At 44.5% G+C, this 230,686-nt stretch carries 204 protein-coding genes, 2 tRNA genes and 4 riboswitches (2 of these 210 running past the window's edge); of the genes, 144 read left to right on the top strand and 62 right to left on the bottom strand.

The window, feature by feature from the left end; all coding sequences use genetic code 11:
* On the bottom strand, positions 1–377 hold the 5' portion of the coding sequence (locus tag K2225_RS11300; protein WP_220584826.1) for an Rrf2 family transcriptional regulator. It extends 61 nt beyond the left edge of the window; the window shows 377 of its 438 coding nt (coding positions 1–377); it begins with the start codon at positions 375–377; its stop codon lies off the left edge, out of view.
* 183 nt (positions 378–560) lie between these two features.
* Between K2225_RS11300 and hmpA the strand changes: the two genes are divergently transcribed.
* On the top strand, positions 561–1,781 hold the full coding sequence (gene hmpA, locus K2225_RS11295) for an NO-inducible flavohemoprotein (protein ID WP_220584825.1): 1,221 nt from the start codon (positions 561–563) through the stop codon (positions 1,779–1,781).
* Between the two features lie 75 nt (positions 1,782–1,856).
* On the opposite strand, the gene K2225_RS11290 is transcribed toward hmpA, so the two are convergent.
* Both K2225_RS11290 and K2225_RS11285 read right to left on the bottom strand, forming a co-directional pair.
* Positions 1,857–2,477: a YczE/YyaS/YitT family protein gene (locus K2225_RS11290; protein WP_255574470.1), complete on the bottom strand. Its 621-nt coding sequence runs from the start codon at positions 2,475–2,477 to the stop codon at positions 1,857–1,859.
* A 133-nt stretch (positions 2,478–2,610) separates the two neighbouring features.
* The gene (locus K2225_RS11285) at positions 2,611–4,284 is read right to left on the bottom strand and encodes a peptide ABC transporter substrate-binding protein (RefSeq protein ID WP_370632750.1); all 1,674 of its coding nucleotides are present in this window, start codon (positions 4,282–4,284) and stop codon (positions 2,611–2,613) included.
* Positions 4,285–4,555: 271 nt separating this feature from the next.
* Between K2225_RS11285 and K2225_RS11280 the strand changes: the two genes are divergently transcribed.
* The 3 genes from K2225_RS11280 to K2225_RS11270 all read left to right on the top strand — a co-directional run bounded on the left by K2225_RS11280 (position 4,556) and on the right by K2225_RS11270 (position 9,022).
* The gene (locus tag K2225_RS11280; protein ID WP_220584822.1) at positions 4,556–5,716 is read left to right on the top strand and encodes a pyridoxal-phosphate-dependent aminotransferase family protein; all 1,161 of its coding nucleotides are present in this window, start codon (positions 4,556–4,558) and stop codon (positions 5,714–5,716) included.
* A gap of 2 nt (positions 5,717–5,718) precedes the next feature.
* Positions 5,719–7,302, top strand: a complete 1,584-nt coding sequence (serA, locus tag K2225_RS11275; RefSeq protein ID WP_220584821.1) for a phosphoglycerate dehydrogenase — start codon at positions 5,719–5,721, stop codon at positions 7,300–7,302.
* Positions 7,303–7,504: 202 nt separating this feature from the next.
* On the top strand, positions 7,505–9,022 hold the full coding sequence (locus K2225_RS11270) for an AbgT family transporter (protein WP_220584820.1): 1,518 nt from the start codon (positions 7,505–7,507) through the stop codon (positions 9,020–9,022).
* Positions 9,023–9,076: 54 nt separating this feature from the next.
* On the opposite strand, the gene K2225_RS11265 is transcribed toward K2225_RS11270, so the two are convergent.
* Both K2225_RS11265 and K2225_RS11260 read right to left on the bottom strand, forming a co-directional pair.
* The gene (locus K2225_RS11265; protein WP_255574426.1) at positions 9,077–9,595 is read right to left on the bottom strand and encodes an NUDIX hydrolase; all 519 of its coding nucleotides are present in this window, start codon (positions 9,593–9,595) and stop codon (positions 9,077–9,079) included.
* Entirely contained in the window at positions 9,588–10,403 is an 816-nt protein-coding gene (locus K2225_RS11260; RefSeq protein WP_220584818.1) for a histidinol-phosphatase HisJ family protein, read from the bottom strand. The genes K2225_RS11265 and K2225_RS11260 overlap by 8 nt, the downstream gene beginning before the upstream one ends.
* Before the next feature lie 163 nt (positions 10,404–10,566).
* Here K2225_RS11260 and K2225_RS11255 point away from each other — a divergent pair, with 163 nt between their 5' ends.
* The 4 genes from K2225_RS11255 (at position 10,567) to dnaB (ending at position 15,504) form a co-directional block, all read left to right on the top strand.
* Positions 10,567–11,511 (top strand): YybS family protein, encoded by a 945-nt coding sequence (locus K2225_RS11255; RefSeq protein ID WP_220584817.1) that lies wholly within the window; start codon positions 10,567–10,569, stop codon positions 11,509–11,511.
* A gap of 33 nt (positions 11,512–11,544) precedes the next feature.
* The gene (locus K2225_RS11250) at positions 11,545–13,518 is read left to right on the top strand and encodes a DHH family phosphoesterase (protein ID WP_220584816.1); all 1,974 of its coding nucleotides are present in this window, start codon (positions 11,545–11,547) and stop codon (positions 13,516–13,518) included.
* On the top strand, positions 13,515–13,961 hold the full coding sequence (rplI, locus tag K2225_RS11245) for a 50S ribosomal protein L9 (RefSeq protein WP_220584815.1): 447 nt from the start codon (positions 13,515–13,517) through the stop codon (positions 13,959–13,961). Before K2225_RS11250 ends, rplI begins: the two co-directional genes overlap by 4 nt.
* Positions 13,962–14,142: 181 nt before the next feature.
* Complete coding sequence (dnaB, locus tag K2225_RS11240; protein ID WP_146814587.1) at positions 14,143–15,504, top strand: replicative DNA helicase; 1,362 nt, start codon at positions 14,143–14,145, stop codon at positions 15,502–15,504.
* Between the two features lie 121 nt (positions 15,505–15,625).
* On the opposite strand, the gene K2225_RS11235 is transcribed toward dnaB, so the two are convergent.
* Together K2225_RS11235 and K2225_RS11230 are read right to left on the bottom strand one after the other, a co-directional pair.
* Positions 15,626–16,483: a Cof-type HAD-IIB family hydrolase gene (locus K2225_RS11235; protein WP_220584814.1), complete on the bottom strand. Its 858-nt coding sequence runs from the start codon at positions 16,481–16,483 to the stop codon at positions 15,626–15,628.
* Positions 16,474–17,256, bottom strand: coding sequence for a DeoR/GlpR family DNA-binding transcription regulator (locus K2225_RS11230; protein ID WP_220584813.1), 783 nt, complete (start codon positions 17,254–17,256; stop codon positions 16,474–16,476). Before K2225_RS11230 ends, K2225_RS11235 begins: the two co-directional genes overlap by 10 nt.
* Positions 17,257–17,603: 347 nt before the next feature.
* Between K2225_RS11230 and K2225_RS11225 the strand changes: the two genes are divergently transcribed.
* Both K2225_RS11225 and K2225_RS11220 read left to right on the top strand, forming a co-directional pair.
* Positions 17,604–18,893: an adenylosuccinate synthase gene (locus tag K2225_RS11225; protein ID WP_220584812.1), complete on the top strand. Its 1,290-nt coding sequence runs from the start codon at positions 17,604–17,606 to the stop codon at positions 18,891–18,893.
* A 118-nt stretch (positions 18,894–19,011) separates the two neighbouring features.
* Positions 19,012–19,554, top strand: coding sequence for an LOG family protein (locus K2225_RS11220; protein WP_220584811.1), 543 nt, complete (start codon positions 19,012–19,014; stop codon positions 19,552–19,554).
* A 26-nt stretch (positions 19,555–19,580) separates the two neighbouring features.
* Here K2225_RS11220 and K2225_RS11215 read toward each other — a convergent pair whose 3' ends face one another.
* Positions 19,581–20,063 carry a hypothetical protein gene (locus tag K2225_RS11215; RefSeq protein ID WP_220584810.1) on the bottom strand — a complete coding sequence of 161 codons (483 nt, stop codon included), beginning with the start codon at positions 20,061–20,063 and terminating at the stop codon, positions 19,581–19,583.
* Between the two features lie 125 nt (positions 20,064–20,188).
* On the opposite strand from K2225_RS11215, the gene K2225_RS11210 reads away from it, so the two are divergent.
* The 9 genes from K2225_RS11210 (at position 20,189) to K2225_RS11170 (ending at position 29,551) form a co-directional block, all read left to right on the top strand.
* Positions 20,189–20,265, top strand: a tRNA-Asp gene (locus tag K2225_RS11210).
* A 278-nt stretch (positions 20,266–20,543) separates the two neighbouring features.
* Positions 20,544–20,616: transfer RNA gene (locus K2225_RS11205), tRNA-Phe, on the top strand.
* Between the two features lie 457 nt (positions 20,617–21,073).
* The gene (locus K2225_RS20140) at positions 21,074–22,357 is read left to right on the top strand and encodes a peptidoglycan DD-metalloendopeptidase family protein (RefSeq protein ID WP_305038438.1); all 1,284 of its coding nucleotides are present in this window, start codon (positions 21,074–21,076) and stop codon (positions 22,355–22,357) included.
* A 229-nt stretch (positions 22,358–22,586) separates the two neighbouring features.
* Positions 22,587–23,291: a response regulator YycF gene (gene yycF, locus K2225_RS11195; RefSeq protein WP_146814601.1), complete on the top strand. Its 705-nt coding sequence runs from the start codon at positions 22,587–22,589 to the stop codon at positions 23,289–23,291.
* Between the two features lie 6 nt (positions 23,292–23,297).
* Positions 23,298–25,136 (top strand): cell wall metabolism sensor histidine kinase WalK, encoded by a 1,839-nt coding sequence (gene walK / locus K2225_RS11190; RefSeq protein WP_146814603.1) that lies wholly within the window; start codon positions 23,298–23,300, stop codon positions 25,134–25,136.
* Complete coding sequence (locus K2225_RS11185; RefSeq protein WP_220584809.1) at positions 25,133–26,506, top strand: YycH family regulatory protein; 1,374 nt, start codon at positions 25,133–25,135, stop codon at positions 26,504–26,506. The genes walK and K2225_RS11185 overlap by 4 nt, the downstream gene beginning before the upstream one ends.
* Before the next feature lie 14 nt (positions 26,507–26,520).
* On the top strand, positions 26,521–27,435 hold the full coding sequence (yycI, locus tag K2225_RS11180) for a two-component system regulatory protein YycI (protein WP_220584808.1): 915 nt from the start codon (positions 26,521–26,523) through the stop codon (positions 27,433–27,435).
* Between the two features lie 14 nt (positions 27,436–27,449).
* The gene (locus K2225_RS11175) at positions 27,450–28,244 is read left to right on the top strand and encodes an MBL fold metallo-hydrolase (protein ID WP_220584807.1); all 795 of its coding nucleotides are present in this window, start codon (positions 27,450–27,452) and stop codon (positions 28,242–28,244) included.
* An 80-nt stretch (positions 28,245–28,324) separates the two neighbouring features.
* A complete protein-coding gene (locus K2225_RS11170) occupies positions 28,325–29,551 on the top strand; it encodes a S1C family serine protease (protein ID WP_220584806.1) in 1,227 nt (408 codons plus the stop codon).
* Positions 29,552–29,956: 405 nt separating this feature from the next.
* Here K2225_RS11170 and K2225_RS11165 read toward each other — a convergent pair whose 3' ends face one another.
* Together K2225_RS11165 and K2225_RS11160 are read right to left on the bottom strand one after the other, a co-directional pair.
* On the bottom strand, positions 29,957–30,658 hold the full coding sequence (locus K2225_RS11165) for a DUF2306 domain-containing protein (RefSeq protein WP_220584805.1): 702 nt from the start codon (positions 30,656–30,658) through the stop codon (positions 29,957–29,959).
* Between the two features lie 108 nt (positions 30,659–30,766).
* The gene (locus K2225_RS11160; protein ID WP_220584804.1) at positions 30,767–32,107 is read right to left on the bottom strand and encodes an alanine/glycine:cation symporter family protein; all 1,341 of its coding nucleotides are present in this window, start codon (positions 32,105–32,107) and stop codon (positions 30,767–30,769) included.
* 226 nt (positions 32,108–32,333) lie between these two features.
* Here K2225_RS11160 and ltaE point away from each other — a divergent pair, with 226 nt between their 5' ends.
* Entirely contained in the window at positions 32,334–33,356 is a 1,023-nt protein-coding gene (ltaE, locus tag K2225_RS11155; protein ID WP_220584803.1) for a low-specificity L-threonine aldolase, read from the top strand.
* A gap of 262 nt (positions 33,357–33,618) precedes the next feature.
* Here the strand turns inward: ltaE and K2225_RS11150 are convergent, their stop codons facing one another.
* Positions 33,619–34,980 (bottom strand): FAD-dependent oxidoreductase, encoded by a 1,362-nt coding sequence (locus tag K2225_RS11150; protein ID WP_220584802.1) that lies wholly within the window; start codon positions 34,978–34,980, stop codon positions 33,619–33,621.
* A 300-nt stretch (positions 34,981–35,280) separates the two neighbouring features.
* On the opposite strand from K2225_RS11150, the gene K2225_RS11145 reads away from it, so the two are divergent.
* The 9 genes from K2225_RS11145 to K2225_RS11105 all read left to right on the top strand — a co-directional run bounded on the left by K2225_RS11145 (position 35,281) and on the right by K2225_RS11105 (position 44,781).
* Positions 35,281–36,384 carry an endonuclease gene (locus K2225_RS11145; RefSeq protein ID WP_220584925.1) on the top strand — a complete coding sequence of 368 codons (1,104 nt, stop codon included), beginning with the start codon at positions 35,281–35,283 and terminating at the stop codon, positions 36,382–36,384.
* A 175-nt stretch (positions 36,385–36,559) separates the two neighbouring features.
* Positions 36,560–37,024, top strand: a complete 465-nt coding sequence (locus K2225_RS11140) for an NUDIX hydrolase (RefSeq protein WP_220584801.1) — start codon at positions 36,560–36,562, stop codon at positions 37,022–37,024.
* 67 nt (positions 37,025–37,091) lie between these two features.
* Entirely contained in the window at positions 37,092–38,366 is a 1,275-nt protein-coding gene (locus tag K2225_RS11135; protein ID WP_370632741.1) for a M48 family metallopeptidase, read from the top strand.
* A 163-nt stretch (positions 38,367–38,529) separates the two neighbouring features.
* On the top strand, positions 38,530–39,894 hold the full coding sequence (locus K2225_RS11130) for a sigma-54 interaction domain-containing protein (protein ID WP_220584799.1): 1,365 nt from the start codon (positions 38,530–38,532) through the stop codon (positions 39,892–39,894).
* Positions 39,895–40,098: 204 nt separating this feature from the next.
* Positions 40,099–40,794, top strand: a complete 696-nt coding sequence (locus K2225_RS11125) for a CoA transferase subunit A (protein ID WP_115823022.1) — start codon at positions 40,099–40,101, stop codon at positions 40,792–40,794.
* Between the two features lie 18 nt (positions 40,795–40,812).
* Positions 40,813–41,493 (top strand): 3-oxoacid CoA-transferase subunit B, encoded by a 681-nt coding sequence (locus K2225_RS11120; protein ID WP_220584798.1) that lies wholly within the window; start codon positions 40,813–40,815, stop codon positions 41,491–41,493.
* Positions 41,494–41,505: 12 nt separating this feature from the next.
* Positions 41,506–42,282 carry a 3-hydroxybutyrate dehydrogenase gene (locus K2225_RS11115; protein ID WP_220584797.1) on the top strand — a complete coding sequence of 259 codons (777 nt, stop codon included), beginning with the start codon at positions 41,506–41,508 and terminating at the stop codon, positions 42,280–42,282.
* A gap of 18 nt (positions 42,283–42,300) precedes the next feature.
* Positions 42,301–43,479 carry a thiolase family protein gene (locus K2225_RS11110; protein ID WP_220584796.1) on the top strand — a complete coding sequence of 393 codons (1,179 nt, stop codon included), beginning with the start codon at positions 42,301–42,303 and terminating at the stop codon, positions 43,477–43,479.
* An 18-nt stretch (positions 43,480–43,497) separates the two neighbouring features.
* Positions 43,498–44,781 carry a GntP family permease gene (locus K2225_RS11105; protein ID WP_220584795.1) on the top strand — a complete coding sequence of 428 codons (1,284 nt, stop codon included), beginning with the start codon at positions 43,498–43,500 and terminating at the stop codon, positions 44,779–44,781.
* Positions 44,782–44,894: 113 nt separating this feature from the next.
* Here the strand turns inward: K2225_RS11105 and K2225_RS11100 are convergent, their stop codons facing one another.
* Positions 44,895–45,200 carry a hypothetical protein gene (locus K2225_RS11100; RefSeq protein ID WP_220584794.1) on the bottom strand — a complete coding sequence of 102 codons (306 nt, stop codon included), beginning with the start codon at positions 45,198–45,200 and terminating at the stop codon, positions 44,895–44,897.
* A 163-nt stretch (positions 45,201–45,363) separates the two neighbouring features.
* On the opposite strand from K2225_RS11100, the gene rlmH reads away from it, so the two are divergent.
* On the top strand, positions 45,364–45,843 hold the full coding sequence (gene rlmH / locus K2225_RS11095; protein WP_220584793.1) for a 23S rRNA (pseudouridine(1915)-N(3))-methyltransferase RlmH: 480 nt from the start codon (positions 45,364–45,366) through the stop codon (positions 45,841–45,843).
* A gap of 307 nt (positions 45,844–46,150) precedes the next feature.
* Here rlmH and K2225_RS11090 read toward each other — a convergent pair whose 3' ends face one another.
* From K2225_RS11090 to K2225_RS11080, 3 genes are all read right to left on the bottom strand, one after another.
* On the bottom strand, positions 46,151–47,374 hold the full coding sequence (locus K2225_RS11090; RefSeq protein WP_220584792.1) for a methyl-accepting chemotaxis protein: 1,224 nt from the start codon (positions 47,372–47,374) through the stop codon (positions 46,151–46,153).
* Positions 47,371–47,982, bottom strand: a complete 612-nt coding sequence (locus K2225_RS11085) for an ECF transporter S component (RefSeq protein WP_483306104.1) — start codon at positions 47,980–47,982, stop codon at positions 47,371–47,373. Before K2225_RS11085 ends, K2225_RS11090 begins: the two co-directional genes overlap by 4 nt.
* A 63-nt stretch (positions 47,983–48,045) precedes the next feature.
* Positions 48,046–48,597 (bottom strand): DICT sensory domain-containing protein, encoded by a 552-nt coding sequence (locus K2225_RS11080; protein ID WP_220584790.1) that lies wholly within the window; start codon positions 48,595–48,597, stop codon positions 48,046–48,048.
* A gap of 268 nt (positions 48,598–48,865) precedes the next feature.
* Here K2225_RS11080 and K2225_RS11075 point away from each other — a divergent pair, with 268 nt between their 5' ends.
* The 10 genes from K2225_RS11075 (at position 48,866) to K2225_RS11030 (ending at position 61,513) form a co-directional block, all read left to right on the top strand.
* Positions 48,866–50,140, top strand: coding sequence for a hypothetical protein (locus tag K2225_RS11075; protein WP_220584789.1), 1,275 nt, complete (start codon positions 48,866–48,868; stop codon positions 50,138–50,140).
* Between the two features lie 368 nt (positions 50,141–50,508).
* Positions 50,509–50,880 carry a CidA/LrgA family protein gene (locus K2225_RS11070; RefSeq protein WP_220584788.1) on the top strand — a complete coding sequence of 124 codons (372 nt, stop codon included), beginning with the start codon at positions 50,509–50,511 and terminating at the stop codon, positions 50,878–50,880.
* Positions 50,873–51,562, top strand: a complete 690-nt coding sequence (locus K2225_RS11065) for an LrgB family protein (protein WP_220584787.1) — start codon at positions 50,873–50,875, stop codon at positions 51,560–51,562. The genes K2225_RS11070 and K2225_RS11065 overlap by 8 nt, the downstream gene beginning before the upstream one ends.
* A 272-nt stretch (positions 51,563–51,834) precedes the next feature.
* Positions 51,835–53,346: a malate:quinone oxidoreductase gene (locus K2225_RS11060; RefSeq protein WP_220584786.1), complete on the top strand. Its 1,512-nt coding sequence runs from the start codon at positions 51,835–51,837 to the stop codon at positions 53,344–53,346.
* A 272-nt stretch (positions 53,347–53,618) separates the two neighbouring features.
* Positions 53,619–54,023 (top strand): VOC family protein, encoded by a 405-nt coding sequence (locus K2225_RS11055; RefSeq protein ID WP_220584785.1) that lies wholly within the window; start codon positions 53,619–53,621, stop codon positions 54,021–54,023.
* Between the two features lie 161 nt (positions 54,024–54,184).
* Entirely contained in the window at positions 54,185–55,447 is a 1,263-nt protein-coding gene (locus K2225_RS11050) for an MFS transporter (RefSeq protein ID WP_220584784.1), read from the top strand.
* Entirely contained in the window at positions 55,401–56,021 is a 621-nt protein-coding gene (locus K2225_RS11045; RefSeq protein WP_220584783.1) for a TetR/AcrR family transcriptional regulator, read from the top strand. Before K2225_RS11050 ends, K2225_RS11045 begins: the two co-directional genes overlap by 47 nt.
* 86 nt (positions 56,022–56,107) lie before the next feature.
* On the top strand, positions 56,108–57,094 hold the full coding sequence (locus K2225_RS11040; RefSeq protein ID WP_220584782.1) for an aldo/keto reductase: 987 nt from the start codon (positions 56,108–56,110) through the stop codon (positions 57,092–57,094).
* A 398-nt stretch (positions 57,095–57,492) separates the two neighbouring features.
* Entirely contained in the window at positions 57,493–59,331 is a 1,839-nt protein-coding gene (locus K2225_RS11035; RefSeq protein ID WP_220584781.1) for a cell wall-binding repeat-containing protein, read from the top strand.
* Between the two features lie 184 nt (positions 59,332–59,515).
* On the top strand, positions 59,516–61,513 hold the full coding sequence (locus tag K2225_RS11030) for an acyltransferase family protein (RefSeq protein ID WP_220584780.1): 1,998 nt from the start codon (positions 59,516–59,518) through the stop codon (positions 61,511–61,513).
* Between the two features lie 202 nt (positions 61,514–61,715).
* On the opposite strand, the gene K2225_RS11025 is transcribed toward K2225_RS11030, so the two are convergent.
* From K2225_RS11025 to ahpC, 3 genes are all read right to left on the bottom strand, one after another.
* Positions 61,716–63,593 carry an LTA synthase family protein gene (locus tag K2225_RS11025; RefSeq protein WP_220584779.1) on the bottom strand — a complete coding sequence of 626 codons (1,878 nt, stop codon included), beginning with the start codon at positions 63,591–63,593 and terminating at the stop codon, positions 61,716–61,718.
* Positions 63,594–63,980: 387 nt separating this feature from the next.
* Entirely contained in the window at positions 63,981–65,516 is a 1,536-nt protein-coding gene (gene ahpF / locus K2225_RS11020) for an alkyl hydroperoxide reductase subunit F (RefSeq protein ID WP_220584778.1), read from the bottom strand.
* A gap of 14 nt (positions 65,517–65,530) precedes the next feature.
* On the bottom strand, positions 65,531–66,094 hold the full coding sequence (ahpC, locus tag K2225_RS11015; protein WP_146814671.1) for an alkyl hydroperoxide reductase subunit C: 564 nt from the start codon (positions 66,092–66,094) through the stop codon (positions 65,531–65,533).
* A gap of 344 nt (positions 66,095–66,438) precedes the next feature.
* Here ahpC and K2225_RS11010 point away from each other — a divergent pair, with 344 nt between their 5' ends.
* The 5 genes from K2225_RS11010 to K2225_RS10990 all read left to right on the top strand — a co-directional run bounded on the left by K2225_RS11010 (position 66,439) and on the right by K2225_RS10990 (position 71,806).
* Positions 66,439–66,621 (top strand): hypothetical protein, encoded by a 183-nt coding sequence (locus K2225_RS11010; protein ID WP_220584777.1) that lies wholly within the window; start codon positions 66,439–66,441, stop codon positions 66,619–66,621.
* A gap of 256 nt (positions 66,622–66,877) precedes the next feature.
* Positions 66,878–67,708, top strand: coding sequence for a PRD domain-containing protein (locus K2225_RS11005; protein WP_220584776.1), 831 nt, complete (start codon positions 66,878–66,880; stop codon positions 67,706–67,708).
* 206 nt (positions 67,709–67,914) lie between these two features.
* Positions 67,915–69,288 carry a sucrose-specific PTS transporter subunit IIBC gene (locus tag K2225_RS11000; RefSeq protein ID WP_220584775.1) on the top strand — a complete coding sequence of 458 codons (1,374 nt, stop codon included), beginning with the start codon at positions 67,915–67,917 and terminating at the stop codon, positions 69,286–69,288.
* Between the two features lie 106 nt (positions 69,289–69,394).
* Entirely contained in the window at positions 69,395–70,351 is a 957-nt protein-coding gene (locus tag K2225_RS10995; RefSeq protein ID WP_220584774.1) for an aminoimidazole riboside kinase, read from the top strand.
* Positions 70,352–70,354: 3 nt separating this feature from the next.
* Positions 70,355–71,806, top strand: a complete 1,452-nt coding sequence (locus tag K2225_RS10990; protein ID WP_220584773.1) for a glycoside hydrolase family 32 protein — start codon at positions 70,355–70,357, stop codon at positions 71,804–71,806.
* Between the two features lie 89 nt (positions 71,807–71,895).
* Here the strand turns inward: K2225_RS10990 and K2225_RS10985 are convergent, their stop codons facing one another.
* Complete coding sequence (locus K2225_RS10985; protein ID WP_220584772.1) at positions 71,896–73,395, bottom strand: esterase/lipase family protein; 1,500 nt, start codon at positions 73,393–73,395, stop codon at positions 71,896–71,898.
* Positions 73,396–73,592: 197 nt separating this feature from the next.
* On the opposite strand from K2225_RS10985, the gene K2225_RS10980 reads away from it, so the two are divergent.
* Entirely contained in the window at positions 73,593–73,961 is a 369-nt protein-coding gene (locus K2225_RS10980; RefSeq protein WP_089650642.1) for a hypothetical protein, read from the top strand.
* 54 nt (positions 73,962–74,015) lie between these two features.
* On the opposite strand, the gene ymzB is transcribed toward K2225_RS10980, so the two are convergent.
* Positions 74,016–74,357 carry a protein YmzB gene (ymzB, locus tag K2225_RS10975; RefSeq protein ID WP_220584771.1) on the bottom strand — a complete coding sequence of 114 codons (342 nt, stop codon included), beginning with the start codon at positions 74,355–74,357 and terminating at the stop codon, positions 74,016–74,018.
* A gap of 234 nt (positions 74,358–74,591) precedes the next feature.
* Between ymzB and K2225_RS10970 the strand changes: the two genes are divergently transcribed.
* Positions 74,592–75,284, top strand: coding sequence for an LppM family (lipo)protein (locus K2225_RS10970; RefSeq protein WP_220584770.1), 693 nt, complete (start codon positions 74,592–74,594; stop codon positions 75,282–75,284).
* A gap of 13 nt (positions 75,285–75,297) precedes the next feature.
* Here K2225_RS10970 and K2225_RS10965 read toward each other — a convergent pair whose 3' ends face one another.
* Positions 75,298–76,758 carry a DASH family cryptochrome gene (locus K2225_RS10965; RefSeq protein ID WP_220584769.1) on the bottom strand — a complete coding sequence of 487 codons (1,461 nt, stop codon included), beginning with the start codon at positions 76,756–76,758 and terminating at the stop codon, positions 75,298–75,300.
* Positions 76,759–77,162: 404 nt separating this feature from the next.
* On the opposite strand from K2225_RS10965, the gene K2225_RS10960 reads away from it, so the two are divergent.
* A complete protein-coding gene (locus K2225_RS10960; protein ID WP_220584768.1) occupies positions 77,163–78,071 on the top strand; it encodes a hypothetical protein in 909 nt (302 codons plus the stop codon).
* A 91-nt stretch (positions 78,072–78,162) separates the two neighbouring features.
* Here the strand turns inward: K2225_RS10960 and K2225_RS10955 are convergent, their stop codons facing one another.
* The 5 genes from K2225_RS10955 to K2225_RS10935 form a co-directional block, all read right to left on the bottom strand.
* A complete protein-coding gene (locus K2225_RS10955; RefSeq protein ID WP_220584767.1) occupies positions 78,163–78,783 on the bottom strand; it encodes an NUDIX hydrolase in 621 nt (206 codons plus the stop codon).
* Positions 78,784–78,844: 61 nt separating this feature from the next.
* The gene (locus tag K2225_RS10950; protein WP_220584766.1) at positions 78,845–80,788 is read right to left on the bottom strand and encodes an ABC transporter permease; all 1,944 of its coding nucleotides are present in this window, start codon (positions 80,786–80,788) and stop codon (positions 78,845–78,847) included.
* Complete coding sequence (locus K2225_RS10945) at positions 80,778–81,539, bottom strand: ABC transporter ATP-binding protein (RefSeq protein ID WP_220584765.1); 762 nt, start codon at positions 81,537–81,539, stop codon at positions 80,778–80,780. The genes K2225_RS10950 and K2225_RS10945 overlap by 11 nt, the downstream gene beginning before the upstream one ends.
* Positions 81,540–81,639: 100 nt before the next feature.
* Positions 81,640–82,644, bottom strand: a complete 1,005-nt coding sequence (locus K2225_RS10940; RefSeq protein WP_220584764.1) for a sensor histidine kinase — start codon at positions 82,642–82,644, stop codon at positions 81,640–81,642.
* The gene (locus tag K2225_RS10935) at positions 82,641–83,324 is read right to left on the bottom strand and encodes a response regulator transcription factor (protein WP_220584763.1); all 684 of its coding nucleotides are present in this window, start codon (positions 83,322–83,324) and stop codon (positions 82,641–82,643) included. Before K2225_RS10935 ends, K2225_RS10940 begins: the two co-directional genes overlap by 4 nt.
* A 190-nt stretch (positions 83,325–83,514) precedes the next feature.
* Between K2225_RS10935 and K2225_RS10930 the strand changes: the two genes are divergently transcribed.
* Complete coding sequence (locus tag K2225_RS10930) at positions 83,515–84,582, top strand: branched-chain amino acid aminotransferase (RefSeq protein WP_370632740.1); 1,068 nt, start codon at positions 83,515–83,517, stop codon at positions 84,580–84,582.
* A 34-nt stretch (positions 84,583–84,616) separates the two neighbouring features.
* Here the strand turns inward: K2225_RS10930 and K2225_RS10925 are convergent, their stop codons facing one another.
* Both K2225_RS10925 and dapA read right to left on the bottom strand, forming a co-directional pair.
* Complete coding sequence (locus tag K2225_RS10925) at positions 84,617–84,802, bottom strand: hypothetical protein (RefSeq protein WP_220584761.1); 186 nt, start codon at positions 84,800–84,802, stop codon at positions 84,617–84,619.
* A gap of 149 nt (positions 84,803–84,951) precedes the next feature.
* Complete coding sequence (gene dapA / locus K2225_RS10920; RefSeq protein ID WP_220584760.1) at positions 84,952–85,848, bottom strand: 4-hydroxy-tetrahydrodipicolinate synthase; 897 nt, start codon at positions 85,846–85,848, stop codon at positions 84,952–84,954.
* Between the two features lie 122 nt (positions 85,849–85,970).
* Positions 85,971–86,149, bottom strand: a riboswitch (Lysine riboswitch).
* A gap of 277 nt (positions 86,150–86,426) precedes the next feature.
* Here dapA and K2225_RS10910 point away from each other — a divergent pair.
* Positions 86,427–87,686: an MFS transporter gene (locus K2225_RS10910; protein WP_220584759.1), complete on the top strand. Its 1,260-nt coding sequence runs from the start codon at positions 86,427–86,429 to the stop codon at positions 87,684–87,686.
* Between the two features lie 96 nt (positions 87,687–87,782).
* Positions 87,783–89,462, top strand: coding sequence for a methyl-accepting chemotaxis protein (locus tag K2225_RS10905; RefSeq protein ID WP_220584758.1), 1,680 nt, complete (start codon positions 87,783–87,785; stop codon positions 89,460–89,462).
* Between the two features lie 129 nt (positions 89,463–89,591).
* Here the strand turns inward: K2225_RS10905 and K2225_RS10900 are convergent, their stop codons facing one another.
* The 3 genes from K2225_RS10900 to desA form a co-directional block, all read right to left on the bottom strand.
* Positions 89,592–90,200 (bottom strand): response regulator transcription factor, encoded by a 609-nt coding sequence (locus tag K2225_RS10900; RefSeq protein ID WP_146814703.1) that lies wholly within the window; start codon positions 90,198–90,200, stop codon positions 89,592–89,594.
* Between the two features lie 2 nt (positions 90,201–90,202).
* Complete coding sequence (locus K2225_RS10895) at positions 90,203–91,333, bottom strand: sensor histidine kinase (RefSeq protein ID WP_370632739.1); 1,131 nt, start codon at positions 91,331–91,333, stop codon at positions 90,203–90,205.
* 67 nt (positions 91,334–91,400) lie between these two features.
* Positions 91,401–92,450: a Delta(5) desaturase DesA gene (gene desA, locus K2225_RS10890; RefSeq protein ID WP_220584756.1), complete on the bottom strand. Its 1,050-nt coding sequence runs from the start codon at positions 92,448–92,450 to the stop codon at positions 91,401–91,403.
* Between the two features lie 265 nt (positions 92,451–92,715).
* Between desA and K2225_RS10885 the strand changes: the two genes are divergently transcribed.
* Complete coding sequence (locus K2225_RS10885; protein ID WP_220584755.1) at positions 92,716–93,150, top strand: universal stress protein; 435 nt, start codon at positions 92,716–92,718, stop codon at positions 93,148–93,150.
* A 165-nt stretch (positions 93,151–93,315) separates the two neighbouring features.
* Here K2225_RS10885 and K2225_RS10880 read toward each other — a convergent pair whose 3' ends face one another.
* Entirely contained in the window at positions 93,316–94,014 is a 699-nt protein-coding gene (locus K2225_RS10880) for a bacteriorhodopsin (protein ID WP_220584754.1), read from the bottom strand.
* A 341-nt stretch (positions 94,015–94,355) separates the two neighbouring features.
* Between K2225_RS10880 and K2225_RS10875 the strand changes: the two genes are divergently transcribed.
* From K2225_RS10875 to K2225_RS10860, 4 genes are all read left to right on the top strand, one after another.
* Positions 94,356–95,273 carry a proline dehydrogenase family protein gene (locus K2225_RS10875; RefSeq protein WP_220584924.1) on the top strand — a complete coding sequence of 306 codons (918 nt, stop codon included), beginning with the start codon at positions 94,356–94,358 and terminating at the stop codon, positions 95,271–95,273.
* A gap of 32 nt (positions 95,274–95,305) precedes the next feature.
* A complete protein-coding gene (gene pruA, locus K2225_RS10870) occupies positions 95,306–96,853 on the top strand; it encodes an L-glutamate gamma-semialdehyde dehydrogenase (RefSeq protein ID WP_220584753.1) in 1,548 nt (515 codons plus the stop codon).
* Positions 96,854–97,031: 178 nt separating this feature from the next.
* Complete coding sequence (locus K2225_RS10865) at positions 97,032–98,336, top strand: PucR family transcriptional regulator (protein WP_255574420.1); 1,305 nt, start codon at positions 97,032–97,034, stop codon at positions 98,334–98,336.
* 152 nt (positions 98,337–98,488) lie between these two features.
* A complete protein-coding gene (locus K2225_RS10860; protein WP_220584752.1) occupies positions 98,489–98,839 on the top strand; it encodes a YidH family protein in 351 nt (116 codons plus the stop codon).
* A 60-nt stretch (positions 98,840–98,899) separates the two neighbouring features.
* Here the strand turns inward: K2225_RS10860 and K2225_RS10855 are convergent, their stop codons facing one another.
* From K2225_RS10855 to K2225_RS10845, 3 genes are all read right to left on the bottom strand, one after another.
* The gene (locus K2225_RS10855) at positions 98,900–100,297 is read right to left on the bottom strand and encodes a DHA2 family efflux MFS transporter permease subunit (protein ID WP_220584751.1); all 1,398 of its coding nucleotides are present in this window, start codon (positions 100,295–100,297) and stop codon (positions 98,900–98,902) included.
* A gap of 164 nt (positions 100,298–100,461) precedes the next feature.
* A complete protein-coding gene (locus K2225_RS10850; protein ID WP_220584750.1) occupies positions 100,462–101,856 on the bottom strand; it encodes a sodium/glutamate symporter in 1,395 nt (464 codons plus the stop codon).
* Positions 101,857–102,052: 196 nt separating this feature from the next.
* Positions 102,053–103,267 (bottom strand): dicarboxylate/amino acid:cation symporter, encoded by a 1,215-nt coding sequence (locus tag K2225_RS10845; protein ID WP_220584749.1) that lies wholly within the window; start codon positions 103,265–103,267, stop codon positions 102,053–102,055.
* 372 nt (positions 103,268–103,639) lie between these two features.
* On the opposite strand from K2225_RS10845, the gene K2225_RS10840 reads away from it, so the two are divergent.
* The 3 genes from K2225_RS10840 to K2225_RS10830 all read left to right on the top strand — a co-directional run bounded on the left by K2225_RS10840 (position 103,640) and on the right by K2225_RS10830 (position 107,050).
* Positions 103,640–105,064, top strand: a complete 1,425-nt coding sequence (locus K2225_RS10840; RefSeq protein ID WP_220584748.1) for an NAD(P)H-binding protein — start codon at positions 103,640–103,642, stop codon at positions 105,062–105,064.
* Positions 105,065–105,125: 61 nt separating this feature from the next.
* Entirely contained in the window at positions 105,126–105,293 is a 168-nt protein-coding gene (locus K2225_RS10835; RefSeq protein WP_220584747.1) for a hypothetical protein, read from the top strand.
* A gap of 473 nt (positions 105,294–105,766) precedes the next feature.
* The gene (locus tag K2225_RS10830) at positions 105,767–107,050 is read left to right on the top strand and encodes a globin-coupled sensor protein (RefSeq protein ID WP_220584746.1); all 1,284 of its coding nucleotides are present in this window, start codon (positions 105,767–105,769) and stop codon (positions 107,048–107,050) included.
* A gap of 212 nt (positions 107,051–107,262) precedes the next feature.
* Here the strand turns inward: K2225_RS10830 and K2225_RS10825 are convergent, their stop codons facing one another.
* Genes K2225_RS10825 through K2225_RS10815 form a run of 4 tightly spaced genes read right to left on the bottom strand, consistent with a single transcriptional unit; the run spans position 107,263 to position 108,887 of the window.
* Positions 107,263–107,784, bottom strand: coding sequence for a hypothetical protein (locus K2225_RS10825; protein ID WP_255574412.1), 522 nt, complete (start codon positions 107,782–107,784; stop codon positions 107,263–107,265).
* Positions 107,784–108,008 carry a hypothetical protein gene (locus K2225_RS20060; protein ID WP_255574411.1) on the bottom strand — a complete coding sequence of 75 codons (225 nt, stop codon included), beginning with the start codon at positions 108,006–108,008 and terminating at the stop codon, positions 107,784–107,786. The genes K2225_RS10825 and K2225_RS20060 overlap by 1 nt, the downstream gene beginning before the upstream one ends.
* Entirely contained in the window at positions 108,005–108,454 is a 450-nt protein-coding gene (locus K2225_RS10820; protein ID WP_220584745.1) for a DUF948 domain-containing protein, read from the bottom strand. Before K2225_RS10820 ends, K2225_RS20060 begins: the two co-directional genes overlap by 4 nt.
* Before the next feature lie 19 nt (positions 108,455–108,473).
* Complete coding sequence (locus K2225_RS10815; protein ID WP_146814731.1) at positions 108,474–108,887, bottom strand: DUF948 domain-containing protein; 414 nt, start codon at positions 108,885–108,887, stop codon at positions 108,474–108,476.
* A 709-nt stretch (positions 108,888–109,596) separates the two neighbouring features.
* Here K2225_RS10815 and glgB point away from each other — a divergent pair.
* From glgB to K2225_RS10765, 10 genes are all read left to right on the top strand, one after another.
* Positions 109,597–111,516, top strand: a complete 1,920-nt coding sequence (glgB, locus tag K2225_RS10810; protein WP_220584744.1) for a 1,4-alpha-glucan branching protein GlgB — start codon at positions 109,597–109,599, stop codon at positions 111,514–111,516.
* Positions 111,506–112,666: a glucose-1-phosphate adenylyltransferase gene (locus K2225_RS10805; RefSeq protein ID WP_146814735.1), complete on the top strand. Its 1,161-nt coding sequence runs from the start codon at positions 111,506–111,508 to the stop codon at positions 112,664–112,666. Before glgB ends, K2225_RS10805 begins: the two co-directional genes overlap by 11 nt.
* 12 nt (positions 112,667–112,678) lie before the next feature.
* A complete protein-coding gene (glgD, locus tag K2225_RS10800; protein WP_220584743.1) occupies positions 112,679–113,785 on the top strand; it encodes a glucose-1-phosphate adenylyltransferase subunit GlgD in 1,107 nt (368 codons plus the stop codon).
* Positions 113,786–113,903: 118 nt separating this feature from the next.
* Positions 113,904–115,334 (top strand): glycogen synthase GlgA, encoded by a 1,431-nt coding sequence (gene glgA, locus K2225_RS10795; protein ID WP_220584742.1) that lies wholly within the window; start codon positions 113,904–113,906, stop codon positions 115,332–115,334.
* Positions 115,335–115,363: 29 nt separating this feature from the next.
* Positions 115,364–117,802: a glycogen/starch/alpha-glucan phosphorylase gene (locus tag K2225_RS10790; protein WP_220584922.1), complete on the top strand. Its 2,439-nt coding sequence runs from the start codon at positions 115,364–115,366 to the stop codon at positions 117,800–117,802.
* Positions 117,803–117,826: 24 nt separating this feature from the next.
* Positions 117,827–119,746, top strand: coding sequence for a glycoside hydrolase family 13 protein (locus K2225_RS10785; RefSeq protein WP_220584741.1), 1,920 nt, complete (start codon positions 117,827–117,829; stop codon positions 119,744–119,746).
* 11 nt (positions 119,747–119,757) lie between these two features.
* Positions 119,758–120,132: a PH domain-containing protein gene (locus tag K2225_RS10780; RefSeq protein WP_220584740.1), complete on the top strand. Its 375-nt coding sequence runs from the start codon at positions 119,758–119,760 to the stop codon at positions 120,130–120,132.
* 249 nt (positions 120,133–120,381) lie between these two features.
* Positions 120,382–121,746, top strand: coding sequence for an FAD-binding oxidoreductase (locus K2225_RS10775; RefSeq protein ID WP_220584739.1), 1,365 nt, complete (start codon positions 120,382–120,384; stop codon positions 121,744–121,746).
* A gap of 340 nt (positions 121,747–122,086) precedes the next feature.
* Positions 122,087–123,403 carry an RNA polymerase factor sigma-54 gene (rpoN, locus tag K2225_RS10770; RefSeq protein ID WP_220584738.1) on the top strand — a complete coding sequence of 439 codons (1,317 nt, stop codon included), beginning with the start codon at positions 122,087–122,089 and terminating at the stop codon, positions 123,401–123,403.
* A 59-nt stretch (positions 123,404–123,462) separates the two neighbouring features.
* Positions 123,463–124,287 carry a YihY/virulence factor BrkB family protein gene (locus K2225_RS10765; protein WP_220584737.1) on the top strand — a complete coding sequence of 275 codons (825 nt, stop codon included), beginning with the start codon at positions 123,463–123,465 and terminating at the stop codon, positions 124,285–124,287.
* A gap of 77 nt (positions 124,288–124,364) precedes the next feature.
* On the opposite strand, the gene K2225_RS10760 is transcribed toward K2225_RS10765, so the two are convergent.
* Positions 124,365–125,417, bottom strand: coding sequence for a DmpA family aminopeptidase (locus tag K2225_RS10760; RefSeq protein WP_220584736.1), 1,053 nt, complete (start codon positions 125,415–125,417; stop codon positions 124,365–124,367).
* 364 nt (positions 125,418–125,781) lie between these two features.
* Between K2225_RS10760 and gltB the strand changes: the two genes are divergently transcribed.
* The 4 genes from gltB to K2225_RS10740 all read left to right on the top strand — a co-directional run bounded on the left by gltB (position 125,782) and on the right by K2225_RS10740 (position 136,517).
* Positions 125,782–130,362, top strand: a complete 4,581-nt coding sequence (gltB, locus tag K2225_RS10755) for a glutamate synthase large subunit (protein ID WP_220584735.1) — start codon at positions 125,782–125,784, stop codon at positions 130,360–130,362.
* A gap of 19 nt (positions 130,363–130,381) precedes the next feature.
* Positions 130,382–131,869 (top strand): glutamate synthase subunit beta, encoded by a 1,488-nt coding sequence (locus K2225_RS10750; protein WP_220584734.1) that lies wholly within the window; start codon positions 130,382–130,384, stop codon positions 131,867–131,869.
* A gap of 272 nt (positions 131,870–132,141) precedes the next feature.
* On the top strand, positions 132,142–134,178 hold the full coding sequence (locus K2225_RS10745; protein WP_220584733.1) for a catalase: 2,037 nt from the start codon (positions 132,142–132,144) through the stop codon (positions 134,176–134,178).
* Positions 134,179–135,134: 956 nt separating this feature from the next.
* Positions 135,135–136,517, top strand: coding sequence for a dipeptidase (locus K2225_RS10740; RefSeq protein ID WP_220584732.1), 1,383 nt, complete (start codon positions 135,135–135,137; stop codon positions 136,515–136,517).
* Between the two features lie 25 nt (positions 136,518–136,542).
* Here the strand turns inward: K2225_RS10740 and K2225_RS10735 are convergent, their stop codons facing one another.
* Entirely contained in the window at positions 136,543–137,178 is a 636-nt protein-coding gene (locus K2225_RS10735; protein ID WP_220584731.1) for a GrpB family protein, read from the bottom strand.
* A gap of 108 nt (positions 137,179–137,286) precedes the next feature.
* Between K2225_RS10735 and K2225_RS10730 the strand changes: the two genes are divergently transcribed.
* The 5 genes from K2225_RS10730 to K2225_RS10710 are packed head-to-tail and all read left to right on the top strand — an operon-like array spanning position 137,287 to position 142,226.
* The gene (locus K2225_RS10730) at positions 137,287–138,216 is read left to right on the top strand and encodes a hypothetical protein (RefSeq protein WP_220584730.1); all 930 of its coding nucleotides are present in this window, start codon (positions 137,287–137,289) and stop codon (positions 138,214–138,216) included.
* Between the two features lie 15 nt (positions 138,217–138,231).
* Positions 138,232–138,870 carry a hypothetical protein gene (locus K2225_RS10725; RefSeq protein ID WP_220584729.1) on the top strand — a complete coding sequence of 213 codons (639 nt, stop codon included), beginning with the start codon at positions 138,232–138,234 and terminating at the stop codon, positions 138,868–138,870.
* Positions 138,867–139,994, top strand: coding sequence for a DUF4350 domain-containing protein (locus K2225_RS10720; protein WP_220584728.1), 1,128 nt, complete (start codon positions 138,867–138,869; stop codon positions 139,992–139,994). The genes K2225_RS10725 and K2225_RS10720 overlap by 4 nt, the downstream gene beginning before the upstream one ends.
* A complete protein-coding gene (locus K2225_RS10715) occupies positions 139,991–140,917 on the top strand; it encodes an AAA family ATPase (RefSeq protein ID WP_220584727.1) in 927 nt (308 codons plus the stop codon). Before K2225_RS10720 ends, K2225_RS10715 begins: the two co-directional genes overlap by 4 nt.
* On the top strand, positions 140,868–142,226 hold the full coding sequence (locus tag K2225_RS10710) for a DUF58 domain-containing protein (protein WP_220584726.1): 1,359 nt from the start codon (positions 140,868–140,870) through the stop codon (positions 142,224–142,226). Before K2225_RS10715 ends, K2225_RS10710 begins: the two co-directional genes overlap by 50 nt.
* On the opposite strand, the gene K2225_RS10705 is transcribed toward K2225_RS10710, so the two are convergent.
* Complete coding sequence (locus K2225_RS10705; protein ID WP_220584725.1) at positions 142,204–143,178, bottom strand: stage II sporulation protein M; 975 nt, start codon at positions 143,176–143,178, stop codon at positions 142,204–142,206. The genes K2225_RS10710 and K2225_RS10705 overlap by 23 nt on opposite strands.
* Positions 143,179–143,270: 92 nt before the next feature.
* Here K2225_RS10705 and K2225_RS10700 point away from each other — a divergent pair, with 92 nt between their 5' ends.
* From K2225_RS10700 to K2225_RS10640, 13 genes are all read left to right on the top strand, one after another.
* On the top strand, positions 143,271–144,065 hold the full coding sequence (locus K2225_RS10700; RefSeq protein ID WP_220584724.1) for an RDD family protein: 795 nt from the start codon (positions 143,271–143,273) through the stop codon (positions 144,063–144,065).
* A gap of 263 nt (positions 144,066–144,328) precedes the next feature.
* Positions 144,329–144,493 carry a hypothetical protein gene (locus K2225_RS10695; RefSeq protein WP_220584723.1) on the top strand — a complete coding sequence of 55 codons (165 nt, stop codon included), beginning with the start codon at positions 144,329–144,331 and terminating at the stop codon, positions 144,491–144,493.
* 732 nt (positions 144,494–145,225) lie between these two features.
* Positions 145,226–146,416 carry a carboxylate--amine ligase gene (locus K2225_RS10690; RefSeq protein ID WP_220584722.1) on the top strand — a complete coding sequence of 397 codons (1,191 nt, stop codon included), beginning with the start codon at positions 145,226–145,228 and terminating at the stop codon, positions 146,414–146,416.
* A 135-nt stretch (positions 146,417–146,551) separates the two neighbouring features.
* Positions 146,552–148,099, top strand: a complete 1,548-nt coding sequence (locus K2225_RS10685) for a Mur ligase family protein (protein WP_220584721.1) — start codon at positions 146,552–146,554, stop codon at positions 148,097–148,099.
* A 46-nt stretch (positions 148,100–148,145) separates the two neighbouring features.
* Complete coding sequence (gene cuyB, locus K2225_RS10680) at positions 148,146–148,856, top strand: cysteate racemase (RefSeq protein ID WP_220584720.1); 711 nt, start codon at positions 148,146–148,148, stop codon at positions 148,854–148,856.
* Positions 148,857–148,917: 61 nt separating this feature from the next.
* The gene (locus tag K2225_RS10675) at positions 148,918–149,199 is read left to right on the top strand and encodes a hypothetical protein (protein WP_220584719.1); all 282 of its coding nucleotides are present in this window, start codon (positions 148,918–148,920) and stop codon (positions 149,197–149,199) included.
* 471 nt (positions 149,200–149,670) lie between these two features.
* Positions 149,671–150,564 carry a permease-like cell division protein FtsX gene (ftsX, locus tag K2225_RS10670; protein ID WP_220584718.1) on the top strand — a complete coding sequence of 298 codons (894 nt, stop codon included), beginning with the start codon at positions 149,671–149,673 and terminating at the stop codon, positions 150,562–150,564.
* A gap of 53 nt (positions 150,565–150,617) precedes the next feature.
* Positions 150,618–151,973: a murein hydrolase activator EnvC family protein gene (locus tag K2225_RS10665; protein ID WP_220584717.1), complete on the top strand. Its 1,356-nt coding sequence runs from the start codon at positions 150,618–150,620 to the stop codon at positions 151,971–151,973.
* 1,067 nt (positions 151,974–153,040) lie between these two features.
* A complete protein-coding gene (locus K2225_RS10660; protein ID WP_305038437.1) occupies positions 153,041–154,003 on the top strand; it encodes a S8 family peptidase in 963 nt (320 codons plus the stop codon).
* A gap of 400 nt (positions 154,004–154,403) precedes the next feature.
* Positions 154,404–155,591 (top strand): ParM/StbA family protein, encoded by a 1,188-nt coding sequence (locus K2225_RS10655; protein WP_160910633.1) that lies wholly within the window; start codon positions 154,404–154,406, stop codon positions 155,589–155,591.
* Between the two features lie 9 nt (positions 155,592–155,600).
* Entirely contained in the window at positions 155,601–156,197 is a 597-nt protein-coding gene (locus K2225_RS10650; RefSeq protein WP_220584715.1) for a hypothetical protein, read from the top strand.
* A 144-nt stretch (positions 156,198–156,341) separates the two neighbouring features.
* Positions 156,342–157,034 (top strand): ABC transporter ATP-binding protein, encoded by a 693-nt coding sequence (locus K2225_RS10645; protein ID WP_220584714.1) that lies wholly within the window; start codon positions 156,342–156,344, stop codon positions 157,032–157,034.
* Positions 157,031–158,392 (top strand): hypothetical protein, encoded by a 1,362-nt coding sequence (locus tag K2225_RS10640; protein WP_220584713.1) that lies wholly within the window; start codon positions 157,031–157,033, stop codon positions 158,390–158,392. The genes K2225_RS10645 and K2225_RS10640 overlap by 4 nt, the downstream gene beginning before the upstream one ends.
* A gap of 28 nt (positions 158,393–158,420) precedes the next feature.
* Here the strand turns inward: K2225_RS10640 and K2225_RS10635 are convergent, their stop codons facing one another.
* Positions 158,421–158,669 carry a DNA alkylation repair protein gene (locus K2225_RS10635; RefSeq protein WP_220584712.1) on the bottom strand — a complete coding sequence of 83 codons (249 nt, stop codon included), beginning with the start codon at positions 158,667–158,669 and terminating at the stop codon, positions 158,421–158,423.
* 143 nt (positions 158,670–158,812) lie between these two features.
* On the opposite strand from K2225_RS10635, the gene K2225_RS10630 reads away from it, so the two are divergent.
* The 7 genes from K2225_RS10630 to K2225_RS10600 all read left to right on the top strand — a co-directional run bounded on the left by K2225_RS10630 (position 158,813) and on the right by K2225_RS10600 (position 164,584).
* A complete protein-coding gene (locus K2225_RS10630) occupies positions 158,813–159,391 on the top strand; it encodes a hypothetical protein (RefSeq protein ID WP_220584711.1) in 579 nt (192 codons plus the stop codon).
* 2 nt (positions 159,392–159,393) lie between these two features.
* Positions 159,394–160,050, top strand: a complete 657-nt coding sequence (locus K2225_RS10625; protein ID WP_220584710.1) for a response regulator — start codon at positions 159,394–159,396, stop codon at positions 160,048–160,050.
* Between the two features lie 13 nt (positions 160,051–160,063).
* On the top strand, positions 160,064–160,495 hold the full coding sequence (locus K2225_RS10620) for a GAF domain-containing protein (protein WP_220584709.1): 432 nt from the start codon (positions 160,064–160,066) through the stop codon (positions 160,493–160,495).
* Complete coding sequence (locus K2225_RS10615) at positions 160,492–161,829, top strand: PAS domain-containing sensor histidine kinase (RefSeq protein WP_220584708.1); 1,338 nt, start codon at positions 160,492–160,494, stop codon at positions 161,827–161,829. Before K2225_RS10620 ends, K2225_RS10615 begins: the two co-directional genes overlap by 4 nt.
* Positions 161,830–162,317: 488 nt before the next feature.
* Positions 162,318–162,443: a cytochrome C oxidase subunit II gene (locus K2225_RS10610; RefSeq protein ID WP_220584707.1), complete on the top strand. Its 126-nt coding sequence runs from the start codon at positions 162,318–162,320 to the stop codon at positions 162,441–162,443.
* A 12-nt stretch (positions 162,444–162,455) separates the two neighbouring features.
* A complete protein-coding gene (locus K2225_RS10605; RefSeq protein ID WP_220584706.1) occupies positions 162,456–162,929 on the top strand; it encodes a cytochrome c oxidase subunit II in 474 nt (157 codons plus the stop codon).
* Positions 162,926–164,584, top strand: a complete 1,659-nt coding sequence (locus tag K2225_RS10600; protein WP_220584705.1) for a b(o/a)3-type cytochrome-c oxidase subunit 1 — start codon at positions 162,926–162,928, stop codon at positions 164,582–164,584. Before K2225_RS10605 ends, K2225_RS10600 begins: the two co-directional genes overlap by 4 nt.
* Before the next feature lie 161 nt (positions 164,585–164,745).
* On the opposite strand, the gene K2225_RS10595 is transcribed toward K2225_RS10600, so the two are convergent.
* On the bottom strand, positions 164,746–165,318 hold the full coding sequence (locus K2225_RS10595; RefSeq protein WP_220584704.1) for a biotin transporter BioY: 573 nt from the start codon (positions 165,316–165,318) through the stop codon (positions 164,746–164,748).
* Between the two features lie 254 nt (positions 165,319–165,572).
* Between K2225_RS10595 and K2225_RS10590 the strand changes: the two genes are divergently transcribed.
* Positions 165,573–167,489, top strand: a complete 1,917-nt coding sequence (locus K2225_RS10590; RefSeq protein ID WP_220584703.1) for an LTA synthase family protein — start codon at positions 165,573–165,575, stop codon at positions 167,487–167,489.
* Positions 167,490–167,585: 96 nt separating this feature from the next.
* Here K2225_RS10590 and K2225_RS10585 read toward each other — a convergent pair whose 3' ends face one another.
* The 8 genes from K2225_RS10585 to K2225_RS10550 all read right to left on the bottom strand — a co-directional run bounded on the left by K2225_RS10585 (position 167,586) and on the right by K2225_RS10550 (position 171,998).
* On the bottom strand, positions 167,586–167,771 hold the full coding sequence (locus tag K2225_RS10585; protein ID WP_220584702.1) for a hypothetical protein: 186 nt from the start codon (positions 167,769–167,771) through the stop codon (positions 167,586–167,588).
* Positions 167,772–167,959: 188 nt separating this feature from the next.
* Complete coding sequence (locus tag K2225_RS10580) at positions 167,960–168,736, bottom strand: sulfite exporter TauE/SafE family protein (RefSeq protein WP_220584701.1); 777 nt, start codon at positions 168,734–168,736, stop codon at positions 167,960–167,962.
* A 79-nt stretch (positions 168,737–168,815) separates the two neighbouring features.
* Positions 168,816–169,046, bottom strand: a complete 231-nt coding sequence (locus tag K2225_RS10575; RefSeq protein ID WP_089654675.1) for a sulfurtransferase TusA family protein — start codon at positions 169,044–169,046, stop codon at positions 168,816–168,818.
* A gap of 69 nt (positions 169,047–169,115) precedes the next feature.
* Positions 169,116–170,246, bottom strand: coding sequence for an MBL fold metallo-hydrolase (locus K2225_RS10570; protein WP_220584700.1), 1,131 nt, complete (start codon positions 170,244–170,246; stop codon positions 169,116–169,118).
* A 44-nt stretch (positions 170,247–170,290) separates the two neighbouring features.
* The gene (locus tag K2225_RS10565) at positions 170,291–170,854 is read right to left on the bottom strand and encodes a sulfurtransferase TusA family protein (protein WP_220584699.1); all 564 of its coding nucleotides are present in this window, start codon (positions 170,852–170,854) and stop codon (positions 170,291–170,293) included.
* 33 nt (positions 170,855–170,887) lie between these two features.
* Entirely contained in the window at positions 170,888–171,184 is a 297-nt protein-coding gene (locus K2225_RS10560; protein WP_206946494.1) for a rhodanese-like domain-containing protein, read from the bottom strand.
* A 16-nt stretch (positions 171,185–171,200) separates the two neighbouring features.
* Positions 171,201–171,680, bottom strand: coding sequence for a DsrE/DsrF/DrsH-like family protein (locus K2225_RS10555; protein WP_146814832.1), 480 nt, complete (start codon positions 171,678–171,680; stop codon positions 171,201–171,203).
* A gap of 60 nt (positions 171,681–171,740) precedes the next feature.
* Positions 171,741–171,998 (bottom strand): metal-sensitive transcriptional regulator, encoded by a 258-nt coding sequence (locus K2225_RS10550; RefSeq protein ID WP_220584698.1) that lies wholly within the window; start codon positions 171,996–171,998, stop codon positions 171,741–171,743.
* Positions 171,999–172,147: 149 nt separating this feature from the next.
* On the opposite strand from K2225_RS10550, the gene K2225_RS10545 reads away from it, so the two are divergent.
* Positions 172,148–172,861, top strand: coding sequence for a DUF421 domain-containing protein (locus tag K2225_RS10545; protein ID WP_255574397.1), 714 nt, complete (start codon positions 172,148–172,150; stop codon positions 172,859–172,861).
* An 85-nt stretch (positions 172,862–172,946) separates the two neighbouring features.
* Here the strand turns inward: K2225_RS10545 and K2225_RS10540 are convergent, their stop codons facing one another.
* Complete coding sequence (locus tag K2225_RS10540) at positions 172,947–173,330, bottom strand: DUF302 domain-containing protein (protein WP_220584697.1); 384 nt, start codon at positions 173,328–173,330, stop codon at positions 172,947–172,949.
* A 349-nt stretch (positions 173,331–173,679) separates the two neighbouring features.
* A riboswitch (SAM riboswitch) is annotated at positions 173,680–173,799 on the top strand.
* Positions 173,800–173,882: 83 nt separating this feature from the next.
* Here K2225_RS10540 and K2225_RS10535 point away from each other — a divergent pair.
* The 9 genes from K2225_RS10535 (at position 173,883) to K2225_RS10495 (ending at position 183,577) form a co-directional block, all read left to right on the top strand.
* Complete coding sequence (locus tag K2225_RS10535) at positions 173,883–174,911, top strand: methionine ABC transporter ATP-binding protein (RefSeq protein ID WP_220584696.1); 1,029 nt, start codon at positions 173,883–173,885, stop codon at positions 174,909–174,911.
* Complete coding sequence (locus K2225_RS10530) at positions 174,901–175,563, top strand: methionine ABC transporter permease (protein ID WP_220584695.1); 663 nt, start codon at positions 174,901–174,903, stop codon at positions 175,561–175,563. The genes K2225_RS10535 and K2225_RS10530 overlap by 11 nt, the downstream gene beginning before the upstream one ends.
* 12 nt (positions 175,564–175,575) lie before the next feature.
* Complete coding sequence (locus K2225_RS10525; protein ID WP_220584694.1) at positions 175,576–176,412, top strand: MetQ/NlpA family ABC transporter substrate-binding protein; 837 nt, start codon at positions 175,576–175,578, stop codon at positions 176,410–176,412.
* A 12-nt stretch (positions 176,413–176,424) separates the two neighbouring features.
* Complete coding sequence (locus K2225_RS10520) at positions 176,425–177,612, top strand: M20 family metallopeptidase (protein WP_220584693.1); 1,188 nt, start codon at positions 176,425–176,427, stop codon at positions 177,610–177,612.
* Positions 177,613–177,705: 93 nt separating this feature from the next.
* Positions 177,706–178,446: a Cof-type HAD-IIB family hydrolase gene (locus K2225_RS10515; RefSeq protein ID WP_220584692.1), complete on the top strand. Its 741-nt coding sequence runs from the start codon at positions 177,706–177,708 to the stop codon at positions 178,444–178,446.
* Between the two features lie 326 nt (positions 178,447–178,772).
* A complete protein-coding gene (locus K2225_RS10510; RefSeq protein ID WP_220584691.1) occupies positions 178,773–179,921 on the top strand; it encodes an acyl-CoA dehydrogenase family protein in 1,149 nt (382 codons plus the stop codon).
* Between the two features lie 12 nt (positions 179,922–179,933).
* Positions 179,934–181,076 carry a thiolase family protein gene (locus K2225_RS10505; protein ID WP_220584690.1) on the top strand — a complete coding sequence of 381 codons (1,143 nt, stop codon included), beginning with the start codon at positions 179,934–179,936 and terminating at the stop codon, positions 181,074–181,076.
* Between the two features lie 2 nt (positions 181,077–181,078).
* A complete protein-coding gene (locus tag K2225_RS10500) occupies positions 181,079–181,846 on the top strand; it encodes a 3-hydroxyacyl-CoA dehydrogenase (RefSeq protein ID WP_220584689.1) in 768 nt (255 codons plus the stop codon).
* Between the two features lie 174 nt (positions 181,847–182,020).
* Positions 182,021–183,577 (top strand): fatty acid--CoA ligase, encoded by a 1,557-nt coding sequence (locus K2225_RS10495; protein ID WP_220584688.1) that lies wholly within the window; start codon positions 182,021–182,023, stop codon positions 183,575–183,577.
* A 96-nt stretch (positions 183,578–183,673) separates the two neighbouring features.
* Here the strand turns inward: K2225_RS10495 and ligD are convergent, their stop codons facing one another.
* Positions 183,674–185,428, bottom strand: a complete 1,755-nt coding sequence (gene ligD, locus K2225_RS10490; RefSeq protein WP_220584687.1) for a DNA ligase D — start codon at positions 185,426–185,428, stop codon at positions 183,674–183,676.
* 143 nt (positions 185,429–185,571) lie between these two features.
* Between ligD and ku the strand changes: the two genes are divergently transcribed.
* The 6 genes from ku to K2225_RS10460 all read left to right on the top strand — a co-directional run bounded on the left by ku (position 185,572) and on the right by K2225_RS10460 (position 190,500).
* Entirely contained in the window at positions 185,572–186,408 is an 837-nt protein-coding gene (ku, locus tag K2225_RS10485; RefSeq protein ID WP_220584686.1) for a non-homologous end joining protein Ku, read from the top strand.
* Between the two features lie 74 nt (positions 186,409–186,482).
* Positions 186,483–186,662, top strand: a complete 180-nt coding sequence (locus tag K2225_RS10480) for a hypothetical protein (RefSeq protein WP_220584685.1) — start codon at positions 186,483–186,485, stop codon at positions 186,660–186,662.
* Positions 186,616–187,263 (top strand): Fic/DOC family protein, encoded by a 648-nt coding sequence (locus K2225_RS10475; RefSeq protein WP_255574394.1) that lies wholly within the window; start codon positions 186,616–186,618, stop codon positions 187,261–187,263. The genes K2225_RS10480 and K2225_RS10475 overlap by 47 nt, the downstream gene beginning before the upstream one ends.
* Positions 187,264–187,409: 146 nt before the next feature.
* The gene (locus K2225_RS10470; RefSeq protein WP_220584684.1) at positions 187,410–187,733 is read left to right on the top strand and encodes a hypothetical protein; all 324 of its coding nucleotides are present in this window, start codon (positions 187,410–187,412) and stop codon (positions 187,731–187,733) included.
* 113 nt (positions 187,734–187,846) lie between these two features.
* Positions 187,847–188,812: a threonine/serine dehydratase gene (locus K2225_RS10465; protein WP_220584683.1), complete on the top strand. Its 966-nt coding sequence runs from the start codon at positions 187,847–187,849 to the stop codon at positions 188,810–188,812.
* A 17-nt stretch (positions 188,813–188,829) separates the two neighbouring features.
* Positions 188,830–190,500, top strand: a complete 1,671-nt coding sequence (locus K2225_RS10460; protein ID WP_220584682.1) for a PucR family transcriptional regulator — start codon at positions 188,830–188,832, stop codon at positions 190,498–190,500.
* A gap of 22 nt (positions 190,501–190,522) precedes the next feature.
* Here the strand turns inward: K2225_RS10460 and K2225_RS10455 are convergent, their stop codons facing one another.
* Positions 190,523–191,062 carry a DUF3221 domain-containing protein gene (locus tag K2225_RS10455; RefSeq protein WP_220584681.1) on the bottom strand — a complete coding sequence of 180 codons (540 nt, stop codon included), beginning with the start codon at positions 191,060–191,062 and terminating at the stop codon, positions 190,523–190,525.
* Positions 191,063–191,170: 108 nt separating this feature from the next.
* Positions 191,171–191,280, top strand: a riboswitch (TPP riboswitch).
* Between the two features lie 93 nt (positions 191,281–191,373).
* Here K2225_RS10455 and thiW point away from each other — a divergent pair.
* From thiW to thiE, 5 genes are all read left to right on the top strand, one after another.
* Entirely contained in the window at positions 191,374–191,862 is a 489-nt protein-coding gene (gene thiW, locus K2225_RS10450) for an energy coupling factor transporter S component ThiW (RefSeq protein WP_220584680.1), read from the top strand.
* A 5-nt stretch (positions 191,863–191,867) separates the two neighbouring features.
* A riboswitch (TPP riboswitch) is annotated at positions 191,868–191,973 on the top strand.
* A 42-nt stretch (positions 191,974–192,015) separates the two neighbouring features.
* Complete coding sequence (tenA, locus tag K2225_RS10445; protein ID WP_220584679.1) at positions 192,016–192,702, top strand: thiaminase II; 687 nt, start codon at positions 192,016–192,018, stop codon at positions 192,700–192,702.
* Positions 192,699–193,511 (top strand): bifunctional hydroxymethylpyrimidine kinase/phosphomethylpyrimidine kinase, encoded by an 813-nt coding sequence (gene thiD / locus K2225_RS10440; RefSeq protein WP_220584678.1) that lies wholly within the window; start codon positions 192,699–192,701, stop codon positions 193,509–193,511. The genes tenA and thiD overlap by 4 nt, the downstream gene beginning before the upstream one ends.
* Positions 193,502–194,260, top strand: a complete 759-nt coding sequence (gene thiM / locus K2225_RS10435) for a hydroxyethylthiazole kinase (protein ID WP_220584677.1) — start codon at positions 193,502–193,504, stop codon at positions 194,258–194,260. Before thiD ends, thiM begins: the two co-directional genes overlap by 10 nt.
* Positions 194,257–194,871 carry a thiamine phosphate synthase gene (thiE, locus tag K2225_RS10430; protein ID WP_220584676.1) on the top strand — a complete coding sequence of 205 codons (615 nt, stop codon included), beginning with the start codon at positions 194,257–194,259 and terminating at the stop codon, positions 194,869–194,871. The genes thiM and thiE overlap by 4 nt, the downstream gene beginning before the upstream one ends.
* A gap of 168 nt (positions 194,872–195,039) precedes the next feature.
* Here the strand turns inward: thiE and K2225_RS10425 are convergent, their stop codons facing one another.
* Together K2225_RS10425 and K2225_RS10420 are read right to left on the bottom strand one after the other, a co-directional pair.
* On the bottom strand, positions 195,040–196,794 hold the full coding sequence (locus tag K2225_RS10425) for a methyl-accepting chemotaxis protein (protein WP_220584675.1): 1,755 nt from the start codon (positions 196,792–196,794) through the stop codon (positions 195,040–195,042).
* A 107-nt stretch (positions 196,795–196,901) separates the two neighbouring features.
* Entirely contained in the window at positions 196,902–198,122 is a 1,221-nt protein-coding gene (locus tag K2225_RS10420; RefSeq protein ID WP_220584674.1) for a threonine synthase, read from the bottom strand.
* 190 nt (positions 198,123–198,312) lie between these two features.
* On the opposite strand from K2225_RS10420, the gene K2225_RS10415 reads away from it, so the two are divergent.
* From K2225_RS10415 to K2225_RS10370, 10 genes are all read left to right on the top strand, one after another.
* On the top strand, positions 198,313–199,515 hold the full coding sequence (locus K2225_RS10415) for a M24 family metallopeptidase (protein ID WP_220584673.1): 1,203 nt from the start codon (positions 198,313–198,315) through the stop codon (positions 199,513–199,515).
* Positions 199,516–199,522: 7 nt separating this feature from the next.
* Entirely contained in the window at positions 199,523–200,503 is a 981-nt protein-coding gene (locus K2225_RS10410; RefSeq protein ID WP_255574462.1) for a cyclodeaminase, read from the top strand.
* A complete protein-coding gene (locus K2225_RS10405; RefSeq protein ID WP_220584672.1) occupies positions 200,484–201,677 on the top strand; it encodes a cystathionine gamma-synthase family protein in 1,194 nt (397 codons plus the stop codon). The genes K2225_RS10410 and K2225_RS10405 overlap by 20 nt, the downstream gene beginning before the upstream one ends.
* Before the next feature lie 12 nt (positions 201,678–201,689).
* Positions 201,690–202,886 (top strand): M20 metallopeptidase family protein, encoded by a 1,197-nt coding sequence (locus K2225_RS10400; RefSeq protein WP_220584671.1) that lies wholly within the window; start codon positions 201,690–201,692, stop codon positions 202,884–202,886.
* Positions 202,883–203,947 carry a homoserine dehydrogenase gene (locus K2225_RS10395; protein WP_220584670.1) on the top strand — a complete coding sequence of 355 codons (1,065 nt, stop codon included), beginning with the start codon at positions 202,883–202,885 and terminating at the stop codon, positions 203,945–203,947. The genes K2225_RS10400 and K2225_RS10395 overlap by 4 nt, the downstream gene beginning before the upstream one ends.
* Positions 203,944–205,383: an aldehyde dehydrogenase family protein gene (locus tag K2225_RS10390; RefSeq protein ID WP_220584669.1), complete on the top strand. Its 1,440-nt coding sequence runs from the start codon at positions 203,944–203,946 to the stop codon at positions 205,381–205,383. The genes K2225_RS10395 and K2225_RS10390 overlap by 4 nt, the downstream gene beginning before the upstream one ends.
* Before the next feature lie 75 nt (positions 205,384–205,458).
* Positions 205,459–205,665, top strand: a complete 207-nt coding sequence (locus K2225_RS10385; RefSeq protein ID WP_220584668.1) for a hypothetical protein — start codon at positions 205,459–205,461, stop codon at positions 205,663–205,665.
* A 296-nt stretch (positions 205,666–205,961) separates the two neighbouring features.
* Positions 205,962–206,726 carry a CAP domain-containing protein gene (locus tag K2225_RS10380; protein WP_370632738.1) on the top strand — a complete coding sequence of 255 codons (765 nt, stop codon included), beginning with the start codon at positions 205,962–205,964 and terminating at the stop codon, positions 206,724–206,726.
* 66 nt (positions 206,727–206,792) lie between these two features.
* A complete protein-coding gene (locus K2225_RS10375; protein WP_220584666.1) occupies positions 206,793–207,488 on the top strand; it encodes an SGNH/GDSL hydrolase family protein in 696 nt (231 codons plus the stop codon).
* Positions 207,489–207,562: 74 nt separating this feature from the next.
* Complete coding sequence (locus K2225_RS10370) at positions 207,563–208,549, top strand: Gfo/Idh/MocA family protein (RefSeq protein ID WP_220584665.1); 987 nt, start codon at positions 207,563–207,565, stop codon at positions 208,547–208,549.
* 45 nt (positions 208,550–208,594) lie between these two features.
* Here K2225_RS10370 and K2225_RS10365 read toward each other — a convergent pair whose 3' ends face one another.
* Complete coding sequence (locus K2225_RS10365) at positions 208,595–208,960, bottom strand: winged helix-turn-helix transcriptional regulator (RefSeq protein WP_220584664.1); 366 nt, start codon at positions 208,958–208,960, stop codon at positions 208,595–208,597.
* 16 nt (positions 208,961–208,976) lie between these two features.
* Complete coding sequence (locus K2225_RS10360; RefSeq protein WP_146814906.1) at positions 208,977–209,174, bottom strand: hypothetical protein; 198 nt, start codon at positions 209,172–209,174, stop codon at positions 208,977–208,979.
* Between the two features lie 346 nt (positions 209,175–209,520).
* Here K2225_RS10360 and K2225_RS10355 point away from each other — a divergent pair, with 346 nt between their 5' ends.
* From K2225_RS10355 to K2225_RS10335, 5 genes are all read left to right on the top strand, one after another.
* Positions 209,521–211,221 (top strand): ABC transporter ATP-binding protein, encoded by a 1,701-nt coding sequence (locus tag K2225_RS10355; protein WP_220584663.1) that lies wholly within the window; start codon positions 209,521–209,523, stop codon positions 211,219–211,221.
* Positions 211,221–213,038 (top strand): ABC transporter ATP-binding protein, encoded by a 1,818-nt coding sequence (locus K2225_RS10350; RefSeq protein WP_255574390.1) that lies wholly within the window; start codon positions 211,221–211,223, stop codon positions 213,036–213,038. Before K2225_RS10355 ends, K2225_RS10350 begins: the two co-directional genes overlap by 1 nt.
* Before the next feature lie 55 nt (positions 213,039–213,093).
* A complete protein-coding gene (locus K2225_RS10345; RefSeq protein ID WP_220584662.1) occupies positions 213,094–213,996 on the top strand; it encodes a vanadium-dependent haloperoxidase in 903 nt (300 codons plus the stop codon).
* Positions 213,997–214,219: 223 nt separating this feature from the next.
* A complete protein-coding gene (locus tag K2225_RS10340) occupies positions 214,220–214,675 on the top strand; it encodes a cupredoxin domain-containing protein (RefSeq protein ID WP_220584661.1) in 456 nt (151 codons plus the stop codon).
* 67 nt (positions 214,676–214,742) lie between these two features.
* Positions 214,743–215,396, top strand: coding sequence for a LysE family translocator (locus K2225_RS10335; protein ID WP_220584660.1), 654 nt, complete (start codon positions 214,743–214,745; stop codon positions 215,394–215,396).
* Positions 215,397–215,527: 131 nt separating this feature from the next.
* On the opposite strand, the gene K2225_RS10330 is transcribed toward K2225_RS10335, so the two are convergent.
* A complete protein-coding gene (locus K2225_RS10330; protein ID WP_220584659.1) occupies positions 215,528–217,084 on the bottom strand; it encodes a PTS transporter subunit EIIC in 1,557 nt (518 codons plus the stop codon).
* 78 nt (positions 217,085–217,162) lie between these two features.
* Complete coding sequence (locus K2225_RS10325) at positions 217,163–218,515, bottom strand: 6-phospho-alpha-glucosidase (RefSeq protein WP_115894096.1); 1,353 nt, start codon at positions 218,513–218,515, stop codon at positions 217,163–217,165.
* 215 nt (positions 218,516–218,730) lie between these two features.
* On the opposite strand from K2225_RS10325, the gene K2225_RS10320 reads away from it, so the two are divergent.
* Positions 218,731–219,441, top strand: coding sequence for a GntR family transcriptional regulator (locus K2225_RS10320; protein ID WP_220584658.1), 711 nt, complete (start codon positions 218,731–218,733; stop codon positions 219,439–219,441).
* Between the two features lie 269 nt (positions 219,442–219,710).
* Here the strand turns inward: K2225_RS10320 and K2225_RS10315 are convergent, their stop codons facing one another.
* Positions 219,711–220,172 (bottom strand): GNAT family N-acetyltransferase, encoded by a 462-nt coding sequence (locus K2225_RS10315; RefSeq protein WP_220584657.1) that lies wholly within the window; start codon positions 220,170–220,172, stop codon positions 219,711–219,713.
* Between the two features lie 196 nt (positions 220,173–220,368).
* Between K2225_RS10315 and K2225_RS10310 the strand changes: the two genes are divergently transcribed.
* The 8 genes from K2225_RS10310 to argF form a co-directional block, all read left to right on the top strand.
* Positions 220,369–221,676 (top strand): lysine N(6)-hydroxylase/L-ornithine N(5)-oxygenase family protein, encoded by a 1,308-nt coding sequence (locus K2225_RS10310; RefSeq protein WP_220584656.1) that lies wholly within the window; start codon positions 220,369–220,371, stop codon positions 221,674–221,676.
* Positions 221,677–222,111: 435 nt separating this feature from the next.
* Entirely contained in the window at positions 222,112–223,149 is a 1,038-nt protein-coding gene (gene argC / locus K2225_RS10305) for an N-acetyl-gamma-glutamyl-phosphate reductase (protein ID WP_220584655.1), read from the top strand.
* A gap of 20 nt (positions 223,150–223,169) precedes the next feature.
* Positions 223,170–224,396 carry a bifunctional ornithine acetyltransferase/N-acetylglutamate synthase gene (gene argJ / locus K2225_RS10300; RefSeq protein WP_255574385.1) on the top strand — a complete coding sequence of 409 codons (1,227 nt, stop codon included), beginning with the start codon at positions 223,170–223,172 and terminating at the stop codon, positions 224,394–224,396.
* Entirely contained in the window at positions 224,359–225,168 is an 810-nt protein-coding gene (gene argB, locus K2225_RS10295; protein ID WP_220584653.1) for an acetylglutamate kinase, read from the top strand. The genes argJ and argB overlap by 38 nt, the downstream gene beginning before the upstream one ends.
* Entirely contained in the window at positions 225,165–226,325 is a 1,161-nt protein-coding gene (locus K2225_RS10290; protein ID WP_220584652.1) for an acetylornithine transaminase, read from the top strand. Before argB ends, K2225_RS10290 begins: the two co-directional genes overlap by 4 nt.
* A gap of 111 nt (positions 226,326–226,436) precedes the next feature.
* Positions 226,437–227,501, top strand: a complete 1,065-nt coding sequence (locus tag K2225_RS10285) for a carbamoyl phosphate synthase small subunit (RefSeq protein ID WP_220584651.1) — start codon at positions 226,437–226,439, stop codon at positions 227,499–227,501.
* Positions 227,491–230,493, top strand: a complete 3,003-nt coding sequence (locus K2225_RS10280) for a carbamoyl-phosphate synthase (glutamine-hydrolyzing) large subunit (RefSeq protein WP_220584650.1) — start codon at positions 227,491–227,493, stop codon at positions 230,491–230,493. The genes K2225_RS10285 and K2225_RS10280 overlap by 11 nt, the downstream gene beginning before the upstream one ends.
* A protein-coding gene (argF, locus tag K2225_RS10275) for an ornithine carbamoyltransferase (protein ID WP_220584649.1) crosses the window boundary here: on the top strand, positions 230,493–230,686 show its beginning. 763 nt of this gene lie beyond the right edge of the window; 194 of the gene's 957 nt are visible here — the first part of the coding sequence; the start codon lies at positions 230,493–230,495; its stop codon lies off the right edge, out of view. Before K2225_RS10280 ends, argF begins: the two co-directional genes overlap by 1 nt.

The raw sequence follows: 230,686 nt of genomic DNA, 5'->3' as shown, positions 1-230,686 counted from the left end.
TATTTATCTAATACGTTCAGAAAGGCGCGCAGGGCTTCGTGAAGGACGCCTTTCAGCTGACATGCCGGGGTGATGACACAATAGTTAGTCGCGCAGTCAAAGCATTCGAGCAAGTGGAAGTCGTCTTCCATGGCACGGACCACACTACCTATGTTAATGTCTGCTGGTTCTTTCGCTAGACGAATGCCTCCAGAACGTCCCCGGAGGGTTACAATCAGCTCCAGTTTGTTTAACTCGTGAATGATCTTCCCTAAATGATTTTCGGAGATGTGAAAAACTTCGGAGATCTCCTTCTTATTCGCAAGCTCACCTTCTCGTTTCGATGCGGTGAAAATCAGGACCCTCAAAGCGTAATCAGTGTATTTCTTGAGACGCATCTAGTTTAACCCTCATTCTTGTTTTTTTCTTATCTTATCATAAACCGTTATCACTGTCTTAATAGGGAAATGTTTTGATTTTTGCCACAAAAAGATGTATTTTGAATATTGCTTTTACGAGGCTGGGCTCCCTATAATAAAGATGTATATAAAATACATCAATTGGTGAAAGGGGTTTTACGTATGTCTACAAAGGCGACTGAAATTCTCGATCAACAGACTTTAAAGACGATTAAAGCAACCGTTCCTGTCTTAGCAGAATATGGAGAAGCGATTACGACTCACTTTTATAAGCGGATGTTTGAAGATCACCCCGAATTGAAAAATATCTTCAATCAGACACACCAGAGGGCGGGAGATCAGCCAAAAGCACTTGCGAATACCGTTTACGCTGCAGCACAATACATTGATCAACTGGAAGTTATTTTGCCACGTGTTAAGCAAATTGCAGAAAAGCACCGAAGTTTAAATGTGAAACCTGAACATTACCCAATTGTAGGAGAATACTTATTAAAAGCCATTAAAGAGGTACTTGGGAGCGCGGCTACCGAAGACATTATTGAAGCATGGGGAAAAGCCTATGGAGTCATTGCGGATGCCTTTATTGGGGTGGAGAAAGCGTTGTACCAGGAAGCAGAACAGCAAAAAGGTGGCTGGACCGGGTATCGGTTATTTGATGTCGTCGATAAGGTGAAAGAGAGTGAAGAAATCACTTCTTTCTACCTTGAACCGAAGGACGGGAAAGCTCTACCTGTTTTCAAACCTGGGCAGTATTTAACTATAAAGGCAGAAATCCCAGGAGAAACCTACACGCATCTTAGACAGTACAGTCTTTCTGACGCCCCAGGGAATTCCTACTACAGAATTAGTGTAAAAAAAGAAAGAGGAAGTTTGAGTCATCCTGATGGCGTGGTTTCTTCCTGGCTGCATGATCACGTGAATCCTGGTGATTCTATTCCTGTCAGTGCCCCGGCAGGCGACTTTTATTTGGATGATCATAAAGAGCGCCCACTGGTTCTAATTAGTGGAGGAGTAGGACTCACTCCTCTGATGAGCATGTGGAAGTATGCAGAGAGGGCGCAGAAGGATCGGCTGGTTCATTTCATCCATGCAGCTAGGAACGGACGTGTGCATGCGTTCAAAGAGGAAATGAAAGAAGCGGAGCTGGGAACAGTCCATCTCATTTACGAAAAGCCTGATGAAGAAGATAAATCGAAAGGGCTGCACAAGTCAGAAGGCTATATGACGATTGATTGGCTGAAGTCTATTGCTTCCGAAGACGCAGAATTTTATTTTTGCGGACCAGAAGGGTTCATGAAAGCTGTTTATGGCATGCTGAATCGTTGGGGAATACCTGAAGATCGTATTCATTATGAATTTTTTGGCCCCCAAGGAGAGTTATAAAAAAGAGGCGGAATCAAATGGTGATTCCGCCTCTTTCTTTGTCTAGATAAATCCCAAGTTCTTGAACCTTTGTTTTTATGAACAAGAAGGAGCAACGGGCTGCAGGCGTTGATCGAATTTGTTAATTTGACCCATGAAGACTTGAATGACTGGTCCACTGAACAGAGTGATCAGTACAGTGCCTATGCCAATCGCCCCGCTGAAGAGGAAGGCGAGAATGACAAGGAGAATGCTGATGAGCGCCCTCGAAATGGAAACGTTCCAGCCTGTTAACTTACTGACAACAAGCATCATCCGGTCGAATGGGTTCGGGGCGAAATCGGCTTGAAGGTTAAGCGCAATACCGAAGCCTGCAATAACCATACCAGCAACAAGACAGATCATCTGCGACCAGAATACATTCGGGTGGATGGTGTCCCGAATGGTGAAGACCCAAAAATCGATGCCTATTCCCGTTAAAAGAGATGTCGCTAAAGCAAGGATCTCTGGCCGCCTTTTTTCAGCAATGGCATTAAATACGATCATACTGAAACCGACGACAATCTCCCAGCTTCCGATTGTCAATCCGAAAGTCCGGTGCAGCCCGACGAGAAGAGCATCAAATGGGGAGGTTCCTAGCGCAGACTGAATCGTCAAGGCGATGCCAAGCGTCATAATGAAAATGCCTACCGTATAATACATCGCCCTCATATACATGCGCTTCACGTCTATCCACCCCTTCCTTTTTTTTCATACCTTAAGAGACTATATCGTGAATAGATGGGAAATTTCAAGACTAAGAATGTAAAAAAACGGCAGGGAAAATTCCCTGCCGTTTGTTAAGATCTTTTTACTCTTCTACGTAAGCCCACTTGAATTCAAATTCTGGACCTGTTGCTGTTGTGAAGACACCTTTGATTGAAGGGCGGAAAAGTTGAGCTTTTGCATCCTGATAAATTGGTGCTACCGCTTGATCTTCTTCTAGAAGCAGTTTTTCAGCTTCCAAGAATGTTTCAAAACGTTTTTCAGGCTCTTGAGCATACTCGCCGTTTGCCTTTTCGATCAACGCGTCATATTCTTCACTGGAATAGCCCATGTTGTTGTTCTGACCATCTGTAAGATACATGTTCAAGTAAGTGTTCGGATCCACATAGTCTGGTCCCCATGTAGCAGCTTCCATCTCGAATTCGCCTTCGTTGTCACGACGAACACGTTCTTTGAATGGTACTTCCATCAATTTGATCGTTACACCTTCAAGGTTTTCTTCCAGTTGGTTCTTGTAGTAAGCAAGGACGTCTTTGGAAGTTCCTGTATCGTCACCAAGCAGTTCGATTTCAACAGAATCGGTACCTAGAGCTTCCAGGCCTTTCTGCCAATGTTCTTTTGCTTTTTCCACGTTATATTCTACCAACGGACCTTGAGCTTCACGGAAGTCTTGGTCACTGTTCGGCATAGAAACAAAGTTGGATGGTACATAGCCTTCTGCCGGCACAGAACCATCGTTCAAAATAACGTCAACGAGTGACTGACGGTCAATCGCATAAGAGATCGCTTTACGAATGTCTACATTCGCTAGAGCTTCATTATTTTCCTGGTTGAACTTAAAGAAATATAAGTATGGTTTTTCAGCAACATTGAAAGCGTCGCTCGTGCGGTACTGGTCGACGAATTCAGCGTTCAATTCAGTCTGATCAATTTCACCAGTGTCATAAAGGTTGACTCCTGTAGAAACTTCTTTAATTACTTTCGCGTTGATTGTCTCTAGTTGAACGGTTTCTGCATCCCAATAAGTATCGTTCTTTTCAACGGTCCAGCCTTCGCCGTGATTCCACTCTGTCATTTGGAATGGTCCGTTAGAAATTGTGTATTCAGCTTCTGTAGCGAACTTGTCCCCCTGCTCTTCAACATATGCCTGGTTCAAAGGCATGAACGTAATGAACACGGTCATGGACTTGAAGTATGGAACAGGCTTTTCAAGTTCTACGACAAGGGTCTTATCATCTTCTGCAGTAGCCCCAAGATCTTCAAGTTCTGCTTCGCCATCACTGATTGCTTGGGCATTTTTAATGATGCCTCCAAGGAAGTAAGGGCCGTACTCAGAGCCAACCTCCGGGTCTACAGCTCTTCTCCATGCATATACGAAGTCGTGTGCTGTGACAGGGTCACCGTTGGACCATTCCGCATCACGTAATTTAAATGTCCATGTCAGGCCATCTTCACTCACTTCGGAGCTTTCTGCCATTCCATCTACAAGCTGGCTATTCTCATCCAGGCGGTAGAGCCCTTCATAAGTTTCCCCAGCCCACTGGAAACCGACCGAATCGGTGATTAAAGATGGATCCATGCTAGGGATCTCACTTTTCGCTGTTACTGTAATTTCTTGATTTCCGGAAGCTTCTCCCTCGTCTGACTGTTCAGTTGTTTCTTCAGATGTTTCATCCGTGTTTTCTTCACCTGTGTCTGTTGATGTTTCGCTGTCTCCCCCGCTACAAGCGGCAAGGAACAGTGCAAACATCAGTGCCATTAACACCAATAGATGTTTTCTCAAAGTGAATTCCCCCTATTTTTAATTTTCTAAAAATAATTACTTTTTGAATTATACAGATAAAAAAGAAAAAAATCAAAGTCCTTTATTCGATAAAAATAAGAAAAAAATGTCGTCAAACAGAATATTCTAATTTAATTGACAATGGTTCTTTCTTTGATAGGATTAGAGAATATCATTGCTTTTCTAAAGCATAAAAGGATCTATGGAGAAAAGTGATTCACTGAATATAGAGGAGGTTGAAAGCAGTATGAAACGTGAATGGGACTTGTTGCACACCCCTGGCCCAACTCCGATTCCACCGAGTGTAGAACGGAGCATGAATCAGCCGATGATCGGCCACCGTGGTGGAAAAGCCAAAGAATTGATTCATGCTATTGCTCCTAAACTGAAGACGGTGTTCGGTACATCGGGGGAGGTGCTTGTCGTTACAGGGAGTGGTACGTCTTCTTTGGAGGCATCTGTTGTAAACACAACCAAGCCTGGAGATAAAGTGATCGTCGTGGTCGCCGGGGCATTCGGAGATCGTTTTGCCCAGATTTGTGAGACGTATGAATTAGATGTGGTACGCATTGAGATTCCATGGGGAAAGGCAGTCGAGGTATCCCAAGTGGAAGAAACGCTTCATGAACATCCAGACACGAAAGCTGTATTCCTAACACACTGTGAAACATCGACAGGGGTCATGCACCCCGTGGAAAAGGTCGCCGAAAGTGTAAAGAACAAGAGTTCAGCACTCGTCATCGTTGATGGGGTTTCTTCTATTGGAGGAGCCGAAGTGAAGATGGATCAGTCTGGAATCGATATCCTAATTTCAGGTTCGCAAAAAGCGATGATGCTTCCTGCGGGGCTTGCTTTTTTGGCGGTCAGTGAACGTGCCTGGTCTGTTATTGATGAAAACCTTCGACCTCGGTTTTACTTAGATTTACGGAAATACCGTCAACAACTCGAAGGAGGACAGACCCCTTTCACTCCTGCTCTTTCCCTTCTCTTCGGTCTCCAACAGGTCCTTGAATTATTGGAAGAGGAAGGCTTGGATCGGGTTTTTGAACGTCACCAAACAATGAAAGAAATGACGAGGGGCGCTTGCCGCGCTTTGAATCTTCCTCTTTTGGTCTCAGATGAGGATGCTTCATCGACTGTAACGTCGATTCGCCCGGAAACTTTTGAGGCAGAACAACTTAGAAAAGTGGCGAATGAAGAGTTCGGACTCATTTTAGCCGGTGGACAGAAGCATATGAAAGGTGAAATTTTCAGGATCGGACACATGGGGTACTCCCGTCCTGCCAATGTTCTTCAATATATAGGAATTCTTGAGATCGTCCTGAAACGTTTAGGCCATGAATTCGAACCGGGAGCAGGTGTCGCAGCTGCACAAACCGCTTATTTGGAACGTACAAGGGAGGAATAGAAATGCATCGTGTATTGATTAGTGATCCACTGAGTGAAGATGGAATCAGGCCTCTATTGGAGGCGGAAGATATCGAAACTGTCATGAGTCCGAACCTATCTCATGCACAGTTATTGGAAGAAATCGGATCGGCAGAAGCGCTCATCGTAAGAAGCCAGACGCAAGTGACAAGAGAAGTCATTGAACACGCTCCTCACTTGAAGATCATCGGCCGTGCAGGAGTAGGAGTCGATAACATTGATCTCGATGCAGCAACGGAACACGGCGTCATCGTCGTGAATGCTCCAGATGGGAATACGATCTCGACAGCTGAACACACGATGGCGATGCTGATGTCGTTAGCTCGAAATATTCCACAAGCTTATCATCAGCTCCAACAGAAGCGCTGGGAACGTAAAAAGTTCGTTGGCGTGGAATTGAAGGATAAGGTGCTCGGCATTGTCGGGTTTGGGCGGATTGGTCGTGAAGTTGCCCAGCGTGCCAAAGGTCATCGTATGAAAGTGATCGCCTTTGATCCTTTTTTGAATGAAGAAAAGGCAGAAAAAGCCGGCGTCACTCATGGGACTTTAGAGGAAGTTCTTAAGCAAGCGGACTTTCTGACTGTTCACACCCCACTAATTGAAAAGACGAAGCATCTGATTAACGAAGAGGCCATTGCCATGATGAAGACGGGGGCACGTATATTGAATTGTGCCCGTGGAGGAATTGTCGAAGAAAATGCTTTATATGAAGCCATTCAATCAGGGAAGATCGCTGGGGCTGCGCTTGATGTTTTTGAAGAAGAGCCTGCCACGGAGCATCCGTTGTTATCCTTACCGGAAGTGATTGCCACCCCTCACCTTGGTGCAAGTACAATTGAAGCCCAGGAAAATGTTGCGACAGACGTCAGCTTTGATGTGCTGGAATTATTGCGCGGAGGAACAGTGAAAAACCCGGTCAACCTGCCTTCTGTGTCCTCAGAAATGATGGAGAAGCTCTCTCCATACTTTAAGCTCTCTGAACGTTTGGGCGCTTTTCTATCAAAAGTGGTAGACGGTACGCTTGAACGTGTGAATGTTTACTATAGTGGCGATTTACTTGAAGTTGATACCATGCCACTTACGCGGATCGCCGTCAAAGGGATCTTGAAACGTCATATCGGCGAACGTGTGAATGATGTCAATGCCTTCAAGACAGCTTCTGATAAAGGGATTACAGTAAATGAGCAGAAGTCGACCCAAACGAAAGGATTTACAAACTTGATTACCGTAGAAATCGAGACCGATCAAGAAAAGCGCAGCGTCGCCGGTACGTTGCTGAATGGTTTGGGTGCACGTATAGTGCAGTTTGATCAATATTCCATCGACGTTGTTCCAGAAGGTCATCTTGTTGTCATCCGCCATACTGACCAGCCAGGAGCGATCGGCCGCGTGGGAAGCCTACTAGCCGAACATGAAATCAATATCGCAACCATGCAGGTTGGACGTACGAACGAAGGTGGAGAAGCTGTCATGGTGCTGACGGTAGATAAACCAGTGGATGGGGGCTGCGACGATAAGCTTGCACAAATTGCAGACATCAAACAAGTGCAGTGTTTAACGATTTGATGGTATCCAAATTCAGTAGCTAAAGAGACAAGAAATATTGTTGCAGAAAAAGACAAACCTTGCTGGGTTTGTCTTTTTCTTATGGTAAAACGATTTCATTTTATAGTTTTGTAAAACATGGTACAAAAGCTTTGACTTTGAGAATTTCTCTTGGTAAATTTAATTCCGACTAAATTCATAGACTTTATGAGGAGGGTATAAAATGAAGGAAAACAGAGCGGAGATTTCATCTGGTCGTAGGTTTTTATTCCGTATCTTAGATGGCATCGAATGGCTGGGGAACAAGCTTCCATCACCATTGTTGCTGTTTGCTATATTAGCATTCATTGTAGTTATTATTTCTGGAATCTTTGCTGGTGTATCTGTCACGAATCCGACGACAGGGGAAGCCGTAGGAGTGAAGAACCTTTTTAGTTTGAGTGGACTGGATTATATATTTAACAGCGCGGTCGATAACTTTATCGGCTTTCCGCCGCTTGGAGCTGTCCTTGTGACCATGCTTGGTATTGGCCTTGCTGAACAGACAGGTTTAATTAATGCTTCATTGAAGGGGATTGTGTTTTCCTTTCCTCAGAAATTATTGACGGCCGCTTTAGTTTTTGCCGGAGTCATGTCCAGTGTGGCGGTCAATGCAGGCTACGTGGTACTTCCACCACTTGGAGCTGTCCTTTTCTTAGGGCTTGGGCGACACCCACTTGCCGGACTTGCTGCGGCCTTTGCGGGTGTATCTGGTGGATTTGGGGCCAATTTAGCTCTCACAAGTACTGATGCTATTCTTCAGGAGTTGACGGCTGAAGCGACTCGTACGATCGACCCTGCTTATGCAGAAACGATTACAGTCACGATGAACTACTTTTTTGCTGCCGTATCTGTCGTTCTAATCACGTTGATTGGTACACTCGTTACTGAAAAAATCGTAGAACCCAGACTGGGTAAGTATGAAGGCGAAGAGGAAGGAGAAATCGATGAACTGACTTCTCTTGAGAAAAAAGGGATGCGTTATGCTGGCATCGGCTTTCTTATCACGTTCGCTGTCATGGCTTACTTGTCTTTTGGACCATTGCGTGGAGACGGTGCCTATATTGAATCACCATTCTTCAGTGCATTGGTATTTGTTATTTTCCTATTATTCCTAGTCCCAGGATTGATTTATGGAATTGTTACAAATAAGATTTCCAATGATAAAGACCTTACGAAACTGCTTGGAAAAACGATGGCAAGCATGAGTGGCTATATCGCTCTCGCCTTTACGGCAGGTCAGTTTATCGCGTACTTCCGTGAAACGAATTTAGGGACGGTCATCGCTTTTCGCGGGGCAGACTTTTTGAACTCTACAGGGTTTGATGGAATCGGGCTCATCTTAACGTTTATTGGACTAACGATGGTCGTCAATTTCTTTATTGGAAGTTCTTCAGCCAAATGGACGATATTGGCCCCTGTATTTGTCCCTATCATGATGAACCTCGGTTATTCTCCGGAGTTTACAACATTACTATATCGAATCGCAGACTCAGTGACGAACATGGTTACACCGCTGCTTTTATACTTCCCAGTGATCATCGCGTTCGCTCAGCGCTATGATAAGAAACTTGGAATTGGAACACTCATTTCTATGATGATTCCTTATTCCGTTGCCTTCTTGCTAGGCTGGTTGCTTCTGTTGCTTGTTTGGGTCCTTCTGGGAATCCCTGTAGGACCAGGGGCGCCTATTCAATACTAATCAAAAAGCTCAACGTCGGTGTGACGTTGAGCTTTTTTAATCATCCTTCAATGGTCAGGAAGTTTGTATCAAATTCAATAGATGTTTCAAGACATACATCTCTTGGAGGATCCAAGGATTTTTATTCGTTCGATCCAAAATCTCTTCGTTTTGAGCAATGGCCTCCTCAACGCTTATCCAGACAGGTGTGAAGTCCTGATCTTTTTCATAGGGATCCAGCCTTTGTGCGCCCTTCTCTCCCGACCACTCACAAAAATAATAACGGGAGGTCATTTCAAAAAGAGCTTGCGGGTCATACACGTCAAGGTGGCTTTCCACAACCTCGCCGGCATATTCTCTCACCCGGCAGTTCTTGTAGCCTGTTTCTTCCTGAATTTCTCTGATAAGAGCATCATCGTCTCTCTCTCCATCATCAACGCCGCCCCCAGGAAGTTTGTAATCCCCCAGATTGGAATTCACCATCAGGATTTTTCCATCATGAAAAACTATCCCTCTGACTGCAAGACGCTTGTTTGTTTTGTATCCATCATATTTTTCAGTTCCGAACCGCTTTTTGAAAGGGGGTTCAGCCAATGGGATGGACCTGCTTTTTTCGGTTGGAGAATGTATGGACTTCGGTATATCCGACGGATTTTGCAAGATCGATCGCTTCTTCATAGCGGTACCCGATATGGTCCGGCCTATGGGCATCCGAGCAGAGAACGATTCCAACACCCTCATCTTTACACATTTGCAGAAGCGTCGGATCTGGATAGAGTTCTCCAACAGGCTTTCGTAAGCCTGCCGTACTTATTTCAATGCACGTATCTGTTTTCGCAAGGGCTTTCGCTGCCCGTTTGTATTGTTCTCTTAAGAATTCTTCATCGTCCGGCCGGTAGCCAAACACTTTGATGACATCAATGTGACCGACAAAGTCAAAGAGTCCTGACTCTGCAAGGGTGACGACACGGTCAAAATATTGCTGGTACACGTCTTTTAGATTCCGTTTTTCATATTCATCCCGGTATATCGCAAGGTCGATGCCCCATTCATCGATCCAGTGGACCGATCCGATCACGTAATCGAAAGGATGGGAAGAAATGAAAGCTTCCATCTCTTTTTCTTTTCCTGGCATGTAATCCATTTCAATGCCCATTTTTATCGGAAGTTCAGCTTTGGCTGCATCATCAAACATCTTTTGGTAGGTTTCAAAGTCAAGCGTACGACGGTTCTCCACCCATGGATTAGAGAGGATCTCACGCGTTTCCTGAAAGAAATACGCGTGTTCAGATATGCCTAATTCTTCAATTCCTTCTTCTTTCGCTTTCGTTATGTAGGTTCGTAGATAGTCGACATCAAGGTTTCCGGTTTCCGCCATATGGACGTGGTAATCAGTGCGCATGTGCGGCCCTCCTCTATCGAATTTTATTCATCATAACAAACATTAGAAAAAATCACCAAGAAGAAGTGGATGGAAGCATTTGATACGAGAAGTATAAGGGGATGATATGTTAAAATAGGGAGGTTAAGACAAGCGCGATAGAAATAGAGGTGCTTTATCAATCATGAATGACACAAAGAGGTTAACGGAAGGGGCTTTAATGACCGGCCTATATCTGCTATTGTTATTGGTAATCATTTTTGTGCCGGTTATAGGACCACTACTACTAATGATCCTGCCTGTTCCATTTATTTATTATAGTTATCGATATGGTGGAAAAGCAGGAGGCCTGATGTTTGTGGCCGCCACCATTTTCACACTTATTTTTGCGACCGTATTTACAGTATTCACCTTACTTGCCGGCATTGGCGGGCTTTTCATAGGAATCGCTTTGCATCACAAACGTTCTTCCTATGAAGCTCTGGCCATAGGCTCTGTTGGGTTTGTCATCGGTCTCCTCGGAATTCTCTTAATCACTCAACTCTTTCTGGGCGTCAACTTGATGGATGAGCTGCAGAGTGGGATGAACCAGGGGTACGGAACTTTTGAGAGGGTGTTCTCAGGACTTCTTGAAGGGGAAGAGGTAGAAACGGACCTGGCTGAGATCGGTCAGTTGATTGAGTTCATTCCAGATATTGTTCCAAGTATATTGGCGATGAGTGGTGTAATGCTTGCGTTTGTCAGTCAGTGGACGACCTATAAACTGATCAATCGCATTGAAAATCAGTCCCTTGGATTCGCGGATTTTAAGAACATCAAGCTGCCGACATCGATATTATGGTATTACTTTGTGGCGATGATTTTGAATTATGTCACGATGGATGGAAATGATCTGGTCTACTTAGCTGCCCTGAATGTCTTCATTCTTACGGGAGCCTTGATCGTCCTGCAGGGATTCTCTTTCGTCTTTTTTTATGCATGGAAGAAAAAGTGGTCCAAAGCGATACCGATTCTTGTGGTTGTATTTTCCATACTTCTTCCACAAATCGTGATGTACCTTGTGAGAATAATCGGTATAATTGATATAGGATTTCCAATGAGGGAACGTGTGGAAGAAAAGAAAGAATGATCGCTCTCAAGAAGATGGTAGGAGCTGAATGCAATGCCGAATTTTTTTAAAAAACCAACGATGAGCGGACACTTGTGGATCATTTATTTGATCTCTCTCATTCTGCTTGGCTTTATCTGGTACTATCAATGGATGTTGGGATTGATGATGACGCTGTTTTTAGCTGCGTCCATCTTTTACAGTGTCCGTACTGAACAGAACATGATCAATGAGACAGAAGAATATATATCGACCTTGTCCTACAGGGTGAAAAAAGTCGGCGAAGAAGCTTTATTGGAAATGCCCATAGGAATCGTTCTTTATAGTGAAAACTATACGATCGAGTGGGCAAACCCTTATATGAACAAGTTCACACAAGAAGATACGATTGTTGGAGAATCGTTAAAACGGCTATCCGATCACCTCATTCCATGTGTGAAAGATGAGGAAGATGAAGTTTGGATTACGATTGGCGGTTATAAGTTCCAGACAATCATTAAAAGGGAGGAACGTCTGCTTTATTTGTTCGATCGAACGAAGCAGACAGAGATCCACAACCGTTATGAAAATGAACAGACGGTCCTTTCTATTATTTTCCTTGATAACTATGAAGAAATTACCCAGGGGATGGATGATACAGCCAAAAGCCATATCAACTCCCAAGTGACCTCCATATTGAACAAGTGGGCGGGAGATTATGGCATTTACTTGAAGCGGACCTCTCAAGAGCGTTTCATAGCTGTCATGAATCAGGAAATTCTTTATACTTTGGAAAAAGCGAAGTTTGAAATCCTTGATGATGTGCGTGAATTGATTACAGATCAGAACGTCCCGTTGACTCTAAGTTTCGGAATAGGTGTGGGTCCGGTAAGTCTTCCTGAACTTGGAGAATTGGCTCAGTCCAGTCTCGATCTCGCTCTTGGCCGGGGCGGAGATCAAGTCGCCATTAAAGATGATTCTGGAAAAGTCCGTTTCTATGGTGGAAAGACGAACCCTATGGAAAAACGGACACGGGTACGCGCCCGGGTGATCTCCCATGCCATGAAAGAACTTGTACAGGCAAGTGAAAAGGTCTTGATCATGGGACACAAATCACCGGATATGGACTCTGTCGGCGCTTCAATCGGGATCTTGAAAATTGCCCAGGCGAACGATAAGAAAGCTGCCATCGTTCTCGATCCGGACGATATTGATACCGGCGTGCAGCGGATGGTCGAGGAAATCGAGAAAGACGAGGACCTCTGGCATTATTTCATCCCGCCGGAGGATGCTTTAGAGATGGTCACAAATGAAACCTTGCTCGTCGTTGTAGATACGCACAAGCCTTCCATGGTCATCGAGGAGAAGCTCCTTTCCAAAACGGAGCATGTCGTCGTCATCGATCACCACAGACGTGCCGAAGAATTCATCGCTGATCCGACCCTTGTTTATATGGAACCTTACGCCTCATCAACGGCGGAGCTTGTTACTGAATTACTCGAATATCAGCCGAAGAAACTGAAACTATCGATGCTGGAATCAACGGCCCTGCTTGCAGGAATTATCGTCGATACGAAAAGTTTCACGCTCCGTACAGGATCACGGACGTTTGATGCTGCTTCTTACTTGAGGTCCAAGGGAGCAGATACTGTACAAGTCCAGAAATTCATGAAAGAAGATTTAGATGTCTATGTTCGTAGAAGTAAACTGATTGAACGAGCTTCTGTTTACCGTGACGGTATTGCCATTTCCACCGGGGACCGTGGAGAAACATACGGACCAGTCATTATAGCACAGGCTGCGGATACCTTACTGACGATGAGCGGAATCGTTTCTTCGTTCGTTATTTCTGAGCGGAGTGATGGAAGGATTGGCATAAGCGCCCGTTCTCTAGGGGATATCAACGTTCAGGTCATTATGGAGAAAATGAACGGTGGCGGGCATTTGACGAACGCAGCCACCCAGCTTGAAGATACAACGATTGAAGATGCGAAAGCATTGTTGCAAGATATTATTGATGAATATTTTGAAGGGGGAGACATAGAATGAAAGTCATTTTCAAAGCAGATGTCAAAGGGAAAGGCAAAAAAGGCGAAATCAAAGAAGTGAACGATGGATACGCGCGCAACTACCTCCTTAAAAACAATTTGGCGGTAGAAGCGACGAAGGGGAACGTTCAAGCCCAAAAAGCCAAAGATGCCAAAGTTGAGCAGCAAGCACAGGAAGAAGTCGAAGAAGCGAAGCGACTGAAAGAACAACTGGCCAACCTGGAAGTGAAGCTTGTGGCGAAATCCGGAGATAACGGGCGCCTGTTCGGGTCCATCACAAGTAAGCAAATTGCCGAGCAACTGAAGAAATCCCACGATATTAAAATCGATAAACGTAAAATCGAGCTTGATGATCCGATCCGGACATTGGGCTACACCAATGTTCCTGTGAAACTTCACCCGGAAGTAACAGGGACAATCAAAGTCCACGTCGAGGAAAAGTAAGTTTTGAACGATTAAGCGCCCAATCCATTTTCTGGAGCTATTGGGCGCTTCTGTTTTGTATTTCTGGCCTACATTCCTCTTTTTCATAACGAAAAGGAATAATGTATAAAATAACCATACAACGTGTGGTTATTTGAGACGGACGGGCCATCCGTGCTTTAGATTCAGAGGAGGAACAACAGTGAGTGAAATGTGGAACGACCGTACCCCGCCCCATAATATAGAAGCAGAACAGGCGGTACTCGGTGCGGTGTTTTTAGAACCTGATGCAATGTCGACAGCTGCTGAATATCTTCTTCCTGAAGATTTCTATCGGGCGAGCCACCAGCGCATTTTTGAAGTGATGCTCTCCCTCTCAGATAAAGGGGAGCCGATCGATCTCGTGACCGTAACAGCAGCTCTTTCCAACAACCAGGTGCTGGAAGAAGTCGGCGGGGTTTCTTACTTGACGGATATTGCAAACTCCGTACCGACAGCTGCGAATATCCAGTACTACACAAGCATTGTGAGTGAAAAATCGACCCTTAGAAGTTTGATCCGTACAGCGACGAATATTGTGACGACGGGTTACTCGGAAGAAGAAGACCTGGAAGATGTATTGAACGCTGCGGAAAAAGACATTCTCGAGGTATCACAAAGGAAAAATTCCAGTGCATTCAAAAGCATCAAAGACGTACTGATTGATGTTTATGACAATATTGAGCAGCTTCACCACAATGACGGAAGTACGACTGGAATTCCGACAGGATACCGCGATCTTGATCATATCACCTCTGGTTTCCAACGGAATGATTTGATTATTATCGCCGCCCGTCCGTCTATGGGGAAGACCGCGTTTGCTTTGAATATTGCGCAGAACGTTGCGGTCCATACCGATGAAAATGTCGCGATTTTCAGTTTGGAGATGGGGGCCGACCAGCTCGTCTCCCGTATGATTTGTGCGGAAGGAAACATCGATGCTCAGCGTCTTCGTACAGGACAGATGGAAACAGAAGATTGGAACAAACTGACGATGGCGATGGGGAGCTTATCGAACGCCGGAATCTATATTGACGATACCCCAGGTATCCGGGTCAGTGAAATCCGTTCTAAGTGCCGTCGTCTCAAACAAGAACATGGACTTGGAATGATTCTGATTGACTATTTGCAGTTGATCCAGGGAAGCGCCAACTCCAAAGAAAACCGTCAACAGGAAGTATCAGAAATTTCCCGTTCCTTAAAAGGGTTAGCTCGTGAGCTCAACGTTCCATTGATTGCTTTGTCACAGCTCTCTCGTGGAGTTGAATCAAGACAGGATAAGCGACCAATGATGTCTGACTTGCGTGAATCCGGTTCGATTGAGCAGGATGCTGATATCGTAGGGTTCCTTTATCGTGATGATTACTACGATCAAGAATCAGAGAATCAGAACATTATTGAAATTATCCTTGCCAAGCAGCGTAACGGTCCAGTGGGAACTGTTTCCCTTGCGTTTGTGAAAGAATACAACAAGTTCGTGGATTTGGATCACCGCTATTCTGATGCCGATGTTCCACCAGCATAGAAAAGAAAGACGCCCGAGGATCTAAGTCCCGGGCGTCTTTTTATAAGCAGCTTCAAAGAAGCCATCTATATCATCATTCCCATCACGCCTCCCGAAAAGTCACGCTGGGAAATGGATGATCCTAAAGGTTCATGAAGTGGGCGATTGCATGGGCGACACCATCTTCGTCATTCGTTTTTGTATGGAAGTGGCAGATTTCTTTTACTTCCTCTTTAGCATTTTCCATGGCTGCGCTGTATCCTGCCACACTCATCATAGATAAATCATTAAGACTGTCTCCAATGACTGCTGTTCTCTCAATGGATCGATTCAGTTGTTGAGCCAGTTTCACGACGGCATTCCCTTTAGAGGCAAGTCTGTGCTCCAGTTCGAAGTTATGATTGGCAGAGCTTACAAGGGTCAAGTCAGTGTAATCTTTGAACTTCTCCCATCCTTTTCGGAGTTTTTCTTCTTCAAAGGAGAAGGCAAGAATGTTGTACACATTCCTATGTTTATCTATGATTTCCTTGTAAGAGTCTACAGGTGAAAATCCGGACTGACTAAACTGCTTTTGGGCTGCCTTTTCAAGCTTGGTAAGATCAGTTTTCGGATTGGCACTACGAATCCGGTCGAGTTCTATGTTCAAAAGCTCCCTGGCATTTTGCGGGGTCAAAATCGCTTCATCATCAATGGCTTCATAGTAAAACCCTTTTTCTTCAAGCCACTCTAAAACATCAGTGACATCCGCTTTCTCCATCGGTGTGGATGAAAAAAGCGTACCGTCAGGATGATGGATGGTCGCTCCATTGGCAGCAATCACCCATGTATGAAGGTCAAGTGCGGAGAATAGGTTTCGGACATCGAAGGATGCTCTTCCTGTTGCGATGACCACCTCCACGCCTTTCGATTGGGCACGCTTTATAGCTTCTATATTATTCTGGCTAATCTCATTCGCTGAATTTAACAACGTTCCGTCCAAATCAATGGCGATCATGTCCATAATTCTGATTCCTCCTCTTCTGTAACAATCAATTCCACATGATGCTCCTGTAATTTTTGTTGGAATTCTTCATCAGGAAGTTGGTCTGTAATGATGATATCCACGTCTTCGAGATCTGCAAAAGTAAAAAACTCGGTCACACCAAACTTCGTATGGTCTGCAAGAACAATGACCTGTTCTGCCTGTTTGATCATGTTCCGTTTGACCATCCCATCTTCCTCGTGGGCGATCGAAAGTCCCGATTCAGAGATACCCACTACACCGATAAACGCCTGATCCACATGATAGCTTTTCACGCGTTCGATGACGGAAGCTCCATAAAGGAATTGATGTTCCTTTTGTAGGAAACCACCCAGCAATTGAATGGACACGCTTTCAACATTTGATAAAATTTCAGCCTGGTGAATAGAGTTCGTAATGACCGTAACGTCCATGGGACGGATTTGATTCGCACATGCTTGCACCGTCGTGGAAGTATCCAAAATGATTTTGTCCCCGGGCCGGATAAAGGAGGCCGCTTTTTTTCCGATCTGTTGTTTTTCAAAGGAAACGGTTTTTAAACGGTGGGAATAATCTTGTATGTCCGTGTGCGTGCGTGGCAAAATCGCGCCCCCTCGTGTACGCACGATCGCCTTACGTTCCTCCAACTTTACTAAATCCCGCCTTGCTGTGTCTCTTGATATATCAAACATCTCACACATTTGATCAATGGAGATCCGGCGATTTTCTTTTAAAAATTGCAAGATTCCAATCAGACGTTCTTCCTGATACATCGAATTCCCCTTCCGTTATTGCTCTTATAAGTGATTATAAGTAATTCACTAATTGAAATCAATTAAAAATAAGTTATTTTAAGTTTTGTTGTAAATATTAGTTAATTTTTCGCTTATGTGATAAAAATAAAGTATTCAATAGGATTGAACATTTGAGAGGGCTTTTTTGTGTTACGTTTTGTCAGAGGCTGGTATTGCAACAGAAATATAAGAAATTCAAAGGTTATAATCGAACAATAATAATGTAAATATAATTTAATGTTCGGTTTTAGCGTTGACTTACAAGGTATGTATTGGTAAACTGACGATGGATAACATATTTAACAAATTATTGGCGGAGGTGCCTTATGTCTTCTGTAGTTGTAGTCGGAACCCAGTGGGGGGACGAAGGAAAAGGCAAGATTACTGATTTTCTATCACAAAATGCTGAAGTTGTCGCTCGTTATCAGGGCGGAAATAATGCTGGCCATACAATAAAATTTGATGGAGTCACCTATAAGCTTCACTTGATTCCTTCAGGGATCTTTTTTGAAGATAAAACATGTGTGCTTGGGAACGGAATGGTGATTGATCCCAAAGCACTACTTGAAGAGTTGAAATACCTACATGATAAAGGGGTATCCACAGACAATTTGCGGATTAGCAACCGGGCTCATGTCATCCTTCCATATCATTTGAAATTAGACGCTCTGCAAGAGGAAGACAAGGGTGCGAATAAGATTGGAACGACCAAAAAAGGAATTGGTCCTGCCTACATGGATAAAGCAGCTCGTACCGGAATCCGTATCGCTGATCTACTCGATAAAGAAAGCTTCCGTGAAAAGCTCGAGCAGAACCTTGCTGAGAAAAACCGCCTTCTTGAAAAAGTATATGAAACAGAACCGTTTGCAGTGGAAGATATTCTTGATGAATACTATGAATATGGTCAACAGATTGCATCCTACGTATGCGATACATCTGTTGTATTGAACGATGGGCTGGATGAAGGGCGTCGTGTTCTTTTTGAAGGTGCCCAGGGTGTTATGCTCGACATCGATCAGGGAACGTATCCTTTCGTTACCTCATCTAATCCAATTGCGGGTGGAGTAACCATCGGTTCTGGTGTGGGGCCATCGAAGATTAAACACGTGGTCGGTGTTTCGAAAGCTTATACGACTCGCGTTGGAGATGGACCTTTCCCGACAGAGCTTGAGAATGAAGTCGGAGATCAAATTCGTGAAGTGGGCCGTGAATATGGGACAACAACAGGGCGTCCGCGCCGTGTCGGTTGGTTTGATAGTGTCGTCGTCCGTCATGCACGTCGTGTGAGTGGAATTACCGACCTTTCCTTAAACTCCATTGATGTACTGACAGGTATTGAAAAGTTGAAAATATGTACGGCTTACAAGTACAAAGGGGAAATCATGGATGAGTTCCCGGCAAGCTTGAAAGTTCTGGCCGAATGTGAGCCTGTTTACGAAGAAATGCCGGGCTGGACAGAAGACATTACAGGTGCTAAAACGCTGAGTGATCTTCCGGAAAATGCACGCCATTATATTGAGCGTGTTTCTCAGCTGACTGGAATTCCTTTGTCTATTTTCTCCGTTGGTCCCGACCGTGCACAAACGAACGTTGTACGCAGCGTATATAGTGAATAATATCGAAGCCTGGCTTACTCAGCCGGGCTTTTTTTCACAAGTCATAGTGAGAAAAGAATCGAATACGTGCAATTTAGGGTAAACTCTACTTAGGTTATTAAGAGGAGGAGTGTTTCACGTGAAACGGATCTGTGTATTCGCTGGGTCTAGTAGAGGGAACGACCCGGTATTCATAGAGAAGACGAAAGCTCTAGGGATGGGGTTGGCTGCAAAGAACATAGAGTTGGTCTATGGTGGTGCTAAAAGCGGTTTGATGGGAGTTCTAGCCGATCAGGTGCTGGACAGCGGTGGAAAAGTGACCGGGGTTATGCCGAGTCACCTTTTTGAAAAAGAAATCGTTCATCCGAACATAACCAAAATGATTGAGGTAGGAACCATGCATGAAAGGAAAGCGAAGATGAGCGAACTGGCTGATGGATTCATCGCCCTTCCAGGAGGTTTTGGTACATTTGAAGAGCTTTTTGAAACGGTCAGCTGGGCTCAAATCGGCCTTCATACAAAACCACTTGCCCTATACAACATTGCGGAATACTACACTCCACTTGTTCAGCTCATTGAACATGCGATAAGAACGGGATTTGTACCCGAAGATAATCGTAACCTTTTTATAGATGCCAAAGATCCATTTTCTTTATTGAATGAAATGGAGAAGAAAGTATAAAAGACGCGCCTATTCAGGCACGTCTTTTATACTTGGATCGTTTTAAAGAAGATGAGTCCAAAAAAACGATACGTCAATTTAATACTTTCTATCGAGGACTCTTCGGTGATGCTTAATCCGTAGATCGTCGTTGGCGAGGTATCAGGTGACGCAGCCATTGCTTTGGAGGCCAGCGGTGAAGTATCCGGGGCGAGTGGGATTGTTTCATATTCATTGATGGCATACGCATCTTCCACAAGCGCGTATGTATCTGTAATTATAAATCCTTTTTCAGAATCACTAACCTGCATCTTAATATTTTTAGGTTGTTGGTCGTTATTGATCGACACATCAGTGATCTGGATGCTCCCAAGCAAGCTTTTGTTTCCGAGAGCGACAATGACCGTTTGCTTATCTTCTGTGGTACCGATCGACCCATGGGTGAGTGGCGGGTTCAGTTTTAAAAATCCAATAATTGAAACGAATAAAAGGATAAGGACGAAAACAACGTAGCGAAAAATCTTCTTCAAAAAAACCCTCCTTTCTTTTTAATCGACAGAATTCTGCGGGGAAAACTATATTTCTAGTAAAATTACTATTGCTTACGTTTATCCTGTATGGTACGATAGTTATCGTTGCAGTGAACAAGCCATGTGGTCCGGTAGTTCAGTTGGTTAGAATGCCTGCCTGTCACGCAGGAGGTCGCGGGTTCGAGTCCCGTCCGGACCGCCACTTTTATTATATCATTTGATGTAGTCGAATACACACGTAATGTGATGCACTCGTTAGGTTATAACGTCGAATGGTAAGACTTGAACTTAGTATGAATATGGCTCGGTAGCTCAGTCGGTAGAGAAGCCGTAAACCTCAGCAAATTACTTCCGTGTAGGCTTTGCGAGGAGCGTATGCTTCAACGAAATCACATGCAGCGTGACGAGCACAAACATCATCGAATAACCTTCGAAACAAGATGTGAAGCGAAAGCATGATCTTAACTTTATACTAATTATGGCTCGGTAGCTCAGTCGGTAGAGCAACGGACTGAAAATCCGTGTGTCGGCGGTTCGATTCCGTCCCGAGCCACTTCTTAAAAAGCTTACGGAAATTATTCCGTAAGTTTTTTTGTATGAAAAACGATCTGAATTTGTTATAAACCTTATTTAACTACCCTGCAGGAGTTTGAAAATTGATTTAGAAATGATCACTGAGAAAGTAATGCTAAAGAGAGTGGTTAGATATCGGGGAGCGTGCTATAGAATACTCTTTGGGCTGCCTCCTAAGGCGTCCCTTGCACTCCTCCATGGGAGTTTCAAAGCTATCCTTAAGTATCGAAACGGAGTATCTACAATAGGAAGTCCAGGCAGATGTGAATGAGGTAAAATAATGAAAAATTTCATATGAAAAAATGACTATCATTTCGTAATTTTGGTAAGAATATTATAACTTTTTTACATATTTAAATATCTATTTCTTATAAAACTTCCGTGTGATAGATTAAACTAGGAATAGTTTAGACAGGTGCATCAGGAGGATCAATATCATGTGGAAGAAACTAGCTGTCACAGCGATTTCCGTCGTTAGTATTGGTGTAGGGACGGCTTATGCCGAAAGTTCACTGCCGACGGTTTATCACGTATATATAGATGAACAACATGTGGGTATGGTAGAAAATCAAGCAGAGGTCAAATCAGAATTACGCGAGCGCATGGAAGAGGCGGAAAAAGATCATAGAGGATTGAATCTTTCTTATATGGAAGAAGTCTCCTTTAAGGAGCAGAAAGTGCTGTCTGTGAAAGACGAATCATCAAAGGTCATGGATTCTCTTGAAAGTGAATTAACCTTAGTCGCGGACGTTATGCGCCTTCACATCAACGGAGAGCCTGTCGCTTACCTTCCAAATGAAGAGAAGGCAGAACAAGTCATCGAATCCGTGAAGGAGAAATACGTGGCAGAAGATGAACTTGAGATATTAGAAAAAGGGGCGCCTGAGCTTCCTGCTGTCGGTGAATCGAAGGTGATGGATGTCGGTTTATCGGCTCCTGTCACAATGGAAGAAGACCAGGTCACGCTGCCGCAGGTCCATACGGTTGAGGAAGCAGTAGCAAGGGTGGAAGAAGGTCGTCCTTTTCCAAGTAATCATTCTGAAACAACTACTTTCATGGGGATGATGGCTAAGTCTAAAAAGCCACTTGCCGATGTGGTGATAACTGAGAAAGAACGTAAAGAAGAGAAGATTCCCTATAAAGTAGAAACGAAAAAGACGGATGAACTTTATAAAGGTGAATCCAAAGTGAAGCAAGAAGGGGAAAATGGAAAAAGAGAGCTGTTGATTGAGCGCACGTATCGAAATGATCAAGAAATAGAAGAAGAGACGATTGAAAAAGAAGTTGTCAAAGAACCCGTTAAGAAGGTTATCCTGCAAGGGACGAAGAAAATCCCTTCTAGAGGTACTGGAGACTTTGCTTGGCCCGCTGTGGGCGGTGAAATCACCAGTAAGCAGGGAGAACGCTGGGGGCGCTATCATAAAGGGATTGACATCGCCGGTGTTTCTAATAAAACAATTAAAGCGGCTGACAATGGAAAAGTGATCGAAGCAGGATATCGAAACAGCTTTGGAAATAAAGTTGTCATTGATCACGGGAATGGATACGAGACGATTTACGCTCACCTTTCCTCGATCGATGTCAAAAAAGGACAGATCGTTAAAAGAGGAGAAAAAATTGGAGTCATGGGAACAACAGGTCGATCCACAGGAGTGCATCTTCATTTTGAAGTCCACAAGGATGGTTCACTCGAAAACCCTCTTTCCCACGTCTCTCCCTAACCGCTATGATTGAATCATAGCGGTTTTTTCTTTCCACGTAAGCAAAGGGTTGAAACGGGCGATGGTTGGTTGGAGTAAGATTTAGTAAGAGGATTAAGAAATAGGCATGATAAAGGTATAGGTGAAACGGCTGATTTCGAGAGAGGATTATGGTGAAATAAGACATTTAGCAGTAAATAAGTTAAAATAAAGGAAAGAAAAGATGACGAGGAAAGGGATGTGAAGCACTATGGCACAGAAAATTTTAGTGGTCGATGACGAGAAACCCATTGCTGATATATTGAAATTCAACTTAGAAAAAGAGGGTTATCAAGTCGTTTGTGCATATGACGGAGATGAGGCAATTACGAAAGCAGATGAAGAAGAGCCGGAATTGATTCTTCTTGATATTATGCTGCCGAACAAAGATGGTAATGAAGTATGCCGTGAAGTGAGGAAGCGTCATAATATGCCGATTATCATGTTGACGGCAAAAGATGCAGAAATTGATAAAGTACTCGGACTGGAAATGGGCGCAGATGACTATGTGACCAAGCCTTTCAGTAATCGAGAGTTGATTGCCCGAGTGAAGGCGAACCTGCGTCGTCAACAGCAGGAGCCTGAAGACAGCGCGCAGCAGACGAAAGATATTGAAATCGGCCGTCTGGCGATTCACCCGGATGCCTACACAGTGACTCGTGATGGGAATCATATTGAGTTGACTCACCGTGAGTTTGAACTGCTTCACTATCTTGCTCGTCATATCGGACAAGTCATGACTCGTGAACATTTGCTTGAGACGGTTTGGGGCTATGACTATTATGGTGACGTCCGTACCGTCGACGTAACGGTCAGACGCTTGCGTGAAAAAATTGAAGAGAATCCTAGTAACCCAATGTGGATTGTTACCCGTCGCGGGGTTGGGTATTATTTGAGAAACCCAGAGCAGGATTAAGCCTTTATGAAAGAAGTGGGTTTCTTTCAGTCTGTGAGGCTGAAGCTGATTCTTGTATACATTTTGTTATTGTTATTGGGCATCCAAGTCATTGGTGTCTATTTTGTCGATCGATTGGAAGAGCAGCTTGAGACAAACTTCACGAATTCAATCGAAGGACAGCTGAATTCATTGACCTACAGTTTGCAAAATGCGTTCAATACAGAGCGGGGGGAAGATACACTGCCCTTGGACGCAGATCTACAAAGTCTTATTAATGATTTTAGCGATGACAACACAGATATTGGGAAACTATGGGTTGTAGATAATAACCAGAAAGTGCTTGCAGCTACGACAACGAGTGACCAGTCTCCCATCGGGAAAAAAGTAACGGACTCCGCCATTACGAAGGTGTTCTTGTTTGGGGAGGCCACAGAACCTAAGCCATGGCGTGAAGAAGGGACCAACAACCGGCTGTTCCGAGGTACAAATCCGATTACGGATGAGTCCGGGGAAGAGATTGTAGGCGCTCTTTATTATGAAGTTTATATGAACGACATCTATGAACAACTTGGGGAAATCATCAGTATTTTCGCCAAAGGGACGGTCTTAGCCATTACGGTTACGGCTTTGCTCGGAATTTTGGTGGCAAGGACCATCACAAAACCTCTGACAGAAATGAAGCGGCAGGCACAAGTCATGGCCACAGGGGACTTCTCCCAGAAGGTTGATGTAAAAGGAAATGACGAAATTGGACAGTTGGGTCATACATTTAATGATCTAAACGATAAATTGAAGCTGGCGACAGCGACGACAGAAGGTGAACGGCGGAAGTTGAGCTCTGTGCTTTCCAATATGTCGGATGGTGTCATTGCGACAGACCGCCTCGGTGCCATCACACTAATGAATGCGCCGGCCTCAAGATTAATTGGCCAGACATTTGAAGAAGTCCAGGGACAATCTCTTGTGGATGTTCTAGACTTGAATGATCAAGTTGAAAATATCTCAGAGGTGGAAGAAGCAGGTTCTATGATCATTGATTTAAGCAGTGACGATAACCATCTTCTTCTAAAAGCAAACTTTTCTGTGGTCGAAGATGAAAACCATGACATGAATGGTTTTATTACTGTGATCAGTGATGTGACCGAACAACAGCGTGTAGAGAAAGAAAGACGGGAGTTTGTTTCTAATGTATCTCATGAACTACGTACGCCGCTGACGACCATGCGTAGTTATATAGAGGCATTGAACGATGGGGCATGGCAGGATCCTGACATTGCACCAAGATTCCTTGATGTGACCCAAAATGAGACAGACCGTATGATTCGTTTAGTGAACGATCTTTTGCAGTTAACAAAAATGGATCATAAAGAAACGAGTCTGATGAAAGAACGGGTGGAGTTTGTCAGCTTTTTTGACCGTGTCATTGATCGTTTTGAAATGAACAAAAATGAAAAAGTAGAGTTCATTCGCAACTTGTCGAACAAGAACATGTATGTGTGGATGGATAAAGATAAAATCACCCAAGTGCTGGATAATGTCATATCCAATGCTATCAAATACTCTCCAGAAGGCGGGAGCATCCGGTTTAATGCTCATTCTACGAAGAAACAGCTGCGCGTAAGCATCACCGATGAAGGAATTGGAATGCCGCCTGACACCGTTGATAAGATCTTTGATCGCTTTTATCGTGTCGATAAATCCCGTGCCAGAGAAATGGGAGGAACCGGACTGGGCCTTGCTATTGCCCGGGAAATGATTGAAGCTCACCATGGAAAAATATGGGCGGAAAGCCGCGAAGGTAAGGGCACGACTGTCCACTTTACGTTACCGCTCATGAGTCAGAAGCGGAGGGGACAGTCATGAAAAAAGAAACCATGAAGTCCGTTATTTTGGTGATCCTCATCGCCTTTAGCTTAGTTTTGACCGTAGCCCTTTGGACGTATCAGCCTATGAATGAACCGTTGGAAGAGGATGTGTTCATTGAAGATACTAGATTAGAAGAAATAGGATCAGAGCGGACGATTCCAAATCTCGTTCCTCCTGATGAGGTCGTTTTTCATGAGCAGAATTCCTATTTTACATTTAAAGATAATATCGACCTTACAGCCTTTTACCAACAGCAGATGCAGCAGTGGAACTTATCAAATTTTGATACGAGTCCAAGAACAATTAATGTCGATAACCACAGTGAGATTGTAGAAATCATTTTCCCTGCCCATCTGCCGGTCCAAGTGATTAGTGATATCTTCAAAGTGAACGAAGGTATTCCAATGGAGGGACAGCAGGCCAATTTTAATCGAATCTTTTTATTGCGTCATTCGACAGAGGGAAGTGCCGCTTCTTCCTCTTCATATGATTTGTGGTTTGTAAATAGCGATGGGGAAGGCAGTGAAGTTACGCTACAAGCAGATATCAGTGCAGCTGCTGGAGAACGCGCGATACAGGAAGTTGACAATAAAGATGAAATGGTGGAAATGTCCCGTGTGGCTGACTTCCTGCAGATCAACCCTGAGGACCGCACGAATGCTTCCCACATCTACGTACCTAAAAATCCTGTGAGTATATCCGAATATGTGCTGCAAACAGGAGCTGTAAACGTAAAACCGATTCAGAATGATATTTTCCCTTCAAATACGCGCGTGTTCAAGTCGCGGACGAATAGCGGTGAGAATATCACCAAAACCATTCAGCGAAGGTTGACGCAGTATGATAAGAGAATGGAATATGATTTGACAATTCCGAACTCAGCAAACCAGAAGAACTTGACGGAATATGAGTTGTTTGTCCAAAGTATGGAGGACATAAATAGTCACTTGGGGTGGACGGATGACTATCGTTTAAATTCAATCTTAAGTGGTCGGGATGAAGTTCGCTATCGCCTTTACTTTAATGACCGGCCTGTTCTTGAGAACGTGGAGACTTATAAATTGGCAAGTATCCAATTAAGTTATCAGCAAGGGCAGATCCAGGAATATGATCGTCCGCTTGTCCAGTACAGCAGTATCAACGAAAGCGAAACGAACCTCTTGTCAGGTGAGGAAGTTCTTTTGGATCTTCAACGAGATGGGGAATTAGAAACCTCAAGAATCAGGGATTTGAAGATTATGTACACAATTGAAGAACAAAGGAGCGAATTGGTGTACAGCTTGATTCCTGAATGGTACATGTTGACAAACAGCGGCTGGACGAAGGTATATCCAGAAGAAAAGTCTCAAAATGCAGAGGTATCGTAACGAGGAGGTAAAACATGCAGTGGGGTCAAATCAAATCATTATTCATCATCAGCTTCTTAATCCTCGACCTCTTCCTGCTGCAGCAATTGTTAGGCAAGCAAGCGGAGGATGAAGTGGGGCAGATCTCCACCGTTGCTGAAAGTATTGAAGCTGAACTGGAAGCGAACGACATTTCCATTGCGGATGATGCAATCCCGGAGGAATTACCAGAAGCTACTCCCATTGAGTCGGAGAGTACGCATTCGTTTCCTGATGATGTGATGAGTCAAATTGAAGATATGGATGAAAGTGACAAAGAGGTCGAACTCAAAGAAGACAACCAAGTATTGCACGTCACCTTTGATGATCCTATAGAAGTGACAGAAGATACGATTCAAAGTGTGGTCACTGATGTTGTACCTTTCGCTTCCCGATATTCTTATTGGGGATGGAATGAAGAGTCGGGTGCGGCTCTCTTTTTCCAGGCAAAAAATAATAAAACCGTTTACTTTAACAATAACGGATACTTATTATTGAATATTGTCGACGGTGAAATGACGGGATATGTAGCAACTTTGCTATCCTTTGAAGATGGAGAATACTCTGGGGCCTCCAGTGAAACAGAAGTCAACATTGAACCTCTCAGCGCCATTCGCATCCTGTTGAATCATAGTCTCATTGAACCCGGAGATGAAATCACATCAATGGATATCGGTTATCATACAAGCTACAGTCTTCCGGCCGGGGAGGAAAACGAAACGCAAGTGTTTGCCTCCACTTGGAAAGTGACGGTCAACGGAGACCGCAACCATTTTCTCTACACTTTTGACGGGACGATTATTGAATATATCAATGAAGAATCCTTTATCTCGGATGTTAAAAGTGAGTATGGTTTAAAAAGTGCGGAAGAAGAGCAAACGGCAGCAAATGAAAATAGAGAAACCAATTAAATGGAGTGTATGGAATGAGCATGAGATTTAGTGTACTTGCTTCAGGCAGTACGGGGAACGCATTCTATATTGAATCGGGAGATGAGAGAATCTTAGTAGATGCAGGCCTGAGTGGTAAGAAAATGGAAGGTCTGCTTAATCAAGTCAACATTGATCCGCAATCCTTATCACGAATCCTTGTCACTCATGAGCATAGTGATCACATCAAAGGTCTAGGCATCATGGCAAGGCGCTACAACCTTCCTATTTACGCCAACGAAAAAACTTGGAATGCGATGGAAGGACAGATTGGTAAACTTTCCATCGACCAGAAGTTCCACTTTTCCATGGAAGAGACGAAGACATTCGGGGGGCTGGATGTAGAATCCTTTGCCGTTTCCCATGACGCGGCAGACCCGATGTTTTATACGTTCCATAAGGATGGGAAGAAAATTGCCCTTGTCACCGATCTCGGTTATGTATCGGAACGGATTAAAAAAACAGTGGAAGGTGCCGATGCCTACATCTTCGAATCGAATCATGATGTGAGCATGCTTCGAATGGGACGTTACCCATGGAATGTAAAACGGCGTATATTAGGGGATTCCGGACACGTCTCCAATGAGGATTGTGCCCTGGCGCTCACGGATATTATTACGGATCAGACGAAAAGAATTTATCTTGCACACTTGAGTCTCGACAACAATATGAAAGACCTAGCCCATATGTCTGTTAAAAATGTTTTAGAAGAGCGTGGATTTGAAGTGGGCAGCCACATTGAACTGCATGATACGGACCCACAGGAAGCTACACCAATCTTTGAGGTTTAAAAGGTTTTAAATAGTAAAGAATAAGGAAACAGTACCTTAGAAATCTACGGAGAGCGTAAGAAAGGTAAGGTGAAAGAGGCGTGGGTTATTATGATGATCATTCTCCTACCCGTCAGCAGAAACAACAGCGCAGGCGGTGGGTGATGCCGACAATTGTGGGAGGTATTTTAGGAGCCGTTCTTGTCTTACTGGCTTTACCGGCTTTGGTTCAGACAGAGTTACTTCCTTATGATATGACGATTCCAGAGGATGAGAGTGGACTTGTTGAAGATGATCAGGAGCTGACGGGAGGCACGACTAAAAACGTCCAGCTAGATGTAAATACCCAAATCACCGAAGTGGTTGAAAAAGTGACTCCCTCCGTTGTAGGAGTCGTCAATTTGCAGACCCGTCAAGATTTTTGGCAGCAGGAAGGCGACTCCGCCCAACAGGCAGGGGTAGGATCCGGCGTGATTTATAAAAAACAAGACGGTACCGCTTATGTCGTGACGAACAACCACGTCATTGAAGGGGCAAGTGAAATTGAAGTCGTCCTGGCCGATGAAACAAGGGTCAAAGCCCAGTTGATCGGAGGAGATTTGTTTACCGATTTGGCTGTTTTGAAGATGCCAGCCGATCAAGTTGAACAAGTTGCTGAGTTAGGGACTTCAGAAAACTTGAAAGTCGGTGAGCCGGCCATTGCTATCGGAAACCCTCTTGGTCTAAGTTTCGCAGGATCGGTCACTCAAGGAATCATCAGTGGTAAGGAACGGGCAATTCCTCAGGACTTTAACGGAGATGGGATGGAAGACTGGCAGGCGGAAGTCATTCAAACGGATGCAGCCATAAACCCTGGAAACAGTGGTGGAGCACTTATTAACATTGACGGTCAATTAATTGGCATTAATTCGATGAAAATTGCTCAGTCTTCAGTGGAAGGGATCGGTTTTGCTATTCCCATTGATTCAGCCAAGCCTATCATTGATGAATTGGAACAATATGGACAGGTGAATCGTCCGTACATTGGTATTGAAGCTTATGGTCTGAATGAGGTACCGAGCTCTGAATGGAACAATACACTGAACCTTCCTCAAGATGTAGACGGTGGTTTGTATATCCGCAGCATTCGACAAATGTCTCCAGCTGCTAAAGCAGGTCTTGAGCCATTGGATGTCATCACCGCTCTGGATGGAGAACCTGTGCAGGATATCATAGACTTGCGTAAATATCTGTACAATGAAAAAGATCCGGGGGATGAGATGGAAATCACGTATTACCGAGATGGTGAGAAAGCGACCACTACTCTGACGCTTGGATCCCAAGAGTAATTCAAACACAAAGAGTATCCTGCATTGGATACTCTTTTTCACGGTCAAAATTCGCTATAGTTCTACGATATTCGCCCTGATGTTATCCACAGGGTGTGAATAGTATTCTGGATAAGTGTCATATATGGTAGCAGAAAATATGTTCGCCACCATATAGATTCAATGATTGTGTATATGTGGATAATTTCCGTGGATAACCTGTTTATATTCAGGGGAAAGCTGTGAATATCAGAAAATTTACAAGGTTTGTGCATAAGTCTGTGGACAATTGTGGGTAACTATTTTCGTTAGTCTTAATTTTCCACATGTGTATAAATGCAAGCGGGTTTTTCACACGGTTTCTTCTTGTTTTCCATTGTTCCATACCATCAAAAATTGTCTAATGGTAACGATAAGCGATAATTATTAAGCGGTCTGTTTTTTCCTTTTCTGGATTTTGAATTTCTTTCTATAATGCCAATTAAATAGATAAATCAATGGTGTTAAAATGGCGGTAGGCACCAACCATAACCAGATGCTGATGCTTGATATATTCAACAAACGTGGAGCACCAAAGACGGTGAAGGCTGTAAGAGTAGCAATGGAACAGCCGATCAAATTTCCGAAATGCTCAAAATACCAGTGCGTTTTATTCTGCGGAGGAGTCAGCCAGTAATGCAGTTGTCCTCCACCAAGAATAATCCCTAAGATGGGGAAGTATTGAAGCAATGGAAAGTCGTAGATCCAGCCAAACACCATCGTGATGGCTGACATTAGGATTAGGAGAGTTGAAATTCCAAGGTCGTATCCATTTCGATGTTTGTCTGTACGTCGTTTAAAGCGCAAGACACGGATCCCCATCCATGCCGTTGCTGCACTTAATGTAGCAATGAAAAGTAGGAAAAAGGAAAAAGCTCGCGCTTCTGGTACCGTATAATCGAAAAAGATGCGATAGATTCCCATATACAAAGCTGTAGCTGCTACGGTGTACATGGCCGTAACGTAAATCCAGCCGACTTTTTTGTGGGTGTTTCCTCCTTTTTTCGTTACAAGGGGAATCCAAAAAACGCCAAGAGCACTGAATCCTGCGATTATATGGATGGTAAGCATGATTGAAAATAATAACATAGACACCGCTCCTTTCCTAACCTCCTCTATATATACGCTCTTAAGAAGCATCTCTCCTCCTTTTTTACTAGACGTTTACAAAAAAAAGACCGGCTTGCGCCGGTCTTTTTAATGGAGTTGATCTTGTTTCCATGTATTCTTGATGATTTTAGTTAATGCGAGGATTGCCATTAAGTTTGGCAGCACCATAAGCGCATTGAACGTGTCGGCCATTTGCCAGACGAAATCAACTTGGACAAGCGAACCTGCCACAATGAAGATCAATACAATACCGCGATACAAAGGAACTCCTTTTTCACCAAATAAGAACTTCACGTTCACTTCTCCGAAATAAGCCCATCCGAGAATCGTTGTGAAGGCAAAGAATAAGAGGCAGATTGCGATAAACGGAATCCCCAACTCTCCCAAGCCGCGTGCAAATCCTTCCTGTGTGATTGCACTTCCTTGCAAGTCTGTCTGGTGAGCATCTGTAATCAATATCACCATGGCTGTAAGAGTACAAATGATGACGGTATCGATGAATACACCGACCATAGCGACGAGTCCCTGATGGGATGGCCGTTTGACGTTTGCAACGGCGTGTGCATGTGGGGTCGAACCCATGCCAGCTTCATTTGAAAAGAGGCCGCGCGCAATTCCGTAGCGTATCGCTTCTTTAATCGTGGCACCGAGGACACCACCGCCGGCTGCTTCAGGACTGATAGCGGCTTGAACAATGAGTTGCAGTGTTGGAAGCACTTGGTCCCAAAAGTTCACCATAATGATGAGACTTCCAATGATATAGAGCAAGGCCATAACCGGTACGACATTTCCAGCAAAGGACGAAATCCGTGTAATGCCCCCAAATAAGATGAGTCCAATGAAAAAGGCAACGGCGACTCCTAGACCAAGGTTAAGCATGATGGAACTTGAACCCATCGCTTCGTTCATCGCGGTCGTAATTGCGTTGGATTGTACCATATTTCCGACAAATCCAAGGGCGATGATGATGGCAATAGCGAAGAATCCCGCGAGCCACTTGCTGCCAAGTCCGTCCCGGATGTAATACGCAGGGCCACCGTGGACCTGGTCTCCTTTTTTCACTTTATAAAGCTGAGCAAGAACGGCTTCTGCGAAAATTGTAGCCATCCCGAAGAAGGAGCTGATCCACATCCAAAAAATTGCCCCGGGACCACCCGCTGCGATGGCGGTCGCGACACCAGCAAGGTTCCCTGTTCCCACTTGCGCAGAAATCGAAGTTGCAAGCGCCTTGAAGGAGTGGATGCCTTCTGTTTTTTCTTTTTTAAAAAGTGGAGCAAACGTCTGCTTGAACCCTTGTCCGAGGGAGCGGACCTGGATGAAGCGCAGTTGGAACGTCAGCCATACACCTGTCCCAAGAAGGAAAATAAGCATAACTGGTCCCCATAAAAAGCTATTAATCTCTATAAATACGTTGGTTAGTTGTTCCATGGGTAAGATCCTTTCTTTCTTTAACATATGACCATGAAAAAGAGTATCTCACTTGCAAGCGTTTTAAGACAAGAGGAAATGTTATTTGGGAATTCGACAGCATTATTTTAGTATTCGACAAAGCTACTTAAGAATTCGAAAACGATATCTAAGTATCCATCCTTACCCCTCATGCTTTCCAAACTCTTATTCATTTACGTACAATAGAAAAAAAGGAGGGTTACTTATGATTGATTTGCGAAGTGATACCGTAACCAAACCGACGATGGCGATGCGTCAGGCAGCGTTTGAAGCAGAGGTCGGGGATGATGTGTACGAAGAAGATCCAACGGTTAAAAAACTGGAAGCCAAGGCGGCGGAAATGCTGGGGAAAGAGTCCGCTTTGTTTGTAACCAGTGGAACACAGGGGAACCAGATTGCTGTATTGACTCACTGCAACCCAGGGGATGAAGTGCTTCTGGAAGCGAACGCCCACCTTTTTCTATATGAAGGGGCGTCGATGTCTGCCCTTGCTGGCGTTCAGCCGCGGACGATCCAAGGGAGACGTGGGGTGATGGACCCTGAAGATGTAAAGGCCGCAATTCGGCCGGACGACATTCATTTTCCGGAAACGAGTTTGATTTGTCTCGAGAACACGCATAACAAAGCGGGTGGCGTTATCGTGCCGCTAGAAAACATGCAGGCGATTTATGAAGTAGCTCGAGAAGCAGGGATTCCCGTCCACCTTGATGGGGCACGCTTATTCAATGCGTCTGTCGCCTCAGGTGTCTCTTTGCACCGGTACGCTGATCAAACTGATACGGTACAGGTGTGTTTATCGAAAGGATTAGGTGCACCGGTTGGATCGATTATTGCGGGTTCCTATGACTTTATTCAGAGGGCGAGAAAGTGGAGAAAACGTCTCGGCGGAGGTTTGCGCCAAGTGGGGATGGTTGCAGGACCTGCCTATGTGGCCTTAACCGAGATGGTTGACCGGTTAGCAGAGGATCACGCACATGCAAGGCAACTGGCCAATGGTCTTCGGCAAGTGGAAGGTCTGAAAATCGAAAAGGTGGAAACGAATATTGTGCTCGTACATGTGGATGGACTGGGGGAAACCGCAGAATCCTTTTTACATAAGCTGAAGGAAGTCGGGATTCTGGCCGTGCCTTTTGGTCCCTCTACGGTCAGGTTCGTTACGAATTATGATGTGAGTGAAAGAGAGGTTGACCAGGTGATCAATATGGTTATTTCTCATTATCAGTATTAGGATTATCTTTTTGTGAATAGGGTATAGTTAGGCAATAAACCCAGGAGGTGGCTTTCATATCGGACATCCGAGCAAATAAGGTCAGACGAGGTTCGTCGGTCAATGATGAAAAATTTGCTGAGATGTTGTACAAGGATTCATTTGTTGATGGCATTCCGCTGGATGAGCTTGGCAAGGATTTGAGAAGAATGAAACGATATAGAAAAGAATTGAATAAAAGAAAATAGTCAAAACCCCATGGATGCATCCATGGGGGCATTTATTATACAAGTTCAGGTATCTGTTTCGGTTCCTGGCCCTGTGCTTCGAGACCAGCTTTGTTCAGGAAGTTCCACGGCTGGTTGAAGTGCGGCTGGAAAAAGAAATCCGTGTACGCCAGTTCATCGATCGTCATCCCCGTTTGGATGCACACGCTCATCGTGTTGATGGATTGTGTCACGTCCGCTTTGGAAATGACTTGCGCACCGAGGATGCGGCGAGTATCTGGGTTGATGGTCACTTTCAGCATGACTTTTTCTGCTGTCGGCATAAAGCCTGGACGATGAGTATCTTCAATTGTGATACTTTTCACATGAGTGTCTAAAAGTTGAGCTGAAGTCTCCGTTAGTCCAGTAGAAGCCATGTTCAGATCGAAAATGTGAAGGCCGGATGTGCCTTGGGTTCCGACATGTTTCATCGTCGGCTCCATCAAATTGCGGGCAGCTAATGTTCCCATACGGACAGCATTCGTTGCAAGTGGAATATACAAGTGTCCGCCCGTAGGGTTGTAAGGAACGGCACAACAGTCACCGGCTGCAAAAATATCTGGGTCACTCGTTTGCATATACTCATTGACTTTGATGGCGCCGTTACTGAGCATTTCAATTTTTCCTTTTAAGAGATCCGTGTTCGGACGGAAACCGACGCAAAGGATGACAAGGTCTGTTTCGTAGGTCCCTCTATTTGTTGTGACGGAAGAAACGGATCCATTGGTTCCCTCGAAACGCTGGACCGTTTCGTTCAATGCAAGCTCAATGCCGCGTGATTTGAAATCATCCTCGACAATAGTAGTGAATTCTTCATCTAAATATTTGTTTAAAATTCGATCTGCACCATCAATGAGTGTGACGTCTTTGCCTGCTTTTTCGAAAGCTTCTACAAGCTCGACACCGATATAGCCAGCGCCTACGACAGCCACTTTTTGCGCATCCTTTGCTCGCTCAATGATTGTGTTTGCCTGGTGGTAGTTTTTCGCAAGCAGGATGTTATCAAGTCCGATGCCTTCTATAGGAGGGGTGACTGGCCAGGAACCTGTCGTCATCACAAGTTTATCATAGGTGTCGTAGACTTTTTCACCTGTGACAAGGTTTGTGGCTTCAATCGTTCTTCTGACTGTATCGATGTGTTCCACGTCATGCTGCATCTTCATCGTTACACCAAGGTTTTTTAATTCTTCGGGGGATGAATAAAACAACCCTTGCGGATCCTCGACGACTCCTCCAACGTATAACGCTAACCCACAAGATAAAAAGGATACATTGTCATTTCGTTCATAAACTGTAATGTCTGCTTCAGGATACATTTTCGCCATATTTGTAACCGCAGCGGTACCTGCGTGTGTGCTTCCAATAACAGCAATTTTCATTGTGAATCCTCCTTGAATGTACATGTGAAGTTTTTCACATGTTGGATATGGCTCTATTATAAAGCGGTCCATTTTGAAAAACAACCCTTTTGCTCAATATTTCACATAATGATTTTTCTTTTTATGTGTGACCTTTATATGTGACCAGGTCATACATATTTTGGAAAGTTTGTAGATGCGGTGTTAAGGGACTGTGAGGTTTGTATTAATTCTGTGTGTAGTTGAAGGATATTAATACCCGGCGTGGAAAAGGTAGGCGAAGGTCTAATTTCTATAAAGGGAGTGCTTCATTTGAAAAGGATGTTCGTTTTTGTTTTTAGTCTTGTCCTTATTTTATCTGCTCATGGTGTTCAGGCTGCTGGAACGATCACTGTAGGCGATGCTTTGTACACTTCTAATGGAACAGATGTATCTGTAGAAGGGTATATTGTGGGGGTTCCTGTAAACATTGATACGGTAGAACAGAGCAATTTTACGAGTAATTATGCTTTAGCGGTGGCGGATGATGCATCCGAAACTCAGGTGGACAACATGATTTTTGTGAAGTTGGATTCGGAATATCGCAGTGAATACGGCCTGCAAAACAATCCTGGATTGGTGGGTACGAAAATCAGGGTGGATGGTACGAGGGATGATTATTTCTCTCATCAGGGCATTGAATACGTAACTTCAATATCCGAAGTCTCTGGTAATGATGGCGGAGGTGACAATGGAGGTACATACACAGGCAGCTACTATCAAGCGGCCGAAGGTTTGAATGGATATGCACTTAAGCAATCGCTGCATGATATCATTGATGACCATACCGAGCTTTCTTATTCCAACGTGTGGGATGCCCTGCGTCATACAGATGAAGATCCTTCAAACTCAAACAATGTACTGCTTTTATATTCCGGTAAGTCCTACAGTAAGTATGACAACGGAGGGTATGTCGATGACTGGAACCGTGAGCACGTCTGGGCGAAGTCACATGGAGGTTTCGGGACATCAATGGGAGCAGGGACAGATATCCATCATCTCCGCCCAACGGATGTAACCGTTAATTCAGCTCGCGGTAATCTGGACTTTGATGAAGGAGGATCTGCTTTTTACGAAGCACCTGGCACGTATTATGATGGTGATTCCTGGGAGCCTCGTGACAAGGTAAAAGGGGACGTTGCACGAATGATTTTTTATATGGCCGTCCGTTATGAGGGAGATCAGGGAGAGTTAGATCTGGAAATTGCAGATTATGTAGGGACGAACGGTCCATATTTAGGAAAGCTCTCCATATTGAAGGAATGGCATGCGCAGGATCCTGTGGACGCCTTTGAACGAAACCGAAATGAAGTCATCTATAAGGATTATCAGGGGAATCGCAATCCTTTCATTGATCATCCGGAATACGTTGAACAGATCTGGTAAACGGATCAAGGAAAGAACCGGACCACCATCCAGGTCCGGTTCTTTTTGTACCTTAATTACCAATATATGTATGAACTGGTACAACAATATTTGGATATGTTATCCCTCCGATGCAGGAGTTTGGTTTTTGGGTGTGGTAGTTTATAGGGTATGAGAATTTTCAGGAGGGGATTGGATGGCGAGGGATGTTCGGTTCAAGGTGGAGGGGCAGCGGTTCAATTACCGAGCGGCTGGTATATTAATAGAAAACGAACATGTGCTTCTACATAAACAGGTGAATGACACGTATTGGGCGCTTCCGGGTGGAGGCATTGAACTCGGGGAAGCGTCGGAAGATACAATCGTTCGTGAAATGGAAGAGGAGCTTGGCTATACCGTTGAGGTAGAACGTACGGTATGGATGGCGGAGACGTTTTTTGAACACCGCGGGGATGATATGCATGAGGTGGCTTTATACTACTTATTGCACACAGAAGAAGCGATATACAGAGAAGGATCTTTCCATGGACTTGAAGGGGAGCGGTTGATCTATCAATGGATTCCGCTAGCAGACTTGAAAGAAATCGATGTACGACCGCCATTTCTCGGAAAAGCATTAAGGAATGTTCCATGTGAAACATCGCATCTCATTGTTAAATGATAAGGGAGTTCTAGTCACTCACATAAGCTCGTACAATGGTACGAGTCCTATTTTCGGAGGTGGGGAAGTGAAGAAGAAGTTCGTCACTTGGACGCTCGTGTTGTATGTCATTTATGGTCTTTTGCTAGGCCTTTATTTTTTCCAGTGGACCGATGTCGGTGTTCCCCCAGCCTATGAAGGAACGGCTGCGGATCCTGCGACATTCATGACAGAAAAGGAGCTTGAACTAAGTCAGGAGTATTCGCGGTATCAAAACTTCTTATCTTTTCTTGGAGAGCCGCTGGAGTGGATGATTTATCTTGGTGTGATGATTTTCGGTGCCTCGGTGGTTTTTAAAAATTTCGGCAAGCAAATTTCCCGTTTTCGCGTCATTCAAATCCCGATCTTTGTATTACTCCTGCAGACGTTGACAACGATTCTATTGTTCCCAATGGATTACGCGAGAAGATGGTTGTCGGTGGAATATGGCATTTCCACACAAAGCTTTTCCAGTTGGATGCGCGATGAGCTGATTGGGTTTTGGATCGGATTCATCATCATGGCCCTGCTCATCACAGTCCTTTACTTCCTTATGAAAAAGTTTGAAAAGCGCTGGTGGTTGATCGCCTGGGTGCTCATGATCCCGTTTTTATTTTTTATGATGTACTTACAGCCGGTCGTCATTGATCCGATTTACAACGATTTTACTGAGCTTCAAAATAAGCAGCTTGAAGAGAAAATCCTCACGCTTGCGGATGAAGCAGATGTTCCAGCTGATCGGGTATATGAAGTGAATATGTCTGAGAAGACGAACAGTATGAATGCTTACGTGAACGGAATTGGTTCGAATTTGCGGATCGTGCTGTGGGACACGACACTGAATCGTCTTCAGGAAAATGAAGTGCTGTTTATTATGGCGCATGAAATCGGCCATTATGTCATGAATCACTTGTATTGGAATCTCGCCGGTGTTATTGTCGCGACGTTCTTTGGGCTTTATTTCACCTATCATTTATTGCGATACGCAACGCGCAGATGGGGAGAAAGGCTTGGGTTTACGAGAGTATCCGATATTTCTAGTTTACCTATGTTCTTCCTTATCCTTACGCTGCTTTCGTTCTTATCCAGTCCAGTGGAGCTTGCCATTTCAAGGAATGCCGAAACCGACGCTGACCAGTACGCGATTGAAATGACCCGGGATCCGGATGCGGCAATCGGTTCGTTCCAGGAGCTTACCGTGAACGGTTTGAGCGATGTCCACCCACCTGCGCTCGTCAAATATTTACGCTACGGACACCCGACCATGATGGAACGCATCCATATGCTTGAGACTTATCAAGGCATTGATGTGAAAGAAGAGTAATAGACTTACAATATATGCCACACCAGGTCATCCAGAATATGGATGACCTGGTGTGGTATTTTTTAGGTTGTATCTAGTATGTGCGAAGGGATTCTGATAGACTCTTAATAAATGAGTTTGTAAACGTTATCATGTTAAATAGGAAGAAAGAGGAGGGTATGGGATGCTTTCTATGCTTGAAGATTACCGGAATCAAGTGCTTGAGACGTTGTTTGGAAATGTGGAACATTGTATTGTCGTTGTTGATCGAGAAGGATGCATTTCTTATATGAATGAAAGCTACTGCCGGTTCATTGATGTTGATCAATCGACGGTGAAAGGGAAGCATGTAACGGACGTCATTGAAAATACGCGTATGCATATTGTCGCGGATACTGGGGAAGAAGAAATGGCCGACCTTCAGCAGATCCGTGGCGATTATATGATTGCCCATCGCATTCCACTCTGGGAAAACGGTGAGGTGATCGGTGCCCTTGGTATGGTTCTTTTCCGTGATACGGATGAGTGGAAAATTATGAACACACATATCAAGGATCTGCTTCTTGAGCTTGAAACCTACCGTAATCAAATGCAGCAGCAAAACGGAGCCAAATACTCCCTGCATGACATCATTACAAGCTCTCCTGACGTTTTACAGTTAAAAGAAAAGATTCGCAAAACGGCACACAGCGATGTTTCTGTTCTGTTGCGAGGGGAGAGTGGAACAGGGAAAGAGCTTTTCGCTCACAGCATCCATCACCTCAGCGAGCGGAGCACAAAGCCTTTTGTGAAAGTGAACTGTGCAGCTATCCCAGAGGATCTCATCGAAGCGGAGCTGTTCGGCTATCAGGACGGCGCGTTTACGGGTGCGAAAAAAGGTGGCAAGCCTGGGAAATTCCAGCTCGCCCATGGCGGGACGCTTTTTCTTGATGAAATCGGGGACATGCCTTTAAGAGCACAGGTGAAAATTTTGCGCGCTCTTCAGGAAGGAGAAATCGAAGCGGTGGGAGCAGTTCAGCCACAGCAAGTGGATGTCCGCATCATCGCTGCAACCAACCAGTCGCTGGAAGAAATGATTCAGGAGCAGCGCTTCCGTGAGGACCTTTTTTACAGAATCAATGTCGTCCAGATTGATATCCCTCCTCTTCGTACGAGACGTGGTGACATCAAAATCCTCTCCAAATATTTACTGCAGAAAATATCCGACCGTACAGGCAAACGTGTGGAAGATTTTTCGAAAGCGGTCGAAGACGTTTTTTACAAATACCACTGGCCGGGTAATGTCCGTGAGCTTGAAAACGTCATCGAGTCAGCGGTGCATATGACCGACGGAGAAGCGATTCAATATGAAGATCTTCCTGCTCATCTTCAAAAGGAATCTGCTCCTGCTCACGAGGCGGAAACGCTGAAACAAATAGTCGAAGAGACCGAAAAACAAGCGATTCAAAAAGTGTTAAAGGAAACAGAGGGGGATAAAAGTTTGGCTGCGAAACGGCTGGGCATTGGAAAATCATCTCTATATGATAAAGTGAAAAAATACAATCTCTAACCATTCCAGAAATCAGGAATCTATTCCGGAATTCTGGAATGGTTCTTTTTATGTGCTTATGTAAGGGTTTTCATTAAATGCGCGCGCCTCTTTCCATGAATCCGTAAAAAAGATTTCACAAAAGATTCAAAATCCTTGATGCATCAATACCGTAAAGTTGGCATGAAACTTGCATGTAAATAGGTGAAGGGAGTGTGAAGACTCATGAAACAAATTTATTCATCATTTCATGAAGCTGTGAAAGATATAAAGGATCATTCAACAATTATGGTAGGAGGATTCGGGCTCGTCGGAATACCGGAGAACTTGATTCTTGCCCTGGTCGAATCGAACGTGAAGCATTTGACGGTCATCTCCAACAACTGCGGTGTCGATGATTGGGGACTCGGACTACTTTTGAAAAATAAACAGATTGATAAAATGATAGGCTCGTACGTCGGAGAAAACAAGGAATTCGAACGTCAGGTACTTGCAGGTGAGCTTGAAGTCGAACTAACGCCTCAAGGAACGTTGGCTGAGAAAATCCGTGCAGGTGGAGCGGGAATCCCGGCCTTTTACACACCAGCGGGAGTTGGTACTCCAATCGCGGAAGGCAAAGAGGTACGCACATTCAACGGTAAGGAATACCTTTTACAAGAAGGGTTGACGGCGGACTTCAGTCTTGTCCGTGCCTTTAGAGGCGACCGTCACGGAAATCTCGTGTACAACAAAACCGCCCGCAACTTCAACCCAATGATGGCGGCAGCCGGTGCCGTGACAATTGCAGAAGTCGAAGAACTCGTCGAACCGGGTGAATTGGAAGCAGATGCGATTCACACGCCGGGCATTTATGTGCAAGGACTGATTGAAGGGCAGCAGGAAAAGCGAATTGAACGTTATACGGTAAAAGCAGAAGCATAAATAGGAGGTAGATGAACAATGGCAGTACAAAAAGATAAAGCGGCAATCCGCGAAATGATTGCCAGACGAGCAGAGCAGGAAATTAAAAGCGGTTACTATGTAAACCTTGGAATCGGCATGCCGACAATGGTCGCGAACTACATCCAGCCGGATAAAGAAGTCGTGCTTCAATCGGAAAACGGCCTCTTGGGTATCGGCCGCTCTCCTTATGAGCATGAAGTCGATCCCGATTTAATCAATGCCGGAAAAGAAACGGTGACGGCGTCTGTCGGTGCCGCTTACTGCGACAGTGCGGAATCGTTTGCCATGATCCGCGGGGAGCACCTTGACTTAGCCATTTTAGGCGGGATGGAAGTTGCAGAAAACGGAGACCTTGCCAACTGGATGATCCCAGGAAAAATGATTAAAGGCATGGGTGGTGCGATGGACATCGTACACGGTTCAAAAAAGGTCGTCATTATCATGGATCATGTTAACAAGCACGGCGATCCGAAGATCTTGAAGGAATGCAAACTGCCGCTGACAGGAAAAGGCGTCGTCGACCGCATTATTACTGATCGTGCTGTCATGGACGTAACGGACGAAGGCCTGAAGCTCGTTGAAATTGCTGAAGGATGGACGGTAGACGAAATCAAAGAACAGACAGAAGCAGAACTCATCATCAGTGACGAACTTTTAAAAATGCCATCCAGCAAATAAGGAGGAACACCCATGGTTGAAAACAAAGTGGTATTCATTACAGGTGCAGCGAGCGGAATCGGGTATGAAATCGGAACCGAATTCGCCCGTAACGGAGCAAAAGTAGCACTCAGTGATATCAATGAGGAAAAAGTGAAAGAAGCAGCGGATCGTTTGAATCAGGAAGGACTGCAGGCGATCGGACTTGTCTGTGACGTAACGAAAGAAGAACAGATTCAGAGTGCGATCGATGAAACGGTAGAAAAACTCGGCCGTCTTGATGTGCTTGTCAACAATGCAGGATTGCAGCACGTTGCGTCGATAGAAGAGTTTCCAACAGAGAAGTTCGAATTGATCACAAAAATCATGTTGGTTGCCCCGTTCATGGCGACGAAACATGCTTTTCCGATTATGAAAAAACAAGGATTCGGCCGCATCATCAACATGGCGTCCATCAACGGTTTAATTGGTTTTGCCGGCAAGTCTGCCTATAACAGTGCGAAACACGGGGTCATCGGCCTTACGAAAGTGACGGCTCTTGAAGGTGCAGAAGACGGCATCACCGTCAATGCAGTCTGTCCGGGTTACGTTGACACGCCACTTGTGCGCAATCAACTTGAGGATCTGGCTAAAAACCGTGGCGTTTCTTTAGAAAAAGCGCTGGAAGAAGTCATTTATCCGCTTGTTCCACAAAAGCGTCTTTTGACCGTTCAGGAAATTGCGGATTACACGCTGTTCCTTGCAAGCAACAAATCCAAAGGAGTCACAGGCCAAGCGGTCGTCATCGATGGCGGTTATACGGCTCAATAAACGAAAGGGGATTTTTACATGAAACCAGTCTATATCGTAGAAGGGGCCCGCACCCCATTTGGTACGTTCGGAGGTTCTCTGAAAGACGTCGACCCGACCGATTTAGGCGTAACAGCAAGTAAAGAAGCATTGAAACGAAGCGGTATTTCCGCAGAACATATCGATCTCACCATCATGGGGAATGTCATCCATTCTTCTCAAAATGCACCTTACTTAGCACGACACATTTCCTTGAAAACAGGCGTGCCGCACACTAGCCCGGCTCTCGCGGTCAACCGTTTGTGTGGATCAGGCATGCAATCCGTCATATCGGCAGCCCAGTCCATTCAGCTTGGGGAAGGGGAAACGGCTTTAGCTGGTGGTGTGGAAAGCATGAGCCTTGCCCCTCACGCGATGCGCGGCAGCCGTTTTGGCACCAAGCTCGGTACACCGAAAGTTGACGACATGCTCTGGGCCGCCTTGACGGATGAGTACATCGGGGCGGGTATGGGTGTAACCGGTGAAAACCTTGCGGAGAAGTATGAAATTTCAAGAGAACAACAGGATGAGTATGCGACACGCAGCCACAAGCTTGCAGCGGAAGCCCGTTCCACTGGAAAATTTGCAGATGAAATCGTCCCTGTTGAAATTAAGACACGTAAAGGCACAAAGGTAGTCGATCAAGATGAGCATATACGTGAAGATACCAACCCTGAATCCTTATCCAAGCTGAAGCCTGCCTTCAAAAAGGACGGCACGGTGACAGGCGGGAACGCGAGTGGAATTAATGACGGAGCGGGTGCTGTTGTTTTAGCAAGCGAAAATTATGTGAGCGATCACAATGTTCAGCCGATCGCTAAGATCCTTTCGTGGTCCGTTGCCGGCGTTGAACCTGAATACATGGGCATCGGTCCTGCACCAGCGATTCGTCAGGCTTTGGAAAAAGCAGAGCTTTCACTTGATGATATGGACCTCATCGAAGTAAACGAAGCGTTTGCATCTCAATACCTTGCCGTTGAAAAAGAACTGGGTCTCAACCGTGACAAAGTGAACGTCAACGGGGGAGCGATTGCCCTCGGTCATCCGATCGGCGTAAGCGGCACGCGTGTATTGTACACGATGATCAAGGAACTTAAACGAAGAGGTGGACGTTACGGCGTCGCATCGTTATGCATCGGCGGCGGTCAAGGCATCGCCATGGTCGTCGAGACTCAATAAACATAAGGAGGAAAAACCATGCTCGGAATTTTTCTCGGACTTGCCGTATTGATGGCCCTCGCCTACTTAGGCTGGTCAATCATCTGGGTGGCGCCCATCGCAGCTGGTGTCGTCGCCCTCACCGGCGGTCTTGATCTACTCGAAGCTTATAAAGATACATACATGGGCGGATTCGTCGCCTTCGCTAAAGACTGGTTCCCGGTCTTTATGCTCGGAGCCATTTTCGGAAAACTGATGGAAGACACAGGGATGGCCCGATCCGTCGCGGTCGCTTTTACAAAATTGATTGGTACACAGCGTGCGATTTTAGGGGTGCTCGTATCTGCCGCAGTTCTGACGTATGGTGGAGTCAGTCTTTTCGTCGTTGTTTTCGCGGTCTATCCATTGGCACTATCCCTGTTCCGTGAAGCGAACATCAGTCGAAAGCTAATTCCTGCTACTGTCGCATTAGGAGCGTTTACGTTTACGATGACAGCTCTTCCGGGTTCACCGCAAATTCAGAACCTGATCCCGATGGAATACTTCCAGACGGATGCCATGGCAGCCCCTGTCATGGGTATAATAGCGGGTATCATCATGGGTGGTGGAGGTTACTTTTACCTGAGGTGGCGTGAGAAGAAACTTGTCGCTCAAGGAGAGGTTTTCACAGAACCGAAAGAAAAGAATGAAATGGATCAACCTGATGAAACACCGAACTTCTTCTTGTCCCTTTTGCCATTATTAACGGTTCTTCTTACATTGAATCTATTAGACTGGGACGTTGTCACGGCATTGATTTCGGGAATCGTACTCATCATGCTCCTGAATGTGACAATGTACAAGAAGTTCATCCCATCCATGAACAGTGGAGCGGGCGGTTCCGTCATTGCCATCATCAACACGAGTGCCGCGGTCGGGTTCGGTACAGTCGTACGTGAAGTCCCTGGATTCGCCAACCTGACACAATTGCTGATGGGCATTAAAGGAAACCCATTGATCTCAGAAGCAATCGCTGTTAACGTGCTCGCAGGTGCAACCGGTTCCGCATCCGGCGGGATGGGAATTGCCCTTGAAGCACTGGGTTCTAAGTATTATGAAATCGCCATGAACACTGGAATCAGTCCGGAAGCTTTTCACCGCGTAGCTTCTCTGTCTTCCGGTGGTCTCGATGCGCTTCCACATAACGGAGCGGTCTTGACACTGTTTGCGATTACGGGAATGACGCATAAAGACAGCTATAAGGATATTTTTGTCGTTGCTGTACTCATTCCGGTGATCTCTGTTGCTTTCGTTATTTTATTGAACACGATTGGAATTCTATAAGAGTCGAACAACCATTATTTAACAGCAGACCAGGTCATCCATATATTGGATGACCTGGTCTGTTTGATATAAAAAAAGAACCCGCCGAAACCCGGGTTCCTTTGTAATACGATCTATTTCTTTCTGTTGAACGTCTTGTCTTTAATCGATTTAAACGCTTTGGAAGAATTGTCCACGGTCTTTCCGATGACATCTGAACCTTTCTCAGAGGCTTTCTTAACGATATCACCGGAAGAATCTACCGTCTTCCCAATCAACCCACCTTCACCCGTAATCGACTTAATAATCTTGCCAGAGGTGTCGACTGTATTATGAATGAAGTCATTGGCTTCTTTGGATACCCCTTTGACAAATCCATCATCTTTCTTCTTGGCCTGCTCATTTTCCCTAGAGTCGTTGTTCTTCTTGAATTCACTCATGCTGTCATCTCCTCTTTAGGAATTAGTGGCTTACAATCCATGTCTATGTTGATCATGGACACTTATGAATAATTCCCATTTTCTGTATGACCTGGTACGTCTAATTATGGAAATCCACTTCGTGGTACACTAGAGACAAATAAGCTTGACGGAGGAATACGGCATGAAGATTACGATTATTAGTGTTGGGAAGTTAAAGGAGAAATATCTGAAGCAGGGAATCGCAGAATATGTGAAACGGCTCGGCCCCTATGCGAAAGTGGATGTCATTGAGGTCCCAGATGAAAAAGCACCAGAAAACTTAAGTGAAGCGCAAATGGTGGAAGTGAAGCAAAAAGAAGGAGAGCGCATCCTTTCAAAGATTTCACAGGATACATATGTCATTACATTAGAAATTGAAGGCAAGCAACTCACATCCGAGAAGCTGGCGAAGAAAATGGACGAGCTTGCTACGTACGGGAAAAGTAAAGTAGCGTTTGTGATTGGAGGTTCGCTTGGGTTGAGTAATGAGGTCCTGGAGCGAAGTGATTATGGGTTGTCGTTTTCGAATATGACGTTTCCGCACCAGTTGATGCGGCTGATGTTGGTGGAACAGGTGTATCGTGCATTCAAAATCATACGAAACGAGCCATATCATAAGTGACAATTTTTTTGATTAACTTTTACCGTGTGAACATGGAGTTTTCCCCTATCTAGATTTCGGCAAATAAAAAAGACTGCATCACTATTCAATAGTGATGCAGTCTTTTGTCTACTATAAAACGAATCATGATATATGTGATGTGTATTTCCCTGTAAATCTCTCCTTTGCATCAAAATTCAAAGAAGGATAGCCCCTATTATTAGATTAACCGGTATAACCGGTATAACCGGTATATGGAGCCACTTGACCATTTATTTTCGCATACTCCCTCTTTATCTAGAGAAAGGGTTCAAGGATTAAGTACTGGTCAAGAGCTTATTTTTTCTTCTTTTCGTTTATTCATTTCACTAGGCCTTAACCAACGAACATTTTCTGTGTTCGATCTATACTGCTGAAGAGTTTGTTTCACTTCTTGAATGTGCTGTGTCATCGTCATAGCCGTCATGTCCAGTTCCATCATAGTAGCTTGCTGTTCCATAATTTTTTCTGAAGATCCTTCGGTGTGTGCAGAAAGTTGAACGGTCAATTCATGAATGGCATTAAATTTATTCTGCGTTGCCTGTTTTTCTTCCAAGACTTCATCGGAAAGGGCTTGAACTTGAGTCGATTGATGATAGAGTGTTGAAATATTACCCAACACCTCGTCAAAGATCTGGGTCATTTCTTCTGCTTTTTCTTTCCCCACATATAATGTTATGGTTTCGGTTTGATACGACTGCTTTTGCTCTGCAATGCTGTGATTGACATGACTGATTACCGTCTCAATATCGCTTGCACTCTCTTTCACCTGGGCGGAAAGCTTTCGTATTTCATCAGCGACCACGCCAAATCCTCTCCCATGCTCACCAGCTCGAGCGGCCTCGATGGATGCATTTAAAGCTAGTAGATTGGTTTGGTTTGAAATGTATTCAATGGATCCGAGAGCCTCTGTGACCTTTTTCATTTGAGAAAGTAGTCTCTCATTAAAGTTTCCAAACTGCTCTGTGGCTTGAAGGATTTCTGAGAAGACAGCATTGAATTGATCGACTTTTTCTTTACCGCTGGTCGAGAGGGTTCGTACGGTTTCAGAGGTCTCCGCAGATGTCTTGATGGTATTTCCTAAAGAATCGATCATTCCCTGAATGGTTTCCATTTGTTTTTGAAAATCGTTGAGATGGTCTTGTTCAGTTTGAATGTTCTCTACCATTGTCATGAGTTGTTGATTGACTTGTTCGGATGTTTCCGAAGACTGTTGGTTCATTGTATTCAAATGTTCACTGTGAGCTTCTATATGTCTCAACTCTTCCAATGAAGCAGTAATCGCCTGATGGTCTACTGTTGACACTGCTTCTTCCTGAATATCTTCGTCATGGCCCTCTTTGTTTCTTTTCTGTCTTAACCAATAGGAGATTGCGAGAAGGATACTGATCACCAAAAATCCTGCGAAACTTAACAGGGGCGACAGGAAAAAAGGTAAAGAGAAGCTTCCAATTCCATACATAAAGATGGCCATTATGTAAAACCATGGGGGTTGAATCGTATTCTTTCTCATGCGGCTAGATTCTTCCTTTCTGGTTGGATCGAGCGTTGTAAACGTAAAGAGAAAGGAAGCCCAATAGAATAGACCATGGCAACTTTTATTAAATTAAAAGGAAGAATAACGAAAAGAACGGCTGTCGTAAAGTCTGTGGCCATTGGGTTGAACTGGGTGAAGCCCTCTACATATTGTGCTTCACTGATTCCCATAAGGTTCATGATTGAAGGCAGGATAAAGTAGTAATTCAAGAGATACATAGATGTTATAAAAAGAAGCACAGATAAGATGTAACTGCTTATATGAATCTTTTTTCTGAAGTGGTAAAATGTCCCGATTAATCCTACCATTAAAGACCCTGATAAAAAGTTGGCGACCTGTCCTACAGGTAAGCCGACGTAGCTTCCATGGGAGATGTAGTCCACGATGTTTTTTAAGAGCTGAATGAGAATCCCCGCTACAGGTCCGAGTGTGATGGCTCCGACTAAGGCTGGAATATCACTAACATCCAAAGTGAGAAAGGGAGGGAAGAATGGGACGGGAAACTTGATGTAATAAAGTAAAATACTGATGGCAGACAAAATACCGATGGTTGTCATACGTTGTAATTTGGACGGTGTGGTCATGTAGGTGTTCATCTCCTTAAATAAAATAAAGAGGGGAGATGCCTTCCCCCCTCAAGAAATCTTTTAAGCAAGTTCTGTGATGGGCTTCGTATGGTTTTCCAATAAGCTGGACGCATGGTTAATGACTTTGGGGCTGGAAGATTTGGCTCCTCTAAAATTACGTCCTTCCTCCACTTCGTGCACTCCGAATCCGTCCAAATCATAAGCAACCATCATGGATTTAAAGTTTGGAGCGTCGATGACAAGAAACCATTCTCTGATTAATTCACTGTTCGGTGGAAGGGCTATGTAATGGATACCGTCATTTGGATCCACAGGTGCATCCTCTTCGCCAAATATGTACACATTGGAGTATTCGGTCATCGCCTGGAAACGTTCAATCACATTTTTTGCACGAGAAAACTTTTGAAATCCGGCGTAAACATTCCCTTTCAACTTTTTCATCAAGACCATATTTTCCATCATCAAGCACATGTACTCCAGCTGGGGGACTTTAGATTCGAATTTAATTGATCCTGCCTGCAACTGGGTAAGGTTTGCATTTCCAAGGTTTTGCGTTTCTCCTTCTACAGCTCCAAAGCATTCTTTAAATAGAGATAAATTTTGTATTCTCATGTGAATATCCTCCTAGTAGAAAAGGTTTGTTTTATTTTTAATTCCAAGTGAATTGAACTTAATTTTAGGTCTTCTGATGGATAACTTATACCCTATAAAATAAGAGGTAAACTTTATATTGGAATAATTATTTTTCTAAGGTGGGGAGCTGGAAAAGAGACCTGTACTGATGCCAATAAGACTGCCTTGAGCGCTCATAAAATGGGGAAGGTGTTTTACATGCCGCATCCATACTCACATATATTGATTAATAAAGGGGTGACACCTTATGGGCAAAAAAGAAGGCGAAGGGAGTATCTTCAAACGTTTCCTGCCCCCGACAGCCACCATGGTTCAGTTAGCAGCACCCAAACCCAAGAAAGCCTTATTAAGTGCAGATCTTGATGGGGATGGAGTTCTAGAGGTCGCAGGCATCTACTACTGGCGTGGTGAAAACTATCTCATGATTCTGAAGCAAGGACCAGTTGGATGGTACGTAGCTGATACGAAAAAAGGTAAAGGGTATGGGGTCATGTCCTTAGGGGCGGCTCCACTAAAAAACAGAAACGAATACAACATCCTTGTCGGTTGGCAAGTAGGATCAATTTGGGCAGACCTCAGCGTTTACCAATGGGAAAATGGAGGGTTTAGAGATTTAGTTAAAGGTAATCAATACTTCAGTATGATTGATGTGGAGGACATGGATCCCGGTCCAGAAGGAGACGGACTTTACGAAATCGCTCTATGGAATCATGATACCGGTTTGGCTTTCATTGTAGAGGTTTTCCGTTTAGGTCGTGAAGGGTTTGAGAGGGCGAGAGACGTGTATCCCTCTTATTTTAAAAAGGTGGAACAGTATTACAGCGCCCTTTTAAGAGAATATGATTCTTCTACGTATTGGTATTATTTAGCTGATGCCCAAATAAAGTTAGGACGTAAATCGGAAGCTCACAAGTCTATTGCTCGTGCTTTAGCATTTGAATACCCCTATCCTTCAAGGGATGAACTCATGAATATAAAAAGGAGTCTTTGTGAGTATGAACCTTTTTCCAATAAAAAGGGAATCGATTTTTCTTCGCTCACCTATGTTTGTTCAGAAACAGAAAGGGATCTAAAATTGGAAGCTGCCATTGAAGGGGAATATAATTTCAAACTATCTGAAGAAAACATCAGATATTATTATAATAGAATCGATTTGAATAACGATGGGGTTCAAGAGGTTTTCGTTTTTTTAGTTGGTCCATTGGTCTGTGGAACGGGTGGATGCAGTGCTGTCATTCTTAAAGAACAAGAGGGTGCCTATCAAATACTTTCTCGATTCTCCCTTGTTAGGAACCCTGTCATTGTGTCCAATACAACGACTAAGGGCTATAGGGATCTGATTATGTATGTGGCTGGAGGGGGAATGGAAGACTTTTTCGCTCAGGTCAAGTTTGATGGTAAAACCTATCCTCTGAACCCATCTGTCCAGCCGAAAGTCACACCGGGAAATAAAGTGGAAGGGGTAGCTATTGTGGCCGACGACTTGGCGAAGAGCAAAGGGATTCAATTGAAGGTAGAGTGAAAAATAAAAAGTGCCTGCTCCCCATTAAGGGAACAGGCACTTTTTATCGGTCATTCAAAACCGCTGGGCTTGGGTCGAGTTTCCCACTTCTTCTGATACAATCACCGGCTCATCATTATTGTAGAAAATTTCAAACCCACCATACGGGCGGAATGTCGCGCACATATCTTGAAAAGATAATTACGAAATAATATAGAAGAATATTACTATATCGTCCATAATCTAAAGTTCATGTCATGAAAAAATGTCCCTACGCTTTCTGCCGTAAGAACAGTAAGCATAAAAAGCAGGATTTTTGTATGCTCTTTAGATTCCTATATAATAAAAGAATAAAACTTCCATATCACCACTAGAAAGAAGGATCACACGTGTCAAAAGCAGTCGCTATCATTGTACAAATTGCAGGGTTATATATCATTTACCTGCTCGGAACACTCATACAAAATACATTCAACTTATTCATCCCGGGCAGTGTCATCGGTCTGGTAATCTTGTTTGCGTTCCTGTCTCTCAAACTTGTTCCCGAAAATTGGTTTAAACAGGGCGTAGGGTTCATGATCAAACACCTCCCGTTCTTTTTCATACCCGCAACTGTCGGGGTTATGAGCTATGCGTATGTTTTTGAAGGAAAAGGGGTTTTGTTAGTTTTCATCGGCCTATTGAGTACGGCCTTGGTGATGGGGATTTCAGGGGTAGTTGCCCAATGGATGGCAAGAAGGAGGGAGGCTGCTCATGAATAGTCTTCTTCTGGCTTCGGCTGTTATCTTCATGACGATTCTTATCTATCAAGGGGCATTGTTCGTTTATCGCAGATTCCGCCGCATCTATACGGCCCCGATCATTCTGTCGACCGTAACCATCATCATTCTTTTACTGGTGTTCGGTCTTTCCTATGATACGTATATGCTTGGCGGCAGGTGGATCGATCACTTGCTTGGGCCTGCAGTCGTTGCGCTTGCTTTCCCGCTTTACCAGTACCGTGATCTTTTGAAAAAGATGCTTCTGCCAATTTTAGTAGGAACTTCAGTGGGCGCGTTTATTGGTGTGACTTCTGGACTTTTGCTCAGCAAGTGGGCGGGATTCAGTGAGTTGATCATCCACTCGATTGTTCCGAAATCGGTGACCACACCTGTCGCGATGTCGATTGCGGAATCAAGCGGTGGCGTCATGCCGCTCGCGGCTGTCTTTGTCATGATTGCTGGAATAGGCGGGGTGCTGATTCACCCTGTGGTCATGCGCTTTTCCCGTTTGACCCATCCGCTTGGAAAAGGGGTCGGCATGGGGAGTGCCTCCCATGCAATCGGAACAGCGACATCAATGGAGCGGGATCCACTTGAAGGTTCTGTCAGTACGATTGCGATGGTGTTGAGTGCCGTTATTGTATCCGTACTGGCTCCTGGATTAACGTTATTGTTTATGTGAAAAAAGTGTCTGCCTCTCTTAAGAGCGCAGACACTTTTTTATTATTTCATCCAGATAAAAGTCTGATCTCAAGGTACTGAGAAAAAACATCACAGTGCTGAACCCTCCTCCCCTTATTTGAATAGGCTGATGGTGCGATGTTTTCTTTCCCTCAGGAAAGTGTCCCTGGCGAAACCGCAAACGGAAGGGCTTCCAAATATTTTAATTTTTCGATAATAGTGATACACTGAACATAGATAAAAATATCTGATAATAGGGAGAATGAAAGGGAAATGAGCAAAAAATACTCGAAGACAGATGTGATTTTAATTGGTGCAGGGATCATGAGTGCGACATTGGGATCTTTGCTTAAAGAATTGGTGCCGGACTGGAACATTCGCGTGTTTGAAAGGCTTGGAAGTGCAGGAGAAGAAAGTTCTAATGTATGGAACAATGCAGGTACAGGCCATGCAGCCCTTTGTGAGCTGAACTACACGAACGAAAATCCTGACGGTACAATCGATATGTCAAAAGCCATTAAAGTGAATGAACAGTTTCAAGTCTCGAAGCAATTTTGGTCTTATCTCGTAAAAAACAACCGGATCAGTAGCCCGAATGACTTTATCATGCCTTTGCCGCATATGAGTTTTGTGCAGGGGGAAAACAATGTTGATTTCTTGAGAAAGCGCTTTAAAACAATGGTTACGAACCCGTTGTTTAAAGACATGGAGTTTTCGGATGATCCAGACAAACTGGAAGATTGGATTCCGCTTATTATGAAGAACCGGACAATCACAGAACCAATCGCCGCAACGAAGATTGATGCGGGGACGGACGTAAACTTCGGGTCATTGACGCGGAAGATGTTCGATCACTTGGAAAAAGAAAACCTTGAGATCAACTATAAACACAGCGTTGAAGATATCAAGCGTGCAGAAGACGGATCGTGGGAAGTGAAAGTGCGCGATCTCCAAAACAACAAGATAGAATTTCATAAGTCCAACTTTGTCTTCATCGGGGGCGGTGGAGGAAGCTTGCACTTGCTTCAGAAAACAGGCATTCCCGAATCCAAACAGATTGGTGGATTCCCTGTCAGTGGTTTGTTTATGGTGTGCAACAATCCGGAGGTCATTTCCGAACACCGTGCGAAAGTGTATGGAAAGGCCAAAGTCGGCGCCCCACCGATGTCGGTGCCCCACCTGGACACTCGTTTCATTGACGGCAAAGAGAGCTTACTTTTTGGACCGTTTGCCGGTTTCTCGCCTAAATTTTTGAAAACCGGATCGCTGCTTGATTTGATTACCTCCGTCCAAAAGGATAACTTAGCTACAATGGTAGCGGCAGGAGTGAAGAACGCTTCCTTGACGAAGTATCTGATCGAGCAGGTCATCCAATCCAAAGAAAAACGACTGGAAGAATTGCGTGAATTCATCCCTACGGCTAAAGCAGAGGACTGGGATCTCGTCACTGCAGGCCAACGGGTGCAGGTCATCAAGGATACGGAAGGCGGTGGGAAAGGAACCCTTCAATTCGGAACGGAAGTCGTCAGTTCCGCAGATGGATCCATCGCCGCCTTACTTGGTGCCTCTCCAGGAGCATCGACAGCTGTTTCCGTCATGCTTGAGCTGATGGGAAGGTGTTTCCCAGAGCAGGTGAAAGAATGGGAACCGAAGATTAAAGAAATGATTCCTTCGTATGGGAAAGATTTAGTTGAAAATCCAGAATTGATCCGTGAAATTCATGCGACAACAGAAGAAACGCTGGGGTTGACGGAGGAGCAGGAAGAGAGTCCTGTGAATATTTAAGCGTAGTGAAAAGTGCCTTTTTCCACACAGGTGGAAGGGCGCTTTTTTTGTCTTATTGGTTAATATGTTCCTTAACTCGAGATCAATGTCCTCTAACGCTGCTTTAACGTCCTCTAACAAGAAGTCAATGTCCTTCTTCTTATTCAGTCCAAAGTTGTACAAGGATTTCATTCTTTCCTCTAATGGGCTATTCTTCTAAATCAATTACAATTGGTTTAAAAGAGGTCTGCGGTTCCTGTAACAAGTGCGTCTATACAAATAGGAGGAGATGAATGAAGTTTCCAAGATTTGAAGCATCACAAATAAGAATAGCGAGACCGACCGATCAATTTGAAAAGGTGATTGATTTTTATGAGTCCGGACTTGGTTTAGAAAGACTGACAGACTTCGCAGGTCACAGGGGGTATGAGGGAGTAGTTTATGGATTGCCCGGTCTTCCCTACCATCTCGAGTTTACTAGGCATGAAGCCGGCAGCCCCTGCCCTGCGCCGACTAAAGATAATTTGCTCGTTTTTTATATAGAAAAGCAGAGCGAGGTGATGGAGGTAACAGAAAGGCTTCGTCAGATGGGATATAAAGAAGTGGAATCTGAGAATCCATATTGGGAAGAAAAGGGTGTGACGATAGAAGATCCTGATGGTTGGAGAGTCGTTTTGATGAATACGAAAGGGATTTGAACCAGACCTGATAAAGCGTGGAGGTAATCATTTTGCCTTCATGCTTTTTTATGGGCAATTTCACTCTTTATAAAAAAACAGTTGCAAAACGACACTAGTGTCGATATAATAAATCTAACAAAACGACACCGGTGTCGTTTAAAATGAGAGGGGTCCAACCAATGGAACGTTTATGGAAGAACAAAGGGTATATGACCTTGATGACCGCACAAGCCATCTCGAGCATCGGCGATTGGCTCAGTATCGTCGCGATTATCACGCTTGTCGGGTTGAAATGGGATGCATCACCGCTTGAAGTGTCGTTTATCTTTTTGTGTTTGGCTGTGCCGATGGCTTTGTTCGGACCGGTTGCCGGCATGGTAGCTGACCGCTTCAGCCGTAAAACGCTCATGATTGTCTCTGATATCATAAGGGCGGTTTTGATCCTTATTTTGACGGTCGCGACATCGCTTTGGATGGTTTATGCAACGCTGCTTACAGTCGGGATCTTCTCCGCTGTCTTCATCCCTGCGAAAAACGGGAAGTTGAAGGAAGTCGTACCGGAGGAAGATATGAAAGGGGCGATGTCGATTACCTCGATGATTGACTCATCGACGAAAATCCTCGGACCGCTCGTTAGTGGGTTGCTTGTCACGGTTTTCGGTGCTCAGCAAGTATTCATCATCGACTCGGCAACGTTCCTCGTCTCTGCGGTCATCCTTTTGTTTGTTCCAAATGCGCTCCCTCTTGAAACGACCGAAGAAGAAAAAGAGGAAGGGTCGTTCAAGGAAGAGTTCATGCTCGGCTTCTCTTTTCTAAAATCGAGCCGTTTTATGATGACGGGTTTAATTCTCGTTGGGATCAGCCTACTGATTCTCCAATCAGCTGATTCCCAGCTTATTGTCTTAATTCGTGAACTGACGTACGCGTCTCCTGATCTGTTCGGTTATCTTGTGACGGGTTCTGGACTTGGGATGTTCTTAGCGGGCTTTTTGTTAGCAAAGAAAACAGATTATAAAGCCTACCCCCTCATGCTTCTTGGGGTCTGTGGAATTGGAGCGAGTTTTGGGATTATGGGGATGCTTACCTTTTATGACCTCCACTATTCGATCCTTTGGGGACCGGGTCTCGGATTCACCGCGGGTTTCTCGGCAAGTCTGATATTTGTTCCATTCCAGGCGACCGTCCAGGTGAACACCCCTGTCCATATGACCGGGCGCGTATTTGGAGTCATCAACAGTGTCATGACGACAGCGACAATCATCGGTCCCCTCGTCGGAGGCTGGATAGCAACAATGATCGGTGTCATTCCGACGTTTACGATTACGGCTAGTCTCCTTGTTTTGGTATCCGTCATCGGATTTATTACAAAGCGAAAAGTGGAAGGAGGAAAGGGGCATGTCACCACGAGTGAGCAAGGAACACCTGAAGCAACGACGAGCTGACATTCTAGAAGCAGCGAGGCAGGTTTTCATCGAGCATGGTTACGAGCATACGACAATGAAGCATGTCATGGAGGCGGCTGGCGTCAGCCGTGGTGGGCTCTATCAATATTTCTCAAATAAGGAAGACCTATTTGAAGCTTTGCTTGAAGAAGGACTTACGGAAGAAGCGGAAGCGACAGAAGATTCTCTGGAAAAAGTAGAATCTTACTGGAGTTTGCTTATGCAGCTTTTGTTCGGAGAAGACGGAAGTCCTGATACAGAGATGGATCCACTCGCACCAAGTAAGCTGGAATTTTTCATTACGGGACGAAATGATGAACGAAGACGTGCGTATGGGGAAAAACGGTATGAGATGGGGCTGCGAATTTATGATGACCTTATTAAAAAGGGGCAAAAATCAGGTGAGTTCAGTGACCGCTACGACAGCGAACTTGTAGCCCGGTCGATCATCACTTTTATCGACGGTCTTGCGCTCGATCATGCAATTTTACCGGAGGAGAAAGTGAAGCTGAAGGAGCAGTCCGCTTTGTTCGTAGATTACTTGAAAATGGCATTGGATGTACCTTCCTCCTGATGAGGGGGGTGTCCTTATGATCATGTTTGGTAGACCTAATAGTTGGATATACAACTATTATGATTCGATCAAAGGAGGAAAAGCACATGAAATCACTGGAGGATGCTTTGAAACATAAAGTTGGACTTGGCACAGCACCTTTAGGAAACATGTTCAGGGATGTTCCTGAAGAAGAAGCCCGTGAAACGATTCAAACTGCGTGGAATCAGGGTGTCCGTTATTTTGACACCGCCCCTTTTTATGGTGCAGGTTTAGCTGAAATGCGTGTCGGTGACGTGTTATCGAAATACAACCGGGATGACTATGTGTTAAGCACAAAAGTAGGTCGTTATATGACGGAGGAGACAGAAGAAAACGAAGGGCTATTTGAACATGGCCGTAACAATAAAGTGATTACCGATTATACAGAAGATGCAACGAAGAGATCGATCGAGCAAAGTCTTGAACGTCTGAAAACGGACCGTTTAGATATGGTCTTCGTACATGACGTTTCTCCTGACTTCCACGGAGATGAATGGGTCGCTAAATTTGAAGAAGCTAGAACCGGAGCTTTCCGTGTGTTGTCCCGTCTTCGTGAAGAAGGAGTCATCCGCTCATGGGGCCTTGGTGTCAACACGACAGAACCGATCGAACTTGCGATGGAGCTTGAGGAGACAAAGCCGGATGTCTGCTTATCCGCAACGCAATATACGCTTCTGCAGCACGACCGCGCGCTGCAGCGTATGATGACAATGGCAGAAGAGAAGGATGTAGACATCGTTGTCGGCAGCCCTTATAACTCCGGCGTTTTGTTGGGCGGCGATCATTACAACTATGAAAAAGCCGGAGCGGAGATCATTGGTAGAGTCAATCAATTGAAAGAGATTGGTGAAAAGTACAATGTTCCGTTAAAAGCAGCTGCACTCCAATTTACAACAGCTCATCCAGCGGTGAAATCGGTCATCCCTGGCTCAACGCGCCCAGATCGGATCAAGGAAGATTTGGAGATGATCCAACGGGAAATTCCGAAAGCTTTTTGGGATGAACTTGTGGAAAGAGGTTTTGTGTCAGCGCATGCGCCTCTGCCAATATAACCAGAAAAAGTAACATCAGAACATGGAAGACGGCTCCCTCAAAAGTTGTGACCGCAAGCCTTTAGGGAGAGAATATAGCCGAGGAAAAACCCTTTTAAAGATAGATGAAGATTCAATAAAAGAGATGCATATTTTTATCCAAGCACCTTTTCCTGCCTTTTAGGGAAAAGGTGCTTTTGTTATTATATTCCCTCTCAATGTAATGGACGAAATCTGGCTCTACACACTTGTTAACAGATACTATTCCCTTGCCTCGGATGATGATTTAAGAGCATTCTAAATTTTAGATTCATAGTAATTTTTTAGGATTGTAATAGTATAAATGTCTGAGTTAACCTTCCATTTTTATGTAGAAATGGTAGTATAATAGATGTGTATATTTGCTCAGGAGGGGTATGATGAAAAAAATAACCGGATTTTTACTGACACTAACACTCGTGTTTAGTTTATTTCCATACCAGGCGTTTGCTGCGGTTGGAGACTCTGTAACACTATCAGCCAATGATAATTATCCATGTGCGGAAAGTGATGCAGAGGTAACATGCAGTGATATTAATGAGATGTTAACTGAGAGCGCTTTAGAACGGGGCATCCCGCCGGAAGTAGCCAAAGCTGTTGCATTTTCGGAATCTACTTGGAAGCAATGGGTAGATGAAGATCAAACGGAACCGAACCTCCAAGACGATGGTGGTATTGGCATCATGCAAGTCACCGATAAGGGGTATGATGAAGAAAAATTGAAGAACGATATTCAGTACAACATTAACGTTGGGCTCGATATCTTGAATGATAAGTGGAACCTTGGTGTCCGTGGTGTGATTCCAACGGTCAATGATAACTCCAAAGATACGATTGAACATTGGTACTTTGCGGTGCTTGCCTATAATGGAGTGAAAGAAGTGAACAGTCCGATTAGGCGTAAGGACGGAGAAGTAAATGAGTCCGCTTATCAGGAGAAAGTGTTTGACTCTATTAAGGAATATAATAATGGTCTGGGATTAGAGTCCCTTCCTTTAGAAAAAAACGACTTTACATATGACCCGAATGACGATGATTCCGATTTAAACTTCAACCAAATGCACTACCAGGTCTCGGCTCCTCTAACAGAGTCAAGGCAGATGTATGAAGTTGAAGATAAAGCTTTGACGATCGAAGGAACGTGGCTGAGAGATACGAAGAATGGGCAAGGTGGAGAAAAGCTTGATCAACGTGAAGTCGTAGAAATTAAAGATGCAACCATTTTTTATGATACTTCTGATCAATCACCGGGACGTCAGTGGGTTCGTTATCACGTGAAACTTGATGACGGACGCGAAGGTTTTGTCGCTTCCGGTGCAATAGAGCCCGTGACTTCACGCTTAAAAGGTGAAACACGAATTGAAACAGCTATCGATATTTCTGAGAAGGGCTGGCAGAATGGTGCTGATACAGTCGTGTTGGCCAAGGCCTTCGATTTTCCAGATGCGCTGGCCGGTGCTCCTTTAGCCTATAAGTATAATGCACCTATCCTTTTGACGCGAACGGGTTCATTGGATGCGTCAACAAAAGAAGAGATTGAGAGACTTCATGCCGATCGTGTGATTATTCTTGGCAGCGAAGCGGCTGTAAGCAAGACTGTAGAAGATGAATTAACAATGATGAATTTGGATACTGTGACGCGGATCGGCGGAAAAGATCGCTATGAAACGGCTCAATTGATTGCAGATAAGCTCGGGTCCGATAAAGGCGAGGTCGTGTTGACGACAGGTCTGAATTATCCGGATGCACTGGCGGTTGCTCCATATGCGGCCCGTCAAGGTATTCCTATTCTATTGACCCGTCCTCAAGCTGCTCCTGCCGCAACGAAAGCTGCCCTTAAGGACCAATCCCACGTATATGTGATTGGTGGGGATGATGTGGTGAGTAATGCTGTCCTTAAAGAATTCAATGGCAAAGTGGACCGAATTTCAGGTCCTACACGGTTTGAAACGGCGGCTGACATCATCGATACCTTTGACCTTGGTGATCAACAGGCGCTTGTTGCAACAGGATACAATTATGCCGATGCTCTAACTGGCTCGGTGCTAGCTGCGAAGAAAAACGCACCGCTTCTGTTAGTGAGAGAAGAAAGTTTACCTGCCGCAATGGAGCAGTCGATTCATGCGAGAAAGATTCACAATTATATTCTTCTTGGAGGATCTGACGTTGTCGATGTGGCTGATCCATTGGCGCAATTAGCTCAGAACATTTTGAAATAATGACAAAGAACCGGGGGTCGACTCCGGTTCTTTTTTGTTGAATAGAAACTGATCACTGGGCAATAAAATGTAAATTCATTCTAAAAAACTAGTCAGAAAAGCACGAATCTAGTAAATCCATGTTAAGATTGTTCAAGGTACATAAAGAACGCAGGGGCAGTTCCCATAGAAGGAGTGTGTACAATTGAACGATTTACGAGCACCTGAAAAAAGATTTCGGCCAGAAATCGAAGGAGTAAGGGCAATTGCAGCACTGTTAGTGGCCATTTACCATATTTGGTTAGGGTCGGTATCAGGCGGAGTGGATGTCTTTTTCATCGTTTCCGGGTACTTAATTACGACTTCTTTGCTGTCGAAGATGGTGAAAGAAGGACGAATCCATATTGGAGAATATTTATTAGGACTTGGCAGAAGACTTTTTCCTGTAGCGTTTACGGTAATTTTATTCATACTGGTTGGGTCCATTTGGATTATGCCTGAAGCCCAGTGGAAACAGATTATTGCGGAAGGTTTTTCGTCAGCTCTCTATTTTCAAAATTGGCAGCTGGCATTCAGCTCAGTGGATTACTTAGCACAAAATAATCAGGCCAGCCCTTTTCAACACTTTTGGGCATTGTCCATTCAAGGTCAGTTTTATATCACATGGCCACTGGTAATTATGCTTGCCTATTACATAGCAAAGAAGCTTTTGAAGACACCTGTTAGAAAAACATTACTCGGGGTACTCGTTGTGATGTTTATGCTGTCATTTGCGTATTCGATTTACAAAACAGCCGTTAATCAGCCGTGGGCATACTTTGATACTTTTGCTAGAGTTTGGGAATTCAGCCTTGGCGGAATGTTGGCGCTTTTGATTCCTTATCTTTCTTTCAAAAAGACTGGATCTATGGTGATGGGCTGGCTGGGACTTGCGATTATCGTGTTCACTGGGATGGTATTACCAGTATCGAGTGTTTTTCCTGGTTATGTAGCCCTCTTGCCAACAACCGGGGTTATTCTGGTAATTATTTCAGCCGAGAACAGTGGCGGTTTTGGGGTGGATCGATTCCTCGGATCGAAGCTGCTGCTTAAATTCGGTGGTATATCCTATGGGTTTTATTTGTGGCACTGGCCTTTGCTTATTTTTTATTATACCTACTTTGACACTGATGAAATTTCGGCGCTTGCGGGAATTAGCATTATTTTGATTACCTGTGTGCTCGCTTACCTTTCTGTTCATTTCATTGAAACCCCTGTTCGAAGCTTGAGTGTAAAAACGTCCAAGAAGCAGATCGGTACGGCTTTGATGGTATGTATGATTCCGGTCCTTGCTGTCAATTTAAGTTGGGATGTCTACAGCAGTCAAGTTCAAAGTAAATCGTATGAGATAGAGGATTATCCGGGAGCTCGTGCGATCTCTGATAACGTACAACCAGCTGCTGGAAAGGAGCCATTCCCATCAACCATACAAGTGCAGGAAGAATTGCCAGCCTTTTACGACACGCGCGACTGCTTCACTTATACAAGCGAACGAGGCATGAAAACTTGCTCACGCGGTGAAACTGAAAATCCAGATTATACGATTGCCCTAGTAGGAGGTTCACATTCTGGTCACTGGTTCCCAGCGTTAAATGAAATATCTGATGACTTGAATTTGCAGATCAATATTTATAACAAGGATGCGTGCCGCTTTTCTGCGGATGATTTTGATGGACTATTAAATGAAACGTGTATGGAGTGGAATGAAGAAGTCTTAAATGACTTATTGGACAACCCTCCTGATGTTGTATTTACCACGTCCACAGTGAATAGTGAACCTAATGTTCCTGAAGGTTACATTAAACAGTGGGAGAAACTCGAGGGCATAACCGAAATCTTCGCCGTCCGTGACAATCCGCGAATGGAGGAAGACACCCCCCTTTGTGTGGATGAAAATGAGGATATTGAAGATTGTGCCGTCCCAAGAAATGAGGCACTGTCAGAAGAAGTGCCATGGGAGAACACGGATGGAATCCCGGATCATGTGACATTTGCTGATTTATCCAAATACTTTTGTGATGATGATCTATGCAAACCAGTTATAGGCAATGTGATCGTCTATCGTGATCAACATCACCTGAGTACGTTATATTCAAAAACTCTCGCTCCAGCTGTCGAAGAGCACTTGCAAAAGGTATTAGAAAAAGTGGATCAAAAGTCATGAATAGTAAACAAGACAGGTGGGTTTCCACCTGTCTTTTTGTATAGAAGAAGAGGAAAGCTCCAGATCCTTTATTATAGTATGGGGAGGAGGGTAGATTTCGACGGCTGCCGCTTTATTTTTTAAGTTTCTTTTTCTTTAAGAAGAAGGAATTTGTTATTTTGCATATAATAATCCCCCTCCTGCATAAGAGGAGGGGGATCAATTATTTCAAACTTTCAAAGTAGGCGTCAGACCACTGTAGAAGTTTTAGAATATCTTTACGTTCATCTGCAAAGTGGGAAGAAGGGTTCTCAAACTCATTCTCAATCCTCTTATTGGAAGTTAAATCAAGAATGCGTTCATCAAAGCGACTGTTCTTAGCGATAAAGAATGTATCCTTATTAAAAAACGAGCTAGTAGGTACATAATATCGCATTCCTAAAAGGTTATCGGAATAATGCCAGAGATTATGACCGAAGTAAATCGTATTTGGCTCAACCCCTAACAGGTTAAGGAGTGTCGGCATCATATCAATCTGTCCGCCGATGTGGTCTACGACTCCTGAGACTTCTTTTTCCCCTGGTACACTCACGATGAATGGAATGTTGAAACGGTTTAACAACGAATATCGTTCGCCAATAAAGTCTTTTAGCAGGTCTTGATCTTCACTTTTCAGTAATTTCCCATGTAAGCCAGAATGGTCGCCATAAAGAGCAATCACAGACGTATCCCATAACCCTGCCTCTTTCAGATCTTGAAAGAAATCACCAAGTACTTGATCTGCATAATGGACCGATTGCAAGTAATTCCCTGTCAATGTTCCTTGATACTCTTTGGGTAGATTGAGCCCTTCCTTTTCTTCTGGCATTTCAAATGGAGTATGGCTCGTTAAGCTCAGAACGTGAGCATAGAAATTTTCATGACTAGAAGAGATTTCTTTTATAGCGTCCATAGACCTTTCGTAAAACAAACCATCCGATGGGCCAAAGCCAATGGTGTCTTTCTCTCCATAGAATTCTTTTGCATAATAGTCATCAAACCCAAGGGCAGGGTACAACTCGTCCCGATTCCAGTAGGTGACATCATCGGCATGCATGGTTACAGAGTGATACCCTTCGTTTCCCAACATACGTGGTAGGGAAGGAAGATCCATGCCGCCAACCTGCTCCGTAGTTGCTTGATTTCCAAGTGGATAAAGAGACGTGTTCATTAAAAATTCCGCATCTGATGTATTCCCTGAACCAATTTGTTGATAGACATCGGAAAAGTATAGACTATCATCAAGCCACTGATTAATTGTCGGGGTGACTTCTTGTCCATTGATGGATTTTCCAATGACAAAATCCTGAAGAGATTCGATTTGAATTACAATAAGGTTGCGATCTTTAGCAATGCCAAAATTCTCATGTTCGTTCATCGGTACATAATCATTGCCTTTAAGCTCCTGAATACGTTTGAGTGTTACATTTTGCTCTTCGCCGGTAAAGGCTAGAGCCGTCTCACTTTTAGAATTTTCATGGTAATATTGCACAAATTGTGTTTGGAAAAACCCATTTTCCTTAGCAAATAAGGCATTGTCCAAAACAGCTTCGTCTTTGTTCATTTGGAAATTGACAATCGTTACAATCAAACTCCCCACAAGTACGCCTGTCATAGTAAGTTTCGAGGTCTTGATCGAAGGATAAGACCACCTTCTGGTGAAGAACCATAGCAAAACAAGGATGAGAAAATCTACAAAGAAAACAAGATCTGTCTTCTCAAAGAGGATCCACATGCTTTCGTTCACACTGCCGACCTGATTCAATTGAGATAGGTCATAATATGTAGGGATTGTGCCAAAATACCTTTCATAAATAAGCATTCCTACAAACAATGCGGATAACAGTAAATCCAAAAAAATATATAGAACAAGTTTTCCACGTTTGAAAATTAATTCAAACATAGAGATAACGATAAGGACAAGGCTCATTTCAAACCAGAAGCTTGCAAATGGGTTGAAATCGTAAAGAAGCCAGTACCTTAGAAGAATGAATTTCAATGTAAGGACAACAGTAAAAAAGAAGAAGTAACTCTTTAATAATCTTTTTAATGATTCTTTCATATTTGACACACCTCAACACTAGTTTATCTAAATGTTAAGTTTATGTAAATATTTTGTAAAGTTTATTGCACAGAAGGATGACATTAAAAGGTTATTATAGTTGTCTAAGTGAAAAGTAATGGAGGGAAGTAGAACTGAATGTGCTTGAGTACAAAAATCGAAATGACGGTGTAGGATGAAGGTGGATACTCTATAGAAGAACATTGACGATTTTAGGGGAGGTAAACGGGATTTCTATAGACCTAAGTGAGCTGTGGTGTTGTTTTAAGCATTGATCAGCAACTTTATGCCATGAATCTCCCAAAAAACTTTCTCAATTAAAAAAGTGAAGTGAAAATTATGCCATATAAAAGAGGTATAGGGAATCCTATACCTCTTCGATTTGTATTAGTTACGAATCAAGTAATCAAACGCACCAAGTGCTGCATTCGCACCATCACCCATAGAGATGATGATCTGGTTGTGCGGGCTGTCGGTGACGTCACCAGCAGCAAACAATCCTGGCACATTTGTTGCCCCCCGTTTGTCTGTGATGATTTCACCGATCCGGTTCATTTCAACAGATTCGTCCATCCATTCAGTGTTTGGTACAAGTCCGATTTGGACGAAGACACCTTCAAGGTCGATGTGTTGCTCTTCGCCAGATTCACGGTCGATATAAGTGATTCCGTTCACATGATCATCACCGGTGATTTCTTTAGTTTGGGCATTGGTTTTCACTTCCGCGTTCGGAAGGCTCTTCAAGCGTTCTTGAAGAACTTCATCTGCTTTCAATGTGTCGGCGAATTCAAGCACGGTTACGTTTTGAACGATCCCGGCAAGGTCGATCGCTGCTTCGACACCAGAGTTTCCGCCACCGATGACAGCTACATCTTTGCCTTCAAACAATGGTCCGTCACAGTGTGGACAGTAGGCAACACCCTTGTTCTTGTACTCGTCCTCACCAGGGACGCCGAGCTGACGCCAGCGTGCGCCTGTAGAGATGATGACGGTTTTACTTTTCAGAACACCGCCGTTTTCGAGTTCAAGTTCAAACAGATCGTCATCGTTTTTCTGCAAGTTTTTCGCACGTTGAAGGTTCATGATATCGATCTCATAATCTTTGACGTGTTCTTCGAGGCTTGCTGCGAACTTCGGTCCTTCTGTGCTCTTCACACTGATGAAGTTTTCAATTGTCATCGTATCAAGGACTTGTCCACCGAATCGTTCTGCAACGATGCCGGTACGGATGCCTTTACGTGCAGAGTAAATCGCTGCACTTGCGCCTGCAGGTCCACCACCGATCACGAGAACGTCATAAGGATCACGGTTTGTGAACTCTTCTGGAGAGGGACCTTCACTGATTTTCGCAACGATTTCTTCAAGTGTCGTGCGTCCACCACTGAAGAATTCTCCATTAAGATGTACAGAAGGAACGGCCATGATGTTTTTCTGTTCCGCTTCCTCTTTAAACGCTGCACCATCAATCATCGTGTGCGTAATGTTCGGGTTCAGCACGCTCATGATATTCAGGGCCTGAACAACATCCGGGCAATTGTGGCAGCTCAAGCTGACAAACGTTTCAAAATGAAACTCACCAGAGATGTTTTTGATTTGGTCGATCATCGTATCATCGATTTTCGGAGCTCTACCGCTCACTTGCAGCAAAGCAAGAACCAAGGACGTGAATTCATGACCAAGCGGAACGCCGGCAAACGTGACACCTGTTTCTTCTTGAGGACGGTTCACACTGAAGCTTGGTGTGCGTTTTAATTCTGTGTTTTGTGCTGTGATTTTCGGTGACATGGATGCAAGCTCATCCGTGAGAGCCAGCATGTCACGGGAGACTTTATCGTCTCCCGCGCTGACTTTCAGTTCGATGTCACCTTCTAAAAGCTTTAGATACTCTTCTAATTGTGCTTTTATTTGTGCATCGAGAACCATTTATATTCCACTCCTTAAATTTTGCCGACTAGGTCAAGGCTTGGTGTTAGTGTTTCTTCGCCTTCTTCCCATTTTGCTGGGCAAACTTCGCCAGGGTTGTTGCGTACGTATTGAGCAGCTTTGATTTTACCGATAAGGCTGCTTGCATCGCGGCCGATTCCGCCAGCGTTGATTTCTACAGTTTGAATAACGCCATCTGGGTCGATGATGAATGTACCACGCTCAGCAAGTCCATCTTCTTCGTTCAGTACGTCGAATTGACGGGAGATCTGCTGAGAAGGGTCACCGATCATGGAATAAGTGATTTTGTTGATTTTTTCAGAAGCATCGTGCCAGCCTTTGTGTACGAAGTGAGTATCTGTGGAAACAGAGTAAACTTCAGCACCTAGTTCTTTTAGTGCGTCATAGTTGTTTTGTAGGTCTTCAAGTTCTGTTGGGCAAACGAAAGAGAAGTCTGCAGGGTAGAAGCAAACAACGCTCCATTGTCCTTTAAAGTTTTGTTCTGAAACGTCAACGAAATCACCGTTTTTGAATGCTTTCGCCTGGAATGGTTGTACTTCTTTACCGATTAGAGCCATAGTAGAATTCCTCCTGTAAAGTATGTTTGGTTAGCTGCTGGATTGTTGCAGCTTTTTATAATAATTCTAATTCAGTAGCTATTATTATATAAAATCGAGTATTTGTCAACAAAGACAAAAATTTGTCGAAAATTGATTCTCAGCTAACTGAACGAGAATGATTATACAAAAATTCTCACGTTTTCTAGTGTAACAAGAAAAAGGGAAAGGGTTTAGTAATTAGCCTTCCCGATTTTCGTTTATTATAGAATCATATGGAGGGAATTATTTCATGAAGGTCGTGTGGGGTTTTGTTGTTCGTAAGGTGTTTTCTCATCTACATCCTCTTTCTTAGGTATTCGCTTATGATGTATAGTGCCCCAAGAGTCAAAGTGACTACGGCTATTAAACTCACCCAATCAGGTACTTCCATCTTTATTAGAGTGATCCACCCGATAAGCACCCCTCCTACTGTTAGTGAAATGGAAACAATGATTAAAGCGATTACCCCGACATTTTTGGACGGTGGAAACATTGATTTTCTGTAACGCCACAACAAAAATCCTAGAATACATGTAATGATCAGTCCTATTCCTTGACTCAACCGGTACGCCCTCTTTCTTCGTTTTTTCTCTAATTTCTGTGTTGTTTCTCATTACCCTCTAAGTAAGAGGGGGAGAGCATCATTTAGAAATTTTTTACTAACAGACATTCCTTCATGCGATTCCGACCGATTCCATTGTCATAGAAGGCTCTCTTCGTGGTAATATTGAAGGAGTAACCATTCGAGCGGAGGAGCTTACTATGCGCATTTTTAGAATCCTGAACAACAACGCGGTCGTTGTTTACGATGGTCCCCAGGAAAAGATCGTGATGGGGAAGGGCATCGCTTTTCAAAAGAAGCGGAACGACATTGTGCCGAAACATAAAATCGAGAAGATATTCCTCTTACGTGATCAATCCTCAGAGAAATTCCAGCAGCTATTATCCACATTGCCGGAAAAGCATATTGAAGTAGCCGAGCGAATCATCAGTCATGCGGAAGGGTATTTGGAAGCACCGTTGAACGACCATATCCATATCGCGCTCACCGATCACTTATCGTTTGCTTTGGAACGACTGGAGCAAGGGTTCCCGATACAAAATAAGTTAACGAATGAAATTAAGTTCCTATATAAGAAGGAGTTCGAAGTCGGGATGTGGGCGAAAGAAGAGATCAAGCGCGAGCTTGGGGTCGATGTCCCGATGGATGAGGTCGCTCACATCGCTCTTCACGTTCATACCGCTAAGATGGACACGCCGTCGATGAGTGAATCATTGCAGACGGCTACCATTTTGCGTGATTTTGTTGAGCAGGTCGAAGCGATTGTTGGGCTTACCATCGAAGAGACGAGCATCAATTATCAACGCTTGATCACCCACCTTCGCTTTGCATTGAATCGTGTGGAAGAGGGAAGCAACTTCGAACCGATCGATGAAGATATGTTGGAGCTGATACAGACGAAATATAAGGAAGCTTATGAGACATCAGAGAAGGTGGCGGGCTATTTAAAGGAAGAGTATGGCATTGATTTTCCAGATTCCGAAATCGCCTACATTGCTTTACATATCCAGCGGCTCTTAAATGTAAATTAATTTTACAAAGGGATTGACGATAGCGTTTTCAGTGGTTAAAATGAAATTGTTCAAAGTTAAATAATGCAGGATTGTTACTGGTAAAGCAGGCAAGACCTAAAATGTGTAGAGTTGGCTAGGTGACTCGTGTATGCGAATGACCTACCCACACTGTGCGCGTTTTAGGTCTTTTTTATTTTTTAAAAAAATAACAAGGAGGAAACATCATGAATCATAAAGAAGTAGCTGAACAATTGGTTCCTTTGCTCGGCGGCAAAGATAATGTTGTCAGTGCCACTCACTGTGCCACTCGTTTACGTCTCGTCATTGATGATGAGAGTCAAATTGATAAAGCAGCCATTGAAGAACTCGATGGTGTCAAAGGAGCGTTCTCAAGCTCTGGTCAATTCCAAATCATTTTCGGAACAGGAACGGTCAACAAAGTGTTCACCCACTTTGGGCCGATGGTAGGAGCTTCGGTTGAAGAAGAGGAAAATGATAAGTCCGTTTCTCACAAGGATGCGGCCAAAAGTAAAATGAACCCACTGGCGCGTTTTGCCCGGACGCTATCGAACATTTTCGTTCCAATTATCCCCGCGATCGTTGCTGCGGGTATGCTGATGGGTCTGCTTGGCCTGATGAACACATACAACTGGGTTGATCCTGAAAGTGGAATGTTCGTCATGCTGGATATGTTCTCCTCTGCCTCGTTCATCATTCTGCCGATCTTAATCGGTTTTAGTGCTGCGAAGGAATTTGGAGGAAACGCGTATTTAGGTGCTGTTATCGGTGGAATTATGACCCACCCGAATCTTTTGAACCCGTGGGGACTTTCCGATGCTCAGCCGGAAACACTCGACTTTCTAGGCTTTGGAGTTGAAATGCTTGGGTATCAGGGAACGGTTATCCCTGTTCTATTGACAGTTTATGTGATGGCGAAAATGGAACAAGCCTTCCGTAAAGTTGTTCCGAATGCCATTGATCTATTGCTTACACCGTTCTTAACGGTTATTTTCACAGGTTTTGTTGCTTTGCTTGTCGTAGGTCCGCTTGGTCGTACGCTTGGTAATGGCCTCACTTCCGTACTTGGCGTTGTGTATGATACAGCTGGACCGATTGCCGGGCTGATTTTCGGTGGATTGTACTCCACAATTGTATTGACAGGTGTCCATCACAGCTTCCACGCTATTGAAGCGGAACTATTGAACGTCGGTGGTAACTACTTGCTTCCTATTTGGGCGATGGCGAACGTTGCTCAAGGTGGAGCGACGATTGCGGTCTTCTTCAAGACGAAAAACAAGAAAACGAAAGAAATCGCTCTTCCAGCAGGAATTTCTGCTTTCCTTGGAATTACGGAACCTGCGATTTTCGGTGTGAACTTGAAATACCGTCGTCCGTTCATCGGAGCGGCGATCGGTGGTGCACTGGGTGGCGCGTACGTCGTGTTCACAAAAGTGATGGCGAACGGAATCGGTCTGACCGGTTTACCGATGTTCGCAATTGCACAGGATCCGATCAACTACGGTATTGGTTGCCTAATCGCGATCGGTGGTTCGATCATTGCGACATTGCTGCTTGGTTGGAACGAAGATACCAAATAATAGTGACGAATCCTTACTAGTCTTCGGGCTGGTAGGGATTTGTTTTGTATAGGTGAATGGAAGATAATAAAGGTAATCATGAATGAATTTTAGAGGAGGATGAACGATGAAAAAAGGTATCATCTCGCTTGGGGAAGCGTTGATTGATTTTATCCCGTTGGATCAAGACAATACGAACTATCAAAAAAGTCCAGGCGGGGCGCCGGCGAACGTTTCCGTTGGAGTAGCCAGACTTGGAGCCACGTCTACATTTTTAGGGAAAGTAGGCGATGACGTGCTCGGCCGCTTTATGAAAAAAACGCTCACCGATTACGGAGTGCAGACACACAGCATGTTCTTGACGCCAAATGTTAGGACGGGCGTAGTTTTTGTAACCAATGCTGAGGACGGAGAACGGAGCTTTGACTTTTACATCAATCCGAGTGCCGACCAGTTTCTTGAAGCAGGGGAGATCGACCCGTCAGATTTCGAAAATCATAAAGTCCTTCACTTCGGTTCCATCTCAATGATTGGTGAGACCGTCAAAGAGGCGACACGCCATGCGGTTTCTTTGGCGAAGGAAAAAGGGATGATCATTTCTTATGACCCGAATTTACGTCTGCCGCTTTGGGACTCCGAGCAACAGGCGCGGGAAACGATTCAGTCGATGCTTTCTGAAGCAGACCTCTTAAAAATATCGGAGGAAGAGTTGGAATTCATCACAGGCGAAACGGACATTGAGCGCGGGCTTGGGAAGCTTGCGGCTTATGACATCCCTTTGACACTAATTACAATGGGCGGAGAAGGTAATTATGTGTGTACGTCTGATGGAATGCAACATGTGCCTGCCATGAAAGTGAAAGCGGTCGATACGACTGGAGCTGGTGATGCTTTTGTTTCGGGCATGTTGTTTTCCTTGAATGAATACGAAGGGGATATCCGTGCCATCACGCTTCCGGAGGCGGTGAAAATGGCAGAATTCGCAAGTGTATCCGGAGCGCTTGCGGCATCGACGAAAGGTGCGATGACCGCCCTTCCGACACGGGACGAAGTGATCAAGCATCTTGAAGGGGCAGGCGAGTAACCGATGAGTAAAGATCAGGAGTTGCGCCGTGCCGCGTTTGAAGAAGTGGAAAAGCATCAGGACCTTGTGGAAGCGGATCCTTATCGTCTGCATTATCACATCATGCCGCCCGTCGGTTTGTTGAATGATCCAAACGGCTGGATTCAGTGGAACGGTACCTATCATTTGTTTTATCAGTGGATGCCGTTTAAAACAGGGCATGGGGCGAAGTTTTGGGGCCATTATTCTTCCGAGGATCTGGTCAATTGGACGCATGAAGACATTGCCCTTACGCCCTCTGAATGGTTTGAGAAGAACGGCTGCTATTCAGGGTCTGCCATTGAGCATAACGGTGAACTGTACGCTTTTTATACAGGGAACGTGAAGGATGAGGAAGGTAATCGCGAGTCATATCAATGTCTAGCTGTGTCCAAGGATGGGATCCATTTTGATAAAAAAGGACCGGTCGTACACTTGCCGGAAGGATACACCGCTCATTTCCGTGATCCGAAAGTATGGAAGCAGAATGGTTCTTACTTTATGGTGGTCGGGGCTCAAACGGAAGACATGAAAGGGGCAGTCGCACTGCTTCAAAGTGAGGATTTACATGAGTGGACTCATGTGGGAGTCCTTGCCGGCGGAGGGGAAGGTCCTCTCGGTGATTTCGGTTATATGTTCGAATGCCCGGATTTGTTCGAGCTGGGAGGCGAAGATGTCCTTGTGTTTTCACCGCAGGGGCTTGAGGCTGATGGAATGAAGTACCAGAATGTCTATCAGGCGGGCTATGTTGTCGGAGCGTTTGATTCTCAAAATGGACGTTACGAACATCGTGCCTTTTATGAGCTGGATCACGGCTTTGACTTTTATGCCCCACAGACGACGGAGGATGAGCACGGCCGTCGGGTTCTGTTCGGTTGGATGAGCGTGCCGGATCAGGCTGAACAGGATCATCCGACCGTTAAGCATCAGTGGCTGCATAACATGACGCTGCCGCGTGAATTGAAGCTCGTAGATGGACGGGTCTATCAAACACCTGTATCGGAGCTGGAGGAAATGCGTGAGGGTAGCGTGGTGGAACACCGCCTGGAGCTTGATCATGAGACACATGAAGTAGAAGGTGTGAAAGGCAAAGCGGTAGAGCTGTATCTGGAGGATATCAACATTTCTGAAGGCTGGTTTGCGCTGGAGATCGGCGGAGCTGCACGACTTGTTTATTCAAGTGAGCAAAGAATTTTTACGATGGAACGCGAAAGCTATGTCGATGGTGTTGTTGAGAAGCGCCAGACCGAAGTGGATTCCTTGAATGATGTACACATTTTTATCGATACATCTTCTGTAGAAGTGTTTGTGAATGGTGGCGCGCACGTTTTTACCGCCCGCTTCTACCCAGCACCGAACAACGAGAGCATCCAATTTACGGCATCAGACAAAACAACCCTCAACCTAAAAAAGTGGGATTTGAGGAAAGTGTTTTAATTTCCATTATCTGTATGACCTGGTGCGCCAAAATTATCCAGATAACTTATGAGAAAGCCGGTCCCTTCAAACAGGGACCGGCTTTTTGTTTATGGGGTGTATAGTTTTCCTTTATCATCAACGTACACGGAGTGGATGATGGTCCGTTCAAGAGGGGTACCTTCATAGGTTCCCTTTACGTCAATGGTCATGTTGTAGACACCTTCGCCGAGGCTTGGAATCTTAAAGTCGTTTCCATTCTTTTTCGCCTTCATTTTCTTCTCTTTCCACTTCCCGTTTTTGTCATAGTACTCGATCGTCATCTCGGTATTGATGTTCAGCTTTTTGTTTCTTTTCACCTTCATTTCATTTCCTTCTACTTCACTGCTGAGCATGGCATCCACGGGGCTTTCAAAGCTCGCGCTCAAAAGATAGCGTTCTTTTTGACCGGCTGTTGTTTCAAGGGTCCATGCCCCTGTTTCAGGCTTTTCAATGGTTAGGGTGTGGTGATAGACCCCGTTGAAAAATTCAGTATTGTCTGCGGTCACGTCGAAGTCAGCATATGTTTTTTTACTAGGGGATGTCAGTGCCAAGGATCCTGTTTTTTGGTCACTAATCCAGTCGAAGGTGACGGTCTCCACTCCTTTTTCAACCGCTACCTTTTCCTTATGTGTGCCCACGTATTCTCCTCCCGTGACGTAATGACTTGCTTTGGCCTCCGATTCTTCTGTAATAGCAGCTGTTTCTAAGCTCGCGGCAGAAAATGAAGAGGCCATCGTTTCATTAAGATATCCTTTAAAGAGATCAAAGGTGGAGGATCCTTCTTTTATAGTCGTGTGATTCCATCTTCCTACACTGATTTCACTTGCATAAGGAAGTCTGGAGCTTTTAACAGTCACCGCGCCGTCATTGCTTCCATAGGAGCTCAGATAAAGGCCTCCCCAATAGAGAGCGCTTCCAAAACTGCCCCATTTCGTTCCTCCCAATGTGTAAAAAGGGGTGTTGTACACATTGGGGTGACTGTCGGTAACGGAGCGGTAATAATCCATGTAGCCGGTTTGAAGGGAGTAGGTACCATCATTTTTAGTTCCTATGATGCCGGCAAGCCACCCAGCCCAGCTGCTGTAAGCGAGGTCTGCCAATTGGGAACCGCTATGAGGTGAGGATAAGGTGATCACTCGTTCAATGTAGGGGTCAGCTCCGTAATGAACGAGGGCGGATTGGGTATCCACACCACCTTTACTATGGGCGACGACAACAACTTTTTCACCGAAGTAGTTGTAGATCTCTTTCACCTTTTCGGATAAAAGGGCTCCATTATCCCACATGCTCTTTCCAGCATTGAGGTCGATGAACGCTGTTTCGTAGCCGCTTTGGTATGCGGTCGTATACATATTATTGTTCTTATACCATGTGTCTGAGGAGCTGTTCAGTCCGTGAACAAAAAGAATGGGGTGAGAGTTAGCGGCAATAGTAGAGGGAGTTTCTCCGACATACCATTCGCCTGGGTTACCTGAGGAACCGTCTTTGATGGACCCTGCCAAAGTGACGGATGGTACGGTGAGAAAAAAGGCAGTAAAAACGACGAACCACTTCTTAAAATTAAGCATTTCCTGTCTCCTTTAAAAAAAATTTTGGAGTCGTGTAGATGAGCTATGTAGGTGTCTCCTTCTATACCATTCGTTGCACAATGCGTATTTCCTCCATTTGGAAAATGAGAAGTTTTGTTGAAATATGTTTCTTAGACCTTCCGCTTCCCAGGTGGCTAACATAGGATAAATTATGAGCAAATGGGGGAGGAATGAGGATGTCCCACAGAATCACTTCAGGTAATCGTCTTCTTTTCGTCACAGAACCAGGCGGGCAAGTCATCGAGGAAGGACAAACGGTCGATTTGACGGAAGAATATCCGGCGGGCATCGATGTCAGCCCTTTTTATACGATTCGCGTGGCCGGAGGAAACCGGGTGGTCTCAGAAGGAGCCGTCACGTTCAAGTTACTTATGAAAGTCAATCAGGTGAGCTTTTTAACCCTCGATCAGATCACGGTTTACCCAGGAGAAAGGTTCAACCGTACCTATAATGTGCCGGGGCTGGGCCTGGGGATCAAAGCGGAAGCAGAGAATGGTTCGGGTGTAGATGCCGTCGATTTAGTTGTGATCGGGTTTAAATTCTAGAAAGCAAATAAGGACATAAAAAAGGACGCCTCCGCTAATAGACGTCCTTTTGCTTTACTCTTTTTCAATGGTGTAGGTGCCTCGTGTGGTTTCCAGTGTGAAGCGGTCATTCAAGTACTGGTATCGCGTCGAATCTTCCAGAGGAATTTCATAGTAGGCGGATGGAAGCGGCTGGGCGCTTTGTGCCTCCGTTTCTGTTTGTCCTTGGCCATGTAAGTAAAGCGCGTGCATCGGTGTGTAATCGTCGAGCCGGCGCGTGTGAGTCTCATATGATATGTGATCAAGGTTCATCGTGATGGTATCCTCATCGCGTAGCTCGTGTTTCTGAATACGAATGTTTTCCCCCTGCCACTGTTGCAGGCGCTGGTTGAATTCTTCAATTGTTAAATCGTTCATGCTGATCCCTCCTGGGTTTATCTTTTCCACAAGGGTCATAAACATGCAGGTGATGCTTCCCATATCATGGTAAAATGATGGTGAAGGAGTTGTTCCCTTTGTGCCATCAATCCAATTGTTTTAATTAAATGAAGAACATATCAATAAAGTGTAGGATAGATCGACTGTATTGAGAATGAATTAATGGAAGGAAGAATTCATACATATCATCCACATAAAGGAGGCGGCCAATCCATGAGAAATACAGGACAAGTTTTCGTGCTGATTTTTTTGCTTACTTTTTTAACGGCATGCGTGGAAGGGGACCTGAAACTGAAGATCAATAAGGATGGAAGCGGTGACCATACGATTACGGCAGGGGTTGAAGAAGAAGCTTTAAGTCGCTTTGGAGACCGGGCTGAAAATATGATGGATAGTGTTTCTGAAGAGCTTGAGTCAAAAGGGTACGACGTGGAATCTTATGAGAAGAATGACTTCATCGGGTTTAGGGCGAAAAAGAGCTTCGAAGATGTACAGGAGATGGAAATTCTGCCGGTCTCCGGCGGGATGACAGAAACAGGTGTTGCGCCTGCAATTGGAAATGTCCCAGTCGAAATGACGACAGAAGGTGGCATTTTTACAACGACTTACAAAGTGGAGGCAGCCCTCGACCTTTCAAATTCAGGGGTCATCGGGGGCATGCAGTCACTTGTCGCGGACCAGTTGGATCTTACGTTCACCCTTGATCTTCCTATAAAACCGAAGTCACATAACGCGGACCGTGTGGACGGGAATGTATTGCAATGGGACATACGGGCAGCCGGTGAAACAAACATGATGGTAGAGATGGTTGTTCCAAACGTGAAAAATATCATAATTGCAGGTGTAGCTGCAGTAGTTGTGTTGGTACTGCTATTCTTCCTCATTCGAAAACGAAACCGTGAATAGAAAAACTCCCGTATTAACGGGAGTTTTTTTGTGCTTGTTCATACTCTTGCTTTCTATTTTTCATGGATTCGTACAAATCCACCATGGGTAGCGGGTAGTCTTCTCCCAGATTAATTCCGTACTGCTGTTGCTCGAGCATCCCCATCTCTCTAGGTTGATGGATCCACGGGGCAGGAAGTTCCTTTAATTCAGGGAGCCAGTAGCGCAAATAGGCACCATCCGGATCATAGTCGTGCGCCTGCTTTTCTACGTTGAATGCCCGAAAAGGCACAGCGTCGTTTCCAACGCCTGCGATATAAAGCCAGTTACCGTAGTTGCTCGAAACATCGTAATCAACCAGTTGTGATTCAAACCAGGCGGCCCCGATACGCCAGTCCAGCCCAAGGTTCTTTGTAAAGAAGCTTGCTACATTCTGGCGGGCACGGTTGGACATAAATCCTGTTTGCTTCAATTCCCTCATGGCAGCGTCAACGAGAGGATAGCCGGTCATCCCATCCATCCAACGACGCAGGTGTTCTTGGTCGTCATGCCAAGGGATGCGGTTTCCTTTGAGTCCTGCAGGATAAAAAATCCGATCTCTATATTTACGATGCACCAGGTGAAAATAATCGCGCCATAACAGTTCAAAGTAAAGCATGTACGTGGACTCATTTTTTCCGTATTTCTTTTCATAAGTGCGAATCTGGTCAAGGACGACCTTTGGGGACAGACATCCGTTCGCAAGGTAGGGAGAGAACTTAGATGAGTCATCTTCCTTCAGCATTCCGTTCCTCGTCTCCTTATACACCTTCAGCCGGTCTGCTTTAAAAATATAATGAAGCAGACGTTCTTTCGCTTTAGACGACCCCCCCGGATAACGCGGAGGCCGCTCCAACTCCTTTAAACCAAGCTCCTGCAAAGTAGGCAGCTTACCCTCAGGGAAATCCCTCGGCAGACTCAACCCTCTGACTGATGAGGGGATGGATATTTCTGTAAGACCTGGTACTCCATTTTTATCCAATACCTTGCGAAACTGTGAAAAGGTGTCCGGGAGTTCACGGGTGGTGAATGGGAGGTCTTCCGGCGGATAAAGGTTATGGCCGTGATCGATGGTGAAGGTAGTGTGCGGAAGGCGGTCACGGACCTTACCCTCAACGGTTAGTTCTTCACTGCCGATTTCTTCATGCAGGAAGACCTCTTGGATATGGAACCTTTCCGATATGGATGTAAATACTTCTTCAGGGGAACCATGTCTCACAAGAAGTGGCGCGCCTAATCGATTGAGGTTCTGTCGTAAATCTTCCACACTCTCCCGTATGAATTGAGCCCGATGCTTGCCGGTTTTAGGAAATCCGTAGGACAGCGTTTTGTAATGTGCTTGATCAAATACATAAAGGCCGAGAACCGGAAGCCCACGCGAAGAAGCGCGTAACAGGGGGAGATGGTCGTGCACCCGCAAATCATTTCGGAACCAGACAATGATGCAAGAATTCATTCAATGGCCTCCTTTTTAGCCTAGTTTACCCTCTCCGTTCGGGAGCAATAAACTTTCAATCGGCTTATTACTTGGTGAAGCGTTTTAGAATAAAAATTGTAAAGGAGAAGACTGCTTGTATAACCGCTGATTAAAAGAGTGATAAAAAGGAGGATACGACTACATGTCCAACACGGAAAAGTCAATGTCCTAATGGACCATCTTTACTTTTCGATGTGAGTCGCTTCCCCCCTAAGGTAATTCAAGAGTTTGTAAAAGTTTAAGTTATCGCTTTCCTTTATTCGACAGGAACGGTTATAGTAAACATAGATATGTGCAACGGTAGACGAAGCCTCCATAGAATTCGCTTTCATCCCCTCGTCTACATGGAGAATCCGCAGCAAAACAGTGATGGAGGGTACACAATGTTCAAATGGTTGAAGAGAAAGAAGAAGGGATCGATGACCATTATGACCGTATTGTCTCTTTTCATCTTAGGGGCTTGTACGGTAGGACCCGGAGAAACTGAGGCGAAGAGTTGGAAGCATGAACTGAAGCAGGCGGAGGATTTAAAGTATTCAGAAGAAGTAACAGAGGGGCTTTATAAGCAGTTTCGTAAAGAGGAAAAAGGCCGGCTTTCTTTTTCGGGTGCCTTAGAGGAGATTCATTCATTGAGCAAAGTGGATGCTATGGATTTATACTTAAGTCGTAACAATAAAAAAGTGAAGCCGGAAGAAATCCGCTCCATCGTTAACGGTGTGTATAGCATTGACCTTGAAGCGGTCTCTGAACTTGGTGTAGGAAAGCAGACAAGCACCTATCCTGACGATGTGCTTCAACGGGTGAGACAAGCCCTCAATGGAGAAGTCAGTGATGAAGCGATCATTAAGATGACTAAAGTAGAAGTAATGGATTTATACTGGCAGACCTTTGAAGGGAAGATGACCGGCGATGATATGCGGAAGATGATTAACGCAATTTTTGGTATTAATCTAGCGGGCATATCCGGCCTTGAAGGTACTGGTGTCTCCCTCTTCTCGAAAAATCAGTGGATCTCCCGTTATGATCGTGATTTGTTCGTGGTTCATACAGGAGCGGATGACGTGGATGTGTGGGTCTATCCGACGGACTATTTTAAAGATCAGACAGGACTGGAGGAAAACCCTCGGGTATTGGAAGTAGCCCTGACGGCTTTCGGCTTTGTATATAGTGAGGAGAAAGATGCCCTGTATTATGCCAATCCTACAGGAGAATCGGTACCTGACAACTTCAAAGGACAGACTCTTGGGAAGATTATTGAAGTAATTAAGGAAGACTATGAAGGTTTGAACTAAAAGGAAACATCCAACTCAAGAATTTTGAAGACGTAAGCGAGTAAATGGAAGGTGCCTGCCTATGCTCTGTAGAGCATAGGCAGGCACCTTTTTATTTTTTCAGGATATCCACAAAATGGGAAACGATCCTTGCTGTCATCCCCCAGATCACTTTATCACCGTATATATAAAAGTATTCCTCTAGTTGACGCGTCCGCCAGTTGTATTCTTCCCCGCCCGGAATCAGATCGAATGGAAAATTCGCTTCCGGCTGGGCTTCGAAGTGGACGTAATGGATGCGCGGTCCATTTTCCATGAAAAAGGAGAGCGGCACCGTGAACACTTCGCGGACCTCATCGGGATTGCGTACGAGTTCTTCTTCGGTCACATCTAAATACCCTGCAAACGTGTAAACGATCATGCCGAAGGGAGAAATCAGGTAGTCGAGCGGATGAACTTCTGTAAACTGCCCTGACTTGACGCCTAATTCTTCTTCAGTCTCCCGTATGGCGGCTTGTTTTGCAGAAGGATCTTCAGGATCAATTTTCCCACCTGGAAAACAAATTTCCCCCGGTTGTCTTCTAAGCTGATGCGAGCGCACTTCAAAAACGACATGAAGCTCATTGTTTTTCTCGATGATCGGTAAAAGGACAGCGAACTTACGGAACTGTTCGTGTCCGAGAACAGAGGGGGCGTGGTTTTTCACTGTCTCAAAAATGGTTTTAGCGTCCATAGTTTTCACCTCGTCCTTTTACTATACCAGAACATTCTCCGGAATAGAAAAAAGGCACTCGTCAGAGGGCCTCTTTAATAATTTTTTTGTAATAAAGAACGGACAGCAGTCCGAAAATCGAATAGAAAGCGGTGTAGAGACCCATGACAATCAGCATCGGAGTCCATAGTTCGGTTCCGAAAAAGAACCAGCCCGACTTGACGGCGAAGTAGCTGTGCAGGAGACCGATCAGTAAGGGAATGCCGAAATTGAACAACTGCTTTCCTTGAATCCCTCGCAGGAGGTCTCCGCGGGTGAAACCTAGTTTTCTAAGAATCGTATAGCTTCCTTTTTCGTCTTCACCTTCGTCCATCTGCTTGAAATAGAGCACGCAGCCGGAGGTGATCAGGAAGGTGAGGCCGAGGAAGCCGACGATGAACATGACCAGTCCCATGTTTTGTTTTTGGGACATCGCGCTGTGCCACTGGGATCCGTTGTCTCTTCCTTCATCCAGTCCCATAGCAGCAAATATGTCATAAGCCTCTTCCTGTTTACCTGAGTCTTCAAGGTTCACGCCTGTATAAAGATTGGATTTTGTTTGAATCTCCGGATTATAGTTTTGGCTCAATTCTTTAAATAATGCTTCATCAATGACACCGATCGGAAGTCCGCCAGCGACGTAATAAGAAGAAAGTACATATTCTTCTTCCAACCCTTGATACTCCAGTTCTCGCCAGTTCCCATCCATTAAAATTTGTGCCGTCCCTTCATCATGGAGGGAAATGAAGGACTGCATCAAATCCGTATAGCCGGTGAGTTTCATTTCCCCCTCATCGAGTTCAATTCCCTCTGTATGAACTTCACTGATGACGGGGAAGGTCGTCTGTTCGGTGTTGAAATTCAACTCTTCCAAATTTGCATCGAGGATGTCTTTGACGTTGAATTCCGCTTCGTACACAGGGATTGGATTTTCTGTATAGGCGATGCCTTCCTCTTCCAAACGATCCATAAAACGGTCCGCCTTTTCTGGTTCAATGATGGCAAAATCATCAGGGACCGTCGTCTCGGCTAATTTTTCTGCCGAGTAGTAGGAGATATACATAAGTGAAAGTAAGCTGATGGCAAGCGCCGACACCGTCGTAATCACGGTCAGCAAAAAGGCGTTTGACTTCATTCGAAACATGACAGAAGACAAGGAAAGGACTTCATTGATGTTCAAATAGCCGTTTTTATTTTTGCGGATCAGATTGGAAACGAAGCGTACGGACCCTTTATACAAAAAGTACGTCCCTATGATGACTGATCCAAGGATATAGAGCATGGCGAGATAAAATCCGCTGATCGTTGTAATGCTCCCTTCAAACAGCTGGGAGGATAAATAGTATCCGGATGCAATGAGTCCGATGCCGAGGATGCCCATGAGATGTTCCCAAACCGATAGCTTCTTCACTTTCCCTTGAGCGCTTGAAGTAACACGGAACAGTGAAAGGATTGATTGTCTATGAATAAACAGATAGTTCGTCGCCATAATGACGATATAGATTCCGGCGAATACAATCAGCGTCTGAAAAAAAGCCTGGAATGAAAAGTTGAGCTCCGCGACTTCATTGACCCCTACGACACGGAAAAAGCTCATCAGGATTAACTTGGAAATCGCAAAGCCAATAAAAATTCCGATGGCCAGGGATCCGAAGTAAATAATCAAGTTTTCGACACCCAGAATACGTGCGATGCGGTTTTTCGTCATGCCGATCAGCTGGAATAAGCCGATTTCCTTGCTTCTTCTCTTGATGAATAAGGCATTGGCATAGAGCAAAAAGATGGCTACGATGCCAATCAGCAAAATGGATGCGACCCTCACTGCTGCTTCGCCCTTGATTGAGCCTTCCTGACTCATCGAGGGATCATACTGCAAGGTGACGAATGAAAAGTACAACGCGACACTGAAAATGAGAGCAAATACATAGAGGTAATAGTTTTTTAAATTCTTCTTCAAGTTGCGGATGATGAGTTGATTAATGTTCATACTGCACCCCGCCAAGCACGCCCTGGGTCTTCATGATATCCTTCAGGAACGTCTGTCTCGTCTGGTCGCCTTTATTTAGCTGCGTATAAATGTGGCCGTCTCTAATAAAAATGACACGGCTGCTGTAGCTGGCGGCGACAGGATCGTGGGTGACCATTGCAATCGTCGCTTGCCGCTTCGCGTTCATTTCACTCAGTTTATCTAAAAGGTCGGAAGCAGATTTCGAATCGAGCGCTCCTGTAGGCTCGTCGGCAAAAATGATGCTTGGTTCGTGGATGAAGGCGCGTGCAGCTGAAGTTCGTTGTTTCTGACCGCCGGAGATCTCATTCGGGTATTTATTCTGAATGTCTTCAATGCCCAGTTCCTTCGCCACCGACTCAAATTTCGCCTGTGCTTCCTTTTTGGATACCTTTGAAATCGATAGGGGGAGGAGGATATTCTCTTTAACGGTTAATGTATCTAACAAATTGTACTCTTGAAAAATAAAGCCGAGATGATGCTTGCGGAATTCTGCAAGCTTCTTATCTTTTTGATTCGTAATCTCCTGGCCGTCAATCGTAATCGTACCGTGACTGACGCGATCAATGGAAGATAGGACGTTGAGGAGTGTAGTTTTCCCAGATCCTGAAGCGCCCATGATCGTGACGAATTCTCCGCGCTGGATGGAAAGGTCGATCCCCTCGAGAACATGCTGTTTCATAAACTTGTTTCCGTAACTTTTATGAATCTTTCGTGCGACTAGTAAACTCATTTCGTTATCCCCCTTCATTCTATGACTTCATTGTAGATGGACTCGAAATCTTTTTCCTTCGATTCATCTAACAAAATGACGGAAGCATGTGACAGTTTCGTCACATGCTCCCAAGCTTCGTAAATTCATTCGGTTCTGGAAACTGGAGGATGAACGTCGATCCACGGCCAAGTTCAGATCGCACTTCGATATCGATCTTCAATGCTTTCCGAATCCGGTCCGTCAAGTAGAGGCCCATCCCGGTAGCCGCCTGATCCTGATGTTCAGTCGTTGAGGTGAACCCTTTTTCAAATATGCGGGGTAGATCTTTCCGATCGATCCCTCGCCCCTCATCCTGAATCATAAGCTTTACGCGACCGGCTTCTTCGGTGCTTGTAATGGTGATTTCAGATTTCTCACTGTACTTTATTGCATTTGTCATTAACTGCCTGCATATGAAGGCGAGCCATTTCGCATCTGTCAGCACCGTTTCAGCTTGCAGATCAATATCAAAGCCGATCCCTTTTTGCATGCACCATGACCGGAGCGACTTGATTTCATTGAATAACAGCGGTTCAAGCTCCACTTCTTCTATATAAAGGTCGTTTTCGATAAATGGAATCCGTTTCTGGTGCAGCTGCTGATCCAGAAGGAGGTGGATACGCATCCACTCGAAGGTCAGCTGGGATTTCAGCTTATAGTCGTCGATCCGATCGATGATCAACCGCATCGCAGTCATCGGTGTTTTCACTTCGTGGATCCATGATAAAAGTTCGTCTTTTTCCTGTTCAAGAAGACTTTGGTTAAAGGAAGCTTCCTGCTTCAACCGTTCCATCTGATCGCGTACATTTGTCTCAATAACCGACTCAAAAGGACTATCCGCTTCAGGGAACGTCGTCAAATCAAGGTCGTTGTCCCGCTCTTCGAGTTCCATATAAAATTGGGTTTCTTTACGGTAGCGGCTGATAAGGAAAAAGATGAAGAGAAGCCCTGATAACAGAATGTAGTAGAGCATGGAAGAAAGCGGCACGGTTTGGTCAACGAACGCAACGAACAAGGCGAGCAGCTGAAAGGTAACGATTAAAAGGATCCAGCTGATTCGTTCGGCAAGGAATTTCCGGATCATGACTCGCCCCTCGCGACATACCCTTGTCCGACCTTCGTCTCAATGGCATCACCAAGACCGAGGTCTGCAAGCTTTTTGCGCAGGCGATTGACGTTGACCGTGAGCGTGTTATCACTGACGAATCGTTCGTCCTCCCATAAACGGTGAATGATTTCTTCGCGGCTGACGATTTTGCTTTTTCTCTCAACCAGCTGCTTCAAAATGAGCATTTCATTCTTGGTGAGCTCAACCGTTCCATCATCATTCGAGACCCGATTCCGTTCGTAGTCGATGGTTGCACCAAGCCACGTCTTCAATTCATTTTGTTCGGTATTGTAATTATAAACCCGGCGTAGAATTGCCTGGATTTTCGCGATCAGCACATCAAAATGGAACGGTTTTTGTACGAAGTCGTCTGCACCGAGGTTCATCGACATGACCATGTCTGTCGGGTGATCCCTCGAGGAAAGAAAAATGATCGGGACATTGGAATGTTCTCGGATCATCCGACACCAGTGAAAGCCATCAAACTTCGGAAGCTGAATGTCGATGATGACGAGATGAGGATCGACATCCGTGAATACATCCATCACCCGGCTGAAGTCATGAATGCCATGGACTTCATACGACCACTGAGACAGACGCTCGACCATCTCATGAAAAAGGGTCTGGTCATCTTCAATTAAGAGCAGTTTGAACAAAAGGGACACCACCTTTCCGTATTTTACCTTTTCTCAGTATAGCAAAAGTGTAGGTGTTCACGCATTTTAATACAAAAAAGCGACAGTGTAGTAAAAATATTTTGACCATTCCGTCAAATCCTCTTTAAAAAAGGTGAGGATGAGCGTACAATGGATACTAATATTTAAAGACCACCATAGAAAAGGAGTCATGAAAATGTCATTGAACATCGTCGAAGCAACCCATAAAAAAGCCAAACCAGAAAGTGAAAAGATTCCTTTTGGACGCACCTTCACGGATCACATGTTTGTGATGGACTATCAAGAGGATAAAGGATGGCACGAACCACGGATCGTTCCATATGAACCGCTGACGCTCGATCCGGCAGCAATGATTTTCCATTATGGACAAACCGTTTTTGAAGGGTTGAAAGCATACCGCACGAATGATGGACGCGTGCTTCTTTTCCGCCCCGAGAAAAACTTCGAGCGACTGAACTTGTCAAGTGACCGTTTGAGCATTCCTCCGGTCGATGAACGAGAAGTGCTCGGTTACTTGAAAGAGTTAGTCCAACTCGAAAAAGACTGGGTGCCTTCTTTTGAAGGAACGTCACTGTACATACGACCTTTTATTATTGCGACAGAACCGAGCCTTGCGGTGGCTCCGTCCAAATCATATAAACTGATGATCATCTTATCACCAGTCGGCCCCTATTTCTCAGGCGGCATCAAACCGGTAACGATAAACGTAGAAGACAAATTCACCCGTGCTGTCAAAGGAGGAACAGGCATGGCGAAAACCGCCGGCAACTATTCTTCCGGCTATCAGGCTCAAGCGAAAGCGATAGAAGAAGGGAACAACGATGTCCTATGGCTCGATGGCGTAGAGAAACGCTACATTGAAGAAGTTGGAAGCATGAATATCTTTTTCAAAATCGATGGAGAGATCGTGACTCCAGCCTTGAGTGGAAGCATCCTGCAGGGGATTACGCGTACATCAATCCTTGAGCTTCTACGTAAATGGGAGATTCCTGTGTCTGAGCGTCGTATTTCAATTGATGAACTGTACCAGGCCTATGAAGACGGCAAGCTCGAAGAAGCCTTCGGAACTGGCACCGCTGCCGTCATTTCGCCCGTTGGTGAATTAAACTGGCTCGGCAAGAAGATGGTCATCAACGACCACGAAATCGGTGCCCTGTCTCAAGAGCTTTATGATACGATTACAGGAATTCAGCGGGGAAGAAAAGAAGACCGCTATGGGTGGACAGTGGAAGTATAAAAGGGAAGCCTCAGGTGTTGGTGCCTGGGGCTTTTTAATGTTCATTCGTTTCCTGAATCAAGCAATTCATCAGGAACATCAGGACAAAGTAAAGGAAAAAAACGATCGCAAGATTCACAAACCAATCAAAACTCTTATTCAGCAAAGGACTAATGGTGATGATGACGAGAAGAAAAATAAACCGGGCGATGTCTTTTTTCTTTTTCCATTGCGTGGACATCGTACCCCTCCTTTTCTTCCTTCTAACCGAATATCTCTATCCTTAACCTTTTAAATCTAAAGGGGTTGAGACAATCAAAAGAGAATAAAAATAGAAACACCCATATGAAATTGTTCATAAGAAAAACCGCCCATGCCGGGCGGTTTTTCTTATGAAGCTTTGACCGCTTCTTTCAGTTGTACTTTTTCAAGTTCGCCGAGTACCTGCTTTTCTTCTTCTTCTGAAAGGGGCAGGAGGGGAAGACGAACTCCACCGACCTCCACACCTTTAGCATTCAGAGCCGCTTTAACTGGGGACGGGCTTGGTGCAGAGAAGATGGCATGCATGACAGGAACAAGTTTTTGATGAAGACGGGCGGCATAAGCAAAATCGCCTTCACGGAAACTTTGGATCATCTGCTGCATCTCATTTCCAATTACATGGGAGGAGACGGAGACGATTCCTGTACCTCCAATAGATACGAATGGAAGCGTGTTGGAGTCCTCACCACTGTAAACAGAAAAATCATCGGACGTTTCACGGATGATTTCCGTCGCCGCATCGAGATCGCCGCTTGCTTCCTTGATGGAAACGATATTATTGATTTGAGACAAACGGATGACGGTTTCAGGATCCAAGTTGATGACGCTTCTGCCCGGAATGTTGTAAAGCATCACGGGAAGCGATGTAGATTTGGCAATCGTAGAGAAGTGCTGGTAAAGGCCTTCTTGAGTTGGTTTATTATAATAAGGAGTCACGAGCATGACAGCGTCCACACCAGCTTCCTCCGCTTTTTTAGTCAAGCTAATGGACGCTCTTGTGTTGTTGGAACCGGTACCCGCAATGACAGGAACTCTTTTGTCAACAACTTCGACAACGAACTTGTAAAGTCTCACTTTCTCTTCTGTCGTCAATGTCGGTGATTCACCTGTTGTTCCTGCAATGACCAGGCCATCCGATCCGTTTTCGATCAAGTGGTTGATTAACGCTCGTGTTGCATCAAAGTCAATGTTCTCTTCGCGGTCAAAAGGGGTCACCATCGCTGTTAATACTTGGCCGAAATTCATAACCTCACACCTTTGCTTAGAATTTAGAATACATCCGAGGTAGTGAGGGCCATACGGCAGTCAAAATAAAAACGGCAACAACGAGGGCGTCGCTGCTGCCGTAGAAACTTTTAACCGTTCCTGCGTAAGATAGCCCTCCATATAGTTTCCTATATGACAGTCCTGTACTTCTTCAGCAGCAGAACCAGCATCAGGGAGATGAGATCCCTTTCGCTTCGGCAAATTCCCCTTTCCACCTGCATCTCAGGAGCTCATTCTCCTCCGACAAGTGTACTCATGTCATTGCACCTCTATCCTTACTTCAAAATCATTTGAAATAAGAAAATATTTAGTTAGTTAAAGATTATCAAAAAAGTCTCCGTCTTACAAGTGGGAAGACAAGGGAACAAGCGATTCGACAATATCTCTCAGATTCTTATCTTAAGCAATCTGGAAGTTTTACACCAAGGGTAGCTTTTAAGGGAAGGTTGTAGAAATCGGTCTCGGGGCGGATGGAGAATCATTCTGTGGCACATCGTTGAGGTCCCCGGCCTTTTATACAATAGAATTAACCAATAACAAACGAAGGTGTGATTCGAATGGCTGTCAATGAAATGGCGTTGCAACACTCAGAAACGGAAACGAAAGAGATTCCCTCCATATTTAAGAATCGAAACTTTTTGCTGCTTTGGGGAGCGGCACTTTTATCAAGTTTTGGTATTTCTTTTTTCCTTTTTTCACAAAGCTGGTATGTCGTTAATGTCTTAGGTTTAGAGGCTTCTCTTGGGATGCTGTATATCGCCGTAAGTATACCGAGGGTGCTATTCATGATTATCAGTGGGACGGTTGCAGATCGCTTTGATAAAGCGAAAATTATGTTTTTGTCTGATTTCATCCGTGGGCTACTCCTTATCGGTCTTGTCGTTTGGTTTATGTTTGGTGGGATTACGTTATGGACATTTGTGACGTTCGCCTTCTTCTTTGGCATTCTGGATGCTTTTTTCTGGGCAGCAGAAAGTGCCGTTATTCCTTCCATCATTCATAAAGATCATTTGACCAGAGGGAATTCCATTATCCAGATGACCAACCAGACCTCGTTCATTCTCGCTCCTATGCTTGCCGGAGTCATCATTGCCTTTGGAAACTATGAGATTGTGTTTGCGACCACAGCGGTTATGCTCATTGTGGCGAGTGCTTTGATTTTCTTAATGCGTGTACCCAAAGTGAAAGAAGAGTCGGAGGAACAGAAAAGATTTTGGGATGATTTTAGGGAAGGGATTCTTTACGTGAAGCACTCCCGTGTCATTTCCCTTGTCGTTTTGACGACGATTTTTATGAACCTCTTTTTAGTTGGACCTTTAACGATGGGCCTTCCGTTATTTGTGAAGACCATTCTGGAAGGGACAGCCATGGATTTTAGCTTTCTTGAAGCTGGTTTGGCTGTGGGGATGCTGTTTGGTTCTATAGTGGTTGGTGTGTTGAATGTGAAAAAGAACCGAGGGAAAATTGGTATTCTGGCATTAGTCATTGCAGGAATGGCTTTTACAGGGCTCAGCTTCACAACAGAACTGTGGATGAGCATTTTATGCCTCGGCATCTTCGGGTTTGCCTTATCGGGTTCCAACATTCCATTCATTGCCGCTATTCAAAGTTTAATTGAAGAGAAGATGCTGGGAAGGGTAATGGGGCTTATATCGCTCGCTTCCATGGGACTGATCCCTGTCAGCTACGCCCTAACCTCAGGGGTTTTAGCCTTCGGAGTATCCATCCATCACATCATGGCGGTTGGTGCCATACTAGTCACATTGTATTCTATGTTTATTTTCTTCAGGTTTAGGGAGCTGAGAGAAATCGAGTAAGTAAAAAAATCAGGAGTATCGAAAGGATAGACTTCAGGGAACGCTCCCTATTTCCGATAAAAGAAGAAAGGAAAAATACGGAAGAGGAGCGTTCTCGTGAAAAGTCTTAAAAAAAGGATTCTAATTTCTTTTTCAGTAGTGATTATGTTGACGGTTATATTAAGCGGCTTCAATTTTTTTGCTACTAAATATACGAATGATCGTACAAAGGATATGGTGGATCACCAACTCCCTTTGCTTATTGCTGATGAAAAACTAGCTTTGAACCTGTCTCAGCGAATCGCATTGACAAGAGCTTATGTACTTTTTGAAGATGAAAGTTACCGGGAGAAGTTTAATGAATATACCCGAGAAAGCGTAGAGATTCAGGATAAGCTTCTGAGTATGTCCAATTCTGAAGAAGCAGCCCGCCTGGTGGAAGAAAGCAATCAATGGGGGCAAATGGTTCAAAATGAAGTCTTTAACCGTTTTGACAGTGGAAACGTGGAAGCAGCCCTTCAAGCGATGAGGGAGGAAGTTACCCCTCTTGGTCAAGGAGTTATGGAAGGGTTTGAAGACATGGCTTTGCAACGCGAACAAATGATGGAGGAAGAAGGACAAAATATCCTGCAAACCGGTCATACAATGATGGTGATCGGCAGCATCATTTCCGTCGTATCCATCGTCATCGGAGTTATTTTTGCGCTTGTTATCGCGAATCGCATTACGAATCCGATAAAAAAAGTAGTGGAGCGGATGAAACAGATTTCAGAAGGAGACGTCAGTCGAGGGCCGGTTTATGTGAAATCGAAAGACGAAATCGGCCAGCTGGCAGATGCGACGAACGACATGCAGCGTTCTCTGAATGAAGTCATCCAGTCCGTTTCTTTTACTTCAAACAGAGTTTCCGGGCAAAGTGAAGCTTTGACTCAGTCAGCGTATGAAGTGAGAGAAGGAAGTGAACAAATTGCCTCAACGATGCAGGAGTTGTCTTCAGGGGCAGAATCACAGGCGAATGGAGCTACCCATCTTTCTGATCAAATGCGAACGTTTGGTGAAAAAATTCAGGAAGCGAATGCCAATGGCGAATCGATTTCAGGAACATCGACTGAGGTCCTTGCTATGACGGACAGAGGCCGGGAATCCATGCAGCTTGCTGTTGCGCAAATGCGTACCATTGATAGGATTGTTAAGGAATCCACTGAAAAAGTAAAAGGATTGGATCTCCAATCAAAAGAAATTTCCAAACTTGTCCGAGTCATTGAAGACATTGCCGATCAGACGAACCTGTTATCTTTAAATGCGGCCATTGAAGCAGCCCGGGCTGGTGAGCACGGCAAAGGGTTCGCTGTTGTTGCAGATGAAGTAAGGAAGCTTGCTGAACAGGTTACGAATTCTGTCGGTGATATTACTGAAATCGTAGAAGGTATTCAAAAAGAAACTGGAAACGTCGTTACTTCTCTGGAAGCAGGCAACAGTGAAGTCGACCAAGGTTCAAGACAGATGGAAGAGACAGGGGCTACTTTTGATGAGATTAAGGACTCCGTTTCAGAAATGGTCGCCAAAATCCAAAATATTTCTGCACACTTGAAAGAGATTGCTGAAAACAGCATACACATGAACCACTCCATCGAGGAAATCGCTTCCATTACAGAAGAGTCGGCCGCAGGTGTCGAACAGGCCGCCGCCTCTGCCCAGCAGTCGAATAGTTCTATGGAAGAAGTCTCTCAAACGGCTGAAGTCTTATCGAACCTTGCTGAGCAATTAAACGAACAGGTCCGCCGCTTCAAGCTATAAATACTGAAACCTCGCTCATGAAAAGGGCGAGGTTTTATCACGTGCGCCTAGGTTTTAGGGGAACGAGAGCCGATGGAAAGCGAGGTGTCCCAAAACGCACCTCTTTCTAGTGAGTATTTCTGATGAGGATTAGCGGGATTTTTTGTACCAACCTTTTTCTTTGAATCTAGATATAGCTTCAATGCGGTTGGTGACTTCTAATTTTTCTAAAATGACAGAAACATAGTTGCGAACCGTACCGGGAGTGATGAATAGCTCTTGAGAGATGTCTTTGGTGTTCTTCCCATCTGCCATCAGTTGGATCACCTCACGCTCTCGTTCAGTTAAAGGGTTTTGCTGTGTGAATGCCAGGTCGACGAGTTCTGGGTCAAAGATGCGCTGTCCGTTTGTAATTTTCCGAATGGCTGTGGCTAGTTCTTCACTCGGGCTGTCTTTCAACAAATATCCACTGACACCAGCACGGCGGGCGCGGTCGAAGTACCCGGGACGGGCGAACGTTGTCAAAATGATCACCTTGCACGGCTCTTCATATAATTCTTCAGCGGCATCCAGTCCATCCTTGACAGGCATTTCTATATCCATGATGCAAACATCTGGTTTCAATTTTTTCACAAGCGCACACGCTTCTTCACCGTTTTGAGCCTGGCCTACAACCTCCATGCCGTCCTCTAAATCGAGAAGAGCTCCAAGCGCGCCCAAAAGCATGCGCTGGTCTTCGGCAATAACGATCCGGATCATACTTATTCCTCCTCTTCTTTGTTTTTGATCACGTTTGGAACGTGAAATTGTAGGAGCGTTCCATTTATTGATTCAATTTCAAGCTTACCATTCACAAATTCGAGGCGCTCACGCATCCCTTGTAATCCGTTGCCACGAAAAGGGTCCAACGAGGCGGGGAGCCCTTTGCCATCATCTTCAATACCGATGAGAATCTCAGTAGGGGATTGATGAATGGTCACACGGCAGGTCTTTGCTTCGCTGTGTTTCACAATGTTCGTCGCTGCTTCTTTTAAGCACATGCTGAGCACATTTTCCACGAGCAGAGGAGTGTTGGTGATATGGGGATCCCCTTCAAATTGAAATTTCATTTCTGCCGCTTCGATAATTTGCTGGACGCGGACAATTTCATCTTCGAGCTTCGTCCCTTTCATATTCGATACCATCTCCCTGACTTCCTTCAAGGCTGTTCGGGCTGTGTTGCGGATATCTTCCACTTCTTTGTTGGCCTTCTCCGGATGGACCGTCATGAGCTTGCGGGCAAGATCACTTTTTAGGCCGATCATCGAAAGCTTTTGTCCAAGTGTATCATGGAGGTCGCGCGCAATCCTTTCGCGTTCTTCAATGACCATCAGTTGCGAAATTCGTTCATTCGCATCTTCCAATTCTCCCTCCAGTTTTTGTTGTTGGTTTCGATAGCGGACCGTAAACGGAAGCAGGATCACTCCAATTACCGTGATGATAATGAAAGGAAGGTTCGGAAAAAGAGAATCAATTTGGTAAATGAATGTCATCGTAATTGCAATCAGTGTTGAGGTCAAATGGACAATGTATAAAGATAAAAAGCCACCTAGATGTTTGATGTTCCCAATGAAATAGGCGATGAAAAGCGCGAAATAAATATATCCGAACAGGGCTGTCATAACAATGCTGATAACCATCTCAACACTTACCCACAAATAGACGAATCGGCTGTTGGATATGAACGAAAGCCGGTAAGCAAGGAAGAAAATCAGTGTCATTAGGATGCCGAAGAGCATTTCGTACATGGATGAAGAGCGGAAGATGAAGAAAAAGGGCAATAAACAAAAGATGATCCAGACGTAAATACTGAGCCCTGTATTTTTCGGTATGATTTGATACCAGTTCTGCACGTGGATGCACCTCCTTTTTTTAAGCATAAAGGAAAAGCCCATTCGAGGGAATGGACTTTCAACTACTTTATTTATCCTGGAAACTCGGCTGCCTTTGATTAAGCATAGCGAGGCGCTTCTTTTTCAGCAGTGGTTTCACTTCCTTGAAGGATACGAATGTTTTATTTTCTGTATCATAGAGACGGAATCGAATGGATTCAAGGCTCGTGGCCAGAGTAATCGTCGTCGCGTGTTTTAAAGGTGGTGTTTTTTCGTGGGCTTCTTCCAACGCATAGTTCGGAACCCTCGGTGCTAGATGGTGAACATGGTGGAAGCCGATATTTCCGGATACCCACTGAAGCACTTTAGGAAGCTTGTAATAGGAGCTGCCATCGACGGCTGCTTTTACAAAATCCCATTCGGACTCGTCTTCGAAGTAAGAATCTTCAAATTGGTGCTGTACATAGAAAAGCCAGATCCCCAGGATGCCTGATACGTACAGAACCGGGATTTGAATAATTAAGAAAGCCTCCCAGCCAATGGCCCAGATAATCAGGCTGTACATCGCCACAACAGCGATATTAGTTACATACGTATTGATGCGCTCTTTCTTTTTAGCGCCTTTACGATTGAAACGGTTGGAGACAAGGAACAAGTAAAGTGGACCTAAGCCAAACATGACGATTGGGTTACGATAAAGGCGATAGGCGAGTCTTTCTTTCCACGAAGCTTTGATATACTCGTCCACGGTCATGACCCAAATGTCGCCCGTGCCGCGTTTATCTAAATTTCCGCTTGTTGCATGGTGGATCGAGTGACTTCGTTTCCACTTATCGAAAGGAAACAACGTCAGAATACCTGTAATCGTGCCTATGATGCGGTTGGCCTTTTGACTTTTCAAGAACGACTGGTGCGTACAATCATGGAAAATGATGAAAAGACGGATAACGAACCCACCAGCAATCATAGCGACTGGAACAGCAAGCCATACAGAGACGGATAGACTTGCATAGGCTAATACCCACAATAAAACGAACGGGATGACCGTATTGATCAACTGGCGGATGCCTGCTTTTGTATCAGGTTTCGCAAAGGCTGAAACGCTTTTCTTCAGCTCTCGTTGTTTATCCTTGTTCATAATAACGACTCCTTCATAATTCTTCATGCTACTTATGATAGGGAAAAGTCCATCATTTTATAAGGCATAAACGTCAGGACATTTATATGACACTTGTCATGGGTGTCTGTCTATTCTTAGGAGATGAACATGGAAATGAAGGGTGTAAAATGTTGAAGAAGTTGCTTCTTCTCTTCCTTTAAAGTGGAGAGGGTTGTTAAGATAGCGCTTACAATGTGATATAATGGAAGTGTAAATGAACACTCTATTAATGGAGGGTTACCCTATGACCAAACGAATACTCGTTGCATACGATGGCAGTGACTTGAGTAGAGAAGCGGTTTGGGAAGCAAGGAATCAGGCTTGTGAAACTGCCAATAGGGAAATTCATATCGTATCTGTCGTGAAACCTACAGGTCCAGCAACAAATGCTGCGGTCTCCCATAGTATAGGGGACGAAATGGCAGAAAACCTGCGTTCAGAAATGGATGTGTTGAAAGAACAGATGGCTTCATCAGATGTAGGTGTCATTACAGAAGTTATCATCAGTGAGGTACAAGAAAACCCTGGGATCGGTATTTGTAAATATGCGGAGGAGCAAGCCGTGGATCTGATTATCGTTGGGAACCGCGGACTTGGGAAAGTGAAGAAAATGTTATTGGGAAGTGTGAGTAATAACGTTGTCCAGCATGCAAACTGCCCCGTATTAGTCATGAAATAGAGGAAAACGAAAAGAAAGCCTGAAAGGACTCCTTCAGGCTTTCTTTTTTATGGTCCTATAGTTATTGTGTCCCGTATTTTAGCTCATCCATCATATGGGAGACCTTTTAAGTGATCTTTTTTATGACCAGGTCTTACATATATTACCACTCAATCCAGCTGTAAATCACACATCAACACCGGGAAGGTTCAAACGCCTAAGCCCACTTACATCGAGAAGGCTGAATCCAATCTTGGATAGGATGGGAAGGATGATGAAGGCTGTAATTTCCGTCGCCTGCTCTGTCCATCCGACTCCAGAAGGGCCTATGATCCAGGCGGTCGGATAACAAACCCAGAAAGCAGTCAAGTAAGCGGCCGTGCGCTGGTAATGTTTCTTCAGCTTCGTACCACCTTTGATCGCAATCTTCCTTAATGGATACCAAATGATATAAAGGATGATTACTAGAGCAACGACCCCGAGAACATACCAAATGTATTTGATGGTTTCAGAGGAAAAGTCGGCAATTAACCCCGTCAGAATCATAAACACATCAGCAGCTATTAAAGCTGCAATCAAGGCTTTGTCTTTCTTCTTCTCATAAAACATGGCGGTCAAAGCGAGTGCGAGCAATAGTAGGGGCGTCGTTACTACCCAGTCTAAGTAACGGGCGAAGTACACGGTTTTGTCAGGTTGTTCGAGCAACCCTTGTCCTAAGGCAATGGATAAGTAAGCGGCCCCTGACCATGACGGAATAATAATAGCAATCACGTACTCATACTTCGGAACACCGCGTGGATTCCGGCTTAAATATAAAAATGTCAAAGCTCCCGCCAACATAACGAACACATAAATCCAATGCAGAGAAACAATATAATTACTCATCATGTCACCTCAATATTCGATCTCATTACCTCTCATTCTAGTCAAAAGAGAGGAGGCCTAGACATTTACAAATTCTGGCGCACCAGGTCTTACATAAATTCCCACTAAAACATAATAAAAAAGCCCGTGTGTTCCCGCGCGAGTCTTATGATAAACAGGGGTTGGCCGCTTTTGTGTTTAAACTATAAAACTACAGCCTTATCTTTGTGTTTGCTACACGTTGTCGAATGTAAGCGCTATTCGTTACAATTTTCTTAACAGTTCAAACATTATAACTTCCATTCCACCTAACGAGCCCACTTGGTGAATCAATAGGAGAATGATGAAAGGGTGTGGTGATCTTGGAAGCCATCAGTAAGAACTTTTTCTTATACCTTTCCAACAATAAGTTGTTAGATCGCTTTGCTAAGCGCTTTGGCAGTAAATTTGGGGCTGACAAGATAGTAGGGGGAGAGACGTTCTCCCAGGCAATTCCATTAATACAACAATTGAACCATGAGGGTTTGGTCGTTACGGTTGATCATTTAGGAGAGTTTGTAGACTGTGAAGAGGAATCCAGAGACCGTGCAGGTGAATGCATCCGTTGTATTCAACAGATTGCAAGTAACCAGCTGCAGTCGGAGGTATCCCTCAAACTGACGTCGCTTGGACTGGATATTAGTGAAGATTTGGTTATGGAAAACATGGAACTTATCTTGAAGGAAGCCCAAAAGCATGACATTACGGTCACCATTGATATGGAAGACTCGTCAAGGTGCGGGGCTACCTTAGATATTTATCAGAAGTTAAAAAAAGACTACCCGAACTTGGGTACGGTCGTTCAGTCATATCTCTATCGATCCGATGAGGATCTTGATCGCCTGAATGACTGCCAACCTTACTTGCGCCTTGTGAAGGGAGCGTATAAGGAATCGGGGAAGGTCGCCTTTCCAGAGAAGCATCTCGTCGACAATAACTTGAAGCATTTGATCAAGAAAAACCTGTTAAATGGCAACTATACGGCTATTGCAAGTCACGATGATGCAATCGTCGATTATACGAAAAAGCTTGTGGAAGAACACAACATTCCGAAAGACCGCTTTGAATTCCAAATGCTTTACGGCATGAGGAATCAAATGCAAAAAGATCTTCTTGAAGAAGGTTACAAAGTGAGAGTGTATCTTCCTTATGGAGAAGATTGGTACGGGTACTTCATGAGAAGGCTCGCCGAAAGACCAGCGAACATCGCCTTTGCATTAAAAGGTGTTTTCAGTAAATAAAACTTCTACACATTAGAAAGGGGAATTTTATCATGGTCCAGCCTTATAAACACGAACCATTCACAGACTTTACAATTGAAGAAAATAAGAAAGCTTTCGAGGAAGCATTGAAGCAAGTGAAAGAAGAATTAGGGCAGCATCATGATCTTCTCATCGATGGCGATCGCATTCGCACAGACAATACGATTACCTCCACAAACCCTGCGGACACAAAGCAGATCGTAGGTACCGTATCAAAAGCGAACGAAGACTTAGCAGAAAAGGCCGTCCAGTCAGCAGCGACTGCTTTCGAAGACTGGAGAAAATGGGATCCACGTGCTCGCGCTGAGCTATTATTCCGTGCGGCGCACATCATCCGTCGTCGTAAGCATGAATTTTCCGCCTATCTCGTGTATGAAGTAGGGAAGCCTTGGAAAGAAGCGGATGCCGATACAGCAGAAGCGATTGATTTCCTTGAGTACTATGGACGTCAAATGATCGAACTGAAAGAAGGCAAGCCCGTTGAAAGCCGTCCTGGTGAGCAAAACCGCTACATCTATACATCTACAGGCGTTGCGGTCGTCATTCCACCTTGGAACCTTGCATTTGCCATCATGGCAGGTACAACGGTCGCTCCACTGGTTACAGGAAGCACAGTCGTCATGAAGCCGGCAAGTAACAGCCCGGTCATTGCCGCGAAATTCGTAGAAGTGCTTGAAGAAGCAGGTCTACCGAAAGGTGTCTTGAACTTCGTGCCAGGAAGCGGTGGCGAAGTCGGAGACTATCTTGTGGATCACCCGAAAACGGCCCTGATTTCCTTTACAGGTTCCCGTGATGTCGGAACACGCATCATCAAGCGTGCGGCAGAAATTCAAGAAGGTCAGAATCACTTGAAGCAGGTGATTGCTGAGATGGGCGGGAAAGACACCGTCGTCGTCGATAAGGAAGCGAATATTGAAACAGCAGTCGATGCCATCATCGTCTCTGCATTCGGATTCTCCGGTCAAAAATGCTCTTCCGGTTCCCGCGCCGTCGTTCACGAAGATGTGTATGACGAAGTGTTGGAAAAAGTAAAAGAACGAGCAGAGCAGCTGACCGTCGGAAATGCATCGGAAGAGAATGTCTACATGGGACCGGTCGTCGATCAAGGCGCATATGATAAGATCATGAGTTATATCGAAGTCGGAAAAGAAGAAGGACGTCTTGTTACAGGTGGTAAAGGGGACGATTCGAAAGGGTACTTCATCGAGCCAACGGTCTTTGCAGATCTCGCTCCAGATTCCCGTATGCAGCAGGAAGAAATCTTCGGACCGGTCGTCTGTTTCACAAAAGCGAAAAACTTCGATGAAGCGATCGACATTGCCAACAATACAGAATACGGTCTGACAGGTGCGGTCATCTCTGATAACCGTGAACATCTGGAAAAAGCAAAATACGATTTCCACGTCGGAAACTTGTACTTCAACCGTAACTGTACAGGAGCCATCGTCGGTTACCAGCCATTTGGCGGCTTCAAGATGAGTGGAACCGACTCAAAAGCTGGCGGACCTGACTACCTTGCTCTACACATGCAAGCGAAGACGATCTCTGAAATGTTTTAAAAAAGCCTAAGGCTCTCCCAAACTTGGGGGAGCTTTTTTCATAGAATCACATGCAGGAAAGCGAATGATCACCTATTACTTAATTGAACGAAAGAACAGCATAAGAGTTATTCAAGATGCCTTAGATATATTTCTTTTTCTTTCCATCCACAACCGATATAATGGAGGGTAACGATACATGACATTCAACCTACTCGGAAAGGTCAGGATTCCTATGGAAGTCAAAGAATTGATCCTTCAGGCAGAAGATATTCATAAATCGACAGAGCTGATCAGTTCGAAGTTGAAAAAGCCTGTCATAATTGAAAATAAGAATTTTGAATTGGTTGCTTATAGTTCAACGTTTGATGATTTCGATCAGACCCAGCAGAAAACGATCCTTTCGAAGAAATGTCCGATCTTCATCATCGATCGTTTAAAGAAAGAAGGCATTGTCACTCGTCTGCAAAAACAATCGGATCCAATCCGTGTCCATCCCATGGAGGACCTTGGATTTCAACAGCGTGTCGTCATTGCCGCCAAGCACCTTGGACATACGCTGGGCTATGTGTGGGTCCAGGATTCGGAGCAATCCTTGAATGCAGAGGAAATGGAATTTTTAGAGGAGATCACCGGCCATCTCGGGAAATTGATTTATGACCAGTTCATGAAAGAGAACGCCAAAGAGGGACGTAAAGAAGAGCTTCTCTGGCAGCTGCTTCATCATGAATATGCCAGCGAAAGCCAGTTTCGTCATGATGCCTCTCTTGCTCAACTTAAGATTCCCGATCGATTTTCCATCGTCGTTTTTTCAGTGACTGCTCCTCAGTACAAGTCGATGTTGGATGACTTGGAAAACACGGTCAACCGTTTCCGAACAAACCGCCACCTGTATTACTTGAAAACAGAATTTCAGCTGATTCTCTTTATTGAAGGAAGAGAATCCGAACGCTTTTCATCAAGGGATGTCGCCCGTGACCTTATTGATGTTGTGAAAGTAGAAACAGGCGAGGAAGATTTTTATCATTTCCTTATAGGTGTCGGAAAAGAATATACGAAAATTTATTATATGCGAAAAAGCTTCCTCGAAGCGTTGGAAGTCATTGAGACGGCTAACTTCATCGGACCGCGTCCTGAAACGATGCCACGCGAATTTTCTAAACTTGGACTTTATCGATATTTAGCTGCGCTATATGAAAAAAACAGTTCGGAAGATTACTACAGTGAAGATCTGCTGACGTTGATTAAAAATGACACAACGAAACAGACAGAACTCCTGTTCACCCTGGAAGCGTACCTTGCGAATAATGGAAAAGGAAAGCAGACAGCTAACGAACTGTTCATCCACCCCAACACGTTGAATTACCGAATCAAGCAAATCCAGGAACTGACGAACATCGATTTCTCTGACTTCAATATGAAAGCCTACTTATATACCGAGTTGTTGTTACTGAATAATGTAGAGAGCTATTATGAACGGTATAAAGCAGCGGTGCAAAAATAAAAGGAGAGGGCATTCATCATGCCTCCTCCTTTTTCTTATGGCTGAACAATCCATTGGTATGTTTTGGAGCCACCAATCAAATCCTTCTATCCGTGTATGAGAGGCCCCTAAAGTTATAAGATAAAGATAGTGGAAAAAGGAGATGGTCATCGATGGTGGATGAAAGAAAGCTCATTCAGCAGCATTTAGCCAATGAACGCACCTATTTAGCCTGGATTCGGACAAGTATCGCCCTTGTCGGGATCGGGTTTTTAGCTACGACGGTCCATATGTCAGCCCTTCCGACGGCTGGTGATTTGGCGAACAGTCTGGCTATGCTCGTCAGCATTTCCTCTTTGTTTCTCGGCGTAATGACGATTATTGGAGCAACCGTGAATTATTATCATACGCGGAAGAACATCAATGAAAATCGCTTTGTCTCTTCCCATCGAATTATTGTCTATATGACGTCTGTGGCCTTCTTATTGTTTATTTTGGTGACTACGTATTTATTTTTTGTGTAGTTCTCTAGATAAAGAAAGCCTAGCTGTCCTTTCAGCGAGGCTTTCCTTGTGTAGAGTTTCTTAAGCGTTCCTTAATTCGCCTTCATTTGGACGAGATTTCTTAATGAAAAAGGCCATGATGAAACCGGCCACGGCAAAGATCCCAGCCACGATAAAGGAGAGATTCACTCCATGAATCAGACCTGTCACTCCTTCAGAAGGAATAGTCTGACTCGTCATTACAGAGACGAGCATGGCCGTACCGACAGCTCCGGAAACTTGGCGCATTGTATTGTTCATGGCTGTTCCGTGGGGCATCAAGTGCTGTGGTAGCTGGTTAAGTCCGGCTGTCGTCACAGGCATCATCACCATAGCAATCCCGAACATACGGACACAATTGACGAGAGCTAAATATAAAAAGGTCGTCGATGGATCAAGGTTTGTAAAAAGGAATGTAGAAACGGTGAGCAGTCCGAGACCGATGATGGCAAGCCAACGCGCACCGAATTTATCAAAAAGACGACCGGTGATGGGGTTCATGATCCCCATTAACAATGCCCCCGGCAATAGCATCAAGCCTGACTCGAAAGCTGTGAATCCAAGCATGTCCTGCATAAGAATTGGCAGAATGACTGCCCCACCGATCATGGAAATAAAAACAATCATCCCGAGTGCGGTCGTGAGGGTGAAGATTTTATATTTGAAAATGCGGAATTCCAAAGTCGGTTTTTCCAATTTCATCTGGCGGGTGATAAAAAGCGTCAACGTGACAGCTCCGACTGCCAGAGAAAGGAGAACCTCGCTACTTAAAAAGCTGGCACTGCCGGCAACACTGAATCCGTATAAAATTCCGCCAAAACCAAACGTAGAAAGGATAATGGATATCGGATCGACCTTCGGGAACGTTTGCTTGGTTACATTTTTCAAAATGAAGTAAGCGACGATCAAGTCTGCAATGGCAATGGGCAAAATAACGAAGAACAGGCTTCTCCAGGGAAACTGCTCGACGAGCCAGCCGGACAATGTCGGGCCGATGGCCGGTGCAAAAGCAATCACAAGTCCGAACATCCCCATCGCTGATCCTCTTTTTTCAATAGGGAAAACGAGGAACATAATCGTCTGCATTAATGGGAGAATAATACCGGCACCAGAGGCCTGTAACACTCTTCCTGTTAAAAGAATCGAAAAGTTAGGGGCGGTTCCGCAGACAAGTGTACCGAAAGCGAATAATCCAACAGCTGTCATGAACAGTCCTCTCGTAGAAAAGCGTTCAATTAAAAAGGCTGTAATAGGAATCATGATTCCGTTCACTAACATAAAGATCGACTGCAACCATTGCGCTGTATTCGCATCCAAATTCAAATCGGCCATAATGTGAGGCAGGGCGGTGGCTAACAGGGTTTGATTTAATATGGCTACAAAGGCTCCTGATATGAGTACGATCATCAAAGGGACACGGTTTATTTCTTGAGATGACATGATTTAACCTTCTTTCTAAAATACTTAGGCAACTAATGAAATATCATACCATAAGAATGGTTTTTTGTTCAGCAAACTGCATATATTTCCTTATAATAAATTAGGTATCTAAGATTATATTGTTGAAAAAAACAACGTCTGCTTATGCGCAGACGTTGTTTTGCTTAGACCGCTTTCTGTTTTCCGAAATAGAAGAGTCCGAAGAAGATACCGATCGCTGTCATGGCGACCGCTACGATCAGCGTCGGCCATGGCCCGAATTGAGCGATGAACGGAACGGATAAGGCGGTCACAAATCCGCCACCTAAAAAGGGTTCATAAAAGAGTTGTTTGTATCCGAATGCTTCAAAAGCGGGAGATTCATTGTCAGGGTCGACGACTCGCATCAAAAGTAGCCCTGTAGCGGTGACGCCCATCGATTGTCCAAAGTCTCCAATCCCGCGTTCAAACCAATACTGCGGAATCATTCTAGGTGCAAGTACAAGGAATCCAAATAAATTCCAAGCAATCCCTGCAGCTGCTAGAATGACAAATGGAACGAGGTATTCGCCAATGACATCTAAAGATACGGTGGATATGGCCGTTAATATAAGGATATCAAGCGCAAGTCCCTGAATTCTGTTCACCATTCTCCGGTCAACAAGGTTATATTTATCCTTTTTGCTGAAAAAGATCTGAAGAGCAATTCCACCGATCATCGCTAGTGGGAACAATGGAATATAGCTCATAAAATCAGATCCGATGGTGATCGACTCGAGACCAATCAGCCCTTGCAACAATAACCAGCCGATCAGAATAGCGATGAAAACGATAGATAAATGGAAGGATAACGGTTCGATTGATTCCGGACGCAAGGTCATTTTTCCCGCTGGTTCACGGTTTTGATATTCCATAACTCCACGCTTTCTTAAATCAGAGAAGTCTTCCACATCTTCAATAACTTTCGTTTTCTTATTACGAACACCCCAGTTGATCAGGATGATTCCAAAAATGACTCCCGATAATACGCCGATTGTTGCTAGGCCGATGGCTAAATCGAAAGCTTCTGCAAAACCAAGCTCTTCGAAAGTGCTCGCCATACCGGCGGCCGTCCCGTGGCCACCTTCAAAAGCGACCTCAATCAAGGCCCCTGACATAGCAGGTAGATCAAAGAAGGGGACTAAGATGAGAACAGCGAGAGTGATCCCGACCACATATTGGCCCCAGCCGACAGACCATCCCAGCGCCAGTTGCGGACCAGCGTAATACCAAATATCTTTTAACTTTGGAATGGCAGCTCCAAGGAAAAGAGCAGCAAATACCACATTAATCATGAGACCGGGAAGGGCGGACCATACTTCCATAATGGATTCTGTCATGATCCCGTTTGAGAAGAAGCTGTCTTCCGGCATGAACTTTCCGAGTACTTGAGGACCAAGGAAAAGCGCAATAAACCCTCCGATAATGGATGAGGGTAAGAATAAATTTTGTAGTAATGTCCATTTGACACGGATAATTTTACCGATCAAAAGGAAGACACCGATATAAAGAAGTGCGAAACCTATTTCATTCGGAGTCATATGTTCACCTCTTTCTTACAGGGGTATGTTTCCCGTTGATGTAGTTTTACCATTTAATCACTTTCCCTGGTTTTTCTTTTGTTGAAACTACATTTTTTATAAAATCTTTAGCGATTTATAAACTTGTTCTCTGCTTCCACATTCCTGCCATATAACGAAAAAATCCTCCGCCTGTTTAAGACGGAGGATTCGTGTTTTAGGATTGGTTCTTTTCGGTTCTATTAATAAGAGTGGTACCCACAAGGTCACCAGTCACGTTTAAGGCTGTAGCACCCATACCGATAAGAACGTCCACAGAGGCAAGAAGGGCGACAGCTTCCATAGGCAGTCCGACTTGAGAGAACACAGTCGCAATCATGATGATTCCGGCCCCTGGAACTCCAGCGGTTCCGACAGAGGCCAGTGTTCCAACAAGGACGATTTGAAGAATGGAGACAAAGCTTAATGGATCACCAATAATGTTCGCAGCGAATACAGCCGATACAGCAATTCGAATAGCTGCACCATCCATATTGATTGTTGCTCCTAAGGGAAGGCTGAAGCCATACAAGCTTTTATTCAACCCCAGGTTTTTCGCAGCATTTAATGTGACAGGCAGCGTTCCAGAACTGCTCTGTGTAACAAAGGCTGTCAACATAGGAGTGCGTGCTTCTTTGAAAAAAGCAGTCGGCTTTCGTTTGCTCATAAATAGGAAAAGAATATAAATAGCTAGTTGTACAAGTAAACCTATATAAAGAACGACGATGAAGTTCCCTAATTCCAACAACGTGTTCGCTCCTTGTGTACCAACGACTTCAGCGATAATCGCAAAAATACCGATGGGTACATATTGAAGAATACCCTTCATCACGATTAAAGTCGCCTCATTCAAAGCATTGATGACTTTGTAGAGGTGACCTCCCAGACTTTGATAAGCATTCGTTGACCGCATGTAAGAGAGTGCTAAACCAAACACGATTGCAGTAAAGATGATTCCAAGCAGGTTCATTTCGGTTAAGGCTGTAAGAATATTTTCAGGCACGATGTTCAAGAGCACGCTGGTGACGCCAGGATTTTCAGGAACATCGACAGTTTCATTCCCAAGACTCATCCCTGTACCCGGATTGAACAAAGTGGCAACGGACACGCCGACTAAAATGGCAAGGGCAGAAGTGCCCAGGTAATAGAGGAAAACCTTTCCGCCCATGCGTCCCAATGAACCGATGTTCGTTTGATTAATCCCTACAATAAGGGTGAACAGAATTAACGGTACAATGATAAATTTCAATAGACGGAGCAATAGGTCACCAAAAGGGGCCAGGGCAGCAGCGCTTTCTCCGAACAGAAGACCGACGGATACACCGAGCACCAAGGCTACGGTAATTTTTTTGATCAATGATGTTTGTGTGTAGATTCTCCACAACTTACTCATGGTGAACCCCTCCTTTTTTAATATTTAAACAGTATAATGCTGATTGGTTTACTAAGGTTTACTAGGGTAAGATAAGGCATGTAAACAAGGATGTCAACGGTATTGCTTACCATTTACACACTCTTACTCAAAGTCTTCCTCAATTTCCATGATATATTTTCCGTTTAAGTTCCTTATTTCAAGGCTCAGTTTCGATCATTTCTGCGAGCTGTACCAAGGCGTCGACTCTTTTTTTCGAAACCGTTAAACTTACATAAATATCTTGAAATCGAGCCTTTTACAATCCTGCCATATAGTTAAGTATTGCTCAAAGGAAAAGTGTTACATGTATAGAGACTGGGGGTACTAGGTTAAAAAAGCGAAAAGGAAGTGATGTGTGTGGTGAAGAAAGCTGTTGTCGCTCTAGCAGGGGCGAGTGGATATATAGGACAAAATTTGATGAAAAAGCTGAAAGACCATTCTGAAATTATCGCCTTATCCCGAAATGGCGATGATAAGGAAGACAGTGACCAGGTGACCTGGCGATCGTGCGATTTATACTCAATGGCTGATGCAGAAAAAGGGTTGGATGGGGCGGAGATCGCGGTATATCTTGTACACTCGATGATGCCTTCTGCTAAGTTGACCCAGGGGTCTTTCGAAGATATGGATGTTATCCTTGCTGATAATTTCGCTCAGGCGGCAAAAAAAGCAGGCGTGAAGCAAATCGTATATTTGAGCGGCATCATTCCTCAAGACGAACAAGAACTTTCCCGTCATTTAAAGAGTCGGCTTGAAGTGGAAGAGATTCTAGGGGCGTACGGAGTCCCCGTGACGACGATCCGGGCAGGACTGATCGTTGGTCCAAGAGGATCTTCCTTTCCGATATTGAAAAAGTTAGTGAAGCGTCTTCCCTTTATGGTTCTCCCGCAATGGACGAAGACAAAAACGCAGCCGATTGCCTTACCGGACGTAATTGGGTCGCTCGACCAAAGTATTGGCGAAGAAAGCTTGAAGGGACGTTCGATTGACGTTGGGGGTCCGGAGGTGATGACTTACGAAGAGATGATGGAAAAAGTGGCGGGCGTAATGGGTAAGAAACCATTTATGGTCAATGTCCCCTTCTTAACCATTGATTTGTCTAAGTTATGGGTAAGGCTCGTCACGAGTGCGCCGAAAGAAATGGTGTATCCACTCATTGAAAGCCTTGTCCACCCCATGGTTGCCTCGTCTGAAAACAAAGTGGATGAAATCAGTGATGGGGAAACCCCCTTTGAAGAAGCAGCTGAATGGGCTCTAAGAGAAGATGAAAAGCAAACCAAAGGAAAATCGAACGGACCTCATTTACCAGCCATGCAGGACGATGTCCGTTCTGTCCAGCGTATCCCTCTCCCTCAGGGCCATTCGGCAGACTGGATTGGGAAGTACTATGTGAAATGGCTGGAAAAGGTGTTGAACCCTTGGGTAAAAACGACCGTAGATGAAACGCATTGTTGTCAAATTGGCGTGATTTTTAATAAGATCCCACTGCTCGAATTCACATATTCAGCTGAAAGAAGCACGAAGGACCGTGCTTTATATTATATTTCCGGGGGCCGATTGAGCAACAAAGAAAAAAACGTGAGGGGAAGACTGGAATTCAGAAAAATTCCAGGGAAAAATGAAGCGATTGTAGCCATTCATGATTATATGCCATCACTGCCATGGTTCTTATACAAATATACCCAGGCGAAGGCACACTTAATGGTGATGGCCTTATTCCGCAGGCACTTGGGGAAGTGGGGGACGCACGAACCTTCGTTTCAAGTTCATGAATAATTTCGGGAGTACGAAACATAATAACCTTGTAAGACATTATGTTTTACACGAGGTGATTAGGATGGGCAACAAGGAAAAAAAGGTGGATCGCCAGTTCAAGGAAAGAAAGAGCCATGGTGAACACCGGAATGGCCGAAAAGCTCAATTCAAAAACCACAGTACACATTTCGGAGAAGTTCCGAATGAGTACATCGACCGTGAGCGTGTAGGATACAACGCTGACGCGTAACCAAAACCCCCAGACGACATACCGTCGTTTGGGGGTTTTTCTTCTTGTTCAAAAAACATGCAGTTCAACTTTCTGGCAGGTTTCTTGAAGACTCAGTTTCGAGATGATTCTGGGGTTCGTTGCCTTGTTGGGCGTTAGGGGTGGCTGGGAAGCTACTCGCTTTCCTGCGGGGATGACGGCAAGCCTCCTCGTGCTTTCGCACTGTGGGGTCTTGCCAGTAAATCATTCCCGCTGGAGTCTCGCAGCTTCCCAACCACCCCTTTCGATGTAAGTGAACCACGATCCCCTGTCCGCAGTTAGAGGCTCCCACTATCTAACTAACGAGAATCTCCCGGAGCCCCTAGAACCACACAATTGTACCGAAACCTCTTCTTCCACAATCGAAAGCGTTTGTGGAAGAAGAGGAATCTTACTTAACTGTTCACTCGTTTAAGACGATATTACAAAAAGATAGAGTCTTAAGGGGGATGGACATGGGTTTATTCATGACAAAGAAAAAAGAGGAAGTTAGACCGCTCGGAGAAGGGTTTACAGGAGTCATTGACATACCAAAAGATTCAAGTCTACATACACAGTTCGGAATGGTTCATCTTAATGAACAGGATTTGGCGGTTTTGCAATCATTAAAGCCATTGATCAGCAATCATATTGATCGAATAGTGACCCAATTTTATAAGAACTTGGGAAAGGAAGCATCCTTGGAGAGCATCATTCATGACCACAGTGCTGTCGATCGTTTAAAAAAGACCTTAAAGGTGCACATTCAGGAAATGTTCAACGGCACTATTGATACAGCTTTTATTGAAAAAAGAAAGACAATTGCCACTGTCCACTTGAAGATTGGATTGGAGCCGAAATGGTATATGTGTGCTTTTCAGGACCTCTTGTTATCATTCATGGATATTTACGAACAGGACCTGCCACGTGAGCATTATGGTCTGGCGACTCGTGCAACGACCAAAATCCTAAATATTGAACAGCAGCTTGTACTTGAAATGTTTCAGAGGGAAGCAGAGGAGCTCCGGCAGGTTGAAGTGGAGAAAACGGAAGAGGCCTACCGGCGTGTGGATCAAATGTCTGAAGAAGTAGCAGCTGTCTCCCAACAAGCGAGTGCGTCTACAGAGCAGTTGACGGAACAGACAGATAAAATCGTCGGTGATTCCAAAAAAGGGTCCATAGTCGCTCAACAAGTGGAGAAGCAGTCGATGGATGGGAAGCAGCGGCTTGAAATTCAGCAAAAACAAATGAACCAGATTCAAGAAAACATTAATGAAATTTCTGGAGACATGGAAAAATTAAAGCATGTCGCTGAAGAAATCAGTAAAATCGTAACCATTGTTTCTTCCATTGCCGAACAAACGAATTTACTCTCTTTAAATGCATCGATTGAAGCTGCGCGAGCTGGTGAACACGGCGCGGGTTTTACCGTTGTTGCAAATGAGGTGCGGAAATTGTCTGAGCAGACGCAGAATTCAGTAGCAGAGGTCTCGGATTTGATCTCCACTACGAGTGGTCAGATCCACAATGTTTCAAGTAATGTCGGCAACATCAACACCATGATCTCTGAAGGTGCAGACAGCATGGAGCAAATCAATCAATTTTTCACTGAAATAGTATCTGCCATGGGGCAGAACAAAACGTATAATGCAGGGATTGAAACAGAGCTTGAGCAATTCGCTCAGGTCATCGAGGAAATCAATGGGGCGGTTTATAAAGTAGCGGCTTCTTCTCAACAGTTAACGGAGCTTACAGACTAGAAGTGAAATTTAACCAGACGGCAGCATCTTCAATATTTTGAACATGATTTCTTGCGTTGCGATTGCGTTCAATACATGGTCAGATGGTAAATGGCGGATTTTCTACTTTATTACGTAATAAAACGATGGGCATGGGAGTTCTTCTCCTTCTTTTGAAGTGAAAAAAAAGAAGCCCGGCACACAAACGGGCCGGGCTTCTTTCATTCATAGCATTAACGTTGCGGATTGACCTCTACGACTTTTTCTTGGGGTACCGTAGCGTTTTCCTCATCCGAATCTTCTTTAAGTTCGTTTTTCGCTTCTTTGGCTTTATCGCCAACTTCCTGTAAGTCTTCACCGGCATCTTTCGCGGTGTTTATGATTTCTTCAGACTCTTCTTTAATATCTTTTGCTTTATCAGCAATTTCTTTTCCTTGGTTGTTAAATACATCTTGAACGGTGGCGGCAGCTTCACTAACAATGTTTACAACATTGCGGACGCGTGTAACCAAGTCATCTTTTTTCGCAGATGGATCTTCTTTCACTTCAGAAGCATAGTCAGAGACTGCGTCTTTTGTTGAACGAGTGCCTTCTTTCAGACGTTTTCTTTCTTTAGGGTCTTTAATAAGAATAAAAGCTCCACCGACTAGTGCACCTGTCAGAATAGCAATCGGCAGCTTCTTGTTGCCTCTTTTTTTAGGTGTTTGCGTTTGTGGTTGCTGGTTTACATTGTGATTTCCATTTTGGTTTTCCATTAGGAAGTTCCCCTTTCGATTGTTAAATTTTTTTGAGCTTCGATACGCATTTTTTCTTTCGTTGCCTGTAGGTCTTCATATTGATTTCTACCCGTATCATAAAATTCCTCTTTTTTGCGATCATACTTCATTTTGGATACAGAAGGTTCCTTTATCCATATCCTCAACGCTAATCCACTAATAAAGCCTGCGCTGATGCCAACGATCCACTCAAGTGCCTTCATGATGAAGTTGTCTCCAACTGAGTCGCTTTCAATGCTTTTCGCTTTTGTGAAAAGTAATACGTCAAAGCAAGAGCTCCGTAGACACCGCGCCAACCTTCTTCATTGATTTTTTGTTCGCCTTCATGTGTCGTTTGCTTTAGTGAGTACGTCATATCAACAAGGGAAGACGTAAGCTTCCTGGACGACTCACCGATATCCCCTACGATATAGAAAAGAGGACTGAGAGCCCTGATCTTTTCATTCACATCTGCTAATGTATCATTGCTGTGATGCAGAACACCCGTCGTTTCTTTCATGACAGAGTCCAGTTGCTCCGGCAGTTGATCGACGGTTTTTTTGACTCCGCCAAGCACACCTGCCAGGTTGTTCAATGCTTTAATGAGGAAAATAGAGACAATCGCAAAGGCAATACCGATAATTAAAACACCGATTCCTAAAAAGTCCATCTGGAAAACCTCTCTTCATTTATTGTACTTTTTTTCTCTTCCATTTCAGATACAGTTCAATCGCTGCATCTCCCCAGCGGAGTGCTTTTGTGACTTTTTCATCTCTTTCATGAGATGCGTGCGCGACACTTTCAGAAACACCTTGGATGGATTGATTCACATGACCGACAGTCGTACCGACATTGCTGAGGGCATCCATCAGACCATCAAGTGTCTTCGTTTTGGTCTCAATATCTGAAGCAATGTGATTCGTTTTCTTAAGTAAGCTTTCCGATTCTGTTGTGATGCCCTGCATCTGCCCTTCGACTTTTTCTAATGTTTGTGAAACACTCGTCATAGTACTCGATGCAGCTTTCAGTGTTTTCACAACGAAAATGGCTATGAATGCAAAGGCAATCGCGATGATGAGTAAACTGATTCCCGCTAATGACATGACTCTTCACCTCTTTTATGTTTTAGGGATTTCTCTAACTTTTGGCTAATAGAGAAAAAAGCCACTGGAGCACCTTCCTCCAGCCGACCCTTTAATTCATGTAAAGCTATACCACTAATCTTTTTCAATGAAACACTCTCTTCGCTAGAAGTTTATGTAATTCCGAAGAATCGTCCATTTTCCTCAAAACTAGGAAGAGAGTTTCCTTATCCTTCCGGAATTTATTGGCTACTCGTGACTCCTTGAGCTTACATGTTAATTCCTGACCACAACGAATCTAACCAGGTGGTCTTCCGAACATACTTTGAATAAAGAATCCTCTCGGCTGAGACTATTTCATTTAAAGGGTAAGAGTCAGTCAACAGAATAAAGAAATCATCCATGAAAAATCCCGGTCTGTTTATCACTATAAAAGTCCTATATTTGGAATCTTTTGTCTAAGTAAGGTTTTTCCATAAAAGGAAGAGGGAAGTACATACTTATGCAAGCGCTTACTTATGAACGCTGTTATAAAAGTAAGCAAGATTAATGAGTATGTATAAGAATTCGTCACGATTCGACAAAACTTTTCAGAAAATTTTTATTAATAGCAATTGTAAAAGAGGTTTTCTGATTTTATGATGAATATAGGCAAAAATAAAACACGTAAATTTTTTGCATGTTCATCAACAGAAACTAAAAATCTACTAGTTTAAAGAGGAGTGATGGTGTGGTCCAAGATACAACATTAGAGCATGATATCTATTTATTCCATGAAGGAAACCTCCGTTACAGTCACAAGCTGCTCGGGGCGCATCCGGAGACGAGAAACGGAGAGAAGGGTGTCCGTTTTGCCGTCTGGGCTCCGAATGCGGTTCAAGTAAGCGTCGTCGGGATGTTCAATGATTGGGACGGCCGGGAGAATCCGATGGAAAAAATCAATGATAACGGAATTTGGATCGCCTTCATTCCGGGTCTTGAAAAAGGCACGATATACAAGTATGAGATATTAACGACTCACGGACATCTCCAGCTGAAAGCGGATCCATATGCAATCTCCAGCGAGCTTCGCCCTGATACGGCTTCTGTTGTCTACCCTTTGGACAATTACTCTTGGGGGGATGACGAATGGATGAAGCAGAGAAAGGCGAAGAACCCCTATGAATCTCCGATGTCCATCTACGAGCTTCATCTAGGATCATGGAAAAACATCGAACCTGAGGTCTTCTATAATTATCGGGACTACGCCGATATGGTGATTCCTTACGTCAAAGATCTAGGATACACCCATATTGAACTCCTTCCATTGACAGAGCACCCCTTCGATCGTTCATGGGGCTACCAGGCGACCGGATACTATTCTGTCACCTCCCGTTATGGAACCCCCGATGATTTCAAATATTTTGTCGACCAGTGTCACAAATATGGAATCGGTGTCATATTAGATTGGGTTCCAGGTCATTTCTGTAAGGATGCCCATGGATTGCGCCGGTTTGATGGCGAAGCTCTCTATGAATATGCGAATCCAAGTAAAGCTGAAAAAACGCAGTGGGGCACGCTTACATTCGACTTTGCTAGAAATGAAGTACAAAGCTTCCTCATTTCCAACGCGATCTACTGGCTGAAGGAATACCATCTCGATGGTTTGCGAGTAGATGCTGTAGCGAGCATGCTTTATTTAGATTTCGGCAAGGAAGATGGCGAATGGGAGTTGAATGAGTACGGCGGGCGTGAAAACCTGGAAGCCGTATCGTTCATTAAGAAAATGAACGAAGCGATCTTTGAGGAAACTCCGGATGTGTTAATGATGGCAGAAGAGTCCACCTCGTGGCCGCTTGTCAGTGCGCCGACGTATATAGGCGGTCTCGGCTTCAATTATAAATGGAACATGGGCTGGATGAACGACATGCTCAAGTACATGGAGATGGATCCGATTCACCGGAAATACCACCATAACTTGATTACCTTCTCCTTGTTCTATGCTTTTTCCGAAAATTTTGTATTACCGATTTCTCATGATGAGGTCGTTCATGGCAAGAAATCGTTACTAAATAAAATGCCGGGTGATTACTGGCAGAAGTTTGCGAACTTGCGAGCTTTTCTAGCCTATATGTATGCGCACCCTGGGAAAAAACTCATGTTCATGGGAGGTGAATTCGGACAGTTCGATGAGTGGAAAGATTTAGAGGATCTCGATTGGGAGCTTTTGGATTATGATTCCCATGCCTCCATATTGGATTATACGAAACAGCTGCACCAATTGTATCAAGATATGCCTGCCTTATGGGAACTCGATCATAAGGAAGAAGGCTTCATGTGGATCGATGCCAACAACTATGAGCAGAGCATCATATCATTCGTCCGCAACAGTCGTACATCGAATGACCAACTGGTGGTCGTCTGCAACTTCACTCCAGAAGTCTACCATGATTACAGAATAGGAGTACCGAAACATGGCTCATATAAAGAGATTTTCTCGAGCGACGCGGAACATTTCGGAGGTTCTGGGCAGACGAACGGTTTGCCTCTAGAAAGCGTACCTTCCCCATGGCAAGGACAGGATCAGCATATTACCATGACGATTCCCCCGCTCGGTGTGAGCTTCTTGAAAAGAACTTCAGTATCCAAGGAGGAAAATCATGAAAAATAAAGAATGTGTAGCAATGCTTCTAGCTGGCGGCCAAGGCACCAGACTGAAGTCATTAACCAAACAAATTGCAAAACCGGCGGTTTACTTTGGTGGAAAATATAGAATCATCGACTTTCCATTGAGCAATTGTACGAATTCAGGCATCGACACGGTCGGTGTCCTTACCCAATATGAACCATTAATTTTGAACGACTATATCGGCATTGGAGACACGTGGGATCTTGACCGCAAGTATGGCGGTGTTTCCGTGCTCCCTCCATTCATGCAGGCCGAAGGCGGTGGGTGGTACACCGGAACAGCCAACGCCATTTACCGTAACTTGAAGTTTTTGAATCAATACGACCCGGAACACGTTCTCGTACTTTCCGGTGACCATATTTATAGAATGGATTATGGTGCAATGCTTGATTATCACAAAGGGTCCGGTGCTGATGCAACGATATCCGTTATTGAAGTGCCGTGGGATGATGCCAGCCGTTTTGGCATTATGAACACGGATGGAGATGGAAGAATTACTGAGTTCGATGAAAAACCAGAGAATCCGAAGAGTAACCTCGCGTCTATGGGTGTTTATATCTTCCGTTGGGATGTTTTGAAACAGTACCTGATTGAAGATGCGGAAAAAGAAAATTCTTCCCATGACTTCGGGAAGGACATCATTCCAGCTCTTCTTTATGATTATAAAAAATTGATGGCTTACACATTCGAAGGTTACTGGAAGGATGTCGGGACGGTCGACAGCCTTTGGGAAGCGAACATGGATCTTCTGAAGAAGGAGCCTGAGTTGGATTTGAGTGACCAAAAGTGGCGCATCTATTCAAAGAACCCGAATCAGCCGCCGCAATATATCGCACCAACAGCTCACGTGAGAAATGCATTGATCAATGAAGGGTGCCGAATAAAAGGGACCATAGATACATCGATCATTTTCTATGGTGTCCACGTGGATGAAACTTCTGTTGTCAAAGACAGTGTCATCATGCCTGATGTGAAAATCGGTAAAAATGTGAAGATCCACCGTGCCATCATTTCAAAAGGCAGCGTCATTGAAGATGGAGCGGTCATCGGCGACCCATCACCAGACAGTGAAATTACACTCGTGGCAGACGAGGGAAGTGTCCTTGCCACAAGTTATGCTACCAATAGTTAAAGGGAGGATCTTATGGATCGTATAGCAGGAATCATAAACTTAGATCACGAACAAGACATGTTGGATGAGTTGACCTATTTCCGTTGTGGCGCAGCCGTACCATTTGCGGGGCGTTACCGGATGATCGACTTTGCCATTTCAAATATGACGAATTCCCGGATCGAATCCGTGGCTGTATTCGCTCGCAGGAAGTACCGCTCCCTGATGGACCATTTGGAGCAAGGGAAAGCATGGGACTTGGACCGCAAACGTGGAGGTTTGTTCATCCTTCCTCCAGACTGGAATGATCCAACAGACATCTCACGAGGGGACTTGCAGCATTTCCACAACAATATCGATTTCATCAATCGAACGTTAGCCAACTATATCGTCGTCTCGGGTTCTCAGCATATCTGCAATATCAATTATCAAGATGTTCTACAAGAACATAAGAGCTCTGGTGCAGATGTTACGGTTGTCTATAAAAAAGTGGATGAACTTTACCCAGAACACCAAAGAGCTCACAAGCTTGACGTAGATCAAGACAACCGGGTGACAGCGATCCACAATGATCATAGCAATAACAATGTGTACATGGATATGTACATTATTGAAAAAGATCTTTTATACAGCTTGATCGAGAAATGCATCGCCCACGGCTGTTCCCATTTCTTCCTTGATGGGATCAAAGCCAAATTGCCTGAAATCAACATCCATGCGTATGAATACCATGGTGGTCATGCCTTAGTGAATTCTGTGGAAAGCTACTATCGCAACAGTGCGAAGCTCTTAAATCCAGAGGATCACGATGAATTGTTCAAAGACGATGCTCCAGTGTTCACGAAAATCAAAAATGAAGCACCTTCCAACTATACGGCTACATCTAACGTTTCCAATACAATGGTTGCCAATGGATGTGTCATTGAAGGTCATGTTGAGGACAGCATTCTCTTCCGCGGTGTAAAAGTTGCTGAAGGAGCGGTCATCAAAAATTCCATCATTATGCAACGATGTGAAATTGATAGCAATGCCGTTTTAGAAAATGTCATCCTGGATAAAGATTGCAGCATTTCAAACGGAAAGACATTAATCGGTGCTCCAGAGAAGCCGTATGTCGTAGCGAAAAGAAGAACAATGTAATACCCCCAATGGAAGGGACTGTCCGGATCTCATCACTCTGACAGTCCTTTTCATGTAATCAGCATATACGTGATGTTTTGAACATGTTTCTAACAAAATATTAAGGAGTGGGTCAAACGTGAATGTATTGATGATTGGGTCTGAGTGTACCCCTTTTATAAAAACAGGTGGTCTTGCCGATGTTCTCGGTTCTCTCCCTCACGCCTTGAAAAAGCAAGGCGCGGATGTCAGAGTCGTCCTACCGAAATATGAAAACATGGATGATCACTGGAAAGAACAGCTGGAACATCTTGGCGAAATGAATGTGCAGCTTGGCTGGCGCAGCCAATATGCGGGAATCGAATACATCAAATACGAAGGCATTCCTGTTTATTTCATAGATAATGAGTATTATTTCAAGCGTTCCAATCTATATGGATACGACGACGAAGCGGAACGGTTCGTATTCTTTAATCGTGCCGTAATGGATTGGGTCTGTGAGATGGACTGGACACCTGATGTTTTGCATTGCCACGACTGGCAGACAGGGTTAATTCCGGTTTACTTACATACCCACTACAAGGATGTCGAGAAACTTCAAGGTATGAAAACCGTTTTTACCATCCATAATTTGAAGTATCAAGGTGTATTTGCCCAATCTGTGCTTCATGATTTGATGGATTTTGATGAGGGCATGATGACGGATGATGCGTTTGAATTCTTCGGAGACATCAATTTCATGAAAGGGGCCTTGAATTACTCGGATTTCATTACAACGGTCAGTGAAACTTACGCAAAGGAGATTCAAACGCCTTATTATGGGGAAAACCTAGATGGAGTGTTACGAAAACGTACTGATGAATTGATTGGGATCGTCAACGGCATCGACGATCAAAACTATAACCCTATGAAAGACGATGCCCTGGCATTTCCTTATCGCAGTTCTTTAATCAAGAAAGGCCAAAACAAAATGTGGTTGCAGGCAGAGCTTGGTTTGCCGGTCAGAAAAGATGTACCAATGATTGGCATCGTTTCCAGGCTTGTGGAGCAAAAAGGATTCGATTTGATCGGACGGGTCATCGATGAGTTGTTATATCACGAAGATGTCCAGATCGTCCTGCTTGGTACCGGTGAATACCAATATGAACAAATGCTCCAGTGGGTTCAGCAGCGACACCCAGAGAAAATGTCAACGAACATCCGATTTTCAGAACCTTTTTCCAGACAGATTTATGCGGCAAGTGATCTATTTCTTATGCCGTCCCGTTTTGAACCATGCGGCATCGGTCAGTTGATCGCTTTACGATACTTGGCTGCTCCGATTGTAAGGGAAACGGGTGGACTTGTGGACACCGTTCAACCATATAATGAAGAGACGGGAGAAGGGAACGGATTTACGTTTACCAACTACAATGCCCATGACATGCTGTACACCATTCGCAGAGCACTCGAATTCTATCAGGAACCTGCTGATTGGCAGAATCTTGTGAAGAACATTTGCAAGAGTAAGTTCACATGGAAAAACTCTGCTGAACAATATATGGATCTTTATCAATCCATGTTTCGTTAGCAGGGGTGATAGGAGGAACCTTCATGGTGATGTTCAGTGACAAAGAAGAATTCAAGTCAGAATTCAAAGCGCAGTTGGAAAGTAAGTTTGGTAAGACCATTGACACAGCATCCGAGTTTGATACGTATCGGGCGCTCGGGGCGTTGATCCGCGAGAAGATCAATACAGATTGGTTGAAGACGAATCGGGAGTACAAAACAACTAAAACAAAGCAGGTGTATTACTTCTCTATGGAGTTTTTGATGGGGCGTCTGCTTGGCAACAATTTATTGAACTTGGACGTACTTTCGCTCGTCGATGAAGGATTAGCGGATCTCGGGCTTTCTTTGTCGGAACTTGAGAAAAAGGAAAGTGATGCTGGCCTTGGTAATGGCGGCTTAGGACGATTGGCTGCTTGTTTTCTCGATTCCCTTGCTTCTTTAGAATTAGCTGGACATGGCTATGGTCTGAGGTATAGATATGGCATGTTCGATCAGCATATCATTGATGGAAAACAGGTAGAATTTCCGGATTATTGGCTCTCAAAAGAATTTGTCTGGGAAGTCCGCCGCCCGGAAGATGCGATTGAAGTCCGCTTTGGCGGAAATGTTTCATCGACAAGAGATAAAGATGGAAAACTCCATTTCAAATACGAAAACTATGAACCAATCCAGGCCGTCCCTTACGATGTACCTGTTGTCGGTTATCATAACGATACAGTGAATACGTTACGGCTCTGGTCTGCTGAACCTACGGTGGAAGACACAATGACAAAAGCAGAAAAGGAAGGGGTGTTCGGTCACTTTCTGGACCATAAACGATCCCTCGAATCCATTTCGGATTTCCTTTATCCTGACGACTCTACGGAAGAAGGCAAAAGTCTTCGCTTGAAGCAGGAATATTTCTTAGTGTCTTCAGGCGTGCAATCGGTTGTGCGCTCGTTTGAAAGGCTGGGACTTCCATGGTCCTCGTTCCCTGAAAAAGTAGCGCTTCATATCAACGACACACACCCGGCCCTCGTCATTCCTGAACTGATGAGAATCCTGATGGATGAAAAAGGGATAGGTTGGGAGGAAGCTTGGGAAATTACACAGTCCTCTGTTTCTTACACGAACCACACGACATTAAGTGAAGCTCTTGAATCGTGGCCGGTGGGTCTCGTACGGACACTGCTTCCTCGAATATTCATGATTATCGACGAAATCAATGAACGGTTTTGCCAGGGTTTATGGAAAACCTATCCTGGAGAATTTGACCGAATCGCGGATTTAGCCATCGTGGCTGATGGTCAGGTGAAGATGGCCCATTTGAGTATTGTCGGCAGTCACAGCATTAATGGGGTGGCTAAGCTCCACACGGATATCCTGAAGGAACGTGAAATGAAACGTTTTTATAACACATTTCCTGAGCGTTTTAACAACAAAACGAACGGCATTACCCATCGTCGCTGGTTAATGCATGCCAACAGTCCGTTGACCTCTGTCATTACCGAGGCCATTGGTGATGAGTGGAAGAAAGAGCCGAAACAGCTGACCCGTTTACTAAACTTCAAAGATGATCTGGCTTTTCTTGACCAACTTCATGAAATCAAGCAGGACAACAAAGTGGACTTCGCCAAATGGGTGAAAAATACGCAAGGAATCACGGTGGACCCGAATTCCATCTTTGATGTCCATATCAAGCGCTTGCACGGGTACAAACGCCAACTGCTTAATGCCCTTCATATTATGCATTTATATAATGAATTGAAATCAGACCCGACGCTCGATATCGTTCCGAGAACCTTCTTTTTCGGAGCAAAAGCAGCGCCAAGCTATCACTTTGCAAAAAAAGTAATTCAACTCATCAACCGTATCGCATCTGTGGTCAATAACGATCCTGATGTGAAGGATTATATAAAAGTAGTCTTCCTGCCGAACTACTCGGTTTCGATTGCAGAGAAGATCATTCCTGCGAGCAACGTGAGTGAACAGATTTCTATGGCCACAAAGGAAGCTTCAGGAACAGGGAACATGAAGTTCATGATGAATGGAGCATTGACCCTTGGAACCATGGATGGAGCGAATGTGGAAATCCATGACCTTGTCGGAGATGATAATATTTACATTTTTGGTTTAACGTCTGATGAAGTGTGGGACTATTACCGAAACGGATCTTATTCTTCCCGCACAGTTTATGATAATGATGAACGTGTCCGTCACATCATGGATGAACTCATTCATTACAGTCCATTCTCCAAAGGGGAGACGGATTTTCAGGAAATTTACGATGCCCTTCTGACCTATAACGATGAATACTTCGTGCTCAAAGATTTCGCAAGCTACGTATTAGCTCAGAAAAAAGTGAGTCAGGATTACCAGCGTAAACGTCAATGGAACTTGAAGAGTCTTGTCAATATCTCTCAATCCGGAGTTTTCTCAAGCGACCGGACCATTCAGGAATATGCCCGCGATATATGGGACATTCAACGTGTGAAGACGTTGAAGTGAGGTACTATTTAGGGGGACGGATGTGTGAGACAAAAGGATATGTATCATAATAGCTTTGAAGAATCTTATCGAGAGCCTTTCGGTGCAGCGCCGAAGGGTTCTCCTGTTACGCTCAAAATTGACCTCAGTGATCGGTACCGGGTTTCCCACGTCATCCTTCACTACATCTTAGACCGCACAGACGATGAAAAAACGAAGGAGATGGACCTTTGCAGTCAGGAACATCAGCAGGTATCTTATGAAGCTACAATCCGAATGCCTGAAAGGCCACAGCTCATCTGGTATTTTTTTGAAATTACTCTGGAAGACCAGACCCTTTTTTACGGACGGGAAAAAAGCTACGAAAGCGGGGAGGGGCGGGTATATGATCACATACCTCCATCGTGGCAGATCACAGTGTACGACCCTTCATATACAACCCCGGATTGGTGGAAGAACGCCACGATGTATCAAATCTTTCCAGACCGTTTTTATGCTGCAGGGGAGCTCGAAATGGAGAAGGCGCCCGAGACGAGTCTGATCCATGCCCATTGGGAAAATGATCCGGTCTATATTCGTAATGAACGTGGAGAAGTCATTCGTTGGGACTTCTTTGGCGGGAATCTCAAAGGGATCACGGAGAAACTCGACTATATTGAAGGTTTAGGTGTATCCGTTATTTATTTGAACCCGATTTTCGAAGCGGAAAGCAACCATCGGTATGATACCGGTGATTACCACAAAATCGACCCTCTCCTTGGAACGAAAGAAGACCTGGAAACATTGATCACGGAAGCAGCCGAGAAAGGGATTGAAATTATGCTGGACGGAGTTTTCAGCCATACCGGAAGTAACAGCATTTATTTCAATCGAGAGGGAAAGTATGATTCTCTCGGTGCGTATCAGTCTAAAAACTCCCCGTATTATAGCTGGTATACCTTCCACCATTATCCGGATGAGTATGATGCATGGTGGGGCGTCGGAACGCTTCCGACATTGAATAAAGAAAACGAAGACTATCAGGACTTCCTTGTCCATGATAAAGAGAGTGTCATCAAAACCTGGCAGCAATCAGGAATGAAAAATTGGCGCCTGGATGTGGCTGATGAACTGACCGACGATTTGATCAGTCAAATCTACCGTCAATTGAAAAAGAAAGATGAATCAAGTGTTCTTCTTGGCGAAGTGTGGGAAGATGCTTCCAACAAAACGGCTTATGGAAAACGGCGGGACTACTTCCTGGGTGGTGTCCTGGATTCCGTCATGAACTACCCCATGCGCCGCTTGATGCTCGATTTCATGAAGGGTGAAATGGATGCCTATACCGTCCATCGCCGACTTATGACTTTAAGTGAACATTATCCGAAAGAGTATTTCTATGCCGTCATGAATATGCTTTCCAGTCACGATGTAGAGAGAATTCAAACGATGTTGGAAGACTATCTTCCAGATGATTTTAGTCAAGAGGAAGCAGAGAAACTAATCATCAAGCAAATCAAATCTCTCAGTCTATGGCTCTATGCCTTTCCGGGTGTGCCTTCCTTGTATTATGGAGATGAGGCCGGCGTCACAGGCGGGGCTGACCCTGATAATCGAAAACCATACCCTTGGGGGCGGGAGAATAAAGAATTGCTGGATTGGTATCAAAAAATCGGACAGTGGAGGAAAGAACACACGGCTCTCCGCACCGGTCATTGGAAGTCTTTCACTCTTGATAAAGATGTCATTGGCTTCGAACGTTGGACCGAAAATGGTGTGGACCATTTCAATAGAGAAACAAGTAATGAACGAATGCTTTATTTGTTTAACCGGAATTCAAGAAAGAAGATCGAGATCAATCTGCCGATCCAAAAAGGAAAGTGGCAGCATTTAGAAAATAAAAAACGAATTTTCAGTTCGAAAAACAATGTGTTAACCATTGAACTCGAACCATGTGAGGCCATGTTATTACGGTTAATGAAATAGGAGGAATACCGATGGGGTTTTTAGATGGTCTGATGGGCAATGCCAGTCAGGTGGATGTCGATAAGCTTGAAAGAGAGCTTGAAGGTATTCTTATTGAAGAGGAAAACATTCAAAGCGGGTACAAAGTTTTGAGAGACTCTTTCATCTTCACTGACCGCCGCTTGCTACTCATCGATAAGCAAGGCATGACAGGGAAAAAGGTTGAATACCATTCGATTCCTTATAAAAGCATCACTCACTTCAGTGTCGAGACAGCAGGAAGCTTTGACCTTGATTCCGAATTGAAAATCTGGCTATCCGGGTCGAATGAACCAATCGGTAAGCTTTTTAAAAAGGATAGTCCGATTGAGGAAGTTCAACAAACGTTGGCCACCTATGTATTGTAGATGTTCCACGTGAAACAATTCTGAAAATAAGCCTGGAAGTTAGCTTTCAGGCTTATTTTTTATGTTTACTATTCAATTATTCAGTAGGTTTTTGAATACTCGGTCTTGAGTTTAAAGGAGGTCCTTGCAAGGGTAATGAGCAGAGTTTGTTGGGAAGGAATTGGAATTTTGTGTGTAGAAGTAGTAAGATAGTCGGGTGTCATTTTTTACATAAGAGATTAGTAAGTTTTACAAAAGGGGGAGTATAGAATGACAAAATTAAAAGAGAAGATTGAAGGGGAAGTCTTAATCCCTAGTGATGACCGGTACGAGGAGACAAGAAAAATCTTTAACGCCGCGATTACAAAAAGACCATCCGTCATCGTCGTATGTAAAAATGCGCAGGATGTATCAGAAGCAGTGAAGTATGCAACGAAAAACGATTTAGAGGTTGCGGTCAGAGGTGGAGGTCACCACGTTTCAGGCACATCATTGACAGAGGGGGGCTTACTCATCGACCTTTCTCAGATGACAACCGTAGAAGTACATAAAGAATCGCAAACCGTATCTGTCCAAGGTGGGGCTACCCTTGCGGATATCGATGAAGAAACACAGAAATATGGGTTGGCCATGCCAACCGGAACCGTTTCAGAAACTGGGATTGCAGGCCTTGCTTTATCAGGAGGTGTCGGGTACCTCCGCGGGGTGTTAGGCTTATCGTGTGACCAAATGGTAGAAGCGAACATCGTAACCGCTTCTGGAGAACAAAAAGTGGTGAGTAAGGACACAAATGATGATTTATTTTGGGCGATTCGCGGAGGTGGTGGCAACTTTGGTGTTGTGACGGAATTCAAATTCAATTTACACTTCGTTGGTCCTGAAGTATTAGCATTTGACGTCATGTATGACTTGGAAGATGGCATGCAAGTATTCCGAGGTTTGAACGAATATTTAATGACAGCTCCTGATGAAGTCAGTGTGAACATGACAGTTATGGATCTACCACCAGCACCCATGCTGCCGGAATTTCTTCACAATAAATCTGTGATGGTCATTGCAGGCATGTATGCGGGTAATACTGATGAGGGACAGGATATCATCAATCCATTGAGGAAATTTGCGGAGCCAATCATTGATCAGACGGGAGTCATCCCCTATACTGATCTACAGAAGAAATTGGACCCAATGGTACCGCAAGGCGCTAGTTTTAAAGGAACGTCTCTGTTTTTCAAGGATCTTAATGAGGATACATTTGCACAACTACTAGAAGAAAAAGATAAGGCCCCTGGTGGACTTTTGTTCCAACTATGGGAAATGCATGGGCAAGTCAACGCCGTCCCTTCAGATTTTAATGCCTTCTCCGTACGTGACAGTAAGTATTTGCTGCTGCTGGACCTCGTCTATGAACCAGGCAACGATGAAGCAGCGAATGAGTGGGCTGATAAATTCTATGAAACATTCGCACCATTCTCATTGAATGGTGCCGCGTATTTGAATGGCATCGATCCATATAAAGGCGTCATTGAAAAGACCTACGGTTCTAATTACCAGCGTTTGCAAGAAATCAAAGCCAAATACGACCCTCATAACGTTTTTGCAAGGAATCACAACATCAAAGCCAATCAAAAAGTATAAAAACAACTTGGAATCCACCTTCTGCTTAACGTAGAGGGTGGATTTTTCATAGAAATTATTTAACAATATGGCTGGGTTGTTGAAGACTCACTTTCGATATATATGCAGGATTCCTTGCCTCGTTGAACGTCAGGGGTGGCTGGAAAGGGAGCCATTCTCTGCAGCTCTCATCCACTCAAAAAAAGTCTCGAAACTGAGTTTCAACAAATTAGTGATAAAACTACACTAGGAATCTAAAAATTCCATATATATTTGAATTTTTGGTCTGATTAGCCCATCATAAGTAATAGATATATACTGTTAAATAACAATGAAAGCGTTATCAAAACGAGGTGTGGAAATGAAGCTTGAATTGACTCATAAGCAAACGACAGGCTTAGTAATGACAACACAAATGCGTCAAGCAATCACGATGCTTCAATGGACCTCTGCTGAATTGTGGGAATATATCCAGCAGGAGATCCATGAGAACCCCATTTTAACGTTAGAAACCCCAAGTGTCATACCTTCCAATCGTAATCATCGAGAGGCCTATCATGATCCCATTGATCAAATGGTACCCGACGAAAAGAACTGGCGTGAGGGATTGGTGGAACAAGCAGGTTGGCTGAAGGTTGACCTGTCTTTAAAAGAAGCGCTCCTATTTTTAATTGGAAATTTAGATGAACGCGGGTTTTGTACAATTTCTGAAGAAGAAGCAGCGCTGCAAACCGGTCACCCATTAAATTTGGTAAAGCGGGCAAGACGACTTTTACTACAGTTTGAACCGATGGGTGTCGGATGTATGAATTTTAAGGAATTTTTACTCTTACAAGTAGATAAAAAGCATCCGGACTCTTCTGTCTTATCCGTATTAATAGAGCATCATTTGGAAGACCTAGCTGCTCAGAATTTCAAAAAAGTAGCCTGTGAGTTGGACATAGACGAAGCTTGTGTGGTCGAAGCCATGGTAGCCATTCAGTCTTTAGAACCACGTCCATTACTTCCGGATAGCGGGCAGCATGATATCCCAGCGATGCCTGATTTAATACTAGAGAAAAAAGATGGAGGTTATGTCCTGCGTGACCCTTTTTCTGTCAATGGTCAAATTCAGTGGGATGAGCAGTTGGTTCAAATGTACAAAGAGGGAAAAGATGCTCAAGATTATTTGGATGACTGCTATAAAAAAGCGCGCTGGCTTCTGCAAAGCATAGAGCAAAGGCAAAACACCATTTTGAAAGTGGCGGAAATGATCATTAAACACCAGAGAGGCTTTTTGAATGGAGGTTCATTAAGGCCGCTCACTTTGAAAAAGGTAGCGGAAAAGCTGGATGTCCATGAATCGACGATCAGCCGGACCGTGGCCAACAAAGTCATGCAGACACCGAAAGGTATATACGAATTGAAAAGCTTTTTTGTCACGGGGTATCAATCTGCGGATGGAGGGGAAGTTTCTTCTCAGCACATTAAAACTTTAATAAGAGAGATGATTCAAAAGGAAAACCCTCTGAAAGCTTTGTCAGACCAAAAGATGGCAACAGAACTAAAGGAAAAGCATAACGTCAAAGTCTCACGCCGGACCGTGGCCAAATATCGAGAGTCTCTCAATCTCCCATCCTCTTCAAAACGAAGAGCATCAGCACAAGAAGGGGGATCTCCTATTCTTCTACATTCCTAGGTTAATTCTCTGAAAAAAAGGGGATAGTCTAGTAGAAGATGGATGAGGAGGATTCCCTGGTGAAAAATTTGATATCCTATGTGAAAGATGTAATCGCCGAATTTCAAAAAGACAACATTCCCCTGCTTGGCGCAGCACAAGCATACTATTACTTATTGGCCATTGTCCCGCTCTTAATTTTGGTGTTATCTATTCTTCCCTATTTGAATATCGATGCTGAAACAGCGATACAGGCGATGAGCAATGTAATTCCGAGTGATACAGCCCAGGTTTTCAGGGAAAACATAGTTGCTGTGGTGGAGCAACCAAGCGGTGGGCTCCTCACTGTAGGGATTTTAGGTACGCTATGGTCTGCTTCAAATGGTATCAATGCGTTCATACAGTCCTCAAACTTGGCTTATAACGTGGAAGAGACAAGGTCATTCATTAAAGTTCGCCTTCTTTCCATCGTACTGACAATCGGAATGATTGTAGCGATTATCGTTGCCCTCGTGCTCCCTGTGTTCGGCCAGGTCTTGATTGATATGATTAACATGCCATCTCAAACAGCCATTCTTTTACAAGTGCTGCGCTGGTCGTTAAGTATTCTCGTCATTGGAGCTGTTCTCATGGCACTTTATCACTTCGCACCCAATAAAAACATCCCCTTTAAACATATCCTTCCAGGTGCGGTTATTACGGCTTTACTCTGGCAGCTGATTTCTCTCGCATTCTCTTTCTATGTCAGTAATTTTGGCAATTACTCCGCCACTTATGGAAGTCTTGGAGGAATCATTATCTTGATGTTATGGTTTTTCCTAACAGGGATTATCTTAATGGTAGGAGCGGAAATTAATGTTATCTACCACCGGCGTCATGGCGGAGGAAAAAAGAAAGCAGCTTAACCATTTTTAACATGATTCCTTTATGAAAAAAGGTTCCATGCCTCGAAAGAGGTGGACGGAACCTTTTTCTATTTGCACTAGAACTTAATTGGGTAGCTTTCGAGCAGTTCTGTTAATGTAGGTCTGTGGTGGTTGTCTCTCCCGATCACCGGTGTCGCTTGAAAGAGTGATTCAAGAATAGATTCTTCGGTAGCTTCTCCTACAGCACGGAAAGCTTCGTCCATATCTTCTTCATGAATCGTTGGATGAGATATCGTCTCTTCCGGTTTCTCATGTGGGATTGTGGAGACAGTGGAGAATCCGAGAACGACATCGCCACTTCCATTTCCAATCATCGACCCGGTCCTCGATAATCCAGTCACTGACCGCTTGCAAATCCTTTTCAATTGCCGGTCAGAGAGGGGGAGGTCTGTTGCGACTACAATCATGATTGACCCTCGATCTTTTTCCTCATCTGCCTGTATGCACGCCTTCAATTTTTGTCCAACTGCGTTACCATCAATCCTAAGGTCACTCAGTTTACCGAAATTCGTAAGGGTCAGAACGCCTACCGTATAGGTGCCGTGTGTAAGTTCTACCTTGCGTGATGAAGAACCCACTCCACCCTTTAATGAATAACAAAGCATTCCCCGGCCTGCTCCGACACAACCTTCTTCGAAGTGGTCTTTGGCATGATCGATGGCTTGTAAAACATGCTCTTTCGTAACCGCCTGTTCCCTAATATCATTCATAAACATATCGTTACATTCTCCAATAACCGGATTAACCGTACCTGTAGTCCGGCCGATCTCGGGGTTTCGCTCAAGAGTGTAAGCGACAAGAGCGTCATAAGCAGCTCCCACACCGAATGTATTGGTCAGTACAATAGGGGTTTCAAGCGTCCCCAGTTCTTCAAGCTGAATGGTTCCTGCAGTCTTGCCAAACCCATTGATAACATGAGCGGACGCCACCGTTTTATTTTGAAAAAGGTTGTCCTGATGAGGAAGAATGGCGGTAACCCCTGTTTGGATTCTATTGTTATTTAATGTGTAATGTCCGACAGTCACTCCAGGAACATCTGTGATTTGATTACGCTCACCCACAGGCATACCTCCTATGGTGATTCCTTGTTGCCGGGTCGTTTTATTCATCGTTCCACCTCCACATGTCCTATTCGAATTAGACGGTGCAAATTCCTTCTTGATGTATGTTCATACAACGCAAGGATTTTATATACACATTCCGATAGAAAAGAAGATTTATTCTTGTATAAAACGAGTATAAGAGAAAAAATTTATTCGTTTTTCTAAGTTTTTTGTTTGCGCTTACATCCTTTTAATATTCGGGTTTCTCATGAATTTGAATTGTCTCATTATCGTGAAAATTCAATGTTTGAACGCGTAAAGAGCATGATTCTTCAGGCTGTTCATGCTATACTAGTAAGAAACTGAAAAGACAGAATTTTTTAATTTTTGCCTGTAACCTACAAGAATATGTCCGCTAGGGGGAAAAAATATGCAAAAACACGGATATCCTGTTCCGCAGGGGCTATATCATCCGGAAAATGAGCATGAAGCTTGTGGTATCGGAGTGATTGCCAACATCGATGGAACAAAGAGTCACAGTATCGTAGAGAATGCCATCACTATTCTATGTAACTTAGAGCACCGTGGTGGACAATCTGCTGACGTCAGTACGGGGGATGGGGCTGGAATACTGACACAGATCCCTCACCATTTTTTCGAAGCACAATGTGAGAAGGAAGATATATATTTGCCTGAAGCCGGTAAATACGGCATCGGCATGATTTTCTTTCCAGAAAATCATGAAACAAGAACTGAATGTATGCAGACATTTGAGCGTATCGTCGCTGAAGAAGGACAAGAGTTCTTAGGCTGGCGTACGGTTCCGGTAAACGATTCGTTCGTTGGGGAAGATGCGAAGAAAACCAAACCATTTATTCGTCAGGCTTTCGTTGCTCCATCTGGAAATATCCAAACTCAAATGGATTTGGAGCGCCGCCTATACATCATTCGTAAGCGAGCGGAAATCGAGATCGCTGGAAAAGACGGGTACGATGACTTTTATATCAGCAGTTTGTCATCAAACACGATCGTTTATAAAGGCATGTTGATCCCTGAACAACTGGATTCCTTTTATATCGATTTGAACCACCCTGATTTCAAAACGGCCCTCGCTTTAGTACACTCCCGCTTTAGTACGAACACCTTCCCGAGCTGGAAACGTTCGCACCCGAACCGATTCACCATTCACAATGGAGAGTTTAATACATTACGAGGCAATGTGAACTGGATGAGAGCACGCCAGGAGCTTTGCAACTCGGAATATTTCAGTGAAGAAGATTTACAGAAACTTCTTCCTGTCATCGATTCCAACGGTAGTGACTCTTCCATGTTCGATAATGCTTTTGAATTTTTATACTTGTCCGGTCGTTCACTCGCTCACACCGCTATGATGATGGTGCCTGAGCCTTGGTCAAATGATGAAACGATCCAGGAAGACAAGAAGAATTTTTATGAATACCATAGTTGCTTAATGGAGCCATGGGACGGGCCGGCTGCCCTTGCTTACACGAATGGAAAGCAAATCGGTGCTTGCCTCGACCGTAACGGCTTGCGTCCGGCGCGCTATTACGTAACAAAAGACGGAATGATTGTCCTTGGGTCAGAAGTGGGTGCTCTTGATATCTTCGCTGACGACATTTTGTATAAAGATCGTCTCGCACCAGGAAAGATGCTTCTCGTCGACCTTGAGGAAGGGAAAATCATTCCTGATGATGAAATTAAATTGCAAATTGCACGCGAGAAGCCTTATAAAGAGTGGATTGAAGAGAACAAGTTTGATTTAGAAGACCTACCTGAACCGATGACTGAACCCCGTCCGGTTGAGAACTTGATCGACCAGCAGCTTGCTTTCGGTTACACGACAGAAGAATTAAACAAAATCCTTCTGCCGATGGTCAACGATAAAAAAGACCCCGTCGGTTCAATGGGTTACGATTCACCGCTTGCGGTGCTTTCTAAAAAGCCACAGCTGCTCTACAGCTACTTCAAGCAGTTGTTCGCCCAGGTCACGAACCCGCCGATTGATGCCATTCGTGAAAAACTGATTACGATGGTGGAAACGACGATTGGAGCAGAAGGGAACCTTGTGGACCCTAAACCAGAAAGCTGCCGTCAAATCAGGTTGCAGACACCGATCTTGACTAATCGTGAACTTGAACAGATCCGTCAGCAGGATTTAGAAGGCTTTGCTGCACGTACGCTTTCCATTCTTTTCGATGCAAAAGAAGGAGGCTTGAAGCCTGCGCTTGATCGTTTATGTGAAGAAGCGGATGCAGCCGTACAGGATGGTACGACGTTGCTTGTCCTTTCTGATCGTGGAATCAGTGAAGAGTATGCAGCCATTCCTTCTCTTCTTGCGGTATCCGGTTTGCACCATCACCTCATTCGTAAAGGAACACGAACGAAAGTGAGTCTGATCATTGAATCGGGTGAGGCGCGAGAGGTTCACCATTTCGCAACACTCCTTGGTTATGGAGCCGAAGGAATCAACCCTTATCTTGCATATGAATCCCTGAGAGATTTGATGGATCGCGAATTGCTTGAAACAGAATCCCATGAACAAGCGGTGCAGACGTATATTCATTCTGCAACGGATGGAATCATCAAAGTCCTTTCTAAAATGGGGATTTCCACGATCCAAAGTTACCGAGGAGCGCAAATCTTTGAAGCCGTTGGCATTCATAAAGATGTCATCGACCAGTATTTCACGCGAACAGCTTCTCGTCTTGGCGGAATCGGTCTCGATATCATCGAGAAAGAGGTGCTGATGCGTCATGAAGTTGCGTACGGAGAAACACGTGGATCAAACCGTACTCTAGAAGCGGGTGACGAATACCAGTACCGCCAGAACGGTGAAGATCACCAGTATAATCCGCAAACGATTGCGACGTTGCAGCACGCTTGCCGTTCAAACGACTATGACCTTTTCAAACAATATTCTAAGATGTTGACCGATGAAAAGAACAACCTACAGTCTTTGCGTGGGTTGCTTTCCTTCAAGGATCGTCCGTCCATTCCGGTGGAGGAAGTAGAGTCTGTTGAAGATATTTGCAGACGATTCAAAACAGGAGCGATGTCTTTCGGTTCCATCAGTGAAGAGGCACACGAAGCCTTAGCGATTGCGATGAACCGGATCGGAGGTAGAAGTAACTCCGGTGAAGGTGGGGAAGATCCAAAACGATTCACCCCTGAAGAAAACGGTGACTTGAAACGTAGTGCTATCAAACAGGTAGCATCTGGACGTTTTGGGGTTAACAGTCATTACCTTGTCAATGCGGATGAAATCCAAATCAAGGTCGCTCAGGGTGCGAAACCAGGTGAAGGTGGTCACCTTCCAGGCAAAAAAGTATATCCATGGGTAGCAGAAGTCCGTGGTTCCACACCAGGTGTTGAATTGATTTCACCACCACCGCACCACGACATCTACTCCATTGAAGACTTGGCTGAGCTTATTTATAACTTGAAAAACGCCAATCCGAAAGCGCGTGTCAGTGTGAAGCTCGTTTCCGCTGTCGGGGTTGGAACCATTGCTGCAGGGGTAGCGAAAGGACGCGCGGATCTTGTATTGATCAGCGGGTACGATGGAGGAACGGGTGCGGCACCGAGAACAAGTATTAAACACACCGGTCTACCTTGGGAAATCGGTCTAGCTGAAACACATCAGACACTGGTACTTGACCGTCTGCGTGATCGAATTGTCGTTGAAACCGACGGAAAAATGATGACCGGCCGTGACGTTGTGGTGGCCTCCTTGTTAGGAGCAGAAGAATATGGATTCTCAACCGCGCCGCTCGTTGTCCTCGGTTGTGTGATGATGCGCGTCTGCCACTTGAACACATGTCCGGTCGGTGTAGCGACCCAGGACCCTGAACTTCGTAAGAAATTTACAGGGGAAGCGGATCACCTTGAGAACTTCATGCGTTTCATCGCACAGGAGGCCCGTGAACTCATGGCGGAGCTCGGATTCCGTACAATCAATGAAATGATCGGCCGTACCGATGTTCTTCAGGCCAACGAAGCCATCGACCACTGGAAAGCCAAAGGTGTCGACTTGTCTGCCTTGCTTTACCAGCCTGATGTTCCTGCAGACTATGGTCGTTTTGCTGTCAGAAAGCAGGATCATGGCCTTGAGAAGACACTGGATATGGAAGAATTGATCCCACTTTGTAAGAAAGCCATTGAAACCGGAGAGCCTGTGGAAGGCACAGGATCGATTCGTAACATTCACCGTGTAACGGGTACGATCCTTGGTAGTGAAATCACACGTCGTTATGGAGCGGAAGGACTTCCGGAAGACACGATCAAGTTGACCTTCAAAGGTTCTGCTGGTCAAAGTTTCGGTGCCTTCATTCCGAAAGGAGTCACGCTGCGCCTTATCGGTGATTCCAACGATTACGTTGGAAAAGGGTTGTCCGGTGGTAAAATCATCGTCCATCCATCACCACGGTCATCCTTCGTACCGGAAGAAAACACGATTATCGGAAACGTATCCTTCTATGGTGCTTCAGCTGGAGAAGCTTACATCAATGGTCTTGCAGGTGAACGTTTCTGCGTCCGGAATAGTGGAGCAGAAGTGGTTGTCGAAGGTGTCGGTGACCATGGGTGCGAATATATGACAGGCGGGAAAGTCGTCGTCCTTGGGGGCACGGGGCGTAACTTCGCGGCAGGAATGTCCGGAGGCGTCGCTTACGTGTTGGATGAGGCTGAACTTCCTTTTGATACAAAATGCAATAAAGAGCTCGTTCATCTGCAGCAGTTGTCAGATGCGAATGAAATCCAAGAACTCTATGACATGATCGACAAACATGTTTCCTATACAAACAGTCCGCGTGGTCAACGGATTCTTGCCAATTGGAACGACTATGTATCCAGATTTGTCAAAGTCATTCCGAGGGATTACTTGGCGATGCAAGAACGGATTAAGAACTTGAGAGACAGTGGTCTTGAGAAGTTTGATGCTGAAATGACAGCATTTGAAGAACGCAACAAACCGGTAGCAACAGTCAAATAACGGAGAAGGGGGAGATCTGATGGGTAAGTCTACTGGATTCATGGAATACACACGCCAATCCACACCTGAGCGTGATCCTGAAACAAGAATAAAAGATTGGGAAGATTATAAACTTCCCCTTTCAGATGAAGAAGCACAAAAGCAAGGGGCACGCTGCATGGACTGCGGCGTTCCTACTTGCCATTCTGGAATGGAAATCAACGGCATCACGAGTGGTTGCCCTGTTTACCACCTGATACCCGAATGGAACGACCTTGTCTATCAGGGGAAATGGAAGGAAGCTCTTGCCAAAGAACATGAAATGAATAACTTCCCGGAGTTCACAGGTTTCGCTTGTCCTGCTCCTTGTGAAGGGGCTTGTGTTCTTGGAATCAACGAACCACCGGTTGCCATTCGCAGTGTAGAGAGATCGATTATTGAAAAGGGATTTGAAGAAGGATGGGTCACGCCAGAACCTCCTGCCTATCGTACAGGTAAAAAAGTTGCAGTCGTCGGCTCAGGCCCTGCTGGTCTGGCAGCCGCCGCACAGCTGAACAAAGCGGGCCATTGGGTGACGGTTTATGAGCGTAACGACCGTGTTGGTGGATTGCTCACCTATGGAATTCCTGAAATGAAGCTGCCTTATTCCGTGGTTGAACGTCGCGTGAACATTCTAAAAGAAGAAGGCATCCAGTTCATGACGAACACAGAAGTTGGTCGTGACTATCCCGTTTCTCGTTTGAATGAAGAATATGACACGGTCATTCTTTGTGGCGGAGCGACAACGCCAAGGAACCTGGAAGTAGATGGACGTAATTTGAAAGGTATCCACTATGCGATGGACTTCCTACACTCCAACACGAAGAGTCTTCTGGATTCCGATCATGAAGACGGAAACTACATTAGTGCGAAAGACAAAAATGTGATCGTCATCGGTGGTGGGGACACAGGAACCGACTGTATGGCGACATCGATGCGTCACGGCTGTAAGAGCCTGACTCAGTTTGATATTTATGATAAAAAAGGTTCTACACGTGACAATGAAGTCAACCCATGGCCACAGTACCCGATCATCCATCGTGTGGAGTATGGCCAAAAGGAAGCAGAAGCGAAGTTCAATAAAGACCCACGTGCCTATGCGGTCATGACGAAGAAATTCGTCGGGGATGAGAACAATCGTATCAAAGAAGTGCACACGATAGACGTCGCTCTTTCTTATGATGAAAATGGCAACAAAGTCCGTACTGAAATCCCAGGAACAGAAAAAGTATGGGAAGCAGACCTAGTCTTGCTTGCGATCGGTTTCAGCGGACCGGAGCAGGACCTAATTGAAAAGCTGGGTATCGAAACGACCGTGCGTTCGAATGTCGCTGCCCAATACGGGAAGTACACGACGAACGTCGAAGGCGTATTCGCTGCCGGAGACATGCGCCGCGGACAAAGTCTGATTGTTTGGGCTATCAATGAAGGCCGAGAAGTCGCACGCGAATGCGATCGTTACATGATGGGCGCATCTCAGCTACCATAAAATCACAAAGGTAACCATTTCAAGCCACCTCTTAAGTAGAGGTGGCTTGTTCTGTTTGATTTATTTATATGAAGGATTTACTAGAACTCCACTAAATGATCTCCATTATTTAATAGATACTTTTAGAGCTTTTTCTCTTATTAAACCCTCCGACAAACTACTTTTCTAGGAAAGTAATTGTGTGTTTATTCTGTCGAATCGAGGGGTACGTAGATTGTAATGTTTATTTATTACTTACCATTCTAACCAATGGTTTCTTAAGGAGGAGCTCAATGAGTAATAAAAGATCAAGAAAAGATGAACAGTTGGATCAGTTCCGGGTGGATGATTCTGGCAAACATATGACGACAAACATGGGAGTTAAAGTGTCAGAAGATGAATTTTCCCTAAAAGCCGGTGAGCGCGGTCCAACTTTAATGGAGGACTTTTATTTTCGTGAAAAAATGACGCATTTCGATCATGAGCGAATCCCTGAGCGTATTGTACACGCGAGAGGTTTTTCTGCCCATGGCGAATTTCAATTATATGAATCTCTTGAGAAATACACAAAAGCAGATTTCCTAAATGATACATCAAAAACAACGCCGACGTTTGTAAGGTTCTCAACGGTTGCAGGTTCCAAAGGCTCCGCAGAAACGGTACGTGATGCACGAGGGTTCGCAACGAAATTTTACACAGAAGAAGGAAACTATGATCTAGTCGGAAATAACATACCTGTCTTCTTTATCCAGGATGCAATCAAATTCCCTGACCTTATCCATGCAGTCAAACCTGAACCACATAATGCCATGCCTCAAGCGGCTTCCGCCCATGATACGTTCTGGGATTTTGTAGGCCAAAACCAGGAATCTGCTCACATGGTGATGTGGACGATGTCTGATCGTGCTATTCCTAGAAGTCTCCGTATGATGGAAGGCTTCGGAGTCCACACGTTCCGTTTAGTCAACAAAGCAGGGAAGGCCCACTTTGTTAAATTCCACTGGAAGCCTGTCCTTGGCACACACTCTCTTGTATGGGATGAAGCGCAAAAGATCAACGGGAAAGATCCGGACTTCCATCGCGGTGACCTTTATAACTCGATTGAAGATGGAGATTACCCGGAATATGAGCTTGGAATCCAGGTCATTCCTGAGGAAGATGAATTTAAGTTTGATTTTGATATCCTTGACCCTACAAAACTATGGCCGGAGGAGGATGTTCCTGTTCAGGTTGTCGGTAAGATGACACTGAACCGAAACGTCGATAATGTGTTTGCTGAAAATGAGCAGGTAGCTTATCACCCTGGTAACGTCGTACCCGGCATTGATTTTACCAATGACCCATTGTTGCAGGGACGTTTGCATTCCTACACAGATACCCAGTTGATCCGTCTTGGAGGACCAAACTTCCATGAGCTTCCGATCAATCGCCCTGTCTGTCCGTTCTTCAACAACCAGCGTGATGGTTACGGACGTCAAACCATCAATAAAGGCCAAGTGAGCTATCATAAGAATTCTCTCGCGAAAAACACTCCAGCACCTGCGAGCGAAGAAGATGGTGGTTATACGCATTATCAAGAGAGGGTAGAAGGGCATAAGATCCGTGCACGCAGCAACAGCTTCAAGGACCATTTCTCTCAAGCGACATTGTTTTGGAACAGCATGAGTGACCATGAAAAAGAGCATCTCATCAGTGCGTTCAGCTTTGAACTCGGAAAAGTGGAAAGTGAGGCAGTCCGTGAAGAAGTGGTAAAAATGTTCTCTAACGTAAGCCTCGAGCTTGCACAAGGATTTGCTGAGAACATTGGAGTTACTCCTCCACAGAGTGGCGGATCAGATGTGAAGAAGTCTTCACCCGCACTCAGTCAGGCGAATACTGTTCACAAGCCATCCACTCGAAAAGTGGGGGTTATTTTAGCCAACGGATTCAACGGGAAGGACGTTACCCAAGCACTAAAGGAGCTTTCCTCGGAAGGAATCATGACAGAGATCATTAGTGACAAGCAGGGAATGGTAGAAGGAGATGACGGTTCAGAATTGAAGGTAGATCACACCTTCCTTACTACGGATTCTGTTCTTTATGATGCTCTGTATGCGATCGGAGGAAGCAATGAGGAAGAGGCGTTCAAAAAGCATGCCTCCCACTTCCTTAACGAAGCATTCTCTCACTATAAACCGCTGGGTGCTACCCACAATGCTGTACAATGGTTGAGCGATAACAAGCTTGCTGATCACAGCGGTGTCGTAGCTGGTGATGATGTTAAAGGCTTCACAGAAGATTTTGTACAGGCAGTGGCTGCCCACCGTCACTGGGATCGTCAATTAATTTAATTAATTTAACAACGAACCCCACCGCCCTGGGATCATCCCGGGGCTGGCGGGTTTTTGTTCTCTTGTTCTCTCATAAATGCGAGTCATAGAAGTTACTCCAATAACTAAATTCAGGAACACATTCGAAGAATAATGATGAAACCATAGACCGAAAGCCTTTGGTTCTTCAAAAATGGTATCCCTTGAAAAGGGAAAAAGGGACGATTTTTCGTATAGTTTGTTTAAATCTCGTGATGATAAGGGAAAGGATGAATAAATACAAAAAGACGAAGAGGTGATTCCATGATTCGTACAATCTTAATGATCATCGGTTTAATTGTTGTGATTAGCTTCATTATTTCCCTGCTATAATAATTATTCTAATAAGACTAAATCAAAGTGACCGGGTACACCATACCTGGTCACTTTTTCATGTACAAAGCTCTAGCACATGGTGATTTGGGTATAAAGTTATTAAAGAATTTGGCAGGATTATGGAAGACTCGAATTTAAGATACTTCGGGGTTCGTTACTGAGCTGTGCGTCAGGGGTGGCTGGGAAGCTACTCGCTTTCCTGTGGGGGAGTGGCGAGCGTCCTCGGACTACGTCCTGCTGGGTCTCGCCTATCTCCTTTCTCCCACGGGAGTCTCGCAGCTTCCCAACCACCCCTTTCTATGTAAGGGGGGAACGAATCCCTGTACCGAGTTGGAGAGTCTTCCACTATCCAACTGTTAGAGGTATAAAAAGCTCTGGATTAAGCTTTTAAGTATTATGGAAGTGTTCTATGATCCACTTCCCATAATCATACAAGTTGACCTTTCAGTAGTGGCTTCAAGAATCTTCCATATCGAAGCGAGCCATTCCCCGCAGCTCCCATCCACTCAACATACTTATCGAAAGTGATTCTTCAAGCAAAGGGAGCTTTTGAGGAAGTGGAGAGTTGTCTGTGTTTCAGCCTTTGAGGAAAATTCGGTATAATGAGAGCACATGAATATAAGGAGGGCAATAAGGTGAAGGAAGCCATTAAGTTACATAAAGATCAGTTCATTGAAGAATTAAAGCAGTATTTAAGCATTCCTAGCATTTCTTCCTTGTCTCAACATAAAGAAGACGTGAAAAAAGCGGCAGATTGGACAGCTGGTGCTTTGAAAGAAGCCGGCATGGAGAATGTGGAGGTCATCCCTACAAAAGGGCATCCGATTGTTTATGCGGATTGGCTTCATGCAGAAGGAAAGCCGACCGTTCTTGTGTACGGCCACTATGATGTGCAGCCGGAAGATCCGCTCGACTTATGGGAAACCCCACCATTTGAACCAGTCATCCGAGACGGTAAAATTTTCGCTCGTGGAGCTACGGATGATAAAGGTCAGCTGTTCATTCATATCAAAGCTGTCGACATTCTTATGAAAGAAAAGGGCGAGCTTCCGGTCAATGTGAAGTTTGTCATAGAGGGTGAAGAGGAAATAGCAAGCCCGAACTTAGGACCTTTCATTCAGGAAAATGAGGAAAAGCTTGCTTGTGATACGGTGGTCATCAGTGATACTTCTTTTAGTGAGGAAGGACAGCCGGCCATTTGTACATCTTTACGCGGGGCTTTGGCCATGGAAATGACTGTCACAACCGCCAATTCTGATCTACATTCGGGTACCTATGGCGGTGGCGTACCAAATTCGATTCACGCCCTCATCCAACTGTTGGATTCACTGCATGAAGAAAATGGGCGCATTGCCGTTGAAGGTTTTTACAAAGGCGTTCCGGAGCCTACAGAAGCCTTAAGAAAAGAGGTTGCGGAAGTTCCCTTCAATGAAGAACGTACGAAGCAGGAACTCGAGATTGATGAACTTTTCGGAGAGGAAGGGTTCACGTTCCAGGAACGTGTCGGCATCCGGCCGACACTTGAAATCAACGGGATTACGGGAGGTTTTCAAGGCGAAGGGTTGAAAACAATCGTCCCTAAAGAAGCGAGTGCAAAAATCAGCTGTCGTTTAGTTGGTGAGCAGGACCCTCAGGCGATTTTTGAGGCGATTCAACTTCATGTAGCCAACAACCGACCAGTGAGTGCGAAGGTTGATCTTCATCAGTACATTAAAGCAGACCCGGTGGCGATCGATTCAAAAAATCTATATATTCAAAAAGCGGCAGATGCGTTTGAGAGTGTGTATGATGTACGTCCACTCTTTCCGAAAGAAGGAGGATCCATTCCGATTGTCGAAGTTTTCGGTCGTGTTTTAGATGCGCCGGTTGTCTTGATGGGATTTGGACTCCCGACAGAAAACCTGCATGCACCTAATGAACATTTTCATCTGGAGAATTTCACTAAAGGGATCGAAACGGTTTGCACGTACCTGCAAGAGTTATAAAGGAAAAAGGCTGAGAATGAAGTTCTCAGCCTTTTTTATAGGCAAGATTAAGAATGGACTGGATGAATGGGCCTTTTTCCTTTGTGTAGACGGATCGTTCTTCTCTATAGGCTTCAGCCAACTGCTTTTTTAGAGATTCATAGGCTTTTGCAGATTGGGGGTTCACTCGTAAGTAGTCTCGAAATGTTATTTTCTCATCCCATTCAGAGCTGTTCCACTCACAGATGTGCAGATGGAAAGTGCCGCTCGTACCGGTGTCTTTTTTGAAAAAGCGCCTTGTCCTTAATTCAGGCTTAGGAACATATGCGTACCCTGCTTGTGAAAGGGGATGAATGTAGTGGGTGAACTCATCAAGGTTCTCCACCCCAAATAAAATATCAATAATTGGCTTAGCCTGGAGGTTTGGAACAGAAGTACTTCCGATGTGCTCTATGGGAATGGTCGGATCGCCAAGATTATGTAGAATGGCGTTTTTTTCCTTAGCGAATGTTTCAGGCCAATTGGATTGATAAGGAGAAAGCTGTACACGATTTTTGAGGTTGCGTTCATCACAGGAGAAGCATATTAGTGTATTGTTTTCCGATAACTCTCCATTCAGGAACCCATTTTCACAATAGATCGTTGTGCCGCAAGCATTGCACGTGCCGACATATTCATGCATAACGGTTACTCCCTTCCTTCTTATATTTTGGATAAGTCTGTCTTTTTTTGTCAAAACGAAACGCTGAAATGTTAGAATAGTAGAAAGATACTAGTTAGGGGGATGAAGATGGAACAACTCCAGAGAAAACCAAAGACGTTTGCCGAAATACTCGATCATACATTCAGTATATCAAAGAAAAACTTCGGTCCTTTATTTCTTACTTTACTCATTATATTTGCGCCGCTCTACATATTTGATTACTTATTCATGGTACTGAGCGGGATCAGCTTCTTCCGCGAACCGTCAGGTGGAGGGTTTACAGAAGGCATTCTAAACAATCTTGATACAGCAGCAGCTACCCAGGAGCTTGTGGCAACAAATCTCGGGATCGGTATGGAAATGGTGTATTTACTTGTTTCCACTGTTCTTGCCATTATCATCTACCCACTTGCCCAGGCATCGGTGATCGTAGCGGCCAGTAAAGCACTGAAGAATGAAACCTGGTCGAAGGGGCAGGCGATTAAAGGGGCGTTCTCAAGGTTTTGGCCGCTCATCGGAAGTACAGCCTTGATGGGGGTCATCTTCGGTGCCGCCGTTTTTATCGGGTTTCTCCTTTTCGGTGTTTTAGGAGGCATTAGCTTTGCGAGGGATGGCTTTGGAGTCGGATTCATCATGTCAATCGTCTTCGGTCTGTTGTTTTTCGCAGCGGTGGCTTTTTTTGTGACGAAACTGAGCATGTTCTTTGGAGCGATTGTTTTTCAGAAGGTTGCCCCGGGCTTTTCAAAAAGCTGGCAGCTGACGAAAGGGCGTTTCTGGTTCGTTTTCGGATTGTTCATCGTCTTTTTCATCATTACCATCCTGCTTACTTCCGTAATGGAGGGTGTCTCCGCTCTTCTTTTAGGTGGCAGTCTTCTCGGTCGTGTGCTGACGGACCTTGCCTCGATCATTACCACGCTTTTTATGATGGTCGGTTATACGGTTCTGTTTTTTGACTTGAAAACAAGGAACGAAGCGGATGACTTGAAAGATATGATTGCTTCTTACAAAGAATCATGAACGTAGGTGAATCGTGTGATTCAATCAAATGAAGGAAAAGAACAACTGAAGGAGATTCTCGAGCGTCCGGAGTATCAAGCGTACGAGCAGGAATCTCAGACGGCTAGTCAACGTCTTTTGGATATCATTGCCCAGTGGGTGAAAGAGTTGCTTGAGACTTGGTTTCCTAATTTCCAAGTCTCTGATTCTGCCATCAACGGCTGGATCTATTTTTTTGGTTTCATCGGAATTGGCATCCTTTTGTTGCTTGTCATCAAGCTTGTGGGGCGGTTCTCAGGGGAGAAGAAGTTGTCTGAAAAACGTACATTCAGCATGACTTCAGAGTTGGCATGGTCATCAGCAAAGCATATGCAGGAAGCGGAAGCGCGTGCGGAAGATGGTCAATTTTCTGAAGCGGCCCGTCATGTGTTCCTGGGCATGCTGTTGGATTTCGATGCGCGAAATCTTGTTGAGGTGAAAACCTGGAAAACGAACGGCGATTATGAAAAGGACCTGCAGGACTCAAATCATACGCTCGTTGCAGATTTTTCTTTTCTTGCCAAGGTTTTTGATCAGATCACCTATGGAAACCGGACCCTTCTGAAAGAGGAGTTTGATGAATTTCGCTCCCGAGCCTTTCAATGGATGGATCAAGAAGGGAGGAGAGAAGCGTGACGAATTCAAAGAAAACGTGGCTTTGGTCCGCTGTCACCTTTATCCTTCTTGCCGGTGTGCTCTATTGGCTCTCCAGTGGACGTCCGGAACCGTATCCTCCCTATTTATCTGAATCCCCTTCCCAGACAGGAATTAAAGCCTTTTACACGTTTCTTGATGAACAAGGGGAGGAACCTGCACGCTGGGATAGCATACCGAGCCGGCTTCCGAATGCAAGTGGCCGACAAACGCTCTTGATGATCGAACCTTTTTCCACCGTCAGCGGAGATGAGATGCGTCAGTATGAAAAGTGGATGGAAGAGGGGAATACCATCTGGCTGATGAAAAACAATCCCGTCGGCTATTTTGATACCCAGGTAGACTACGGCGCCTTACCTGCAGGTGAAACGAAGGTGGAGGGTGAGGATGGTCGTACATATATTGTAGAGGTTCAACAGGAGCACCGGCTGCAAACGAAGGAGTCGGATGATGTCCTATTGAGTGATCGTCATGGTGTGCTTGCCTTCGAGCGCTCCTATGGGGATGGTGCACTGATTGTTGGCATGAACCCGGATTGGTTCACTAATGAATGGATTGCGGACCATGAACATTATGAAGTGATTACATCGATATTAGCCTCAGAAGCCGAAGACAGCAGGGTTTGGTTTGATGAATATATCCACGGAAAAGATGGTTTATTTGCCGGATTGGACGTTTATCCGAAATGGCTGCTCGTCTTTACCCTCCAGCTTGCTTTGTTCATGCTTTTCTTTCTGTGGATGCAGGGGAAAAGGTTCGGCCCGTCCTTCATGCCGAGAGAAGCGGTTGTGCGTTTCGGGGATGAACGCCTGCAGGCTCTCGCTGCCTGGTACCGGAAAGGTGAGTTTTACAGAGAGTCGCTGGCCGTCCAAGAATCCTACCTTCGAAAGCTGTTACAGGACCGGTTCGGCGTCTCCTCCCAGGCGTCCTGGGAGGAGATTCGTCACACGCTATCGTATCGGTTGAATGAAAAGGATTATCAGGATTGGGAGAAATGGACGAAAACCGTGGAGCCGTTGGAAAACGTAACGGATGTAGATAAAAGGGCATTTTTAGATTGGTCGTATACGTTTGATCAGATGAGGAAAGAGGTGCAAGGGTCATGAATGAAAAATTGACAGAGTTGATACAGGCCTATGAACAAAGAGTTTACGGGCAGTCCGAGAATGTCCGATTGATGCTGGCGTCCGTCCTTGTTGGTGGACATGTGTTATTAGAAGGTGTCCCTGGTACGGGGAAGACAAAAATGGTGCGAACGTTAGCGAACCTCCTTGGAGGCGACTTCAAGCGGATTCAGTTCACCCCGGACCTCTTACCGAGCGATATTACTGGAAGCATGATCTACAACATGAAAACCGGTGAATTTGAGACGATGAAAGGACCTGTGTTTACGAATGTCCTGCTGGCTGATGAAATTAACCGTACACCGGCGAAAACACAAGCCGCTTTACTTGAAGCGATGGAAGAAAAGCAGATGACCATTCAGGGTGAGACGTACACACTTCCTGCTCCTTTCTTCGTTGTCGCGACCCAAAACCCGGTGGAGTTTGAAGGGACTTACCCGCTACCGGAAGCGCAGCAAGATCGCTTTTTGTTTAAATTACATATCGACTTTCCCTCTATGGAAGACGAAATTGCCGTGCTTAAACAGATGCTCCTATCTAAACAAGAGGAATCGGTCCAGCCACTGTTGACGGTAGAAGAGTTCAACAGGATCAGTGAAGAAATATCAAGTGTCACGATGACCGACGAAATGTACGGGTACATCATGTCGATCGTTCGCAAGACTCGTGAAACGGAATCCATCCGCCACGGAGCAAGTACGCGTGCAGCTATTGCCATTGCGAAGGCAGCAAAAGCGTGGGCGTACCTTGAATCACGCGACTACGTCACCCCGGACGATGTCAAAAAGGTCTCGATCGCTTCCTTGAGACATCGGGTGATTTTAGCGCCGCATATGGAACTGGAGGGAGTGACCCATGACCAAATCATTCAAGAACTTGTGGGATCAGTTCCTGTTCCGCGATAAAGGGATTGTTCCAACGAAACGTCTGCTCTTGCTTATACTCGCCTTATCATTCGTATTGATTTTACTAACATGGACAGGTCTTTCCTGGCCTCTCATCATCGCCGTAAATGGGGCGATTCTATTATTGAGCTTGGTTGATCTTACTTTTTCCCCTAAACGGAAAGAGCTTCAAATTCGCAGGGTAATGGATGAAGAAATGGAGCGGGGAATCGAAAATAATGGATCTGTGGTGGTCAGGAATGCTTCCGGCAAAGGGATGGCGATGAAAGTCATCGATCATTTTCCGCAATCGTTCACCCAACCGTTCCCTTTGCAAAAAGAGATTCAGGGACACGAGGAAGTACACATCACCTATCCATTTCACGCCGAACAACGCGGAGACTACACGCTTCCTCACCTACATATTCGCTATCATTCTCACTTTGGTTTATGGGAAAAACAGGTGAGGGTGGAGCAAACCGAGAGGGTGCGGATCATTCCTGACCTCACAGAGAGCAGGAACTTCCTGGAGGACGCGCAACGTTTCCTTCTCTACGAAGGAACACGCTTGAAGAGACGGCAGGTGGGAACGGGGGAGTTCAGTAAAATACGTTCCTATGTTGTGGGAGATGATATCCGGAAAATCAATTGGAGACAAACCGCAAAAGTTCAGAACCTGATGACCAACGAATATGAACCGGAGCATGGAAAATTTGTCACCTTAATGATTGACTGTGGACGGATGATGGGCGTGGAGCTTGAGGAGAGCAATCGATTGGAGAAGTCCCTCGAGGCAGCGATGACGGTGGCGACCGCTGCTTTGAAGCGCGGCGATTACGTGGCGGTCCTCGCTTTTTCAAAACACGTTCATGTGTATGTGCCGCCCGCAAAAGGAATGGCGCATATGCAAACCATTCTAAAAGAAATTTATGACTTGAAAGTCGAAGGATACGAATCCAACTATACGGCTGTGTTCCAACACCTGCAGCAGGTACAAAGCAGGAGGAGCCTTCTTTTATTGTTCAGTGATGTGAGCACGTTTTTATACGAAGAAGCAGCTCTGCATTATTTACAACGGTTACGGCGCTCGCACTTGTTCTTAATGATCGGAATCGAAGACAAAGTCATCGATTCCCAGACGAAGCGGGAGCCGGAGGATGTACAGACCACATTAGTAAAAACGTTGGCTCAAAAGCATGTGTTGGATAAAAAGCAGGAGTTGAAAAAATGGGAACGGCAAGGTCTCCAAATGATTGAGGCACCGGAAGAGGAGCTGGCGAGCGCCGCCGTTTCCCACTATATTAACATCATGAACCGTGGACTTCTCTAGTTTTGCTGGCATTGATTTTCCCAATGATTACGTATGCTAAAAGCCCGAGGACAGTAATGAATGCAAAGGCATATTTCGCTTCAAGGGACAAGTTGGAAGGGGTGATGTAACCTTCTACAATCCCTGCGATGATAAAGAGTGGAATGGTTCCAATTAACAGCAGGACAGACCGATAGGCATAGGTTTTTAATTGATAACTACGTGTTCGTTTGCCCGGAACCCAAAGTTTATAACCCATTAAAAGTCCTGCACCGCCCGCAATGAAAATGGCCGTCAGTTCAATAATTCCATGTGGGACGATGTAGGCCCAGAAGTCATAGGCTTTTCCATGAACCATGAACAAAGCGGCTAAGGCACCGACAATAATTCCGTTGTAGATGAGTAGATAAACAGTCAGTAAACCGAAGGTCACCCCTCCGGCAAAAGCAAGAAAAGCTACTTGAATATTATTAGTCATGATTTCTGCTGACATGATAGGAGAATTCATTCCACCGTCCTGGCTGCCGAGGCGGCTCGGATCCACAGCTTGTGCGATGGAATCAGGCAGAATCGTGTAAAGGCTCATCGGATCCTGGTAGACAGCAAGAAAAGCAGCCAGCCCTCCTAAAAAGAACAATAGCATGCTGATGACAACGAACTTCCATTGTTCACCGATGAGTGTGATGAATGAACTTCCAAACATTTGTTTCAATTGTTTCCAATTGGATGTGCTTTCCTGGTAAAGCATGTTATGCGCTTTTGTCACGAGGTCGTTCAAGTAAACGGTCGTTTCTTCTTCTGAAAAGTATGTTTGGCTGTAAGCAAGGTGTTGGGTGATTTTTTGGTACAGGCGCTGAAACTCTTCTAAATGTTTCGGAGCCCAGTGGCGACTGTTCTTATGTAACAACTGAATCAGTTCTTCTAAACGTTTCCACTCTTCACGGTGGCGCTTTACGAAAGATTGATAGTTCATGGTTTCACCTGCAATACGGGAATTTTTTACATTCTTTTTCTATTATAGAAAATCGAAAGACATATGGGAACCCATAAGGAAGGAGGAAGAAGATGGAGGAAAGGTGGAAAGTGAAAACCCCGGAACATGTGACCTTGAATTTTCAATTGGCAGGCTTAGGGAGCAGGGGGGCGGCTCAAATCGTCGATTCCATTCTATTAGGTTTATTATATAGCGGAATGATTGCACTGCTCATTTTTACAGAAAACCATTTGGACTTCATGTTGGAAGTGCGCGGGTGGATGATCGCTTTTGTTATCCTTGTCTTATTCGGCATCCAGTGGGGTTATTTCTTCTTATTCGAATGGTTCAGCGGGGGGAAAACCCTTGGGAAAATGATGCTTGGTCTCCGAGTCGTCAAAGAAGATGGGGGAAAAGCAACCGCCCTATCCATATTGATTCGAAATTTATTACGAATCATTGATATGCTTCCTTTTTATTATCTGATCGGGATGTTGATGGTTTTCTTCCATCCTCAACATAAAAGACTGGGCGATCTTGTCGGTGGAACGATCGTCATCCATGAACGGAAAAAACAACGCTCGAAAAAGAAACAGACGCTCGTGGAGAAAGAGATTGAAAACCGGGGTCTGAAATCGACTCATCAAGTCGTTGGAGACTGGGAAAAACAAAACCTTACGAAAAAAGATTGGACCTTGTTGAAAACCTATGTTCATCGGTACCCGACATTAAAACCTGCTGAAAAAAACACCATGACCAGGGAGGTTGCTGAGATCCTTCTTCCCAAACTCGGGTTAGATGATGGAACAAAGAGTGAAGATGAGTTAGCTACTCGACTTTATACTGCTTATATAGAGATAAAAGAAGAGTGGGAATTCCAGTTATAAAGGAGAAAGTAAAGGCCGGCTTTCCAGGAGGGGAAGCGGCTGTTTTTTTTGCCTGAAAGAAAGTTGATCTTTATGTATACGTTTGAATTTATAAGTATTCAAGCGGATATAAAAGAATTTGCGAAAATATATTTACTTCAGTATAGAATTTGGTATTATATACTAGGATTTATTCGAAAACAGGCGAATAAACGGTCTTATCCATGGCGGGGGTTATGTTTGTTCCTACCTGAAAATATAAAGAAGAAAGGGGATCATTGCTTATGCTTACATCTCTTTATGTGTTGTCTTTAACCGTTTTGCTTACGTTTCTTGTATTATATGCCATCGATAAAGTTGTTCGTCGCTTTAAGAAAGTCCAAAGCCCTACCATTCAACAAGATCAAGTTCCAACTGAAGTCGATTTCAGTAACCATACATTCAAATAAATGCTTTTATATTAAGTGGTCCTGCATAAAAGGTGCCACTTTTTTAATTAGACAGAATTTAACCTTATTGCAGATAAACTCCCGATTGTGCAAGACTCGGCTTCGAGTCGATTGTGTGGTTCTAGGGGCTCCGTGAAAAGGTTCGCTTTCCATGGTGCGGTGAGGCTCCTCAGTCTACGCCTTCCGGGGTCTCACCATTTCCCTCCGCACCTTTATTAAATAAGTGTCTCGAACCCACTTGTGTTTTTCATATTAAGGGAGCCGCAGGAGTATATACTCATCAAGCAAGCATTCTGATCGTGAAATCCTGTATGAGTATTCACCTCTAAAACCATACAAGCTGATTTTTTAGAAGTGATTTCTAGAATCTTACTTGGCAATGGGCGCAGGGAAATGGCGAGACTTCTGCGGGAAAAAAGTTCATGGTGAGATCCCACATGACGCAGTGCGAGGAGGCTCACCGCGCTCCCGCGGAAAGCGAGCTATACCCCGCAGCCCCCATCCACTCAAAAAACATCTCGAAAATGAGTCTTCCACAATTCTGCCATTTACTTTAATAACGAAGAGGGGACTGGGACTATGGTTGTCTTTGGCAGAGGGGTTTACGTTTTGTTAGGTACCTGTTTGTGGTAAAATAGATATGTTTACATAAAGAAAGAAAACAACCAAAATAAATACGAGTTCTTTATATATTTTCAAGTACAATTCAACAGATGGAAAAGGGGATATCTCATGGCGAATAAAGCGGTTGTTCTAGGAGCGAACTATTATATTGGACTGAGTACGATTAGATGTCTGGGTATTCATGATGTTCATGTTGCAGCAGTGGACTATGACTGGGAAGGTGCCTACGGGCTAGAGTCCAAATATTGTTCAGAAGCATTGATCGGGCCTCACTATAAGGAGGATCCAGAAGGTTTGAAGACTTTCTTGATTGACTATGCCCAAAAACAGGACGATGCCCCTGTACTTATTCCGACAGCCGATCCATATGTGGAGTTCGTGGATGAGTATCTGCCGGAATTAAGGGAATATTTCCTTATTCCTCAAACTGAACAAGGGTTATATACTAAGATAATGGACAAAGGCACCCTCCACACGCTGGCCTCCCAGCATGGAGTAGCTGTTCCGGAAACGGTTCAAGCGGATGATGAGAACCTTGTACAAAAAGTGGAAGACGAAATCCATTATCCTTGTCTCGTAAAGCCGGTTGATTCACCAGCTTTTGTTTCTAAATTTAGAAGGAAGCTTTTCAAAGTTCATAATAAAGAAGAATTAATAGAAAAACTGGAACAAGCGAAACAAGCGAATGTAGAAGTCATCGTCCAGCGAATTATTCCAGGTTTTGATGACCATATGTACACATTCGATGCGTATCTGGATCAAAACTCTAAAGTGACGCACTGGGTGACTTGCCAAAAACTGCGTCAATTCCCTGTGAATTACGGCGCATCTGTTTACACTCAGCAAAAATATGTCCCGGAGCTTTACGAACTCGGTGCGAAGTTTTTAGAAGGAATCGGGTATAAGGGTTTCGCTGAAATTGAATTCAAAAAGGACGCGGAAACCGGACAATATTATTTGATTGAAATCAATGTACGTATTACGAACTTGAACCACCTATTACAAAAGACAGGCATAAACATCCCCTATATTACTTATAAAGATTTGATTGGGGAACCTGTGGAGCCGAAAGCGATAGAAGAAGACCAGAATCTTGTCTTTTGGTATGCCTATGAGGATCTTCTGGCCGTCAGAGAATACATTAAGACTGGACAACTCTCTCCTCAGAAAGTGTTGAAATCGTATTTCAGGCCGAAAGCCCACGCCATCTGGGACCCGAAAGATCCAAAACCAGCATTTTCCTTTGGGAAAAAGTTGGCGAATCTGGTGGTAAACAAAGTCACAAAGAAAAGCAAGTAAATAACCAACCGAATTAGTCTGAAGAATAGATCTGACGGACCGTTGGAAAGGCTAACCAATAATCGAACGTTATGTACGGAGCTCATAGGTACTTTAATAGAACAGGCGAAAACAACGCAGGGAAGGTAGATAAGAATGGCTAAGCTAAACGAGTTATTATCATTCATCGATGTACTTGAGTCATGGAATGATAGAGACCTGGACGTCCAAGGACTCGCATACAATTCAAGAAATGTAGAACAGGGTGACGTATTTGTCTGTATTAAAGGTTTCAAAACAGATGGACACCGTTACGTGGCGGAGGCCGTGAAAAATGGAGCGTCTGCTATTGTGGTTGAGGATTATCAACCTGATTGGGAAGACCTTCCTCAGTATAAAGTAAAAGACAGCCGTCGTGCCCTGGCAGCACTCAGTGATGCTTTTTATAACCACCCTTCGAATGAAATGAAAACAATTGGAATTACAGCGACAAACGGGAAAACATCCACTTCATTTATGACGAATGCCATTCTTGAAGAGCATGGACTTAAAACAGGCTTGATTGGAACGGTCGTGGTCAAGTTTGGTGATTACTCTGAGCCTACAAAGCTTACGACACCGGAGTCGCTCGACCTGCATCATTATTTTGCCCAAATGAGGGATCAGGATGTTTCTCATGTGACGATGGAAGTTTCCTCCTCTGCCCTTGATTTAAGCAGAGTGGGGAGTGTGGACTTTGATATCGTTACATTAAATAATATCAGCCGTGAGCATATCGATCTTCATGGTTCTTTTGAAGAATACTTTAATTGTAAAGCAAGCCTGATTCGCAATGCGGGTGAAGATAAATGGGCCATTTTAAACCTTGACGATTCTTATTCCGCGTCCTTGATCGATGAAACGAAAGCCAATGTACTCACATTCAGCGTAGAAACAGGAGATGGAGATCTAGTATGTAAAGACTTAGATCTTTCAACAGGGCGAGCTAAATTTACGGTCGAAATCCGTAAGCCATTTAGCGTAGAAGGGACAACCTATGAGACACAGGAGTTCCCTATAGAGCTTGCCACACCCGGGTATCACTCTGTGTACAATTCCATGGTAGCCATCGCTGCTGGGTTGTTGAATGAGGTACCGATTCCAACGATCCAAGCCGGATTAAAAGGGTTCGGTGGGGTTGAACGACGTTTCGAGATGGTGTTTGAGGATGATATTAAAATTTTGGACGACCACTTCGCCAACTATGGAAATATCAACGTAACCTTGAGCACATTGCAGCAAATGGAGTATTCAAATCTTAAACTTGTTTATGCGATTCGCGGAAGCCGGGGAATCACAGTAAACAGAGAAAATGCAAAAGCTATTGTGGAATGGGCGCCTAAATTGGGACTGACAGAAGTGATTGCAACCGTCAGCCATTCCCATGTGGATGAAAAAGACCGGGTAACAGATGAAGAGCTGCGTGTCTTCCAGGAAATGATGGAGGAAGCAGGCATCCATGTAGACTTGTATAAGGAGTTGGATGATGCCATCCACCATGCACTCTCAGAAGCAGAAAAAGACGATGTGGTCTTGTTAGCAGGTTGCCAGGGAATGGACCCTGGAGCGAAAATCGCCCTGGAACAGTTAAGCAAGACACGTCCGGAAATGGATGAAGAGAAATTGTTCAAGCCATTGAAAAACAGAGTAGCAGGAATCCTCTGACTAAATCGTACAGCAAGGTCCCGGTCTTTCGTTAGGAGGCATAACAGTGAATGATAAAATTATCGGCATACTCGGGGGAATGGGACCTGAGGCAACCGCCGAATGTTATATGAAGATTATACGAGCTACGGATGCAGGCAAGGACCAAGAGCATTATCGAGTGATCATAGACAGCAATGCGAAAATCCCGGACCGCACAGAAGCTATTGCAGGAAAAGGGGAAAACCCTGTTCCTGAAATGATTCATGCCGCAAAGAATTTAGAAAAGCTCGACGTGGATGTGGCGTGTATTCCATGTATGACCGCCCATTACTTCATTGAAGAAGTCCAAAAGGCTGTGTCTTTCCCATTACTGAATGCGTTTTTGGAACTGAAGAAGTTCATCCAGGATCATTATCCAACCGTACAAAAAATCGGGGTGCTCGCCACGACCGGTACTTTGGAAACCGGACTTTTTCAGAAGTATTTCGATCATTTAGAAGTGATTGCTCCCACACCCTATACTCAGAATGAAAAAGTGATGCGAGCCATCTATGGGGATAACGGAATTAAAAGTGGGAACACGGATGGAGAACCCCTCCAACTACTGAAAGATGCTTCACAGGAATTGTTGGACAATGGGGCAGAGTTGATTATTTCAGGCTGTACGGAAATTGGTCTCGTGTTGAAACCTTATCACCTTCCTGTTCCTCTGATCGACCCTATGGAAGTCGTTGCAAACGTCGTTGTAAAAGAAACTGTTTATCAAAAGTCATGAAAAGCTTAGCCCCTTCTTATATTTGTATAACAAGAACCATTCTTTAGAAGGGGTGCATATCATGTCTAAAAGCGAGTTTGAGCAGTTTTTATCAGAGTCCTTTAAAGAGGGTGTTTCCTTCAGGGAATTAAGGCTCTCTGAAAAAGAAGTATCTCACTTGAAGTCCCATTATCCTGCAGCCATCATAAGAAGAACGAGTGAAGTCAACGATGCCTTAAAAAAATCATGGTATGAAGTCCATTTATCGCCAATTCGAAAAAAACCTGAAAGTCTGGACTCCATCCGTGAAGAAAATTCCCGACTCAAACGTGAGTTGGAAGCCTTAAAGAAGATGAAAAATTAAGCAAATGAAGACAATTCTAAAAGGGTTGTCTTCATTTTTTTTGTCTTTTTTTGATATTCATATCCAACTATATCTACTTTTATTAAGTTCAATTCACTTGAAATCGATTAGTTTGGGACGACAATATTGAATCTATCAACCTAAGCCTTTAATACTAGTTAGCTTCCTGTTTATATTCGTATTTTGTCGACAAAAAAGGCAAACATACGTGTGTTTTGTTATGTTTTGAAACACAAATGTAATAATAATTTGTCTTTATTTAGCGAATATCTTTGATATAATGAGGTAGGAAAATGCAACAGACGACTTAAAGTACATACAACAGACAACATAGATTCACAAAATGAGAGTTTAGTAGGAAGTGATATAAATTGTTCGATCTGCATCACCGCAGTCCAGCACCTTATGTTCTGAGGGATACCGTTCTATACAGCGTAAAGATTGAACGGATTACACGGGGTGACCAATATTATGAAATTTAAGACATTTGGTCGTCACGGAAAAGAGGGCGTTAAAAGCTTAGCCAGAAATAGATGGATGTCCATAGCTTCAATTTCAGCTGTGACTGTAACCTTGTTGCTGGTTGGAGTTTTCGCCACATTGCTTTTGAATTTAAATGACTTTGCATCACAGATTGAAGAAGATGTCGAAGTTCGGGTCTTTATAGATGTAACGGCAGAAGATGAGAGCCGTGAAGCCTTAAAGGATAAAATTGAAGAAGTATCAGCAGTCTCTTCAGTAGAGTTTCAGTCCAAAGAAGAAGGTTTGGACAAGCTGATTGATAGTCTTGGCGATGATGGGGAAGTTTTCGAATCCTTAAAGGATGAAAACCCATTGAATGATGTTTTCATCGTCAAAACAGTGGAACCTGAAGATACGATCACTGTCGCGCAGACGATTGAAGATTTTAATAGCGTCGCCAAGGTTGAATATGCCAAAGAAACCGTTCAGCGTCTTTTTAGTTTCATGGATGTGGCCCGTAATGTAGGGCTTGCGATCATTGCTGGTCTGCTTTTCACAGCCATGTTTTTAATTGCAAATACGATTCGAATTACAATCGTTGCTCGTAAGAAAGAAATCGAAATTATGAAAATGGTCGGAGCGACAAATTGGTTTATCCGCTGGCCATTTCTGTTTGAAGGATTAATGATCGGCGTTTTTGGATCACTTATACCGATCGCGGTTGTTGTGTTTGGGTATGATTACCTTTACACAGAAGTGACTACTAGATACCCGACATTGCCCATTGAATTACTGCCTGTGTACCCGTTTGTGATTAAAGTATCCGCACTACTAATACTGATGGGTATTATCATTGGCTTATGGGGAAGTTTCACATCGATTCGTAAGTATTTAAAAGTTTAAATCTATTGAACTACCAAAAATAAAAAGGTAAGGATTCGGGGGAGGAAGAAAGTTTGAAGTTGAGATTTTTAACAGCCGCTCTGACCGTCAGTCTTATTCTATCCGGTTTTCCACTCTACTCTAATACAGTTAACGCAGAAACTAACCAGGAGAAATTAGAGGAGAACCGTGCCAAGCAGTCTGAAATAGAAAAAGAAAAGCAAGAAAAGCAGGAAGAAATTGATAAACTACAACAGCGACAAGAAGAGGTAAACGCAGAAATTGCTCAGTTGGACAAACAAGTGATGGAAGCGATGAACAAGATTGAAACGAAAGAAAATGAAATTGCGAAAACCAGAGAAAATATCGATCAGTTAAAAGCAGAAATTGCGGAACTTGAAAAAAGGATTGCTGAGCGTGATGAGCTTTTAAAGGAACGCGTAAAATCCATGCACCAAAACGGTGGAGCCATTGATTATCTGGACGTTTTAATGGGCGCTGAAAGTTTCGGTAACTTTTTAGAGCGTGTCATGAGTCTGAATACGATTGCTACTCAGGATAAAGAAATTTTAGAGCAGCATAAAGCAGATAAAGAAGAAGTAGAAAAGAAAAAAGCACAAGTTGAAGACGAACTGGCATCCCTTGAGGAAAAGCTTCAGGAATTAGAAGCTTTGAAACAAGAACTCGACCAGAAGAAACAAGAGAAAAACGAACTTATGGAAAGTCTAGAACGTGATGAAGAACTTGCTCATAACCATGTGATGGATATTGAGGAAGAGCAGGATACTCTTGCTGCGCAGGAAGCTGCAATCCAGAAGGAAATCGAGCGCGAAAGACAGCGTAAAGCAGAAGAAGAAGCTAGGAAGAGAGCAGCTGAAAAAGCGGCCGCTGAAAAAGCAGCAGCTGAAAAGAAAGCAAGTACTTCAAATACAAGCAACAATAATTCCAGCTCCAGCTCAAACTCAAGCTCAAGCTCAAGCAGCTCCAATTCATCCTCCTCTTCCAGTAGTGGAGCGCTCTTCAGCTGGCCGGCCAATGCAGCTGTTACATCTGAGTTTGATCGTAACCGAATCCATCCGATTTATGGAACACCAAGATTGCACTCAGGTATCGATTTAGCTGGCGGAGGAACAATTCCAATTCGTGCTGCCGCAGACGGTACTGTCATCCGTGCAAATTACTCATCAAGCTACGGGAATGTAGTTATGATTTCCCACCGTATGAACGGACAAACGTTCACAACGGTATATGCTCACATGAGAAGCACACCTGCTGTATCGGCAGGACAATCCGTATCTAGAGGTCAATTCCTTGGAAATATGGGAAGCACCGGAGATTCAACAGGTCAGCACCTTCACTTTGAGATTCATGAAGGAAGCTGGAACGGAGCGCGTTCTAATTCTGTTAACCCACGCAAATACTTGCCATAAAAGCATAATCTTATATAAAAACCGATGGGAAATCATAAAGATTTTCCATCGGTTTTTCGTTTTGTTTATCCATGTATTAGATGTTCACTCCTTTTAGTAAGTATGGAGATGGGAGCATCTAAAGGCGGCTAACTTATTTTGGTCTTATATGTATGATTGATGCGCTTGATTTGGTCTTGGATAACTATGGGATAGAATCGTACTTCTGTAACACACTCATATTAACAGGACTCACCAGAAAGGTTTAATGGGGGTCCCTTCATAAGGATTACTTAGGGGATGTCAGGACAATGTGAGACCCTTTCCCAATCCAGTAATATCCTCTCTGAAACCCTTTAAGGGGCTAGTGCTTTACTTGCTTTGCCCGCAAGGTCAAATGTTCATGTTCATCACTTCACCCTAGAAGAACATTGCTTTTTTAGTCCCCATTTAAAGACCTGGGAAATCAGATGGATCTCAGGCTCTGTGGAAGTTCTATCAATGAGGAAGTTGGCCGTGCTCTTCCTATAAGTTATTCACATGTGTATAACTATGGAAACTACGGAAGCTATGCATCAACAGTTATTCTTCTGGAAAGAATTAATAAATCGTAAAGACATACAGTGCTTCAATTGAGGGTATCGTAGAATCATTTATAAAGCTGCCTTGTTTTTGGTATAAGCTTGAATCACTCTGTTTTTCGGTGTATGAAGCTCTTTCGCTTTTATGGGAATAGGTGCTGAATGAGTGAGGTTTTCGTTGCAAATAGGACAACTCCAGCCCCCGGTATTACTACTACTGTAGGATGCTCTCTGGCAGCGTGCACAAAATTTCATTATCAAGCAAAGCCCCTCCTCCCATTAAAAAAATGTTCTTTATAAAGAACATTGATGTCTATTATACCTTATATATGTTATATAACAAGCGCATTTAAGAATGTTTAGTCAATATATCATACAGTGTATCGTATATAAGTCCTCTTTTTCCTTATATTGTGAACGTAACATACGTTCGGTGTTATACTTAAGGAAGATCATTCTTCATGACCAGTCTTCCAGTTTGCAGTTTATAAATGAAGGAGGAAGATGATGAATCGAATGAAATTAATCCCTTACCGAATGGATGCAATTTTGGATACGACGAATGAAGTCCCTAAAGGTGTGCATATGGTGGAGGCTCAAAGTTTATGGGATGAGACACGCCAAGGAGAAAGCAGTGTTATAGCTGTTATTGATACAGGTTGTCAGAGTGATCATCCAGACTTACAAGGGCAGATTATAGGAGGACGAAACTTTACCGACGATTATAATGGGGATCCAGAAAATTATCAGGATAATAACGGACACGGGACTCATGTAGCAGGTACCATAGCGGCTAAGGAAGACGGAGAAGGTGTCGTCGGTGTTGCACCTCAAGCGAAACTCCTTATTCTTAAGGTGCTCTCAGAGGAGGGGAGTGGGCAGTATCAGTGGATTACAGACGCTATTGATTATGCGGTTCAATGGAGAGGGGAGAACAATGAGCGTGTTCGAGTGATATCCATGTCTCTTGGAGGACCGGATGACACACCAGCATTAAAACAATCCATCATAAAGGCTATCTCTGAAGGAGTATCTGTAGTATGTGCTGCTGGGAATGAAGGCGATGGACGGGAAGATACGATGGAATATGCTTATCCCGGAGCTTATAATGAAGTCATCCAAGTAGGGGCAGTGGATGAGAGTCGACGGTTGGCCACCTTTACGAACACGAATGACCAAATTGATCTTGTTGCCCCTGGGGTGAATGTCCTCTCCACCTATCTCGAAGGTAAATATGCTCGCTTATCAGGCACTTCTATGGCAACTCCACATGTTTCCGGTGGTCTTGCATTAATCATTCCTTTAGTAGAGTCTCAGTTTCAGAGGAGAATGTCCGAATCTGAAGTGTTTTCACAACTTATTAAGCGGACAACTCCGTTAGGTCATTCTAAAACAGCTGAAGGAAATGGGCTTATGACCTTGGCATTGACAAAGAAATTAGAAGAATTATTCAGTACTTACATCACATAACTATTCTTTTTATCAGAGAGGTATTATACCTCTCTTTTTTTGTTTAAACAAAGTCCGCCATTTAGAAAATACGGTTGAAACTAAGACCGTGATTTTGTGTCGATAATAGTAAAACATTGGAAAAATATCTGATGTGTACATTTTTGAATGCAAGTGTACAAAATTGAATACATGTGTGCAAAAGTGTTTTCATTGTGTTTGCAATTACGTATACATGTATGCAAACAAGTACACATGCTGCTATATAGACTTGTGTACATATTTGTATACATGAACACAATATTGTAAACAAGTACACAATTATGAACACGTAAAAAGGCGCATTGACTATTTTCTGATTGTTTAATAGATTTAAAGGAAGGTGAGGTCAAATCTAGCAAAAGAAAAGGAGAGCTGTGTAATGACGAACTCTAGAATTGCAGCTGTTGATGTTGGTAACGATGCCGTGAAGGCGAACTTTGGAAAATTGGAATCTTCTCTATATATTCCTAACGTGGTCGCTAGAGACCTTGAGGACCGTCCAGTTATTGGGATTGAAGACTTAGATGATAAGGATCCACTCGATAATCTACATATTCGAGTGCATTCCCCTGCTTTACGGGAGAACAATGCTATCTATCGTGTAGGGAATTTAGCTACGAAAACGACAAACTCTGCGGAGTTGGATCCTGGAAGTTATAAATCAGAAGAAGATCAAACATTGATTATGCTGTTTGCATCTCTTGCTATGGATGCTGTTACTGGAAAAGATGCGCAATCAGCAAAAAACAATGTGATTGAAGCAAACTATACACTTGGTACAGGTTTACCTTTACGTGAAGTAAAAGAAGGCAAGGATGTGGGCTACCGCTCCCAACTTCTTGGTTCTGTACACCAGGTTGAATTTTTAGTCACACCGAAATATCAAGGTATGAAAGTGAACATCAAGTTTGATGAGGTTAAAGTTTATCCAGAAGGATTTGCTGCTTATGTAAACCTTGTCATGGATAATGATTTGAACATTATTAATAAAGAGTTAGTCGATAAACAAATCCTGATCCAAGATATCGGTGGTCTTTCTACGGATATCGCCGTGATTAGAAACCGAAACGTGGATGATGACAAAGCTCAGGGCTTCAACTTGGGAGTGTCAGAATCATTGGAGATGATCCGTGACGAGATCCTTACGAAGCATGGGGTTGAACTAGACAGCCGTCGTGACGTCGTCGATATCATCACGCGTAAAAATGATCGTCATCACATTATGGTTCGAGGAAGCCGTACAAATGTGCACGACATTACGGACCGCATTTTACTTGAACTAGCCAAGAAACAATATCGTTATTTGAGAAACGTATGGCAGAAGAATTCCCAGTCTGAAATCTGTTACTTCGTAGGTGGCGGTTCAGCTGTCTTGAAGGACTATATTAAGACATTGAACAACAAACTGGATGGCTTTAACATTGAATTTTTTGAAGATGAGAATGAGAGCATCTGGATGATGGCCAATGCTTATTACAAACTTATTTCTGACTATATCCGCAAGAACTCAAAGTTAGAAGACAAGTCCAATAAAAAAGTAGAACAAAAAGCCGGATCTTCTAAATAAGGTGATTAAATGAGTTCTTCTAGAAAAAGTGTGGAGAGGGGCCAGTCCATTACGTTCCGGGTCCCCTCGGACACACCGGATCATTTGTTGAAACAGCTGTCCCAGTTGAAAGAGCATGAACGTAGAAATTTCTCAAGTAAGATCGCACAGTTCGTTCTTGATGGAGTGAACCAGTCCTTTACGAAAGATAAAGAGACCGTGACGATCCCGCTCCCCAAAGCACTTACAAAAGAGCAAAAAAGTTGGATTAAACACGAACACTCTGAAGCTCTCATCGGCAGCATCCTTTATCAGCTTATGATGGATCCTGTGAGGGCAACCACTTTGCTTGCGTCGTTAAATAGCAATGCCTATCATATTGATGATGCGCTATACCTTCAAGAAGAGGCAGCTACAGAGGAAGCGCAAGTTCCAACAGATGTTGAGCCTGAGAAGGAGAAAGCTGTTTTACCGGAAACCCCGCTTGAGCTAGACGGGGATGATGACTTGGATGATCTGGATCTAGACAATCTCCAAGCTGATTTTCTGGAACAACGAGAAGAAGACGTCCAAGAAGAAGATGACGACGACTTGCTTGGTGACTTTTTATCAAGAATGAATAAGTGATGATAAGCCCCTCGTATAAGCGGAGAGGGCTTATTTTTATTGACTAATTTTTTTAAAACAACATCAGTACAATCACCTGGATGAAAATTGAAACTATTTCCTGCTTATACTCGTAAAGAAATCAAAATAGGTGGAGGTGTAGGCATGGAAGTGGTGTTAGACGTTAACAATTGCAGTGTCGATATCCAAAAAGAAAGAATCTTGCAGGATATTAGTTTTCATGTGAAAAGAAATGAAATTATGGCTTTGGTCGGTCATAATGGCGCAGGAAAATCAACACTGATGAAAACGATGATTGGTTCGCGAGAAAAAAACGGAGGAACATTATCCATTGCCGGGCATGACCAGGACAAGCATTACAAAGCGTATAAAAGGCATTTTACATACATACCGGAAGAACCTCTTTTGTTCAACGAATTAACGGTCTATCACCACTTTAAACTTTATCAAAAGAGTTATGGTGTTCCCGAGGACTTATTTATAAGCCGTGTACAAACCTATACCGAAGGATTTGAATTGAAGGAAAAGTTGGATGAATATCCGGAAGCGCTATCTAAAGGAATGAGGCAAAAAGTTCAAACGATTTGTGCGCTGCTCCCTGATGTGCCCGTATTATTCATAGATGAGCCTTTCATGGGTCTCGATGTGTATGCGGGACGCTTTCTCGAGGAAGAGTTAGTAAGGAAGAAAACTGAAGGGGCGAGTATTGTATTGACTACCCACCAACTGGATAAGGTGTCTGAACTTGCCGACCGCTATGTCATGCTTGTAGAAGGGAAGGTCTCTTCTTCAGGAGACGTGTCGGAATTTCACGAGTTGGAAAGAAGGTCGACATGATGGAACCTAGGACGACATATTCCGTTTATACGTGGCTGAGAAAGAAAAGGTGGAAGAAAAAGTTCGATCTTTATCAACAAACATACAATATGGTTGTTGACCCCGTTATGGTCTTTTATAGTGGACTGTTCGTTATTTTTTGTTTATTCATCGGTTATGACTGGCTGCAACAGTTGATCACAGTCCTGGATGGAAGAGGAGGAATCATAGCTCCTTACGCTTTGCTTCTACCTTTTCTGGCAGTCATTAGTGCAGCGATCACTTCCTTTACAGATCCTGGCATTCGTTTTACTTCCTCAGAACTTCAGCTTAGTTTTTTGCCTCACTCAAGAAAGCGACTCGTCACCTATCTGTTTTTAGAAAAGTACGTCCTTCAAATTCTGATCATCATCGTCATCCCCCTTCCGGTTGCATTTGTTTTAATGTCATGGGAGTCTGCCGTTCTTTGGGTATCGCTTCTTTTTCTTAGTTATCCTTTATCTTTATGGTTGCAATGGAAATTATTTTCGCTGCCTTCCACTCACAAGTTGACTGTTGTCTTATTTAGCGCCATCCTTTCCAGCTTGTTTTTCCTTGACTATCCTGTTCTGCTCCTCTACCTAGGATTATCTATTGTTATTTTAATGTTTCTCATGCGTAAGGGAGATGTTGACTGGGGGAGAATCATCGATATCAATGATGCGCGTGTGTGGAATATGTGGTTGGTCGGTTATTTCACAGAGGTGAATATTAAGCCGCCGAAAAGATTTGGGATTACACAGTCGATTTGGAAAAAGAAGAAAGGCCGTCATTATTCTGTGCAGCATCTCTATGGTCGGATATGGACCGGGTATCTACAAAAATCGGCCGATGTAATCTGGAAAACGATCCCAACGGTTTGTTTAATTATTCTTGTCATTCCGATGAGGGTTGATTGGATGTTAATGTTAACACTGCCCATTGCTATTGTTGTTTATCATGAAGTAGCTGGAGGGCTTTTTTCAGATGTGGAGACTGTATTCCACTCCATGCCGATTGAAGAGGAAAGCTGCAAAACCAGCTATATGATACTAGCCTATATTGGCTTCTCACCTGTTATCATTTCCTTTTTCAGTATTCAACTGATTCTTGGTGAATCGTTTGTTGCTATAGGGATGCAGTTAATCGCAATCATCTTGTTCGTTTATGTAGATCTTGCACAAGTGATAAACGAACGTATGATGATGGTCCAAAAGGAAAATTTCTACCGTGAAGAGTGGAGAAGGGTGGCGAGTTTGATTTTACTCGGAGCTGGAGTGTACCATCCTTTATTTTTGCTCGGGGTACCCCTTGTCGTTTTCAAGCAAGGACGGTCGATTCGGAAAGAGTTGATCTCATAAAAAAGACCCTCTGGTTCATCACAGAGGATCAATCCAAGCGATTATGCTCGGCGAAAGCGATAAAAGACTTTTCATCTTCAATTAAACCACACGCTCCGCATTGGACTTTAATTTGCGGACCCTTGTAGGCCATGTGAAAAGGATCCATATTTTCAGATGAGTAACTTTCATCTGGTTCACCTGTTCTTGGATTCATCTTTACAGCTTTTGCTTCCTGTTCGATTAAATTAAATCGAGAGCGGTTGGTTTTACAGTTAGGACATAGATATGGCTGCATGTTTGTCCACCTCCATTCTTACCTTCTCCATGTTTTGAAAAAATATGAACAGGACTGTGAAAATCAGGGAATGCCCTAATATCCGTTCTGTGTTTTAGAAGGTATCATGAAACTAAGATTACGTGTGATTGAGGTGGAATAAGATGAAGGAGACAATAAAAATTCAAGCGGATGAACTCATCCAGATGTATGAAAAGATGTTACATGATTTATCTTATGATCTTCATGAAAGGTATAGTCACCTTTTGACAGGGCTGCTCCATCAAATGGACCAGGAAAGCCAGGGATCGAAATCTGCTCTTTTGTTGACACATATTATTGATGACATGAGAAGTAAATCAAATGAGACCACCCCCCTATCTCTTGCACAAAGAGGGGTCATTCCTGCCGTGAAGCAATTTAGTAAAGAAATAGAAAATCGGTTTGGAGTAACTGTGCGGCTCTTAACTGAAAACGGCTCATTTTCAATAGATCAAAGAATTCTATTCCGGTTGATTCAACAAACCATTCTCTTGATCGTTGAGCATGCGGATACCGATGCAATCGACATTCACTTGGAAGAGGAGTCGGCAACGTTCCAATTCCTTTCCCCTCATGAACAGATCGATGTGGATGGGGAGGGTTTTCTTCGACTTATACAGAAAAGGACAGGTATGGAATTAAAAATCGAACAGAGGTCAGGCCTGTGGTTTTGGATCTATTTTAAGAAGAGGGGGGAATGATGATGACTTCCATTGTGATTGTGGATGACCACGCCGTTGTCCGATCTGGATTACGGATGCTCCTGGATGCGGTGGATGATTTTTTCGTCGCGGGTGAAGCATCAGAAGGTGACGAAGCTTTTGCTCAAGTAGAGGAAAAGCGGCCGAACGTTGTCTTGATGGATTTGTCCATGCCACACGGGAAAGATGGGTTATCGGCAACATCAGAAATAAAGAAGCATTTCCCTGATACGCACATCCTTATTTTGACGATGCATGACGATGAAGAATATTTGTTTCGAGCAATTGAACTTGGTGCATCCGGATGTATTTTGAAAAATGCTCCTCATGAAGAGCTGTTGAAAGCGATCCGTCAAGTATCAGAAGGAGACGCATACCTTTATCCATCAGCGACGAGACGGTTAATGGACGACTATATGAAGAAACTGAAAGACGGTAAAACGTCAGATACCTACCGTTTGCTGACGGATAGGGAACGAGAAGTGTTGGCTTTGGTTGCAAAAGGATTTGCGAATAAGGACATTGCTGAAAAACTGGTCATAAGTGTGAAAACGGTCGAAGCTCATAAGGCGCACGTGATGGAAAAATTGCAGCTTAAAACCCGGCCTGAATTGGTGGAGTATGCTTGGAAGAAAGGGTTGCTCGGATATTCGCTGTAAAGGGGCTGAAGGAGTGAGACGATCGTTAGAAGAACTTTGTGCAAAAGTCGCTGCTGAGACAGAGGCATCCTTAGTTGCCATTGCAGAGTTTCATCTCCCCTCCGAGGGGATCAGGTGGACGTATGCCGACCGACCGTTGAATGAACGGTATAAACGAATGAGTGTCATCTACGGGAGAGGGGTAGCCGGGAGGGTTTTGCAAACAGGGACGTCTTTCAGGTGTGAAAATGTTGAAGATTTACCGTTGCCGATTCGAGAGTATCCTATTGTATTGTCTGAAAAAATACGATCTTTTATAGGGATTCCAATCGCTAATTCATCACTATTCGGAGCCGTGCTTTTTATCGGTTATCGTACGTCTCACGCTTTGCCAGACAAGGATCTTTGTGACCGGTTGTCATTTTATTTCCAAGCTCATTTTCAAAAAAGGGAGGCGGTGGAATGAAAAAGGAAACACTTTCACCTATTCTTCCCGCCCGTAGGGAAGGATTTCTGATAGTAAGAGAAGACGGTGTTGTAACGTGCTTGAATGATCGGGCTGAAGAATTATTTCAAAGGAGTCGGGAGGAAGCGGTACTGGAAGATTTGTTTCTTCACCTGTCCCTCGACGATCTACATAACTGCGAAAAAGGCGTCCTTCTAGAGCATTACATTACTCCGCAGGGGGAAAACCCCTCTCCGGTTTTCTTAGTTGTTCACGATTCAATTGCCTCAGATAATCACTACTTTTATATTACGATTCAAAATCTTGCAGAAAGAAGCACCCTTGACCGCGAAAGTTATGAACCATTCAAGGAACTTCTTGATATTAAGTATGCGCTAGATGAGTCTTCCATTGTCGCTTTAACGGACAAAAGGGGAAGGATAAGGTATGTTAATAAAAAATTTTCAGAGATATCGAAGTACGACGTGGAAGAATTGATTGGGCAGGATCACCGTATTTTAAACTCCGGATACCACTCGAAAGATTTTTTCAAAGGGTTGTGGCGTACCATAGGCACCGGCCAAGTATGGAAGGGAGAAATTCGGAACAAAGCAAAGGATGGATCCTTTTATTGGGTTGATACAACGATTGTTCCTTTTTTAGATGAAAAAGGAAAGCCCTATCAATATTTGGCTATAAGAAATGAAATCACAGAACGGAAGCGCGTGGAACAAGAGCTCCAACAAATGATGACAAAAATCATTGATGTACAGGAAAATGAGCGGAAGCATGTATCGAGAGAACTGCATGATGGAATCGGCCAGGAATTGTACAGCCTTCTCATAACCGTTCAAAGGCTGGAGAAAGAATATACGCACCCATTGATTGACCAGATGACCACAGACATCAGCCGTCTGATTCAAAGTGTAAGGGATATGTCTTGGTCACTTAGGCCATCCGCTCTTGATGAACTCGGACTAATGCCTGCTGTACGCTCATTTATCAATCGATTGGAAAATTCATATGGATTGAATGTGAAATTTCTATCAGACGTTCGCTGTCGCTTGTCCCCTAATGTTGAAACAAGCATTTACAGAATCATCCAGGAAGCGCTGACTAATGTAAGGAAATATGCGGGGGTGGTTGAGGCCGAGGTCCGGATAAAAGAAGTAGAGAGTGTTATTTTTATTGAGATCTCCGATGAAGGGAACGGGTTCTCGGTTAATCACAACCATAAAGGTGTCGGATTGTTCAGCATGGAAGAAAGGGCCCGTGCCGTCGGTGGCTCACTCTCCATCTCATCAGCCGAAAACAAAGGAACTACCATTAAAGTGAATATACCCTTAGAAGTCTGAAAATAAATCAGGCTTCTTTTTTTATGTGAGATTTTAAGAATACTACTCACTTTAGAAAAGTTATTAAACTAAATGGCAGATTCGTGTAAGACTCAGTTTCAAGACTTTTATTGAGTGTATGGGGGCTGCGGGGAATAGCTCGCTTTCCACGGGAGCGATGAGCCTCCTCAGGCTAAAGCCTTGTGGGGTCTCACCTAGCACTCTTTTCCCGCAGGACGCAGTCCGAGGAAGCTCGAAGCTCCCCCACAGGAAAGCGAGTAGCTTCCCAGCGACCCTAACGCTCAACTTAGGTAACGAACCCCGAAACCATCTCAAAACTGAGTCTTCCACAATCTGGAGCGTTTGCGGAACTGGATGGTTTAGTGAATTTTTAAAGAAAAAAGAATAGGGGATTTCGCTTTTTAAGATGAGGGGATTCCCCAATATTTTATTTTAACTGTGCTCGATACAATAAAAGCAGACCAAAGGAAGCAAATGGGAGGGGCAGGATGGTTATGAAAAAACACGAGGATCAAACAGACCTGAAGGGGACACTTGTGAGTGTTCTGGCTGTAGGAGCCATCATTATATTCATGTGGGGAAGCGTCTATTTTTTATATATCCAGAGGTTATAGGAGGGGAAGGGCATGCATTTACACAAATACGAAAAAATATGGCTGATCTTCGGTATTATGGCACTCATTATCTTTTTATCTGTCGTTGGCGTCAGTGCCTTCCATCAGGGACATACACCATCGGGAGGGCATATGAAAATTGATCCTGATAAGGTTTCTGAAACGGCCCCTTTCGACCAGCCAGGGGTGTATGAAAAAGAGGATGGCACCTATGAAGTAATCATGGTAGGCAAGGCTTTCGGGTACGATCCTGGAAAGGTTCAAGTACCTGCTGGGAAAGAAATCCTATTTACGGTTACAAGTTCAGATGTCGTTCACAGTTTTTCTGTGGTCGGGACAAATGTGAACATGATGGTCGTGCCGGGGGAGATTAACCATAAAAAGCATACGTTCCAGGAACCTGGTACGTATTTGGTCATTTGTAACGAGTATTGTGGATCCGGCCACCATTTTATGAGTACAGAAATCGAGGTGGTTGAACAATGATAGTCGGACAAATAGCAAAAGGAGAACGGAAACTTGCCCTCGCGAACTTAGGTTTTGCCTATGCCGCTTTCTTAATAGGGACTCTTTGTGGTCTGCTTCAGGTCTTCATCAGGAATGACGCCCTTACGTTACCAGGGTGGCTGGATTATTACCAAGTGTTAACAGCTCATGGGTTATTGCTAGCGATCGTCTTTACGACATTTTTCATTTTTGCCTTTTTCCAGGCGGGGATGAGTCGGACGCTTGGATCATTCGGACGTAAAGTACTTTTATGGAATTGGATTGGCTTTATTGTAACTTCCTTAGGGACCCTTTTAGTTGTCATCATGGTGATCGGAGGTCAGGCTTCTGTCCTTTATACCTTTTATGCTCCTTTACAAGCTCACGGTCTGTTCTATGTCGGCCTCGCTTTATTTGTCATTGGTACATGGATTCAAGGCTTTGCTTTGATCGGCCATTATCGGGCTTGGAGGAAACAGCACAAAGGAGAATTCAGTCCTTTATTCGCTTTCATGACAGTCGCTACTCTTATCATGTGGATTATCGCTTGTCTAGGGGTTGTAGCTGCTGTGCTGTTTCAGTTCATCCCTTGGGCATTCGGATGGGTGGACGGAATTAATGTTGAATTGAGTCGTTCACTGTTCTGGTATTTCGGTCATCCACTCGTATATTTCTGGTTACTGCCTGCCTATATGGCATGGTATGTGATTGTTCCAAAAATTCTTGGTACGAAAGTTTTTAGTGATTCGCTGGCACGCCTATCGTTCGTTCTATTTATTCTTTTCTCGATTCCTGTCGGTTTTCACCATCAATTGACAGAGCCGGGGATCGCAAGTTTCTGGAAGTTTCTACAAACAGTTTTGACGTTTATGGTTATTATTCCATCTCTCATGACAGCTTTCTCAATGTTTGCCACGTTTGAGTTGCGAGGCAGGGAACTTGGAGGTAAAGGATTGTTTGGATGGTTTCGGAAGTTACCATGGAAAGATGTTCGATTTACTTCCATCTTTATCGCCATGGCTTTCTTCATCCCTGGCGGAGCAGGTGGAATTATCAACGCAAGTTTTCAAATGAATGAAGTGATCCATAACACACTGTGGGTCGTGGGCCACTTTCATATTACGGTCGGCACACCTGTAGCCATGACATTCTTCGGTCTGACGTTCTGGTTGATCCCTTACTTGACCGGACGACGTTTTACGAAGGCCTTACAAAAGCTCGCTTTTATTCAGATCATTTCATGGTCAGTGGGGATGCTCCTCATGAGTACGGCCCAGCACGTACTGGGGTTGATGGGGGCACCAAGACGTACCGCTTATACAGGATATGCGCATGATGATGCACTGGCGTGGTTTGATGGAGTTTTATCCAATCATGTGACGATGGCTGTCGGAGGATCTATTCTCTTTCTGTCGGCCTCATTACTGATATACATTGTCATTCAATTATGGTGGATAGCGCCTAAAGCTGATGTTCATCAAGCAGAGTCGTTTCCGATTGCCTCCAGTGATGTGTCTGCTACTCCAAGGTTTTTAGAAAATTGGAAGTTGTGGATTGGAATTGCCTTTGTACTCATCGCTGTTGCTTACACGATTCCTTTATCAGATCTGATCCAACATGCGCCACCAGGGTCCGGAAGGTTCCAAACCTGGTAGGAGAGGGGGGAAACCATGTCATTCGCATTTGCATTCACCGTCGCGTGCATTCCGCTTTTCCTTATTGTTAGTACGATTCTTGTAGATCTACAAACAGAAGAATAAAAAAAGAACGTCGTGACTAATCACGGCGTTCTTTTCATTGCCTGGGAAATATGCGGTTACGAAGCTGCTGGTTGGGGGTCTTCTTTAATATATCTTGCCTGAATCATTCGTTTTCTGACGATAATGCCAATCCAGCTGGCAAGGAAAGCTTTAATGAGTCCAACAGCGATAAAAGGATAGACGCCAGCGGCAAAGGCCTGGTTCCAAGTCATATCGAGGACGAACTTCAACTGAATCGTTCCACAAATTAATGTAATGATCATACCTGTTACATTTGCAACAACCGCCATGGGCAAATGAAAAGATGTTTTCTCTAAAATATAGCCAGTAATGAATGCTGTTAAAATGAAGCCGAATATGTAACCTCCGGTTGGTCCTGCCAAAACTTGGGCTCCTCCACTGAATCCAGCGAAAACAGGAATTCCCATAGCCCCTAAAGCCGCGTACCCAACCATCGCAACAGCTCCCTGCCTGCTTCCTAAGATAGTAGCTGTGAGACCGACGGCCAAGGTTTGTCCACTGATCGGTACAATGGGGAGGGGGATTTCGATTTGAGCCATAATGGCTGTCAGTGCGGCAAACAATGCTCCGTTTACAATGAATCTCAATCTCTTACTTTGTGGTGACATGACTTCCGCTCCTTTGTTAACCATTTATAATTATAAGTTAACATATAAGAGTGGAGTTGTGTTAAAGTTCCACTCCATTTTTCCTTATATAGGAAATATGGTGGAAGTATAGGTATTGAGCTTCATTTTTTCTAAACGACCATTGATATAAAAGGTGCAAATGTGTCAGAGTTTTTAAACTATCTATAAGGTGGTACAAAAAAGATTTGATATAAGGTAGAATAGGGTAATGTAAAATTAACGGAGGTTTTACAATGTTTACAAACAATAAATATATCAACAAAAAAACTGGTTTGAAACTACTAGTCTACCTTTTGGTTATCGGACTTTTCTGGTTGAAAATGAATTATATACAGACAAGCATCTTTTCACTGAATGTGGAAAATTCCAATGAAGCAAGCATTCTGGCGTTTAATCCACTGAGCAGTATTTTTCTCATATTCGGATTGGGGATTTTGCTGGCTGGACGTCGGGGAATGTTCGTTTCCTATATCTTAGGCTCCATTCTTTTATACGTAAATGTTCTCTTTTATAGAGAATACAATGATTTTATTACGATCCCGATGTTAAATCAGGTGGCGAACCTCGCAGACTTAGGAGGCAGTATCACAACGATTATGAGTCCTGTTGATGCCCTGTTGTTTGTGGATGTTCTCATTGCTGCTTTTCTATTATTCTACTTGAAGCCTTCACGCTTCCAGGTATTCAAGCCTAAGCGCTGGGAAGGGATTGTTCTTGCTATTGTTGCTATTCCTTTGTTCTTGATTAACTTACAGTGGGCAGAACAGGAGCGTACGGATCTTTTAGAGCGTACATTCGACCGTAATATGCTCGTGAAGTATATCGGCGTCATCAATTATCACGTGTATGATGTAGTGTTGCAGGGGAAAACCGAGATGAAAAAAACGTTGGCGGACAGTAACGAACTTGTACCTGTCATCAACTACTTGAACGAAAATAAAACAGAAGACAGCGACCGTTTAGAAGGTGTCGCCGAAGGTAAAAACGTCATTATGCTTTCTCTTGAAAGTACACAGACATTTGTGGTCGACAATACATTGCATGGCGAAGAATTAACTCCTTATTTCAACGACCTGAAAGAAGAAGGCATCTACTTTGATAATTTCTATCATCAAGTGAAACAGGGGCGGACGTCAGACTCTGAGTTTCTGCTTGCGAACTCCATGTATCCATTGAACCGTGGCGCTGTTTTCTTCACTCATTCATCGAATGAATATGAAGGACTTCCAGGTTTACTTGGAGAGAATGGTTATTTTACCAACTCCATGCACGCGAATGATAAAACATTCTGGAACCGTAATGTGATGTATGATTCTCTTGGCTATGACGAATATTTCTCCAAAGAAGATTACACGGTTACTCCGGAAAAATCTCATGGCTGGGGTTACTTGGATGAATATTTCTTTGAGGATTCATTGAACATGATGAAAGAGATGGAAAAACCTTTCTACTCAAAGATGATTACGTTGACGAACCACTATCCATTCACACTTCCTGAAGAGCAAAAGTTCATTGAAGAAGGGGAGACGGGCAGTGGGACATTGAACCGTTACTTCCAAACGATTCGTTATCAGGATGAAGCATTGAAGAAGTTCGTTGAAGACTTCAAGAATTCAGAGCTTTATGATGATACCATCCTCGTCATCTATGGTGACCACTTCGGTATTTCTGAAAACCACCAAAAAGCGATGGGCGAGTATTTAGATAAAGAAATCAACGAGTATGAGCAGTTCCAGTTGCAGCGTGTTCCAATGTTGATCTACGGAAAAGGAATCGACGCGGAGAAAAACCATACGGTTGGTGGTCAAGTCGACCTTCGTCCAACACTGACGAACTTGTTAGGTATTCAAGATGATAATCCAATTCAATTCGGCCACGATCTGCTTGATGAAAATCGTCGTCAATTGATGGTGACTCGTGATGGTAACTTTGCAAGCGAACAATATGTTGGCATTCAAGGAACCTGCTACGATCGTGAGACTGGGGAAGAGCTGGAAGCTGACCTTTGTAATGAAGGATTTGAGAAGGCTCAAGAGGAATTAGAGATGTCTGATTCAATTATCTATGGTGACTTGCTGCGCTACCTTGATGAAACCGAGATGGTCCAAAGCGAGAGTACTGAACCGAATCAAAATAAACAAGAAAAGTAATACAAAACCTCTCTCCTTTTAAAGGAGAGAGGTTTTTTTTATGTGGCAACACCTAGATGTTTTTGTGGAGGACAGAACCTCAAAGGCAAAGCTGACTTAGTCCAGTTTACTTTTTTTATTCTTAGAGAAAAATGTGTAGAGAATATAAATGACAATGGAGATAACCACGGCTGTTTTTCCCGTTCTGTAGCCAATATCGCCGGATATGAAGTCATAAATGAAAAAACCAATGAAAATCAGTCCGGCGATGATGAAGATTAGTACCTTCCATCTTGAGCTCATCTTTTCCCTCCTATCTTTTTATTCTTTTCCCTGCCCTGCGTTTGTTAATCCATTTTATGGGAAACTCAGCAGGGTCTGATAGAAAGACAAAGTTTGGAGGCCAACTGTGTTCAAGGGATGGATCTGGACTTAAGCATAGAAAAAGAGCAGGAACCTTATAGAGTCCTGCTCTTTTTCTATGCTCAGTATTAGAAGATATCCATCCAGACTTTGATTGTCGTTCCTAAGATTAATAAGGCCAGAACGGTCTGCAGAATCTTTGTATTCACTTTCTTTCCTGCCATCGCCCCCAGTGGTGCAGCGATCAAACTTGCAACAACCATGATGGCTGCCGGGAAGTATTCGACCTGCCCTGTGGTCACTTTTCCGATTGTCGCTCCGATGGAGGAAATCAACGTGATGGCAAGAGAAGATGCAATTGTCATCCGTGTTGGAATTTTAAGCACAACGAGCATGATTGGTACTAATAAGAAAGCTCCGGCAGCACCGACAATCCCTGCTCCTACTCCTACGATCAATGCTAAAATAGCAGCCAGAGGTTTGTTGAAGGTGACCTCATCCAAGGGCTTGTCGTCAATACCTTTTTTCGGTACAAACATCATGACTGTCGCAATTAATGCAAGAACACCGTACACAATGTTAATACCGTCTTCTGCCATGAACCTCGATCCATATCCCCCTATGAAGCTCCCAATCAAAATACTGACACCCATATATATAATAAGCGTTTTGTTCAGGAAACCGCCTTTACGGTAGGCCCATACACCACCGATGGTTGCGAAAAAGACCTGCACGGCACTGATGCCGGAAACTTCATGGGCGGTGAAAGCGGTAAAGCCTACAAGTGGTGGAATATAGAGCAGCATCGGGTATTTGATGATGGATCCACCAATTCCGAGCATACCAGATATATAAGAACCTATGAAGCCGATAAGAAAGATCGTGATGATTAATCCGAATTCCATAGTCTGTCTACCTCCTATAAAAAAGGGAACCGTTGCAGGCTCCCTTTATTCCATAATGGGGCAATCAGGTGATCCCTGATTATTCTCCCTTTTTAATCCAGAACTTGAATACACCATTGTCTTCTTCTGTTTGTAGAAGTTCGTGACCACCGGACTTCGCCCATGCAGTCAAGTCTGCTTTTGCGCCCTGGTCTGTTGCGTGGATTTCAAGGACTTCTCCAGCTTCGATGTCTTTCATCGCTTTCTTTGTTTTCACGATAGGCATTGGGCAAGCTAGTCCTGTTGCATCAAGTGTTTTTGTTACGTTCATAATTAATTACCTCCAAATAGTTGAATAATTGATTAAGGGTGAGCCCGGATAACCAGGCTCAACAGTTTTTTATCTTACGGCACAACGGTTCGGGCCGATTTCCATTTCACGTTGTTCTTCATTGTCCGGGCTGATTTTACCCATGTTTGTTTCACGGATTTCTTGATAAGCATTCGGTTGAGGCGGCAGATTCTCTGTCACCATTTTTCTGAACTCCTCTTGATCATCGATGTTCAAGCCGTGGTTCTTTTCAAAAAGGGTACCTAGTTTTTCAGCGACGGTACCGTCTTCGTTCAACTCATCCATAATCATGAAGTGAGCAGGTAGGACGATCAGATCGTCAGAAAGCTCTTTATACCGTGTATAAAGGGTTTCTCTCAAATCCATCACCCAGTCATCGGCCTTACCGGCAAGGTCTGGACGTCCGATAGAGTCGATGAACAGGATGTCGCCTGTCATCAAGTATTGATCATCCACAACGAAAGAAGTAGAGCCCTTCGTGTGGCCAGGAGAATACAATGCATGAATATCGATGTTTGTATTTCCTACCGTGACATGGTCTCCATCACGAAGTGGTTGGTAATCGAATGTCACTTCACCAGCATCTTCGGGAGGCAGCCAGTATGTGGCACCTGTTTGTTCAGCAATTTTTCGTCCACCCGAAATGTGGTCGGCGTGCAAGTGCGTATCAAAGACGTTCGTGATTTTCACACCAAGTTCTTTAGCGAAATCAACATACACATCTGTCATTCTTGTAGAGTCGATGATCGCTGCTTCTCCGTTAGATACAACCATGTAGGAAAGGCAGCCTTTACCGATACGTACGAACTGATAAAGCTCGCCACCATCTTTCAGGTCATTGACTTTGACAGGCTCCAGATGCTCACTCCAGGCTTTCATTCCACCTTCTACGGAGTAAACATTTTCGAATCCTTCTTCAACAAGCATTTCAGCAACCATTTGAGAAGATCCGCCTTTAGCACAAACGACTGCAATCTCTTTATCTCTTGGCAGCTGACCTACAATCTCTTCGACACCATCAAGGAGATCGAAATAAGGAACGTTCAAGTAAGAAAAGTTTTCGCCTTCGATTTTCCAGTCTTGGTACGCATCTTCTGTTCGAACATCAAAAAGAAATAGCTCTTCATTATTCAACACTTTATTAGTAATTTCTTTTACCGTCATGTTTTTAACAGTCATCTTATTACCTCCCGGGGTATTAATTTTAATAAAAAAATATAGAATTAAAGCTTTGTCGTTTCTCCATTCCATTCACTCATGCCTGGAACAACATTGTAAACATTCTCGAAACCTTTTTCTGTCAGTTTCTGTGCAGCAAGGTCACTTCGGCTTCCTGTACGGCAGACGATATAAACGTTCTTCGTATGATCCAGTTCATCTGTACGTTCCTCAAGTTCACCAAGTGGAATAGATGTTGCTTCCGGGATGTGCTCAAAGGCATACTCAGCAGCTTCACGTACATCTAAGACAAGGACGTCATCGTTTTTCCGAAGTGCATCTAAATCTTCATTGTTTACAACATTCGGGTGTTTTTTCTCTTGTTCTTCTTCGCCACTGGATTTGCGGACATAGTGCTTGAGTACGTCTCCCTCTTCAATCGTACCCAAGTACTGATGGCCTGCACTTTTCGCCCATGCTTCAAGGTCTGCTTTAGACCCTTTATCTGTCGCTTGGATTTCAAGGACTTGACCAGCTTCGATGTCCTTCATTGTTTTTTTTGTCTTCACAATCGGCATAGGACATGCTAATCCTTTGGCATCTAACGTAAGATCTGTTTTCAGTTCCATTCTTACATTCCTCCTCTACCCTTATAGGGGGATTTATTTCGTTGGACCTTCCCAGCTCATCATGCCGCCTTCCATGTTCGTCACATCGAATCCTTTATCTTCAAGAATTTGTGATGCACGGCCACTGCGGCCACCGGAACGACAAACCATGATATAAGATTTATCCTTATCCAATTCATCTGCCCGCTCTTCGACAGTCCCTAGAGCGATGTGTTTCGCACCAGGAATCATTCCTTCAGCGACTTCCTCGTCTTCACGGACATCGATAATGTTTAGTTCTTTACCTTCAGATAGTTTTTGTTCTACTTCTTTAGCAGTCATTGTTTTCAAAAATGATCCCTCCTAATTAGATAAACAGGTTAACATTGCCGTCTTCTGCATCTGCAAGGTAAGCAGCAACGCCTGCGTATTGAATGTCATCAAGCAATTCTTCTTTTTGCAATCCTAGTAGGTCCATCGTCATTGTACATGCGACCAAATTGATTTCCTGCTCTTGAGCCATATCAATAAGATCCGGCAATGGCATCGCATTGTGTTTTTTCATGACGTCTTTGATCATCTTAGGACCAAATCCTGCGAAGTTCATTTTTGATATGCCCATCTTATCTGCTCCACGCGGCATCATTTTGCCGAACATTTTCTCCATGAAGCCTTTCTTCACTTGGATGTTCTCATCCTTGCGAAGGGCATTCAGTCCCCAAAATGTGTGGAAAATCGTTACTTCGTGATCGTAAGCGGCTGCTCCGTTCGCAATGATATAAGCAGCCATTGCTTTATCATAATCCCCGCTGAATAAAATAATATTCGTCTTTTTTGTTTCAGACATTTTTCATCCTCCTAATATTTATAGATATACGTGTATGGGTATATTTTGTTGTAAAAAAATTTATCTGCTTTTGACAAGCAATTGAACAGCTTCGTTTATGGAAGCTTCTTTGTTTTCTTGATCTTCAGCATCCTGGATGCACTCCACAAGGTTGGAGCTTACCACGAGCCCGATCGCACGGTCAATCGCACTTCTGGAAGCGGAAAGCTGTGTAATGACATCTTTGCAGTCTTTATTATCTTCCATCATTTTCAAAACGCCTCGCAACTGACCTTCTAGACGTTTCACTCTGTTCTTCATTGCGTCGTTGTAATCCATCGAATTGACCTCCCTTGTGAAGTTTTTCTGTCGCTGTTGAACAGTACATGACTAATAATATACCCCATAAGGTATAATGTCAACACCCCTGTGCGTATTTTCGGATAAGAGCTTATTCCTGGTGTAAAACTAAGTGTGAGGTGAAGAATATGGATTTATGGATGGACACACTTAAGGTGATCGTAAGGATCATGACGATATTGCCATTACTCCTCGGGGTAGGGTTATTTATGGGAAAGAGGTCAATTGGAGAATTGCCTGTATTCGATTTTCTAGTGGTGCTTGTTTTAGGGTCTGTTGTCGGCGCAGATATTGCTGATCCGAAAATCGACCATATTCATACCGTTACGGCTATCATTTTCATTGCACTTTTACAGAAATTAATCGTATGGTTGAAGTTACGGAATAGAAAGGTTGGTAAGTTCCTTACGTTTGAGCCGACCATTGTTATATATGAAGGAGAAATGATTGAAGAGAACCTGTCACGTATTCAATATTCCCTTGATAATATCACGCACATGCTTCGAGAAAAGGATGTATATGAGCTTGATGGGGTCGAACTAGGGATCATCGAACCGAATGGTCAACTCTCAGTCAAATTAAAAAACGCTAAAGAAGCTGTAACCCGGGAAGATATGGGATTCCCATATAGGGGTGGGGGTTATGATATCCCCCTCATATTGGATGGTCAATTACAAAAAGATCTTTTAATGCGTTCAGGCCGGGACATGGAATGGCTGAATACCAAGTTGGGTACCAATGATGTGGCTGATGTTTTTTATGGTGCACTTACCAGCCAAGGTGAATTCCACTTTTCATTAAAAGGAAAAAAGGTAGATTCTTTACCTCCTATTGAACATTGATGTTTTTTATTCCCGTCACTGAAGTCATGTAATCTTTATAAGTAAATGTAAAGAGCTGCTAAAAGTTAGCAGCTCTTTTTTTAGGTTAAACGCTCTGTTCCATGCATTGCTTCAGCCGTTCTTCGACATCTCTGGCCATCTCTTGGATATTATCATCCTCAACCATCTGAGTAAGAGCTGTCGGCTTAGGCATGCCGATTTTCGTCTTACTTCCATCTTGATAAACAACCATTTTACAAGGGAGGAAATAACCAGCCATTACGTTTTCATTCAGAATACGCTGGGCCTCTTTAGGATTACAGACTTCCAGGACTTTAAATTCTTTTTCAAATTCCAGTCCTTTTTCATGAAGCTTATCCTTGATGTCAAAGTTCCATAATACCCCAAACTTTGCTTCCTTCAAATTTGCCTCAAGACTTTCAATCGCTTCATCCATACCTTTGTCCGTTTCTACCGTATAGTGAAACATGAAATACCTCCTTGAAAATAAGTTCTCCTTATCCATACCCATTAAGGTATAAAAATAATCATCTTAAACGAAAGCTTCCGTTTGTGTATGACTCAGCTTCGATCCTTTTGTTGAAGGACTGGGGGCCGTGGGGGGATGGATCGCTTTCCACGGGAGCGTGGTGAGCCTCCTCAGACTGCTCCCTAGGGATTCACCATGCCTACGGAGTCTTCAAGAATCCTGCCATACTGTTGAAACTGTACTGTAGTCAAACAAGAAAAACTTTTCTAAAAGTTTAGTGAATTAAATTGACAAAGAATTTGTACTGTATTATGATTGGCAACATCAATAAAAAAGCAAATAACTTTTCTTCTTATCTAGAGAGGTGGAGGGACTGGCCCTACGAAACCTCGGCAGCGGGACTGATTCGTCGAAACGATCAGAAACTGTGCCAACTCCAGCATGTGTGTATGCACGTGAAAGATGAGAAGAGACGGCATCTCATATATTTTGAGAGAGCCCCTCTTCTTATTTTTTAGAAGAGGGGCTCTTTTTGCGTCTAGGAGGGACAGAATGATTCAATTTGAACAAGTATCAAAGGTTTACCAGCACAATGGCAGTGACTTGCGAGCCGTCGACCAGGTGGACTTGACTGTACATAAGGGAGAAATATTTGGTGTGATCGGCTTCAGTGGAGCTGGTAAGAGTACACTGATCCGACTGGTCAATTTACTCGAACGCCCGACGGAAGGAAGGGTCCTGGTCAATGGTGAGGATCTGACTCAGCTTTCCAAACCAGATTTGAGACAAGTGAGAAAACGGATCGGGATGATTTTTCAACACTTCAACTTGCTTGAGTCTAAGACGGTCCACCATAACGTGGCTTTCCCGCTCTCTTTATCCGGGACACCGAAAAAAGAAATCGATCAGAGAGTAGCAGAAATCCTCGAATTTGTTGGTTTGTCTGATAAAGCAAAGCAGTATCCAGAAGAGTTATCCGGTGGACAAAAGCAAAGGGTGGGCATCGCTAGAGCATTAGCTACATCTCCAGAAATTTTGTTATGTGATGAAGCAACGTCAGCATTGGATCCTGAAACGACAAAATCAATTTTGAAACTTTTGAGGAAGGTTCGAGATGAATACGGCATTACGATATTGATGATTACTCACGAAATGAATGTGGTCCGTGAAGTATGTGACCGGATTGCTGTGATGGAAAGTGGAAGGGTTATTGAAAAAGGATCCATCTTTGACTTGTTTTCCAATCCTCAACACCCGACAACCCAAAATTTTGTGCGGACCGTGATGGAGAATGATATCCCTGCTTCCATCCTGGATGGAATTGAAAAAAGAGGTTCTGCAAGGAATATTTATCGTGTGACTTTTGTTGATGAGAGTGCAGGAGAACCTGTTTTATCTCAAGTGGCGAAAAAATTTGATGTGGAAGTCAATGTGTTGTTCGGACAGATTACAGAGCTTCAAGGCGTTCCATTCGGCCACCTCGTTGTAGAACTCCAAGGGCCGGACCAAGAAATTCTAAGAGTGATCAATCATATTCAACAAAGAGTATCTGTCCAGGAGGTGACTTCTCATGCAGGTTAATTTAATGGATTTTTGGCCGAGAATTTGGGAGGCGACGTATCAAACCCTTTTGATGGTAGGGATTTCATTGGCGGCGGCCACTTTGATCGGTTTACCTTTAGGAATCATTCTGGTCGTAACAAGACAGGGAGGGTTGTTAGAAAATAAAACGCTCTTCCGTGCCTTCAGCTCAGTCGTTAACTTTTTCCGTTCCATTCCGTTCATCATCTTACTGGTGGCTATCCTGCCGTTTACGAGACTGATCGTCGGTTCATCTATAGGTACAGCAGCGGCGGTTGTTCCTCTGGTAATCTTTTCAGCACCTTATATTGCCAGGTTAGTAGAAAGTAGTTTACTTGAAGTGAAACCAGGAGTTATTGAGGCGGCTGAAGCGATGGGGGCAACGCCGTGGCAGATCATCCGTCGGGTGTACATACCAGAAGCGTTAAGCTCCATCGTTCTTAATTTGACGATTGCGACCATTGGTTTAGTCGGTGCATCCGCAATGGCTGGATTCGTCGGCGGGGGAGGACTTGGTGATCTCGCTATTTCTTACGGGTACCAACGTTTCGAAACAGACATTATGATTGCGACTGTATTATTGCTTGTACTCATTGTTCAGATCACCCAAACCATTGGTAATTTCACATCTAAAAAGATTCGGAGACAATAGGAGGATTTTTACATGAAAAAATGGATGATTACACTAAGTATTTTATTGACCGTAGGGTTAGTCCTTAGCGGCTGCTCAAATGAAAGCGGAGCGGCTTCTGAAGAAACCAAGAAAGTTAAAGTCGGATTGAATGGTTCCGGTGTCCCCATTTGGGAGAAGATCAAAGAAAAAGCCGAAAAAGAGAATATTGAGATTGAGCTTGTTGAATTTGCGGATTATGTAAGGCCGAATATGGCCCTTGCGGATGGAGACATCGATCTGAACGCTTTCCAAACCGTTTCTTATTTTGATTCTTTCATTAAGGAACACAACCTGGACCTCGCACCTATTGGGACGACCTTAATTGCCCCAATGGGGATCTACTCTGATAAGTACGAAGATGTCAGTGAAATCCCTGAAGGAAGCTCCATCGCACTACCAAAAGAAGCGACTAACATGGGCCGTGCATTGCTGCTCCTTGAAGAATCTGGGTTAATTGGATTGCCTGATGATTTTGATGGCAATGGAGATTTGAGCAAAATTGAGGAAAATCCTAAAAATCTAGAATTCGAGCCGATTGTGGCAGCACAGACACCTCGTGTCCTTCCGGATGTAGCTGCATCAATTATCAACAATGGAGTCGCTGTTGAAGCAGGCTTTGTTCCTGTCGAAGATGCAATTGCGATTGAAGATGAGACGGCGCAGCCTTATATCAACATCATTGCGGCTCGTGCAGACGAAACGGACAATGAAACCTATCAAAAGATTGTGGAGATCTATCAGCAGGAAGATGTAGCCCAACATATTGAAGAGGTTTATAACCAGTCCCTAATTCCGACATTTGTTCCGTTAGAAGACATTGGTTGGTAAAGGAGCGTTCGTATGAGCATTGAGCTGGACCAGTCCTTAGAGGATATTCTTTTGGAAAATTTGAAGAAACAGCAGCAGAAGTATATAGAAACGAGTCACCTTATCCACGCAAACCCAGAAGTAGGGAATGAGGAATATTACGCGTCCCAGCAACTTATTTCCCTTTTAGAAACGGCAGGATTTGATGTGGATAGGGAAATCCCTGAACATTCGACGGCTTTTAAAGCACGAAAATCCTCTGGAAAACCTGGAGCGAAAATTGGATACCTTGCCGAGTATGATGCTCTTCCAGTGATCGGCCATGCTTGCGGACATAACATCATTGGTACGGCCTCTGTAGCTGCAGCCATTGCCCTAAGCGAGGTCCTCCCTCAAACAGGAGGAGAAGTCATCGTACTCGGCACACCAGCGGAAGAAGGGGGACCAAACGGTAGTGCGAAAGGTACGTTTGTCAGACACGGTCTTGTGCAGGAGTTGGATGCATGCATGATGGTCCATCCTTTAGGTCGAACGACAGGTTCTGCTCCAACACTTGCTGTCGATCCTGTGGATTTCGAATTCTTTGGAAAAACTGCTCATGCGGCCAGTAATCCCGAGGATGGAATAAACGCCCTCGATGCTGTCATTCAGCTTTATAACGGATTGAACGCGCTAAGACAACATGTGACGGACGATGTCCGCATCCATGGCGTGATTTTAGATGGAGGCGATGCACCGAATATTGTTCCTGACTACGCGAGGGCGAGGTTTTACTTACGAGCTGCTACAAGAGAGACCTGTGATGAGGTTACGAAAAAAGCGGAGAATATAGCGAAGGGTGCAGCAGAAATGACAGGAGCTGCTTATAAGATGACCCGCATCCAGAATGGGGTCGACAACTTCAAAGTGACTCCGCTTTTCGACCAAGTCTTCCAACAAAAAATTACAGCACTGGGACACCATTTTTATGAGGATAGGAAGGGTCTCGGATCAACGGATGCGGGCAACATCAGTCAAGTCATCCCGACCATCCACCCTTATATTAAAATTGGTCCGGAGAGTCTGGTCGCCCACACGGATGAATTCCGGGAAGCGGCCAAATCCGAACAAGGGGATGATGCTCTCATCAAAGGAGCGACCGCCCTTGCCCAAACCGGGCTGGAGTTATTGACAGATGCACACTTATTAAAAAATATCCGAGAAGAATATGAAAGACTTTAACCATAAGCCAGGCCTACAAAGGTCTGGCTTATGAATTGTGTATGGAAGTTGCTTATATTAAAATGGTTACATTAGAGAGAGGACGTGAATCACATGACAAAAGACATCAAATTGATTGCGCTAGACTTAGATGGTACCACCGTCAATCATGAAGGAGAAGTATCCGAGGCCAATAAAGCAGCTATAAAAAAAGCCAAGGAAAAAGGCATCCACGTTGTATTAAGTACAGGAAGATCTTTATCGCGATGCCGAAATATTAGTGAAGCTCTCGGCCGCTCTTCCTATATTGTGACGATCAATGGCGGAGAGATTTATGATCATGAATATAATCTCGTCGAACAAAATCGGCTGGAACATAAACATGTGGAGCGTCTATGGGAATTGAAAAAAGAGCATGGTCTCTATTTTTGGTCCTCAACCGTGCAAGGATTGTACAACAGCCAAAACCCATTCGACCAAGAGATTGTAGACTACGATTGGTTGAAATTCGGTTTCGATATACAAGATGACGAAGTAAGACAAGTTATTCTCGAAGAAGTCAATGCGAATGAAGACCTTGAAGTTACTAACTCCAGTCCTACAAACATTGAAATCAATCCTGCAGGTGTAAATAAAGCAGCAGCACTTATGAAAGTTTGCCAGTGGCTGGATTTAGAAATGGATCAAGTGATGGCCGTTGGTGACAGCATGAATGATATTGCGATGATTCGTGAAGCAGGCTTCGGCGTGGCGATGGGCAATGCCCAGGAGCCGGTGAAGAAAGAAGCAGACTTTGTAACGGCGTCTAACAAAGAAGACGGCGTCGCTTTTGCCATTGAAAAAGTAATAGACTAACCCCAAAAAAACCAGCCTTACGGAGGCTGGTTTTTTGTATTGACTCGCTTTCCCGTAAACACGGATAGGACCATTAAAGGCCCTGATGAAAGTGTGAAAGATTACCGCTAAAAGCCCGTAAGTCGCTCGTGAAACATAAGCCCACCGATAGGAGTTTTGTTAACTTACTCTCCACTTTTCTAGCTGGAAAGATTGAAGCCAAAGGGGGAGGGTGTCGAAATCCTTCTAAATACATAAAAATGTAAGCGTTTTCTGTTGGAGGCAGGAATGATAGGAATGAAAAGAGAATTACATCCCATAGCGAAGAATGCTCAGGGAGGAAGATTATGAAGGCATCATACATAACAGAAGAACATGAAATACTCCGTCAATCACTACGAAAGTTCTTGGAAAAAGAAGCTTATCCCAATTATGACGCATGGGAAAAGGCAGGGGAAGTTCCCCGTGAGTTTTGGAGAAAGCTTGGTGAACAGGGTTACCTTTGCCCTTGGGTGGACGAGAAATATGGAGGTTTTGGAGCAGACTTCGGCTATTCAGTTGTCATCAATGAGGAAATGGAAAAAGTGGGGACAGGCTTAATTGGAGTCGGTTTGCACAATGACATTGTCGTTCCGTATTTGAATGCTTATGGAACAGAAGAACAGAAACAGAAATGGCTTCCGAAATGTACAACAGGAGAATGCATTACAGCGATCGCAATGACAGAACCGGGAGCAGGCTCGGACCTAGCATCTATAAGGACGACTGCAATAGAAGGTGACCAGGGATTTATTATGAATGGGGAGAAAACGTTCATTACAAATGGAATTCACGCGGATTTGGTAGTGGTGGTATGTAAAACGGATCCCCATGCATCTCCAGCGTATAAGGGAATCAGTCTGATGGTCGTTGAGAGAGACACTTCTGGTTTTTCCCGGGGGAGGAAGCTCGACAAGATCGGTCTAAACAGCCAGGATACATCAGAGCTGATCTTTGAAGAGGCAGCCGTCTCCAAGGATAACCTTCTGGGTAAAAAAGGCGAAGGATTCTATTATTTAATGAACCAGCTTCAACAGGAGCGCTTGATTGTAGGCATCGGTGCCATTGCGGCATGTGAACGGATGCTTGAGTTGACGGTTGCTTATGTAAAAGAGCGTAAAGCTTTTGGGAAGTCGATTGCTTCTTTTCAAAATACTCAGTTCAAACTAGCTGAACTACAAACGGAAGTTGAGATTGGAAGGACATTTCTGGACCGTACGATTGAAGCTCATATGGGCGGGGAGGATGTTGTCAAAGAGGTGTCGATGTCCAAGTGGTGGACAACCGACCTTGTGAAAAAAGTAGCGATGGAATGTATGCACCTTCACGGTGGTTATGGATATATGGAAGAGTACGAAATTGCAAGAAGGTTCCGTGATGCTCCAGTTACGGCTATTTATGCGGGATCCAATGAAATTATGAAAACAATTATTGCCAAAAAGATGGGCTTAGTATAGGAGGAAAAAGATATGAATGAAGTTGTCATCGTAGAAGCGGTAAGAACCCCTGTAGGTAAGAGGAATGGGGGGCTCAGCGATATCAGGCCGGATATTCTCTTCGCAGATGTACTCAAGGAACTGGTTGAACGAGCTTCCCTCGACCCTATAGAGGTAGAAGATGTTATCGCAGGGTGTGTGAGTCAGGTGGGAGAACAAGCCGGGGATATCGCCAGGATTGCTGCCCTGACAGCTGGTTTCCCGCTGGAAGTCCCTGGTGTGACACTGGATCGGCAGTGCGGGTCGAGCCAACAAGCGATCCATTTCGCTTCTCAAGCGATTGCCTGTGGGGACATGGAGGTCGTCATTGCTGGTGGTGTGGAAAGTATGTCACGAGTTCCGATGTTCTCAAACATGCAGGGGACATCTTTCAACGAACGATTGACGTCAAAATACGAAATGATTAATCAAGGCCATTCAGCAGAAAGGATTGCAGACCAGTGGCAATTGAGTAAAGAAGAGCTGGATGCTTATGCAGCGGAAAGTCATCGAAGAGCGCTAATGGCGATCGATGAAGGCCGGTTTGAAAAAGAAATCATGCCTGTGACCGCAGGTGATTCCAATGTAATAAAAACAGATGAAGGTCCAAGAGCAGGCACGTCTGTTGAAACCCTTGCCACTCTGAAAACCGTTTTTCAGGAAAACGGCAAAATCACCGCAGGAAATGCGAGTCAAATTAGTGATGGAGCTGCAGCTGTGCTTTTAATGTCACGGAAGAAAGCAGAAGAACTGGGGTTGAAGCCTCGCTTTCGTATTGTCTCGAGAGCTGTCGTCGGTTCCGACCCCACACTGATGCTGACAGGTCCGGTGCCTGCCACGTATAAAGCTCTACAAAAAGCTGGACTGAGTCTTGAAGATATCGATTTGTTTGAAGTGAATGAAGCCTTTGCCCCTGTACCTATGTTTTGGATGAAAGAGACAGGTGTGCCACATGAAAAGCTAAATGTGAATGGTGGAGCCATTGCGCTTGGACACCCGTTGGGCGCCACCGGAGCAAAGCTTATGACCACCCTCGTTCATGAATTAGAAAGAACAGAAGGAAAGTACGGGCTGCTTGCCATCTGTGAAGGACACGGGATGGCGAATGGCACGGTCATTGAAAGGCTGGAGGGATAACGATGGATGTTAAAGATGTGGTAGCAATTGTGACAGGCGGTGCATCAGGCCTCGGAGAAGCGACGGTAAGGAAAATTGCAAGAAATGGTGGAAAAGTGGTGATTGCAGACCAAAACGCAGACAAAGGAGAGGCACTTGCAGAAGAATTGGGCTCTTCTGTGCTGTTTGCCAAAGTGGATGTTACCTCCGCTGATGAAATTGAGCGCATGCTCCAAACGGCTGTCGAAACGTTTGGTCAGGTAAACACCGTTATCAACTGCGCTGGCATCGTAACAGGGGAAAAAGTGGTTGGAAGAAATGGCCCGCACCGCCTGGAGTCTTTTTCTAAAATCATTGAAGTGAACCTGATTGGTACGTTCAATGTCATCCGTCTGGCTGCTGAAAAAATGCAGGAAAATGAACCAAATGATTTTGGAGAGCGAGGCGTCATCATCAACACAGCTTCGATTGCGGCTTATGAAGGGCAGATCGGGCAAGCGGCATACAGTGCTTCCAAAGGAGGCGTAGCCGCGATGACGATGCCGATCTCGAGGGAGCTCGCCCGCCATGGTATCCGGGTGATGGCTATTGCACCAGGGCTGTTTGAAACGCCGATGTTTGAACAGCTCCCTGAAGAAGCACGGGATGCCCTGGGTAAAGCTACACCATTTCCGTCACGGTTAGGAAAGCCTTATGAGTATGCGAAGTTAGCTTTAAGCATTTTAGATAATCCAATGCTTAACGGGGAGGTGATCCGCCTAGACGGAGCGATACGATTACAACCCAAGTGAATGTACCCGTGCTGGTATGAGCCCTTTACTTAGAAGGTAAGGAAAGTACGCCTTATTTTACAAAGAAAAACCTGTCTGAAGTACTCCAGTATTTGATTGTTCAGTAAGCTCTCGGTGGATCGAGCACGTTGGCTAATGGGGATTTTAATAAAAAACCAAAGGAGTCGATGAGAAATGGGACCAACACTTAGGAGTATGTTTGAGCAAACGGTAGCGAAGTATGCGGATAAAGAAGGATTGGTGGACCTGCGGCTTGGAACACGCTGGACATACGGAGAGTGGGACCAGGAAGTGAATCGCACAGCGAATGCGCTGAAGGCTTCAGGGGTGGAAAAAGGGGATAAAGTATCAACGGTGCTTTTTAACACGGCTGAATATGCAACGGTGCTGTTCGCCTGCATGAAGATTGGAGCGGTATTCAATCCGGTGAACTTCCGTCTCATGGAAAAAGAAATCGAGTTCATTTTGAAAGATGCCGATCCGAAGGTGGTCGTGTTTGAAAAAGCGACGGCAGCTCAAATTGCTCCGGTAGCGAAAGAGATGACAAGTATTGAGTTTTGGTCCATCGACGAAGAAAACCTGCCTTATGCCATGAACTATTATGAACGAACGGATGGAGTAACGACCGAACGACCTGTGTGTGAACTGGACGAGAACGATCCTTATGCCATCATGTACACATCAGGAACAACCGGACTTCCGAAAGGAGTCATCCATACGCATCGAGATATGGTCGATCAAGCGCTCATCATGACCGCATGTTTGAGACTGACGGAAAATGACCGTGGACTGACTGTCGCCCCGATTTTCCATTGTGCAGAGCTTCATTGTGCGTTCTTCCCGAGAGTGATGATTGGAGCGACGAATGTTCTGCTGCACCATTTCGATGCCCCGGAAGTCATTGGCACAGTCAGGGAGGAGCAGATTACGTCCTTCTTCGCAGCTCCGACGATGTGGAACATGATGCTGCAAGAGGAATTCGCCAAAGAGGATTTCCAGACATTGAGACAAGGTCTTTACGGAGGAGCACCAATGGCCCCTGCTTTGACGATGAAGCTGCATGATGCCTTAGGTGTTCAGCTCTTACAGGCCTATGGTATGACGGAAATGGGACCTGCAATCACCGCACTGACCGAGGAAGAACAAGTCACGAAAGCAGGGTCGGCAGGAAGGGCGTTGCTAAACCATGAAGTCCGAGTGGTGAGGACGAATGAGCACGGACCCGCAGAGCCTGAAGAGATTTGTAAACCGCACGAACTCGGGGAAATTATCGTACGAGGGCCGAGCATGATGAAGGGGTATTACAACAGGCCGGAAGCGACAGAAGAAGCTATGTACAAAGGTTGGTACCATACGGGTGACATCGGGTCCTTTGACGAAGATGGATACCTCTGGGTTAGTGATCGTGTGAAGGACATGATCATTTCAGGCGGTGAAAACATCTATTCAAGAGAAGTCGAAGATGCCTTGTACGAGCACCCTGCAGTCATGGACGCAGCCGTCGTGGGAGAGCCGGATGATCTGTGGGGAGAAAGGGTGGTCGCCTATATCGTCAAAAAGGAAAGCGGCGTTACTGAACAAGAACTGGATGAGTTTTGTACTTCAGGAAATCGACTGGCCCGGTACAAACGGCCGAGACGTTATGAATTTGTAGATGAACTTCCACGAAACGCGAGCGGGAAACTGCAAAAGTTCAAACTGCGGGAACGAAGTAAAACCTTATCAGAATAAGAACAGATAAAAAGGCTGCCGGTGACGACCGGCAGCCTTTTTATGAACATTTTTTCAGAGAAGTGGCGCTATATTTCCCGGGCAATATTCGACAAGTTATTGAAGCAATTGTTTCAACTTTTGGATGGGCTGCTTGTCTCTAGCCTTTTCATACATAGAAAAAGGGCACCCCAGTTCAGCGATACGGCCGGGTACAGTATGAATCGTATATGATTCCGGCCGCAAATCTTCTGTCACTTCTTCCCAATGAAGCGGCGTCGCGACGGTTGCGTTTTCGGTCGCTCTGGTCGAATACGGGGCAATAATCGTTTTGCCCTCTGCATGTTGGACGTAGTCAATATACAATCGATCCCCACGCTTTTTCTTCAGTCGTTCAATCGTAAAGAGGTCAGGTTCTTCATTAACAAGGAGTGTAGCCAACGTTTCTGTGATTTTCCTTGTCTCCTCATAGCTTAAATCCCCCTCGCGGATAGGGATGTGAATCTGCATGCCTTTATTTCCGGATGTTTTGACAAAGCTTTTGACTTCAAGTTCATCAAGGAGGTGCTTCAATAATCGAGCAGCCGTAATGGCCTTATTGAAATGGCTTCGATCTTTAGGATCTAAATCCAAGACAATTTCATCAGGTTTTTGACCACCGGCTTTCTCAAAGGGGACATGGTATTCCAATGCCCCCTGGTTTGCTAGCCAAAGTAGAGAGAGCAGCTGATCACAAATGATGAACGGCTCCCCATCCTCCATCCACATTTTCAGAAAGTCGGGGGCATGGTCAGGGATGTGTTTTTGATAGAAAGACTCTTCGTAGATGCCATCAGGATAACGGATCAACGTTAACTTCTTTTCCTGTAGAAACGGGAGCATGTGAGGAGCTAACTGACGGATGTAAACGAGAAAATCCTGTTTAGAAATACCTTTCCATAATGGTTTATCGATATTGGTTGGTTCGAAGGTGTCAGGAAACAGGGAAAGATCCCATTGTTTCTTAGATTCTGTGCAATCTTCAGGAACAAGATCAAATCGGAACTGATGAAAGAGAGGTTCACGAAGCTCTCCTTCCTCAGCACTCAGGCAATGTACATCTACACACGTTCCAGGCGTTAAATGCCATGCCTCTTTTTTCTTTTTTCCGTGTTCTTTGAAAAATGTCTCGAGCGTCTCACGCTCGTCATCTTCCAGGCCATGTTTAAACTTCCCGAGGGGGACAGGGGTGTCGTCCTTATAGTACCCTATATCATAATATCCGTTCTCGGCATCGTACTTTTGTAAAAAGCCCGAGACTGTCCTCCATTGTTTCCATTTCAGCCACTGTCTTCCGCGTTCACCGGGCTGATATTTGCTCTTTTTCATTTTTGCAATGATTCCCTCAACAGCGTGCAGCTCAGCGATGGATATGATCTCCTCTAATTTCTCATATACATCAATATTTCGGACTTGGGGGTGATTAAGACTTCCGAGAAGCTTTTTCATATTTTCTTTTCTTTTTAGCAAGGGGGTACCTTTTTCTATTTTGTCAAAAGCCATGAAGGTAGCAGGTCTTCGTTTGGAAGAAACTCGTATTTTTTCTTTATTTCTCATTCTTCCTCTTGTCTGTAAAGCTTCAAAGTTCGCTTGGTAGGGAGTGTTCAAAATGACCAGCTCCCCGTCCAGAGTGAATGGCAGAAGATCCTTAGGAATTTCCACCTGAACGATCTCAGGAAAGCGGTCACTCAAGTCTTTCCCATTCCGGCTCAGGATCCTGACTCCTTCCCCGTGGGCTTCGAGAATAGCTCTAAACCCGTCATACTTCACTTCATACACCCACTCATCCCCTTCAGGGAGTTCCATCGTCCCTGTCAATAGCATCGGCTTCATTCCTGCATCTCCTTCCCATCCCGTGATTTTCAACAATCCTTATTTTGTTGAATAGGTTTGGCTTTTTTAAGGAGTTTATCCATGCATGCGGAACATATTTTTTAAGATTCTCGTGAAACCTATAGGAAAAAGGAGTGGTCGGGATGCACACGATGTGGAAAGGGACCATCAGCTTCGGACTTGTGAATATTCCTGTGAAACTGCACGCGGCAACTGAGAACAAGGACATCAAGCTGCGTCAGCTTCATGAAGAATGTAAATCACCGGTCGAATATGAGAAGCGTTGTCCGGTATGTGAACGGGAAATAGAGAGTGAAGAGATTGTAAAAGCTTATGAATATGCGAAGAACAAGTTTGTCGTTTTAGACAAAGAAGACCTGGAACAGTTGAAAAAGGAACAGGAAGACAAAGCGGTCGAAATCATCGATTTTGTGAAGTTAGAAGAAATCGATCCGATTTATTTTGAGCGGAGTTATTTTATCTCTCCAAGTGAAGGAGGGTCAAAAGCATACAGTCTCCTTCGTCAGGCGCTTGGAGATACGGAGAAGATCGGAATTGCAAAAATCATCATCCGTTCCAAGGAACAACTGGCCATTGTCCGCGTGTATGAGAACACGCTAGTCATGGAAACCATCCATTATCCTGATGAGGTCAGGTCGGTCCAGGACGTGCCGAATGTTCCGGAAGAAACAGAATTAAGTAAGAAAGAATTGAGTACAGCCGTTACGTTGATTGATCAGTTGACAGCGGAATTCGATCCGGAAAAGTACAAGGATGACTACAGGACAGCCCTGATGGAATTGATTGAAGCGAAGAAAAACAATGAAGAAGTCACAACGGCTAAAGATAAACCGAAGCCGGATAATGTGACGAATTTAATGGACGCATTAGAAAAATCGTTGGAAAAAACGAAAGGGTCTAAGAAGAAGAGAACCACAAAGAAAAAGACAACGACATCTGGTAAGAAGAAGACTTCCTGATAAGACTTCACCGTCTATAAAACTCTCTTCTGTAGTATAATGTAGAGGATATGATTATAGTTCGGAGGGATTGGATGACCGTACGTTCCGAGGAAGAAGTGGAATTACTTATGCGCCCTGCCTTAGCGTCTCTCGCTGTCGAGGGGGACCGCTTGAACAAAAAGCAGAAATTGCTTGTGAAAAAGTGCCTGACAGGGGAGATTTCTCATGAGGAGTTCGTCAAACAGGCGTTGGAACTGGCTCGTCATGCCTGACACAAGGTACGGGAATGAAAAATCGAAGTATTGTTATCCGGGGTCAAACGTTCTGATCAACCATTATGATATCAAAGATGAGAAACAATTGACGGCCTTGGAAACGATGTTTACGGCTCAAAGGCTTGCCGAGCTTCAATCCAACCCGATTGAAGGGGATTTCGACTTGCGGCATTTACAGAGAATTCATGCGCGCCTATTTTCAGATCTTTACCCGTTTGCTGGAGAAATTCGAACAGAAAACATTACGAAGGATGGATTTTCTTTTGCTCAGGCCAGGTTTATTCACGATGCGGCTGAGCCTATATTTCAACAGTTGATGAGAGAAGATTGGAAAAGTATGAACAGGGTACAGGTTGTAGAGAAATTGGTTTACTACATGTCAGAAATTAATGTACTCCATCCTTTCAGAGAAGGAAATGGGAGGAGCTTACGAGAGTTTATCCGCTGCATAGCTTTGGAAGCAGGGTATGGTTTGGATTGGTCCGCGGTTCCCCCCGAGGTGATCTTTCAGGCGAGTGTCCAATCTGTCAAAGATATGAGTGCACTGGCACAGGTCATCAGTCAATCTTTAACCACCTACCAAAAACCTTCAGCTTGATTCAAGGCTGGGGGTTTTTACATGAAGACCAAGGATTTCATTTGAATCATGGGCCATTCCACGAATGTCTACTCTATCTTCCTCCATTTTGTTATTTTCAATTGTTTTGCTTACAAATGGGCTACGTCTTAAAGGAAAAAGGCCAGATGCTAAGTGCATCGGGCCTTTTTTATATTCGATTGAAACGCGCCAAAGGGGAGCTGAAACGCGCCAAAGGAGAGCCGAGACGCGCCAAAGGGGAGCTGAAACGCGCCAAAGGAGAGCCGAGACGCGCCAAAGGGGAGCTGAGACGCGCCAAAGGGGAGCTGAGACGCGCCAAAGGGGAGCTGAGACGCGCCAAAGGGGAGCTGAGACGCGCCAAAGGGGAGCTGAAACGCGCCAAAGGAGAGCCGAGACGCGCCAAAGGAGAGCCGAGACGCGCCAAAGGGGAGCCGAGTCGCACCAAAGAGCACCGCCTTAACCGTAATTAAAAATATAGATGGTATTTTAACTCTTTAAACATAGGAGGATGTTCCACTATAATAAAAATAACTGAAAATTCAAAACTTGGAATCGTGAAAATCCAAGAAGGAGGACGTTATGAATGACCTACCTTTCCTTCAGAGAGGTTTGGGAAGCAAAGAAGCGCATATCTTCTTTTGTTCATCCCACTCCTATCCTGTATTCAGAACCTCTCTCTGACCACACAGGTGCCCATGTTCACTTGAAGCTGGAGCATACCCATCCTACGGGTTCATTTAAACTGCGAGGGGCAGCCAACAAAATCTTATCTTTGGACGATAAGGTATTGAAAAAGGGTGTGACCACTTTTTCAACAGGAAATCACGGGATTTCTGTTGCGTATGTAGCAGCAGAGTTAGGAATTCCCTGTACGGTATGTATATCGAATCGTGTTCCAAAAGCGAAGGTGAACCGTCTAAAAAAATTGCACGCTTCGGTCGAAGTCGTCGGGAGCAGTCAAGATGAAGCAGAAGCAAGGTGTGCTGAATTGGAAAGAGAGGATGGGATGACGGTTATCAAGCCTTTTGATGATCGGGAAATCATTGCCGGCCAGGGTACCATCGCGCTTGAAATTATGGAACAGTGTCCTGAGGTGGATGAAGTGATTATTCCTTTGTCTGGAGGTGGGTTGTTGTCCGGTATTGCGTTTGTAATGAAATCAATGGAGCCTTCTATACACATAACAGGAGTGACGATGAAGAAGGGGGCTGTCATGCATGAAAGCCTTGCGAAAGGTAAACCTGTGATTCTTGAGGAGTCTTATACATTGGCAGACAGCCTCCTTGGAGGAATCGGGACAGAGAATCGTTACACATTTCCGATGACGCAGGCTTACATGGACAAGGGTGTTCTTGTAGAAGAGTCGCAGATTGAAGAAGGCCTGATCTTTACCCTTGAGCACCACAAGATGGTTGTGGAAGGAGCGGCTGCAACGGGGATCGGCCACGTGCTTCATTCTAATGATCTAAAAGGAAAAAATGTAGTTGTCGTTTTGAGCGGAAACAATATCGATCATGATGTGGTCTTAAATCTTCTGGCTAAATCGTAAATGGGGGAGGAGTGGAAATGGGGGTTGCGGTGGAGGAAGTCTTGAAACTTCCTGTTCTCGAAAAAGCTAAAGTGCAGACGGATCTTTATGATCGTCAAGTGGACTGGATATCAGTAATTGAAACACCTGTGGAGAACTTTGTCAGGAACAATGAATTTGTGCTCAGTACAGGGGTTGGCTGTGGGGGTGATGTACTGGCACTAGAAGGATATGTAGAGGATGTCATCCGATCAGAAGCATCTGTTCTCGCTTTTGCCACAGGGCGTCATCTTTACAAAATTCCTGATCGCGTGTTAAAACTTGCGGAGAAACATGAGTTGATCGTGATGGAAATTCCTTGGGAGATAAGGTTCGGAGATATTTTACAGGACGTTTTACGATTGATTAGTGAGGAAAAACGCCAAGAGCAGCAACGGACGGAAGAGATCAGACAGGAGTTGATCAATTGTGTCTTGAACGGAAAAGGGCTGCAGGAGATTACATCAATTGTCTACCAGAACACAGGTATTCCAACGGCCATCAGCGATCATAACAAGCAAATTCGGGCGAATCAGTATTTTGATCGTTATTATATCGATGTTTTAAATGGGCATGAGCTTCCACAGGAAGGCACCTTGGTAGAAACGGATATAGACAGTGATCACCCACTCCGCCATTACATTGAAACCTATGAAATCGGTGATCAAAAATGCTATCAGCTTACAATTTTATCAAACTATAAGAAACAGGGTTATATCCTGTTTAAACCAAAGAACGAAAAGGATTTAACGTGGGTGAACCTTCATATCCTGGATCATGCACTCACAGCTTGTGCGCTATATTTTGTAAAAGAGAACGCTATTGAAATGACTGAAATCAGACTTAAGGACAACTTTTTGCTGGATTTAGCCAAGCAGGAAAGGGAGATGGATAGAGCTCTCTTATCCAAAGCGCAGCTCCTTGGCTATGACCTGGAGAAGCCTTACATTTGTCTCGTCGGACACATCCAATTCGTACAGCCGGAGGAGGATCGCATATCTTCAACGATGCCTCAAGTGAAATCGTCGTCGATCAACAGTCGAAATTATTACATTCAGAAGGAAGTCACCCATGCAGGAGATGCGCTGCACAGGAGGACGATGACAACGTTTGATGAAGGGGAGGTCATCGTATACTTGGAAACGGATCGTCCGGATTACGGAGAAACAGCGAATCAGTTTCTCGACCTGATAGAGCGGCGGCTTCATGAGTTACTGAAAGGGATTACGATCAGTTGGGGGATTTCTTGTCATAAAGGTGGGTATCAGGCTTTTCATAAAAGCTATGAAGAGGCGGCAACAGCACTGAAAATCGGTCAACAGCATGAAGAAGGGGAGCGTACATTTTTCAGTGACACAAGGATGAATCGCTTGCTCATGGCCCTGTCCCACGAAGAAGAAATTGGAGCGATTGTTTCAGATACATTGGAAAAGCTGATTGATTATGATCAGAAACGGCAGACAGAACTGATTCATACATTTATGATCTACAATAAATACAACAGCAATGTTAGTCAGACAGCTCGCGCTCTGAATCTGCACCGCCAATCGTTACTGCACAGATTGAGAAACATTGAGCATTTGACCGGACTCTCTCTCCTCAATGCAGATGATCTTTTTTTGCTGGAGTTGAGTGTGAGGTTGTGGCTTTTGAAAAAAGTGAATGCATAGAGCGCTCCATCGGGAAGGCGCTCTATTTTTCATCTTTGACGGTTGTTTTCCATTCCCCCTGATTGGTCCCGCGTCGGTCAAGCTTGACGGTCCACTGATCGGATTCTTCATCAAAGGAAAGCAGGGATACGATGAGCACATCTGCCTGTTCTTGTTCAGTTTCGGACAACGCTGCAGAAAGAGCTTCGGATGCTTTTAAATCCGCTCCCTGGACTTCGCTCATTTCAAGTTCCTGGACTTTTTCAGCGGTGGCTTGTTCAGGGTAGGACTCAGCAATATCCCCGTCTACCCAGACCTCGACCTGTTTGCCAACCCATAGGCCTTCAGGAGCTCCGGAGACCCACATGGCCCGTCCTTCATCCCCTGACCCATCATCATCCATCGGTGTGACCACAAGGATACTGTCCTCGTCCTGATCCATGACAAATCCACTCATGTCTGGATCGGATGCTTCTGCTTCCACTTCATTCTGGTCTACTTCTTTTGTCTCTGAAAGCCCACATGCACTAAGGGATAAAGAAAGGACCATGAACATACCTAGCATCCATCTCATTTTCATCATTCACACACTCCTTATCTTCTATTGTTGACGTTTGGATGGGAGGAAAAGTTTCACATGACAGAAACATCCAACTTTGTTATGATGAAAATCACCAAGCGAATAAGTTTATGAAACTACTAGGGGAGCCTGAATGGGCTGAGAGGAAAGCGAGCAAGCTTTCTGACTCTTACGAACCTGATCTGGTTAATACCAGCGGAGGGAAGTAGTCTGACGATACGTGTATCGACTTACTGCATACCAGGCCAGGTCCTCTAAGGATCTGGCTTTTTTATATGGATCCCTTCAGCTCCTGTACGGAAAGGTGGTGAAAAATGAGAAACACAAAATTACTTACAACGATGGCCGTATTTGTTGCCATTGGTACGCTTGGAGCTCAATTTCTCTGGTTTCCCGCTGGAATTGCAAAAGCTTATCCTGTCCAGCATGCAGTTAATGTGGTCGCGGCGGTGGTGCTTGGACCCGTCCCGGCGGTCATGATTGCTTTCGTCATCGGGATCTTACGTTTCTTATTAGGGCTCGGCACCTTTCTTGCTTTTCCGGGTGGAATGTTTGGTGCATTATTGGCAGGGCTCTGTTATCGGATGTATGAAAGAAAAAGGTCTGCGGTGATTGGTGAAGTGCTGGGCACTGGAGTCATCGGGGCTTTGGCATCTGTTCCGATTGCACACGTCTTAATGGGAAGTACAGCTGGTGTTTTTGCGTTTGTGCCTTCTTTTGTCGTAAGCAGTGTCTCGGGAGCTTTGATTGCTGCCTTTATTTTATCACGAGTGAAAGTTGAAAACATGATCTTACAACCATAATACACGGAAACTGCTAGGGGCGCGAGTATTCGCTGAGATAAGGAGACATTCCTTGGTCCCTCAATACCTGATCCGGGTCATGCCGGCGGAGGGAAGTAGTAAGAATCCCCTTCTGTCCTCTAGTAGCTTCCGAGAATAATAGGAGGCTCCATCATGTCTTTTTCCAATCAATTAAGAAAAGAAAATCAGGATATCTATCAAATAATTTTCTCCCATCCCTTTATCCAAGGAATCGGAAAAGGAGAGGTTCCAAAAGAAGCATTGATTCACTATATCAAGGCTGATTACGAGTATTTGAACGCTTTTATGCACGTCTATGGAATCGCCATTTCCAAGTCTCCAGGAAGGGAAGATATACAGCTGTTCAATGAACAGATCGATTTTGTGCTGAACAGCGAAATCCATCCTCACAATAATTTTTGTGAACAGATTGGCGTTTCCTATGAAGAACTGCAAGGGTACCCATTGCCGCCAACCGCTGATCACTACATTAAACATATGCTATTTTATGCCCATCAAGGAGGCATTGGAGAAATATTAGCAGCCTTGCTTCCGTGTCCGTGGACGTATTATGAAATCGGAGTCGAGCTGCTGAACAGCTATCACCCAGGGCTCGATCACCCCTTCCTCCCGTGGATTGAGTTTTATGCCGATGCGGAAGTGAAGAGTCTGACGGCAGTGTTATGTGAACGGCTTGATCAGTATGCGGAACGTGCGTCGGAATCGGAAAAGCAGCGGATGAGAGAAGCCTTCCGTAAAAGTTGTCAACTGGAATATGCCTTCTGGGATATGGCATACACACAAGAGCAATGGCCTTGTGAAAAGGAGGGGGTGAAATGAGACAAGTATCATGTGCGTTGACGATCGCAGGTACTGATCCCAGCGGGGGTGCAGGTATTCAAGCAGACTTGAAAACGTTCCAGGAGCTGAAGAGTTATGGCATGAGTGTTGTGACCTCAGTTGTTTCTCAAAATACGACAGGTGTGAAGGATGTCCACCACCTCCCGGAAAATTTCATCAGGAGTCAACTGAAAGCAATTTCTGAAGACATGCCTGTTCATGCATTGAAAACAGGAATGATTGCCAACAAGAAAATGATGAGGGTCATTAGTAAATGGTTGGATGAGGTGGATGCTCCTTACGTCATGGACCCTGTCATGGTTGCCCAGAGTGGCGACCCGTTGATTGAAAAAGAGGACCAGCGCTATTTAAAAGAATATCTTGTACCAAAGACATCACTTATCACTCCCAACATTCCGGAAACGGAAGTGCTTGTTGGAGGGGGAATTGAAACAGAAGCAGATATGAAAGAAGCGGCCGAAGTAATAGTGAAAGACTTAGGTGCGGATGCGGCCCTTGTCAAAGGGGGCCATCTCAATGGAAGAGCGGTTGATTTTTTATATGATGGGGGGCGTGTCTATGAATTTGAATCCGAACGTATTGATTCTTCGAATACGCACGGCACAGGGTGTACGTATTCAGCAGCCATTACGGCTTACCTGAGTCAGGGACACGCTTTGCCACAAGCTGTCAAGGAAGCGAAATATTTTGTAACAGAAGCAATCCGCCACTCCTTCGACTTAGGAAATGGAAGCGGACCGACCAATCATTTTGCATTACGTGAGGAGGTTTTCAACCAATGGCTGTAAGTGTTATCGGTAGAGTAAGAGAACAACGCCCACTGATCCACCACATCACGAATGCGGTCGTTATGAATTTTACAGCGAACGGACTTCTTGCTTTCGGCGGAACACCGATTATGGCTAATGCTAAACAGGAGGTTGCAGATGTCACCCGATTGTCTCAAGGACTTTTATTGAATATCGGGACGCTTCATGAAAATCAGGTGGAAGCGATGATTATTGCAGGGAAAGCAGCGAATGAGATCGGTATTCCGGTCGTCTTCGATCCTGTCGGTGCCCCTGCAACCCGCTATCGTTCAGAGGCATGCCAGCGAATCTTGCAGGAGGTGAAGCCAACCGTCATTAAAGGTAATGCCGGGGAACTCGCCCATCTCGTCGGTCAGGATGTGGAAACGAAAGGGGTAGACTCAACAGGGAAAGCTGACCCTGAATCCATCGTTCGTCTGGTATCAGAAAAATACTATACTGGAGCCGTCTGTACAGGTGAAAGGGATGTCGGATGCATGAGAGGAGAGGTTTTTGTCAACGAAACGGGTCACCCGCTTCTTGCCCGAATTACAGGAGCCGGCTGTTTGTTAGGTTCCTTGCTTGCAGCAGGCTTATCTGTAGGTGGTGACCCTAAAGAGAAGGTTTTAGAAACATTAAGCCATTATGGCCGGGCGGCCGAACATGCCGCGGCTCTTCCTGGTGTCAAAGGACCAGGGACATTCATTCCGAAGTTTGTCGATGCTTTAGCCATGGGGGATGAAACATGAAAGCTTATATTCTTAGAAAATACTTCGTTATGGGCAGTCAAAACTGTAACAAAGATCCATTGAGCATTTTGGATGAAGCGATCGAAGCGGGAATTACCTGCTTTCAGTATAGAGAAAAAGGGGAAGGCGCCCTAACTGGAGAAGCAAAGTACAGCCTCGGCCATAAGCTACGCCAACGTTGTGCTGAAGCGGACATTCCATTTATCGTCAACGATGATGTCGAACTTTTTGATGTGCTTAAAGCTGATGGAATCCACGTGGGACAGAGTGATCGAACTGTGAATGAGATTCGTTCAAAATACCCTGCTACAATCATTGGATTATCGGTATCCGATCGGAAAGAATTAGAACAGAGTCCTGTCCATCTTGTCGACTATTTAGGTGTGGGGCCGATGTACAGGACAATGACGAAGAAAGACGCCAATCCTGTAGCAGGGCCTGAATGGGTGAAGGTTGTCAAAAGAGCGTTCCCTGACATGCCCGTAGTCGGAATTGGAGGCATTCACCCTGGAAATGCTGCTGAAGTGATGGAAAGGGGAGCGGACGGTGTCGCGGTCATTTCAGCCATTACACAAGCAGCGGACATATCTGCCGTTGTACAAGCGATATGAAACAAAAGGAACTCATGCAGAGGCATGAGTTCCTTTTGTGTGGGGACTTTAGACGATTCTACCTTTTCCTGAAATCTTATCTTTATCAGGGTATTGGTGTAACGAGTGATCTCAACCCCTCTAACAATCGAATTCGTAATAACGGCTAAATGTTGGAAGATGTTGGACCTAGTATCTGAAACGGCTGACTTGTTCCTGAAGATTGCTAGCTTCTTCAGCTAATGTTTCACTTGCTGATGTAATCTCCTGAATCGATGCATTTTGCTGCTCTGTCGTAGCCGCGACGTGCTGGGATTGTTCTGAAGCCTGGACAGAGAAGTTCTTAACCGCTTCAAAGGATTCGACGAGACTTTGTATATGATGAGTCATCGATTGGATGGAGCCTGTGATATCGTTCATCCCACCAGACAAATCATGAACATCTGTCGTAATCGTTTTAAACGTCTGTTCGGCTTCCCCGACAACATTCACACCTGATTTGACAGCGTCATCACTTTTATTCATAAACTGCACCGCTTCTTGGGTTTTTTGCTGGATGTCATGTACCAGGTCCATAATGTGATTCGCGGATTGACTGGACTGCTCAGCCAGTTTCCTTACTTCTTCGGCTACTACAGCAAAACCTTTTCCATGTTCGCCGGCCCGTGCTGCTTCAATGGCCGCATTCAACGCGAGCAAGTTCGTCTGTTCTGAGATATCTGTAATTAGAGATACGATTTTGCCAATTTCATTGGATTTTTTCTCGAGAACCTGAATTGTACCACTCGTGGTATTGGTATGATCATTGATTTCATGCATTTGCTGTAGGGCAGTATGAATGAGTTTCTCTCCTGATCCGGATGTTTCAGCTGTCTGATTCGACTTTTCTGAAAGGTTGATCATTTGTGTGGAAATGGTTTGAATATTTGATGATATATCATGAATCCATTCGGAAGATTCATTGGCATTGTCCATCTGTTGGTCAGATCCTGCGGCAACTTCTTGAATAGCTGTTGTGACTTGTTCTGCCGCAAGTGAGTTTTCTTCCGCATTGGCATTCAATTGTTGGGAAGCGGCTGCCACTTGTTCCGAAGAAGCAGAAACAGACTCGATCAGCGCCTTCAGGTTGTTTTTCATTGTATTGAAATTTTCCACGAGCACGCCTATTTCGTCCTTATTCGACACTTGAAGGTCGGCTACGGTGAAATCTCCTTCAGCAATCCTTGTAGAGTGGTCAGATAGCTGTTTGATCGGTTTTGTTAAGCGGTTGGAGAAGAACCAAATAATGATTGCTCCTAGAATCAACGCCGCGCTAAGCGTGATTAATAACGTGTTTAAAATCTGACTTGCACCACTGTTGAAATCCATCATGTAAGTGCCGGAGACGATAACCCACCCCCAAGCAGGCTCGTAAAGAGAATAGGAAACTTTAGGTGCAACGGTATCAGAATCATTAGGTAAAGGCCATTCAAAATAGGTGAAACCGCCTCCGTTAGTCCCGTTTTTGATAAGCTCCTGAGCGACCATCACTCCATTTGAGTCCTGGGATTCCCATATATTTTCCCCTTCAAGGGAAGGGTGGGCTAATTCGGTTCCCTTTTCATCTAAAACAAAAAAGTAACCGTTTTCACCGAGGTCAATGGTTGAGTTAATCGGACGAGTTCCATCTTCCTGCATGGGTCCGAGAAGTTGTTCTTTTACTGTTTCTTTTGCTTCTTCTAGGGAAAGGTTTCCTGACTGGGCCGATTGATTTGCAATTTCAATCATGTCCACCGCTTGTTCTACGCTGTTTTTCAGGTTTGTCTTTCCAAGCTCATCAAGACTTCCTTTACTGGACTGGTAACCGATTAATCCAATAATTAATGATGGGATAGCTAAAAGTAATAACCCCATAATGAATACCTTTGCCCGGATTGTCCGGTTGATTTTTAAAAAGTTTCTCATACTCCAAACCCCTTCTTCGTCTGTCTTTTATCTTTTATCTAATATCGGAAGAAGGGGATGGATTTACATATGTCGGGCTAAATTTGTAAAGATTTCGTGGAGAAAAATTAAATCTTGTATTGCAGACTGTCACCTGGTTGAAGGACCGGAATTTCAATCTGAACGGTATCCGGATACTTAATTCCCGCCCCCGTATTGAGTACCACTACTTCATCTGATGCGGAAATCCAGTTTTCTGCTCTTAACTTTCTCGCAGCAGCAAATGCTGCTGCGCCTTCTGGACAGACGAAGGCCCCTTCTTTTTGGGCCATTCTTTTTTGTTCTTTCAACAGGTCATCATCGCTGACGGCTACTGCACATCCGTTTGTATCATATAAGGCGTCAAGGACGAGGAAGTCCCCAATGGCCTTGGGTACATTGATGCCAAATGCGATGGTTTCAGAATCTTCCCAGAACGATGATTCCCTCAGCCCTTGCTGCCATGCTTCCACGATCGGAGCACAACCTTCAGATTGAACAGCTACGAGCTTTGGCATCCGGTCTTTAGCAATCCAGCCAAGCTCCTGTAATTCTCTCAAAGCTTTATGAATACCGATTAATCCAACGCCGCCACCTGTCGGGTAAAGGATGACATCTGGAACGCTCCAGCCTAACTGCTCTGCGATTTCAAGACCCATCGTTTTCTTACCTTCAATCCTATATGGTTCTTTCAATGTAGATACATCATAGAGTCCGGAAGTTTCTACAGCTTCCGCGATAATTTTTCCTGCATCGCTGATCAGCCCGTTCACAAGAAAAAGGTTGGCCCCGGATAAGGCACATTCGTTCCGGGTGATTTTCGGTGCATCCATAGGCATGACAATGGTCGATTCCATCGATGCTCTTGAAGCGTATAGTGACCAGGCTGCCCCTGCGTTGCCGTTCGTCGGCATGGCAAGTTCTTTCACACCGAGTTCTTTTGCTTTGGATACACCAACCGCAGCGCCTCTTGCTTTGAAGGATCCAGTAGGGATGATTCCTTCATCTTTCATATACAGTTTTCGGATATTCATATCTTTCTGCAGGGTAGGGAGGGGAATCAATGGACTCATGCCTTCTCCCAAAGAAGTTTTGTATGTAGGATCCTGGAGTGGTAAAAGTTCATGATAACGCCAAAGGTCGGGGGATCTTTCTTTCAGTTGCTCGGGGGACCATGATTTTTTCAGGTTCTCTAAGTCATAGCTTGCGAGTAAAGGAGATCCGCATGTACATAGATGCTGGGGTTCTGTAGCTTTATAGCTTTCCTTACATTTCGGACAGTACAAATGAGATAAGTAACTGTATGTCATCTTCATATCCTCCTTTGATCCGGTTATACGTATCGTAACATAAGAAATGGAAGGAGAGCGTTTTGACGACATTGTACTATGGACATCCTCTAAACTTCATACACTTTTTACATTACAAGAAAAAATTTCTTTGAATACAATGGATGTATAGTCGTTTAAAAATTCAGACAAATAGCGCGGAGGGGATGAAATGGTTCTTCCTTTTGACATTTTAGAGTATCACCAGCGTTTACAGAAAACAAAGAAACGTATGGCTGAACAAGGAATTGACGTGCTTTTGATTACAGACCCGGCAAACATGAATTACCTTTCTGGTTATGATGCCTGGTCTTTTTATGTTCATCAGATGCTTGTGATTATCGTTGATGAACCGCAGCCGTTATGGATTGGTCGCTATCAGGATGCGAATGGGGCAAGGGTGACGACGTGGATCTATGATGAGAATGTCATTGCCTACCCAGACTACTACGTGCATTCAGATGTTTATCACCCGATGGATTTCATGGCGGATATTCTCCTTCAGATCGGTCAAGGGAAAAGGAAGATCGGAGTGGAGATGGATCATTACTACTTTACGGCCAAGGCACTGGAAAGGTTAAAGAGAGGATTGCCGAATGCCACCTTCGAGGAAGCGACACTCCTTGTGAACGGCGTCCGTATCGTCAAGTCGGATCAGGAAATCGAATACATGAGACGGGCTGCCCAAATTGCAGATCTTGCAATGACCAAAGGAGTGGAAAGTATTTATCCTGGTGTACGGGAATGCGATACGGCAGCTGAAATTTACTATCACATAGTCAGGGGTACTCCGGAATTTGGTGGTGAATACCCTGCCATTGTTCCTCTGCTTCCGACCGGGGACCATACTTCGATCCCCCACCTGACATGGTCAGACCGGCCTTTTGTAAAAGGGAATGCTGTCATCATAGAACTTGCCGGGTGTTATAAACGCTACCATGTGCCGCTTGCCCGTACGGTCTCCATAGGGGAACCGAATGAAAAAATGAAACAAGTCGCCCCGGTGGTATTGGAAGGTATTCATAATGTCCTCGAATTCGCAAAGCCTGGGGTGACCTGTGGAGAACTTGAAGAAGTGTGGAGAAAGAGTATTAAAAAACACGGATTTGAAAAAGAAGCCCGCTTGGGTTATTCCGTCGGGCTCAATTATCCACCGGACTGGGGAGAGCATACAGCGAGCATCCGAAGAGGGGATTCAACTGTACTGGAACCCAATATGACGTTCCATTTGATACCGGCGTTATGGTTCGATACAGATGGAATTGAAATAAGTGAAACGTTTAAGGTCACGGAATCTGGCAGTGAGCGGTTCACTACTTATCCGCAGGAATTGATTATACGTGATCATATGGATTTAAGCGGTCAAATCAGCTGAGGGGGGACTGAAAATCAGACTCTTTGGTCGGAAAGACATTGAAAAAGTCGTTCATCTCGATACAGACCTTGTTGCAAAAATGGAAGAAGCCTTTACCTCATTAGTGGAAAAAGAGACAACAATGCCCCCGATCATGCGCATTGATGTGCCTGAACATAATGGTGAAGTGGATATCAAGTCCGCTTATATCAAGGGAGAGGACAGCTTTGCTGTAAAGCTGTCTTCTGGATTCTTTCATAATCCCGCCATGGGAATTCCGAGCGCTAATGGCCTTATGATCCTAATCAATAGTCACACAGGTGAACCGCTCGCGGTCTTGGCAGATGAAGGATGGCTGACCGATTTAAGGACGGCAGCTGCCGGAGCGGTGGCTGCGAAATATGGAAGCAGGGAAACCAGCCGGATAGCAGGCATCCTTGGTACCGGGGCTCAAGCGCGACTTCAGTTACAAGCGCTTATGCTGGTCCGCCCGATTGAGCATGTGTTCGTGTATGGAAGGAATGGTGACAAAGCCGTTCAATTTAAACATGAGATGGAGCAGAAAACAGGTCTTCATATGACTGTATGTGAGACAGCTGAGCAAGTCGTACGAAAAAGTGATGTTGTGGTAACGACGACACCGTCTAAAGAACCATTGGTTTATGGAGATTGGGTGAGTCCGGGGGTTCACCTCACTGCTATGGGGTCGGATGCAGAACACAAGAAGGAATTAGATACATCAGTCATAGAGAAAGCGGACGTCGTCGTCTGTGATGTGAAAGCTCAGTCCGTCCGTTTGGGGGAGTTACGTTCGTCTCCGGAGGAGGTGGAACGTGCCATCGAGCTTGGTGAAGTGACGAGCGGAAAGCGTTCGTTCCGACGCTCAGATGATGAGATTACAGTTTGTGATTTAACAGGAACGGGTGTGCAGGATACGGCCATTGCAAGACATGTGTACCATCAACTAATAGCTTGGGAGGGCGTTACGAATGAAAGACGCGAAGTTTAGTACCAAATCGATTTGGGCCGGTGAAAAAGAACAACTTGCTTTCGGAGCGACACAAGTGCCTGTCGTTCACAGTGTTTCCTTTGGTTATGACGACATGGATGAATGGTATGAGGTAGCGGTAGGCAATAAGCCCGGACACATATATGGAAGGAATACAAACCCGACCGTTCAGGCTTTCGAAGAAAAAATCCGCATCTTAGAAAATGCCGATGCGGCTACAAGCTTTTCCACAGGGATGGCAGCGATTAGTAATACGCTTGGCACCCTGCTTTTCCCTGGAGACCGTGTAGTATCCATCAAGGATACGTACGGAGGGACGAATAAAATTTTCACAGAATTCCTCCCAAAACAGCAAGTGGAAGTCGTGCTGTGTGAAACGGGAGATCATGAGGCACTCGAAGCTGAAGTGGCTAAAGGTTGCAAAGTTCTCTATTTGGAAAGCCCGACGAATCCGACGGTGAAAATTACCGACATTAAGCGAATGGCTGCAGCTGGCAAGGCAGTGGGGGCAACCGTAGTGGTTGATAATACTTTTGCTACACCTGTAAATCAAAACCCTCTAGATCTTGGAGCAGACCTTGTTATCCATAGTGCGACGAAGTTTCTAGGCGGGCATGCGGATGCATTAGGCGGGGCCGTATGTGGCAGGAAGAGCTTGGTCGAAGCCATTTACCATTACAGGGAAATTAACGGAGCGACACTCGATCCAATGGCGGCCTATTTGCTTTTGAGAGGGATGAAGACACTGAAGCTTCGTGTGGAGCAGCAAAACAAAAATGCAGAAGCTATCGCGGAACATTTAAAAACCTTCGATCTCGTGGAAGAAGTTTTTTATCCTGGCCTTCTTTCCCACCCTCACCATCAGATTGCAAAACAACAAATGAAAGGGTATGGCGGGATGCTGAGCTTTGCTGTGAAAGGTGGAGTAGCCACTGTACGCGACCTTTTACCAAAGCTCCAATATGCTAACCGTGCCGCTAATCTAGGCTCAGTGGAAACGGTAGTCGGCCCCTCCAGAACAACGAGTCATGTGGAATGCACACCTGAAGAACGTGCAGCCATGGGGATTCCAGAAGGTTTGATCCGTTACTCGGCCGGAATTGAAGATATCGAGGACCTGAAAAATGACCTGTCACAAGCTTTCCAGTCGTTACACACTTATGTGAAAAAGTGAGGAGGAAAGGATGTGGAGACCGAAAAGACGGACCTCGTCTTGCGTTCGGATCAGCTTTTGGACCGTTTAGTTGGATGGCGACGAGACTTCCACCGCTTCCCCGAACTCAGCTTTCAGGAAAAGCGAACAAGTGAAAAGGTAGCAGAAATATTAGAAAGCTTCCGAACGTTTGAAATTGAAAAGAATGTCGGAGGTTACGGGATTATCGCTACCTTGAGTCACGGGGAAGGGCCTGTTATCGGGATTCGTGCAGATATGGATGCCCTTCCCATTACAGAAACGACAGACGTTCCCTGGACTTCCCAACATCCAGGTGTGATGCATGCGTGTGGGCATGATGCGCATATGGCCATCTTACTCGGCATCGCCCAGTTGGTGGCGGAAGATGCAAAAGCTGGACGTTTTCAAGGAACAATCAAATTGATTTTTCAGCCAGCAGAAGAAAGTTGTGATGCAGCAGGGAAAACGGGAGCAATAAAGATGTTGGAGTCCGGAAGACTTCAAGATCTGGAGGCTGTGTTATCCCTGCACATGTGTCCTTGGAGGAAGTCCGGGGAAATCCAATGGAATGATGGGCCAAGCATGGCAAACAACGACGAATTCCATATGAGGATTCAAGGGAGCGGCGGTCATGCGGGGTATCCGCAGCAAGTAAAAGACCCGATATGGATGGCAACTTATGTCCTGCAGGCGTTATACAGTCTGAATGGTCGAAAAGTAAACCCGCTGGATGTGGGCACCATTAGTGTCGGCCAGGTGCATGCCGGGGAGGCCAACAATGTAATACCAAGCACTATAGATATAAAGGGGACCATTAGATCCTATAAGGATGATGTAAGAGATGTATTATGCCAGGGGATCCATCAGGCGGCCAATGTTGTAACAGCGCTGGGGGGAGAATATTCACTTCGTATTCATCACGGTGAACCCTCTTTAATCAACGCGCCTGAAATCAACCGCATCATAAAAGAAGCCGCTTCCGGACTGAATATGTTTGAAGAGCCCTTTGGGATGGGGAGCGAAGACTTCAGTTACTTCACTAGAAGAATCCCGGGAGCGATGTTTTTTCTAGGTTGCGGTCTGGAAAAGGAACGGAGTCTCCATCAATCAGATTTTGATATGGATGAACGTTCATTGCCGATTGGTGTGAGAGTGCTTTTAAAAAGTGTTTACTTACTACTTGAGCGAGGAGGAGCCCACTCAAAATGAAAATAGCCATGATCGGATTTGGAGGCGTAGGCCAGGCGTTTGCGGAAATTGTGGAGGGAAAACACCAGGAACTTCAGCAGAATTACGGACTTGATGTTGAAATCGTGGCCGTATCGGATGTCATGAAAGGTGCTATTTATCAACCGGATGGTTTAAATATCACGAAGTTATTGGAGTGTGTAAAACGAACGGGCTCTGTAGAATCCTATCCGTCATCCAGTCAGACAATCAAAGGGTGGAACAGTATAGAAACGATAGAGAAAGCAAAGGCGGATGTCATTATAGAAGTGACCTACACGGATGTGAAAACCGGTGAGCCTGCACTCACTCACTGCCATCGTGCTTTTGAAACAGGGAAAAGTGTCATAACAACAAACAAGGGTCCTGTTGCCCTCGCTTATCAAGAATTAACCGAAAAAGCGGATCAACATGACGTTTTTTTCGGATTTGAAGGAACGGTCATGAGTGGGACGCCGGCTCTAAGGCTACCACTAGAAACCTTAGCTGGTAATGAAATTAAAGAAATCAAAGGGATATTGAATGGAACGACCAATTACATTCTTACCGCTATGGAAAGTGGAATGACATTGAATCAAGCGTTAGAAAAAGCCCAAGCCCTCGGTTATGCAGAAGCCGATCCGACGAGTGATCTTGAAGCCTACGATGTTAGGTATAAAGCAGCTATATTATCGAACCATGTGTATGGAGTTCATCTCGACCCGGATGAAATTTTCTGTGCCGGAATTACTGGTTTATCAGTAGAAGATATTCAAGAAGCGAAACGGGACGGCGAGAAATGGAAACTGCTTGCTCGTATCTCTCAAAACAAAGGCAAGGTGAAGGCGACTGTCCAGCCGGAGCGTCTGAAGCAGGATGATCTCTTAGCACGTGTTAGTGGGGCAACGAATGCGATCGTTTATGAATGTGATCTGTCCGGGACGATCATGCTCACAGGTGCAGGGGCGGGGTTAAAGGAAACGGGATTTTCTCTACTGATCGACCTGATTCATTGTCATAAACAAAAGCAGGGAACCAAAATCGGAGGAGGGAGTCACTCATGACGACGAAGGTTAAGAGCTATAAAATGCTGGTTGGAGGAGAATGGCGCGAAGGCTTGCGCAGCTTTGAGGTCAGCAACCCTCAGGACAATGAAGTATTGGCCACTGTCCCCTCAGCTACAAAGGAAGAAATGATGGAAGCCATAGAAATAGCCGATCGTACTTTCCAAATGAGAGACCCCATTCCCACCCATGAAAGGATCCGAATACTAAGCCAAGTTGCTGATTTCATGGAGAGGGATCACGAGACGTTCGCTGCCACCATTGCAAGTGAAGGCAGTAAAACGATTACTGAAGCTCGTTCAGAGGTCTCACGGGCTATTCAAACCATCCGGATCAGCGCAGAGGAAGCGAGAAGGGTGAAAGGAGAGACCATTAACTTCGATCAAAATCCAGGCAGCGAACAAAGAGTCGGGTATTTTCAACGTTTTCCTATGGGAGTCGTAGGAGCCATCACTCCTTTTAATGACCCGCTCAATTTAGTCGCACATAAAGTAGGTCCAGCCATTGCAGCAGGGAATGCCATTATAGTCAAACCAGCTTCCGCCACGCCTCTTAGTGCATTGAAGCTGGCGGAAGCCTTCGTTGAAGCAGGGTTGCCAGCCGGTTACTTATCCGTTCTTACAGGGGCAGGAAGAGAAGTCGGGGATGCATTGGTTACACATCCGGCCATAAAAATGGTGTCCTTTACAGGAGGATCTAATGCTGGAGAAGCCATTATCAAAAAAGTAGGAACGAAAAAAATAAGCATGGAACTGGGATCCAACTCACCAGTTATTGTCCTTGATGACGCAGATCTTTCCAAGGCTGTCCATGCTTGCTGTTCGGGGGCTTTTTCAGCGGCAGGCCAAAATTGTATCGGCGTTCAAAGGGTTTTTGTAAGTAGGGAACTTTATCCGGATTTTATCGATCGCTTTGTGGAAGCGACTGTAGCACTTAGAATCGGGGATAAAATGGATGAAAGAACGGATATAGGACCGATGATCAATGAAAAAGAAGCGGTCCGAGTTTCTGAATGGGTCGAGGAAGCGTTGACTATGGGAGCGCAATTGGAAGTAGGTGGGCGCCGTGAAGGTGCTTATTATAGTCCCACCATTCTCACCCAGGTACCTTCAGGTGCGAAAGTGATGATGGAGGAAATCTTTGGGCCTGTGGTCATTGTAAACCCTGTAAAAGATTTGGACGAAGCCATTGAGAAATCCAATGCCGTCAATTATGGACTGCATGCAGGGATCTTCACAAATGATATTAACCAAGCTTTTAAAGCGATAAGGAAAATGGACGTAGGTGGAATCATGATCAACGACAGCAGCGATTATCGAATTGATGAAATGCCTTTCGGAGGAACGAAAGGATCCGGCATCGGTCGTGAGGGTGTACGTTTCAGTATAGAAGCCATGACGGAACAAAAGGTCGTATGTTTCCATCTTGACGGCTAGATATGCCACATCAGCCCGTCCTTTTGTTTATCCTTCATCTGGTAGGGGAATGCCTCCACAAAAGGAGGTTATGGAATGGCGCAATATTATGTGAATCAGAACCAGCAGACAGGTGGCGAACACGAAGTGCACATCGAAGGTTGTGATTTTATGCCTTTTGAACAGAATTTATTGGAATTAGGCGGTCACACCGACTGTGCAGAAGCGCTCGAAGTTGCCAGAAATACTTATGATGATGTCAACGGCTGCAAACACTGCTGCCCCGATTGCCACACCAAATAACTTTCTCAAAACCTGAACATCCATAAAGGGATCTGTTCAGGTTTTTTAATGGTTTGACTATAGGGATTGTGGAAGACTTAATTTTGAGATGTCTATACCGCGCTCCCGCGGAAAAGCGAGTTATTCCCCTTAGCCCCTATCCACTCAACAAAAGTTTCGAAACTCAGTATTCCACAATTAGGAGCGCATGTGAAATAAAGAGGAATCGGTGTGCTGAAATGGTACTTCTTCTCAGGGATATTGTTTGCTTTCATGCAAATAGTAAACGTGAAGATTAATCCTGAGGAGGATACATGATGAAGAAAAAATGGTTTATTCTATTCGCAGCACTCATGATGATTGCCATGTTAGCTGCTTGTAATACATCGGAAGAACGTGCACGTGAAAGTCAACGGAACAATTTGAATCAAGTCAGTTTTGGTCCTGAAAATCAAGGCATGCAAGGGGGCGGAAATCTAAGGGAAATGGATCCTCGAGCATACGGTCAAAACCGTTTTGATGCCAACATTCCTTTCGAAGGAATGAACCCAACTGGACCAAATGGATCCATACAAGGTCCATACTTTTTTGATCAAGATGGACGTTACACACAAGATTCACAAGGTAGAGAACAGGCTCAAAGACAACAGCCTGATCAAACCGAGCAAAATCGTGACAATACTGCACGAGAAAGCGATGAGGCAACAGGTGATTTTCAACAGCAGGTCATTGATTTGACGAACAAAGCTCGTGAAAAAAATGGACTGAAACCGCTTAAGAATAGCAATGAGGTAGAAGAAGTCGCTCAAACGAAATCTGAAGATATGGCGAAGAACGATTATTTCTCCCATACGTCTCCAACTTACGGAAGTCCCTTTGATATGCTGAGAGAATTCGGAGTGGATTATTCAACAGCAGCTGAGAACATTGCTGCAGGGCAGCAGTCACCGCAATCGGTTGTTGATGGCTGGTTAAACAGTTCAGGTCACCGTAAAAACATTATGAATAAGAATGTCACGCACATCGGTGTCGGATATTCGAAAGACGGCAATTACTGGGTGCAAATGTTCATTGCAAAATAAGTGGATATGACGCTTGATTTACATCAGGCGTCATGTTTTACATACAAATCAAGGCAGGGGTAGAGAATGAAGAAGATATGGATCCTGGTCATGGTGTTCGCTGTCTTTCTGGCACCTTCTGACCTAGAAGCTTTTAAAAAAGAAAGATTAGTCGCCATCGGGGATTCCATTCCATTTGGTTATAATTTAAATAAAGAAAATAAAAACCCTCCAAAAGAATCGTTCCCATCTTTGATTGGAGTGAAAAAAGATATAGAAGTGACCAACTTAAGTATTCCAGGTCTCACATCTGCCGAATTGCTAACAGCTGTTCAATCTAATGATACCTTCAGAGAAAGTCTTAAGAACGCTGATTATGTCATTGTGTATATTGGGGGCAATGATTTGTTGAATGTCGTTAAAAAGAATGGGGGACTGGATGGTTTAAAAATGGAGGATGCCGCTCCAGTTATTCGAGATCTCATTTATAATGTCTATTCAACCATTCTTGAGATTGATGAATTAACGAACGGGAAAGTACTCGTCTACAATATTTACAATCCTTATCCTGCTGCCGGTGACCAATTGAACACGCCGCTCGCATATATTAACCAGCAATATGCTTCCTTGATCAAGCTGCTGAAACACTTTGCTTCCGTGACTCTTGTCGATGCCTATAAGGCTTATCATGGTCATCCTGAGTACATCATTAAAGGGGATGTTCATCCAACAGCGAAAGGTCAACAGGTATTAGCTAAAATCACATTGAAACACATGGATTAAGCCAAGCTTCTGCTGTGGGGGTTTCTTCCATATTGATGTATAATGGGAATACGGTTATTTTGGAGGTGACTTACATGGTTAGATTTGGAATTATAGGAACCAATACCATTACAGAAAAATTTATAGAGGCAGCGAAACAGCATCCTGAATTTACACTGCAGGCGGTGTATTCTCGTACAGAAGAGAAAGCTGCTACATTTGCATCCAAACACGGTGCACCTGAAACATACACGGACATAGAAGAGATGGCCGCAAATCCAGATGTCGATGCGGTTTATATTGCAAGTCCTAACGCTTTCCATGCGGAGCAGGCGAAAACCATTATGAGAAAAAGGACGCATGTCTTATGTGAAAAACCGATGGCTTCCAATCAACAGGAGATTGCTTCTATGATTGAGGTAGCCAAAGAAGAGAATGTGCTTTTAATGGAAGCTGTAAAGTCTACACTGATGCCAGGTTTTCTGAGCATTCAGGAAAATTTACATAAAATTGGGGAAGTAAGACGCTTTGTGGGGAACTTCAGCAAGTATTCTTCTCGTTATGACGCATACAAAAGAGGGGAGCTCCTAAATGCTTTCAAACCTGAACTGTCGAACGGTTCTTTGATGGACCTTGGTATTTATGGAATTTATCCAATGGTCGCCCTATTTGGTGCACCCAACCATATCCAGGCTGATGCCGTGTTTTTGGATTCTGGTGTGGACGGGCAAGGCAGCGTGATCGCAGCGTATGATGGAATGGAAGCAGTCATTATGCACTCCAAGATTGTTGATTCCCACGCCCCTTCTGAAATACAGGGAGAAGAAGGGACGATGCTCATACCGAATATTTCTGAACCTAAAGGTATAAAAATTATTTATAGAGATGGATCCGTAGAAGAGCTTTCTTTCGAAGATCAGTATTCACCTATGTATTATGAAGCGGCTGAATTTATCAATCTGGTGAAGAAGGAAAAAGATCGGTCAAAGAATAATTCGTTGGAGCATACGTTGATGACAGCGAAAGTCATGGAGGAAGCACGCCGGCAAATCGGCTTGGTTTATCCTAACGACCGCTATTAGGGTCCTGCAAAAAGAGGCACTCACTTGCGGATGTGCCTCTTTTTTCTATTGCTCTTTTAGTTGATTCGATACGTCCGTGAGGCTTTCTTGCTGGTCTGCCCTTTGCTTATGGTGAATGCCCCATTCGTTCATTTTCTCCAAGAAGGAGGCCGTGGTTCGTCCATAAGGTGTCACGCGATACTCTACTCTGGGAGGTACAGTTTCATAATCGATACGTTCGACTAAACCGTCCTGGATGAGTTTTTTCAGCTCTCGGGCAAGAATCCTGGAAGAGATGTTTCCATCGAGGGACCGACGCAGTGCATTAAACCGCAGATGATTTTCGTGGATGAGCTTCCAAAGAATTAACCCTTTCCACTTCCCACACACGACTTCAAGAGTGACATCAATGCCGATCCCATCTTCCTTCATCTGCTTTCACCTCACGTTATTTTTTTGTGGTCTGTCCCTGTTTTTGCATGGCTTTTTCGTAGCCTTCCAATACTCCCTGGGCATAAACTTTGTTTAAGACAGTCATTGTCTGAGGGATGACTTTTTCTTCTTCTGACTCTGAGACTTGGTTTAATAAGTCCACAAGTTCTAACAATTCTTCAGAAACGGGAAAAATCGGTTTTATATTGTCCAAAAAGGATCACCTTCCTGTTTGTTCGGAAAATACTATTAATATAATTCTATTTGCTTTTTATATGTCTCACAAGTACTTACATATTTGTGCGTGTTACATTGCCTATTATGACTTAAACTAGTGTGATTAATCAACAAATAAGTCCGTGGTTTTGGCTCAGTGGCGCACATTTGCAAAAGGTTCAGTGTTATACAAAAGTTATACTGAAATAGCTGGTCTTGGTGTTTTTGTACAACAAAAAGGTTCTTGATTCTCAAACCATGCATGAACATCATCTTTTTAACAATGAATATTTTTCCTATTTGTATAACGGGTCATATATTGACACACGTTTGGAGGATTTTGTATGCGTGCCATTTTTTCTTATACCCTTCCCTATAAAAGGTCTGCATCGATTGCCCTTTTTCTTATGTTCATAGAATTATTGGTTGAACTTTCCCAGCCGATCCTGATGGCCAAAATCATCGATGATGGAATCATTGCTGAAGACTTTAACGCTGTTTTGTTATGGGGTGGTGTGCTTTTAGGGCTATCGTTGCTCGCCTTTACCGCAGGTGTGACCAACTCTTTCTTTGCTGCCGATTTGAGTCAGGGGGTCGGTTATGACCTGAGGGAAGATCTATTTTCAAAAGTCCAGAAGTTTTCGGATCGTCATTTCCAGGCCGTCACCACACCAAGCTTGGTCACGAGGATCACCAATGATGTGATTCAAATTCAGAACTTATTATTTATGTTTGTAAGAATCGGACTCAGGGCTCCACTTTTCATCATTTTTGCTTTAGTGATGGCTTTTACAATTGATGTGGAACTTGCCCTCTTTTTACTGGGTAGTGTACCTGTGTTTTTATTATTCTTATTCTTCCTTCTTACAAAAGGGATCAAGTGGTTTAAGGAGGTTCAGCATAAACTTGATAGACTTAATACGATTATTAGGGAAAATATAGCCGGAATCCGCTTAATTAAAGGATTTAATAGAAAAGAGCATGAAGAGGAGAGATTTCAAAAGGCGAATGAATCATTGGTTCTTCAAAGTAAAAAAGCATTGTGGCTCATGGAAGTGGCTATGCCTGTCGTCATGCTGGGGATGAATATCGTCATTTTGGTCCTCCTCTTGGTTGGTGCAAAAATACTCAGCAGTGCAGGTGTAGAAGCTGGAGAACTGGTCGCCATGATCAACTACGCGACAAGGATTTTATTTACCTTTTCTGTTTTTACATTTCTAATCATGGTCATTTCGCGAGGACAAGCCTCGGCGGATAGAATTGCAGACGTACTCAACCAATCCACGGAAATGAGCGCTTCAGGTAAAGGGAAAGAACTGGACGGTGCGGTCCGCTTTCACAATGTTTCTCTTGAAAGAGAGGGGTACAAAGTGCTGGAGAACCTGAACTTCCATGCAAGGCCTGGATCCACTGTCGGTATTATTGGGGAAACAGGTTCCGGGAAAACCTCTTTGCTCCATTTAATACCCCGATTATATGAAAAAAATGCGGGTCAACTCTTTCTGGATGGAGTGGAAATCGAAAGTCTCGAAGTGAAAAACATAAGAAAACAAATCAGCCTGGTCCCCCAAGATGTTCATTTGTTTTCAGGTACGGTAAGGGAAAACATCGCCTGGGGCAAGAAAGATGCGACGCTGGAAGAGATTGAGGCAGCGGCCAAACAGGCGCAAATTCACGACTTTATTACGAACTTGCCAAAGGGTTATGATACGCAAATCGGACAGAAAGGAATGGTCTTCTCCGGTGGTCAGAAACAGCGTCTTTCCATCGCTCGTGCACTTGTGAGGAAGCCGAGGATTTTGATTCTGGATGATAGTACGAGTGCACTGGATGCCCATACGGAGAGGAGACTTCTACGGACTCTTGAGGAACAACCATCTACCGTGTTTCTTGTTGCTCAAAAAGTGAGTTCAATCCAAAAGGCAGATCTCATCCTGATTCTTCACCGGGGAGAAATCATCGCTCAGGGCACTCATGATCAACTGCTTCAGCGAAGTGAATATTACGCGGAAATCCATCAATCTCAACAAGAGGGGGTGACGTAATGAGTAGGAGTACTAAACCGAGAATGGGTCACCCTCATGGGATTGGTTCAAAACCACCGAAAGTTGAAAATATCGGAGGCACACTTTATAGGATATGGAGTTACATGGCGGAGGAAAGAGTGAGGTTCATCATCGTACTAGCTGCGATTCTAATCAGTTCCTCTTTATCCCTGCTGGGCCCTTACCTTCTAGGGATGACCGTCGATCTAATCATAGAGAATCCTGAATCGGATACCCTTCTGGCCATGCTGGGCAGCTTACTTCTTGTCTACTTGTTTCATTCACTTTTTCTCTGGCTGCAAAATTATTGGATGATCGGAATTGCTCAAAATGCGGTTCGGTCGATGAGGTCCCATCTATTTACACATGTACAGTTGCTGCCTGTTCTCTTCTTTCAAAAAATGCAGCAGGGGGAGTTAATGAGCAGGCTTACCAACGATATTGAAAACGTAAGTCGAACCTTAAATACCGCTGTCGTACAATTTGTTACAAGTTTTTTGACCATTACCGGTACCTTAATCATTATGTTCTGGTTAAGTCCGATGCTTACACTCCTGACATTGACCATCATTCCAGTCATGTACTTTGGGATGAAATGGATTACAAACCGAACCGGCCCCTATTTTAAAAAGCAGCAAAAGGACCTTGGTGAAGTAAACGGCTATGTAGAGGAGATGTTCTCTGGGCAGCCGATCATCAAAATGTTTTCCAAAGAGGAAGATGTGATTGATGAGTTCAGAGAAAAAAATAAAGCATTAAGGCAATCCGGATACTATGCGCAAGTGTACACAGGCTTTATTCCGAAGTTGATGAACATGCTGAATAATGTAAGCTTCGCTATCATCGTTGGAGCAGGGGGGCTGCTTGCGCTTAATGGCGCTGTATCCATTGGAATGATCGTTACGTTTACAACCTATTCCCGTCAGTTTACTCGCCCGTTAAACGATCTGGCCAACCAATTCAACATGATCCTCTCAGCAGTAGCAGGCGCAGACAGGGTGTTTCAAGTCATTGATGAAAAAGAAGAACGCCTGGACGAAAAAAATGCACAAAATGTGTCAAAAATTAAGGGGGATGTTCGTTTTGAGCATGTCGATTTCTCTTATGAAGAAGACCAGCAGACCCTTTCGGACATCACATTTGAAGCGAGAGCTGGACAAACGGTGGCGCTTGTAGGTCCTACAGGCGCAGGAAAAACGACAATTATATCTTTACTGTCACGATTCTACGACCCGGACTCAGGTCGGGTTCTGGTTGATGGTGTGGACTTGAAAAGCGTGAAGAGAGACAGTCTGAGGAGCCGGATGGGGGTCGTCCTCCAAGATGCCACTATGTTTCACACCACTATACGGGAAAACATCCGTTATGGAAGACTGGACGCCACAGATCTTGAGGTTGAAAGTGCCGCCAAGTCAGCAAGAGCCCACGATTTCATCATTCAGTTGCCTAATGGTTACGATACTATTCTTGATTCAGATGGAAAAGGGGCGAGTCATGGGCAAAGACAGTTGTTGTCCATTGCTCGAGCTATGATTGCGGACCCATCATTGCTTATTTTAGATGAAGCGACAAGCAGCATTGATACGGTCACAGAAATGAAAATCAATGCCGGTCTCACCAACTTGATGGAAAGGCGGACAAGTTTCGTGATTGCCCACCGGCTTCACACGATTCGAGCAGCCGATCTCATCCTTGTCTTGAAGGGTGGGAAGATCGTTGAAAAAGGAAACCACCGCACGCTCATGGATGAAGGGGGAGAATATGCTGCTCTTATTCAAGCTCAAAAATCCAATGCGACTGTAAAAGGGTACGGATAAGTCTTACACCTCCGCCCACTTTCCGGCATAAGATGAGGGAAAGGGAGGGGTGACCATGTCACAAAATCAACCATATCCTTACTGGACCGACTTGCCTTACGCCGGCGAGAGCCGCCCGCCATTAACGAACGAAGGGGTAGAGTTTGAAGCAGGGAAATGGAAAACCTATTTTATCGAACATAGCCGCCGGTACGGGTTCAAGACGTTGGATGGAAGCCCGATTCGATTAGCGATCAAAGATCCAAAGACCATTGACTGGCTTAGGGAATTGAAGGTAGTCAAAGAAACATTAGCCCATTTAACACCTGATCAAAGGAGGATTGCTGTGTACTGGGGGGAGGGGCCGGCGTCAAAACAATGGACCCCTATTGTTGACCGCTTGATAGATACTTATGGAGTGGAAGCCCCAAGAGCCGCCCGGATCATAGGAGCGGTTTTTAGCGGCATGAATGATGCCTTTGTCGTTTGCTGGTCGTTAAAATACCTCTGGCTCGTCCCGCGGCCCAATCAGTTGGACCCGGATATGCGCACCGTCATCTGTACACCGAAACACCCATCCTATCCGTCCGGACACGCAACCATCTCCGGGGCTGCGGAAGTGATTCTTAGTTATTTTTTCCCGGCCGAAAGAAGAAAGCTTAGGGAAATGGCTGAAGAAAACGCACAGTCAAGACTGTTCGCCGGTGTCCACTACCCAGTGGATAATAACGAAGGGTTACGACTGGGGCGACAAATCGGCCGGATCGTTGTAGAAGAGTTGAAAAAAGATCAGATAGAAGGCCAGCCACTCGACCGTCCATTTACAGAATATCGAAATGCAGATATCTTTCCATCTGACTACAGGCAGGTTATTCCGTTTCGATACGAACAAAAATGCGGATCCTTGCTTCTTGGCTCAGATGAAAGTGAAGAATCTTCATCCTTCCATGAATGGATTGATCCTAAAATATTTTACTAACGAAAAGAACCACGCCCCAGGCGTGGTTCTTTTCGTTCAGGATTATCGTGTACCTCCTCGAACCTTGTCCTGTTGGGTCTCAACATGCCCGACCCCATCTCTCCCCCACCAAAATCTCTTGACTCAGTCTTTCACAATCATAACCTTTCCTTTAAAAAGTAGACAAGTTTTCAGTGGTTCTATGCATATAGATGTACTAACGAAACAATAGGAGGGGTATGGCGTGGATGCATGGATACTGTCTGCAAGGAAAATCGGCCTGCTTTTAGGGGCTATTGTTATTGCTTTTGCCGCTTACTACATCGGGAGCTTTTTCTGGAAAGGAGCCATCTCGACCTCAACAGAACCTGTGAATGGAGAACCACGGGTCATCAACCTGGTGACAGGGGAATTCAAAGCAGAAACAGCAGATGGAAAAGAAATTGAAGCTTACCGTTGGGATCCGGGAACAATCTTTGTGGAGAAAGATGAACCATTTAAATTAAGCATTTATGGAGTGAATGGAAAAGAACATCCTTTTTACATTGAAGGTACGGATGTGAAAGGCGTAGTGGAGCAGGGGAAAGAGACGGTCTTAGACCTTCAATTCAAGAAGGAAGGTATTTACCGGCTCATCTGCTCAACCCATTCTGAAATTGCTTCTGATGGTCCGATGATTGCATACATCGTTGTGGATTAAACGGTAAAGAGGGACCGGCTTACTCGCCCCTCTTTTTCAGTCCTTTTGTACAAAAGGGGGGGAGCATTTGATTGTCTTAGTTGTCAGTTCTATTGTACTCGGATTATCCATCGCTGCACCTGTCGGACCTATTAATATAGAAATAATGAGGAGAGGGCTCGCTTTTGGGTTTTGGCCTGCTTTTTGTGTGGGGCTAGGAGGGATGTCTTCTGATTTGTTGTTGATGGCGGCTATGTTTTTTGGGATCGGTGTTTTTCTGACATGGACGTGGGTGCAGGTTGCATTGATGCTCATCGGTTGTCTCGTATTAGTACACGCGGGTTGGACGAGTCTCCGTTCCAAAGAGGAGTGGAGGTTGGAGGAAGGTCGTGAAAGACGGGGACATAAAGGTGAAGCTCTCCTCTCCTACATAAGAGGTATGATCATTGCTGGGACAAATCCTATGAATTTGTTGTTCTGGATCAGTATTTATGGTTCCGTTTTGAGCGGGGCTTTACAAGAAGAGAATATGTTCCGGTCGTTTATCATCAGTTCTATGGTTTTTCTGGGGATTGGTTTGTGGAATGCGAACTTAGCTTTTTTCGTGCATTTCGGGAGGTACGTTGTCCATTCTAGGCTATTGAAGTGGATTCAAGGAGTTGCCAGTCTCGTTCTGATTTACTATGGACTTAAATTTGGGTGGATCGGAATAAGTACCCTCTTCAAGAACTTTCCCACCTAATGAAGACAGATTCCATTGTGATGATTCAAGTATAGGGAGCTGGTCTGAAGTTATAAAGCTATAATATAACGTGCAAAAGGAGTCCCTGATGGATAGGGACTCCTTTTTAGGTGTTTAATCAGACGATTATTTTAAGAAGCATTGGATTCTTTGATGATGCGGTTGATTTCATTTTTATAAAGATCAGAGCGGCCGCCGAAGATGGCCTGGATGTTGTGATCCACTTTAACGACACCTGCAGCTCCGAGTTCTTTCAACCGATCTTCATTGATCTGACCTACTTCAGAAACTTCGACGCGTAATCTTGTGAAGCAAGCGTCGACGTGCTTTAAGTTTGATTCTCCACCAAGAGCTTCCATGATGGCAGCGGCTGTTTCTTTCGTTTGACTACCTTTGCCGCCTTTTTTCTGCTCGTTGAAGTCTTTACGTGTGTAGAGCTTGTTCTCCTGTCCTCCTCGACCTGGTGTAGCGAGGTCCCATTTTTTGATGGCAAAGGAGAAAGAGAAATAATAGATGACGAAGAATACAGCACCTGCGACAAGGTTCATCCACCAGTTCCCTGTTCCAGGCAAAGCGTTTACCAGGATGAAGTCGATCAACCCGGAACCGCCTGCCCATCCCAGATGAACATCAAGCATGTACATGACGGCAAATGAAATACCGGCAAGAAATGCGTGGAAAACGAACAACAGTGGAGCAACAAATAAGAATGTGAATTCAATTGGCTCTGTGATTCCTGTCAAGAAGGCTGTACCTGCAGCAGCAATGAGCATTCCTTTCACGACAGGCTGATTCTTTTTATCTGCGCGTCGGTACATGGCAAGCGCAGCTCCCAGAAGTCCGAACATGATGACAGGGAATTTACCTGCCATAAAGCGTCCCGCTGTAACTTCGACACCTTCTGCAATCTGTGCGAGGAAGATGTATTGGTCACCAGATACGGCGCTTCCAGCTACTTCAGCCGTCCCGCCTAGAGAGGTCCATAGGAACGGAGCATACCAGATGTGGTGCAGGCCTGTTGGGATCAACGCACGTTCTAAGAATCCGTAAAGACCGATGTATAACGGGTTTGTCGCACCGTTCGCAATGACGTTTGCAACTGCATTGATGCCCCCTTGAATCGGTGGCCAAACGACCATCATAGCGAGTGCAAGGAAAATGGACGAGAAGACCATGGCAATCCCAACTGAGCGGTCACCGGCAAAGAAGCCGAGAACTTCGGGAGGGTCGAACTCATGGAACTTGTTATAAATCCAAACGGCTAATAGTCCGACAACAATTCCGCCAAGGACACCCGTTTCCAAAGTCGGAATTCCGAGGGCCATGCCATATTCCCCGCTTTCGCTGACCATTTCAGGGGTGATTCCTAAAGCGAAGGAGATGGTTTTGTTCATAATGATGTAACCGAGTAGTGCTGCTAACGCGGCAATCCCCGATCCACCTGTTAAGCCGATGGCAACACCGATGGCGAAGATAACAGCCAGGTTGTTAAAGATGCTTATTCCAATATCTGACATTCCGTTACCAATGAGTTGAATGATGTCATTTTGTAGAAAAGTGAGTGTATCAGCGAGTGGTCCTGTCAACGCAGCTCCAAGCCCGAGCAAAATTCCGGCAGCAGGGAGCAAGGCGACGGGAACCATCAGTGACTTTCCGAACTTCTGTAAGCTTCCAAAGTATTTCTTCACTTCTGATCCTCCTTTATAGGGAAACGCTTTCTTGTTTGAGATAGAGGAGACCCCGGAATGGGCCGGGGTTCCATTGAGTTACTTCGATGTCACAAGCTGTTTGCTGGCATGTAATTCAGGCCAGTACTGCTGGTTCGCTTCAATCATGTCATCTAGGATTTTGCGGGCACGAGGGGCGTCTACGACTGTACGGTTCAACGTCAAGGCCTGGAGTGCTTTTTCGTAGCTGTTCTCATAATACGCATCAACGACAAGCTTCTCATACGCAAGCTGTCCTTCAATCAATCCTTTATAGAAAGTTGAAATGTTTCCGACTGCGAATGGCTTCGGTCCACGGTTTGTAATCATCGCAGGAACTTCAACCATTGCATCGTCTGGAAGGTTGGCAATCGTGCCATTGTTTTCAACCATGACGATGAAGATGTCGCCATTATTGTAAGCCATGGATGCGGCGACGCGAATCATGTAACGACCGTGGATATCTACTTCAAGTTCAACATTTTCCGTTGTATCATCTGCAATGATTTGATCGGCCAATGTGTGGACACGTTTTTCACGACCATTGATGACTTGACGGGCCCGTGTATTCGTCACATCTTCTTTTTCCACCATTTGAGAAGGATAGAGGTAGTATTGCAAGTACGTGTTTGGCAGATATTCAGGGAAGTCTGTCACCATTTGCTCCACCTGTTTGAACGTTTTGATCCAGGAAGGGTCGTTGGCGATCTCTGCATCTTCAGGAATAAAGCCGTCCTCTGTGATGGCACGTTTGATCGTGTCCGTGTGATCGTTTCCGTCCTTATCTAGAATTTTCGTGAACCAGCCGAAGTGGTTCAGGCCGAAGTATTCAGGGACAAGGTCGAAGACATCTTTTCCAAGGATCCCTGCGTAGCTGACCATAATTGCTGCCGGCATATCGCAAATATTCAAAAGCTTTTTATCTTCCGGGAACTCACGGCGCAGAGCTTCTGCAACAATCGCTGCCGGGTTCGTGTAGTTTAAGATCCAGGCATCTGGAGAATAATGACGGATATCGTTGACGAGATCGATCATATCTCCAATGGAGCGCAGTCCGTATGCCATTCCACCCGGTCCGCACGTTTCCTGACCGACGGCTCCATGGTTTAGAGGGATTTGCTCGTCCTGCTCGCGCATCGCGAGACCCCCTGTGCGAATCTGAACGAAAACAAAATCTGCATTTGTAAGAGCTTCTTCTTTATCCGTTGTGTAGTGGAAGCTTTCAAGTTCAGGGTACTTTTCTCGAAGGATAATTTCTGATGCCTTCGCAATTTTTTCCTGTCGCTCTGCGTTCGTATCATAAAAGGTAATCGTTTTCAAAGGAAACTGCTCTTTTTCTGCTACAAGACTCATAATCATACCGATTGTGTACGTGCTGCCGCCACCGACGACGACAAGGTTTTGTTTTTTCATATTGTAGACCTCCAGTAAAGGTATTAGATTTGTTTTATTTTTAACTTAATATGAATATAATACATATTATTGAAAGCGTCAACATTTGTATCGTATTTTTTGCAACATTTCGTTATAATGATGGGTAGAGGTAGGTATTGACTTGGTTGGAAGTGTGGGGATGGGACGCCATATCCCTACATCACACAGGTCATTAGTAATAGGAGGAATAAAGAATGGCTGCACCTTTGTATCGTAGAATCGCTCAACAAATCAAAGAGGAAATCCAGTCGGGTATATGGAAAGAAGGAGAAGCGATCCCAACAGAAATGCATTTGTCAGAAAGGTATGAGGCATCTAGAGTGACGGTTAGACAGGCCATTAAAGGTCTGGTCGAAGAGGGACTTCTCGAGAAGGTACAAGGGAGTGGTACTTATGTAAAAGAGCAGAAGATTGAACACAACATCTTCGAACTTTTGAGTTTCACCGAAGAAATGAGAAGTTTAAATAAAGAACCCGTAAACAAAATCCTGCATTTTGAATTGAAAGAAGCAGATGATCATGTAAAACGAATGCTTAAACTTTCCGAGGGGGAAAAGGTTTTTTACGTACGCCGTCAAAGGCTTGTAGATGATGTTCCCTATGTAGTGGAGGATACGTATCTGCCTGTTTCCATGTTTCCTAATCTCTCCTATGGAATCATGACCGGTTCGAAATACGATTATATAGAAAAAGAAGTGGGGATGAAGATTAAAGACAGTTTCCAGGAAGTTATTCCAGTCCTGCCCTCACCAGATATTGCAGAAGCACTTACTGTGGAGACATCTATGCCGATCCTTAAAATCCAGTCATACAGTGTTTTTAGTGATGGAACGATCTTTGAATATAGTGAAAATCATTTCAAGAGTGATGAATACAAGTTCACACTCAGGGCTTCAAGACCATGAAGATTTTATGGAAAGCACAGGGGATTTAACTCCTGTGCTTTTTTTGTTTCTTCCAAATTAAATCGTGTACAAACCACTGGTAAGGAGTCTTTCCTTAATTTTGAAGTCACTCTTCCAAAATGTTTAACCCCTGGAGGACCGGGGGAGCCCGTTGTTAAAGAGGAGGAGAGGTAATATGGAGCATCGAATTACGCATGACAACATGGATCAAGCACTGAAAAAACTAGAAGATGATGATGACTTCTAACTGTTTTGCATTTAGTTCCATATTAGGGGGTTAGAGGTCTGCGGAAATAAACCATGTCCATTCCTCTTATACCATTTTCATAAAAAGGTTCCGAGTATTGCAGAAAGAAATCATGGTGGATTTCATGGAACCGGAAACCAGCTTTCTGGTAAAAGGCTAAGTTTTCAATACTGGAATTAGAAGTTCCGACGAACATTTCTTTGTACCCGTTCCTATGAAAAAGTGAACAGGATATGTCGATGACTTGTTTCCCAAATCCTTTTCCTTGATAGGCTTTTTGTAGCGCAAAGTTCTTGATCTCAACCGTGTGCTCTCCAGGGAACACGAACAAACACACACCAATATGGATATCATCCATGTGAATGGTATAAAACGAACCATCATTGATATAGCTCTCAATAATGGTTTCCGATTCATCAGCTAGCAGAAGATCTGCCATGAAACGGCGACGGTCTTTCGTTTCCACCAGATGAATAGGACTCATAGGTTCCTCCTCCTTCCTGTTCGGCTATTATCGTAAGGATGTGGATATGATAACATAAGGGTAGTACATCCTTTTCAGAAATCGGACATTTTTCTGAAAAGACATCATCTTTGGAGTGGAAAAGCTCAGGGTGATTTATGGGGATAGAAGATTCCCACAAACATTTGAGGAACGTAACATAAAGGAGTCGTCGATGATGGAACAACGAGAAAAGATCTATGATTTGATCGGTGTAGGTGTAGGACCTTTTAATTTGAGTCTGGCTGCTCTGCTGGATGAAATAGAGGATGTCGAACCCCTTTTCTTTGAACAGCATAGTGCTTTTGACTGGCATCCAGGAATGTTGATTGAAGGGACAAAAATGCAAGTTCCTTTTATCGCTGATTTGGTGACGATGGCGGATCCGACGAACAAATACAGCTTTTTGAACTACATCAGCAAAAATGAGCGGATGTATCAGTTTTACTTCTTGCAGCGGCTCGACATCCCGAGAAGAGAGTATAATGACTACTGCCAATGGGTAGCTCGACAGCTCGACAGCTGCCGATTTGGAAAAAGAGTCACGAATATAAAACATTACAAAGATAACGAAGAGCTTTTCGAAGTAGAAGTGATGAATGTAGAAAATGGAGAAACAGAAGTTTACCGTACGAAGAACTTAGTGATGGGAACCGGAAGTGTGCCGGTCATGCCAGGCACATTCCAAGATGCTCCTTCTGAAGACGTTTTCCACACAGCAGATTTCCTGCCGAACCAGGACCGCTGCCGGAAAGCGGAATCGATTACGGTGGTCGGCTCCGGCCAAAGTGCTGCCGAAACTTTCCGCGAACTTCTGAAAGAACAACGTGATTGTGGTTATCGACTTGATTGGATTACACGCTCGGCGAGTTTTGAGTCGATGGAAGAATCGAAACTAAGCCTCGAGCACTTTTCACCGGACTATGTGAATTATTTTTACCAGCTTCCACAAAAGCAAAAAGATGAAATCTTCGCCAATCAGGGCCTCTATTATAAAGGAATCAGCAACCATACAATCAATGATATTTACAACCTCCTTTACGAGTATTCGGTCGGGCGAGAAGATCTGAATGTCGGACTGCAGGTGCTTAGTGAAGTGAAGGATGTCCGTCCAAAAGCGGATGGTGGCTATGAACTCGAATGTTACCACTATCAGAAAAAGGAAACGTTCACGCATCAAACGGATCTTGTGATTGCAGCAACGGGCTATAAGCCTTATGTTCCGGACTTTGTCCATCACTTGGAAGACTTTCTTGTATGGGATGAAGAAGGAAGATATAAGGTGACCGCAGATTATCGGCTTGTCACGACGGAAGAGACAGCCAATGAAATTTATGTACACAGTGGGATTTCCCATACCCACGGCGTAGGTTCCACTAACCTTGGATTGTCGATCCACCGGAATAAAGTGATCATCAACCACCTTGTGGGACGCGAAGTTTTCCCAATGAACGAAAAAAACATTTTCCAGTCCTTCAACGTCTGAAAATCATTTCCCCCAGCCATTCACGGCTGGGGGTTTTTTGTATGCTTTCGGGGTGTTTGAAAGCTGAACAGTAAAGGGAGTGAGCTTTTTCCTCATGCGAAACTTGATACTTCGTATGTAAGGGAAGGGAGCTTCTATAGGAGTCAATAGCGGAGGGGGTACTGTTGATAATGTGTATAAAATTGTGCATATGTTAATAAAAGCAGATAGGGGGAATGAGGAAGGCCATTTATTCACATGTGGATAAGTCGCCATTCTTTATATCTTTTCACAATCTGATCTCCATAGGGGTTGTTGAGACTATGCAGTGTATACATTAAGAATCTGTAAAACTAACAAATTGTGATGGTAATCTATTGACATCTGCTTCCTAAGGGTTAATAATATTGTAAATATACAGATGAAATAATAAATATACATAGAGGTGGATTCAGAGTGAAAGCAGGGATCGTAGGTGCGACCGGGTACGGCGGAATTGAATTGCTCCGCTTATTAACAAATCATCCACAAGTTAAAGCGATAACCTTATATTCATCTTCCCAGGCAGGGGAGAAATTTGAAGACATTTACCCTCAATTTCAAGGGGAAGAATCTTATGTGTTACATGATTTAATTCCGGAGCAGATGAGGAATGATTTGGACGTCATTTTCCTTGCGACTCCATCCGGGGTTTCTAGTAAATTGACACCCCAACTGCAGGGTGGTCCTGCAAAGGTCATTGACCTTTCTGGCGATTTAAGAATTAAAGAGTCTGGATCGTATGAACAATGGTACAAAAAAGAAGCAGCACCTGATGAGACGCTTGATGCTGCCGTCTACGGGCTCCCGGAGTGGAATCAGGAGCGAATAGAAAAGGCAGACCTTATTGCCAATCCAGGGTGCTATCCAACAGCGACATTACTTGGTTTGGGACCACTAGTCAAAGAAGGCTTGGTGAAGCCTGACTCAATCGTAATTGACGCGAAGTCAGGGGTGTCAGGGGCTGGGAAAAATCCAAACCCGATTACCCATTTTGCTCATACCCAGGAGAATTTTCAAATCTATAAAGTGAATCAACACCAGCACATTCCGGAAATTGAACAACAACTATCCATCTGGGACGATCAAATAGAGCCCGTTACTTTTTCCACACACCTCGTTCCGATGACAAGAGGGATTATGGCGACTATCTATCTTCAGTTAAAAGAAGAGATGAGTGAAGAAGACTTGAGGCAGAAGTTTAAGAGCTACTATGAATCACAACCTTTCGTCAGGGTCCGGGAAGCAGACGGGTTTCCATGTACGAAAGATGTGTATGGTTCTAATTTCTGTGACATCGGCCTTACGATTGATGCCCGCACGAAGCGGGTCACCATTGTAAGTGTCATTGATAACTTAATGAAAGGGGCGGCCAGTCAGGCAGTCCAAAATATGAATCTTGTATTCCAATATGATGAAAGAACAGGGCTTGCACCATTGCCTGTTTATCCTTAATGAAGAGAGGGAGAGATGGTTTGATACAAGCGAAGAACACCCAAACAATTGAAAAAGTAGCGGATGGATCCATTCTTACGCCGAAAGGGTACAAGGCAGGAGGGGTTCATAGCGGATTAAGATACAGAAAAAAGGACTTCGCTCTTCTTATGAGTGATCGACCGGCTTCTGCAGCGGCTGTGTACACTCAAAGCCATTTCCAGGCCCCGCCTCTCAAAGTGACGCAGGAAAGCATTGCGGAACAAGGGAAAATTCAAAGTGTTGTAATCAATAGTGCAGTTGCTAATGCATGTACAGGGGAACAAGGCCTGGCCAATGCTTATGAGATGCGCCGCATGATTGCAAAAAGGTTTGAGATTCCAGATGAATATGTAGCCGTAGCCTCAACGGGTGTGATCGGACAGCAGCTACCGATGGAAAAGATCGCCCATGGGTGTGAGAATGTGGATCCTTCTGAAACAGGGTATAAAGATTTTCAGCAAGCGATTCTTACGACAGACACTTGTCAAAAACATGCGTGTTATCAGGTGCAGGTGGGAGGAAAGACCGTATCCATCGGTGGAGCAGCCAAAGGCTCGGGGATGATTCACCCAAATATGGCGACAATGCTTGGTTTTATCACGACAGATGCAACCATTGAATCCAGTGATTTAAAACGCGCCCTAAGTTCTTCTATCGATAAATCCTTCAACCAGATAACGGTTGATGGAGAGACTTCAACGAATGATATGGTGCTGACGCTTGCCAATGGGGAAATAGATCATGAACCATTGACAGAAGAACACCCGGATTGGGGAGCTTTTCAGACCGCTCTTCAGCTCGTTTGTGAAGATCTTGCCAAACAAATCGCCAAAGATGGAGAAGGGGCCACAAAGCTGATTGAAGTAGTGGTTACCGGTGCTCGTACAAACGAAGAAGCGAGAGTTATAGGTAAGAAAGTGGTTGGTTCAAGCTTGGTGAAGACAGCTGTCTACGGGTTGGATGCCAACTGGGGAAGGATTGTCGGCGCGATCGGCCATAGTGACGCTGAAGTGGATCCGAATCAGTGTGATATTTACATTGAAGATCAACTGGTATTCAGTAACGGAACCCCTTGCCCATTTTCTGAAGAACAAGCAACCGAAGACTTGGACAATGAAGAAGTGAAAATTACCATCCGTCTTAGTGAAGGAGACGGGGAAGGCACGGCGTGGGGGTGTGACTTGACTTATGACTACGTCAAAATCAATGCCAGTTACAGAACCTAAGCCTGTTATTGTCATAAAGCTCGGAGGAAGTATGCTCGATCAACTCACCGATGATTTTTATAACAGCTTTCAGGACCTGCAGAAACATTATCAAGTGATCATTGTTCATGGCGGAGGTCCTGCGATCACAAGATTGCTGGATCAACTGAATATCGAAGGTGAATTTTTTGACGGGTTACGAAAAACGACTCCGGAGACGCTAGAGGTTGTAGAAATGGTTCTTGGGGGTTCTGTGAATGGAAAGATCACAGGCCATCTGATGAAAAAGGGAATGAAAGCTGTCGGAGTCAAAGGATCTGAAGCCTCATTGCTGCAAGCCGATTACTTGGATAAGGAAAATCTGGGACTTGTAGGAGAGGTTAGAGAGGTGGACCCAGTGCTACTCCAAAAGCTTCTTGATGAAGGCTACCTTCCAGTGGTTGCCCCTTTTGGGAGAACGGATGATCATCAGACGGTAAATATTAACGCCGATGTGGCTGCAGGAGCTATTGCTACAGCTGTCGGTGCTGAAAAACTCCTTTATGTGACGGATGTCCCAGGCATACTCGTCGAAGATGAAATACTTGCGCTCACAACCCCCGAAGAAATTGAAGGAATGATCGATCAAGGAACCATCTATGGTGGAATGATTCCGAAAGTTCATTCAGCAACGGAAGCCTTATCCGACCATTTAGAAGAAGTTAAGATAGTGAGTGGTAAAAAGCCTTTGATGGAAGGCGACATGTTGAATGGCACATCCATCCGAGCGAAAAGAAAGGAGCCCGTTGAGTGAGTTTATTTCCTACGTATAATCGTTTTCCATTAACCATTGTATCTGGTCAGGGAACAACGGTGACCGATGATCAAGGTAAAGACTATTTAGATTTCGTATCCGGAATAGCTGTCTGTAATCTCGGGCATCGACCTCCAGAAGTTCAGGAAGCGTTACAAGAACAGTTGAACAAGGTTTGGCACGTATCAAACCTGTACCAAATCCCCGTCCAGGAAGAAGCGGCGAATTTATTGAGTGAAGCGTCTGGACTCGATTACGTCTTTTTCTGTAATAGTGGGGCAGAAGCGAATGAAGCGGCCATCAAGCTCGCCCGTAAACATACAGGGAGAGAGAAAATTATTACATTCAAGCAATCGTTCCACGGACGGACCTTTGCTACAATGAGTGCAACCGGGCAGGAAAAGATTCATGAAGGCTTCGGTTCTCTACTTCCGACTTTTGAATACTTCCCTTATAACGATGTACAAAGAATAGAGGAAGTGCATGACGGCCATGTGGCTGCGATCATGGTCGAAGTCATCCAGGGAGAGGGTGGAGTCGTACCGGGGACCAGGGAGTTCCTGAAAACGGTCGAAGATAAATGCCGGGAATTAGGCGCCCTTTTAATCATTGATGAAGTACAAACTGGAATCGGCCGTACAGGAAAAGCCTTTGCTTATCAACACCATGGACTGGATCCTGACATCGTGACAGCTGCCAAAGGATTGGGGAGTGGGTTCCCTGTCGGGGCTATGATAGGGAAAGCTGAATTAAAAGATTCCTTCACCGCAGGATCTCATGGTTCTACGTTCGGTGGAAATCCGTTAGCGTCAGCGGCGGTGAAAGCGACGCTTGAGAAAATCTTTGTTAATGATTTCCTGGACTCTGTTAAAGAGAAAGGGACGGTGTTCAAAGGTAAGCTTGAAGATTCATTGGCGCGCTTTAATAGTGTGAAAGAAGTACGCGGTGAAGGATTGATGTTGGGTATTTCCATATCCGGTGAAGCGATCCAAATCGTTCACTCATTAAGAGAAAAAGGACTCTTGGCTGTAGTAGCCGGCCCGAACGTTTTGAGGCTGCTTCCTCCATTGACTGTGGAATATGAGGAGATGGACCAAGCTGTTGCTTTAATTACCGAAGCGATTCAACAGTATGAAGACAGTCTTCAAAAAGCATAAAAAATGTATAGACGGTGATGTTCACATTCGTGTTCAACACCGTCTTTCTCAAAAGTTAAATGTATAAAAATACGTAATATATAATAAATATTCATTTTATGGGGTGATGGAATGAAAGGATACTTATGTTTACAAGACGGAACATCATTTGAAGGGGAGGTTTCACAGCACTTTGATCGAAGCGTCCAAGGGGAGGTCGTCTTCTTCACCGGCATGACGGGTTACCAGGAAGTTCTCACCGATCCTTCTTATAAGGGGCAGATTGTCGTATTTACGTATCCATTGATAGGAAATTATGGGATCAACGATGAGGATGGAGAAAGCAAAGAGATTCAAGTAAGTGGTGTGGTCATGTACCAATGTGCGGAAACTCCTTCACATTTTCAGGCAAGGAAGTCCTTAGGATCTTATCTGGACGAACAAAACATTCCATACATGACAGAAGTAGATACGAGAGAAGTGACCAAGGCCATTCGCGCAGAAGGAACCCAGCAAGCCGCCCTTTCTTTCGAGACAGATTATCTATTCAAGCCGACAAAGACTCATCAGATTCAGCAGGTATGTGGTGAAACGATTGATACTTATGGAGAAGCAGGGGTGCATGTGGCACTCATCGACTTCGGTTGGAAGAAATCGATTTTGAATGCTCTTCTTGAAAGAGGTGTCCGTGTCTCGGTCCTTCCTTTCTCCAAAATCGAAATGCTGGATACGCTCCAACCAGACGCTATTGTATTATCGAATGGACCAGGGGATCCAAAGGATACTGTCGACTTTTTACCGTTTTTGAAAAAGGCTTTGGAGAAGTTTCCGGCTTTTGGAATCTGTATGGGGCATCAGGTCATCGCTCTTGCTTTTGGAGGGGATACGACGAAGCTGACATTCGGTCACCGCGGCGCGAACCATCCAGTCAAAGACGTGGTATCAGGAAAAGTGTTTCTATCTTCGCAGAATCATAACTATGTGGTCAAAGAAGGAAGCCTGAATGGGACGCCGCTCGTAACAAGGTTTTATAACGTTAATGACGGTTCCATTGAAGGACTGATGCATGAGAAGAAGCTGATTATGTCCGCACAATTCCATCCTGAAGCCCATCCCGGGCCGAAAGATGCGGAATGGTTGTTTGATCACTTTCTTACACTTGTAAAGAACAAAGGAGTGAAGGCACATGTCTCGTAAAATATTAGTCATTGGGTCAGGTCCAATCATGATCGGGCAGGCAGCAGAATTTGATTACTCAGGGACGCAAGGGTGTCTCGCGTTGAAAGAAGAAGGGTGTGAGGTTATCCTCGTCAACAACAATCCGGCAACCATCATGACAGACCATGACGTGGCAGATGTCGTGTATTGTGAACCCTTGACGGTTGAAAGCTTAACGAAAATCATTGATCTGGAAAAACCGGATGCGCTCCTTGCTGGACTCGGGGGACAGACAGCGCTCAACCTAGCCGTTGAATTGGAAAGAGAAGGCGTTTTGCAGGCCTATGATCTCGAGTTGTTAGGGACCAGTGTCCATTCGATTCAAAAAGGGGAGGACAGAGAGTTGTTCCGCGGATTGATGCATGAATTGTCCCAACCGGTTCCCGAGAGTGAAGTCATTACGACAATTGAGCAGGCGGAAGCTTTTGCTGGAAAAGTCGGTTATCCGATCATCAGTCGACCTGCATATACGCTTGGAGGACGTGGGGGTGGAATCGTTCACAGACCGGAAGAACTGGAAGAGTTGATTGCGACGGGGCTCAAAGCGAGTCCAATCCACCAGGTCATTGTTGAGAAGAGTATCGCAGGTTTCAAGGAAGTTGAGTATGAGATCATGCGGGACCACAATGGGACGTGTATTTCCGTTTGTAATATGGAAAACTTCGACCCGGTGGGTGTTCATACGGGAGACTCTATTGTTGTCGCTCCCTCCCAGACATTGTCGGATAACGATTACCAAATGCTCCGTACAGCAGCGTTCAAGATTGTTTCTGAACTCGATGTAATTGGAGGATGTAATGTTCAATTCGCGCTTGATACAGAAAGTCGTCAATACTATGTCATTGAGATTAATCCGCGCGTTAGTCGTTCATCAGCACTGGCTTCGAAAGCCACAGGTTATCCGATTGCTAAAATGGCGACAAAAGTGGCTCTTGGCTATACGCTTGACCAGCTTGAAAATCCGCTTACGGGCTATACGTACGCAAGTTTTGAGCCAGCGCTTGATTATGTCGTCGTTAAATTCCCACGCTGGCCGTTCGATAAGTTTTCAGAAGCAGACCGAAAACTCGGAACGAAGATGCGTGCGACAGGGGAAGTCATGGCCATCGACCGGACATTGGAAGGGGCTTTTCAAAAAGCTGTCCAATCCCTGGATACGAACATCCCCAACATTCAGAACCCATGGGATCACCTGGAGAAACCAACAGACTTGCGCTACTTCGCTATTCTCCACCTTTTAAGAGAAGGAGAAAGTCTGGAGATGATTCACGAGAAAACGAAGATTGATCGCTTCTTTTTACAGGTGCTGCAAAACCTTGTCGGTTTAGAAAAGAGCCTGCAGCAGGAGACATTGGATGAAGGACTTCTTAGAAAAGTGAAAGTTTGTGGGTTTTCAGATAAGGAGATTTCTCGCCTTGTTGGTATATCTGAAAAAGAAGTGCAAAAAAAGAGAGAAGCTTTCGGGATTATTCGTCAATTCAAGCTCGTCGATACATGTGCAGCGGAATTTGAAGCAGCTACCAACTATGTGTACAGCACATTTGCAGGTGTGAATGAAATTTCACCACTTCCTGGGAAGAAAAAAGCGTTGATTCTCGGATCCGGACCGATTCGAATCGGCCAGGGAGTTGAATTTGATTATAGTGCGGTGAAAGCCATTCAAAGTCTGCAAAAACAAGGGTGGACGACCGTTATGGTGAACAACAATCCGGAAACCGTTAGTACGGATTATGAAACAGCGGATCGCCTTTACTTTGAACCGATTCAAAAAGAAATCATAACATCCATCGTTGATCACGAAGACATTGACCTTGTATTCACATCGTTTGGCGGACAGACAGCCATCAATTTAGCAGCCGATCTAGAAGCGGAAGGGGTGCCGCTTGCTGGAGTTGAGACAGACGTTTTAGATGCGCTCGAGGACAGAGATAAATTCTATGCGGCATTAAATGTTTTGAACATCCCATATGTTTCAGGAACCACTTGTCATACAAAAAATGAAGCGCTAAAAGCGGCAGAACATTACTCTTTTCCGATTCTTTGCCGCCCGTCTTATGTCATCGGCGGTCAGGGAATGGTCATAGTCAAGGATATGAGCGAATTGAAACAGTCGCTTCAAGAAGCGGATGAACGACACTACCCCGTTGTGCTGGACACCTTTATGCAAGGAAAAGAAGTAGAGGTGGACCTCGTGGCGGACGGTGAAAATATCTATCTTCCTGAGATCATTGAACATTTAGAACCGGGAGGAGTGCATTCGGGAGACAGTATGGCCCTTTTTCCATCAACGCTTGGTGATGATGTCAAAAAGACCATCGAATCCTACAGCCATAAAATCGTATGCCATTTTAATTACAAAGGAATCATGAACATCCAATTTTTACTGAGTGGAGAAAACGTGTATGTGCTGGAAGTGAACCCGAGAGCGAGTCGGACGGTACCGATTGTGAGCAAGGTGGCAGACGTTCCCCTTGTTGATTTAGCCGTCCGTGTATTGGCATCCGGTAAGGTCGATTTGATGTCCATTCCAACACCTGTCTTTGAGCAAACAGCCGTGAAATATCCTGTGTTCTCTTCCTATGCTTTGACGGAAGTGGATCATAAGCTTGGTCCGAATATGAAATCAACAGGTGAGGGGATGTGCCTTGGAAAGACCACAGATGAAGCTCTGCGAAAAGTGTTCTCCCACTTACCGAATGCGCTAGAAGTAAGAGATTCCTGCTTTGTCGAAGGGGATTCTACTTTGTCACTCAAGGACTTTGACGAGTGGCTAAAGCTAGAGGAAGCTGCTATTTATGTTAATGATGGATCAAGTTCGCAGGATAGCGAACGAAGAATACAGGCTGTGAAAAATGGAATAACCGTTTTTAGTGAGAAAGCAACGTTCGATGCTTATATCCAATCGTTGACTTGTAAGGATTTCTTCCCCGCCCCTCTGCCGGGTAATAAACGAGAAGGAGTGCGATCGTAATGAATTTAATGGAACAAATGTACACAACGGATGGCTCAATGCATGGGAAAGACGTTCTGACTTGGCTTGATTACAATCAAGCCGAGGTATCCCAATTGTTAGCGCAGGCCCAACATTTAAAGGAAAACCCGTATTCCCAATCATTGAAAGGGAAAAACCTGGCGATGATTTTTGAAAAATCTTCGACAAGAAC

It is taken from the genome of Halobacillus sp. Nhm2S1 (genome assembly GCF_019599545.1).
GTDB lineage: Bacteria > Bacillota > Bacilli > Bacillales > Halobacillaceae > Halobacillus.
The sequence above is the reverse complement of the archived record's forward strand: the minus strand, read 5'-3'. Positions and strand labels throughout refer to the sequence as shown.

What these genes read in the sequence shown, in the direction of transcription:
- K2225_RS10805 (WP_146814735.1), top strand. Translation starts at nt 111,506, where the DNA reads ATGAAAAATAAAGAATGTGTAGCAATGCTTCTAGCTGGCGGCCAAGGC.
- K2225_RS10345 (WP_220584662.1), top strand. Translation starts at nt 213,094, where the DNA reads ATGTCACAAAATCAACCATATCCTTACTGGACCGACTTGCCTTACGCC.
- K2225_RS11065 (WP_220584787.1), top strand. Translation starts at nt 50,873, where the DNA reads ATGAATAGTCTTCTTCTGGCTTCGGCTGTTATCTTCATGACGATTCTT.
- K2225_RS11060 (WP_220584786.1), top strand. Translation starts at nt 51,835, where the DNA reads ATGAGCAAAAAATACTCGAAGACAGATGTGATTTTAATTGGTGCAGGG.
- K2225_RS10525 (WP_220584694.1), top strand. Translation starts at nt 175,576, where the DNA reads ATGAAAAAATGGATGATTACACTAAGTATTTTATTGACCGTAGGGTTA.
- ligD (WP_220584687.1), bottom strand. Translation starts at nt 185,428, where the DNA reads ATGAAGCCGATGCTATTGACAGGGACGATGGAACTCCCTGAAGGGGAT.
- K2225_RS10685 (WP_220584721.1), top strand. Translation starts at nt 146,552, where the DNA reads ATGGCTAAGCTAAACGAGTTATTATCATTCATCGATGTACTTGAGTCA.
- K2225_RS10940 (WP_220584764.1), bottom strand. Translation starts at nt 82,644, where the DNA reads ATGATCCGGAAATTCCTTGCCGAACGAATCAGCTGGATCCTTTTAATC.
- K2225_RS11080 (WP_220584790.1), bottom strand. Translation starts at nt 48,597, where the DNA reads ATGAGAATACAAAATTTATCTCTATTTAAAGAATGCTTTGGAGCTGTA.
- K2225_RS10605 (WP_220584706.1), top strand. Translation starts at nt 162,456, where the DNA reads ATGCATTTACACAAATACGAAAAAATATGGCTGATCTTCGGTATTATG.
- K2225_RS10380 (WP_370632738.1), top strand. Translation starts at nt 205,962, where the DNA reads ATGAAGAAAAAATGGTTTATTCTATTCGCAGCACTCATGATGATTGCC.
- K2225_RS10750 (WP_220584734.1), top strand. Translation starts at nt 130,382, where the DNA reads ATGGGTAAGTCTACTGGATTCATGGAATACACACGCCAATCCACACCT.
- ftsX (WP_220584718.1), top strand. Translation starts at nt 149,671, where the DNA reads ATGAAATTTAAGACATTTGGTCGTCACGGAAAAGAGGGCGTTAAAAGC.
- K2225_RS11115 (WP_220584797.1), top strand. Translation starts at nt 41,506, where the DNA reads ATGGTTGAAAACAAAGTGGTATTCATTACAGGTGCAGCGAGCGGAATC.
- K2225_RS11130 (WP_220584799.1), top strand. Translation starts at nt 38,530, where the DNA reads ATGCTTTCTATGCTTGAAGATTACCGGAATCAAGTGCTTGAGACGTTG.
- tenA (WP_220584679.1), top strand. Translation starts at nt 192,016, where the DNA reads ATGTCTTTTTCCAATCAATTAAGAAAAGAAAATCAGGATATCTATCAA.
- K2225_RS10540 (WP_220584697.1), bottom strand. Translation starts at nt 173,330, where the DNA reads ATGTTTCACTATACGGTAGAAACGGACAAAGGTATGGATGAAGCGATT.
- K2225_RS10860 (WP_220584752.1), top strand. Translation starts at nt 98,489, where the DNA reads ATGGTGGATGAAAGAAAGCTCATTCAGCAGCATTTAGCCAATGAACGC.
- K2225_RS10825 (WP_255574412.1), bottom strand. Translation starts at nt 107,784, where the DNA reads ATGGAAAACCAAAATGGAAATCACAATGTAAACCAGCAACCACAAACG.
- K2225_RS10580 (WP_220584701.1), bottom strand. Translation starts at nt 168,736, where the DNA reads ATGGAATTCGGATTAATCATCACGATCTTTCTTATCGGCTTCATAGGT.
- K2225_RS10855 (WP_220584751.1), bottom strand. Translation starts at nt 100,297, where the DNA reads ATGTCATCTCAAGAAATAAACCGTGTCCCTTTGATGATCGTACTCATA.
- K2225_RS10460 (WP_220584682.1), top strand. Translation starts at nt 188,830, where the DNA reads ATGGGGGTTGCGGTGGAGGAAGTCTTGAAACTTCCTGTTCTCGAAAAA.
- K2225_RS11000 (WP_220584775.1), top strand. Translation starts at nt 67,915, where the DNA reads ATGAATCATAAAGAAGTAGCTGAACAATTGGTTCCTTTGCTCGGCGGC.
- ahpF (WP_220584778.1), bottom strand. Translation starts at nt 65,516, where the DNA reads ATGGTTCTCGATGCACAAATAAAAGCACAATTAGAAGAGTATCTAAAG.
- K2225_RS10390 (WP_220584669.1), top strand. Translation starts at nt 203,944, where the DNA reads ATGACGACGAAGGTTAAGAGCTATAAAATGCTGGTTGGAGGAGAATGG.
- K2225_RS10285 (WP_220584651.1), top strand. Translation starts at nt 226,437, where the DNA reads ATGAAAGGATACTTATGTTTACAAGACGGAACATCATTTGAAGGGGAG.
- K2225_RS10575 (WP_089654675.1), bottom strand. Translation starts at nt 169,046, where the DNA reads ATGAACGTAACAAAAACACTTGATGCAACAGGACTAGCTTGCCCAATG.
- K2225_RS10945 (WP_220584765.1), bottom strand. Translation starts at nt 81,539, where the DNA reads ATGAGTTTACTAGTCGCACGAAAGATTCATAAAAGTTACGGAAACAAG.
- K2225_RS10985 (WP_220584772.1), bottom strand. Translation starts at nt 73,395, where the DNA reads ATGCTTAATTTTAAGAAGTGGTTCGTCGTTTTTACTGCCTTTTTTCTC.
- K2225_RS10365 (WP_220584664.1), bottom strand. Translation starts at nt 208,960, where the DNA reads ATGAAGGAAGATGGGATCGGCATTGATGTCACTCTTGAAGTCGTGTGT.
- K2225_RS11270 (WP_220584820.1), top strand. Translation starts at nt 7,505, where the DNA reads ATGAAGGAAAACAGAGCGGAGATTTCATCTGGTCGTAGGTTTTTATTC.
- rpoN (WP_220584738.1), top strand. Translation starts at nt 122,087, where the DNA reads ATGAAGCTTGAATTGACTCATAAGCAAACGACAGGCTTAGTAATGACA.
- K2225_RS10530 (WP_220584695.1), top strand. Translation starts at nt 174,901, where the DNA reads ATGCAGGTTAATTTAATGGATTTTTGGCCGAGAATTTGGGAGGCGACG.
- K2225_RS11255 (WP_220584817.1), top strand. Translation starts at nt 10,567, where the DNA reads ATGAATGACACAAAGAGGTTAACGGAAGGGGCTTTAATGACCGGCCTA.
- thiM (WP_220584677.1), top strand. Translation starts at nt 193,502, where the DNA reads ATGGCTGTAAGTGTTATCGGTAGAGTAAGAGAACAACGCCCACTGATC.
- K2225_RS10675 (WP_220584719.1), top strand. Translation starts at nt 148,918, where the DNA reads ATGTCTAAAAGCGAGTTTGAGCAGTTTTTATCAGAGTCCTTTAAAGAG.
- ymzB (WP_220584771.1), bottom strand. Translation starts at nt 74,357, where the DNA reads ATGAACGATTTAACAATTGAAGAATTCAACCAGCGCCTGCAACAGTGG.
- K2225_RS11100 (WP_220584794.1), bottom strand. Translation starts at nt 45,200, where the DNA reads ATGAGTGAATTCAAGAAGAACAACGACTCTAGGGAAAATGAGCAGGCC.
- K2225_RS11125 (WP_115823022.1), top strand. Translation starts at nt 40,099, where the DNA reads ATGAAACAAATTTATTCATCATTTCATGAAGCTGTGAAAGATATAAAG.
- K2225_RS10955 (WP_220584767.1), bottom strand. Translation starts at nt 78,783, where the DNA reads ATGGACGCTAAAACCATTTTTGAGACAGTGAAAAACCACGCCCCCTCT.
- argB (WP_220584653.1), top strand. Translation starts at nt 224,359, where the DNA reads ATGACTACGTCAAAATCAATGCCAGTTACAGAACCTAAGCCTGTTATT.
- K2225_RS10610 (WP_220584707.1), top strand. Translation starts at nt 162,318, where the DNA reads ATGGTTATGAAAAAACACGAGGATCAAACAGACCTGAAGGGGACACTT.
- K2225_RS10555 (WP_146814832.1), bottom strand. Translation starts at nt 171,680, where the DNA reads ATGTCTGAAACAAAAAAGACGAATATTATTTTATTCAGCGGGGATTAT.
- K2225_RS10425 (WP_220584675.1), bottom strand. Translation starts at nt 196,794, where the DNA reads ATGAGAAACTTTTTAAAAATCAACCGGACAATCCGGGCAAAGGTATTC.
- K2225_RS10695 (WP_220584723.1), top strand. Translation starts at nt 144,329, where the DNA reads ATGCTTACATCTCTTTATGTGTTGTCTTTAACCGTTTTGCTTACGTTT.
- K2225_RS10930 (WP_370632740.1), top strand. Translation starts at nt 83,515, where the DNA reads ATGAAAATGTCATTGAACATCGTCGAAGCAACCCATAAAAAAGCCAAA.
- K2225_RS10830 (WP_220584746.1), top strand. Translation starts at nt 105,767, where the DNA reads ATGGGTTTATTCATGACAAAGAAAAAAGAGGAAGTTAGACCGCTCGGA.
- K2225_RS11160 (WP_220584804.1), bottom strand. Translation starts at nt 32,107, where the DNA reads ATGGAACAACTAACCAACGTATTTATAGAGATTAATAGCTTTTTATGG.
- ltaE (WP_220584803.1), top strand. Translation starts at nt 32,334, where the DNA reads ATGATTGATTTGCGAAGTGATACCGTAACCAAACCGACGATGGCGATG.
- K2225_RS10315 (WP_220584657.1), bottom strand. Translation starts at nt 220,172, where the DNA reads ATGAGTCCTATTCATCTGGTGGAAACGAAAGACCGTCGCCGTTTCATG.
- K2225_RS10510 (WP_220584691.1), top strand. Translation starts at nt 178,773, where the DNA reads ATGAAGGCATCATACATAACAGAAGAACATGAAATACTCCGTCAATCA.
- K2225_RS10735 (WP_220584731.1), bottom strand. Translation starts at nt 137,178, where the DNA reads ATGCATGAATATGTCGGCACGTGCAATGCTTGCGGCACAACGATCTAT.
- K2225_RS11150 (WP_220584802.1), bottom strand. Translation starts at nt 34,980, where the DNA reads ATGAAAATTGCTGTTATTGGAAGCACACACGCAGGTACCGCTGCGGTT.
- yycI (WP_220584808.1), top strand. Translation starts at nt 26,521, where the DNA reads ATGCAGTGGGGTCAAATCAAATCATTATTCATCATCAGCTTCTTAATC.
- K2225_RS11250 (WP_220584816.1), top strand. Translation starts at nt 11,545, where the DNA reads ATGCCGAATTTTTTTAAAAAACCAACGATGAGCGGACACTTGTGGATC.
- K2225_RS11225 (WP_220584812.1), top strand. Translation starts at nt 17,604, where the DNA reads ATGTCTTCTGTAGTTGTAGTCGGAACCCAGTGGGGGGACGAAGGAAAA.
- K2225_RS10350 (WP_255574390.1), top strand. Translation starts at nt 211,221, where the DNA reads ATGAGTAGGAGTACTAAACCGAGAATGGGTCACCCTCATGGGATTGGT.
- rlmH (WP_220584793.1), top strand. Translation starts at nt 45,364, where the DNA reads ATGAAGATTACGATTATTAGTGTTGGGAAGTTAAAGGAGAAATATCTG.
- rplI (WP_220584815.1), top strand. Translation starts at nt 13,515, where the DNA reads ATGAAAGTCATTTTCAAAGCAGATGTCAAAGGGAAAGGCAAAAAAGGC.
- K2225_RS10745 (WP_220584733.1), top strand. Translation starts at nt 132,142, where the DNA reads ATGAGTAATAAAAGATCAAGAAAAGATGAACAGTTGGATCAGTTCCGG.
- K2225_RS10780 (WP_220584740.1), top strand. Translation starts at nt 119,758, where the DNA reads ATGGGGTTTTTAGATGGTCTGATGGGCAATGCCAGTCAGGTGGATGTC.
- K2225_RS10835 (WP_220584747.1), top strand. Translation starts at nt 105,126, where the DNA reads ATGGGCAACAAGGAAAAAAAGGTGGATCGCCAGTTCAAGGAAAGAAAG.
- K2225_RS10910 (WP_220584759.1), top strand. Translation starts at nt 86,427, where the DNA reads ATGGCTGTCAATGAAATGGCGTTGCAACACTCAGAAACGGAAACGAAA.
- K2225_RS10630 (WP_220584711.1), top strand. Translation starts at nt 158,813, where the DNA reads ATGAAGGAGACAATAAAAATTCAAGCGGATGAACTCATCCAGATGTAT.
- thiW (WP_220584680.1), top strand. Translation starts at nt 191,374, where the DNA reads ATGAGAAACACAAAATTACTTACAACGATGGCCGTATTTGTTGCCATT.
- K2225_RS20060 (WP_255574411.1), bottom strand. Translation starts at nt 108,008, where the DNA reads ATGAAGGCACTTGAGTGGATCGTTGGCATCAGCGCAGGCTTTATTAGT.
- K2225_RS10595 (WP_220584704.1), bottom strand. Translation starts at nt 165,318, where the DNA reads ATGTCACCACAAAGTAAGAGATTGAGATTCATTGTAAACGGAGCATTG.
- K2225_RS10845 (WP_220584749.1), bottom strand. Translation starts at nt 103,267, where the DNA reads ATGAGTAAGTTGTGGAGAATCTACACACAAACATCATTGATCAAAAAA.
- K2225_RS10700 (WP_220584724.1), top strand. Translation starts at nt 143,271, where the DNA reads ATGGAGGAAAGGTGGAAAGTGAAAACCCCGGAACATGTGACCTTGAAT.
- K2225_RS10420 (WP_220584674.1), bottom strand. Translation starts at nt 198,122, where the DNA reads ATGACATACAGTTACTTATCTCATTTGTACTGTCCGAAATGTAAGGAA.
- K2225_RS10470 (WP_220584684.1), top strand. Translation starts at nt 187,410, where the DNA reads ATGCTAAGTGCATCGGGCCTTTTTTATATTCGATTGAAACGCGCCAAA.
- K2225_RS10880 (WP_220584754.1), bottom strand. Translation starts at nt 94,014, where the DNA reads ATGAGTAATTATATTGTTTCTCTGCATTGGATTTATGTGTTCGTTATG.
- K2225_RS10495 (WP_220584688.1), top strand. Translation starts at nt 182,021, where the DNA reads ATGGGACCAACACTTAGGAGTATGTTTGAGCAAACGGTAGCGAAGTAT.
- K2225_RS10660 (WP_305038437.1), top strand. Translation starts at nt 153,041, where the DNA reads ATGAATCGAATGAAATTAATCCCTTACCGAATGGATGCAATTTTGGAT.
- K2225_RS11280 (WP_220584822.1), top strand. Translation starts at nt 4,556, where the DNA reads ATGAAACGTGAATGGGACTTGTTGCACACCCCTGGCCCAACTCCGATT.
- K2225_RS10505 (WP_220584690.1), top strand. Translation starts at nt 179,934, where the DNA reads ATGAATGAAGTTGTCATCGTAGAAGCGGTAAGAACCCCTGTAGGTAAG.
- ahpC (WP_146814671.1), bottom strand. Translation starts at nt 66,094, where the DNA reads ATGGCTCTAATCGGTAAAGAAGTACAACCATTCCAGGCGAAAGCATTC.
- K2225_RS10850 (WP_220584750.1), bottom strand. Translation starts at nt 101,856, where the DNA reads ATGACTCCGAATGAAATAGGTTTCGCACTTCTTTATATCGGTGTCTTC.
- K2225_RS11050 (WP_220584784.1), top strand. Translation starts at nt 54,185, where the DNA reads ATGGAACGTTTATGGAAGAACAAAGGGTATATGACCTTGATGACCGCA.
- dapA (WP_220584760.1), bottom strand. Translation starts at nt 85,848, where the DNA reads ATGAATTTCGGCCAAGTATTAACAGCGATGGTGACCCCTTTTGACCGC.
- K2225_RS11045 (WP_220584783.1), top strand. Translation starts at nt 55,401, where the DNA reads ATGTCACCACGAGTGAGCAAGGAACACCTGAAGCAACGACGAGCTGAC.
- K2225_RS10395 (WP_220584670.1), top strand. Translation starts at nt 202,883, where the DNA reads ATGAAAATAGCCATGATCGGATTTGGAGGCGTAGGCCAGGCGTTTGCG.
- K2225_RS11110 (WP_220584796.1), top strand. Translation starts at nt 42,301, where the DNA reads ATGAAACCAGTCTATATCGTAGAAGGGGCCCGCACCCCATTTGGTACG.
- gltB (WP_220584735.1), top strand. Translation starts at nt 125,782, where the DNA reads ATGCAAAAACACGGATATCCTGTTCCGCAGGGGCTATATCATCCGGAA.
- K2225_RS10970 (WP_220584770.1), top strand. Translation starts at nt 74,592, where the DNA reads ATGAGAAATACAGGACAAGTTTTCGTGCTGATTTTTTTGCTTACTTTT.
- K2225_RS10820 (WP_220584745.1), bottom strand. Translation starts at nt 108,454, where the DNA reads ATGGACTTTTTAGGAATCGGTGTTTTAATTATCGGTATTGCCTTTGCG.
- K2225_RS11010 (WP_220584777.1), top strand. Translation starts at nt 66,439, where the DNA reads ATGATGTATAGTGCCCCAAGAGTCAAAGTGACTACGGCTATTAAACTC.
- K2225_RS10640 (WP_220584713.1), top strand. Translation starts at nt 157,031, where the DNA reads ATGATGGAACCTAGGACGACATATTCCGTTTATACGTGGCTGAGAAAG.
- K2225_RS11285 (WP_370632750.1), bottom strand. Translation starts at nt 4,284, where the DNA reads ATGGCACTGATGTTTGCACTGTTCCTTGCCGCTTGTAGCGGGGGAGAC.
- walK (WP_146814603.1), top strand. Translation starts at nt 23,298, where the DNA reads ATGAAAGAAGTGGGTTTCTTTCAGTCTGTGAGGCTGAAGCTGATTCTT.
- K2225_RS10760 (WP_220584736.1), bottom strand. Translation starts at nt 125,417, where the DNA reads ATGAATAAAACGACCCGGCAACAAGGAATCACCATAGGAGGTATGCCT.
- K2225_RS10500 (WP_220584689.1), top strand. Translation starts at nt 181,079, where the DNA reads ATGGATGTTAAAGATGTGGTAGCAATTGTGACAGGCGGTGCATCAGGC.
- K2225_RS10840 (WP_220584748.1), top strand. Translation starts at nt 103,640, where the DNA reads ATGTGTGTGGTGAAGAAAGCTGTTGTCGCTCTAGCAGGGGCGAGTGGA.
- K2225_RS10960 (WP_220584768.1), top strand. Translation starts at nt 77,163, where the DNA reads ATGTTCAAATGGTTGAAGAGAAAGAAGAAGGGATCGATGACCATTATG.
- K2225_RS10325 (WP_115894096.1), bottom strand. Translation starts at nt 218,515, where the DNA reads ATGAAAAAACAAAACCTTGTCGTCGTCGGTGGCGGCAGCACGTACACA.
- K2225_RS10280 (WP_220584650.1), top strand. Translation starts at nt 227,491, where the DNA reads ATGTCTCGTAAAATATTAGTCATTGGGTCAGGTCCAATCATGATCGGG.
- K2225_RS10480 (WP_220584685.1), top strand. Translation starts at nt 186,483, where the DNA reads ATGACCGTACGTTCCGAGGAAGAAGTGGAATTACTTATGCGCCCTGCC.
- pruA (WP_220584753.1), top strand. Translation starts at nt 95,306, where the DNA reads ATGGTCCAGCCTTATAAACACGAACCATTCACAGACTTTACAATTGAA.
- K2225_RS10600 (WP_220584705.1), top strand. Translation starts at nt 162,926, where the DNA reads ATGATAGTCGGACAAATAGCAAAAGGAGAACGGAAACTTGCCCTCGCG.
- K2225_RS10545 (WP_255574397.1), top strand. Translation starts at nt 172,148, where the DNA reads ATGGATTTATGGATGGACACACTTAAGGTGATCGTAAGGATCATGACG.
- K2225_RS10715 (WP_220584727.1), top strand. Translation starts at nt 139,991, where the DNA reads ATGAATGAAAAATTGACAGAGTTGATACAGGCCTATGAACAAAGAGTT.
- thiD (WP_220584678.1), top strand. Translation starts at nt 192,699, where the DNA reads ATGAGACAAGTATCATGTGCGTTGACGATCGCAGGTACTGATCCCAGC.
- K2225_RS10465 (WP_220584683.1), top strand. Translation starts at nt 187,847, where the DNA reads ATGACCTACCTTTCCTTCAGAGAGGTTTGGGAAGCAAAGAAGCGCATA.
- K2225_RS10690 (WP_220584722.1), top strand. Translation starts at nt 145,226, where the DNA reads ATGGCGAATAAAGCGGTTGTTCTAGGAGCGAACTATTATATTGGACTG.
- thiE (WP_220584676.1), top strand. Translation starts at nt 194,257, where the DNA reads ATGAAAGCTTATATTCTTAGAAAATACTTCGTTATGGGCAGTCAAAAC.
- K2225_RS10950 (WP_220584766.1), bottom strand. Translation starts at nt 80,788, where the DNA reads ATGAACATTAATCAACTCATCATCCGCAACTTGAAGAAGAATTTAAAA.
- K2225_RS10615 (WP_220584708.1), top strand. Translation starts at nt 160,492, where the DNA reads ATGAAAAAGGAAACACTTTCACCTATTCTTCCCGCCCGTAGGGAAGGA.
- hmpA (WP_220584825.1), top strand. Translation starts at nt 561, where the DNA reads ATGTCTACAAAGGCGACTGAAATTCTCGATCAACAGACTTTAAAGACG.
- K2225_RS10625 (WP_220584710.1), top strand. Translation starts at nt 159,394, where the DNA reads ATGACTTCCATTGTGATTGTGGATGACCACGCCGTTGTCCGATCTGGA.
- K2225_RS10585 (WP_220584702.1), bottom strand. Translation starts at nt 167,771, where the DNA reads ATGAGCTCAAGATGGAAGGTACTAATCTTCATCATCGCCGGACTGATT.
- K2225_RS10815 (WP_146814731.1), bottom strand. Translation starts at nt 108,887, where the DNA reads ATGTCATTAGCGGGAATCAGTTTACTCATCATCGCGATTGCCTTTGCA.
- K2225_RS10775 (WP_220584739.1), top strand. Translation starts at nt 120,382, where the DNA reads ATGACAAAATTAAAAGAGAAGATTGAAGGGGAAGTCTTAATCCCTAGT.
- yycF (WP_146814601.1), top strand. Translation starts at nt 22,587, where the DNA reads ATGGCACAGAAAATTTTAGTGGTCGATGACGAGAAACCCATTGCTGAT.
- K2225_RS10385 (WP_220584668.1), top strand. Translation starts at nt 205,459, where the DNA reads ATGGCGCAATATTATGTGAATCAGAACCAGCAGACAGGTGGCGAACAC.
- K2225_RS10375 (WP_220584666.1), top strand. Translation starts at nt 206,793, where the DNA reads ATGAAGAAGATATGGATCCTGGTCATGGTGTTCGCTGTCTTTCTGGCA.
- glgD (WP_220584743.1), top strand. Translation starts at nt 112,679, where the DNA reads ATGGATCGTATAGCAGGAATCATAAACTTAGATCACGAACAAGACATG.
- K2225_RS10570 (WP_220584700.1), bottom strand. Translation starts at nt 170,246, where the DNA reads ATGACTGTTAAAAACATGACGGTAAAAGAAATTACTAATAAAGTGTTG.
- K2225_RS11175 (WP_220584807.1), top strand. Translation starts at nt 27,450, where the DNA reads ATGAGCATGAGATTTAGTGTACTTGCTTCAGGCAGTACGGGGAACGCA.
- K2225_RS10535 (WP_220584696.1), top strand. Translation starts at nt 173,883, where the DNA reads ATGATTCAATTTGAACAAGTATCAAAGGTTTACCAGCACAATGGCAGT.
- K2225_RS11235 (WP_220584814.1), bottom strand. Translation starts at nt 16,483, where the DNA reads ATGGACATGATCGCCATTGATTTGGACGGAACGTTGTTAAATTCAGCG.
- K2225_RS10590 (WP_220584703.1), top strand. Translation starts at nt 165,573, where the DNA reads ATGTTTACAAACAATAAATATATCAACAAAAAAACTGGTTTGAAACTA.
- K2225_RS10710 (WP_220584726.1), top strand. Translation starts at nt 140,868, where the DNA reads ATGACCAAATCATTCAAGAACTTGTGGGATCAGTTCCTGTTCCGCGAT.
- K2225_RS11090 (WP_220584792.1), bottom strand. Translation starts at nt 47,374, where the DNA reads ATGAGAAAGAATACGATTCAACCCCCATGGTTTTACATAATGGCCATC.
- K2225_RS11085 (WP_483306104.1), bottom strand. Translation starts at nt 47,982, where the DNA reads ATGACCACACCGTCCAAATTACAACGTATGACAACCATCGGTATTTTG.
- K2225_RS20140 (WP_305038438.1), top strand. Translation starts at nt 21,074, where the DNA reads ATGTGGAAGAAACTAGCTGTCACAGCGATTTCCGTCGTTAGTATTGGT.
- K2225_RS10520 (WP_220584693.1), top strand. Translation starts at nt 176,425, where the DNA reads ATGAGCATTGAGCTGGACCAGTCCTTAGAGGATATTCTTTTGGAAAAT.
- K2225_RS10965 (WP_220584769.1), bottom strand. Translation starts at nt 76,758, where the DNA reads ATGAATTCTTGCATCATTGTCTGGTTCCGAAATGATTTGCGGGTGCAC.
- K2225_RS11145 (WP_220584925.1), top strand. Translation starts at nt 35,281, where the DNA reads ATGTTCGTTTTTGTTTTTAGTCTTGTCCTTATTTTATCTGCTCATGGT.
- desA (WP_220584756.1), bottom strand. Translation starts at nt 92,450, where the DNA reads ATGAACAAGGATAAACAACGAGAGCTGAAGAAAAGCGTTTCAGCCTTT.
- K2225_RS10370 (WP_220584665.1), top strand. Translation starts at nt 207,563, where the DNA reads ATGGTTAGATTTGGAATTATAGGAACCAATACCATTACAGAAAAATTT.
- K2225_RS11035 (WP_220584781.1), top strand. Translation starts at nt 57,493, where the DNA reads ATGAAAAAAATAACCGGATTTTTACTGACACTAACACTCGTGTTTAGT.
- K2225_RS10405 (WP_220584672.1), top strand. Translation starts at nt 200,484, where the DNA reads ATGAAAGACGCGAAGTTTAGTACCAAATCGATTTGGGCCGGTGAAAAA.
- K2225_RS10885 (WP_220584755.1), top strand. Translation starts at nt 92,716, where the DNA reads ATGACCAAACGAATACTCGTTGCATACGATGGCAGTGACTTGAGTAGA.
- K2225_RS11290 (WP_255574470.1), bottom strand. Translation starts at nt 2,477, where the DNA reads ATGTATATGAGGGCGATGTATTATACGGTAGGCATTTTCATTATGACG.
- K2225_RS10565 (WP_220584699.1), bottom strand. Translation starts at nt 170,854, where the DNA reads ATGGAACTGAAAACAGATCTTACGTTAGATGCCAAAGGATTAGCATGT.
- K2225_RS10415 (WP_220584673.1), top strand. Translation starts at nt 198,313, where the DNA reads ATGGTTCTTCCTTTTGACATTTTAGAGTATCACCAGCGTTTACAGAAA.
- K2225_RS10310 (WP_220584656.1), top strand. Translation starts at nt 220,369, where the DNA reads ATGGAACAACGAGAAAAGATCTATGATTTGATCGGTGTAGGTGTAGGA.
- K2225_RS10650 (WP_220584715.1), top strand. Translation starts at nt 155,601, where the DNA reads ATGAGTTCTTCTAGAAAAAGTGTGGAGAGGGGCCAGTCCATTACGTTC.
- K2225_RS11120 (WP_220584798.1), top strand. Translation starts at nt 40,813, where the DNA reads ATGGCAGTACAAAAAGATAAAGCGGCAATCCGCGAAATGATTGCCAGA.
- K2225_RS10995 (WP_220584774.1), top strand. Translation starts at nt 69,395, where the DNA reads ATGAAAAAAGGTATCATCTCGCTTGGGGAAGCGTTGATTGATTTTATC.
- K2225_RS10475 (WP_255574394.1), top strand. Translation starts at nt 186,616, where the DNA reads ATGAGGAGTTCGTCAAACAGGCGTTGGAACTGGCTCGTCATGCCTGAC.
- K2225_RS11075 (WP_220584789.1), top strand. Translation starts at nt 48,866, where the DNA reads ATGGGCAAAAAAGAAGGCGAAGGGAGTATCTTCAAACGTTTCCTGCCC.
- K2225_RS11005 (WP_220584776.1), top strand. Translation starts at nt 66,878, where the DNA reads ATGCGCATTTTTAGAATCCTGAACAACAACGCGGTCGTTGTTTACGAT.
- K2225_RS11140 (WP_220584801.1), top strand. Translation starts at nt 36,560, where the DNA reads ATGGCGAGGGATGTTCGGTTCAAGGTGGAGGGGCAGCGGTTCAATTAC.
- K2225_RS11230 (WP_220584813.1), bottom strand. Translation starts at nt 17,256, where the DNA reads ATGTATCAGGAAGAACGTCTGATTGGAATCTTGCAATTTTTAAAAGAA.
- K2225_RS10990 (WP_220584773.1), top strand. Translation starts at nt 70,355, where the DNA reads ATGAGTAAAGATCAGGAGTTGCGCCGTGCCGCGTTTGAAGAAGTGGAA.
- K2225_RS10550 (WP_220584698.1), bottom strand. Translation starts at nt 171,998, where the DNA reads ATGGATTACAACGACGCAATGAAGAACAGAGTGAAACGTCTAGAAGGT.
- K2225_RS10865 (WP_255574420.1), top strand. Translation starts at nt 97,032, where the DNA reads ATGACATTCAACCTACTCGGAAAGGTCAGGATTCCTATGGAAGTCAAA.
- ku (WP_220584686.1), top strand. Translation starts at nt 185,572, where the DNA reads ATGCACACGATGTGGAAAGGGACCATCAGCTTCGGACTTGTGAATATT.
- K2225_RS11055 (WP_220584785.1), top strand. Translation starts at nt 53,619, where the DNA reads ATGAAGTTTCCAAGATTTGAAGCATCACAAATAAGAATAGCGAGACCG.
- K2225_RS11025 (WP_220584779.1), bottom strand. Translation starts at nt 63,593, where the DNA reads ATGAAAGAATCATTAAAAAGATTATTAAAGAGTTACTTCTTCTTTTTT.
- K2225_RS10730 (WP_220584730.1), top strand. Translation starts at nt 137,287, where the DNA reads ATGGAACAACTCCAGAGAAAACCAAAGACGTTTGCCGAAATACTCGAT.
- K2225_RS10320 (WP_220584658.1), top strand. Translation starts at nt 218,731, where the DNA reads ATGGCTGCACCTTTGTATCGTAGAATCGCTCAACAAATCAAAGAGGAA.
- K2225_RS11040 (WP_220584782.1), top strand. Translation starts at nt 56,108, where the DNA reads ATGAAATCACTGGAGGATGCTTTGAAACATAAAGTTGGACTTGGCACA.
- K2225_RS10790 (WP_220584922.1), top strand. Translation starts at nt 115,364, where the DNA reads ATGTTCAGTGACAAAGAAGAATTCAAGTCAGAATTCAAAGCGCAGTTG.
- K2225_RS10740 (WP_220584732.1), top strand. Translation starts at nt 135,135, where the DNA reads ATGAGAGCACATGAATATAAGGAGGGCAATAAGGTGAAGGAAGCCATT.
- K2225_RS10455 (WP_220584681.1), bottom strand. Translation starts at nt 191,062, where the DNA reads ATGATGAAAATGAGATGGATGCTAGGTATGTTCATGGTCCTTTCTTTA.
- K2225_RS10925 (WP_220584761.1), bottom strand. Translation starts at nt 84,802, where the DNA reads ATGTCCACGCAATGGAAAAAGAAAAAAGACATCGCCCGGTTTATTTTT.
- K2225_RS11165 (WP_220584805.1), bottom strand. Translation starts at nt 30,658, where the DNA reads ATGTTATTATTTTCAATCATGCTTACCATCCATATAATCGCAGGATTC.
- K2225_RS10645 (WP_220584714.1), top strand. Translation starts at nt 156,342, where the DNA reads ATGGAAGTGGTGTTAGACGTTAACAATTGCAGTGTCGATATCCAAAAA.
- K2225_RS10655 (WP_160910633.1), top strand. Translation starts at nt 154,404, where the DNA reads ATGACGAACTCTAGAATTGCAGCTGTTGATGTTGGTAACGATGCCGTG.
- K2225_RS10635 (WP_220584712.1), bottom strand. Translation starts at nt 158,669, where the DNA reads ATGCAGCCATATCTATGTCCTAACTGTAAAACCAACCGCTCTCGATTT.
- K2225_RS11260 (WP_220584818.1), bottom strand. Translation starts at nt 10,403, where the DNA reads ATGCGCACTGATTACCACGTCCATATGGCGGAAACCGGAAACCTTGAT.
- K2225_RS10980 (WP_089650642.1), top strand. Translation starts at nt 73,593, where the DNA reads ATGTCCCACAGAATCACTTCAGGTAATCGTCTTCTTTTCGTCACAGAA.
- K2225_RS11105 (WP_220584795.1), top strand. Translation starts at nt 43,498, where the DNA reads ATGCTCGGAATTTTTCTCGGACTTGCCGTATTGATGGCCCTCGCCTAC.
- K2225_RS10705 (WP_220584725.1), bottom strand. Translation starts at nt 143,178, where the DNA reads ATGAACTATCAATCTTTCGTAAAGCGCCACCGTGAAGAGTGGAAACGT.
- K2225_RS10355 (WP_220584663.1), top strand. Translation starts at nt 209,521, where the DNA reads ATGCGTGCCATTTTTTCTTATACCCTTCCCTATAAAAGGTCTGCATCG.
- serA (WP_220584821.1), top strand. Translation starts at nt 5,719, where the DNA reads ATGCATCGTGTATTGATTAGTGATCCACTGAGTGAAGATGGAATCAGG.
- K2225_RS11185 (WP_220584809.1), top strand. Translation starts at nt 25,133, where the DNA reads ATGAAAAAAGAAACCATGAAGTCCGTTATTTTGGTGATCCTCATCGCC.
- K2225_RS10515 (WP_220584692.1), top strand. Translation starts at nt 177,706, where the DNA reads ATGACAAAAGACATCAAATTGATTGCGCTAGACTTAGATGGTACCACC.
- K2225_RS10900 (WP_146814703.1), bottom strand. Translation starts at nt 90,200, where the DNA reads ATGATCCGGATCGTTATTGCCGAAGACCAGCGCATGCTTTTGGGCGCG.